This is a genomic window from Paenibacillus sp. GCM10028914 (genome assembly GCF_042666275.1).
Classification (GTDB): Bacteria; Bacillota; Bacilli; order Paenibacillales; family Paenibacillaceae; genus Paenibacillus_AQ.
In genome coordinates this window covers 1-230,686 of sequence record NZ_JBHTFO010000016.1, presented here as the reverse complement: position 1 = coordinate 230,686, position 230,686 = coordinate 1, and the positions used below count along the sequence as shown (strand labels likewise).

212 protein-coding genes, 1 pseudogene and 1 riboswitch (1 of these 214 cut by a window edge) are annotated in these 230,686 nt (G+C 44.3%); of the genes and pseudogenes, 68 read left to right on the top strand and 145 right to left on the bottom strand.

All coding sequences use genetic code 11. The features are described from left to right. From ACFQV5_RS16685 to ACFQV5_RS16675, 3 genes are all read left to right on the top strand, one after another. Positions 1-1,474, top strand: partial view of a cache domain-containing sensor histidine kinase gene (locus ACFQV5_RS16685; protein ID WP_379248483.1) — the 3' portion only. Its footprint begins 302 nt before the window's first position; 1,474 of the gene's 1,776 nt are visible here — the last part of the coding sequence; the start codon falls outside the window, past its left edge; it ends in the stop codon at positions 1,472-1,474. Positions 1,475-1,480: 6 nt separating this feature from the next. Further along, the gene (locus ACFQV5_RS16680) at positions 1,481-3,103 is read left to right on the top strand and encodes a response regulator transcription factor (protein WP_379248482.1); all 1,623 of its coding nucleotides are present in this window, start codon (positions 1,481-1,483) and stop codon (positions 3,101-3,103) included. Between the two features lie 106 nt (positions 3,104-3,209). Continuing rightward, the gene (locus tag ACFQV5_RS16675) at positions 3,210-3,968 is read left to right on the top strand and encodes a tryptophan-rich sensory protein (protein WP_379248481.1); all 759 of its coding nucleotides are present in this window, start codon (positions 3,210-3,212) and stop codon (positions 3,966-3,968) included. Between the two features lie 69 nt (positions 3,969-4,037). On the opposite strand, the gene ACFQV5_RS16670 is transcribed toward ACFQV5_RS16675, so the two are convergent. The 5 genes from ACFQV5_RS16670 to ACFQV5_RS16650 form a co-directional block, all read right to left on the bottom strand. Beyond that, positions 4,038-4,418 carry a RidA family protein gene (locus tag ACFQV5_RS16670; protein ID WP_379248480.1) on the bottom strand — a complete coding sequence of 127 codons (381 nt, stop codon included), beginning with the start codon at positions 4,416-4,418 and terminating at the stop codon, positions 4,038-4,040. 67 nt (positions 4,419-4,485) lie between these two features. Further along, the gene (locus ACFQV5_RS16665) at positions 4,486-5,148 is read right to left on the bottom strand and encodes an NAD(P)H-binding protein (protein WP_379248479.1); all 663 of its coding nucleotides are present in this window, start codon (positions 5,146-5,148) and stop codon (positions 4,486-4,488) included. A gap of 25 nt (positions 5,149-5,173) precedes the next feature. After that, positions 5,174-6,418 carry an MFS transporter gene (locus ACFQV5_RS16660; RefSeq protein ID WP_379248478.1) on the bottom strand — a complete coding sequence of 415 codons (1,245 nt, stop codon included), beginning with the start codon at positions 6,416-6,418 and terminating at the stop codon, positions 5,174-5,176. A 200-nt stretch (positions 6,419-6,618) separates the two neighbouring features. Next, positions 6,619-6,864: a hypothetical protein gene (locus ACFQV5_RS16655; protein ID WP_379248477.1), complete on the bottom strand. Its 246-nt coding sequence runs from the start codon at positions 6,862-6,864 to the stop codon at positions 6,619-6,621. 46 nt (positions 6,865-6,910) lie between these two features. Continuing rightward, positions 6,911-7,114, bottom strand: a complete 204-nt coding sequence (locus ACFQV5_RS16650; protein WP_379248476.1) for a CsbD family protein — start codon at positions 7,112-7,114, stop codon at positions 6,911-6,913. 419 nt (positions 7,115-7,533) lie between these two features. On the opposite strand from ACFQV5_RS16650, the gene ACFQV5_RS16645 reads away from it, so the two are divergent. From ACFQV5_RS16645 to ACFQV5_RS16630, 4 genes are all read left to right on the top strand, one after another. Beyond that, the gene (locus ACFQV5_RS16645; protein WP_379248475.1) at positions 7,534-8,418 is read left to right on the top strand and encodes an FMN-binding protein; all 885 of its coding nucleotides are present in this window, start codon (positions 7,534-7,536) and stop codon (positions 8,416-8,418) included. Positions 8,419-8,505: 87 nt separating this feature from the next. Continuing rightward, positions 8,506-10,383: an FAD-dependent oxidoreductase gene (locus tag ACFQV5_RS16640; RefSeq protein WP_379248474.1), complete on the top strand. Its 1,878-nt coding sequence runs from the start codon at positions 8,506-8,508 to the stop codon at positions 10,381-10,383. A 119-nt stretch (positions 10,384-10,502) separates the two neighbouring features. Then, entirely contained in the window at positions 10,503-10,949 is a 447-nt protein-coding gene (locus ACFQV5_RS16635) for a hypothetical protein (protein ID WP_379248473.1), read from the top strand. A 16-nt stretch (positions 10,950-10,965) separates the two neighbouring features. After that, on the top strand, positions 10,966-11,940 hold the full coding sequence (locus tag ACFQV5_RS16630; protein WP_379248472.1) for a polyprenyl synthetase family protein: 975 nt from the start codon (positions 10,966-10,968) through the stop codon (positions 11,938-11,940). 232 nt (positions 11,941-12,172) lie between these two features. On the opposite strand, the gene ACFQV5_RS16625 is transcribed toward ACFQV5_RS16630, so the two are convergent. From ACFQV5_RS16625 to ACFQV5_RS16605, 5 genes are read right to left on the bottom strand one after another with little or no spacing between them, the layout of a single operon-like run. Continuing rightward, positions 12,173-12,964 carry an energy-coupling factor transporter transmembrane component T family protein gene (locus tag ACFQV5_RS16625; protein WP_379248471.1) on the bottom strand — a complete coding sequence of 264 codons (792 nt, stop codon included), beginning with the start codon at positions 12,962-12,964 and terminating at the stop codon, positions 12,173-12,175. Continuing rightward, on the bottom strand, positions 12,930-13,856 hold the full coding sequence (locus ACFQV5_RS16620; RefSeq protein ID WP_379248470.1) for an energy-coupling factor transporter ATPase: 927 nt from the start codon (positions 13,854-13,856) through the stop codon (positions 12,930-12,932). The genes ACFQV5_RS16625 and ACFQV5_RS16620 overlap by 35 nt, the downstream gene beginning before the upstream one ends. Then, positions 13,841-14,734, bottom strand: coding sequence for an ATP-binding cassette domain-containing protein (locus tag ACFQV5_RS16615; RefSeq protein ID WP_379248469.1), 894 nt, complete (start codon positions 14,732-14,734; stop codon positions 13,841-13,843). The genes ACFQV5_RS16620 and ACFQV5_RS16615 overlap by 16 nt, the downstream gene beginning before the upstream one ends. A 45-nt stretch (positions 14,735-14,779) precedes the next feature. Beyond that, positions 14,780-15,334: a Gx transporter family protein gene (locus ACFQV5_RS16610; RefSeq protein WP_379248468.1), complete on the bottom strand. Its 555-nt coding sequence runs from the start codon at positions 15,332-15,334 to the stop codon at positions 14,780-14,782. Continuing rightward, the gene (locus ACFQV5_RS16605) at positions 15,309-15,707 is read right to left on the bottom strand and encodes a NusG domain II-containing protein (RefSeq protein ID WP_379248467.1); all 399 of its coding nucleotides are present in this window, start codon (positions 15,705-15,707) and stop codon (positions 15,309-15,311) included. The genes ACFQV5_RS16610 and ACFQV5_RS16605 overlap by 26 nt, the downstream gene beginning before the upstream one ends. Positions 15,708-15,944: 237 nt before the next feature. Here ACFQV5_RS16605 and ACFQV5_RS16600 point away from each other — a divergent pair, with 237 nt between their 5' ends. Next, positions 15,945-17,027 carry an FAD:protein FMN transferase gene (locus tag ACFQV5_RS16600; RefSeq protein WP_379248466.1) on the top strand — a complete coding sequence of 361 codons (1,083 nt, stop codon included), beginning with the start codon at positions 15,945-15,947 and terminating at the stop codon, positions 17,025-17,027. A gap of 68 nt (positions 17,028-17,095) precedes the next feature. Here ACFQV5_RS16600 and ACFQV5_RS16595 read toward each other — a convergent pair whose 3' ends face one another. Then, on the bottom strand, positions 17,096-18,592 hold the full coding sequence (locus ACFQV5_RS16595) for an HD domain-containing phosphohydrolase (RefSeq protein ID WP_379248465.1): 1,497 nt from the start codon (positions 18,590-18,592) through the stop codon (positions 17,096-17,098). A gap of 814 nt (positions 18,593-19,406) precedes the next feature. Between ACFQV5_RS16595 and ACFQV5_RS16590 the strand changes: the two genes are divergently transcribed. From ACFQV5_RS16590 to ACFQV5_RS16580, 3 genes are all read left to right on the top strand, one after another. Continuing rightward, positions 19,407-19,553, top strand: a complete 147-nt coding sequence (locus tag ACFQV5_RS16590) for a hypothetical protein (protein ID WP_379248464.1) — start codon at positions 19,407-19,409, stop codon at positions 19,551-19,553. 80 nt (positions 19,554-19,633) lie between these two features. Further along, a complete protein-coding gene (locus ACFQV5_RS16585; RefSeq protein ID WP_379248463.1) occupies positions 19,634-20,083 on the top strand; it encodes a GreA/GreB family elongation factor in 450 nt (149 codons plus the stop codon). A 196-nt stretch (positions 20,084-20,279) separates the two neighbouring features. After that, positions 20,280-24,350, top strand: coding sequence for a WIAG-tail domain (locus tag ACFQV5_RS16580; protein ID WP_379248462.1), 4,071 nt, complete (start codon positions 20,280-20,282; stop codon positions 24,348-24,350). Positions 24,351-24,590: 240 nt separating this feature from the next. On the opposite strand, the gene ACFQV5_RS16575 is transcribed toward ACFQV5_RS16580, so the two are convergent. The 3 genes from ACFQV5_RS16575 to ACFQV5_RS16565 all read right to left on the bottom strand — a co-directional run bounded on the left by ACFQV5_RS16575 (position 24,591) and on the right by ACFQV5_RS16565 (position 25,664). Next, a complete protein-coding gene (locus ACFQV5_RS16575; protein WP_379248461.1) occupies positions 24,591-24,695 on the bottom strand; it encodes a YjcZ family sporulation protein in 105 nt (34 codons plus the stop codon). A 110-nt stretch (positions 24,696-24,805) separates the two neighbouring features. Next, entirely contained in the window at positions 24,806-25,078 is a 273-nt protein-coding gene (locus tag ACFQV5_RS16570; protein WP_379248460.1) for a phage holin family protein, read from the bottom strand. A 274-nt stretch (positions 25,079-25,352) separates the two neighbouring features. After that, entirely contained in the window at positions 25,353-25,664 is a 312-nt protein-coding gene (locus ACFQV5_RS16565; protein ID WP_379248459.1) for an MTH1187 family thiamine-binding protein, read from the bottom strand. Between the two features lie 304 nt (positions 25,665-25,968). After that, a riboswitch (cobalamin riboswitch) is annotated at positions 25,969-26,202 on the top strand. A 193-nt stretch (positions 26,203-26,395) separates the two neighbouring features. On the opposite strand from ACFQV5_RS16565, the gene ACFQV5_RS16560 reads away from it, so the two are divergent. Beyond that, positions 26,396-28,729, top strand: a complete 2,334-nt coding sequence (locus tag ACFQV5_RS16560; RefSeq protein ID WP_379248458.1) for a ribonucleoside-diphosphate reductase subunit alpha — start codon at positions 26,396-26,398, stop codon at positions 28,727-28,729. A gap of 224 nt (positions 28,730-28,953) precedes the next feature. Here ACFQV5_RS16560 and ACFQV5_RS16555 read toward each other — a convergent pair whose 3' ends face one another. Then, positions 28,954-29,292 carry a hypothetical protein gene (locus ACFQV5_RS16555; protein ID WP_379248457.1) on the bottom strand — a complete coding sequence of 113 codons (339 nt, stop codon included), beginning with the start codon at positions 29,290-29,292 and terminating at the stop codon, positions 28,954-28,956. A 235-nt stretch (positions 29,293-29,527) separates the two neighbouring features. Here ACFQV5_RS16555 and ACFQV5_RS16550 point away from each other — a divergent pair, with 235 nt between their 5' ends. Further along, positions 29,528-30,559: a ribonucleotide-diphosphate reductase subunit beta gene (locus tag ACFQV5_RS16550; RefSeq protein ID WP_379248456.1), complete on the top strand. Its 1,032-nt coding sequence runs from the start codon at positions 29,528-29,530 to the stop codon at positions 30,557-30,559. 93 nt (positions 30,560-30,652) lie between these two features. Here ACFQV5_RS16550 and ACFQV5_RS16545 read toward each other — a convergent pair whose 3' ends face one another. From ACFQV5_RS16545 to ACFQV5_RS16500, 10 genes are all read right to left on the bottom strand, one after another. Continuing rightward, positions 30,653-31,447 (bottom strand): DUF817 domain-containing protein, encoded by a 795-nt coding sequence (locus ACFQV5_RS16545; RefSeq protein ID WP_379248455.1) that lies wholly within the window; start codon positions 31,445-31,447, stop codon positions 30,653-30,655. Between the two features lie 93 nt (positions 31,448-31,540). Next, a complete protein-coding gene (locus ACFQV5_RS16540) occupies positions 31,541-31,849 on the bottom strand; it encodes a hypothetical protein (protein ID WP_379248454.1) in 309 nt (102 codons plus the stop codon). A gap of 242 nt (positions 31,850-32,091) precedes the next feature. Beyond that, positions 32,092-32,976 (bottom strand): MFS transporter, encoded by an 885-nt coding sequence (locus ACFQV5_RS16535; protein ID WP_379248453.1) that lies wholly within the window; start codon positions 32,974-32,976, stop codon positions 32,092-32,094. After that, positions 32,954-33,190, bottom strand: a complete 237-nt coding sequence (locus ACFQV5_RS16530) for a hypothetical protein (RefSeq protein WP_379248452.1) — start codon at positions 33,188-33,190, stop codon at positions 32,954-32,956. Before ACFQV5_RS16530 ends, ACFQV5_RS16535 begins: the two co-directional genes overlap by 23 nt. Before the next feature lie 118 nt (positions 33,191-33,308). After that, on the bottom strand, positions 33,309-33,758 hold the full coding sequence (locus tag ACFQV5_RS16525) for a MarR family winged helix-turn-helix transcriptional regulator (protein ID WP_379248451.1): 450 nt from the start codon (positions 33,756-33,758) through the stop codon (positions 33,309-33,311). Between the two features lie 800 nt (positions 33,759-34,558). Then, positions 34,559-35,341: an AAA family ATPase gene (locus ACFQV5_RS16520; protein WP_379248450.1), complete on the bottom strand. Its 783-nt coding sequence runs from the start codon at positions 35,339-35,341 to the stop codon at positions 34,559-34,561. Positions 35,342-35,407: 66 nt separating this feature from the next. Continuing rightward, positions 35,408-35,998 carry a P-loop nucleotide/nucleoside kinase family protein gene (locus ACFQV5_RS16515; RefSeq protein WP_379248449.1) on the bottom strand — a complete coding sequence of 197 codons (591 nt, stop codon included), beginning with the start codon at positions 35,996-35,998 and terminating at the stop codon, positions 35,408-35,410. A gap of 34 nt (positions 35,999-36,032) precedes the next feature. Further along, complete coding sequence (gene ssuE, locus ACFQV5_RS16510) at positions 36,033-36,593, bottom strand: NADPH-dependent FMN reductase (protein ID WP_379248448.1); 561 nt, start codon at positions 36,591-36,593, stop codon at positions 36,033-36,035. A gap of 253 nt (positions 36,594-36,846) precedes the next feature. After that, positions 36,847-37,662 (bottom strand): VanW family protein, encoded by an 816-nt coding sequence (locus ACFQV5_RS16505; protein WP_379248447.1) that lies wholly within the window; start codon positions 37,660-37,662, stop codon positions 36,847-36,849. 344 nt (positions 37,663-38,006) lie between these two features. After that, the gene (locus tag ACFQV5_RS16500; protein WP_379248446.1) at positions 38,007-38,198 is read right to left on the bottom strand and encodes a hypothetical protein; all 192 of its coding nucleotides are present in this window, start codon (positions 38,196-38,198) and stop codon (positions 38,007-38,009) included. A gap of 304 nt (positions 38,199-38,502) precedes the next feature. On the opposite strand from ACFQV5_RS16500, the gene ACFQV5_RS16495 reads away from it, so the two are divergent. After that, positions 38,503-38,961: a hypothetical protein gene (locus ACFQV5_RS16495; protein ID WP_379248445.1), complete on the top strand. Its 459-nt coding sequence runs from the start codon at positions 38,503-38,505 to the stop codon at positions 38,959-38,961. A gap of 210 nt (positions 38,962-39,171) precedes the next feature. On the opposite strand, the gene ACFQV5_RS16490 is transcribed toward ACFQV5_RS16495, so the two are convergent. After that, positions 39,172-39,804: an NAD(P)-dependent oxidoreductase gene (locus ACFQV5_RS16490; protein ID WP_379248444.1), complete on the bottom strand. Its 633-nt coding sequence runs from the start codon at positions 39,802-39,804 to the stop codon at positions 39,172-39,174. A gap of 350 nt (positions 39,805-40,154) precedes the next feature. Here ACFQV5_RS16490 and ACFQV5_RS16485 point away from each other — a divergent pair, with 350 nt between their 5' ends. Beyond that, positions 40,155-41,048: a hypothetical protein gene (locus ACFQV5_RS16485; RefSeq protein WP_379248443.1), complete on the top strand. Its 894-nt coding sequence runs from the start codon at positions 40,155-40,157 to the stop codon at positions 41,046-41,048. 318 nt (positions 41,049-41,366) lie between these two features. Here ACFQV5_RS16485 and ACFQV5_RS16480 read toward each other — a convergent pair whose 3' ends face one another. Continuing rightward, on the bottom strand, positions 41,367-42,050 hold the full coding sequence (locus tag ACFQV5_RS16480) for a YetF domain-containing protein (protein WP_379248442.1): 684 nt from the start codon (positions 42,048-42,050) through the stop codon (positions 41,367-41,369). Positions 42,051-42,206: 156 nt separating this feature from the next. Between ACFQV5_RS16480 and ACFQV5_RS16475 the strand changes: the two genes are divergently transcribed. The 3 genes from ACFQV5_RS16475 to ACFQV5_RS16465 all read left to right on the top strand — a co-directional run bounded on the left by ACFQV5_RS16475 (position 42,207) and on the right by ACFQV5_RS16465 (position 44,516). After that, positions 42,207-43,145, top strand: coding sequence for a hypothetical protein (locus ACFQV5_RS16475; RefSeq protein WP_379248441.1), 939 nt, complete (start codon positions 42,207-42,209; stop codon positions 43,143-43,145). Between the two features lie 212 nt (positions 43,146-43,357). Continuing rightward, entirely contained in the window at positions 43,358-43,990 is a 633-nt protein-coding gene (locus tag ACFQV5_RS16470) for a TetR/AcrR family transcriptional regulator (protein WP_379248440.1), read from the top strand. 19 nt (positions 43,991-44,009) lie between these two features. Then, positions 44,010-44,516, top strand: a complete 507-nt coding sequence (locus tag ACFQV5_RS16465) for a DUF4188 domain-containing protein (RefSeq protein WP_379248439.1) — start codon at positions 44,010-44,012, stop codon at positions 44,514-44,516. A 62-nt stretch (positions 44,517-44,578) separates the two neighbouring features. Here the strand turns inward: ACFQV5_RS16465 and ACFQV5_RS16460 are convergent, their stop codons facing one another. The 8 genes from ACFQV5_RS16460 to ACFQV5_RS16425 form a co-directional block, all read right to left on the bottom strand. Continuing rightward, the gene (locus ACFQV5_RS16460; protein WP_379248635.1) at positions 44,579-44,812 is read right to left on the bottom strand and encodes a YezD family protein; all 234 of its coding nucleotides are present in this window, start codon (positions 44,810-44,812) and stop codon (positions 44,579-44,581) included. A gap of 152 nt (positions 44,813-44,964) precedes the next feature. Further along, the gene (gene cysW, locus ACFQV5_RS16455) at positions 44,965-45,828 is read right to left on the bottom strand and encodes a sulfate ABC transporter permease subunit CysW (RefSeq protein WP_379248634.1); all 864 of its coding nucleotides are present in this window, start codon (positions 45,826-45,828) and stop codon (positions 44,965-44,967) included. Between the two features lie 26 nt (positions 45,829-45,854). Further along, on the bottom strand, positions 45,855-46,697 hold the full coding sequence (gene cysT, locus ACFQV5_RS16450; RefSeq protein ID WP_379248438.1) for a sulfate ABC transporter permease subunit CysT: 843 nt from the start codon (positions 46,695-46,697) through the stop codon (positions 45,855-45,857). Positions 46,698-46,736: 39 nt separating this feature from the next. Beyond that, positions 46,737-47,813, bottom strand: a complete 1,077-nt coding sequence (locus ACFQV5_RS16445) for a sulfate ABC transporter substrate-binding protein (RefSeq protein ID WP_379248437.1) — start codon at positions 47,811-47,813, stop codon at positions 46,737-46,739. A gap of 232 nt (positions 47,814-48,045) precedes the next feature. After that, entirely contained in the window at positions 48,046-48,735 is a 690-nt protein-coding gene (locus tag ACFQV5_RS16440) for an ABC transporter permease (protein WP_379248436.1), read from the bottom strand. Further along, the gene (locus ACFQV5_RS16435; protein WP_379248435.1) at positions 48,728-49,651 is read right to left on the bottom strand and encodes an ABC transporter ATP-binding protein; all 924 of its coding nucleotides are present in this window, start codon (positions 49,649-49,651) and stop codon (positions 48,728-48,730) included. The genes ACFQV5_RS16440 and ACFQV5_RS16435 overlap by 8 nt, the downstream gene beginning before the upstream one ends. A 114-nt stretch (positions 49,652-49,765) precedes the next feature. Continuing rightward, positions 49,766-50,710 carry a sensor histidine kinase gene (locus tag ACFQV5_RS16430; RefSeq protein WP_379248633.1) on the bottom strand — a complete coding sequence of 315 codons (945 nt, stop codon included), beginning with the start codon at positions 50,708-50,710 and terminating at the stop codon, positions 49,766-49,768. 1 nt (position 50,711) lies between these two features. After that, complete coding sequence (locus tag ACFQV5_RS16425; protein ID WP_379248434.1) at positions 50,712-51,413, bottom strand: response regulator transcription factor; 702 nt, start codon at positions 51,411-51,413, stop codon at positions 50,712-50,714. 180 nt (positions 51,414-51,593) lie between these two features. On the opposite strand from ACFQV5_RS16425, the gene ACFQV5_RS16420 reads away from it, so the two are divergent. Beyond that, positions 51,594-52,247, top strand: a complete 654-nt coding sequence (locus ACFQV5_RS16420) for a cell wall hydrolase (protein ID WP_379248433.1) — start codon at positions 51,594-51,596, stop codon at positions 52,245-52,247. 408 nt (positions 52,248-52,655) lie between these two features. On the opposite strand, the pseudogene ACFQV5_RS25580 reads toward ACFQV5_RS16420, so the two are convergent. The 4 genes and pseudogenes from ACFQV5_RS25580 to ACFQV5_RS16400 form a co-directional block, all read right to left on the bottom strand. After that, positions 52,656-53,043 (bottom strand): annotated as a pseudogene (locus ACFQV5_RS25580) (transposase); the annotation flags it as partial. Between the two features lie 13 nt (positions 53,044-53,056). Further along, complete coding sequence (locus ACFQV5_RS16410) at positions 53,057-53,206, bottom strand: hypothetical protein (protein WP_379248432.1); 150 nt, start codon at positions 53,204-53,206, stop codon at positions 53,057-53,059. A gap of 53 nt (positions 53,207-53,259) precedes the next feature. Further along, a complete protein-coding gene (locus ACFQV5_RS16405; protein WP_379248431.1) occupies positions 53,260-53,415 on the bottom strand; it encodes a hypothetical protein in 156 nt (51 codons plus the stop codon). A gap of 74 nt (positions 53,416-53,489) precedes the next feature. Further along, a complete protein-coding gene (locus ACFQV5_RS16400) occupies positions 53,490-54,539 on the bottom strand; it encodes a lactonase family protein (protein ID WP_379248631.1) in 1,050 nt (349 codons plus the stop codon). A gap of 259 nt (positions 54,540-54,798) precedes the next feature. On the opposite strand from ACFQV5_RS16400, the gene ACFQV5_RS16395 reads away from it, so the two are divergent. From ACFQV5_RS16395 to ACFQV5_RS16385, 3 genes are all read left to right on the top strand, one after another. After that, positions 54,799-55,962 carry a copper amine oxidase N-terminal domain-containing protein gene (locus ACFQV5_RS16395; RefSeq protein ID WP_379248430.1) on the top strand — a complete coding sequence of 388 codons (1,164 nt, stop codon included), beginning with the start codon at positions 54,799-54,801 and terminating at the stop codon, positions 55,960-55,962. Between the two features lie 152 nt (positions 55,963-56,114). Continuing rightward, the gene (locus tag ACFQV5_RS16390) at positions 56,115-56,741 is read left to right on the top strand and encodes a helix-turn-helix transcriptional regulator (protein ID WP_379248429.1); all 627 of its coding nucleotides are present in this window, start codon (positions 56,115-56,117) and stop codon (positions 56,739-56,741) included. Positions 56,742-56,822: 81 nt separating this feature from the next. After that, complete coding sequence (locus tag ACFQV5_RS16385) at positions 56,823-57,236, top strand: hypothetical protein (RefSeq protein WP_379248428.1); 414 nt, start codon at positions 56,823-56,825, stop codon at positions 57,234-57,236. 127 nt (positions 57,237-57,363) lie between these two features. Here ACFQV5_RS16385 and ACFQV5_RS16380 read toward each other — a convergent pair whose 3' ends face one another. The 4 genes from ACFQV5_RS16380 to ACFQV5_RS16365 form a co-directional block, all read right to left on the bottom strand. Next, complete coding sequence (locus tag ACFQV5_RS16380; RefSeq protein ID WP_379248427.1) at positions 57,364-59,103, bottom strand: DUF4179 domain-containing protein; 1,740 nt, start codon at positions 59,101-59,103, stop codon at positions 57,364-57,366. Continuing rightward, on the bottom strand, positions 59,096-59,620 hold the full coding sequence (locus tag ACFQV5_RS16375; RefSeq protein ID WP_379248426.1) for a sigma-70 family RNA polymerase sigma factor: 525 nt from the start codon (positions 59,618-59,620) through the stop codon (positions 59,096-59,098). The genes ACFQV5_RS16380 and ACFQV5_RS16375 overlap by 8 nt, the downstream gene beginning before the upstream one ends. A gap of 161 nt (positions 59,621-59,781) precedes the next feature. Further along, positions 59,782-61,035 carry a S1C family serine protease gene (locus tag ACFQV5_RS16370; RefSeq protein ID WP_379248425.1) on the bottom strand — a complete coding sequence of 418 codons (1,254 nt, stop codon included), beginning with the start codon at positions 61,033-61,035 and terminating at the stop codon, positions 59,782-59,784. A gap of 13 nt (positions 61,036-61,048) precedes the next feature. Further along, on the bottom strand, positions 61,049-62,176 hold the full coding sequence (locus ACFQV5_RS16365) for an FxLYD domain-containing protein (protein WP_379248424.1): 1,128 nt from the start codon (positions 62,174-62,176) through the stop codon (positions 61,049-61,051). 725 nt (positions 62,177-62,901) lie between these two features. Between ACFQV5_RS16365 and ACFQV5_RS16360 the strand changes: the two genes are divergently transcribed. Then, on the top strand, positions 62,902-63,393 hold the full coding sequence (locus ACFQV5_RS16360) for a cytochrome c biogenesis protein CcdC (RefSeq protein WP_379248423.1): 492 nt from the start codon (positions 62,902-62,904) through the stop codon (positions 63,391-63,393). A gap of 82 nt (positions 63,394-63,475) precedes the next feature. On the opposite strand, the gene ACFQV5_RS16355 is transcribed toward ACFQV5_RS16360, so the two are convergent. From ACFQV5_RS16355 to ACFQV5_RS16315, 9 genes are all read right to left on the bottom strand, one after another. Further along, positions 63,476-64,492 (bottom strand): NADP-dependent oxidoreductase, encoded by a 1,017-nt coding sequence (locus ACFQV5_RS16355; RefSeq protein WP_379248422.1) that lies wholly within the window; start codon positions 64,490-64,492, stop codon positions 63,476-63,478. A 72-nt stretch (positions 64,493-64,564) separates the two neighbouring features. Continuing rightward, positions 64,565-65,341: a sulfite exporter TauE/SafE family protein gene (locus ACFQV5_RS16350; protein ID WP_379248630.1), complete on the bottom strand. Its 777-nt coding sequence runs from the start codon at positions 65,339-65,341 to the stop codon at positions 64,565-64,567. 79 nt (positions 65,342-65,420) lie between these two features. Further along, the gene (locus tag ACFQV5_RS16345; protein ID WP_379248421.1) at positions 65,421-66,548 is read right to left on the bottom strand and encodes an MBL fold metallo-hydrolase; all 1,128 of its coding nucleotides are present in this window, start codon (positions 66,546-66,548) and stop codon (positions 65,421-65,423) included. A 52-nt stretch (positions 66,549-66,600) separates the two neighbouring features. Continuing rightward, entirely contained in the window at positions 66,601-67,176 is a 576-nt protein-coding gene (locus ACFQV5_RS16340; RefSeq protein ID WP_379248420.1) for a sulfurtransferase TusA family protein, read from the bottom strand. A 124-nt stretch (positions 67,177-67,300) separates the two neighbouring features. After that, positions 67,301-67,597, bottom strand: a complete 297-nt coding sequence (locus tag ACFQV5_RS16335; protein WP_379248419.1) for a rhodanese-like domain-containing protein — start codon at positions 67,595-67,597, stop codon at positions 67,301-67,303. Between the two features lie 21 nt (positions 67,598-67,618). Then, positions 67,619-67,987 (bottom strand): rhodanese-like domain-containing protein, encoded by a 369-nt coding sequence (locus ACFQV5_RS16330; RefSeq protein ID WP_379248418.1) that lies wholly within the window; start codon positions 67,985-67,987, stop codon positions 67,619-67,621. A gap of 44 nt (positions 67,988-68,031) precedes the next feature. Further along, positions 68,032-68,517 carry a DsrE/DsrF/DrsH-like family protein gene (locus ACFQV5_RS16325; RefSeq protein WP_379248417.1) on the bottom strand — a complete coding sequence of 162 codons (486 nt, stop codon included), beginning with the start codon at positions 68,515-68,517 and terminating at the stop codon, positions 68,032-68,034. Between the two features lie 66 nt (positions 68,518-68,583). Beyond that, complete coding sequence (locus tag ACFQV5_RS16320; RefSeq protein WP_379248416.1) at positions 68,584-68,811, bottom strand: sulfurtransferase TusA family protein; 228 nt, start codon at positions 68,809-68,811, stop codon at positions 68,584-68,586. A gap of 137 nt (positions 68,812-68,948) precedes the next feature. Beyond that, positions 68,949-69,209: a metal-sensitive transcriptional regulator gene (locus ACFQV5_RS16315; protein WP_379248629.1), complete on the bottom strand. Its 261-nt coding sequence runs from the start codon at positions 69,207-69,209 to the stop codon at positions 68,949-68,951. Positions 69,210-69,418: 209 nt separating this feature from the next. Between ACFQV5_RS16315 and ACFQV5_RS16310 the strand changes: the two genes are divergently transcribed. After that, entirely contained in the window at positions 69,419-71,062 is a 1,644-nt protein-coding gene (locus tag ACFQV5_RS16310) for a CoA-disulfide reductase (protein ID WP_379248415.1), read from the top strand. 108 nt (positions 71,063-71,170) lie between these two features. Beyond that, positions 71,171-72,922: an alpha-glycosidase gene (locus ACFQV5_RS16305; protein WP_379248414.1), complete on the top strand. Its 1,752-nt coding sequence runs from the start codon at positions 71,171-71,173 to the stop codon at positions 72,920-72,922. 93 nt (positions 72,923-73,015) lie between these two features. Here ACFQV5_RS16305 and ACFQV5_RS16300 read toward each other — a convergent pair whose 3' ends face one another. Beyond that, positions 73,016-73,264, bottom strand: coding sequence for a hypothetical protein (locus ACFQV5_RS16300; protein WP_379248413.1), 249 nt, complete (start codon positions 73,262-73,264; stop codon positions 73,016-73,018). On the opposite strand from ACFQV5_RS16300, the gene ACFQV5_RS16295 reads away from it, so the two are divergent. Beyond that, the gene (locus tag ACFQV5_RS16295) at positions 73,263-74,039 is read left to right on the top strand and encodes an endonuclease/exonuclease/phosphatase family protein (protein ID WP_379248412.1); all 777 of its coding nucleotides are present in this window, start codon (positions 73,263-73,265) and stop codon (positions 74,037-74,039) included. The genes ACFQV5_RS16300 and ACFQV5_RS16295 overlap by 2 nt on opposite strands. Before the next feature lie 301 nt (positions 74,040-74,340). Here ACFQV5_RS16295 and ACFQV5_RS16290 read toward each other — a convergent pair whose 3' ends face one another. From ACFQV5_RS16290 to ACFQV5_RS16280, 3 genes are all read right to left on the bottom strand, one after another. Continuing rightward, complete coding sequence (locus tag ACFQV5_RS16290; RefSeq protein WP_379248411.1) at positions 74,341-75,417, bottom strand: EAL domain-containing protein; 1,077 nt, start codon at positions 75,415-75,417, stop codon at positions 74,341-74,343. An 81-nt stretch (positions 75,418-75,498) separates the two neighbouring features. Continuing rightward, a complete protein-coding gene (locus ACFQV5_RS16285; protein ID WP_379248410.1) occupies positions 75,499-77,016 on the bottom strand; it encodes a diguanylate cyclase domain-containing protein in 1,518 nt (505 codons plus the stop codon). 234 nt (positions 77,017-77,250) lie between these two features. Next, complete coding sequence (locus ACFQV5_RS16280; protein ID WP_379248409.1) at positions 77,251-77,667, bottom strand: pyridoxamine 5'-phosphate oxidase family protein; 417 nt, start codon at positions 77,665-77,667, stop codon at positions 77,251-77,253. A gap of 220 nt (positions 77,668-77,887) precedes the next feature. Between ACFQV5_RS16280 and ACFQV5_RS16275 the strand changes: the two genes are divergently transcribed. From ACFQV5_RS16275 to ACFQV5_RS16250, 6 genes are all read left to right on the top strand, one after another. Further along, the gene (locus ACFQV5_RS16275; protein ID WP_379248408.1) at positions 77,888-78,271 is read left to right on the top strand and encodes a VOC family protein; all 384 of its coding nucleotides are present in this window, start codon (positions 77,888-77,890) and stop codon (positions 78,269-78,271) included. Positions 78,272-78,617: 346 nt separating this feature from the next. Next, positions 78,618-79,643, top strand: a complete 1,026-nt coding sequence (locus tag ACFQV5_RS16270) for an ABC transporter substrate-binding protein (protein ID WP_379248407.1) — start codon at positions 78,618-78,620, stop codon at positions 79,641-79,643. Between the two features lie 41 nt (positions 79,644-79,684). Next, positions 79,685-79,981, top strand: coding sequence for an MTH1187 family thiamine-binding protein (locus tag ACFQV5_RS16265; protein WP_379248406.1), 297 nt, complete (start codon positions 79,685-79,687; stop codon positions 79,979-79,981). Then, the gene (locus ACFQV5_RS16260) at positions 79,978-80,739 is read left to right on the top strand and encodes an ABC transporter permease (protein ID WP_379248405.1); all 762 of its coding nucleotides are present in this window, start codon (positions 79,978-79,980) and stop codon (positions 80,737-80,739) included. The genes ACFQV5_RS16265 and ACFQV5_RS16260 overlap by 4 nt, the downstream gene beginning before the upstream one ends. A gap of 100 nt (positions 80,740-80,839) precedes the next feature. Beyond that, positions 80,840-81,649: an ABC transporter ATP-binding protein gene (locus ACFQV5_RS16255; protein WP_379248628.1), complete on the top strand. Its 810-nt coding sequence runs from the start codon at positions 80,840-80,842 to the stop codon at positions 81,647-81,649. Positions 81,650-81,705: 56 nt separating this feature from the next. Next, positions 81,706-82,503 carry a TatD family hydrolase gene (locus ACFQV5_RS16250; RefSeq protein ID WP_379248404.1) on the top strand — a complete coding sequence of 266 codons (798 nt, stop codon included), beginning with the start codon at positions 81,706-81,708 and terminating at the stop codon, positions 82,501-82,503. 430 nt (positions 82,504-82,933) lie between these two features. Here the strand turns inward: ACFQV5_RS16250 and ACFQV5_RS16245 are convergent, their stop codons facing one another. Beyond that, the gene (locus ACFQV5_RS16245; RefSeq protein WP_379248403.1) at positions 82,934-83,701 is read right to left on the bottom strand and encodes an exodeoxyribonuclease III; all 768 of its coding nucleotides are present in this window, start codon (positions 83,699-83,701) and stop codon (positions 82,934-82,936) included. A 191-nt stretch (positions 83,702-83,892) separates the two neighbouring features. Here ACFQV5_RS16245 and ACFQV5_RS16240 point away from each other — a divergent pair, with 191 nt between their 5' ends. Next, complete coding sequence (locus tag ACFQV5_RS16240) at positions 83,893-84,036, top strand: hypothetical protein (protein WP_379248402.1); 144 nt, start codon at positions 83,893-83,895, stop codon at positions 84,034-84,036. Between the two features lie 88 nt (positions 84,037-84,124). Here ACFQV5_RS16240 and nfsA read toward each other — a convergent pair whose 3' ends face one another. From nfsA to ACFQV5_RS16220, 4 genes are all read right to left on the bottom strand, one after another. Continuing rightward, entirely contained in the window at positions 84,125-84,868 is a 744-nt protein-coding gene (nfsA, locus tag ACFQV5_RS16235) for an oxygen-insensitive NADPH nitroreductase (protein WP_379248401.1), read from the bottom strand. Then, positions 84,861-85,460, bottom strand: a complete 600-nt coding sequence (locus ACFQV5_RS16230; RefSeq protein ID WP_379248400.1) for a TetR/AcrR family transcriptional regulator — start codon at positions 85,458-85,460, stop codon at positions 84,861-84,863. The genes nfsA and ACFQV5_RS16230 overlap by 8 nt, the downstream gene beginning before the upstream one ends. Positions 85,461-85,549: 89 nt before the next feature. Beyond that, complete coding sequence (locus tag ACFQV5_RS16225) at positions 85,550-86,719, bottom strand: YhgE/Pip domain-containing protein (RefSeq protein WP_379248399.1); 1,170 nt, start codon at positions 86,717-86,719, stop codon at positions 85,550-85,552. A 171-nt stretch (positions 86,720-86,890) separates the two neighbouring features. Then, positions 86,891-87,091 carry a cation transporter gene (locus tag ACFQV5_RS16220; protein ID WP_379248398.1) on the bottom strand — a complete coding sequence of 67 codons (201 nt, stop codon included), beginning with the start codon at positions 87,089-87,091 and terminating at the stop codon, positions 86,891-86,893. Positions 87,092-87,508: 417 nt separating this feature from the next. On the opposite strand from ACFQV5_RS16220, the gene ACFQV5_RS16215 reads away from it, so the two are divergent. The 4 genes from ACFQV5_RS16215 (at position 87,509) to ACFQV5_RS16200 (ending at position 91,824) form a co-directional block, all read left to right on the top strand. Then, positions 87,509-88,135 (top strand): DUF5317 domain-containing protein, encoded by a 627-nt coding sequence (locus tag ACFQV5_RS16215; protein WP_379248397.1) that lies wholly within the window; start codon positions 87,509-87,511, stop codon positions 88,133-88,135. Between the two features lie 267 nt (positions 88,136-88,402). Further along, positions 88,403-90,247: a bifunctional diguanylate cyclase/phosphohydrolase gene (locus ACFQV5_RS16210; protein WP_379248396.1), complete on the top strand. Its 1,845-nt coding sequence runs from the start codon at positions 88,403-88,405 to the stop codon at positions 90,245-90,247. 76 nt (positions 90,248-90,323) lie between these two features. Further along, a complete protein-coding gene (locus ACFQV5_RS16205; RefSeq protein ID WP_379248395.1) occupies positions 90,324-90,554 on the top strand; it encodes a hypothetical protein in 231 nt (76 codons plus the stop codon). Between the two features lie 121 nt (positions 90,555-90,675). Further along, positions 90,676-91,824, top strand: a complete 1,149-nt coding sequence (locus tag ACFQV5_RS16200) for an ArnT family glycosyltransferase (protein WP_379248394.1) — start codon at positions 90,676-90,678, stop codon at positions 91,822-91,824. Positions 91,825-91,907: 83 nt separating this feature from the next. Here the strand turns inward: ACFQV5_RS16200 and ACFQV5_RS16195 are convergent, their stop codons facing one another. The 14 genes from ACFQV5_RS16195 to ACFQV5_RS16130 form a co-directional block, all read right to left on the bottom strand. Beyond that, a complete protein-coding gene (locus ACFQV5_RS16195) occupies positions 91,908-93,332 on the bottom strand; it encodes an ABC transporter substrate-binding protein (RefSeq protein ID WP_379248393.1) in 1,425 nt (474 codons plus the stop codon). Between the two features lie 62 nt (positions 93,333-93,394). Next, on the bottom strand, positions 93,395-94,357 hold the full coding sequence (locus tag ACFQV5_RS16190; protein WP_379248392.1) for a carbohydrate ABC transporter permease: 963 nt from the start codon (positions 94,355-94,357) through the stop codon (positions 93,395-93,397). A 19-nt stretch (positions 94,358-94,376) separates the two neighbouring features. Beyond that, on the bottom strand, positions 94,377-95,246 hold the full coding sequence (locus tag ACFQV5_RS16185) for a carbohydrate ABC transporter permease (RefSeq protein ID WP_379248391.1): 870 nt from the start codon (positions 95,244-95,246) through the stop codon (positions 94,377-94,379). 1 nt (position 95,247) lies between these two features. Then, entirely contained in the window at positions 95,248-97,659 is a 2,412-nt protein-coding gene (locus tag ACFQV5_RS16180; protein ID WP_379248627.1) for a DUF5696 domain-containing protein, read from the bottom strand. Then, the gene (locus ACFQV5_RS16175; protein ID WP_379248390.1) at positions 97,659-99,770 is read right to left on the bottom strand and encodes a YIP1 family protein; all 2,112 of its coding nucleotides are present in this window, start codon (positions 99,768-99,770) and stop codon (positions 97,659-97,661) included. Before ACFQV5_RS16175 ends, ACFQV5_RS16180 begins: the two co-directional genes overlap by 1 nt. A gap of 23 nt (positions 99,771-99,793) precedes the next feature. After that, complete coding sequence (locus tag ACFQV5_RS16170) at positions 99,794-100,708, bottom strand: carbohydrate ABC transporter permease (protein ID WP_379248389.1); 915 nt, start codon at positions 100,706-100,708, stop codon at positions 99,794-99,796. Beyond that, on the bottom strand, positions 100,708-101,703 hold the full coding sequence (locus ACFQV5_RS16165) for a carbohydrate ABC transporter permease (RefSeq protein ID WP_379248388.1): 996 nt from the start codon (positions 101,701-101,703) through the stop codon (positions 100,708-100,710). Before ACFQV5_RS16165 ends, ACFQV5_RS16170 begins: the two co-directional genes overlap by 1 nt. Then, complete coding sequence (locus ACFQV5_RS16160) at positions 101,693-104,662, bottom strand: extracellular solute-binding protein (RefSeq protein ID WP_379248387.1); 2,970 nt, start codon at positions 104,660-104,662, stop codon at positions 101,693-101,695. Before ACFQV5_RS16160 ends, ACFQV5_RS16165 begins: the two co-directional genes overlap by 11 nt. Before the next feature lie 13 nt (positions 104,663-104,675). Next, positions 104,676-105,794, bottom strand: a complete 1,119-nt coding sequence (locus tag ACFQV5_RS16155) for an ABC transporter ATP-binding protein (RefSeq protein ID WP_379248386.1) — start codon at positions 105,792-105,794, stop codon at positions 104,676-104,678. A gap of 199 nt (positions 105,795-105,993) precedes the next feature. Then, positions 105,994-107,337: an ABC transporter substrate-binding protein gene (locus ACFQV5_RS16150; RefSeq protein WP_379248385.1), complete on the bottom strand. Its 1,344-nt coding sequence runs from the start codon at positions 107,335-107,337 to the stop codon at positions 105,994-105,996. Positions 107,338-107,435: 98 nt separating this feature from the next. Further along, a complete protein-coding gene (locus tag ACFQV5_RS16145) occupies positions 107,436-108,704 on the bottom strand; it encodes an alpha-L-fucosidase (protein ID WP_379248384.1) in 1,269 nt (422 codons plus the stop codon). Positions 108,705-108,860: 156 nt separating this feature from the next. Further along, on the bottom strand, positions 108,861-109,634 hold the full coding sequence (locus tag ACFQV5_RS16140) for a hypothetical protein (RefSeq protein WP_379248383.1): 774 nt from the start codon (positions 109,632-109,634) through the stop codon (positions 108,861-108,863). A gap of 24 nt (positions 109,635-109,658) precedes the next feature. Further along, entirely contained in the window at positions 109,659-111,056 is a 1,398-nt protein-coding gene (locus ACFQV5_RS16135; RefSeq protein ID WP_379248382.1) for a sensor histidine kinase, read from the bottom strand. After that, positions 111,056-111,757 carry a response regulator transcription factor gene (locus ACFQV5_RS16130; protein ID WP_379248381.1) on the bottom strand — a complete coding sequence of 234 codons (702 nt, stop codon included), beginning with the start codon at positions 111,755-111,757 and terminating at the stop codon, positions 111,056-111,058. The genes ACFQV5_RS16135 and ACFQV5_RS16130 overlap by 1 nt, the downstream gene beginning before the upstream one ends. Positions 111,758-112,293: 536 nt before the next feature. Here ACFQV5_RS16130 and ACFQV5_RS16125 point away from each other — a divergent pair. Then, positions 112,294-114,765 carry a UvrD-helicase domain-containing protein gene (locus tag ACFQV5_RS16125; RefSeq protein ID WP_379248380.1) on the top strand — a complete coding sequence of 824 codons (2,472 nt, stop codon included), beginning with the start codon at positions 112,294-112,296 and terminating at the stop codon, positions 114,763-114,765. A 114-nt stretch (positions 114,766-114,879) separates the two neighbouring features. Here ACFQV5_RS16125 and ACFQV5_RS16120 read toward each other — a convergent pair whose 3' ends face one another. Together ACFQV5_RS16120 and ACFQV5_RS16115 are read right to left on the bottom strand one after the other, a co-directional pair. Then, on the bottom strand, positions 114,880-115,146 hold the full coding sequence (locus ACFQV5_RS16120) for a hypothetical protein (RefSeq protein ID WP_379248379.1): 267 nt from the start codon (positions 115,144-115,146) through the stop codon (positions 114,880-114,882). 31 nt (positions 115,147-115,177) lie between these two features. Continuing rightward, a complete protein-coding gene (locus ACFQV5_RS16115; protein ID WP_379248378.1) occupies positions 115,178-116,530 on the bottom strand; it encodes a Tle-like phospholipase domain-containing protein in 1,353 nt (450 codons plus the stop codon). Positions 116,531-116,689: 159 nt separating this feature from the next. On the opposite strand from ACFQV5_RS16115, the gene ACFQV5_RS16110 reads away from it, so the two are divergent. Both ACFQV5_RS16110 and ACFQV5_RS16105 read left to right on the top strand, forming a co-directional pair. After that, on the top strand, positions 116,690-116,938 hold the full coding sequence (locus ACFQV5_RS16110; RefSeq protein WP_379248377.1) for a hypothetical protein: 249 nt from the start codon (positions 116,690-116,692) through the stop codon (positions 116,936-116,938). A gap of 190 nt (positions 116,939-117,128) precedes the next feature. After that, complete coding sequence (locus ACFQV5_RS16105; protein WP_379248376.1) at positions 117,129-118,661, top strand: MDR family MFS transporter; 1,533 nt, start codon at positions 117,129-117,131, stop codon at positions 118,659-118,661. Positions 118,662-118,734: 73 nt separating this feature from the next. Here ACFQV5_RS16105 and ACFQV5_RS16100 read toward each other — a convergent pair whose 3' ends face one another. Then, a complete protein-coding gene (locus tag ACFQV5_RS16100; RefSeq protein WP_379248375.1) occupies positions 118,735-119,574 on the bottom strand; it encodes an aldo/keto reductase in 840 nt (279 codons plus the stop codon). A 261-nt stretch (positions 119,575-119,835) separates the two neighbouring features. On the opposite strand from ACFQV5_RS16100, the gene ACFQV5_RS16095 reads away from it, so the two are divergent. Beyond that, complete coding sequence (locus tag ACFQV5_RS16095; RefSeq protein ID WP_379248374.1) at positions 119,836-120,813, top strand: ring-cleaving dioxygenase; 978 nt, start codon at positions 119,836-119,838, stop codon at positions 120,811-120,813. 522 nt (positions 120,814-121,335) lie between these two features. On the opposite strand, the gene ACFQV5_RS16090 is transcribed toward ACFQV5_RS16095, so the two are convergent. The 5 genes from ACFQV5_RS16090 to ACFQV5_RS16070 all read right to left on the bottom strand — a co-directional run bounded on the left by ACFQV5_RS16090 (position 121,336) and on the right by ACFQV5_RS16070 (position 127,687). Further along, a complete protein-coding gene (locus ACFQV5_RS16090; RefSeq protein ID WP_379248373.1) occupies positions 121,336-122,505 on the bottom strand; it encodes an acyltransferase in 1,170 nt (389 codons plus the stop codon). Positions 122,506-122,767: 262 nt separating this feature from the next. Beyond that, positions 122,768-124,843 carry a serine hydrolase domain-containing protein gene (locus tag ACFQV5_RS16085; RefSeq protein WP_379248372.1) on the bottom strand — a complete coding sequence of 692 codons (2,076 nt, stop codon included), beginning with the start codon at positions 124,841-124,843 and terminating at the stop codon, positions 122,768-122,770. A gap of 180 nt (positions 124,844-125,023) precedes the next feature. Beyond that, a complete protein-coding gene (locus ACFQV5_RS16080; protein ID WP_379248371.1) occupies positions 125,024-125,389 on the bottom strand; it encodes a hypothetical protein in 366 nt (121 codons plus the stop codon). 122 nt (positions 125,390-125,511) lie between these two features. Then, positions 125,512-126,120, bottom strand: coding sequence for a nitroreductase family protein (locus tag ACFQV5_RS16075; RefSeq protein WP_379248370.1), 609 nt, complete (start codon positions 126,118-126,120; stop codon positions 125,512-125,514). 166 nt (positions 126,121-126,286) lie between these two features. Continuing rightward, a complete protein-coding gene (locus ACFQV5_RS16070) occupies positions 126,287-127,687 on the bottom strand; it encodes an MATE family efflux transporter (RefSeq protein WP_379248369.1) in 1,401 nt (466 codons plus the stop codon). 157 nt (positions 127,688-127,844) lie between these two features. Between ACFQV5_RS16070 and ACFQV5_RS16065 the strand changes: the two genes are divergently transcribed. Together ACFQV5_RS16065 and ACFQV5_RS16060 are read left to right on the top strand one after the other, a co-directional pair. Beyond that, a complete protein-coding gene (locus ACFQV5_RS16065; RefSeq protein WP_379248368.1) occupies positions 127,845-128,708 on the top strand; it encodes a helix-turn-helix transcriptional regulator in 864 nt (287 codons plus the stop codon). 133 nt (positions 128,709-128,841) lie between these two features. Then, positions 128,842-128,991 (top strand): hypothetical protein, encoded by a 150-nt coding sequence (locus ACFQV5_RS16060; RefSeq protein WP_379248367.1) that lies wholly within the window; start codon positions 128,842-128,844, stop codon positions 128,989-128,991. Positions 128,992-129,123: 132 nt separating this feature from the next. Here ACFQV5_RS16060 and ACFQV5_RS16055 read toward each other — a convergent pair whose 3' ends face one another. The 10 genes from ACFQV5_RS16055 to ACFQV5_RS16010 form a co-directional block, all read right to left on the bottom strand. Then, positions 129,124-129,912 (bottom strand): formate/nitrite transporter family protein, encoded by a 789-nt coding sequence (locus ACFQV5_RS16055; RefSeq protein ID WP_379248366.1) that lies wholly within the window; start codon positions 129,910-129,912, stop codon positions 129,124-129,126. 120 nt (positions 129,913-130,032) lie between these two features. Further along, a complete protein-coding gene (locus ACFQV5_RS16050; RefSeq protein WP_379248365.1) occupies positions 130,033-131,619 on the bottom strand; it encodes a response regulator in 1,587 nt (528 codons plus the stop codon). After that, positions 131,616-133,529 carry a sensor histidine kinase gene (locus ACFQV5_RS16045; protein ID WP_379248364.1) on the bottom strand — a complete coding sequence of 638 codons (1,914 nt, stop codon included), beginning with the start codon at positions 133,527-133,529 and terminating at the stop codon, positions 131,616-131,618. Before ACFQV5_RS16045 ends, ACFQV5_RS16050 begins: the two co-directional genes overlap by 4 nt. A 181-nt stretch (positions 133,530-133,710) precedes the next feature. Continuing rightward, positions 133,711-135,375, bottom strand: a complete 1,665-nt coding sequence (locus ACFQV5_RS16040; protein ID WP_379248363.1) for an extracellular solute-binding protein — start codon at positions 135,373-135,375, stop codon at positions 133,711-133,713. Positions 135,376-135,529: 154 nt separating this feature from the next. Then, positions 135,530-136,417 (bottom strand): carbohydrate ABC transporter permease, encoded by an 888-nt coding sequence (locus ACFQV5_RS16035; protein ID WP_379248362.1) that lies wholly within the window; start codon positions 136,415-136,417, stop codon positions 135,530-135,532. Positions 136,418-136,436: 19 nt separating this feature from the next. Then, a complete protein-coding gene (locus tag ACFQV5_RS16030; protein ID WP_379248361.1) occupies positions 136,437-137,438 on the bottom strand; it encodes an ABC transporter permease in 1,002 nt (333 codons plus the stop codon). A 230-nt stretch (positions 137,439-137,668) separates the two neighbouring features. Then, complete coding sequence (locus ACFQV5_RS16025; RefSeq protein ID WP_379248360.1) at positions 137,669-137,845, bottom strand: hypothetical protein; 177 nt, start codon at positions 137,843-137,845, stop codon at positions 137,669-137,671. Between the two features lie 186 nt (positions 137,846-138,031). Then, on the bottom strand, positions 138,032-138,268 hold the full coding sequence (locus ACFQV5_RS16020) for a cold-shock protein (protein WP_241931794.1): 237 nt from the start codon (positions 138,266-138,268) through the stop codon (positions 138,032-138,034). 85 nt (positions 138,269-138,353) lie between these two features. Further along, entirely contained in the window at positions 138,354-138,554 is a 201-nt protein-coding gene (gene cspD, locus ACFQV5_RS16015) for a cold-shock protein CspD (protein WP_006207896.1), read from the bottom strand. A gap of 286 nt (positions 138,555-138,840) precedes the next feature. Further along, a complete protein-coding gene (locus tag ACFQV5_RS16010) occupies positions 138,841-139,305 on the bottom strand; it encodes a pyridoxamine 5'-phosphate oxidase family protein (RefSeq protein ID WP_379248359.1) in 465 nt (154 codons plus the stop codon). A 197-nt stretch (positions 139,306-139,502) separates the two neighbouring features. Here ACFQV5_RS16010 and ACFQV5_RS16005 point away from each other — a divergent pair, with 197 nt between their 5' ends. The 6 genes from ACFQV5_RS16005 (at position 139,503) to ACFQV5_RS15980 (ending at position 144,964) form a co-directional block, all read left to right on the top strand. Then, a complete protein-coding gene (locus ACFQV5_RS16005) occupies positions 139,503-140,273 on the top strand; it encodes an amino acid ABC transporter ATP-binding protein (protein WP_379248358.1) in 771 nt (256 codons plus the stop codon). A gap of 32 nt (positions 140,274-140,305) precedes the next feature. Continuing rightward, positions 140,306-141,112 carry an ABC transporter substrate-binding protein gene (locus tag ACFQV5_RS16000; RefSeq protein ID WP_379248357.1) on the top strand — a complete coding sequence of 269 codons (807 nt, stop codon included), beginning with the start codon at positions 140,306-140,308 and terminating at the stop codon, positions 141,110-141,112. A gap of 178 nt (positions 141,113-141,290) precedes the next feature. Next, positions 141,291-141,953 (top strand): amino acid ABC transporter permease, encoded by a 663-nt coding sequence (locus tag ACFQV5_RS15995; RefSeq protein ID WP_379248626.1) that lies wholly within the window; start codon positions 141,291-141,293, stop codon positions 141,951-141,953. A gap of 34 nt (positions 141,954-141,987) precedes the next feature. Next, positions 141,988-142,638 (top strand): amino acid ABC transporter permease, encoded by a 651-nt coding sequence (locus tag ACFQV5_RS15990; protein WP_379248356.1) that lies wholly within the window; start codon positions 141,988-141,990, stop codon positions 142,636-142,638. Between the two features lie 125 nt (positions 142,639-142,763). Further along, on the top strand, positions 142,764-143,879 hold the full coding sequence (locus ACFQV5_RS15985) for a GGDEF domain-containing protein (protein ID WP_379248355.1): 1,116 nt from the start codon (positions 142,764-142,766) through the stop codon (positions 143,877-143,879). 65 nt (positions 143,880-143,944) lie between these two features. Next, entirely contained in the window at positions 143,945-144,964 is a 1,020-nt protein-coding gene (locus tag ACFQV5_RS15980; protein ID WP_379248354.1) for a serine hydrolase domain-containing protein, read from the top strand. Positions 144,965-145,027: 63 nt separating this feature from the next. Here ACFQV5_RS15980 and ACFQV5_RS15975 read toward each other — a convergent pair whose 3' ends face one another. Beyond that, complete coding sequence (locus ACFQV5_RS15975; protein WP_379248353.1) at positions 145,028-146,692, bottom strand: DUF4091 domain-containing protein; 1,665 nt, start codon at positions 146,690-146,692, stop codon at positions 145,028-145,030. Positions 146,693-146,918: 226 nt separating this feature from the next. Between ACFQV5_RS15975 and ACFQV5_RS15970 the strand changes: the two genes are divergently transcribed. Further along, positions 146,919-147,410 (top strand): hypothetical protein, encoded by a 492-nt coding sequence (locus tag ACFQV5_RS15970; protein WP_379248352.1) that lies wholly within the window; start codon positions 146,919-146,921, stop codon positions 147,408-147,410. A 96-nt stretch (positions 147,411-147,506) separates the two neighbouring features. After that, positions 147,507-147,938, top strand: a complete 432-nt coding sequence (locus ACFQV5_RS15965) for a DUF6376 family protein (RefSeq protein ID WP_379248351.1) — start codon at positions 147,507-147,509, stop codon at positions 147,936-147,938. Positions 147,939-148,009: 71 nt separating this feature from the next. Here the strand turns inward: ACFQV5_RS15965 and ACFQV5_RS15960 are convergent, their stop codons facing one another. From ACFQV5_RS15960 to ACFQV5_RS15935, 6 genes are all read right to left on the bottom strand, one after another. Further along, a complete protein-coding gene (locus tag ACFQV5_RS15960; protein ID WP_379248350.1) occupies positions 148,010-148,432 on the bottom strand; it encodes a DUF1801 domain-containing protein in 423 nt (140 codons plus the stop codon). Between the two features lie 36 nt (positions 148,433-148,468). Beyond that, on the bottom strand, positions 148,469-149,551 hold the full coding sequence (locus ACFQV5_RS15955) for a phosphotransferase enzyme family protein (RefSeq protein WP_379248349.1): 1,083 nt from the start codon (positions 149,549-149,551) through the stop codon (positions 148,469-148,471). 301 nt (positions 149,552-149,852) lie between these two features. Continuing rightward, entirely contained in the window at positions 149,853-150,119 is a 267-nt protein-coding gene (locus tag ACFQV5_RS15950; RefSeq protein WP_379248348.1) for a CD3324 family protein, read from the bottom strand. A 330-nt stretch (positions 150,120-150,449) separates the two neighbouring features. Further along, positions 150,450-154,898 carry a carbohydrate binding domain-containing protein gene (locus ACFQV5_RS15945; protein ID WP_379248347.1) on the bottom strand — a complete coding sequence of 1,483 codons (4,449 nt, stop codon included), beginning with the start codon at positions 154,896-154,898 and terminating at the stop codon, positions 150,450-150,452. Positions 154,899-154,938: 40 nt separating this feature from the next. Continuing rightward, the gene (locus ACFQV5_RS15940; RefSeq protein ID WP_379248346.1) at positions 154,939-155,817 is read right to left on the bottom strand and encodes a carbohydrate ABC transporter permease; all 879 of its coding nucleotides are present in this window, start codon (positions 155,815-155,817) and stop codon (positions 154,939-154,941) included. A 15-nt stretch (positions 155,818-155,832) separates the two neighbouring features. Further along, complete coding sequence (locus ACFQV5_RS15935) at positions 155,833-156,717, bottom strand: ABC transporter permease (RefSeq protein WP_379248625.1); 885 nt, start codon at positions 156,715-156,717, stop codon at positions 155,833-155,835. A 213-nt stretch (positions 156,718-156,930) separates the two neighbouring features. Between ACFQV5_RS15935 and ACFQV5_RS15930 the strand changes: the two genes are divergently transcribed. Continuing rightward, positions 156,931-158,640, top strand: coding sequence for a sensor histidine kinase (locus ACFQV5_RS15930; RefSeq protein WP_379248345.1), 1,710 nt, complete (start codon positions 156,931-156,933; stop codon positions 158,638-158,640). Between the two features lie 10 nt (positions 158,641-158,650). Beyond that, positions 158,651-160,291, top strand: a complete 1,641-nt coding sequence (locus ACFQV5_RS15925) for a response regulator (RefSeq protein WP_379248344.1) — start codon at positions 158,651-158,653, stop codon at positions 160,289-160,291. A 135-nt stretch (positions 160,292-160,426) separates the two neighbouring features. Here the strand turns inward: ACFQV5_RS15925 and ACFQV5_RS15920 are convergent, their stop codons facing one another. Further along, positions 160,427-162,115: an extracellular solute-binding protein gene (locus ACFQV5_RS15920; RefSeq protein WP_379248343.1), complete on the bottom strand. Its 1,689-nt coding sequence runs from the start codon at positions 162,113-162,115 to the stop codon at positions 160,427-160,429. A 152-nt stretch (positions 162,116-162,267) separates the two neighbouring features. Between ACFQV5_RS15920 and ACFQV5_RS15915 the strand changes: the two genes are divergently transcribed. After that, entirely contained in the window at positions 162,268-162,438 is a 171-nt protein-coding gene (locus ACFQV5_RS15915; protein WP_379248342.1) for a hypothetical protein, read from the top strand. Positions 162,439-162,537: 99 nt separating this feature from the next. Next, positions 162,538-163,497: a tetratricopeptide repeat protein gene (locus ACFQV5_RS15910; protein ID WP_379248341.1), complete on the top strand. Its 960-nt coding sequence runs from the start codon at positions 162,538-162,540 to the stop codon at positions 163,495-163,497. A 114-nt stretch (positions 163,498-163,611) separates the two neighbouring features. Here ACFQV5_RS15910 and ACFQV5_RS15905 read toward each other — a convergent pair whose 3' ends face one another. From ACFQV5_RS15905 to ACFQV5_RS15880, 6 genes are all read right to left on the bottom strand, one after another. Next, entirely contained in the window at positions 163,612-164,436 is an 825-nt protein-coding gene (locus tag ACFQV5_RS15905; protein ID WP_379248340.1) for a methyltransferase domain-containing protein, read from the bottom strand. Between the two features lie 259 nt (positions 164,437-164,695). Next, on the bottom strand, positions 164,696-165,100 hold the full coding sequence (locus ACFQV5_RS15900; protein WP_379248339.1) for a DoxX family protein: 405 nt from the start codon (positions 165,098-165,100) through the stop codon (positions 164,696-164,698). 327 nt (positions 165,101-165,427) lie between these two features. Further along, positions 165,428-166,570 (bottom strand): serine hydrolase domain-containing protein, encoded by a 1,143-nt coding sequence (locus ACFQV5_RS15895; RefSeq protein WP_379248338.1) that lies wholly within the window; start codon positions 166,568-166,570, stop codon positions 165,428-165,430. A 119-nt stretch (positions 166,571-166,689) separates the two neighbouring features. After that, positions 166,690-167,913 (bottom strand): family 8 glycosyl hydrolase, encoded by a 1,224-nt coding sequence (locus tag ACFQV5_RS15890; protein WP_379248337.1) that lies wholly within the window; start codon positions 167,911-167,913, stop codon positions 166,690-166,692. Positions 167,914-168,217: 304 nt separating this feature from the next. Next, entirely contained in the window at positions 168,218-168,454 is a 237-nt protein-coding gene (locus tag ACFQV5_RS15885) for a DUF6953 family protein (RefSeq protein WP_379248336.1), read from the bottom strand. Positions 168,455-168,604: 150 nt separating this feature from the next. Next, positions 168,605-169,141: a CueP family metal-binding protein gene (locus ACFQV5_RS15880; protein ID WP_379248335.1), complete on the bottom strand. Its 537-nt coding sequence runs from the start codon at positions 169,139-169,141 to the stop codon at positions 168,605-168,607. 304 nt (positions 169,142-169,445) lie between these two features. Between ACFQV5_RS15880 and ACFQV5_RS15875 the strand changes: the two genes are divergently transcribed. After that, complete coding sequence (locus tag ACFQV5_RS15875; protein ID WP_379248334.1) at positions 169,446-169,916, top strand: hypothetical protein; 471 nt, start codon at positions 169,446-169,448, stop codon at positions 169,914-169,916. Positions 169,917-169,983: 67 nt separating this feature from the next. Here the strand turns inward: ACFQV5_RS15875 and ACFQV5_RS15870 are convergent, their stop codons facing one another. The 14 genes from ACFQV5_RS15870 to ACFQV5_RS15805 all read right to left on the bottom strand — a co-directional run bounded on the left by ACFQV5_RS15870 (position 169,984) and on the right by ACFQV5_RS15805 (position 185,191). After that, entirely contained in the window at positions 169,984-170,982 is a 999-nt protein-coding gene (locus ACFQV5_RS15870; RefSeq protein WP_379248333.1) for a zinc-dependent alcohol dehydrogenase, read from the bottom strand. Positions 170,983-171,003: 21 nt separating this feature from the next. Further along, positions 171,004-173,238 carry a helix-turn-helix domain-containing protein gene (locus ACFQV5_RS15865; protein WP_379248332.1) on the bottom strand — a complete coding sequence of 745 codons (2,235 nt, stop codon included), beginning with the start codon at positions 173,236-173,238 and terminating at the stop codon, positions 171,004-171,006. A gap of 65 nt (positions 173,239-173,303) precedes the next feature. Next, entirely contained in the window at positions 173,304-174,164 is an 861-nt protein-coding gene (locus ACFQV5_RS15860; protein WP_379248624.1) for a carbohydrate ABC transporter permease, read from the bottom strand. Positions 174,165-174,169: 5 nt separating this feature from the next. Further along, positions 174,170-175,138 (bottom strand): ABC transporter permease, encoded by a 969-nt coding sequence (locus tag ACFQV5_RS15855; protein WP_379248331.1) that lies wholly within the window; start codon positions 175,136-175,138, stop codon positions 174,170-174,172. 96 nt (positions 175,139-175,234) lie between these two features. Then, positions 175,235-176,851, bottom strand: a complete 1,617-nt coding sequence (locus tag ACFQV5_RS15850; protein ID WP_379248330.1) for an extracellular solute-binding protein — start codon at positions 176,849-176,851, stop codon at positions 175,235-175,237. Between the two features lie 410 nt (positions 176,852-177,261). Then, the gene (locus ACFQV5_RS15845; protein ID WP_379248329.1) at positions 177,262-178,164 is read right to left on the bottom strand and encodes a Gfo/Idh/MocA family protein; all 903 of its coding nucleotides are present in this window, start codon (positions 178,162-178,164) and stop codon (positions 177,262-177,264) included. Then, complete coding sequence (gene sdaAA, locus ACFQV5_RS15840) at positions 178,161-179,066, bottom strand: L-serine ammonia-lyase, iron-sulfur-dependent, subunit alpha (RefSeq protein ID WP_379248328.1); 906 nt, start codon at positions 179,064-179,066, stop codon at positions 178,161-178,163. Before sdaAA ends, ACFQV5_RS15845 begins: the two co-directional genes overlap by 4 nt. After that, the gene (sdaAB, locus tag ACFQV5_RS15835; protein WP_379248327.1) at positions 179,063-179,749 is read right to left on the bottom strand and encodes an L-serine ammonia-lyase, iron-sulfur-dependent subunit beta; all 687 of its coding nucleotides are present in this window, start codon (positions 179,747-179,749) and stop codon (positions 179,063-179,065) included. Before sdaAB ends, sdaAA begins: the two co-directional genes overlap by 4 nt. Positions 179,750-179,773: 24 nt before the next feature. Then, entirely contained in the window at positions 179,774-180,853 is a 1,080-nt protein-coding gene (locus tag ACFQV5_RS15830) for a dihydrodipicolinate synthase family protein (RefSeq protein WP_379248326.1), read from the bottom strand. Next, a complete protein-coding gene (locus ACFQV5_RS15825) occupies positions 180,854-181,870 on the bottom strand; it encodes an NAD-dependent epimerase/dehydratase family protein (protein WP_379248325.1) in 1,017 nt (338 codons plus the stop codon). A gap of 125 nt (positions 181,871-181,995) precedes the next feature. Continuing rightward, a complete protein-coding gene (locus ACFQV5_RS15820; protein ID WP_379248324.1) occupies positions 181,996-183,336 on the bottom strand; it encodes a hypothetical protein in 1,341 nt (446 codons plus the stop codon). A gap of 191 nt (positions 183,337-183,527) precedes the next feature. Beyond that, a complete protein-coding gene (locus ACFQV5_RS15815; RefSeq protein WP_379248323.1) occupies positions 183,528-184,166 on the bottom strand; it encodes an NAD(P)-dependent oxidoreductase in 639 nt (212 codons plus the stop codon). 82 nt (positions 184,167-184,248) lie between these two features. Continuing rightward, a complete protein-coding gene (locus ACFQV5_RS15810) occupies positions 184,249-184,689 on the bottom strand; it encodes an Rrf2 family transcriptional regulator (RefSeq protein ID WP_379248322.1) in 441 nt (146 codons plus the stop codon). Between the two features lie 154 nt (positions 184,690-184,843). After that, entirely contained in the window at positions 184,844-185,191 is a 348-nt protein-coding gene (locus ACFQV5_RS15805) for a hypothetical protein (protein ID WP_379248321.1), read from the bottom strand. A gap of 198 nt (positions 185,192-185,389) precedes the next feature. Between ACFQV5_RS15805 and ACFQV5_RS15800 the strand changes: the two genes are divergently transcribed. Beyond that, positions 185,390-186,253, top strand: coding sequence for an AraC family transcriptional regulator (locus tag ACFQV5_RS15800; protein WP_379248320.1), 864 nt, complete (start codon positions 185,390-185,392; stop codon positions 186,251-186,253). A gap of 66 nt (positions 186,254-186,319) precedes the next feature. Here ACFQV5_RS15800 and ACFQV5_RS15795 read toward each other — a convergent pair whose 3' ends face one another. Further along, a complete protein-coding gene (locus tag ACFQV5_RS15795; protein ID WP_379248319.1) occupies positions 186,320-186,769 on the bottom strand; it encodes an SRPBCC family protein in 450 nt (149 codons plus the stop codon). 182 nt (positions 186,770-186,951) lie between these two features. Between ACFQV5_RS15795 and ACFQV5_RS15790 the strand changes: the two genes are divergently transcribed. Continuing rightward, on the top strand, positions 186,952-187,770 hold the full coding sequence (locus ACFQV5_RS15790) for a DUF6597 domain-containing transcriptional factor (protein WP_379248318.1): 819 nt from the start codon (positions 186,952-186,954) through the stop codon (positions 187,768-187,770). Between the two features lie 23 nt (positions 187,771-187,793). On the opposite strand, the gene ACFQV5_RS15785 is transcribed toward ACFQV5_RS15790, so the two are convergent. Next, positions 187,794-189,416 (bottom strand): ATP-binding protein, encoded by a 1,623-nt coding sequence (locus ACFQV5_RS15785; RefSeq protein ID WP_379248317.1) that lies wholly within the window; start codon positions 189,414-189,416, stop codon positions 187,794-187,796. A 249-nt stretch (positions 189,417-189,665) separates the two neighbouring features. On the opposite strand from ACFQV5_RS15785, the gene ACFQV5_RS15780 reads away from it, so the two are divergent. Further along, positions 189,666-190,640, top strand: a complete 975-nt coding sequence (locus ACFQV5_RS15780) for a hypothetical protein (RefSeq protein WP_379248316.1) — start codon at positions 189,666-189,668, stop codon at positions 190,638-190,640. 107 nt (positions 190,641-190,747) lie between these two features. Here ACFQV5_RS15780 and ACFQV5_RS15775 read toward each other — a convergent pair whose 3' ends face one another. From ACFQV5_RS15775 to nirB, 3 genes are read right to left on the bottom strand one after another with little or no spacing between them, the layout of a single operon-like run. Continuing rightward, positions 190,748-191,581: a uroporphyrinogen-III synthase gene (locus tag ACFQV5_RS15775; protein ID WP_379248315.1), complete on the bottom strand. Its 834-nt coding sequence runs from the start codon at positions 191,579-191,581 to the stop codon at positions 190,748-190,750. After that, entirely contained in the window at positions 191,574-191,942 is a 369-nt protein-coding gene (locus ACFQV5_RS15770; protein WP_379248314.1) for a nitrite reductase (NAD(P)H) small subunit, read from the bottom strand. Before ACFQV5_RS15770 ends, ACFQV5_RS15775 begins: the two co-directional genes overlap by 8 nt. An 11-nt stretch (positions 191,943-191,953) precedes the next feature. Beyond that, the gene (gene nirB, locus ACFQV5_RS15765; protein WP_379248623.1) at positions 191,954-194,392 is read right to left on the bottom strand and encodes a nitrite reductase large subunit NirB; all 2,439 of its coding nucleotides are present in this window, start codon (positions 194,390-194,392) and stop codon (positions 191,954-191,956) included. A 220-nt stretch (positions 194,393-194,612) separates the two neighbouring features. Here nirB and ACFQV5_RS15760 point away from each other — a divergent pair, with 220 nt between their 5' ends. Then, a complete protein-coding gene (locus tag ACFQV5_RS15760) occupies positions 194,613-195,146 on the top strand; it encodes a hypothetical protein (protein WP_379248313.1) in 534 nt (177 codons plus the stop codon). Between the two features lie 58 nt (positions 195,147-195,204). Here the strand turns inward: ACFQV5_RS15760 and ACFQV5_RS15755 are convergent, their stop codons facing one another. After that, entirely contained in the window at positions 195,205-196,635 is a 1,431-nt protein-coding gene (locus ACFQV5_RS15755; RefSeq protein WP_379248622.1) for an aspartate ammonia-lyase, read from the bottom strand. 366 nt (positions 196,636-197,001) lie between these two features. Between ACFQV5_RS15755 and ric the strand changes: the two genes are divergently transcribed. After that, positions 197,002-197,703, top strand: coding sequence for an iron-sulfur cluster repair di-iron protein (ric, locus tag ACFQV5_RS15750; RefSeq protein WP_379248312.1), 702 nt, complete (start codon positions 197,002-197,004; stop codon positions 197,701-197,703). 81 nt (positions 197,704-197,784) lie between these two features. Here the strand turns inward: ric and ACFQV5_RS15745 are convergent, their stop codons facing one another. The 10 genes from ACFQV5_RS15745 to ACFQV5_RS15700 all read right to left on the bottom strand — a co-directional run bounded on the left by ACFQV5_RS15745 (position 197,785) and on the right by ACFQV5_RS15700 (position 208,669). Continuing rightward, positions 197,785-198,603, bottom strand: a complete 819-nt coding sequence (locus ACFQV5_RS15745; RefSeq protein ID WP_379248311.1) for an endonuclease/exonuclease/phosphatase family protein — start codon at positions 198,601-198,603, stop codon at positions 197,785-197,787. Positions 198,604-198,754: 151 nt separating this feature from the next. After that, positions 198,755-199,351: a TetR/AcrR family transcriptional regulator gene (locus tag ACFQV5_RS15740; RefSeq protein ID WP_379248310.1), complete on the bottom strand. Its 597-nt coding sequence runs from the start codon at positions 199,349-199,351 to the stop codon at positions 198,755-198,757. Between the two features lie 33 nt (positions 199,352-199,384). Beyond that, entirely contained in the window at positions 199,385-200,836 is a 1,452-nt protein-coding gene (locus ACFQV5_RS15735) for an MDR family MFS transporter (RefSeq protein WP_379248621.1), read from the bottom strand. A gap of 204 nt (positions 200,837-201,040) precedes the next feature. Further along, positions 201,041-201,904 (bottom strand): carbohydrate ABC transporter permease, encoded by an 864-nt coding sequence (locus ACFQV5_RS15730; protein ID WP_379248309.1) that lies wholly within the window; start codon positions 201,902-201,904, stop codon positions 201,041-201,043. After that, positions 201,894-202,844: a carbohydrate ABC transporter permease gene (locus tag ACFQV5_RS15725; RefSeq protein ID WP_379248308.1), complete on the bottom strand. Its 951-nt coding sequence runs from the start codon at positions 202,842-202,844 to the stop codon at positions 201,894-201,896. The genes ACFQV5_RS15730 and ACFQV5_RS15725 overlap by 11 nt, the downstream gene beginning before the upstream one ends. Positions 202,845-202,849: 5 nt before the next feature. Beyond that, positions 202,850-204,184 (bottom strand): ABC transporter substrate-binding protein, encoded by a 1,335-nt coding sequence (locus ACFQV5_RS15720; protein ID WP_379248307.1) that lies wholly within the window; start codon positions 204,182-204,184, stop codon positions 202,850-202,852. A 490-nt stretch (positions 204,185-204,674) separates the two neighbouring features. Continuing rightward, the gene (locus tag ACFQV5_RS15715; protein ID WP_379248306.1) at positions 204,675-204,917 is read right to left on the bottom strand and encodes a hypothetical protein; all 243 of its coding nucleotides are present in this window, start codon (positions 204,915-204,917) and stop codon (positions 204,675-204,677) included. A gap of 328 nt (positions 204,918-205,245) precedes the next feature. After that, entirely contained in the window at positions 205,246-206,169 is a 924-nt protein-coding gene (locus ACFQV5_RS15710; RefSeq protein ID WP_379248305.1) for a polysaccharide deacetylase family protein, read from the bottom strand. Then, entirely contained in the window at positions 206,141-207,463 is a 1,323-nt protein-coding gene (locus tag ACFQV5_RS15705) for an MFS transporter (protein WP_379248304.1), read from the bottom strand. Before ACFQV5_RS15705 ends, ACFQV5_RS15710 begins: the two co-directional genes overlap by 29 nt. 159 nt (positions 207,464-207,622) lie before the next feature. Further along, positions 207,623-208,669 (bottom strand): copper amine oxidase N-terminal domain-containing protein, encoded by a 1,047-nt coding sequence (locus ACFQV5_RS15700; protein WP_379248303.1) that lies wholly within the window; start codon positions 208,667-208,669, stop codon positions 207,623-207,625. 200 nt (positions 208,670-208,869) lie between these two features. Between ACFQV5_RS15700 and ACFQV5_RS15695 the strand changes: the two genes are divergently transcribed. The 4 genes from ACFQV5_RS15695 (at position 208,870) to ACFQV5_RS15680 (ending at position 215,273) form a co-directional block, all read left to right on the top strand. Further along, a complete protein-coding gene (locus ACFQV5_RS15695; protein WP_379248302.1) occupies positions 208,870-209,796 on the top strand; it encodes a helix-turn-helix domain-containing protein in 927 nt (308 codons plus the stop codon). Positions 209,797-209,907: 111 nt separating this feature from the next. Then, positions 209,908-211,773, top strand: a complete 1,866-nt coding sequence (locus ACFQV5_RS15690; RefSeq protein WP_379248301.1) for a class I mannose-6-phosphate isomerase — start codon at positions 209,908-209,910, stop codon at positions 211,771-211,773. Further along, complete coding sequence (locus tag ACFQV5_RS15685; RefSeq protein ID WP_379248300.1) at positions 211,760-212,743, top strand: ROK family protein; 984 nt, start codon at positions 211,760-211,762, stop codon at positions 212,741-212,743. The genes ACFQV5_RS15690 and ACFQV5_RS15685 overlap by 14 nt, the downstream gene beginning before the upstream one ends. Positions 212,744-212,780: 37 nt before the next feature. After that, positions 212,781-215,273 carry a glycoside hydrolase family 38 N-terminal domain-containing protein gene (locus ACFQV5_RS15680; protein ID WP_379248299.1) on the top strand — a complete coding sequence of 831 codons (2,493 nt, stop codon included), beginning with the start codon at positions 212,781-212,783 and terminating at the stop codon, positions 215,271-215,273. 113 nt (positions 215,274-215,386) lie between these two features. Here the strand turns inward: ACFQV5_RS15680 and ACFQV5_RS15675 are convergent, their stop codons facing one another. The 6 genes from ACFQV5_RS15675 to ACFQV5_RS15650 all read right to left on the bottom strand — a co-directional run bounded on the left by ACFQV5_RS15675 (position 215,387) and on the right by ACFQV5_RS15650 (position 226,003). After that, positions 215,387-219,148, bottom strand: coding sequence for an AAA domain-containing protein (locus ACFQV5_RS15675; RefSeq protein WP_379248298.1), 3,762 nt, complete (start codon positions 219,146-219,148; stop codon positions 215,387-215,389). Positions 219,149-219,397: 249 nt separating this feature from the next. Further along, the gene (locus ACFQV5_RS15670) at positions 219,398-220,222 is read right to left on the bottom strand and encodes a carbohydrate ABC transporter permease (protein WP_379248620.1); all 825 of its coding nucleotides are present in this window, start codon (positions 220,220-220,222) and stop codon (positions 219,398-219,400) included. 77 nt (positions 220,223-220,299) lie between these two features. Further along, positions 220,300-221,175 carry a carbohydrate ABC transporter permease gene (locus ACFQV5_RS15665; protein ID WP_379248297.1) on the bottom strand — a complete coding sequence of 292 codons (876 nt, stop codon included), beginning with the start codon at positions 221,173-221,175 and terminating at the stop codon, positions 220,300-220,302. 40 nt (positions 221,176-221,215) lie between these two features. Next, complete coding sequence (locus ACFQV5_RS15660) at positions 221,216-222,538, bottom strand: extracellular solute-binding protein (RefSeq protein ID WP_379248296.1); 1,323 nt, start codon at positions 222,536-222,538, stop codon at positions 221,216-221,218. A gap of 72 nt (positions 222,539-222,610) precedes the next feature. Continuing rightward, the gene (locus tag ACFQV5_RS15655; RefSeq protein ID WP_379248295.1) at positions 222,611-224,191 is read right to left on the bottom strand and encodes a response regulator transcription factor; all 1,581 of its coding nucleotides are present in this window, start codon (positions 224,189-224,191) and stop codon (positions 222,611-222,613) included. A gap of 51 nt (positions 224,192-224,242) precedes the next feature. Beyond that, positions 224,243-226,003, bottom strand: coding sequence for a sensor histidine kinase (locus ACFQV5_RS15650; protein WP_379248294.1), 1,761 nt, complete (start codon positions 226,001-226,003; stop codon positions 224,243-224,245). A gap of 317 nt (positions 226,004-226,320) precedes the next feature. Between ACFQV5_RS15650 and ACFQV5_RS15645 the strand changes: the two genes are divergently transcribed. After that, positions 226,321-227,277, top strand: a complete 957-nt coding sequence (locus ACFQV5_RS15645; protein WP_379248293.1) for a phosphotransferase enzyme family protein — start codon at positions 226,321-226,323, stop codon at positions 227,275-227,277. A gap of 223 nt (positions 227,278-227,500) precedes the next feature. On the opposite strand, the gene ACFQV5_RS15640 is transcribed toward ACFQV5_RS15645, so the two are convergent. Together ACFQV5_RS15640 and ACFQV5_RS15635 are read right to left on the bottom strand one after the other, a co-directional pair. Further along, on the bottom strand, positions 227,501-228,520 hold the full coding sequence (locus ACFQV5_RS15640) for a Gfo/Idh/MocA family protein (protein WP_379248292.1): 1,020 nt from the start codon (positions 228,518-228,520) through the stop codon (positions 227,501-227,503). Between the two features lie 23 nt (positions 228,521-228,543). Further along, positions 228,544-229,317: a sugar phosphate isomerase/epimerase family protein gene (locus ACFQV5_RS15635; RefSeq protein WP_379248291.1), complete on the bottom strand. Its 774-nt coding sequence runs from the start codon at positions 229,315-229,317 to the stop codon at positions 228,544-228,546. Positions 229,318-229,457: 140 nt separating this feature from the next. On the opposite strand from ACFQV5_RS15635, the gene ACFQV5_RS15630 reads away from it, so the two are divergent. After that, positions 229,458-230,273, top strand: coding sequence for an AraC family transcriptional regulator (locus ACFQV5_RS15630; protein WP_379248290.1), 816 nt, complete (start codon positions 229,458-229,460; stop codon positions 230,271-230,273). Between the two features lie 130 nt (positions 230,274-230,403). Beyond that, entirely contained in the window at positions 230,404-230,580 is a 177-nt protein-coding gene (locus ACFQV5_RS15625; protein ID WP_379248640.1) for a hypothetical protein, read from the top strand. Positions 230,581-230,686 lie beyond the last annotated feature (106 nt).

Genomic DNA, 230,686 nt, shown 5'->3' with positions numbered 1-230,686 from the left:
AATTACAAATTCAGATATTCATCAGGTATATCTGCATAACCATCTGTCCGGCCAATCCACCCAAGTCACAAGTGGGGTTCCCCGCCGAGAGTTCCGTTCAAAACCGTACAGCATGTGGGAACCGTTTGAACATGGTGGCGATACCGCCATTGAGCCTGTACATATGAGTCACAGCTACGGCTTCACGCCGAGACCGGCTGACCAGCCCAATCAGAATGTATTTACCTTTTATCGTTCGATTTCCAACATACCTTCTACGAAGCAGCAGGCTTTAATGGCGATTGATGTGAAATTAGACAGCATCATGGCAATTTGTGAACAGCTTTACGCTAAAGGCGAAGAACAGGTTTACTTAATCGATGACGATGGCCTTGTGGTGTACAGCGGGAATCCGGATGAGATTGGAACGAAACTGAAAGACCAGGATCTAATGGATGAGATTTCTTCTAAGGAGAGAGGCTACTATGACGGCAGTAAAACAATGAGTGTCTATGAAAAATTGGATGTGTCGTTTGCCCCCTGGACATTGGTAAAACAGATTTCGCACCACTCTTTATACAAAAATTCGACGGAGCTGACCAGCATCAATGTAGTTATTGCAGTCTTGGCACTTCTAACCGTCATTTTCGGGACGTTATGGATTTCAATTCGTATTACAAAACCCATTAAACAACTTGCCAGTTATATGAATCAGGTACAGATCGGCCGGCTTGACGTTGAAATCAATGTCAATAGCCCCGATGAGATCGGTGCTCTATCTCGTCGTTTCCGTCAAATGATGGATACAATCAACAACTTGATCCTCAGAGAATACAAACTTGAGCTGGCCAACAAAACGAATCAGTTAAAGGCACTTCAGGCGCAGATTGATCCGCATTTTCTGTATAATTCTCTGCAGTCAATCGGTACTTTAGCTCTTCAACATAATGTACCTCGCATTTATTCACTATTATCCTCTCTTGCTGACATCATGCGATATAACATGCGAAACAGCGAGGCCATGGTTACGCTTCAGGATGAACTGAACCATCTTGAATTATATCTTGAGCTGCAAAAGGAGCGCTTTGGCGATCAGCTCGAAGTGGTGTGGGAGATTGAACCTGAAAGTCTAAATGCACCCATTCCAAAAATGATCCTACAGCCCATCGCTGAAAATTATTTCAAGCATGGAATGGATAGCCGCTCAGAGAGTGGACGCTTATTGGTTTCCTCACGGGTTACCAGCACTGGCCGCTTGAGCATAAGGATTGAAAATACAGGGTCTTCCATTGACTCAGAAGAGCTGGTTAGGCTCCAGAACATGCTCAATCAAGCTTCCAAATATGAAGAAATAGATAACGGCTATTCAATCGGACTGAATAACGTACTGATGCGCCTGAACTTGTATTCTGATAATACCGCCCTGCTCTCTATCGAGAATGTACGGCCGCACGGTGTTGCAGTTACCTTGGAAATAAACGCATGGGGAGTGTAATTCCAGATGAAAACACTAATTGTTGATGATGAAAGACATGTTAGGGATGCTATCCAACTGCTGGCGAATTGGGAAAGCCTCGGGATCAAGGACATATTGCAGGCCGCTGATGGTGAGGAAGCTATCGAATTAATCCAAGAGCATTCTCCTCAGATTGTTATGACGGATATGCGCATGCCTCGGAAAGACGGAGCAGAGCTTCTGTCCTGGCTTCATACCTATATGCCTGAGATCAAAGTGATCGTTATCAGTGGATATGACGACTTTGAATACGTTCGTCATACGATTCGTAACGGAGGGATGGATTATATACTTAAACCTGTCAATCCTGTTGCCCTGAATGAAGCACTAGAAAAAGCGACAAAGGCATGGTACTTGGATGAGGAGAAGCGCCGCCTTAGCACGAATCAGAGCATCGAAGTGAATCAGATGAAACCACTCTATTTAGAGCGTCTTTGGACAGATCTTATCATGGGAAGAGGACATAAGGACTCGCTGATTGGACAGCTTCGAGACCGAATTCCGCTGCCGGAATATGTAACTACCTGTTCTGTAGCAATCATTAATGATTTGCAATTTGACAGAGATCTGCTGACCAAGTTCCGGAACAGACGAGATTTGCTTGCCTATACATTGATCAATATTTGTAATGAACTGCTAAAGGACACAGGGGCAGCATTCCGTCATATGGATAAACCAGGCGTGATCATCATCCTTTGCTGGGACTCTAACATCTCCTTTTCAAAAATACTGAATGAGATGAATAACGGAATATACATTACACTTCGCCGCCGTATCCACTTCGGCACAGGGAATACGATGAACTTCCCAGAGGGCCTCCCACAAGCCTACCAAGATGCGGAACAGGCTCTTTGGTGCCGTAATCTGCTAGATAACCATCAGCATATCCGTATCCACCAGGATCGCTGTGTGAAGAGCAGTGGAGCTAGAACCTTAAGGCTTGCATCCTATGAGGAGAAATTCAGACTAGCGGCACTAAGCGGCAATAGAGAACAAATTGAAGCTGCTGCAGACCAATGGCTGATGGAAGTACGGCGTCGAGGAGCCGTTTCCCCTGAGCATCTGGTTCGCTGGAACTCTGAATGGGAGTGGCTGCAGCATTCATGGACCGAGCCCGAAGTAATTGAAGGGCAAACGCCTGAAGAAGATGTTGAAATTTCTCAGGATCTCCCTTTTCTCCTTCCACTGAATGAAGATGGAACACTCTCTTGGGATCGCTGGAGGCAGCAAATTATTGGACGAATATATGCCACCTCCCAAGTGATGACCCAAATGCATTCGAGAGAAAATCATATCATTCATGATATTGCCCGTTATTTGGAGAATTCTTATCACGAGGAGATTTCACTGCAAGATATTGCATCCCGTTTCTATTTAAGCCGGGAGTATATTTCAAGGAAATTTAGACAGGAATTTGGCGTTACACTGTCTGATTTTCTCGGACGAATCCGGATTGATAAAGCCAAGTTACTGCTTCTTAACCCTCACTTAAGAATGGTTCAGATTGCTGAAATGGTTGGTTACCATGATGAAAAGTATTTCAGCAAAGTATTCAAAAAACTCGAAGGACAAACACCCAATGAGTATCGTAAAGAAAAAGCGATATAGGCTTGATTCCATATGATTTGGGTATATTTAATATAGTGAAAGAAGCACGAATACACTGAGTTTATCCGTCATACAATCATCCATACCTTGTTGAGGAGGAGATACGATGTACAGAACCAACACTTATCGGTGGTGGAACGTCATAGCTTTTCTAGCCGTCATCACGGTGAACATCTTGTCTAACACCTTGCCTCTCGGTGGGAGAAGCACCAAAGAAATATCAGACCAGTTTTACATAAACATAACGCCCGCCGGTTATGCCTTTATCATATGGTCAGTAATCTATATTTTGCTCGGCGGATTCGTTATCTATCAACTTCGCAGGGAAACCGGTACCCGTGATTCCGTCCTTTCCATTTCGATATGGTTTATACTCAGCTGCCTCTTTAACATGGCTTGGCTCTTCTTATGGCACTACCTTTATATTGAATGGTCCGTTGCTGCCATGCTGATGCTTGTAATCACTGTCAGTGTTATATACCGCAAGACACGAAGAATCTCTTATCCTACAACAGGAGAAATGCTACTAATAAGACTCCCGTTCAGTATATATCTCGGATGGGTATGCGCAGCTTTCCTTGTAAACGTCGGTATCGTCATTCATAAAAATGGCTGGTCCCCGCTAGGTCTAACCGAATTAGGCTGGAGTATTGCCCTACTGTGCATTGGAGCTATACTTGCTCTACTGATTAGTTATCCATCCCGTGACAGTATTCTTCCACTCGTATTCGTCTGGGCATACATCTCCATTGCAGTAGAACATAAGGATGTAGATAAAATCCTGATCACTTCCTTTATTCTAGCTGCCATTCTATTCATCTATGCGATTTGGTTATTCTTCGTACGTAGTCGGGAGCGTAATTAATAAAAGAGCTGTTCCGATTTGGATCCATCTGGATCCTGAAACGGGACAGCTCTTTTTAAAGCTAACGCATTATTTTTTTACAGCAATAACCTCAATCTCAACAAGACCGTCCTTTGGAAGACGAGCTACCTCGACCGCGCTCCGCGCCGGGTACGGCTCTGTGAAGAAACTTCCATATACTTCGTTCATTGCGGCGAAGTCATTCATATCCTTCAAGAATACAGTTGTTTTAACAACTTGATCAAGGCTCGTTCCAGCCTCTTCCAAAATCGCTTTGACGTTACTTAAAGAATATCTTGTCTGTTCAGCAACGCCCTCTCCAAACTCTCCTGTCTCCGGATTTAGCCCAAGTTGACCGGAAGTGTAAACAAATCCTCCTACTTCAACACCTTGGCTGTAGGGTCCGATAGCACCAGGTGCCTTTGTCGTTGATAATATGTTCTTTGTCATATGTATTCTCCCTTCCTATTTCCATCCCTTAGCATTCAATTCTAATGGATCTGTTTATGAGTTTATATCATTCACCTAGAACATGTATAACTTCATTAGGATATATATGATTTCCTCTAGTATGAGTTGCAGAAATATTAACCATGGCCTTGGCCACCTTCCAAGCTGGCACTGCACGATACTGAGCAAGTCGTCCTCTAAAGGCAAAGTCGAGCTTTGTCATCAAGACAGAACCAACCCCCTCTAAGAATCGCCTTTCATCTCGTTCACCAAGTAACAACGACGGTCTAAACAGATGAAGCCCCGGAAGCTGAAGCCGGCATAACTCCTCCTCCATCTCACCTTTAACTCTACTGTAAAAAGCTTTAGCTTTCGGATCAGCACCAACACTGCTTATAGCCAAAAATTGACGGACTTGCGCCTGTTTGGCTAACTTGGCACCTGCTACTACATAATCCAGATCAACTTTCCGAAACTGCTGCTGTGATCCGGCTTTTCGAATCGTTGTCCCAAGACAGCTAAATACACTATCAACACCTATAAACGCATCTCCATAATGATTTAGCTGGTCCCAATCTATCTGGATCACAGACAGTTTTGGATGGGTTATATCGATCGGACGCCGAACAAGGAGCCGCACTTCATCAATAAATTCACAATTCAGCAACTGCTCTGTAACCTGACGTCCTACCAGCCCTGTGGCTCCCATAACGAGAGACGTCATTCCCAATGGAAGCTCCCCCCTTTTTCCTGACTCAAATTATATCACGTAGTATTTTTCGTCCAAGTGTAAAAGCCGTCAGCAGCATGACCATGCCAACGAATGCTTGAAAGCCATACTGTTGTATCCAATCAGGTGTACCCTCCATGAATTTAAACACCTGTCCACCAATCATAGGTCCCAAAAATGAGGCTAACCCCGTAATAGCTGAATACATCGCTATAAACATTGGCCGATCTCCCTTAGGTGTATCCCCGATCATAAAATTGAATGCCAATTGGTTGAATCCCCCGACACCTGCTCCTAGAAGCATATGAGACAAGAGTAGAACCGGAATAACCGGCAGCAGGGACAAAAGCCCCCAAGACAGGCAAGACAATGCAATAATCGGCAGTGTCCAAAACAACAACCTGCGGTTGCTAAAGCGTGCATTCAAATTACCCCATACATAGAACCCCATCATCATGATGGCCGTCTGAGCCACCGTCATAATCGAGACAACGGCGTAAGAAACATGCAGCACATCCAGCATAGCATATGAATAGAGAGGCACAACTAATGTTTGTAAAAACAGCCACCCGCCAAGAAATAGTGTTGATTTGATAAAGGGCTGATCTGCGAGTGGTTTTTTCACCATTGGCCAGAATTCCCGTTCCTTCGAATGTTCAAACGGAGGATCTGGATATAAGAAGAATAACGATAAATTCACCGCAATTGCAATCCAAGCCAGTATGAACAAGATCAGAAAACCTGTTCCTCCCGGATACCGATCCAATATCATTCCACCAACAAAGAGAACCACAGCACCTAAAGCATTCAGTATCGTATTTCGGATACCGAAATAACGTCCCCTGACCTTCGAAGGAACGATGTCGCTAATAATTGATGTCCAGAGCATTCCAGATACCGTACCGGCAATAAAAGCTCCCATATACATGACCAAGAATGCAGGAAGCCACCACTGCTTATCAAACACAAATGGTATAACACCTGTAGCTCCCCACATCAAACGGTTCAGGATCGTAAACACAATCATCGCTTTCTTCCGATACTGTAACCGTTGAATCAAGTAAGCAGTTAAAATCTGAAGAATGTTAAAAAACGTGGTGACAGCGAGCACAAATCCCACTTCTCTGGACTCAGCGCCCAAATAAAGCAGATAACCTGTCAAAAACGGACCTCCAAGCAGCGTCTGATAAATAACGGCGGGAACACCTTCCCAAGTCGCTGTTAGCAGATGTTTACGCTGATTGGAAACCAGGCGCTGTGGTCTGTGCATAACTCTTACAGCCTTGATGGGGATACACTCCTTTGGTGTCTTATATGGGCTGAACACACTCTCTTTGACCCCATTCTACACCCAGAACATCCACTGTCAATAAGGCAGTAAAAATATATTTTCAAGCCGCTCAACCTTTAAGATACTTATTCAAAAAAGACGGCTGTCGTTCCATGAACGATAGCCGTCTACCACCTATATTAAGCACGATTCGCGCTCTTTTTCCAAGTGAACATCCAAGAGACAAAGGGCTTCCAATCTCTTTGAAATAGCCCTACGGAATTCGCCTCCGCTTCATATTCAGGTTCCATTAAAGGGAGGGGCTCTTCATCTAGCATCTTATAATACCTCAAATGATACGTACTAACGGTGTCCCCTTGCAGGGTAACTACGTGATCATCTCGAATTTCGATTATTTTGCCAGTTACAACCTTGGTGTTGTACATGATAGCCCCGCCCTCTCCTTAATGGAATGAAGTCATAAACAAATCATTAGTCCTTGAAACGTGCACTCCAATCCGAGTACTCACGCTCTGCCGCATCCTTTGAATGTCCATAACGTTCTTGAAGCTTGCCTACGAGCTTATCTCTTTCACCGGCAACCACATCAAGATCGTCGTCAGTCAATTTGCCCCATTGCTTCTTAGCTTCACCTTTGAGTTGATTCCATTTCCCTTTAAATACGTTGTTGTCCATGCTCAATCACTCCTCTATTAATAAAATAGTATTTCTTATGATCATAGCCATTTGTCTATATTTTCGATTACCCGGGTCACCCTTTTCTGAATCCTTTCCTTTGTGCTGGAACCCCTGTTTTGATCCAAAAAATCAGCATGAAGAATTAAATTTTAATTAAAAACTCAAGTTCTAAATAATTAGTGATTATTTTCACATAAAACTCCTGTTTTATATGCTAAGATTCCATCGAATGGTAGTCATACCGACTCACCTTTCCAAGCTTTTACCGGGTAAAAAGCCGCATATTTTCGCTGTTTGACGGAATCAGGCACTGGCTAAAGCCGTATTCCGGTAATGTCATACGTTATTAAAATGTTTCAACATTTTAATACCATATTTTTCACCAAATTTTAAACAAAAAAGTGGAGGTCATCTGTATGAAAAAGAAATTGTCCATCATTTTGTCCGGCACTCTGATCCTTGGCGGTCTGCTCGCAGGTTGCGGAGGAGATAAAGCTCCAGAAACCGATGCAAACAAAACCCAAACTGAAGCACCTGCTGGTCAAACAGCAACTGGAGAACTGAAAGACGGAACTTATTTTGCACAAGGTGAAATGAACGAAAAATCCGGTTGGCAGTACAATGTAACGCTGAAAGTAGAAGGCGGAAAAATCACTGATGCAGACTGGAACGCAACGAACATCAAAGCAGGTCCTGATAAGAAAACTGTCTCTGAATCCGGTGAATACGGTATGAAAGCTGGCGGTGCTCAAGCTGAATGGCACGAACAAGCTGAAAAAGCTGAACAATTCCTGATTGAGAAACAAGATCCTGCAGCAATCACAGTAAACGATGAAGGTAAAACAGACGCAATCAGCGGTGTTTCCATTTCTGTGAATGAGTTCGTAGAACTTGCTCAAAAAGCTCTGCAAGCAGGTCCGACAGAAGCTGGTCCATATAAAGATGGCGCTTATCATGCAGAAGGCGAAATGGATGCGAACAGCGGCTGGAAATCAACAGTTGATTTGACTGTCGTTAACGGCAATGTTGTTGCAGCTTACTTCAGCGGTGTTAACGAAGCTGGCGAAGACAAACAAGACTTCTCCAAAGATGGAAAATATGGCATGAAAGAAAAAGGTGGCGCTCAAGCTGAATGGCACGAGCAAGTTCAAAAAGCTCAACAGTTCTTCCTTGAGAACCAAGGCGTAGGTAGCGCAAGCTTCAACGACGAAGGTAAAACAGATGCAATCAGCGGTGTTTCCATCGGCGTTCAAGAATACTTCACACTTGCAGAAAAGGCTCTTGAAGGAGCTAAGAAGTAACACGTACAACGCAATACACAAGCAGAAGATCGGGAGTTATCTCCCGATTCTGCTTTTACAATACACTGTATCTAACGAGGTGAGTTTATGAAGAAGATAGTTTTATTAGGCGGAGGTTACGGCGGCGTACTGACGGCTAAAAAGCTAGCTAAAAAGTTTAAAAAGAATAAAGATGTACAAATTACACTCATAGATCGCAATCCCTACCACACCTTATTGACAGAGCTGCATGAGGTAGCTTGTAACCGTACACCGGAGGATTCGGTCAAAATCGACCTAAAAAAGATATTTGCTGGTCAAAATGTGAATGTTGTTCTTGATGAAATTAACAACATCGACTTCGAAGGTAAGAAACTGACTTCTGAAAATGCTGTTTATGAATATGATTATCTGGTTATCGGTACTGGCTGTAAGCCAACCTTCTTCGGTATCCCAGGAGCAGAGGAAAATGCATTCACACTCTGGTCATTTGAAGATGCTGTCCGTTTGAAAGAACAAATTCGTCACAGCTTCCGCGAAGCTGCTAAAGAGCTGGATCCTGCCGTTCGCAAGTCCAAACTCTCCTTCGTTGTTGTAGGTGCCGGCTTTACCGGTGTCGAGCTCATCGGAGAGATGGCTGAGTTCCGTGATGAACTGTGCAAAGAATTTTATATTGATAAATCCGAGGTTCGTCTCGTTGTAGCCGATATGGCTCCAAAAATCTTGCCGATCCTACCTGATAAGCTAATCGCTAAATCTGAGAAGCACCTTCGCAAAATGGGTGTTGAAATCATCACCGGAGCTAAGATTACCGGTGTTGGTGAAGACCGCGTTATTCTCGGAGAAGGCAATGAAATCATTGCCAGCACCATCGTATGGACGGCTGGTGTTGAAGGTTCCGACCTGGTCGGCAATCTAGATGTTCAGCAACAAGGACGTAAACGTATTGTAACGAACGATAAACTGCAAAGTGTTGACCATGAGAATGTGTACATCGTCGGGGATAACATCTTCTTCATTCCAGAAGGCGAGACTCGTCCTGTACCTCAAATGGTCGAAAACGCAGAGCACGCTGCACCACTTATCGCACATAACTTACATGCAGATATTATGGGTGGTACGAAAAAATCTTATAAACCGTCATTCCACGGTACAATGGTCTGCATCGGCAGCCGCTATGGTGTAGCCAATGTAGGTTTACCGAATAAAATGTTCATGCTGACCGGATTTATGGCGATGCTGTCCAAACACTTCATCAACATGTTCTACCTGTTTACAGTGGCCGGTTTCAACAAAGTATGGACTTATATGATGCATGAATTCTTCCATGTAAATAACCGTAGAAGCTTCCTCGGAGGACATTTCTCGAAACGTTCCCCGAATTTCTGGCTCGTTCCGCTACGCGTATATCTGGGCTTTATGTGGCTGAGTGAAGGCTGGGAGAAGATGCTTAAAATCATTGACGATCCGAACCGGATCTTCCTGATCCCTCCTGCTCCAACACCAGATGGAACAACCGCAGCAACTCAAGCGGTCGAAGCTGTTACTCAAACCGTTGACGCACAAACCGCTGCTTCTGCAGTGTCGACAGCAAAAGATGCTGTTGAGGCTCTTCCTGTACCAGGATTCATCAGCGATATGGTCAGCGGATTCATGGATATGTTCTTCTACACCGCAGACGGCGGTTACACTGCTCTCGCTTCTGTGTTCCAAGTCGGCATGGTTGCCGCAGAGATCGTGTTCGGTCTGATGCTCATTGCTGGTCTGTTCACAGCCGTTGCTTCCATCGGTACTATCGCAATGGGTGTTATGATCTGGACTTCGGGTATGGCTCCTTATGAAATGCTCTGGTTCGTAACTGCAGCGATCGCAATGATTGGCGGTTCCGGAAGCACACTTGGTCTTGACTACTATGTTCTGCCTTGGCTCAAGAAGCATTGGAAAAAGGTTCCGCTCGTTAAAAGATGGTACTTGTATACTGATTAGGAAAAGATATTGATTGATAAGCGGAAGTCATATGCATATCTAGTTGCATATGACTTCCTCTGTAACTACAGATGATTAAAGATTTTGATCCATAACAACGTCTCGAAGGAGTGGGCTTAATGAATTCTCGACTGATGAACGATACCTTCCGTCTACTGCAAGAAGAATGGTCTCCGATTGCCGGAATCGTTCTCGATGTCCCTTGTCGTGATATGAACCGGATGGCTGACGTGCTGGATCCTCATCAGTTGGAACCTAAACGTCAGATTGTCCTGATGGCACTCTACAGCTTACTGTATATGGCGCAGGAGCGACATCAGGATTGTTCTTTCAGCAATCCTGAGCTGACCAAGCATATATTAGATGGTGATTACCTATATAGCTTCTATCTTCAATTAGCTGTTAAATACCGTGAGACCGATCTGGTATGCTATTTGGCACCGGTGCTCAAACGGCAGCAAATCGCTTTAGCCGAAGGACGATGGGTAGATGAAGATCTAACGAAACATTTCGAGACGTTCTTATGCGATGAATTTAATCAAAAACAGGCAGGCAGAGCAATGTAACGGGGAGGAATCCGAGATGAAACTGCACGAAGCGTTAAACATGGATATCAACCGGGTGAACCGGGAAATCGAGAACATTGTCAAATTTGATCCCGACCTCCCCCGCTCATCGATTGTAGCCAAAAGTGTGCTGGAGTTAGTCCGCTCCGGCGGTAAACGTCTTCGTCCCGTGATGGTACTTGTAGGTGCCCGCTTCGGATCAAAATCTCTTGGCCGCAAACAATGGCAGCTTGCCGCTGCTGCAGAATTTATACACGCTGCTTCACTCATCCATGATGATGTGATAGACCGGTCTGATCTGCGCAGGGGACAGCCTGCCATGCACTTAAAGACTGGCGTGAGCTCGGCCGTTCATATCGGCAACTATATGTCACTGCGTATTGTAGAGCTGCTCTCCCAGTATTCTTCCGAACAAGAACGATATGTTCATGATCTATCTTCATTAGCCAGCACCCAGCTGTGCATTGGAGAGTACCAGCAGATGACCCATGCCTTTAACTACGATCAGACATTGGAAGAGTATCTGGAGAAATCTCGTAATAAAACAGCACAGCTGATGGCGACATGTCTTCGGACAGGCGCCCTCTCGTCAGGCTGTGACACGCATACTGCTGATCTGCTGTATGAGTTCGGCGAGTGTCTTGGACTGCACTTTCAAATTCAGGATGACCTGAAGGATTTCACACAAGATGCAGCTACACTCGGAAAGCCAGCTGGGAGCGATCTCCGTCACGGACAGGTTACGCTTCCTGTCATGTACGCCCTTCAGGAGCCTTCCTTGTCTCCAATGATCCGCTCCATTGGCCCAGACTCCTCTGAAACAGATATCGAGCAGGTACTTGAAGCCATACGCCAGTGCGGAGCACTGAAGAAGACAGAAGAATTCAGCCGTACGTTTCTGGATCGGGCTCAGGCCATCATCCAGCAATTATCCAGCTACCCTGCCCATGAAGATCTGAAAGTTCTTCTAAAGTATTTCTCTGCAGCATAATAAAAAAGGAGTTATCCCAAAAGATCAAAAATCTTGCGGGATAGCTCCTTTTTCTATAGTTAGACGCTACGGGTACGAATCATTCCTCTAAGTTGAACTCGGCGACAAATAATGAAAAAGGTCGAGGGCAAGAACTCTTATGGAGTCTGCCTTCGACCTTTTAAATATGTAGAGTGATGAAAGAGCTGTTCCTTAGTAGAAAAATCTACTTGGGGTACAGCCCTCTTCTGTCTTATACGACCAGCACAGCCGCTCCCAGCGCGATAAACAGAAAGATAAACGCGATATCTTTAGCTGCCCAAGTCAATCTGTACAAGCTTGTTCTAGGCTCGTTAATGACAAATCCTCTGGACTCCATAGAATGAATAAGATCTTGCGCCCTGCGAAAAGCGCTAACTGTCACAGGAACAAGCAGAGAAACCAACATCTTGGCCTTATCCTTCCAAGGTAATTCCTTCAGATCAGCTCCGCGTGAAGCCTGAGCTTTAAGTATTTTATGAGTTTCATCTAAAATCGTTGGGATAAAACGGAGTGCGATACTGATCATCAAGCTAAGCCGCTCCGGGTGCATCCCGATCTTTTTTAAAGGTTTTAGCACACCTTCAAGCCCTAGATTCAACTTGCCTGGTGTTGTTGTAAAAGTAAGAATGGCAGTAAACGAAACCAGTAGAGCCATGCGTAACACGCTAAGTAGACCTATTTCTAACCCCTCTGTATATAAATGAAACGACCCCACACTGAACCAGATCTCTCCGGTCTTAACGGTCAAAAGCTGAACAATAAAAATAAATAACATCAAAAAACGCAGCGGCTTCATCGCTTTCAAATAATATCGAAACGAAATTCGTGTACTCCACATCATGAGAATGGAAAAGAGAGCGGTGATCAACATATCCGGCCATGAGGATACCAGGACAATCACCACTACGTAAAGCAGCATAGCAGCAAGTTTAAACCGCGGATCCAGAGCATGAATCCACGATCCTGTATCAATGCTTCTCCCGATTAACAGCTTGTCGCGCATAATCCTCCCTCTCTTCTCTCCGAGTCATCGCAAGTCCAGCATTTCGCAAATCTGCGATACGCTGTGCTATAGATGCTGCCGTAAAGCATGGATTATCTTGTTCAAGCTCAAATCGCTTGGACAGGATACTCCAGCACCGCAGTGGAAGCGGTACAGCCATACCATGCTGTTCCAAGACTTCAAGCTTGCTGGCAAGCTTACGAGCAGTGCCATCGAAGATACATTCTCCACTATGAAGAATCACCCAGCGATCTGCCGATTCTAGGAGTTCATTCATTCGGTGCGTAACCATAATAATCGTCTTGCCTTCCTCACGGCATAACGTATGCAACAGCTGAATTAACTCTATTCTACTAACAGGGTCTAGTGTTGCTGTAGGTTCATCCAGAACGAGAATATCCGGATCCATCGCAAGCACTGAGGCAATTGCTACCTTACGCATCTGTCCTCCGCTAAGCTGAAACGGACTGCGCTTAAGTAGCGCCGGATCTAGACCCATTTTGTCAAAAGCTTTCAGTGCAAGTTGCTTAGCTTCCTCTTCACTCGCTCCGAAATTCATCGGACCAAAACAGATATCCTTTTCCACCGTATCTTCAAACATCTGTTGCTCCGGAAATTGGAACACTAAACCGACCCGCCGTCGTAGCTCCCGCAGCTTAGGTGATTTCTCGCCTGCACGGATCATTACATCAACCACAGATACAGTGCCTGCAGTCGGCTTAATAATACCGTTGAACAGTTGGAGCATCGTCGATTTACCCGATCCGGTCGTTCCTGCGACCCCGATAAATTCTCCTGAGCTCACTTCAAGATTGATATGACGAAGAGCCGTACTAGCCCAGGGGCTGCGTGCATCATAGTCAAAGCAGACCTGATCTAATTGAATGACCATAAGAAATCCACCAGCTCCTGTTCATTTCCGAATCGTCCTATACTAAACCCTCGCGAGTTCAATTCCTGGGCTAATTTCTGCGAGAAAGGTGCCTCTAGACTGCATAGTGACATCAACTCTTTGTTCGCAAACAGCGCATCAGGTGACACATCAGCAACTAACGCTCCATCACGCATAGCTAGCACTCTCTCTGAAGCCATAATTTCATCTGCATCATGTGTAATGGACAAAATCGTATATTTCCCCTGCTTGTGCATTTCCTTGAGAAGACGAGTCAAATCTTCCCGGGCTTGTTCATCAAGCATGGAGGATGCTTCATCCAGCACTAAAATCTCAGGCTCCATCGCAAGAACTGAAGTCAGTGCGACGCGCTGCTTCTGGCCCCCGGACAACTCAGAAGGATGCTTCAGAAGCAGATGACTAACCCCAAATTGATCGGCATAGCGGTCAATTCTTTCTCTCATATCCGCTTGTGACATACACATTCCTTCAAGCCCAAAGGCAATATCCTCTTCAACCGTACTGCCAACAAATTGATTGTCCGGATTCTGAAACACCATCCCTACCTTTTGGCGGATGGCGCTCAGATTATCTGGTACCAGTGTTAATCCAGCTGTCTGAATCAACCCTGAATTCGGAAATAAAAGTCCATTAAACAGCCGAGCAAGCGTTGATTTACCGCTTCCGTTACTCCCTGCAATGCTCACCCACTGCCCCTTTGTTACCGTAAAACTGACAGAGCGAATGTTCTCTGCCACCCCATCATACGAGAAACTAACATCTTGGAGAGCAAGCACGGGTGAAGCCTGAGGCTCCCCTGGACTCCCACACACTTCAACTTCAATATGGTCTCGGTTACTGAGTTCCGGTTTCTCCATAACAAACTCCCCTCGTCCTCGCAATGCCCCCCATATTCATCCTGTTTAATCTGTAAATCCTGCAAACAAAGACAACTTGGAAAGGGACGGTACTAAATATCTCACTGAGATACCGATCAAAATACCTGTAATAATACCGGTTAACAGAAGTGCCGGTAAGTAATAGAATATGGAAGAAGTCTTAAAAATAATCGAAGCTGCCGTCAATTGACCAATATTATGTGCCACACCACCGGCAATACTTACTCCAATCAGACTCAATCTTTTCCCACTAATCTTAAGCAGTCCATACATCACGATGAAACTGAACACTGCCCCAAAAAGACTGAATAAAAAACTGGAGAAGGTCCCGAAGATCATCGCTGTCAGCACCGTCTTTAGAACGATTAACGTGAGTGCGTCTCTACCACGCAAGAAATACAAACAAGTCAGAACCATAATATTAGCAAGCCCCAGCTTAGCGCCTGGTACCGACATGTTCACAGGTATCAAGGATTCGACAATGCTGAGTACGACAGCTACAGCTGCGAAAATAGCAATAATGACCGTCTTTTTCAACAACAGTGCTGAATCACTAGTTGACAATGACGTCTGCTTCATCCTGATCCACTCCTCCCGAGGTATCTTCAACCTCAACTAGTACTTTATGAGGCAAACAAACAATACTTTGCTTTGCATTATCCACGAATCCAAAGGACAAGCACACTTTATCCGGGCAGTCTGCCTCGATCATCTCGATACCGTAGTTATATACCTTAAGAATATTTGTACCATGATCTGTCTTCACCTCGATGATCTGTTCTTCTTCGGTTAATTCCACCGTTTTGAACAGTTTACCATCCACGGTTATTGTTGCTGTTAAAGGATTGTTGTGATTTTTTTCACTATCATTGCCACCTAGCCATCTCGGAACAAGAAATATAAGCGCTGCTACCAGCAGAACTGAAATCAGTACCAAGTCACCGCGTTTCATAGGCATCTTCCTTATTTTTTGATTATATAAATCTTAGACGTCCTCATTATAACCACTCATCAGCAAACCTTCAATGTAGGATACACCCATTTTCACATGTTTGAGAAAGTTTTCACAAAATCATCACTAAATCCAAAATTTTATTAAAAATTTAAATAAATTATGAGAAGTCTCACATCTCCTCTTCCATACCTTTGCTATAATCCAGTCGAAACCAGGTGGAAAAGAGGAATTGATGTGAAAAAAAATAAGTTCTCACCGTTGCTTGTGCTTCTGTCCGCCCTGCTTATTATCGGAGGATGTAGTAAAGATACAACGAACTCTAACCCTAACTCATCGGAATCGGGTCAGCAGACAGAGATTACAAACCCAATAAAAAAGTCTTACTATATATTTGATACCATCGTTCAGGTAAAGGTATATGACAGCCGGATTACAGACCAACACTTTAACGAAATTGAAGAACTACTTCAGACAATTGACGCTGAAATGAGCCGTACGAATAGTAAAAGTGAACTGCATAAAGTCAATGACAATGCCGGAATCAAACCTGTTCAAGTGTCTGAACAGACATTTAATGTCATTCAAAAAGCTTACGATTACTCAAAGCTGACCGAAGGACGCTTCAATCTTGCTATCGGTCCTCTTGTCTCCTTGTGGAATATCGGAAATGAAGATGCACATGTGCCGGATCAATCCGAGATCACTAAGCTCATTCCGCTCAGTCAATACGACCAAATTGAATTAAACCCAGACACACGCGAAGTATATTTGAAACAAAAAGGGATGATTATCGACCTCGGCGGCATCGCGAAAGGTTATTCTGCAGATGTCATCGCCAAATATTTGACCGATAATGGCTTTAATAGTGCCATCATTGATCTGGGTGGTAATGTGCTTGCACTTGGACAAAAGCCAGGTGGACGGAGTTGGACGATCGGTATTCAGGACCCCGATCTTTCTCGTGGGAACCCGATCGGTAATTTAAAGGTTGAGAATAAGACCATCGTAACCTCAGGTATATATGAAAGATTTTTCGAACAAGACGGGAAGTATTACCACCACATTTTAGATTCGGAGACCGGTTATCCTGTTGATAACAATCTGAGTAGTGTTACTATCCTTACTGAAAAATCTATCGATGCAGATGCATTATCCACCTCGCTTTTCTCAATGGGACTTGAGAAAGGGCTTGAATTTGCAGAACAGTTAGATCATATAGAAGCATTGTTTATTACGAAGGACAAAAAAGTATACATCACCTCAGGCATGGACGAGGTGCTGGAAATGACCAATGACAGCTATACACTAATGAAGTAATTAAAAAGCAGGCCACCTCTTCTGTCGAAGTAGTGTCCTGCTTTTTCATATATTGAACTGTAAGCTATCTAAGCCGTTTCCTTATCCGATCTCATGTATTTCACAAAAATAGCGGCAAATTCCGGGTCCCACTGTGTTCCTCTTCCCTCTTCCAAGATATCCAGCGCCTCTGTAGATCTCATACCGTTACGATAAGGGCGGTCGGAAGTCATTGCATCATACGCATCCGCAACCGCAATAATCCGTCCGTAAAGTGGGATTTCGCTTCCCTTTAAACCATCTGGATAACCTCGTCCATCATAGCGCTCATGATGTGATCGCACCCCTTCCAGATAAGGCGCCATGGCATCAGCTGGTTCGATCTGACGTAAGATATTCTCCCCTTGCTCTGGATGGGATTTCACTTGGGAAAATTCTTCTTCTGTTAATCTTCCTTCTTTCAACAAGATATTGTCCCGCACCCCGATTTTTCCGATATCATGAAGCAGTGCTGTCTTATGCAACAGGTCGATTTCGTCCTCATTAAGGCCAGCTAATCTCCCAAGAACTACAGAATATTCGGCAACACGTAAGGAGTGCCCTGCTGTATAGGGATCTCGTGCATCTAGAGCAGCAGCTAGAGCAGCAAAATAGCTGTCAAGCAGCTTCCGGTTACGCTCTTCTCTCACTTGAAGTCCACGAACCATCATATTAAATCCAGCAACCAGCGTTGAGAATTCGTCGGAATACAGATTTGAAGTCTGAATCAGATTCCCTTCTTTAACCTCATTCATGGCCCGGTACAACTGACGGATTGGACGATGTACATCCTGTGTCAGTAGCAGTGCACCGATGTAGGCAAAAGCAACACCAATCAATAGAATAACTCCAGCCCATCCCCAATACTCTTGCGAAATGATCTCATCAAATTCCTTGAGCCTGATTTGAGCAGCCAGACTAAACAAAAATAACGGGAATGTTCCGATAAGCATCGTACTAAGTAAGAACTTGGTTCGGATCGCAGTAAACACATGTCCTTCAAGCGAGAAATCGACTCCATAACGCATTAATGCCTGCCGCCTAAGCTCTTTTACAACAGGACGAATTGCTGCTACAGTTAAGAAAAACTCGATCATGGCATGACAACTTGCGATCAGTACGGCACCGAGCGATGCTAGCCATATATAATAAAAAGGCATGCTTAGCAGTCCCCGGTTGAGCATCCAGATCGTCATCAAAATGGCAGGTACTGATAACCCGAACAAATGAGGACCGTAGATTCGGTAAACTGCTCGTCTTGGTATACGATGCGCATGAAGATACGCCTTTTCCAGCGACTGAAGATCAGGATTTGGATCAAGCAGGGTGTTCCGGATTAAACGTAATTCCCTCATAAATACATAGATTTCTATCGCAATCATGATGAGAAACGAAACGCCCATAATGCCTAACAATCTTAATCCTTCAATATAAGAAATTTCAAAGGTTGTTATAAGAAGTACTCCGCCCAATACAAGCACGGCAATGAGAGAACCAATCACATAATTACGAATAAGCTGATTTAAGAAGGTCCTATACAGTTGCATAAAATGCCTACTTTCGTCGCAATTAATAGTATTATGCCGCTATAGCACAGCTGCCAATGAATATTGTCGATCTAACAGGTATATATTTCCTATGTATAAAATATCGTTCGAATCGACAAAAAAATCAAGCGATTTTGTTGCATCTGGAATGCGTAATATATTTTGTTTGTATATTCATCTGATTCTGTGGTATAATATTTAGATATAAGTTAATATTTAACCCCGTAAGTTCCTCGCATAATTTAATTTCTATCTCAGATGAAGTTGAGAAATTCCTATTTTCTAACCCAAAAGTAAGAGTTTAAGAATGTTGGTTTTCTGATTCACACTGGAGCGGTCATCGGAGCCGCAAGGACAAAAGAGAGGCAGGGCTTTTGTTGTATTGGAAGTAATGTACCCGATATTAAACTTCAAACACAAGGAACCGACTGATAAGCCTTATATGGCATTCAGGGGTTAAATATACAGGCGTTAAGCGCCCATATTATAAGTACCCTGCAGAATATTTCTGCAGGGTACGTCTATTTCTACAGAACAAAAAAAGTAAGTAAATGTTACATCGCCCTTTAAAATACATATCATGCCATTTATGTTGTCGATTCCCTTCCTTTGTGGCATAATGGAGCCATAGATCACGCAGCCAATAATGAAGGCATTTCGTTTATATACAAACGAGGTGCCTTCGTGTTTATACTCATAAATTTTACATTAAATGTAACATTTCATATTCGGCTGCTCTATAGGAGGTTGAGGCTATCGGTATATGTCTGTAGACGTTCCTTCAGTCCAGAATACGATAACGGAGGATGTTTATATGAGTATTCCAAAAACCGGACACAAGAAGAAACCTAATGACCGAACAGGCATCTTCATATTTGCTGTTTCTTGCATATCAACCGCAGTTCTTATCTTTATCATTGTTGAGATTATACTAGAGAGCATGTTCGCTACATTAAAATAAGACTGAAACAGTCATTACATTTAAATCTTAACTGAGCTCAATCTATGATAAGCATAGTATCGAGTAAAGGAGAATTGACGATGAATTTGAATTTACACAAAATCAACATTAGAGAAACGCTTGTTTCCCAGCTAGCTTTTTTTGATGAACAGCTTAAGCTCTTTCTCGATCAATATCTCCCTCCCGCTCATGATGTACGGACTACGCGGGAACGTAAAAATACGAGAGCTTTCATTGAACGCTACATGTTCAAATTGGAACAACATATAAATAACCATACGAGCGGTGAGGATATTCCTTGTCCTGATTTTGTGTTTCTAGGAAGCACAGTCACTTTACAATATGTCGACAGTAAACAGCTTGTTTCCTATACTTTATGCATGCCTGAGGATTCCGACCCAAGCAAATGTTTCATATCAATCGTTTCACCACTTGGCTTCCAACTGCTTATGGCTTCCAAGAATAGTCAAGTAACCATCGTAACACCAGGCCAGATTGCGGAAGTGAAAGTCATCGATATTCAAATCTAAACTTCACCAAAAATTACGAGTATTGTAGTTATCCCTATTCCAAGGGACGGTTCGAGAGGTCCATTCATGACCAAACGAGCTGTCCTTTTTTTGTGCGTTCCTATATAGATTAGCGGTCATATTACGGTGACATCCGCCTACCCTGCTGCATATGATGCCCAAGGCGAACCATTTTTTTCGAAAGGAGCGTGCAGTTTTGAAAAAACGAGGGAAGCATACAACGGGAAAAAATCAGACCCAGCGATATGTAGTGGACCCTAATACCAGAGAACTTGATTTAACAGGACGTACTGAAGGACGAAACCGTGCCGTGGATAGAGAGGCCCGGGTTCTTTCGTCTATGTCTTTATCAGTTCCGGAAGAAGAAACCATCACCTCTTTTACTGAGGCATCGGATCTTCAACAGGATCAGACGATTAACGAACAGAATGAAGATGACTTTACAGATTTCATGACAATAGACCAGTCCCAGGCTGAAGATAACGCAGAATCCACCCCCATTAAGAACGGATATGACCGGGAGAGCCTAGTGGCTGAAAAACAAATGCCCGGCATGAAGGAGCCGTTTATTTATACCGAGGATATCAGTGAAGGTGCTATTACTGAGAGCCGCATTGCTTCCCGGTCCATCACCTCCTCAAAACTGGCTGCTGGATCGGTTGGGAGTGAAGCTCTTCAGGATTACGCAGTGACCAGTCTACAAATTGCAGACAGAAGTATCTCTTCTCGCAAGCTTGAGAATGGCTCAGTCATGAATGATCATCTGGCGGATGGAGCCGTAACTGACCGAAATATCGCAGACCGTGCGATTAGTGGATTGAAGATAAAGGATGCGAGTCTCACTTCCCAGCAGTTAGCCGATCACAGCATTACCTCGGATAAACTTGCAGATGGATCGGTGTTATCTCGCCATCTCAGTGGTCTAAGTCTATCTACCAGCATGCTTGATGATTCTGCCGTTACCAGCAGTAAAATTGCTTCAAGCGGTGTAGAAACACGCCATCTGGCTAATGAATCGGTACACACCTCAAAATTGGCTGATCAATCTGTCACTACCTTCAAGCTCCGGGAAGGTGCTGTCACCTCTAGCAAAATTGAAGCAGGCGCAGTTGATGGATCTCATATTCAGAATCATTCCATTGCCGGAATTCACCTAACTGATGGAATTATCAATCGGAATCACTTATCTCCAGAAGTAGTTGGATCTGAGCAGCTGGCTGACAATGCGGTCGGCGGGCAGCACATTCAGAAAGGTTCCATCACAACTAATCATTTAGCACAAGGCCTAATCGAATCAGAACAAATCCGGGCAGGTGCAGTTGGCAAGGATCAGATCGGGAACAAAGAAATTCAATCCCGTCATTTGAGTGATTTCAGTGTGACAAACACGAAGATAGCAGATCAATCCGTAGGCACAGCCAAGCTGGTGGAGCAGTCTGTCACTGCCTCGAAAATAGCCGACCAAAGCATTTTGTCCAGCAAGATCTCAGATGAAGCTGTTCACACCCGTCATTTAGGAAAAGGATCCGTCGATTCTGAACAGATTGCTCACAAGGCGCTGCAATCCCGTCACATCAGTACGGGCGCTATCACTGGAGAGCATATAACCGAGGGCAGCATACAAACGCATCATTTTGAGCATAATACCGTTAATTCTGCCGCGATTGCGTCTCAAACCATAACAGAGCGCCACTTATCAGTTGCTTCTGTTGCTTCAGTTCACCTTCAGGAAGAAGCCATTACCGAGGATAAACTTGCACCAGGCAGCGTGACAAGCAGCAAACTGGCCGCTGGTTCTGTGGACGGAGTCATCATCGCTAAGGAAAGTATTACAGCCATAAATCTGGCAAGAGGCGCCGTACGTCAAACCCATCTCGCAGCAGGCAGTGTGGGGCCCTTGACACTACAGAATGGTGCAGTTGGTCAGGAGCATTTAGCTTCACGATCCGTTACAAATAAACATCTTGCATCCTACTCCGTTGAATCGAATGCCATTGCAAACGGAGCGATTACAGCTGAGAAACTCGCGCTCGGGACTATAACCGACTCTGCCATCGCTTCCGGTGCGATACTTCCACAGCATCTAACAGACCATGCAGTCACTTCACTAAAGCTTTCTCCGGAAAGTGTAACAACCGACAAATTGACTGACCTGGCTGTCACATCAGCCAAGCTGGCGGAAGGAAGCGTGTGTTCCTCCAAGATTAAAGAAAAGTCTATTAAGAGCATCCATCTAAGTGACGAATCTGTATCCGCTGATGCTTTGCAAAAGAGTTCGATTACAGCCGACAAAATTGCTTCCCATTCCATTTCGGCACAACATCTCGCACCTGAATCTGTATCAGGAAAACATCTGTCACAGGAATCCATCTACGGGTATCATCTTAAAAAGAATGCCATCACTTTGAATCACCTTTCCGATGAAGTACGTTCAGCAGACTTATTTGAAGATGAAAGTATCCCCGGTCACAAGCTTCAGCGTGGACTTATTTCAGAAACCCATCTCAGCCCGGCCTCAATATCTCGATCCGCCATCCAGGACCATGCCATAAGCGGCGACAAAATTCAGAATGAATCGATATCTGCTCTTCACTTGCAGGACAATATTATCAACGCCAAGCATCTTAAAGAAGGATCCGTCGGACCCTCCCATATTCAGTCAGAAGCTATCAAACGCTCTCATCTTTCTGAAAACAGCATAAGCTCACAACATATCAATAATTCAGCCATAAATGAACGCCATATTGCTGCTTCTTCCATCACGGAAGAACATCTGCAAGAGCAATCCGTATCCTCCCTTCACCTACAGGCAGAGAGTACAGGAGCTAATCATCTACAGCTAGGGGCTGTACAGTCTCGCCATATAAAAGAAGGTGCGGTTCTTCCTCATCACTTGAAGGAACGAAGTATTGGTTCTAAACATATCGAGAAAGGTGCCGTCACATCCGATCATGTACTAAAAGGATGCCTGACAGGAGACAAATTCGCGAATAACAGCATACCAGGCACTAAAATCGTCTCTGGTTCTCTTACTGGCGAGCATCTTGCGGATGACTCCATCGAATCCCGTCATCTCACGCCCGAAGCAATCGCTTCACTTGCCGTAAAAGATGGAAGTATTACAGGAGAGAAGCTTGCAGATGGCACGATTGCAAGTCAGCATATTGCTGATGAAGTGATTACGGGAGAACATCTTGTGCCCGGTTGCATCTCTTCACAGCACCTCAGCACAGACGCTGTGTCTCAATCCGCTATTCAAGACGGTGCCATAAGCGGCGACAAAATCCAAAATGACACGATATCTTCGTCACATTTGCAGGATGACGTCATTACGGCTAGACATATTGAAGAAGGTGCCGTCGGACCTTCTCACATTCAACTGGAAGCTATCAACCGTTCACACCTTGCCGAATGCAGCATCGTCTCACAGCATATCGATGATGCAGTCATCAGCGAACGTCATATTGCTGCTTCATCCATCAAGGAAGCACACCTGCAAAACCAATCTGTATCCTCCTCTCACCTACAGGTAGAAAGTACAGGTTCAAGCCACTTACAGCCTGGGGCTGTGCAGTCCCGTCATATATCGGAAGGTTCGGTCCTTCCTCATCATTTACAGGAGCGGAGTATTGGTTCCAAACACATTGAAAAGGGTGCCATCACATCCGATCTTGTACAAAAGGGATGCCTGACAGGAGACAAATTCGCGAATAACAGCATACCAGGCACTAAAATCATCTCTGGTTCTCTTACTGGCGAGCATCTTGCGGACGGAACTATCGACTCCCGTCATCTCACTCCAGAAGCTGTAGCCTCTCTCACAGTACAAGATGGTAGTCTTACAGGGGAGAAACTTGTTGATGGAACGATTACAAGTCAGCATATAGCCTCAGAAACCATCACTGGAGAACATCTTGCACCCGGCTGCATTTCTACACAGCATATGTCCTTCGTACCGATCCGTAGCGCCAGCGCTCAGCCTGCAGTCCAGCAGTGCGGTCTTGCTGCATTCGCTCTTCCGGAAGCGGAATTGGAATTGGAATCAGAAACGCAATCGGAATATCAAACGATCGAGGTCAGCATTTCATTTGATGAGCCCTTCTCAGCCATTAACTACGTTATTGTAGCCATGAGCAACCATCCTGGTTTCCAGGTGTCACTCAAGCTTCAAAAAATGGACTCCGCCGTTTTTGAAGTCACACGCCAGCCAACATCAAACCAAAGCTATGGGTTTTTATCCTGGATCGCCATCGGTCCTTCTCAATAAACACTTTCTGTGAGGTGTCCCAAACAGTGAATAACTGCTTGGGACACTTCTATATTTGGTATATGAATTGACGCCCGGCACTTTGGTAGTCAAATGAGAATCCTTTGAGCGACAAAATTAAAATAAGCTGCCTCCGGTATTCTACCGGAAGCAGCTTGCATCTTAGCTTTTTGTCATTCAATGTTTACTAGAATGAGGTCTAGATCATACGTTTCATAGGTTTTTCAAAATGCTATCTTATTAAACGAATGCACTTGTGATGATAACCAGCAGAATGAACAATACCAAGATTGCGCCGATACCACTACCGTATCCTCCGCCGTATCCTCCAACAACTTCACCCATGATTCATACCTCCTTTGTTTTTAGCCACACCATATCTTATGTCGATTCAATGAAACGGTCAGGGCGCTCAGGTATTTATGAAGCCCAAAAAATTTCGACACGGGTTCCGATTATTTCTCTTTCTTCCCTTTATCATCACCACTTTTCATAGCCTGCTTCACGGCCTGATGCCCGAATACAGCAAAAGCCCCGGTAAGAATACCTTGTATAACAGACTCCATCCCCGACCCGATCATACCGACGGAAAATACAACAGCGCACACAACGACAATATAAACAATGCTCCAATCCGGCACCTTCGGAGTCCTCTTCAAAATATAACCAATTACCCAACAAGCCATGACGACCATAAACAACCTCGGATCAATCAGTTCAAAAATCATGTTCCATTCCACTATTCACACGACCTCTCTGATATTAATCACGACGTCTACTTCCTTCATATTATGAAATTCCTGCAAAAACAGCTTGTTCATTAGCATATTATCTGGAGTCTTGGAATAGTACCGCTCGTAACAAAGCCCCTCATTATTCGTTAAATAAAAAAACACGGCTCCAGAAGGTCTGGAAAGCCGCGTATTCTTGTGTACATAAACATGCTGGCGAGAAGCTGAACCACCAAGCTACATCAACAGCTTAATGATTAATCGCATGAACTTATTTGTCCCCAGCCAGTTTTTCCTGTACGGATTGAAGCTTTTGCTTACTGGAAGACGCTTGATCCCGGCGATCATCGATTTTGACAGATGTGGATACACGCTGTGCACCAGACAAGAAAGGCGCCTCATGAAGAGCCTCAATGGCCTTCCACACATAACTTAGCTCACCTTCAATAATGGTGCTCATCGAAGTCAATTCGTATGAGATTCCTTCCTGTTTCAAAAGCACTCGCTGCATGGCTGCAACATAACTGCTTAAACTCGTTGTAGCTGTTCCAATCGGAATTACAGTCACTTCTGCAATAGCCATCGACCCTCACTCCTCCTTCAACCTAAACTTTCAGATATCTATTATTGTACCAGTCTGCGGCATTCATTTTAAATCTTATTCACTTATTTGTCTCATTCAAAAATTAGCCCCAAACGCAATGACTCATAAAGCGAGAATCCCCTTAGAAAAGGACGTATTTCGTCAAAATGTGTGAAATCTCACACTCTTTTGAAGGTTTGCGAATTGGCGATTTCCATTCTCATTTGCTATAATTCACCTTGCGTCAATTTCAAGAAAATAGTTTACAAACACAATATATTGGGTTAAATTTAATTAACGTCAACCAAATATAGTGTATGCAGGTGTTTGACACTTCATAGAGAGTCACACTTAATAGGGAAGCATGGTGCAAATCCATCACGGTCCCGCCACTGTATAGGGTTTCAAGAGCGCGTTTTTTGCGGTTTTGAAATGAATTCGGATTTTATGCCACTGAGGGGCTATGACATTAGTCCTTTGGGAAGGCGCCGAATTCTATTCCCCAAGTCAGGAGACCTGCCTGTATGCAGCTAAGCACATATCCTACGGGAAAATAGGAAAGTGTTCTCTTATTGCGTCTGTACATAACAGCAAGCCCAAATACGGCGGCTTAAGCTACTATGCACATTTTTTTCACAGCGCACCTGAACATTTTCAGCCTCCCCAAGGTTTGGAAAATGTTTTTTTAATGTTCTTTTTCCCATTTCCCCCTAGAAAGCGAGGATTTACCCATGCCCCAATTTGTAGTTAAACCGAACAACCGTCAACTAGCTTTTGATCCAAATCGCCTCTCCGTATATGCTGACCGGATTATGAATGATCTGGATACGCTGAACAAGGAGCAACTGCTCCGTGGTGTGAACTCTAAACTTCGCGGAGAACAAGTAACCGGCGAAGAAATCAGCAATGCATTCACCATGTCGGCTCTAGAGCTTGTCACCAAAGAAGAACCAAACTGGAAATACGCAGCGGCTCGTTCGCTCTTGACTTCACTATATAAAAAAGCGGCTAACCACCGCCGTTACAAAGCCTATCCGGATGAGCCATATGGCAACCTTTACCCTCTTATCACCGAGCTGGTTCAAAAAGGTATTTACCGTGAAGAGCTTCTGGAATGCTACACCAAAGCACAAATTGAAGAACTTGGAGAAACGATCGACTATACTCGCGACCTCTTGTTCGACTATATTGGACTACTTACGCTCGCTGAGCGTTATCTGGCTACTGATTTTGACGGACGTGTAATGGAACTTCCTCAAGAGCGTTATATGATCATTGCAATGTACCTCATGCACAAAGAGCCTGCTGACAAACGTATGGATCTTGTTAAAGAAGCATACTGGGCTATGAGTAACATCTACATGACCGCTGCTACGCCAACGATGTCCAATGCTGGTAAAAAGGTAGCAGGCCAGCTGTCCAGCTGTTTCATTGATACGGTGGATGACTCGCTTGAAGGAATCTTCGATTCCAACACAGATGTTGCGCGTCTTAGCAAAATGGGTGGCGGTATCGGCGTCTATCTTGGTAAAGTCCGCGCACGTGGTTCAGATATTCGTGGACACAAGAACACCAGCTCCGGCGTTATCCCTTGGATTCGTCAATTGAATAACACAGCAGTTAGCGTAGACCAGCTGGGTACACGTAAAGGCGCAATCGCCGTTTACCTGGATGTTTTCCACAAAGATATTCTGGCCTTTTTGGATCTGAAGCTGAACAATGGTGATGAGCGTATGAGAGCACATGATGTGTTCCACGGCGTATGTCTGCCTGATATGTTCATGGAAGCTGTTGAAGCCCGCGACGAGTGGAGCCTCTTCTGTCCACATGAAGTGAAGAAAGTGATGGGCTGGAAAGACGAGAACGGTAGAGCACTCGGTTTAGAGGATTTCTATGATGAGAAGCTTGGTGAAGGCAAATTCCGTGAAAAATATGCAGAAGCTGTAGCAAATCCACAGCTCTCCCGCATTACGGTGCAAGCGATCGATATCATGAAACGGATTATGAAATCCCAGTTGGAAACTGGTACACCTTACATGTTCTACCGCGATACGGTTAACCGTGCTAACCCGAACTCTGCACACGGTATGGTCTACTCTTCCAACCTATGTACTGAAATTATGCAAAACCAATCGGCTACAGTTGTTGAACAAGAAGAGCTTGTGACCAAAGACGGCCAGACGCGCATTGTCATCTCGAAAGTTCCTGGTGATTTTGTTGTCTGCAACCTGAACTCCATTCACTTGGCTCGTGCAGTTCCAGCCGGCGTTCTAGAGCGCCTTGTACCAATCCAAGTACGTATGCTGGATAACGTTATCGACATTAACAACATCGAAGTTCTACAAGCGCAATACACGAACAGCCAGTACCGTGCAGTCGGCCTCGGCACATTCGGTCTGCATCACTTGCTCGCTCTTGAGGGTATTCGCTGGGAATCGGATGAGGCCGTTGCCTATAACGATAGCCTGTATGAAAAAATCAACTACCTGCTCGTTAAATCCAGCATGGAGCTCGCTAAAGAAAAAGGTCATTATCCGAAATTCAAGGGTTCTGACTGGGAAAGCGGTGAGTACTTCACCTACCGTGGTTACACGGATGGCGAGCACGAAGGCAAGTATGTAACGACTGAACAGTGGCGTGAGCTTCAGCAAGAAGTTCAGCAAAATGGTGTCCGTAACGCTTGGCTTTTCGCCATCGCACCGAATGGATCAACTTCCATCATTGCTGGTTCTACTGCAAGTATCGATCCTTTATACGAGCTTCTGTCTTATGAAGAAAAAACGACATATAAAATCGCTAACCCGGCACCAGACCTGTCTGAGAAGACAATCTGGTATTACAAAACAGCCTTCCTGATCGATCAAAACTGGTCCATCAAAATGGCTGCTGCCCGTCAGCGTCACGTAGACCAAGCTCAAAGTTTTAACCTGTACGTTCGTCCTGACATTAAAGCTTCAGAGTTCCTGGCACTGCATCTTCACGCTTGGAAAGCTGGTTTGAAATCAACTTACTATGTACGGAGCCGTGCACTTACGATTGAAGAGTGTGAGAGCTGCGCGAGCTAAAACCCACCCAACCCCTCCCTTCCAGCTTATGCTTCCGATGAGAGTTTCCCTAAGGGAAACTTTCAGGAGGGCCCCAAGGGCTCTGCCCTCTGGACACCTGGAACAAGAGCGCCGATTAAAGAGTGAGTTTGGTGGAGTACGTATTTACGAGTGCTAGGAGCACTTACTCCCTTCGGGATTCGCTGTGGGTTAGTGCATAACTTGTGAGTTACTTTGGTGTTCTTTTAAGTTACTAACTGCTTGGAGCGCTCCCCCTTCGGGATTCGCTGTGGGTTTGTGCATAGCTTGTGAGTTACTTTAGCGTTCTTTTGAGTTACTAACTGCTTCGAGCGCTCCCCCTTCGGGATTCGCTGTGGGTTTGTGCATAGCTTGTGAGTTACTTTAGCGTTCTTTTGAGTTACTAACTGCTTCGAGCGCTCCCCCTTCGGGATTCGCTGTGGGTTAGTGCATAACTTGTGAGTTACTTTGGCGTTCTTTTGAGTTACTAACTGCTTCGAGCGCTCCCCCTTCGGGATTCGCTGTGGGTTAGTGCATAACCTGTGAGTTACTGTTACGTCGTCCATCCATTGCTGTAAGCGGGCGGTCCGCGAAGCAGCAGTTGAATATACTAATTAAATCAATTAAAGACTACTATGGGTAAGGATATCCCATCGGAAGAGTTTACGTCCGCCTTTGTTGGCCCTTTGCAACCGATTAAATACAATCCAAAGGCAAAGGGACAACAACAGCGGCTGGAGAGGGGATTTCCGTCCCTGATGTCCGTCCCATGATATCCGATCTAATAAGGAGAGAATAGGCATGCAAATGCAAAAAATATTTAATACCGAAGCACCTAACCAATCCACACGCATCATCGAAGGTGAATGCTCGGGTATTTTGAACTGGAATGACATCCGGATGCCGCACATGTACAAATTGTACAAGGTACTCCTCTTGAACCACTGGATCGCTGACGAAATTCCAATGTCCAAGGATGCATCACAATTTCCGCGCCTTGATCCAGAAGAACAACGTACGTTCAAGATCAACATCTCCCTTCTGGCGGTACTGGATTCCATGCAAACCATGTTCGTTGGGGATGTAAAACGCTACTTTACAGATTCTTCTCTTGAAGCAATCTCAGCAATTATCGGTCAACAAGAAGTTGTCCACAATCAATCCTACTCTTACGTTCTCTCTTCAATCGTCTCTGAGCAGGAGCAGAAAGAGATTTTTGAATACTGGAAGCATGATCCGGTACTTCTAGACCGGAACCGTTTCATCGCGGATATTTATCAATCCTTCCGTGAAAATCCATCACCTCAGACGTTCTTTGAATCCATGGTCGCTGACCTGATCCTTGAAGGTATTTTCTTCTACAGCACATTTGCCTTCTTCTACAACCTTGCACGTGACCAAAAGATGATGGCAACCAGCCAGATGATCTCTTACATTCAGCGTGATGAGAATCAGCACTGTTACTTCTTTGCAGAAGTATTTAAACAGCTGCTCATCGATTTCCCTGAACTGAACACAAAAGAGAACATGGATTACTTGTACCGCACAATTGACCGTGCAGTAGAGCTCGAAACGAACTGGGCACATTACACGCTTAGCAACGTTCGCGGCATCGATTTGAACGAGCTATCCGATTACATCAAATATATTGCTAACCGTCGTCTGAAAATGATGGGTCTGGAAAAAGCATATGAAGGTGTGGATGTAAACTGCATGCCTTGGATCAAGCCTTTCTCCGATGAAGCATTGAATGCTACGAAAACAGACTTCTTTGAAGCAAAATCTCGTAACTACGGTAAAGTCGGCGACGACAACGGATTTGACGATCTGTAAAATAACGACTGTTCAACATACCTAATCAATACAACAAAACACCCCGTTTCCTTTTCAAATGGAACACGGGGTGTTTGTTGTTTTTGGACTCTCTTACATTACGGTCCCTTTTATATCCTCTACCGCTTTCCTGCCCTGCTTCAAATGCTTCAACTGAGCCACAATAATAACACTAATTACAACCAGCAAAAACCATGAACTGATCTTACCGATGTGCACCAGAGTCCAAACCTTTTCCTGCCCCGGATACGTCCAGGCACCAAAGAACGTTGAAATATTCTCTGCGATCCAGATAAAGAAACCGATTAGCAAAAATGACAGGGTCATCGGCATCCGATATGTTGTACCCATAACATCGAAATGCACCCATGTTTTCATAAACACAAGAAAGAGCAGCGCTGTCAGCACCCAGCGAAAATCCCATATAAAATGGTGAGTAAAGAAGTTAGCATAAATCCCTGCACTTAACAATACGGTCAGCATTGGCACAGGCCATCCGGTTAACCGTAGATTCATCCGGCGCCATGACTGACAAATATAACTCGCTACACTCGCATACATAAAGCCGCTATAGAGTGGAACCCCAGCAATTTTACTCCAACCTTCTTCCGGATATGACCAAGATCCCATATGGACCTTATAAAGCTCTAACATCAATCCAATCACATGAAATACGCAGATGACTTTCAGTTCATCCATCGTCTCCAGCTTAGCAACCACCATACCGATTTGTGCCACAAGACAGATAATGAGAATCAGATCGTAGCGTGGGATTCCTGGTACCTCTATGATTTTGGTCAGTGCAAGTGCAGCGAAAATGATAACAGGAAAAATACACGAAAGTGCCTGCTGAATACCAAACGCCCACAAATTACGGATAAATGTCATACGTCCTCCTCATAACCTGTTTATTATGTTCGAGCGTATCACAATATGTAACGTGATTAACACTACATTCCCGTAACTCTTTCTGTGGATATACTACCCTTCCACTATATCTGCCCTTAGTCCACTCGCAACCTCAATCATGATCGGTACCACAGCTTCATTTATGCCAGATACATATATGTCTCCCTCATAATATCGAAACGGGATCTCGCTGCCATCATACTTCCACATGAAAAAATGTCCCTCAACGGTCATAGTGACAGATCCCGTCACCGTAAACGCAGTAGTATAGGTAAAATCAGATCTGGACTCGAAATATTGCTCACACTCTTCCAACGTTATCGTTTGTGCCGTATTCTCATCTTCCTGAAATGCTCTCGTGATTCGATAGCGCTGCGCCATTGAAATACCTCCAATTTGTATATAATGGGCTCTTCACCCTAAATGATGTTCGACTACGTAAACCTAGGCTATAGTTTACCAATTGTAACTGTACAACAGCCTCTATTGTTCTTCAAGTACCCCAGATTAATGAGCGTTTATGTAGGAAAAACAACCTTTATATATTATTGCTCATATAAATGAAAAGGATGAATCAGATAAAGGTCTAGCCCCCTCTACATGACTCATCCATTCATTAAATTTTAAGCTTCAGCCAAATCTACTTTCCCTTTTTTCCGTAACAGGAAGGTTAGGGGAACCGCGACAACAGCAATGATCGTACCCACCATGAATACGTCGTCAATACCCATCGTCGTGGCAATAGGCTTATTCGTGACTCCTTCACCTACATAGTAAGAGGTTCTTGATACGATCAATGCGCTGAAAATCCCGATCGATAAAGAAGCAAGCCCTTGACGCGCCCAATTCGTGATCGAAGAAGCATGTCCTGAATATTCACTGGATACGGCACTCATCGCCGCATTCGTCAGTGGCATGTTACAAAGCGCTATACCCAAACAACGTACCAGTTGTAGTCCTGCGATCATGTAAATAGACGATGTTGCCGTAATGTTACTGAATGCCGCTGAACCAGCCACGATAATGATAATACCCGAAAACACCAATTTAAAAGGTCCTATCCGGTTATAAAACTTACCGATAATAGGTGCCGCTACAGCCATCACCAAAGCTCCCGGCAACAAAATCAGTCCTGTATCCATCGGCGATAACATCAGCACGGTCTGCAAATACAGTGGAACCAATAGTGTCCCCGTATACATGGATATCGTTACGATACAGTTCAAGATCAAACTATAGCGGAATCTTGGGAAACGGAATACTTTTAGCTGAAGGAGCGGAGAAGCATTTTTTAATTCCCATATAATAAAGAAAGCGAGCAGTACGACTCCAATTCCTAATAGCGACATCGTTTTCCATGAACCCCACCCCCATTCGCTTCCATGACTAACGGATATCAGAAGGAAGGAACTGCTGATCACTACGGACAAAAATCCGAGCGTATCGAAAGACTTTTTTTCACTCATCTTGTAATACGGAATGAATTTAGCCACAATAAATATGGACAAAATGCCGATTGGGATATTCAATATAAAAATTGATTTCCAACCAAAGTATTGAACCAGCCATCAGCCACTGCACCGTGCTCAGTTCCGCGCCAAATGTGTCCATGACTACTGGGAAGGTAACATTAATTGTGGTGATACTGAGTACTGCTAGAAAATTGCCGAAGAAGATCGCGCTCATGATGAGCCAAAATGATGATTGATTTTGCGTGTTCATAAGCTGCCTCCAAACGTGATTAAGTGAGCATTTTTTAACATGCTGGTATAAAAAATATAAAACCCACCTTAGTCTGTGAAATAGGGACTTGAGGTGGGATTGCTCGAAAATTAGATGTTCAGTTAAATAACTTACGACGAAGCATCTTCATCAAAACATAGATCATATCTGCTTCATCCTGGTCAAGCTGTTTAAAGGATTCTATAATTTCTGCATCGCCTTCGCTCCGCGCGCTACGGACAAGCTCCCGCCCCTCATCGGTATATTGAACATAATGACTTCGGCCATCTCGAGGGTTAGGTGTTTTGCGGACCAGTCCTCTCTGTTCCAGAGAATCTACCAAATATGTAATGGTTGCCGCTTTAAGTTCCAAATACTCCGCCAATCGAATCGGTAAACAAGGCCCTTCCTGATCAATAAAACCTAATATTGAATACTGATTAAGAGTCAGATCGTTTTTCCTAAGATGTTTTAAAAAAGCGACCACACGATGCTTGGTCATTTTATCTGACAGCTCACGGTATACATCCATCAGCATATCTACATTAGTTTCGTTACTATGATTCATAACCCGTCACCTCCAAACCCTCTTTTAATTTTAGTTCAGATATTCAAACTTGTAAACAGTATTTTCATTTATTTTCATTAATTTTTCATACAAATAGACAAAACTAATTAGAATAACTGTAATATATTATGAAAACAACAACATATCACACATAAAAAACCTTCACTCATTCGACTGAAGATTCCCCCTTAGAATAGACTTTGGAAATACGTTTGGGTAAATCCGATGTAATTGTAAATGGGCATTTTTAAACCACCGAAAAAGTCAAAAGTTTAAGCATTATCCAGAGACTCTTTAAGTTAGAGGCTATACGGTTACTTATTGATGAAGAGTAGAGCTATCGAAAGATCGCAGATCACTTAGAAATACAGGATAAGGATCGGGTTAAAGTCTGGGTGTGAAAATACCAGGAAAAGGTGGAACTAGAATTCGAGGATAGACGTGGAGATCCATACCGACTTGAAATATGAGGCAAAGAAGAATTGAGGAATTCGTTCGAAGCTGACTCCTGCTAAATACTGAAACAAGCTTACAGGTTAAAGCGATCTAACTCTACAACGGAGAAGGCGGAATCATTCTGGAGAAGCGAAGCGTTCGCCTTTGTCCCCGGATTTCAACATAAAATATATAATTCAGAAGAAATTCGGGGGCAACAGCGATCGGAAGAATGATCCGCATTCGTAGTGATGTACAAACTCGTATAGTATTTTTTCAATATCTACAAAATGAGGATTGATTTGGCATCAGAGAAAGCTCCAATTTGGTAAACTAGGTACTCGTTCATATCAATAATGGTCATGCTACTCCTCAGCCAAGAGTTCCTGCAGCATGATTTCACGGTTATTAACGAATTCCTTCATAATCATAAAATGATCGGTCTCTTCAAGACTACACTCTTCTATCCCCTCTTCGCTAAGTTTCAGAATCCGTGCATCTGGATACGCCATAAGAATAGGAGAATGCGTAGAAATAATAAACTGTGAATGATCCTGCACGAGATCATGAATACGAGTGAGCAACGCCATTTGCCGTAACGGAGATAGCGCCGCTTCAGGCTCATCCATAATATACAGTCCGTTCCCACTGAAACGATGCAAGAACGTAGCAAAGAAAGACTCACCATGTGATTGCTGGTGCAACGATTTTCCACCATAGGATTGATATAGCCCCGGGCACTCGCGTTCTAACGCATCAACCTCCGAAGCTACATTATAATAACTTTCCGCACGGAAAAAGAAACCGTCTCTCGGCTTACGAACACCCTTTACCGCTCGAATATACTTATGCAAGTCAGAGTGCGTCTCTTCCGTAGCAAATGAGAAATTCATCGTTCCTCCCTCCGGATTAAAACCTAGAGCAGCTGCAATTCCTTCTAGCAGGGTAGATTTACCCATACCATTCTCTCCTACGATATAAGTTACCTTAGGGTGAAAATCCAGCTGATCAAGTCTCGATACGGCAGGCAAATTAAAGGGATACTCTTCAAACGAAGGGACTCGATCTCGGAGTAAAGTAACAGCCCTTAAATACGCATTCAGAGTCGAATCATTGATATTGATCTTTCCCCTCTCCTTCCAGGACATTCATATAAACCAAAAACGGCCGATTCCATATACCCTCTGGAACCCGCCGCTGTTGTATGACATCTACTATTCTTTCATCAGAAATTTATACAAATCCTCTACCTTCTCATCCGTTAGCGTTCCACTGTTGTCGAACACTTTGATCGAGCTTTGCGGTATATCCCAATTCACTTCTGGAACAAAATCAACACGCTTCTTGAAATCATCCCAATGATCCAGCTTCCACTGGTCACGCTCGGTCTGTCTGTCAATAATGCGTTCCTTCTGCAAATCCATATCCTGAAGCGTAACCACGATTACCTTCACGTCAACCTCGTTCTTGCTCAGGCCAGCAGCCGAGATGACTTCCTCGATCCATTCCCGGTTTTTCAACTCAGCCGTAAACGGAGAGATCATAAATACGTTCTGTCCTGCATTCAGGTTCTCAATACAAATATCCTTTGTTGTATCATATTCCAGATCACGCAGATTCTCTTTATAAAATGAGGAATCCCGATCATTGGGATCCAGACCATTAGCCTCTAAAAATTTCTCAACAAAACGCCCGCCAACGGTATCGCGATCCAGAAATGCTGCAGGAATGCGTACCGCAAGTTTCTTCGCTACTGTTGTTTTACCTGTTCCTGCCACACCAACAAAAAACACTAGTTTTTGCATGTCATACCTCCATAATAAGTACTTCGTATCCTTACTATTTGCTTACAGTCTTTACACCGCTAATTCTTAAGCGTGTTTCCATGGCCAATTCTTCAACTGCGGTATTAAGCCGATCCTGAAGTACGTCATCGATATCGAATCCACCGTCTTCGGTACGAGCTACCTGTGCATCAACTGCGTATACGCCACCTAAAATATGACGCGCACCAATGGATGACAATACTGGTTTCAGTGCATAGTCGATAGACAGCAAGTGGGCTAAGCTTCCACCGATAAAGAGTGGCAATATAATCTTTCCTGCAAGGCCCTTCTCCGGAATAAGATCCAGAAACGTCTTGAGCACACCTGTGTATGAAGCTTTATATACCGGACTTGCAATAATGACAGCATCCGCTTCGGCCACTAGACCATTCGCCTTGACAATATGTTCGCTTTCAAATTTCGTATGAATCAAGTCCTCGGGCGGCAATTGACCCACATTTATTCGGGACACCTCAAAGTCAGCCGCTGCCAGGCTCTGTTCAGCAAAATCCATAATTGCAGTCAGACGCGAACCTACTGTAGGACTGCCATTAATAATAACGACTTTAGCCATTACCTATCACCCCTGTTCAGTTATTCATTAACACGTCGCCTTTATAGGCGTTCTGTAATATAATTGATCCTCATCAGGACCGACCTTGCGGCGAGAATCCAGAAAAAAAGACTTCACAAGTTACTGTAAAGTCCTCCGCTGGTTCGGTAGTAACCTATTTATAGACAAATCCTAGGAAATTGATCTGATTTAAGTAATATGTTATCAATCTGCATCTGGTTTTGTCAACGTTAGGAAGCCCTCATCACATGATCTATTCACGGGCTGTACTTGCCTCTGCCAGAAGTGGTGAATACATCATTAGTGCATGATTTTCTGTAACTACTTCATCAGCAATCACATCTCCATCCACCGTGTATACTTTTCGGCCAATGATGTTATGCCGCGAATAACCTCCCCAGACTTCCTGGGCAATCCGGTGATCTTTCTCGTACACTTCATACCGATACAACCTGTTACCGCTTGATCGCCACTCCCCGATCAATTCATGATCCGTCACCCATACTTTTAACTGGTATACCTCATCCGTCGGATTATGAATTTGGAGGTCCAAATAATTGTAGGCACAAGTTGCTCCGCTCCCGAACGGCTGTGTCCTGTTCGAATCAGGGAACACATCATAGCTATGTCGATGTCTCTCTGTTACTTCCAGCGGACTGTGCAGTGTCATCCAATAGATAAGATTAGACAACTGACACAATCCTCCGCCGAGTCCGGCCTTAAATCCACCATAAAACAACACCATTCCGTCCACATAACCTTTTCGGCGTGTCGGGCGTCCAATGGTTCTCCAATAAGACATTGTTTCCCCTGGGCGAATCAACAGCCCGTCCAGCTTCTGAACAGCAATTTTTAAGTTAATCACCTTATTCCGGTGATACCAAACATCCACATCTTTTAGATTACGTACAAGAGGGGTCTGATGTCTGAATATCTGATATTTCAAGGGCTCTCGCTGTATCGTCCCGGCAAGTTCCGTCTTGTCTGTAACCCATTCCCAATAGCGGCGATAGGTAAAGTAATGCTTGCCTGCCCACAATCGGAGTCTCGATCGCTTAATCGGTTTCATAATTTCACCCCCTTCTTATGAAGAATTAGGTATAGATAATTTTATCATGTTTACTACCGAATAAAGACATTGATTTGTAAACATATTCCTGTTCATCCAAATTAACAGCTTTACTGCACTTCCTTCTAGGTACCTGCATAGAGATAAAGCATCCCTGTATGCCGTCTTATAAAATGCTAAGGAGGCGTTGCCATGGGTAAGCTGCCCTGTATCGGTATGAACAGAATTATGTCCATTCTATAGAGACAACAAAAACACTGAAAGAGCATATAAAAAAAGCCCGGATTTCTCCGGGCTGAGCAATAGTTTCTTTTATAAACTTGAGGAATATCTGTGCTGATTAATCAATGCTTCCACCATCTCCAGCGCTGATGTGGTTCTTCTTTCGTGATCATCAGATCACCTATATCATCCGAGAAATGTTTAAACCGTTCACACCCGAATTCCAAGCGATAATACTCACCTTCCTCACCAATATCCATACGTGTATGAATTTTGCTGACCACATTTTGCATTTCCGAAAAACCTTCGAACATCGTTACTCGACCTCCTGAATTGACCGGCAGCCTATGTCCTGCCGAGGAGTTAGCCCTTTTCAAAACAGGAGCCGGCAAGATCTGAGCCGCAGGTGTTTTTTTAATGCTGAGCACTTATTGGTTACGCTTTCATTTTAACAGATAACTCTCCATTTGAGAATGTAATCCCAATAATTTTGCATCAAAAAGTCCTCTCAGCAAGGACATTTTCACAAATCTGAAACAATTCACTTATTCGATCACAGTGATATGTATGGACCCTATGTATCTCCAAAAATTGAGTCCTTTATGGAGGTTATAATTTATGAAATCCGGTAACAAGAGAATCAATGGGCGCGGAGAAATGAGCTATTATGCGCTGAATAAATTAGCTTCTGCCGGTGCTATTTTACTGCTGCTGACCGTAATTTCCTGGCTTTGGCCGTCCGGGGCAAGCAAGCCTTCCTCAATTCTCGGAGTCTCGCTTCCTCTGGAGCACTGGGTATATGGTTATGCCCTGCTCGCTTCACTTTCTGCTGATGCTATTCTCTCGCTCCTGCCATCTTTAGACCGATTGAAACAAGCTGGCCTTTACGCAGCAGCAGGTTTTCTATTCTTTGCATTAGTTACTGAGGGAGGAAGCGATACCATTTGGATACGCGGAGTCGCAGGGGTGCTTTTGCTACTTATGTACTTATGGGGCAAACAAACCTTCACGAACCAGACGCTTGTGACTCCATTGTTCGCACTCGTTGTCCCCTTGATCTGCTGGGCTTTTATTTAAAACCGCTCCATGGAAACGACTCCTTAACCCTACAAAAGCTCTCAACGTTGCGCGGTGGCCTCCTGGGAATAAGCTATTCCTTGCAGTAATGATAAATGAAACGCCGTAACTCTGCCCGATCGTTGCATCGGTCTTCGAGATACGGCGTTTTCCCAATTTATAAATGTAGCAATTCTCAAGCTGTAATAGAAACACAGCTCACCTTACGAATTAATAAGCCACCGTAAAACGAGTCCCAATAAACTGCGGATCTTCCAGCTCGTCCAGCATGGCAACAGCATAATCCTCTACAGAGATGCGGCTGGCTCCGCTTTCGTCCATAATCAGTCGATCTGTTCCAATGCGGAACTGACCGGTTCTTCGACCAGGTTCAATAATTGAAGCTGGGCTCAAGTAAGACCACTCCAGATCACATTCCTTATAAATACCGTACGCATCTGCATGAGCCTTCGCAAGAGGCCATAGCTCTCTCGGAAACTCTGCTGAATCCATAAGTGCCTCTCCACTGTCTGTAATTAAGCTACCTGCTCCTCCGACAATCAGAAGACGCTTCACACCTCCACGCCGAACTCCTTCAATTAATGCCCGCGCTGCTTCGAGTAGTTCTTCCTCCTCCCCAAACCTTGGTCCATAAGCGCTAATCACGGCATCATGCCCTTTTACTGCTTCTGCGACCGAGGATGGGTCAACGGCATTCGCACGGACGATGTTCATCTTGTCTTTTACATCATCTAGTTTATCGGGGCTCCGAACCACTGCTGTTACTTGGTGCCCCCTTCTTAAAGCTTCCTCCGCTATTCGTTTTCCAATCGTTCCTGCTGCTCCAACTACCGCAATATTCATGTTTATCTTGCCCCTTTCAACTGTGATGACTGTATCATCGTTTTCCGGATTATCCCGGTTTTCTGAGAGTCCTAAACTTCCTCTTCCTATCTACTTATCCTGAATGGGCAACCTTCAAACCTGAAAAGTTCGTATTTCCTATTCAAAAACATCGCTTGGACTATACAAAACTATAATACACTCTCCGATAGTATATATATACATGCATAATTGCGAAACACAACCCCATGATAACGACCTACAGCATATGAGTATTTCCTCTTATTCATGTCGAATTATAAGAAATAATGTGTAACCAAGTCCCTCCTGCCCCGCTTTACAAAAATGATGTCTAAGGAGAGCAATACCCCATGAAAAAAAGAACGAATTACCGCATGTACCTTGTGTTTGCTTGTTGTCTGTTGTTCCTCAGCAGCTTTTCCGCCCCGATCGGAAGCGCAGAAGCACAGCCGAAGCAAAAAGCAACCTGGTTTTGGGATACACCCCTGATCAAAGACTCAGCCGAGGAGATTTTGTCCTTTGCTTCTGAGAATGGTATCACTACGTTTTACCTACAAATGAATCGGGATGTGCGTCCTGAATACTATAAAAGTTTCATCCGTCAAGCAACAGCTCAAAACATTCAGGTTCATGTACTCGGTGGTTCGCCAAGTTGGTCCCTAGAAACCGAACGTCACCGTTTGGAAACCTTCCTCAACTGGACCCGAGATTATCAAGAATCAGCTGCTCCTGAGGAACGATTTACAGGTATTCATATTGATGTGGAACCACATGTACTTAAGGAATGGCAAACAGACCGTTCTTCCTTAATTCATCAATGGCAAAATAGCGTCCGTTTTCTAGCAGATGGTGCAAGAGACCTTAACCTTCCGATCACAGCAGATATCCCATTTTGGCTTCATACGTACAACCTGCCTGATAACTCCATGTCGATGAGCAATTGGATTATTTCAACCGTTGATGCTGTAGCAATCATGGCCTACCGTGATCAAGCCGCAAGCATCTACAACCTGGCTTTACCAGAAATGAATGAAGCAACAGCACTAGGAAAACAAGCGATTATCGCCGTTGAAACAAAAGCCAGCAATGAAGGAGAATTTATTACGTTTTATGAAGAGGGCTCTGCCTTTATGAATAAACAGCTCACACAAGTCGATAGCATGGCTTCAGAAAACACATCATTTAACGGTTTTGCAATCCATGAGTATAGATATTGGAAGGCTCTTGTGGATCGGGGAATTTAATAACACAGTACAAAAGAGGCTGCCAGTTTATCTGGTAGCCTTTTTCCTTGATCACAATTAAATAAAATCCCGACTACCTCATGCCACCAACAGAAACATGAGTATATAGCTGATAGTCAGTTTTGCACGTTTTAAGGGACCTTTTTCAACCTGTATTTCCTTATGCATATAAATCCCCTCCTTCACACCGAGTAGTGTTTTACCCACTTCATTCCACGACTTGTAATCTATATATCCATTGTATTCTGACGCTTGTTTTTTGACCACAACTAAATTTGTTTCCTTTATGCAAAATAAACCATGCCAACCTAGTCCCCTTTAAGAATGGCAGCCACGAATAATAAATAAATCTTTACCTTCCATCCATTCAGCATAAGCCAGCTCACTTGGGTCACTACAGCCTTGTTCACGCAGCTTCATGGATAGCCAAGACTTGTCCTTACCGATCCGGCTGAGATTATCCTCATCAATAACGCCGTTTTCTACGAGGCAACAAGACAAATGTTTAGGCTCTTCAGGCAACTTAAGATCACCGCGCTCCACATTGTCAAACAACGAGTTCTTCAGCACGCTAAGCGAGCCATTTGTCTCGAATATGGCATATGCTACTTCTCTCAATGAGAAGATTTCCTTCTGTCTCAACATCATTCGTAACTGCTCAAAATCAACCTTATTTCGTTTCATTTCCTTTAGATCAACCTCACCGTTTCTTATAATTATCGATGGGGTTCCTTCAAGCGGTCCACGAAGTTTTTTTGCGTGCTGAGTTATCTTTTCAAAAATATAAGACAAGGTGAACCAGACCCCCAGCGCAAGAACCAACTCACTGTACCGGATCTCCTCTGCATACAATGTTTCACCAACAATGTCACTGAGAAGTAGCGAGGAAACGAAATCAAAAGGCGTTAGATTTGATATTTCCTTTTTCCCTAAGAGTCGTGTCAGCAACCACAATCCTAAAAAACCGATGACCAGTTTGATAGCAGTCATACCAAAATCCATAACCGTTCCTCTCCTCCCTTCCTATCTTTGCTTCTTATTTACCCATTGCTTAGGTATGTGAATTGGATCCTTATCAACGATAAACAGAGCCACTTATCTTGAAATCCGCCTCTTCTTGTGCAATAGTGAAAGAAGAAAATAGAAGGAGGGATCGGCTTGTCCCTTGCTGAATGGATTGACACTTTTTTCGGCTCGATGGAAGGACTGCTGGCGGTGATGCTAGCAGCGGCCGTATTCCTGGGCTTATACATATATTGTGCTACAAGGCTTCAGGCAGCACGAACGGAGACGCTGGAGCGGATACGACAGTCTCTGACACTCTACACACAGCTAGCCGGACCGCTCACAGCTTATATCGATCGTTCTGATGATGCTGACCTGCCTGATGAACACCTTTTAAGTCTTCTGCAAGAATGTAAAGCCGCAGATCGGCTTACGATTGATCTGCTACAGCAGATCGATACCTATCTTCGTGATCGGGATGATTCCCGTCTACCTCATCTCAGCAAAATACTTGAGCGTGAGATGAATCGTCTCGTGAAGGAACGCAGTGAGCTTCTACGCCGAATTGAAAATCCCGGTTGGGGCAGCGGTTTATGGATGCTTCTGAAACCTGCTGTGCCTGGCGTATCTTTTGCTGCTGCCGTATTCTGGACCTTTAGACTTATATCTGAACTTCGCAGCCCAGGAGGCTGGGGTCATCTTGAGGTATGGACACTTTGGCTTACCTGTATGATTGCTACCATTTCCTTTTACCGGCTTCTAATGGATTCCAAACGCCGTTCACTCGGTATTGTTTTTTACGGACTCCATCTGTTGATTGCCTCCATTGCGTTATTCAACTTGGTATGGGTCGAGGCTTCAGTATATGTACTTGCGGGACAAGCATTACTATACTTAACAGGTTTCTGGTTCACCTCTACCCGATCCAGAAAGGAAAGACCATACGCGGGGAATCCAGAGCTTCTAAATATGTATATGGAGCAGCCAGCTTCGGTTACCGATGATCACAACCGGGCAGATGCCCCTGCATTATCCCCCCCTAACTCTCTGCCTCCCCGTGACGGCAGTTCAGGTGGAAAGACTCGTTCTTAATTGTTTCATCCCATATCGTAAGGCCCTGCGGTCAACATTCAGACAGCAGGGCCTTTTTCTGTTGAATAAAGTTATTGCTATTTATAACTCTTACAGAACTTTATTTCGGCTCCTCTATCGATATATATCTTTACTTGTGTTAATTTATTTACACAAGTAAAGATTTCCGATGAAATCACCTACTCACCATTTATTTCGATAAGGAGACACTCATGAATCAACCTCATATCCCGCTGCGTGAACTTAAAAAAGCCAAATCAAAAATCGCTCTTTACGAGGCTGCTATGTCCTTAATCGGAGACCGTATGTACCGTGAGGTGAAGCTTGAAGATATTTGCCAGATGGCTGAGGTGTCACGGGTAACCTTCTTTAATTTGTTCCGCAAAAAGGAAGATTTGCTTCTGTACTTCATGCGAATTTGGCTGACAGAGAGGCAAATTGACATCGTGGAGCAGAATCTCCGAGGATTTGATGTGGTGCAGCATATACACAGCAAGATTGCAGAGCAGGCCCAAGAAAAAGTTGGGATTATGCCTAGTCTGATCGCTTTTTTGGCAGAAATGAAAATGCACCCCGCTATGCCGGAGTTTAGCCAGGCTGAAGTTCAGCTTCTATTTCCCGGACATGTGGAACTTGGCTCCCTAACGCCCAATATGTTCGCTCTGTTTGAGCAAGCCATGTCGGAAGCCCTTCAAGATGGAACGCTGAAAGAAGGGATCTCCATTGAAGCAGCTATACAGTTCCTCTTTACAGTGTTTTATGGGGCATTTCTAACCTCACAACTGTATGCTTCGGAAGATATTTTAAGTTTCTATGAAACCCAGATTCAATTCATTAAAAAATAAGTTTTATGGGGGATTTAGTATGGGCAAAGTCATTCCCGGCCGCTATACGGCTCAAATGGACGATTCGTTTGTTGTGTTTATCATTGGGATGCGGGTAAACCGCCTCTGGGCAGTCCATAAATGGTTACCTGTGTTTCGGTCTATGGGTCCTATGATTCGCGAGCTCTACATGAACCGTGACATCGGGTTTCTGGACGGGAGTATACAGTTATCTTGGCGTGGAGTCAGCCACATTCAATATTGGAGATCCTTCGAGGAACTGGAGAATTATGCGCGGCACGGCGCTAAGCATCTCGAAGCTTGGAGAAACTTCAACCAGCGCATTGGAACAGACGGCTCTGTCGGCATCTATCACGAAACGTATATGGTACAGCAAGGACAGCACGAGTCCCTATACAACAATATGCCGTTATACGGATTGGCCAGGGCAGGTCGACACGTTCCAGCAACCGGCCGAAACGAAACGGCAAGCCGCAGGCTCGGCCGAGACAGTGAACCAGCGGTTCCCACTCCGCCTAGTCCATAACATCAGAAAAGCACTTCCGAATGATTTTAATCACTGGAAGTGCTTTTCACTGATTCCTTACCCTATTTCACTCCTGTACGGGGTGAAGACGAAGCCGGTTTTGCTGAGCTCTGACTGGACATTTTCAGTGGGGCGGCGCCGGAAGACGTATTTCCAAAACGCTTGCGCTCCGTGCGTTCCATCTGGACGATCTGTCCCTCATGCACAACGATATGCAGTGAACCGAACTCCATGTCGTCCAAAAGACTTGCAATGCGTTCCAGCCACGTTTCATCTACTTTCAAAGGTTTCGCCATGGATACCGCCTCCTTTACCGGGGTTAATGACCTTGTTGTTCTCACTTATAATCAGACAATTTATACATCTGGAAGCCACCAGTTTGTTAATAAATCATTCTTTTCCAACCCAAATAGTATGAATTAAACTTAGCATGATCTGGAAACTTGTGTCAATGGGCACTTTGTCGTGTAAACCAATTTTTGAGCAACAGTGTAATCAAGGCCAGTAGAAGCAGGAGGGACGCTACCGCGAAGGAAGCTGAGAATTGATATTCATTGTACAGAATCTCCACATGAAGCGGCAATGTGTTCGTCTGCCCCCGAATATGTCCTGATACGACGGACACCGCTCCAAACTCTCCCATAGCTCTCGCGTTACACAGGATGATGCCATACAGCAGTCCCCATTTCATATTCGGAAGTGTAACCCGCCAAAATATTTGCCAACCTCCTGCTCCAAGGGTGAGCGCTGCCTCCTCCTCTTTCGTCCCCTGTTCTTCCATTAATGGAATCAGTTCTTTCGCAACGAACGGAAAGGTGATAAACAGCGTCGCCAAGACGATACCCGGCAAGGCAAATATGATCTTAATATCATGAACATCTAGCCACGGTCCGAGCCACCCTTGACGACCAAAGACCAAGACGAAGATCAGTCCGCCAATCACAGGCGATACGGCAAAAGGCAGGTCAATCAGCGTAACAAACAAACCTTTTCCCTTAAAGCTGAATTTTGTAATCGTCCAAGCTGCAATGACACCAAATATGGTATTCAGTGGGACCGTAATAGCAGCCACAAGAAGTGTCAGTCTCAGAGCTGATAGTGCATCAGGATCAGATAATGCTGCAATATAAACATCCAAACCTTTCTTCAATGCCTCGGTAAGTACCGTCAATAGTGGAAGTACGATCAGCCATAACAACACCATGCCAGCCGTACTGATCAAGGTCCATTTTACCCACGGTTTCTCCGCCGCCGCCGGAGAAGATGGAGTGCTACCTCGCACACCCTGTGATAAAGGTACGGTTCCTGCCATCATGAATCCCTCCTTAAGTGTGGCGTTTAGCGTGCGGTCTTCCGTGTCCAGTGTTGTAATAGATTAATACATAGAAGCATGAGAAAAGAGATGAGCAAGAGCAGTAGCGCCACCGCTGTAGCACCTGCATAATCAAACTGCTCCAGCTTCGACATGATAAGCAGCGGAGCGATTTCTGTCTTCATCGGCATATTGCCGGAGATGAATACGACCGATCCGTACTCGCCGATACCACGCGCGAAAGCAAGTGCAAATCCGGTCAAGAGCGGCGGAATCAAGGTTGGAAAAATAACTGTACGAAAGGTTCGCCAGCGCCCTGCACCCAGCGTAGCCGCTGCTTCCTCAGCATCCCGCTCCGCGTCCTGAAGCACAGGCTGAACCGTCCTGACTACGAATGGAATACCAATGAACATGAGCGCAAGTGTAATCCCGAGCGGTGTAAAGGCCACTTTGATCCCGAGCGGTGCAAGTAATGAGCCAATCCAGCCGTTCGCGGAATAAATCGCCGTCAGCGCCACACCTGCTACCGCCGTAGGGAGTGCAAACGGAAGGTCAATCAACGCATCCCAGAGATGTTTACCAGGAAACTCATACCTAACCAGCACCCAAGCAAGCAGCAGGCCGAGAACCACATCAATCAACGCTGCCAGTGCGGCTGTTCCTAGACTGACTCTATAGGATGCTAGTACTCGCGGATCAACCGCAATCTCCCAGAACTTGCTCCATGTAAGTCCCGTGTGGTTCAGCAGCAACGCCGAGAGCGGCACCAGAACGACCAGGCTCATATAAAATACGGTAAATCCCATTCCGATCCCAAACCCAGGGAGCACCTGACGACGCCTATTGCTCTTGGTCCGAAGTAAAGCCATCTTCCTCATCCTTTCCTGCCTTCAGCCATGTTTGGCTGATCAGCTACCAGGTACATAAATCCTGTCAAATATGCCCCCATCATTAAAGTGCTTCACTTGCGTCTCTTCCCAAGTTCCGAATACATCCTTCAGTGTAAACAGTTCAATCGCGGGGAACTTATCTTTAAATTCATCCTTTACCTTTTCCAAGGTCGGACGGTAGTAGTTTTCTGCAGCGATTTGCTGTCCTTCCTCACTGTACAAATATTTGAGATAAGCTTCTGCCACTTCACGTGTCCCGTGCTTATCAGCGATCTTATCCACGACTGCAACCGGTGGCTCCGCCAAAATGCTTACTGATGGATTCACAATTTCAAACTTATCGGGACCCAGCTCATTAATGGATAGATACGCCTCGTTCTCCCACGCTAACAACACATCCCCAATTTGCCGTTCCACGAACGTTGTAGTCGCCCCGCGAGCTCCGCTGTCAAGTACAGGCACATGCGTGAATAACTCCTTCACATATGCCTCCGCTTTCGCTTCATCATTATTGTTCGCTTTTAGTGCATAACCCCATGCCGCTAAGTAATTCCACCGTGCTCCACCAGATGTTTTCGGGTTGGGAGTAATTACTTCTACTCCTTCTTGAATGAGATCCGGCCAGTCCTTAATGCCTTTGGGGTTGCCCTTACGTACCAAGAACACAATGGTCGATGTATATGGCGCACTATTATGCTCAAACTTGCCTTCCCAGCCCTCTTCGATTAATCCAGCTTGACGGATTGCATCGATATCGTATCCAAGCGCGAGTGTAACCACATCTGCTTCCAAACCGTCGATAACCGATCGGCTCTGTTTACCTGAACCACCATGTGACTGCTGAAATGTCACCTTCTGGCCCTTCTCCTTCTCCCAGTAAGCTGCAAAGGCCTTATTATAATTCTCATACAACTCTCGTGTAGGATCATAAGATACATTTAAAAGTTCCACACTTTTCTTCTCTGTACTGTCTGTCTTTTCGTTCCCTTTAGCTGATATAGAAGTATCTGCTTTATCTGCTCCGCAAGCTGCCAAAACCGCGGTCATCATCACTGCTAAACCGATCAGAGCCCCTCGTCTCATTGCATTCTTCATATGGAATCTCTCCCCTACTATTAATCTAAACAGGAGTACAACAAAAGAACGGAGGAAACCCGTGAGATGAGGTCAAATCGGCGGTAAGCCGTACCTGCTTCATCCTTTGGGTGTTCCTCCGTTCATACGGTGAGAACAATCTTTATAATTCCTACCTGTTTAGTATGTTATAGGTAATTGTAATGACTCCTACGCCACCTGTCAAACCTTTTTTTATATAATTTTACAAAGACTAAATAACATCCACCTTTTCCACGTTACGAAACGACAAGTAAGCGATAAGCAGGCCTATAACACCCACCAGGATCGGGATTACAATAAACGAGCTTAGCGAGAATCCTCCATTATTAGAACTGATCAATGAGATAATAATGATCGCTGAAACAATTGTAGCTGATACTGATTTCTTACGCATTCCAAAATACAGAGGCACCATGCTGATGCCGACGGCCGACAGACCTTGAATCAATATATCGAATCCTTGATGAATCAGCAGCTCCTTTGTAGGAAAACCAGGTATGAGGTGCATAAATGAGTTTAGGACGAGAAAAAGAATGAAGATGACTATATTTGATATCAGAATCGTTATAAAAGTTATACCCATGATCAGTAGAAGTTTAGCCATGATCAACTTTTTGCGTGGTATGGGATACGTAAACATGACTGACATCGTTTTGTTATTGTATTCCTGAATAATGAGCTTTCCGATCAATACGGCTGCGAAAATAACAAATATCACCCTTACAAACGTGCTCATAGCTGTAAACACTTCTTCAAATGATCCAAACGCATCCTCAAGTTCCGGATCCAGAGATGGCAAAATTCCCATCAGCATGAGGACGCTAAAAATTGCGATTAACGCACCCTTCCAATACCAGCCCAATCTTTGCTTCTTCAATTCTAACTTCATCAGTTTAAGCATATTTTTCCCCTCCACCGGTTTGATCGATAAAATACTCTTCGAGCGAAGTACGCTTATGATGAATGGACTCAATCGCCACATCATTCAAGATGAGTGTCTTGGATACTTCTGGCTGCGAAACACCAGCCTGGTAAATCCGAATCGTATGATCGCCGATCACCTTAAAATTGTTGATCTTCAAGGTATTCTCTAGAATAAACACAGCTTTCCGGCATTGAGGTGTAACAATTTCAATAAAGTCAGAATTACGATGCTTTAGTTCGTTCATTGCGATCTCCTCTTTAAATACACCATTCTGTATAATACCGATCGTATCGGCAATCATTTCAATTTCACTAAGCAGATGGCTGGAGATAAAGAGAGTCATATGATGTTCCTTGCTGAGCACCTGAAATAAGTCTCTGAAATCCTTAATACCTGCCGGATCGAGTCCATTAATGGGCTCATCCAGAATGAGCAGTTCAGGCTTTGTTACGAGAGCTCTCGCCATGCCAAGCCGTTGTTTCATACCGAGGGAGAACTCTCCCACCGGCTTACCGTTCACTGACGTAAGCTTCACTTGTTCCATCACATCACTGATCGCTTTTTTATTATAGAAACCCATGTACTCACAGTGCATCTCCAGATTTTCCACAGCTGTCAGCTTATCGTAAAAAACAGGGTATTCAATAATGTTGCCTATGCGCTTAAATACATCAATTGAAGTTGGTGTCAGCCTCTCGCCAAATAACTCAATTTCACCGCTTGTTGGCTTAACCAGATTCAATAACATTCTCATAAACGTCGTCTTACCTGCACCGTTCGGTCCAAGAAAACCATAAATTTGTCCTTCGGAAATGTTCATACTCACATCCAACACCACTTCTTTCCCCTTAAACACCTTTGTTACATTTCGCGCACTGACGATATACCCCATAGGAATAAGCTCCTCTCATAACCTTCTCTTATTCAGCATTTGGTACAAATGCTTACCTAACAACATTCTATCCAGAAGCATTGTCATATTTATTTCGCAATTCTTACGAATCTCTTAAGTTGGTGAAGCCCGGCGAAGTTTCACAGTAAATACGGTGGACTGAAACGGTTTGCTGCGGATCGAAATATCTCCGTCCATTTGTTCAACCAGTCGTTTGGTTATGGTGAGCCCAAGTCCACTCCCCTGAAACGACTGGTTTCTGGAATCGTCCAGTGTATACATTCTCTCAAATATCCGCTGTTGATCCCGCTGGCTGATTCCTTTTCCACAATCCCATACATCCACATATACTGCACTCTCATCACTGCGCAGGGTCAAGCCGATCTTGTCCCCATCCCTGCCATATCGAAGTGCATTCGAGAGGAGATTATCAAGTACGCGGTTCAATGCTTCTTCATTACCTCTGGCATATATCTTTGTATCGGGAATATCGATCACGGGGGTAAGCTTGCTGGACTGTAATAAATCGTAGAACATCAGGATACTACTCCGGCACAGATCATTCATCTCCACCCTTGTTAGCTGAATCGATTGGTCGCCCGACTCCAGCTTCGCCAAATCAAAGAAACGGTTGATCAGCTCTACAATTTCCAGCGCCTTGGTATGTACCTTCATAAGCAAACGTTTCTGTTCCTCAGGCTCCAGATCAGGTTGACTGGTAATCATCTCAATATAACCAAGCACTACGGTAAGAGGAGTCTTTAAGTCATGAGATATATTCGCAAGCATCTTGCGCATAGCAAGTTCGGTGCGGGTAAAATCCACCTCATATTTACTTTTCAACTCTAACAGTTGATTAATCATATTCAGCAAAGTGCGCACACTGGGGTCCTCAGTTACAAGCAACACTTGCCCCTCCCTGGAGGATGTCATGACAGTCTCCAGCTTATCTGTTATGTACTTCAAATTATGTTTTACTGTTCTTCTCGCTCGGTACTGTATGATAACTATTGCAATAAGCAGAATATTGATGCCCAGCAAAAAGATAGTTAGCCCCATACTAGAATTCCCCCAGCCTGTAGCCAATTCCCCACAGTGTTTTAATATACTGCGGTGTGGAGGGCTCATCTTCAATTTTCTCACGCAATCGACTCATATGAACATTGATGACATTCTCATCCCCGAAATAATCATCATTCCAGACAGAGTTAAATATTTGTTGTTTCGTAAATACCTTTTTCGGATTGTTCAAAAAAAGCTGCAAGATTTGCAGTTCTTTTGCGGTAAGTTTGAGCTCCACCCCGTTCTTGCTCACAATCAGGTTATCCATATCCATAGACAATTCGTGCACAGTGATCACACGGGATTGTCTCTGATTTGGAGATTTATCCACGTAATGTGTGGCACGCCGGATGGCAGCTTTCACCCTTGCAGGTAATTCAATCATGGAGAACGGTTTTGCAATATAGTCATCCGCTCCGAATCCGAGTCCTATTGCCTTATCTGCCTCCCCACCTTTTGCAGACAAAATGAGAATCGGGATATGACTCTTCTCCCTTACCATTCTAAGAAAGTCCATTCCATTCAGCTTTGGAAGCATGAGATCAAGCAAAATCAAATCACAGTCATGTCTACTAAATATCTCCAGCGCTTCTTCCCCATCATGCGCATGCAATAGTTGAAAACCCTCTCCACGAAGGTAATTCATAACCATTTCCCCTATGGCAAGATCGTCCTCTACAAGCAATACTGTTCCGTTCACTCAACATTTTCCTCTCCTGTATAATTTCAGTTTATTTCTATATATAAGCAAGCAAGCGAAAAATAAAAAACGAATCGGCACGAGGCTAAAAGCCACGCGGGCTGCCGCGGATTACCAGTTTGTGGCGGTTGTACCAGACTCTCTCCATCCTTATAATTCAATCCGAAGGAGATGATTACTATGGCAAGACAGAAATGGAAGGTACTTTCGATCCTTATCGTTCTCTTACTCGTGAACACAACTACTGTCTTATCTAATAAAGCCGAAGCTCAAATAGCTCTCAAATATGGAGATGTGCATAGAGATGTATGGGACCTTCAATATCGTTTACGGACGATCAAATTGTATAGCGGTTCAATCGACGGTCATTACGGACCTGGAACAAAGGCTGCCGTTATTGCCTATCAGAAGAAGTATGGAATGGTTCCCAATGGTAAGACCAGCTTGGCAACATGGAAATCTCTTAAGAAAGTCTCTATGAGTAAATATGAAGTCGATATGATGTCTAAGGTGATATACGGCGAAGCCCGTGGAGAAAGTTATACAGGTCAGGTAGCGATCGGCGCTGTCCTTATGAACCGATTCAAGTCATCGCAATTTCCGAATACGATGAAGGGTGTTATCTATCAGAAAAATGCATTCACTGTAGTCACTGATGGGCAATTCAACCTTAAGCCGAGTCAAACAGCTTATAAAGCCGCTCTTGATGCTGTACGTGGCGTAGATCCAACCAAGAACGCTCTCTACTACTTTAATCCAAAGTTAACAACCAGTAAATGGATGTTGTCACGACCTCGTACTGTAAAGATTGGCAATCATATATTCGCAAAATAAAACTTTTCCCCGAAATAATATATCTCTCATATAGGAGCTGTCCCAAAAGATCATTAGATCTTGCAGGGCAGTTCCTTTTTACTGTTGTTGGACGCTACGGGTACGAATCATTCCTCCAATCGCTGTTGCCCCCAAATTTCCTGAACTATATCTTAACGGTAGAAATTTGGGAACAAAGGCGACCGCTGCCGCTTTTCCGGAAACGCTTCGTCCCCTCCGCTGCTTCGTTCATATCCACAAAAATATCAAACCGCATTCCCCTATGATTCTCATCTCTAGAAATCGGAAGACAATTATCCTCTCACATAAAAAAGATGGGGCTGTCCCAAAAGTAGATTGGATTTATTTAACGAGACAGCTCATTAAATAAAAAATACACAAAAAACAAATAATGGCGATTCCAGGGAATCAACCCTGCACCGCCATTTCTTTATTTTGGTCGATTGCCGCCTTTTTCAGTAAGTTATGGGCGAGCGAAAGCCAACGACCTCTAGGCTCGCTTTTGACAAACCTCGAAGCAGAATACATCTACCCTCGGTTGTTTTTGATTTTCCCAAATACACTTTCCGGTTCAATCATCCTTCCAACCGACAGCGCGCAACCTTTCTCACTTCTAAGTTTCTCACGAACTTGCTGTTTGTATCGCTGGTATTTCCATACTTACAATGACCGTTTGGGGCAGCTTACCAAGAGCAGCTTTGACCTTCTCTAAATGAGGTTTTAGGCAGCGTGTGTCCGTGGGACGTTGATGCAGACTGTAGTCTAAGATGAACTGGTTTTCTGTGCCGATTTTAATCTGACTTTGGGCTTTACAATGGCTTTACCCCATACAAACGCGTAGCGGTTGGCGCTTCAATTTTGGTGGTGAGCATTTTGGGATCCATTGGCAGATAAAGTTGATCCATGGTATATTGAAGTACAAATGAAACCGCTCCTTTTTTAGATGGTGGCTTAGACACTTCCATTCTAACAAAGGGTGGTTTCTCTGTGTTATCTGATTTTAATGGATGCCCTATGCACGAAGCAGCGGAGAGAACGAAACGGTTCCGGACCAGCGGTAGCGGTCGCCTTTGCCCCCGAATTTCTTCCCTGCTAGAATGATTCCCGGAAATTTGGGGGCAACAGCGAGGGGAGGAACGTTTCGTACGCGGAGCGTCTTGCCACGCAAAAAGAAGCTGCTCCTAAGATCTAGTGATCTTTTGGGGCAGCCTCATCTTTCTTAACTATTATCGTTTTATGCAGTTAAGCCTTCTCTACCGGACAAATACAAACTGGATGTTGAACTTCGATCGTATGTCCTGTCGCTTCAAGACGCCCCGTATCTTTATCCATCTTATAACTTGCAATAATTCCGTTGTCTTGATTAGCAGATACGATGTAACCACCAGGCAGCAGGTTAAAGTGACGTGGAGTCTTCCCACCGGAAGATACCCAGTTTACAGCCTTCAGCATACCGGTATCTGTATCAATCTCATATTGAACAATGCTGTCATGGCCTCGGTTGGACACATATAAGAACCGGCCACAAGGTGTAGCGAGAATATGAGCGCCCGTGTTATCCATCACGACGTCTTCTGGAAGGGTCGAAATATGCTGGAGCATTTTCAAATCTCCAAATGTCGCATCGTAAGCATAAACCGTAACCGTACTATTCAGTTCATTCACGCCATATACCCATTGTCCGGATGGGTGGAAAGCAACCATGCGTGGACCTGAACCCGGTGGCAGACTGATCTCACGATGTGTAACAAGTTTTCCGTCCTCGAGTCGGTACAGATTAACATCATCCATACCAAGGTCGCTGACAATTACATATTTATGATGTGGGTCTTGGATGATGGAATGTGGATGTGCCTCGGATTGACGTTCATCAATCAGTCCTCTTCCACTGTGACGAATGATAGAGGTGATCTCGCCCAATGCGCCCTCTTCCTCTAGCGAAAACACAGTAATACGTCCATCACTATAACCCGTCGTGAACAAATATTTACCGTCATACGAACGGGATACATGACATGTTCCAGAAGAATCAGACGACTTGCGGCTGAGTTCTGTTAATTTACGTGTCTCTGGATCCGCATTGTAAGCGATTATTTCACTCTCACCTTTTTCACTGACTGCATACAAAACACGATGTAATTCATCAAATTCCAAATATGTCGCATTTTCAACTCCCGCTGTTCCGTCCAGCAACTGCATCTCACCGTTCTCCAGATTCAAGCTGCCCAAATAAATCCCTTTGTCCTCAGCGGAACTATACGTCCCTATGTAGAAATAAACATCCTGCTGCATCGTCACTTCGTCTCCACTCCTTTAAAGTTCTAAATAAATAGACTAGTTATCGCGACCACATGTTATGTATTAACCCATAGTGCCTTTCATTGACCCCTTCTGCATCATTGATTCACAAAATAGATCTTTTTACTACAGCTATATTATAATCCAATATTTACATGTTCCGATAGGTATTGCTCCATTTAGGTTTGTCAGGTACGATTACCACTGTGTTTTATACCTCAATTTTACTCATAATGAAGGAGTTGACAGCTAGATGAAGAGGAAAATTGGTTTTCTAATATTTGCAATGCTATTCGTATTTACAAGTAGTATTCAGGCTGCTCCCGCTAAAACATCGGCCCAAATCCGAGTGTACCTTGACGGGAAAGTCATTAAATTTCAAGCAGCACCTGTGATTAAGAACGGTGTTACTTTCGTTCAGTTCCGTCCTCTGTTCCAGGCTCTTGGATATACGGTGAGCTGGAATAACAAGACAAAACAGGTTACAGGCACTTTTGCCGACCAAAAGCTGCAAATGAAGCTTGGATCAACGATCGCTTATGTAAACGGACAAAAGACAAAACTTGCCCTTGCACCCTATACACAAGACGGGAACACCCTTGTCCCCCTTCGTTTTGTGGCTGAATCGACTGGATATCCTGTGAAATGGGATTCCAAAGCTCGCACGATAAAAATCGACCGTAAAACGATTACTAACCAGATCAGCCTTGAAGTAAAGAAACTGTATAAAAACCAAGCAATAGCCGAAACCAAAGGTGACTACAAGCAAGCGATGGCTGCGATCCATCCGAAATCACCTTACTATAAGCAATATGAGAACAACTATAAGGAACAAGCGGCTTCCATGTTTAATGTATCCATTGCCGTCTCTGACGTCACTGTTGCAGGCTCATCTGTAATGGCTACAGTGGAGAAGCAGCTGCAGCGCACAGGAGGGGCGTTTTCCTGGGATTACACCGTTTATTTCGATGTGATCCTGAAAAAAGATGCTTCTGGCGCATGGAAGGAATACGACAGTGAACTGTTCGACTTCGAATATAATCTCCCCGATGGCTTGCTAGACAGTAAGCCAGAAGTACCTGAGGGCGATCGGACAGCGCTATTAAACACTTTGGCTACACAGTACAAAGGGTTGAATGAGAAAAACTCTCAGCTTCTCTATTCTGCTATTTATCCGGATTCGCCCTTTTACGATCTCATTAAAGCAGGGATTGATGCAGGAATGTTCGAAGAGCTGAGCTTCCACGTAACAGCAGATTCCAACCAAATTGTTCATTATCAAAATAATGAAGCCGTCATTTATGTGGAAGAAAAGGATGATATCGAGGGTGATGTCTATTATTCCTCTTCCCTATACTGGTTAAAGAAACATAACGATCAATGGCTCATTTATGATTTACTCGACATTACCGAGTAGTTCACCCGCCTTACTGCACCTCGTCTATCACCGGCTTGCCGGCGAGACGGGGTGTTTTTCAATTAACGAAGACTCGGGTAGACAGGTTCTCACGGATAAGGGATAATAATTTTCATAAAGAACTTATCATTATTAATCAGGTGGTGTTCAAGATGGAACAAACACAGGATCTGTCCACCCGGGATACCATTCTCCATATGTTAAAGACGCAGGGACCACTTAGCGCCAAGTCAATTGCATCCGCCCTTCTTGTCACCGAGATGGCGGTTCGCAGGCATCTCAGTAGTCTTGAGAAGGAAGGCGTCATAGAGACTGATCTAATTCGCCAAGCGATGGGTCGACCACTAGCCTTGTACCGACTCTCACCGCATGCAGAATCACTGTTTCCGAACAAGTATTCCACGCTAACGCTGGACCTGCTTGATGAACTGGCAGAAGAGGCTGGTGAGGGTATGGTTGCACGTCTTTTTGAACGCCGTCGTGATAAGCTTCAGCAGCGTTATGAATCCGGAATTGCCGGCAAACAGCTGGCTGACCGGGTGCGAACCCTGACAGATATTCAAAACGACAACGGGTATATGGCTGAATGTGAACAAACCGAAGACGGTAAATATGTGATTAAAGAGCATAACTGCCCGATCTCGCAGATTGCGAATCGGTATAACCATGCTTGCAGCTGTGAGCTAGAGCTATTCTCTTCTCTGCTTCAGGCGAAGGTGGAACGAACCGAATGCCTGGCTAGCGGAGGCTGCCGTTGTGTTTATGTAATAACGGAATAAATGAATTAATGGGTCTCTAGGTGAAGTTATGGGTAAGAAATAAGTACCTACATAACTTGCATTTTCAAGGAGGCACCGCCCGTGTTAGACACCATTTCGGTTATCCATGTCAATTTCCTATGCCGGCACTGTCAGGAAAACATCAAGGTCACGTTTGAACATGAACAGCTAACCAATGTTCACTGCCCAAGCTGTGATTATGGATATACGCTAATGAAACCAACCATCGGAGATGAAATTCTGCTCGATTGGGAGAAGGAAGCGATCTACCAAAAGGTTCGCGCCGAAAAAACGGAGCAGGACAATGTGGAGCTCATGGCTCTCATTGTTAAGGTTGTAGAACTCCTCACCTGGAGAGACGAAGGAAACGGTCATATTCGAGCCATTGAAACACTGCGGCAATGGCTTCTATTAAACGGTGTTCCGAAGACAATCATCGAGCTGCTGGATGCACGCGGCCCGCAAGGACAGTCACAAGCAAGGGATCGGGATTAAAGCTACTTATATACAGGATAATTAACAAAAAAGGAACGATCCTCAACATGGACCGTTCCTTTTTTGTTTCGTTTTAGGTTGTTTTCCCCGATCACGTTCCCTCGCTGCTTTTACCGTTTACCCTATCCTAATTGGAAAACTGGCCCTCTTCCATTTCATAAATATCAATCCAGTCTTCTCGGACTTCAATCGCTATAACTGCATCCTCTTTCTCAAAAAAATGAACATGCCCCATTCGCTCTTCTTCTATTTCTGCCCATCCGGCAGCTTGCAATTGTTGAAAATACTCTGTAGGAGAATAAAGCCCCTGTTCTCCCCCTATATTCTCTAGTTCATAGCGAACTTCTATTTTAATATTCGGATTGCCTGAGTTCGTTCTGATTCCTGCTTGGACTGCACCCTCAGGCTTCGGGATGCTGCTAAGGATAGACGACTTCAAAGCTTCTGCATCTGCTTCTTTGCTATCCATTACAAGAGGTACCTCGATCGACTTCTCAATGACGCCCGGATAACTGTCGAAGCTAAACGTTAACGGTTGAGGATATTCCTCTGGTTTGAGGTACAAATAATCTGTTGTCTTTCTCCCTCCTGTCTCGTTCGACGTACTCGTCGATCGGACTCCCTGCGAGGAATCATCCATCTTATGCTTGTTGCCTTTCCCGTCTATAAATTCATTGGAAATACTCACACTGCCGCGATGTTGCTCATCACTCTCTTCGTACACAAGCGTCAAGGTATGACCTTCTTTAGAATCGGTGTAAGATCCAAACTTTATGTTGTCATCAGGGGCGCTAAGCACGATCTTTTGCTCCGTATCCACGACCACTTTCATCTTGTCAGGGTCGACGGCATATAGTCCATCCGCTTTTAAGATGAGAGAGTCGATCTCATCCAACAGATTGCTGTTGAAGAAATAGGTCATGTCCCCTTTCTCATCTGGCCCAAAATTCATAGGGCTCATAAGCTGCGTGGATTCTCCATTTTTAGTTGAATCTAAATAGACATTCCACAGTCCAGACACCCTCATATTATTTCCGATATCGACATTACCTTTCAGGACAATACCTGCTGGAGAATATGTGATTTCCTGCAGTCTCATCTTCTGTCCCTGAATTTCCACGACCTCATCAAGCATCACGGTTCGGATATACTTCTGGTAGGCTTCGAGGTCAAGAGTAATGCCCACTTCCAGCTTCTCCTCACCCTTAACATCATCGTTACGACCAGCGCGGGCGTTAGCAGAATCCGGGGCGACTCGAAATACAATATTCATATCCTTGCTCATCTGGTCCGCATCGTCAAAGGTATATTCCACTTGAAGACGATGTGTTCCAGAATCAAATTCATTCGTTCCATGAGAGCTTGAGCCATAAGAAATCGGAGATTTCCCATCCTTATTCTCCAGATTAGTACCCATCACAATCGCCTTCCGGTCCGACCGATTCTCTAGTGTGTACAGCACCTTCAACTGATGCGAACCAACCAATACACCATCCACCGTAACGGTGTAATCTCCCTTCGTAACCGACTTGTCTACCGGCTGGATCATCCCGTGGTTATTAGCCGTATTCAGTGTAATGTCTCCTTCGAAGTTATGCCCTTTTAATGGTGGATAAGGTCCCGCAGCCATATGCTCGACTTCCCCAGTCTGTTGCAGGGATCCTCCCCAAACCAGTAACAAGACTACCGCTACGGCTCCAGCAAAGAGTGCTGCCCCTCTGTACCGAAGATAGGATCGTTTGGCACGTTTCCCTCTACGAATCCCTTCCTGAACAGCAGCTTCCAACTTTTCTTCTGGAATACTTGCGGCACTTTCTTCAGCATCCTGGAAATAACTTTTCAGCATTCGTTCTTCTTTTTCATACATGGATTGCCGCACCTCCTGGCTCGATTTTTTGCCGCAGCAGCTTTAATCCCTGGTGAAGTCTTGTTTTCACAGTGCCTTCTGGACAGTCCAGCACCTTGGCAATTTCAGCTACGGTCATATCCTGATAATATTTCAGGATGAGGACATGCCTGTATTTCGGCTTCATTCGATTCAATGCACGTTCTAAATCCAGCTTTGTGTCACTTACCATCTCTCCGGAATCGGTCTGACGTATTTCTTCGAATGGAACAACCCGCTTTTTCCTTTTCTGCTCATCCACACAGCAGTTAATCAGTATTCGAATCAGCCAAGTGACAAACAGCTCTGGATTTCTGAGACGCCCGCATTTACTCCATGCCCGGCAGATCGTCTCTTGAACCGCTTCGAGTGCATCGTTCTCATTGTGTAAATAGCTGTAAGCAATACCGTACAGTCGCCTCTTCTGCTCCGTAACCAAGGCATGAAATGCTGCTTCATCTCCTCTGCAGGCAGCTTGCGCCAGTTCTATATCTTTCATGACGAAGCACCTCCCCCTCCCGTTTCTACTTCCCATTTTTGTTAATCTGTTATATTAGACTGACCTTTCAGGCATAACGTTTTATTTTTTTATAAAAAGCGCCACATTGCTTATTATCAAATATTCATTTTAATATGGAATCAAAGAAAAACCGCCGGAAATTACTCCAGCGGTTTACCTGTGCCCTTCAGCATTTTTATAACTCCATTCTCGTATCCAACCTGATATGTGACTTCATATTTGCGGTAAACAGTAACACCATTTCGGCGTTCTTCTGCTGTAATAAGTCCACTAACCTCGCTCTTTCCATCAGCTACGGGCAGCGCCGATATGTAATCTACCGTCACTTGCCGTGTGTTTATATATCCCTCACGGAACTTTTCATAGCTCGTTCCATTTTGCCACTGGCTACCGAGTAAGGAGTACGCCGTTACATAATCCTCCGTACTCAGGCTTAAATAATATGAGTAGATAAGACCTTCTGCCTCTTCCTCACCAATGGAACCAGGAGCTGACGAAGCAGAAGCTCCGGTGGCTACCGTGTTGGAAGAATCCTGCGCTCCTGCAATGGAGTGCCCTGTCCATTCTTCCGCCATGGTTACCACTTGATTCATCGGTATGCTAAATCCGATCGTCCCTTGCGTCATAATCGCTGAATTGATCCCGACAACCTTCCCTGTGTCCGAATTAATGAGCGGCCCTCCGCTGTTCCCTGGAGCAATGGGTGCAGAGGTCTGGTACAGATTACGATAAACGTAAGAATCCAGTTCAAACTCGCGATCCAGTCCACTGATAATTCCGGTTGTTACCGTGTTCTCCAGACCGAGCGGGCTGCCGAGTGCAAGCACCGGGTCACCGACCTCTGCCTTATTCTGAGTTTCGAGTGGTAACGGATCCTGACCAGCCAATCCAGGCACCCGAATAACAGCCACATCCAGACTTGCTCCGATTCCGATCACTGTCCCGGCATATTCACGCTTATCTAGTCCAGTGACAGTCACATCACTGTATCCATCAACAACGTGTGCATTGGTAAGCAGATCTCCGTAACGGTTAAACAGAAATCCCGAACCAATGCCGCTCATCGTTTTGATCGTGAATACTTTCTTCTGACTTTGCTTAATGATGTCTTTTACACTAAGAGCCTTATTGCCTTCAGGCTCACTCTGCATATCATTGCCATTATCCTTATCGGGCTGAGCCGAAGTACTTGAGGCCACTTTCTCAGTATCGCTTGCCTTCTTTTCCTTGCTGCTGTTCTCTCCCATTGTCTTTACGCTATCTGCAGACGCTGCTAAAAGCGGTCCTTGTTGACCTTCTTTAACGAGAGTGGCATAAACCCAGACTGCTCCAACGGCACCCGCTCCAAGTATGATGAGACAGGAGAGGAAGCTAGCGAATATCTTTTTGTTCATGATTGTCTTCCCCCTATTCCACGTACCACGTGATGTTATCGACTACCGCTTTACCTTCGGTATAAGCTCCGTACAGTACCGAGCTAAACTCCCCGCTCTCCCCGCGTTCCAGCACATAAGGAGATACATCAATCGTACCGTTTCCAAGTAAATATCCATCCAGACTATAAATGGATAGTTCAATCTGCACTGAAGAGATAGGTTTGGTCGCCACGTTCTTAACCTGTCCCGTTACTCGTAGATCCCCGTAATCATCCAGCACCGTATACACATTTACCACTTCCACAGCCGCCGTCCGATTAACCAAATCCTCTTCTGCAGCTTTCTGCCGGGCAAGTTCTATGCGTTTCGCCTCCGCTCGTTCAAAGGCAGCTTGTTCTTGAACAATCCTCTCCTGCTGTTCTAGGAGCCGTTTATCACCCGTGGCATAAGCGAGACCGCCTTCAACAGCCAGAGATGCTCCGTTAAAATCATTTGTTTTCAGCCGTTCAGCAGCTTGACTGAGGCTAACCTCAACGATCTTGGAAATGATCTGCTTCTGAAGTTCAGCAGCTTCTTTTCCCTTTAGTTTGTTGATCTCTTCCAGCTTATCCGCAAGTTCGGGAACTGTGGCCAGCTTATCAAGTTCAGCTTTAACTTTCATAACTGACAAGGTAACTTGTGACCCAGACAGGTCATTCTTCAGCGGCTTGAACAGCGGCTCCGATCGAGATTTCAGCCTCTTGCTTAAAGCGGCTAATGTCTTTTCTGCTTCGGTTATCTTCTGCGCTTTAAGACTACTCCGCGCCTTATTCAGTTGTTCATCCAGTGCTTGCGCTTCAGCGGCAATCTCTCGGTCGAGCAAGACACCCTGATGCTCTGGTCTCTTCACAAGTGCAGCGTCCAGCAGCTCGGTAGCTTCCTTATATTTTCCTTCAAGCGCAGTCTTCTGCGCTTGTGTCTGTAGCGCGATTACCTCTTTATTGATCTTATCCTCATAAACGTAATAAACAGCGAGACTCATAGCCGTCGTCAGAAGCAGCATCAATGGTATAAGCCATGTGAACGGACTTCCCTTACGTTCTGGCTTACGCTCTGGCTTAGCTTGCGAAGCTGATTTTTGGCTATTCACAGCAACCTTAGATTTGACCGTATGAACCAATTCCTCACCACATGATGAACATGTTCGCTGAATTGATGAATTTTTAGATCCACATGCATGACAGTACAACTTGCTCTCCCCCATTAAATGCGGCAATCATTCGATCCCCGTCTATATGAAATATTTTCCTATATAATCATATAGTAAAATTATCCTAGGTAAAAGGGTCTATTTCTTGTGATAGGACATCCATTGACAATCCACGCAAAAAACTGTCCTCTAGGGACAGTTGGATTTTAGATTACTTTTCATATGTTTAAAGCAATTTACCGGCTTCTTTTTCTTCTTGGACGGAATACAGAATGATAGAAAATATAACAAAGACCACACACAAGCAAAATAACAGCTGTAAACCATATAACGGGAAGCAAGTAAGGCGCATGTTCACTCGCTATAAATAGTAGGTAAGCCGAAATCGTATACATCATCAAAAATATTACAGTGCGCTTGTATAGATCCATATAGGACAACCTCACTTCCCCTATGTTGTTGTTATAAATCTACATTTTTTATCATTTCCATAACATTATGGTAACTTAAAAGGTGAAAGTTTGCACTCAAAATATGGTAAATCTATAAATTTTTATTTCACTATCCATTCTCACTTACACTTTCACGAAAAGAGACAAGTCTAAAAAAATCATGAATTTTTTCACACATCGTTCTGTGCTATAATTATGAATACATATAAGTGTGATATTTCTGATGGAAAGAGGTCCTGAATTGTGGTTGATCTGAATTCCCCAATTCTTCAAATAGGTATAACCATTGGCATGCTGGTCATGGCACTCGCTGCTATCTTTATTCGTGTGAAACTTGGAAATCGTCCGGTAACGATTAAAAAAATCATTATTCCGCCGCTAGGTATGACAACAGGATTCATCATGTTTGTTGAGCCAGATGTTCGAATCCCTATCTTATGGGGAATTATCGCATTCCTAGTCGGATGGGTTGTCTTCTCATACCCTCTGATCCGTGGAACAAAATTTGAGAAGATTGACGGTCAAATCTTCATTCAACGCTCCCGTAGCTTTGTGTACATCCTGCTCGGACTGCTTACTGTACGTCTGCTGCTGCATGGATACATTGAGCGGCATATTTCTATTCCGCAAACAGCAGCCCTGTTCTTCCTGCTCGCTTACGGTATGATCACTCACTGGCGTTTCTCGATGTACCGTCAGTATCAGCAGATCACGAAGTCGGAGTTAATGGTCTGACAGACACTCTAAATCTGCATCTGAAAGAGGCTTCCGGAATTTCCTCCGGGAGCCTCTTTTCTTTAAACGATGATCTTTAGTATTATTTTGATATTTCGCTTACCTTTACTAACTGTTTCCCAAGATTATCGCCAGAGAACAGACCAAGAAACGCTTCGATTGTATTCTCAAAACCCTCAACGATATTCTCGGCGTATTGAACACGGCCATCGGCTACCCATTTTGCCAGCTCAGTCATGGCTTTCGGATAATCTTTTGAATAATCCCCAACTAGGAATCCTTTCATTAAGGCCGTATTTGTCAAAATCGCACTCTGAATCCGCGGACCTTGATCTGGCTTCTTCAGATTATAAAGTGCAATTTGACCACAAATCGGAATCCGCGCGTTTTTGTTGATGAGCGATATGACCGCATCCGATACTTCACCGCCCACATTGTCAAAGTATACGTCCACTCCGTTCGGGCAGGCCTTCTCAAGTGCAGCCTTCAGGTCAGGTTCGGTACGGTAATTAAGAGCCTCATCAAAACCAAGCTGCTGCTTCAGGTATTTGTTCTTCTCATCCGAACCTGCTATCCCAACAACTCTAGCCCCTTTAAGTTTCGCAATTTGGCCGACAACCATACCAACAGCCCCCGCCGCACCAGACACAACAACCGTCTCGCCTTCCTTCGGCTGACCAATATCAAGCAGTCCGAAATAAGCAGTAAGCCCGGTCATACCAAGGACACCAAGAGATGTCGAAATGGGCGCTAAATCCGGATCAATTGTCCGAAGCGTGGATGTATTTACTGCAGCATAACGCTGCCAACCCCAAACCCCTGCCACAATATCTCCTTGCTTAAACTCAGGATCTGTCGATTCCATGACCTGTCCTATGGCTCCGCTCTTAATGACTTCGCCTATCTTGTAGGGTTCAGCATAGCTTTTCGTCTCGCTTAATCGTCCTCTTATATAGGGATCGACTGATAAATAGAGTGTCCGGACCAGACATTCTCCAGCTTGAGGCACTGGCAAAGGCTCTTCTTCGATCGAAAAGTTACTTTTCTCAGGCATTCCTTGCGGACGGCTGGCTAACAAAATCTTTTCGTTGATGGACATATGATGGCTAACCTCCTAATCAGAATAGAATATAACTCCAGTCCTTTTATATGTTTAACCAAACTGACCACTTTAAAAAATATCGAGCCATATCTTGATGGCCGTAGCCAGGATTAGAACAGCCAATATCACCTGCAATACTTTAGTGTTCATCTTCTTACCAGCCAAAGCACCGAGCGGAGAAGCAATCAAGCTTGCAACAACCATAATAAAGGCGGGGAAATATTCGACCTGCCCGGTCGTAACCTTCCCAACTGTCGAACCGATCGAGGATATAAAAGTAATTGCAAGCGAGGATGCAATAGTCATTCTTGTCGGTATTTTCAGCACGACGAGCATGATGGGCACGAGCAAAAACGCTCCGGCTGCACCAACGATACCAGCACCAATACCAACGACTAAGGCCAGGACAGCAGCAAGCCACTTGTTAAAATTCACTTGATCTAACGGGATGTCATCCACCCCTTTTTTCGGAATAAACATCATAATCGCAGCGATCAATGCCAGTATGCCATAAATGATATTAATCCCATCCTCACTCATCGACTGAGAACCGAAGCCCCCGATAAAGCTACCGATCAAAATAGCAGCCCCCATGTAGATAATGAGTGTTTTGTTTAAATACCCTCCTTTGCGATAAGCCCATACCCCGCCTAATGTGGCGAATAACACCTGAACGGCGCTAATGCCAGATACCTCATGTGCGGTAAATGCCGCCAGCCCGAACAGTGGCGGTATATATAATAGCATCGGGTATTTGATGATGGACCCGCCGATGCCTACCATACCTGAAATATAAGAGCCAATAAAACCAATTAAGAAAATGGTTAGTATATATGCAAAGCTCATATCCATCGTTTCATCCTCCTTCTTCATAAGAGCTTCTATTTTTCAGTTAAGAAAAGGGAACCAAAGCGGTTCCCCTAATTTATCGAACCGCACAACGGTTCGGTCCAATTTCCATCTCTCGTTGTCTTTCATCGTCTGGATTGATCTTCCCCATATTCGTTTGACGGATATCCTGATAAGCGTTTGGCTGCGGTGGAAGGTTTGTCGTAACCATGTTCCGGAATACCTGATCATCTGTAATGTTTAGACCATGATTGGATGCATACAGCTCACCTAGCTTCCTCGCTACGGTACCATCTTCGTTCAATTCTTCCATGATCATAAAGTGGGCTGGAAGCACAATCAGCTCATCCGAGAGCTTTTTATAACGGGTATAGAGCGTTTCGCGTAAATCGCCAACCCAGTCTTCTGCAAGTCCAGCCAAATCCGGTCTGCCAATCGAATCGATAAACAAAATATCACCTGTCAACAGGTAGCGATCATCAATAACAAAAGAAGTCGAACCAATTGTATGTCCAGGAGAGTACAGTGCCTCAATGCTGATCAAGGTGTTACCGATCATTACTTCGTCACCATCTTCAAGCGGCTGATAATTGAACACAACCTCTCCAGCATCTTTAGGAGGGAGCCAGTACGTTGCATTCACCTTCTCCGCAATGGATCGTCCTCCTGATATGTGATCCGCATGTAAGTGCGTGTCAAACACATGCTTGATTTCGGCATTTACACTTTTGGCAAAATCAATATAAGTCTCTGTCATTCTTGTCGCATCAAATAGCGCCGCTTCTCCATTCGAGACAGCCATATAAGAAAGGCACCCTTTACCAACCCGTACGAACTGGTACAGCTCTCCCCCATCCTTCAAGTTTCCAAGTTTCACGGGTACAAGATGCTCGCTCCAAGCCTTCATGCCGCCCTTCAGATATCTTACGGCACGTCCTTGGTCTGACAACATCTCAGCCACCATGATGGATGATCCTTCCTTAGCACATACAACAAGCACTTCTTGTTCCGTAGGAATCTGATCCAATATATCTTCCACACCGTCTAGCAGATCGAAATAAGGAATGTTCAAATATTCGAAATTTTGTCCTTCGATCTTCCAATCTTCAAAATCCGTCTTGTTTCGAACGTCCAGAATAAACATTCTCTGTTTATGGATCGCCTTCTCAGCAACTTCCTGGACCTGCATCTCAATGACTGACATAATATACTTCCTCCCTTATTCTTAGATGCTATGTTAAGGCTATAATTCGCCGTTATTCATTCATATTAGCTGTGGGTCCGCTCCAACTGCTCATTCCGGGAACAACATTGAGCACTCGCTCAAATCCGTTCGCTGCTAGCTTCTGGGCGGCCATGTCACTACGGGTCCCAGTACGACATATCACATAAATTTCTGCCTGCTTATTCAGCTCCCCAAGGCAATTTTCTATATCTCCCAATGGAATGGATACCGCATTCGGGATATGCCTAAAGGCATATTCGGCAGGTTCTCGGACGTCTAGAACAACAATGGATTCATCCGACTGGAGCTTTTGCTCCAGCTGTGCGTTATCTGCGATGTGAGGATAGGAAGGCGTTCCTTTCTCTTCATCAGAAGCCTTGCGCAAAAAATGTTTCAGTACATCTCCGTCCTCCACCGTGCCCAGATATTGCTGACCTGTGCTTTCCGCCCAAGCCTGTAAGTCTGCCTTCGAACCTTTATCTGTGGCTTGCACTTCCAGAACCTGTCCAGCCTCCATCTCCTTCATCACTTTCCGAGTTCGTACGATCGGCATCGGGCAAGCCAAGCCTTTGGCATCCAACATTACGTTCGAGTATATCGATTCCATACTATAAAAACCTCCTGTTTTCATTTAATACCCACCGGGGTATATTGCATTCCGAAAAAAATGGTGCTTTAACGCACCGGTAAAACGATCTAGCATCAAATGGATCTATAGTTCGCGCATATCATTATTCTGTTTTGCCTTCCCATGCCAGCATACCACCCGTCATGTTAATGACGTTGTATCCTTGGTGTTCAAGATATTCTGTTGCACGGCTGCTTCGGCCGCCAGAACGGCATACCATAATATATTCCTTGGATTTATCCAGGTCTTGCTTGCGGAACTCTACCAATCCAAGAGGAATGTTAACAGCACCAGGGATTTTCCCTGCTTCAACCTCATCCGTTTCTCTAACATCAATGATATTCAGGCTGCTGCCTTCATTAAGCAATCTCTCAACTTCAACAGGTGTGATTTCCTTCATGATCATAAGACCTCCTATAATTTATTTAGATGAAGACCAGGCACTCATACCGCCTTTTACGTTCGTTACCTTATTAAAACTTAATTTCCTTAGCATTTTACTAGCTGTGTTACTGCGCATCCCGCTTTGACAGATAACCACAACTTCACGGTCACGAGAAAGTTCAGCGCTCTTCTGAGCAAGCTGCTGCAGGGGAATGTTGTTGAAGCCTTTAATATGATTTGCTTTATACTCACTAGGTGTACGGACATCAATGAACTGTTTGTTCTTGTCTAGTAATTCATTCTTTAACTCAGTCGCCGTAATCTGCCGAATTCCCTTTGCCGGAAGCATTCGCCAGAGCAAAAACAATACGATAAGTGCGATGATAATAATATTGAGATAGTCCAACTATATAACCCTCTCTCTTTAACGGGAAGATTCCCGGGTGAAAATTAGATAAACAAGTTGACGTTACCATCTTGCGCATCCGCCAAATAAGCAGCAACACCTGCGTATTCTACATGATCGAGAAGCTCTTCCTTCTGAAGGCCGAGCAAATCCATCGTCATGGTGCAAGCGACCAGCTTGATATCCTGCTCTTGAGCCATTTCAATCAATTGTGGAAGTGGCACCGCGTTATGCTTCTTGATCACATCTTTAATCATCTTAGGACCCATGCCGGCGTAATTCATTTTTGATAGCCCCATTTTGTCGGCGCCTCTTGGCATCATCTTGCCGAACAATTTTTCCATAAAACCCTTCTTTACAGGAACCATCACATCTTCGTCTTTACGAAGTGCATTCAATCCCCAAAAGGTATGAAAAATAGTAACCTCATGATCGTAAGCAGCCGCGCCGTTGGCAATAATATATGCGGCCATTGCTTTATCGTACTCACCGCTGAATAGCACGATGGTTGTTTTCTTCTGATCAGACACTGTACTAATTCCTCCTCTTTACCCACTCTTTTACCCCATGGGGTATATGAAAATCCAAAAAAAATATTACCCTTTCTTAATCCAGAACGACAGTACACCATTCTCTTCTTTATGATCCACTACTTCATTACCATTGGCTTTAGCCCATGCGGTCAAATCGTTCTTCGCACCCTTATCTGTGCTTTGAATCTCCAGTACCTGCCCCTGCTCCATATCGTTCATGGCCTTCTTCGTCTTAACAATTGGCATAGGACAAGCCAAACCTTTAGCATCTAATACTTTGTCTGCATTCATAATAGAATCCTCCTAAACTGATTGTGATTGTAGATATAAATCAACTTCAAAAAAACATAGGCTTTAGATTTTGTAATCCTCATATACCCATACGGGTATATTATAGGATGTAGAAAGGGGTGTCAACCCTTTCGGTATTAACGGCTTTTAACCAATAGGTTGACCGCTTCAATAACAAGCTCTTCCGTATTATGGCCGTTCTCTTCTGCAGTACGGACACATTCAACGAGATTCGAGCTGACAACAACTCCGATTGTCCGGTCAATCGCTGTCCGTGCTGCTGAAAGTTGAGTGATCACTTCCTTACAGTCCTTGTTCTCTTCCATCATTTTCAGAATACCGCGAAGCTGTCCTTCAATCCGCTTTACACGATTTTTCATTTGATCATTATAATCCATCATGGTTCTTCCTCCATTCCACTCTATTATATATTGTCATATCCTTTACTCAATTATATATCACATGTCTATAATATGTACCCCATAGGGTATATTGTCAAGTTCCATCTTCCAACATACTCGTTTAGATATTTGTCACTTTTTTTTCGAGTCATATATGTTATCATACCCCCATGGGTATAAAATAAACCTTTCTGGAGGTATGAACTATGAGCAAGAAGATCATTATTGTTGGCGGTGTAGCAGGTGGAGCATCCGCAGCAGCACGATTGCGAAGATTGGACGAAAGCTCAACGATTATCATGGTTGAACGCGGTGAACATATTTCTTTTGCTAACTGTGGTCTCCCCTACTATATAGGAGAAACAATTAAAGAACGCGGCAAGCTGATGGTCCAGACGGTGGAGGGCATGAGCAAGAGATTCAATCTGGACATCCGCAATCTGAGCGAAGTCGTGTCCATCCAGCGTGATAATAAATCGGTAGCCATTAAGAACCTGTCCACAGGTGAGATTTACACAGAAAGTTACGACTACCTTATTTTATCTCCCGGGGCTAAGCCAATTATACCGAACATTGCAGGTCTTAATGAGGCTGAGCATGTCTTTACGATTCGCAACATTCCGGATACAGACCAAATCAAACATTATGTAGACACGCATAAGCCTGCTCAGGCGGTTATCGTTGGTGGCGGATTTATTGGGCTTGAGATGGCAGAGAACCTTGCTGATCGCGGAATCAAGGTAACCTTGATTGAAATGGCTAACCAGGTTATGGCACCTCTCGATTATGAAATGGCATCTATCGTCCAAACCCATCTGAAAGAGAAAGGTATTACCCTCATTCTTGAAGACGGGGTTGAATCCTTCGCTGATCAAGGAAAAATAATTGAGTTATCCAGTGGCACAAAAGTATCTACAGACATGACCATACTATCCATCGGTGTTAAACCGGAGAATAAACTTGCCGTTAATGCAGGGCTTGATATTGGTGAACGTGGTGGAATTAAGGTTAACGAATATATGCAAACGAATGATGAGAGCATCTATGCGATTGGCGATGCAGTAATGGTCACCGATTATATTCATCAGAAACCAGCTATGATCCCACTGGCTGGACCAGCCAACCGACAAGGCCGTTTAGTGGCAGATCATATTTATGGAAAGAACGTCTCCTATAAAGGAACGCTTGGAACGTCTATCGCCAAAGTGTTCGATCTGACCGTCGCTGCGACAGGAAGCAATGAAAAACGACTCAAACAGCTCGGGCTTCCATACCAAGCCGTTCATATTCATCCTTCTTCTCATGCTGGTTATTACCCAGGGGCATATCCGATTTCATTGAAGCTATTGTTTAATCCGGAGAATGGACGAATTTACGGAGCGCAAGCGGTAGGGAAAGATGGTGTGGACAAGCGAATTGACGTCATCGCAACGGCGATCAAAGGTAACCTCGATGTGTACGATTTGACGGAGCTCGAACTTTCTTATGCTCCCCCTTACTCTTCAGCCAAAGATCCGGTGAACTATGCTGGTTACGTGGCCTCGAATATTATGGATGGTCAAGTCGAGACCGTACAATGGCATGAGATCGACGATTTGGTGAAAAACGGCGGGATGCTTATTGATGTCCGTGAACCTGCTGAAAGAAAAGGAGGTTACATAAAGGGCTCCATCAACATTCCTCTGAACGAGCTGCGCAGCCGTTTAAATGAGCTTCCGAAGGGTAAAATATTGTATGTAAGTTGCCAAGTTGGACTTCGAGGTTATCTAGCATCCCGCATACTGTCTGAGCACGGATTCCGTGTGAAAAATCTCGATGGTGGCTGGAAGACCTATTCTTCTGTTCAGTAAGCAGCAGAAATAACTTACGATTTTAAGGAAACTTCTTATAAAAGGTACATCCTCGGCTATACTTAGTCCTGAGTGTACCTTTTTTAAATATGAAAGGAGGACTTCTACATGTTTCTAGAAGCGATATATCATCGTCCGCGCAAAAACTGGTCTTATGCTTATGATGGTCGCACCATTCACCTTCGAATCCGTACCAAAAAGGACGATATGACCGAGATATACGCTTTAACTGGCGATAAATACTTGTGGGATCAAACGATGGAGTACATACCGATGGCGAAGCTATCCTCGGATGAGCTATTTGATTACTGGGAGTGCGAGGTACAGCCATCTTACCGAAGGCTTAAATACGGCTTCCTCCTGCAGCAGGGTCGTGAGAAATGCTGGATGACAGAATACGGTTTTCTTACAGAGCCTCCCGCGAATCCCGACCGTCTCTTTGAGTATCCGTTCATCAATCCAGCGGACGTATTTACAACACCCGATTGGGTAAAAGACGCAGTCTTTTATCAGATCTTCCCTGAGCGTTTTGCCAACGGTGATCCAAGTAACGATCCTAAGGACGTCCTTCCTTGGGGAAGCACTGAACCAACACCAACAAACTTCTTCGGCGGAGATTTGCAAGGTGTCATAGACCATCTGGACCACCTGACAGAACTTGGTGTTAACGCCATCTACTTCACACCGCTTTTCACCGCAACGACAAATCATAAATACGATACCGAGGATTACTTGCAGATCGATCCGCAGTTCGGTGATAAAGATACATTAAAAAAACTAGTTGATCTATGCCATGAACGCGGAATACGTGTACTGATGGATGCTGTATACAATCATTCCGGTCGTACCTTCGCTCCTTTTGTAGATGTAGAGAAAAATGGAGAACACTCTAAATTCAAGGATTGGTTCTATGTCCGTTCCTTTCCGCTGGAAGTGGTTGACGGCATTCCCACATACGACACATTTTCATTTGAGCCGCACATGCCAAAACTAAATACGCACAATCCGGAAGTGAAGCAATACCTGCTACAATCGGCCGAGTACTGGATTAAAGAAATCGGTATCGACGGCTGGCGTTTGGATGTGGCGAACGAAGTGGGCCATCAGTTCTGGCGCGAATTCCGACAGGTGGTTAAGGCAGCAAATCCTGATGCTTATATTTTGGGTGAAGTGTGGCATGAATCTTCAATCTGGCTGGAGGGCGATCAATTCGACGCAGTCATGAACTATCCGTTCACCTATGCCGTACTCGATTTCTTCATTAACCGATCCGTTGATGCCGAGAAATTCTCCTTCATGCAGGGTAAGCAGTTGGCTGGCTATCCCCGTCAGGCAAGTGAAGTCGCCTTTAATCTGCTGGACAGCCATGATACGGCGCGTCTGCTTACACAAGCGAATGGCGACAAACGCCTGATGAAGCTCGCAGCCTTGTTCCAATTTACGTACTTCGGAACTCCGTGTATCTATTACGGTGACGAGATCGGTATGGACGGTGGTAATGATCCAGGTTGCCGGAAGTGCATGGAGTGGGATGAGAGCAAACAGGATAAGGATCTCTTCTCCTTCTATCAAACGATCATCAAACTGCGTAAAGAACACTCCGCTCTGCGTACCGGAACATTCAAGTTCCTTATCGCAGAACATCAGGGCGGTAAGCTTGCTTACATGCGTGAAGATGACAACGAAACGATCGTTGTGCTCATAAATAACGATAAGGTAGCCCAATCCATTATGGTACCTGTCTTTGAGCAGGACTGGAGCAATCTTTGGAACGGGGAATCCGTCCATGCACACAAAGGACAGCTTACCGTGAAGCTTCCAGCTTACGGCTTTACACTGCTCAAAGCTATTCCATCCTAGAAGCTGCGATTAACTGACTAACGAATGTCTTACAGCATGAATATTGAAACACCATTAATAATTTAGTGAACCATATATTAAGTCTATTAAATTTCAGTCAAAAAAGGGGATGCTATGCTCTAATCCAAGAGCGTAGCATCCCTTTTTCGTATCCAGATAGACTGTGAAGCGTGCGAGCGGAGCCGCGAAGCTGCTCCAAGCCGTGGATACAGCCAGCTGCAGCGCCGCGATTTCACATTGTCTATAATTCTTGTTGCAGTAATGCAAGCTTATACGAAATAATATATCATTGAAAGCGAGTTCAAAGATTCCAATACAATAGAGATAGGATGAATACGACATGAGTATAACCGCTATGACATTCAATTTACGCGTGAACGTGGACAGCGACGGCAGCAACGCTTGGCCTTTCCGTAAACATCTTGCGGCAGCTGTTATTGCAGATGCTTCGCCCGACTTTTTTGGTACACAGGAAGGCTCCGGCCCCATGCTGAGAGATCTCGACGAAGCTTTGCCTCAATACAGCAGAATCGGAACGGGTCGGATGGGACAAGGTGACCTGGACGGCGAGCACTGCGCAATTTATTACAAGCAAGCCGATTTCTCGGTCATTTCGGAGGGGCAGTTCTGGCTGTCCGAAACGCCGGAGAAGCCAGGAAGCCTCGGCTGGGACGGCAGCTACCCCCGTATCTGCACATGGGCTTTGTTCCAAAGTACAGGCAGTAACGGAGAGCGCTTTTATGTATTGAACACTCATTTTGACCATATGGGCACCATCGCCCGTCAGGAAAGTGCCAAGCTCATCCTTGAGCATATTCAGCACCTGCGTGAGAAAGAAACACTGCCCGTCATTCTGATGGGTGATTTGAACGCGTATCCTAGCGAACCGGAAATCGCCGTACTGAGAGAAAAGCTGCAAGATGCCTATAGCCTTCTCGACAAGCCCGTTGGACGTACGTTCCATGATTTCAAGGGAGGCACGGAAGGTGAACCAATCGACTATATTTTCACCACAACCGATGTCCAAATGACCGAAATCAACATCCACCGAGAGAAGCTTGACGGAGTCTATCCATCCGATCACTATCCAGTCTCGGTTACTTGGAGACGCAAGTAGTTTTCTGAATCCAAACAATGGAGCTGCCCTAAAAGATCTAATATCTTGCGAGGTGGCTCCTTTTTCTTGTGCGACCGCTTCGCTTATCCGGAAACGCTTCGTCCCCTCCGTATCCCTCTCAAACAAACCTCAACACAAAAAAACCGCTCTTTAGTAGAATGGTAGTGACTAGCAACCAAACTAAAAAAGGAGCGGTTTTATTGGTACCATGGATCAACTTTATCTCCGTTTTTTCTCCGCGAAGACCGTCCTATTAATTCGTACTCAAGCGAGTTGAAGCAACCGTTTCACCGGAAGTTATTTATGTATGTAACAAAGATGTTGCGGTAAAAGCAGGTGCTTCCCCACCGCGCTCGTGATTCAGGGGCGGTCGGTCTGCTGGCTTTCCGAACAAATAACCCTGGGCCAGTTCGATCCCCATCTCGCGACAGAATTCGAATTCTTCCCGTCGTTCAATTCCCTCTGCTAAGACCTTTGCTCCAAAACTATGAGCAATATCTGTAATTGTCGACAATTGTTGTTGCTGTGCCATATTCTCATCACAGCGGTCAATGAGGCTGCGGTCGATCTTGACATAATCCGGTTTCAGACGGATCATCTGTTCAAGTGTAGAATAACCTGCTCCAACATCATCGATGGCTACAGACATTCCATTTTGACGGTATACCTGAAAGATAGACTGTAAGTGTCCCACATCTTCTACGCGTTCCGTCTCTACTACCTCGAACACAAAATCCGTCGGTTCAAGTGACAAGCGTTCAATCGCATTGAATGTATGACTGAGACAAAAATCCGGGTTATATATGGAAGATGGCAGGAAGTTCACAAATCGCTTTACTCCCTTCGGCAGCCACATAGCACTCGTTTCGATTGCAGATATTCTAGCCGCTCGATCCAGAAAAGAATGAAGCCCTGTAGTACGAGCAGTTTCAAAAAGATTATAGGGCTGGAATGGAACGCCCGTTTCATTGGAACGCAGCAAGAACTCATAGGCGACAATATTCTCGGAATGGTCCACAATAGGCTGCATAAAGCTCGTGAACTTCTTTTCCACAATAATATTAACGACATCATAATGCTTCATGCGTGCTTCAAATTCTTGCATCGAAGTCCAATTATGCTGTGCCCCCGGTACAGCTCCTCCAGTTACGTAAAAATTCAATTCCTGCCGAAGGGTTGGCGTAAGTTTCTGGAGAAGCTGCAACAAGGAAAGCATTTCTTCACGACTTCTGTACTTGACCGTACAGATATCATTCATTTCCTCTACAAGATAGCCTTTCTCGAGGAACATCAAGGTTAATTCTGTACATGCTGGACGTATATGAATGGTTCCTTGGTCTTCAATCGGTTCAATGGTGCTGCAGTTATAGCACAACATGGTTTTCCTCCTCAGCAAGCTCACTCCTACAGTAGTTTTATCGGCATTTGGACAAGAAAACTTTTGTATTTTTTAACATTTTCATGTCCGATTTAACTCTGAAAATGCAGCATATATACGCCACCTTACTCCAGTCTCCTTGGCCGCATACATCGCAGAGTCAGCTCGTCCGATAAGCTCTTGATCGTTAGCTGCATGATCAGGATAAACCGCAACTCCAATGCTTGATGAAGTATGAATTTCGTCATTATCCAGCTGGTAAGGTTTACTCAAAATATCACTTATTCGATCAGCTAGTTCCACAATATCCGTGTTATGGATCACCGGGTAAATAAGCACTGTAAACTCGTCTCCTCCAAGACGGGAAAAGATAAGCCGATCATTCTTTAGTGAGTCCAATCTGTCCGCTACCATTCGGATGATTAGATCACCAGCACTATGTCCGTAATTGTCATTGATATATTTAAACTGGTTTAAGTCCATATATAGCAGACCCAATCGATTTCCTTGGCGATCAGCCTCAGCTATATTTTCCATTAGTCGTGCATTGAAATAACGGCGGTTATACAAACCCGTGAGATCATCATGATGTGCCAGGTATTCACTCTGTTTCAGACTTTCATGTAGACGCTCCAAGAGCCGATCATTCTCCAACTGGATAAGCACTTGACGCATCAGAATGAACAATACGCTAAGAGACAATCCTGACAACAGACCACCCCATCCGCCAAACCGTTCAACAATTAGAAAAAACAGTCCTGCAAGCACAACATAAGGAAGAAAATACTTAATCAAAAATGCCATCACAGCAGATTTTCGCTCCCCTGTTCCCTTATCAGCCTGCAATCCTGTTGTCGAGTAGGCGCCTGCCACCCCAATGAGGAACATCGCGACTGTCGAGATCAAGTTCAGATAAGGGCTTGGCCCTAACTCCATTACATCTACAGTCACTAAGTAATATAGACTACCAATCACAAAAACCAGACCACTCAGACAAAGATATACAACAGAACTTTGGTGAATCTGCCTGACTTTCATGTACATTACAATCGTGAAAAATATCAGTATTATGCCGCCCACCGAAAATGACAAGTGCAGCCATAACCATGCTGCCTGACCTGATTGGATCTCTTCAGGCATCTTGGGCAACAAGAAATATTCCCAACTGATCGTTACTATAACGATAAATATAATAACGATATCAAACAAAAATCGCAGACCTCGAAGCAAACCCTGTTCACGTCCAAACAAATAAACAAGTCCAGCGGTAAACAGAATCATTTCCATACTCCGAAGCAGTTCTGTGATACTGATGTCGTATATATATTCTTCTCTGGACCCTGCAGAATATGGCTCTGCGAACTGGGCTATTCCTTCACAAATCAATGCCAACATGACCATAATCCAGAAAATACGGGTCGGCCCTTCATGACGCACAGCAAACACAGCAAGATAACAGGCAACACTAAGAGCAGCAATCGCCTTAAACATCGCTTGGATTGTTATGGCCTCAGGCAACAAATGTACGATCATCCATTGAACAAACAAATACATGACAGCCAGCAGCAGCGGCATCTTACTATATACATTCCATTTCATAAGCGTTCCCCCTGGAAAGGTTGGCTTGTAATTGACATGATGTAATTTGTAGGTCTAATGGATTATGACCCCTTTCCAAACAATGATACTTTTTACCCATCAGGAAGTAAAGAATAGAACACAAAAGTGGAAGAATTCAACCTCCCAGTGGAAGAACTTCTCCCTTCAATCGCAAATAGATTATAAAAAGACCCGGAAACCTTAGTTTCCGGGTCTTCACGATAATGGTATATTCTATTTCTCCCATACCTCACGCTCCTGATCGGGAGCTGTGTATTCAATCCGGTATGGCTCAATATCGAGTACAATATAGTTCGGATCATCAGATCCCTCAAACCATTTCTTTAATTCATCATTCCATACTTTTTGTCGAAGGCTATCATTTTTCGTGACAGATGCCGTTCCTTGAATTTCGAGGATCTCTTGTGTGCCTCCAAGTTCAAACCCAGCCAGCAGGAACACATGGGGGTTACTCTCAAGCTCCTCAACCTTGTGCGTTCTGCGATCCGTTGCGAGATGAATGCTTAAACCTTCATGGAATAAGGCCATGTATCGTGCTTTCGGTTTGCTTCCTTCTATCGTTGCAAAGGTACAAAATTTGTTCTGGTCCAGCGCTTTCACAATCTTTTGTTCGAGTTGTAATTTATCCATTTCTCCTGCTCCCTTCTATTTATTCAGGTTTATATTGGCTGTATTCTTAGTGTACCCGTACTGCAAAATCTGAATCTAAAACGAAAAAAAGAAAATAAATCCACAAAGGACCATTAGGTGTATTAGCTTAAATACACTGGTATCCCCACTTGACAACTCGGGTTTAAATGATATGATTCTGTTTATTTCCTAAACTTTCATATTTAAGGGGTGCCATTAGATGACAAGAAGAAGACTGGATCATGTAGGTATTGTAGTGCGAGACTTAGAGAAGACACTTGCCTTTTACACCGAAGTTGTCGGGCTTGAGCTTAAGGGACGATTAACTCATACGAATGGAGTCATCGAACTGGCATTCCTCGGGTTTCACGGTGCCGATGAGACCGAAGTAGAGCTTATCCAAGGATACAGCGACTCGCTTCCGGCCGAAGGAACGGTACATCATTTTGCTGTAAGCACAGACGATATAGAGGAAGAATATGCACGGGTGAAAGCTCTGCAAGTTCCACATCTGGATGAGGAAATCGTCACCCTTCCGAATGGACACCGTTATTTCTTTATTCATGGTCCTGAAGGGGAGAATATCGAATTCTTTCAACGCTGATCGCCTGATTGCCTTACTGGACAGATATTTGAAGCAGGACTATAATACACGTAGTAATAATCATAAATCTTACGAACAACTTCATAGAACCGGGGTGCTGGAATTGGCCGGCTGAGATTGTATCCCTTAAAGATACTGACCGTTATACCTGATCTGGATAATGCCAGCGTAGGAATGTGGATTAAGCGATTTACTATACGCTAACAACTTTTTCGCGCCCGTCATGCGTCCCGATCCTTCGGGGCGTATTTTTTTTAGGATTAGGAAAGAAAGTACTACTGTAAGATTGAAACGGTATGACCTTTCTTCTAATGAAGCAACTGTTCAACAAAGGAGAGAAAAATTCGTGAGAACTAAACAAGGGCTAGCCATCGCACTGATCTGTACAGTGCTGCTCCTGGTTACAGGTTGTGGAAATCAAGAGAAGCCGGACAACCAGGAGGCTGGTAATTCGGATAAGCCTGCCCAACTAAGAGATGTTCAGGTTATGCTGGACTGGTCGGCGAATACAAATCACACAGGGCTTTATGTGGCAAAAGATCTCGGATATTACGAAGAAGAAGGCTTAAACGTCAATATTGTTCAGCCAGGTGCTGGCGGCAGTGATGCGCTGGTGGCTTCAGGCAAGGCCGACTTCGGCGTCAGCTACCAAGAAGGTGTCACGCTTGCACGAACTCAAGGCGTGCCGCTCGTATCGATTGCAGCTGTCATTCAGCACAATACGTCCGGATTTGCAGCTCCGAGTGACCGAAATATTAAGAGAGCAGCCGACTTTGAAGGCAAAGCTTACGGTGCCTGGGGTTCCCCTGTAGAAGAAGCTGTTATGAAGTCGATTATGGAAATCGATAACGCTGACGTTAGTAAAGTACAAAAGATTAATATTGGTGATGCGGATTATTTCACTGCCGTGAAGCGCGATATTGATTTTGCATGGATATTCTACGCTTGGACTGGCATTGAAGCTAAGCTGCGCGGGGATGACCTTGATATGATCTACGTTAAGGATTACTCAGAAGCACTGGACTATTACACACCAGTACTTGTAACAAGCGAGAAGCTAATTAATGAGGATCCTGAGCTCGTTAAAGCGTTCATGCGTGCTACTGCCAAAGGCTATGAATACGCGATTAACGAACCTGAAGAAGCTGCTGCTCTTCTCTCAAAAGCCGTGCCGGAGCTAGATAAAGAACTCGTATTAGAGAGTCAGAAGTGGCTAAGTCCACGCTATCAAGATGATGCTCCTCGTTGGGGAGAACAGAAAGAAAGCGTATGGAAAGGCTATGCTGAATGGATGTTTGAGCGTAACCTGCTCGATAAGCCTCTTGAGGTAAACAGCGCATATACGAATGAGTTTTTACCGGAAGCACAATAAAAAACAATGGGACAGTAATTATGGAAAGGGTGGTATATAACATGGCAAGTACTCTGCTTAGCATTCAAGTTATCCCCAAAACACCTGACGGCCGGGACAGTATCCCTTATGTAGATGAAGCCATTCGCGTCATTCAGGAATCCGGAGTCAAGTATCAGGTGAATGCCCTGGAAACAACGCTTGAAGGAGAGTTGCCCGAACTGTTCAAGATTGTGAGTGATATGCATGAAGCTCTGTTTAAGGCAGGTTGTCCGGGGGTCATATCCCAAGTGAAAATAGTGCAATATCATCAAGCGGGGATCAGCATGGACGGGCTGACCAAGAAATATCGTCCATGAGAAGTTTTTGGAATCGTCTTTGGCCGCCCGTCGTGGCGGTCCTTCTCTTTTTAGTGTGTTGGCAATTGGCCGTATCCTGGTTTCAAGTCGAGGATTGGATTCTGCCTCCGCCTTCGAACATCGCTCAGGAGGCGGTTGCCGGCGCTGAAGGGCTACTCGGACATACAATAGCTACATTACAGCTGACAATGATTGGTTTCGGAATCGGTACAGCTGTTGGACTGTTCATTGCGCTCATTCTTCATTTAATCCCGTGGCTAAAAACCGCACTGTACCCACTTCTCGTCATCAGTCAAAATGTACCGACTATTGCTCTGGCTCCCCTGCTCATGATCTGGTTCGGATTTGGAATTCTGCCAAAAGTGATTGTCATTATACTGGTATGTTTTTTCCCGGTTGCCGTCGCCGCCATGGATGGTCTCGCAAGAACCGACCGGACGATGCGGAATTACATGGAGATGGCAGGTGCTAGCCAGTGGCAAACCTTCACGAAGCTGGAGTTGCCCCATGCCCTTCCTTCTATTTTCTCAGGTGTCCGGATTGCAGCAACGTATTCTGTTATGGGCGCTGTCATTGGGGAATGGATCGGCTCAGATAAGGGGATCGGCTATTACATGATGCTGCAGAAGTCCGCTTATCGCACAGATCGTGTTTTTGTCGCTATTTTCATAATCGTCTTACTCAGTTTACTTATGGTTGCGATCATTACCCTGCTAGAAAGACGACTCATTCGCTGGAGTACAACACAGGAAAGATAATTTGTCCAAACGGTCATTCTGGGTATGAAGTTTGGCCGTCACATTATACGATGAGGGAGGTATTCAACAGGTGGAATTAGATCTACACCCTACTGATCATCTGGAAAGAGAGCATCAGGAACAAGCGAATTCACCTCTTCCCCTGCCTGCCCTGGAGGCTCGCGGTATTTATAAATCTTTTAAGAGCCGCAAACAAGAAATCAAAGTGCTGGATGGACTTTCACTCAAAGTACAGCCCGGACAATTCGTCTCTATAATTGGCCCATCCGGCAGCGGCAAGAGTACGCTGTTTCATATCATAGGCGGACTAGTGACCCCTGACGACGGAAGTATTCTTAAGGACGGCGTAGATGTAACCGGGCAAAAAGGACTTATCGCATATATGCCCCAGCAGCCTGCCCTCTTTCCATGGCGAACTGTGGAAGACAATGTTCTTCTTCCACGGGAGCTGGCTGGTATGCCAAAGGAACAAGCACGGGAAGATGCTCGCCGCTGGATGGAGCGGGCAGGGCTTGCCGGATTTGAGCGAGCATACCCCCATACGCTGTCGGGCGGCATGCAGCAACGGACAGCATTCTTACGGGCTATGATGAGCCCACAGGAAGTGATGTGCCTGGATGAACCGTTTAGCGCTCTCGACGCGTTAACCCGCAGCGACATGCAGCGCTGGCTGCTCGATATATGGGAGGAGCATCGCCGATCCGTACTGATGATCACCCATCATATTGAAGAAGCACTGCTTCTATCGGATGTAATATATGTCTTGTCTAGTCGACCTGCACAAGTTCTGCAAAAAATCGAAGTGCCATTTCCTAGACCTCGGCAAGAAAACATCTTATCCGACCCAGCTTTTCTAGACATGAAAAGCACGATATCCGCCATGATGCGTGAAGAGCTGAAGAAGCGGTAGATCTCTCAATTCGAAGCGATTCCATAATAATTAACGAGAAAAAGGTGACGCCTAGAATGACATCTCCCTTCATCGATACCCACATCCATCTGGATACTTATTCAGATGAGGAGCAGAAGATGATTCTCGAAAGCCTGCCTGGTTGCGGCGTTGAGACTGTCATTTCTGTATCCATGCATCTGGAATCTTCCCATCGAAACTTAAAGCTTGCACAGCAGTTTCATGGGCTTGTGAAGCCCGCCTTTGGCTTTCACCCTGAGCAGCCTCTTCCATCGGATGACGAGATTAAGGCTTTGTTTTCATTTATGGAAAGCCATGTGAATGAAATGATTGCCGTTGGTGAAGTCGGTCTCCCCTATTACTCACGCCTTGAAGCGATGTCCGGCGTCAAAAAATGGGACAATGAACCGTACAAAGCCCTGCTCGAGCAGTTTATTGTTTTTGCTAAGAAACATGACAAACCCATCATTCTACATGCTGTCTATGAGGATGCAGATACAGCATGTGACCTGCTTAAGAAACACGGCGTTACGTCAGCACACTTCCACTGGTTCAAGGGTTCCTCGGAAACAATTCGGCGGATGAACAAGGCGGGCTATTACATCTCTTTCACACCAGATCTACTCTATGAGTCGGAGATACGAGATCTGGCCAGGCAGTACCCTAGAGCTCAGGTCATGACCGAAACCGATGGACCATGGCCATTCGAAGGACCTTTCGAAGGACATATGACTCATCCCGGAATGACTGCTCACGTTGCCGCAGCCTGGGCTGAACTTCAAGGGTTAAGCCTGGCAGAATCAAATCGTATATTGTATGACAATGCGAGTCGATTTTATCGCCTGAACGATTAACCTGAACTTTTCATGATCTGAACGAGCATTGGCGCACTATCAAGGGGCTGTCCCAAAAGATCAATAGATCTTAGGAGCAGCTTCTTTTTGCATGCAAGACGCTCCGCGTATAGGCATTCATTAAAAACAGATCTCACAAAGAAACCGCCCTTTGCTAGAATGGAAGTACGACCAACCATCTAAAAAAGGAGCGGTTTTATTTGTACATTCAATATACCATGGATCAACAAGAAAAGACGGAGAGCGCCCATAACCTGTTGAAGAAGGCGGCAATAGACCTAAATAAAGACATGGCGCTGCTGGGATAACCTCCCTGGCTCCACCATGTCTTTATTTTTCGCTTCATATTTCACTCAAGTGAGCTGTCTCGTCAAACAGGAATCTACTTTGGTGGCAGCCTCTTTTATTTCACATGGATAGTTATTAAGTTTTAGCTGACTCCTATGTCCTGAAGCGTAACAGAAACCGGACAATGATCACTACCCATCACATGACAGTCGATTTCCGCGTCCACCAGCTTCTCAGATAGCCGGGCAGACATAAGGAAATAATCAATGCGCCAGCCAATGTTCCGCTCTCTCACCTTTGCCATATAGGACCACCAGCTATATACGTCCGTGCGATCTGGATACAGAAAACGGAAAGTATCTATAAATCCGGAGGCAAGCAAATCTGTCATCTTCCCGCGCTCTTCCAGCGTAAAGCCTGAGTTTCCAAGGTTGGATTTAGGATTCTTCAGATCAATCTCCTGGTGTGCTACATTTAGATCCCCACACACTACAACCGGTTTGAGCTCGTCCAATTTCAGCAGGTAACTACGGAAACGTTCTTCCCATTCCAGTCTATAATCCAACCGGCTAAGATCGCGCTTCGCGTTAGGCGTATATACATTAACAAGATAGAAGTCTTCAAATTCCAATGTGATAGTCCTGCCCTCAGGTTCACTGTCCTCTTCAATACCATACCAAACAGACAGAGGAGGAATTCTTGTGAATACCGCGGTACCGGAATATCCTTTTTTCAGAGCATAGTTCCAATATTGATCATATTCGGGACCCAAATCGAGATCAATCTGTCCCTCCTGCAATTTCGTTTCTTGTACGCAAAAGATATCGGCATCTGCCTGTTTAAAATAATCCATGAAACCTTTGGTCACACAAGCCCGCAGGCCGTTAACATTCCAGGATACGAACTTCAATTGTCTTCTCCCCTATTCCAACGATTCTCACAAATCCTATTATACTAACATGAGGGCCTCAAACTGACAATCAATCCCGCTTCGATACAAGGATAAGCATGAATATTAAACCAAGAGTAAGAACAACCTAAACGTTGGCGGTGCTCTTTAAGGCTTCATGAAATAATCCACTTCTCCGAGGAGGTTCTAACATGACAGGAAGAAACAATAAACCAAAGAACGACGGACCATCCAGCAGCCCTGATCGTCTGGATCAATACGGCGACAAGATTGCCTCCCAGAATGAAGAGGAATTCCTCTCAGCTGTCGAAGAGCAGTGCCGAGAAGAAAAATAAACAGAAATATTTTCACACTACAAACACCCATCCTTAGGAATTTCTCAGGATGGGTGTTTGTAGCTTCATATATTATCGCCTTGAGATCCTATCGTTTCATAAATCCCTTACCCTGCAAGAAATCCTTCATATGAAGACGGACTGGTTCAGCCAAACGCTTTGCCATAAACTGCGACCAGCTTGCTACCGGTTTATCACCACTTCGAGCACGCATGTATTCCGTATACGTATTATCATAATTTTTAACTTCTTCAACAGTACGCTGTGCATCATACGCTCCATGATGCAAGACACTTTCAAGTGGCAAGCGAGGGCGAATACCCGGATCTTGATCCGGATAACCAACACACATGCCAAACACCGGGTATACAAGCTCAGGCAAGTTCAACTGCTCAGAAAATTCTGCGATTTGGTTCCGTACCCCACCTATATAAACAATTCCGAGTCCCATCGATTCAGCAGCAACAGCTGCATTTTGCGCAGCCAGTGCGGCATCAGCGGTGGCCACAATTAAATTCTCTGTCGAATCTACACATGTCGGCTGGTCGCCCAATTGCGACTCGCTAACTTTTTGTAGACGATATAAATCTGCACACCACACGAGAAACACAGAGCATTGTTCAATGTATGCCTGATTGCCCGCGAGAATCGACAACGCCCGTTTCTGTTCCGGATCACTGACCGCAATGACGCTATAAGCTTGAACACTGCTGGAGCTGGAAGCCATCTGGCCTGCCTTAATGATCGTATTCAGCTGTTCTTCGGTAACCTGCTCGCTTTTATATTTACGAATAGATCGATGATTCATGAGTAGAGATATGGTTTCATTCACTGGGCATCGTCACTCCTATCCCTTTAAAAATAAATTGTATCGCTTGTTGAGAAATATGAGCCGGATCAGCCTCTATATTCCCGAGTTGCGCTTCATAGTTAATGGCTAGCTTATGGGACAAGCATACCCCCATTATCATGAGCAGTGCCTCACCTGAGGACTCGAAGTAGAATTTCCCTTGCGCCTTCCCCTGATCCAGTAGTTGCTTTATCGCACCCCATACCGGACGCAGAAAAGATAGAACGATCTCTTTACGTGGTGATCGCATGGTCAGCTCCTGCTGAACGATATCACTTAACTCTTTATCATTCAAAGTAAACGATATGATCTCTTGTATAGCAAAAGCCAAACCGCTAACTGGATCATCCATCCGGTCCTGATATTGATCCAGATTATAACCAGGAAAGAATTGTTCAAATAGCGCTATAAACACCTTATCTTTACCGCCAAAATGATAAGATACAAGAGCAAGATTGACGGAGGCTGCTTCACATATTTGTCGAACCGTAGTCCCCTCAAACCCTTGCTCCGCAAATAGTTTTTTTGCAGATAACAATATTCGCATCTTCACATCCAGCTCTGCCTGTTCCATCTAATTGTCCCCTCTAAAGCGTTCTTTCATCTATTATGGAACTTCAGTACGGGCAGTGCAAGTGATGCTGAGCAAGTAAGGGTCGAGGATTAGGTAGATGCCGAAGTGTTGAGATTCAGTTCCGTTTCGGTATCTTCGGAAGGTCTTATTGTTCGTAGTGCGGTCACTCCTGCCGAAATAATGATAGAGATGACTGCAATCGCTACAAGCCCAAGGACATCCTTCTCCAGGTTGACACCACCGAATATAATCGTCATTAGTCCCTCAGCTGCATAAGTGGCAGGAAGAAAATCGCCCATAGTCTGAAAGCCAGAGCTGAGCATCTGTCTAGGAATCATCGCCCCCGAAGTCACCAATTGCAGTGATAAAAGTGTAATATTAAACAGCATTCCCGCCATCCCAAAAATGATAAGAAACAATTGAGAAAACACGAGAAATACCCAAACGATGAGGCTTTGGAATAACCAAAGTGAAATGAACCCCTCCACAGACTGTCCACCTAAGGACATCACCAGTGATGACCCCAGTAAAGAAATGACAAGTGCAGCGATGATATTAATCAATACTCGTGCCGTAAAAACATGCCATTTAGACTCGCGCTTTCCTAGTGCTAACGTAGCCTGCTGCATATTCATCCCCATAATCATGGCTCCGACAAAGGAAGCCAGAACCATCATCATCGGAACCATCTGATTATTCATTCCATCTACAGGATTAATATAGCGAGTCTCAGATTTCACTCGTTCTACTAATCCAGTCGCAGCCTCGCCTGCTTGCTCGGACGGGAGTGACATACGCTCAAGCATATTTTTTAATCCTATAGCCGAGGCCTCACGATCAACAATTCCCGTAATCATTGCTGCTGTACTGTCCATCACACTCTTCACAAGCGCAGGATTCGATTCATTAATCTCATACAACAGCTTCGCAGTTGCTGCAGGATTTTGAAGTGTGGTTGTGAAATCGGTTGGAATGATCATCATCATTTGTACTTCCCGGTTCACAAGCTGCTGCCTTGCCGTTTCTTCATCAGCCATAAGGATCTGAAATGGCATAGTCCCTTTCATTTTCTGAACAATCTGATCCCCCATAACATGGTCGTTATCTACAATTGCAATACGAAAATCCTTGATTCGATCATTAGCTCCGTTATATCCCGTCATCCATACAACACTGAAAATAATCTGAAATGCCATCGCAATAACGATACCTACAATCATCTGCGGCTTTTTCACCAAATTCAGTACACTGTTGAACATCAGTTTCACTCCCCATTAATTTAATCAATCGTTTAAAACATTTGTTTAATTAAACAGATGTTTAAATCTTATGTTGAGTTACACATATTGTCAACAGTGCTTTGCTATAAATTTCTACGACAAAAAACCCGCCAAGCTTCAGCCTGACGGGTTTCGATATGAGTGAATCAATTATACGACATCGTATCCTTGTTCTTCGATAACTTCTTTAATTTGCTCCACGGTAGTTTTGGTTTCGTCATATTCCACCTTTACGGTGCCTGCTGCCAAATCCACTGTTCCCGTCATACCCGCGTTTTTCAGAGCACCTTCGACCGAATTAACACAATGGTTGCAAGACATACCTTCAACGCTCAGCGTAACTTCTTTCATTGTAATTCCTCCTTGGCTCTTATACCGGTTAATTGACCGGATATTTGTTTAGATACTTTACCCCGTAACTTCATATCTCAATCCTTTTGAAGCTTTAATTGAGGTTCCATTCTCATCCTCATTATACTATACCCCCCATATCTATGTAAAGAAGGTGTTTACATGACTTGTTATCTTTTTACTGTGAAATAATTCTGTCTGCATAAGTACAGATCAACCTCAAAAAATATTAATTGACAGAATTGAAAAATATGATGCAATATCGCCCATTTTGCTGGTATAATAATCAATAAATGTTCATAAAGTCCAAATTTCTTACATATTTGACAATCTATTTATATATTTACGAAGATATCTTCCCCATTTTAGCTTGAAATATTTCATTATTATAGAAAACAACGAAAGTAGGACATCTACATGGTTTTTGACGGTATTATTCTAGGATTGATCGTAGGGTTCCTCCGAGGAGGCTTCCGCCATGGGTTGCTGAAGTTCAGTCAGATCAAACTTAAGGGCGGTTGGATGTTCCCACTCCTTCTCATCATTCAATTCGTTATTTTCTATTTTCAGGACAACTCCCAGTCAATTGCTTCCATGAGTAACTATGCTTTTATCTTAATTTATATAATCGGAATGATTTTCCTTTGGTTGAATCGTAACCTTAAAGGCTTCTCATTTATTCTGCTAGGGGTATTTCTTAACTTCTTAGTCATGGCAGCAAATGGCGGACGCATGCCGGTCTCACTTCAGGCAGCATCCGTGCTTGATCCTTATTATGTGGACATGCTTAAGAATGGCTCTATTATTTCGAAACATTTTCTTATGGATGCTTCAACTAAACTATCTTTTCTTGGTGACATCATTCCCTTATCCCCTCCATATCCGAGAACACAAGCTATCAGTATTGGGGATATTGTAATGAATTTCGGAATTTTCCTTTATATCGTTCATTTGTTGACACCTAGCAAGAAGCAAGCACATCAAGATGAAGATATAACTACTGATGGAAAGACCACTAATCTCGGTGAACCTCAAAATTTATAATATATTCGAGTTCACGATTTCTTAAAAAGGAGGGGATAAATATGAAAAAAACAGATAAAATTAAGTATTCCCGTATTGTAGTTAACGCGATTATCGTAGCTTCCGTTGTTGTTGCTCTGACTTCCGGCTACAGATTAGGCTAGTTTGCGAAAGCTCCCAAAAAAACAGGCTCTATGTAGCCTGTTTTTTTACATATCCTCGTTGTTTTAAGATCTAATATAACTTAAAATATGGAGAAACATCACAGTTTTCTGAGGAGTAGTAATCATGTCCATGTTTAAGCGCTTTAGAATAGATACCAACCAACTTTATATCATTCTTATTTCTATTATCGGGTGCTGCTTTTTTATTCTTGCCAATAAGGGAGAGTTTCTATATTACACAACGTCTCAATGGGTATGGTTATACGCAATGCTGGGTTCTGCTCTTATTTTAAATTTCTTTACATTTCAATTACCCCCCCAAGGAAACGTACAATCGATGGATTCTTCCATATATCTGGCTTGTATATTTATTTATGGGGCTCCATTTGCATTGTCTATCATTCTTTTTAATTTGATTATTTTTATCATATACTTCAGAAATATCTCCTGGTGGAAACATTTCGCCAACTTCTCTATCTATTCTTTAATGATTATCGGTTCTTCGTATATTTATAACCTGACTGGAGGACAAATCGGTCCTATCCAGAATGAAAAGCTCCATGCCTATATCGCAACACTGATCGTCTATTTTGCACTGAATGTTTCATTACTGGGTTTATATTTCTATCTTCATTACAAGGGATCGTTATATGAAATTCTAAAGTCATTTTTGAAGGATACTCTACTAGTTTACTTGAGCACCCTAGTTCTATCCCTGGTCCTGTCCATCCTTATCGTACATAATGGAATTTTCGGTCTAGCTTTATTTATGGGCGTAAGCGTAATGCTTTCTTATTCCTATAAAAAATTATTTAAAATGTACAACGAAATCCAAGAGAAAGCGATTAAAGATCAGCGAACCGGATTATTCAATCATAGCTATTTTGAGAGCTTGCTAGATACGGAAGTGAAAAAATCGAAAACTGCAGGAACTCCGTTATCACTGGCCATGATCGATATCGATGATTTCAAAAAATATAACGATCAGTTTGGTCACCTGAAAGGGGACTTGCTGCTCGGATTTCTGGGTAAATTCCTGAAAGATGAATGTGAACCTGCCGAAGTTACCGCTTCTCGTTTTGGCGGTGAAGAGTTTACCATTCTGATGCCAGGTTATGACGAGAATAAAGCTCAGAATTTTATGAATCGTCTCCGTAAGAAACTAAACGATACCTATTTCGATGGAGTTGAGATATTCCCGGCTGGATGTCTCTCTTTCTCAGCTGGAATCGCCAGTTACCGCGATGACATCTATGATAAGGCGCAAATGGTCGATCTCGCGGATCAGGCACTTTATTATGCCAAGAAGCAGGGCAAGAATATCGTCCATGTATACGGAAGTGGCTCTGTTAAAGAATATGAAATCGATTTTGACGAGGATGTGCGCGACATAGAGCAGCAGCTAAAGCTGTTCCTCTACAAGGATGTCGATACTTTCAAGCACTCCAAACGTGTATTCCGTTATGCTATTGATATGAGTGAGGTACTTAATCTGGACAGCATAGAAAGACGTACTTTTGTACTTGGTGCACTCATTCATGATATTGGAAAGCTCGAAATCCCTTGGGGAATTTTGAATAAACAAGATAAACTCACACCCGAAGAGTGGGAAACGGTAAAACGTCATGTCAGCTGGGGCAAACGGATAGCGGAAACGAATGAAAAACATGCAGAACTTGTACCCTATATCGAACTTCACCACGAACGGTACGACGGGGGTGGATATCCTCATGGCTTCAAGGGAAGCCAAATACCGAGATTGTGCCGCATGCTCACGATCATTGATTCGTTTGACGCGATGACAAGCGAACGACCTTACCAAAAAACAAAAACCTACGAGGAAGGGATTGCTGAGCTGAGAAGATGCTCGGGCACCCAATTTGACCCAGAGCTAGTGGAGATATTTATTAACTATATGGAACAACGTATCATAGAACAGCAGCAGCCTGCAGCAGGATTCGATTCCTAACCCCTTCTCTCTCGCATGTTTGATACTTCCTAAAAAAAGGTATAAAGAGAGTATCAATCAAAATGAGGTGAGATCAATGGACGACAAAAAGAAGGACCTTCCTCTAGAGAACGGTCCAGGAAACGCAGATCATCCTGAGCAGTATCCTACAGATCAGGAAAGCCTGTTCGACCGTTTTGAAAGCGAACAGAATGTCGATCCAATCCCCATGGAAGATTTAAATCTGGAGAAGCAAGAAGAAAAACGCCGGGACGGTACATCAAAAAACCGTTCTTCCAGTGATAGCAAATACCATAGCGGTTTCTAAGGGATGCCTTAAGGATGTCCGCAGATGAGGCTCCGTATAATTACGGAGTCTTTTTATTTGACCTGGTTTTATTTAATATATAGAGTGGTTAGAGATAAACACATAGAGTGGAGTGGACAATTTGTTTTCCATCTGGTCCTTGAGTCGTCTGAATCGCAAACTGCTCCTTATTATCATTGCCGGAGTATTCCTGATGTCTTGCCTGCTGATCATTGCTGGCGGAAAAAATGGCCCCCAAGGTGCTATTATTGAAATGGAGCAGAAATATATAACCAGTGCAGCAATGATTGGTCATCTCGATCAAGATGGAGCTTCTTCCATCGTAATGCCTGGTGTACCCCTTATGGTTGCAGGACTAACCAAGCTGTTTGGAGATGATGGACAGGCTCTCACCGCCTATCGTCTAATCCAATGCCTTTTTCACGCCTTTTCCGTGTACTTGGTATTTGTCCTGTCCAGATATATGTTCAATACATCTACGGCACTTGTAGCATGTATTATCTATGCACTTTATTGGCCCGCTTACGGGGTAGTACGTTTGATCCTGCCGGATACTACTATGCAGATGCTTATGCTCATGCTCGTGTGCGCAGTCATCGGTGCCCTAGAGTTCAAACAAGCAGGTTGGTATACCGCCGCTGGCATACTTACAGCCTTCGTAGCCTATTTCAACCTGCAAGCTCTACTGTATCCGGTCCTCTTTATTGCGCTGTGGTGGATATATCGCAGCCCGTGGAAGGTCATTGCCGGCGGAACTTTACTGATTACCATCGGATATCTACTCGTCCTGTCCCCTTGGTGGCTCAGTATCCCGCTGTTCGAGAAGCTGATGTATCTTCCAGGCCCGTGGAATATTGCTCCACTCTGGCTTGATGCCCGCTTTATCGAAGGCAACCCGATCATTCACTTGTATCGGAGCGTATTTGGAGGTACTTCAACGAAATATGCGGGACGTTTTGATGATGAAGAAGCCCGTCGTGTGGTGCAATCAGCGCTGGACTTTGTACGACTGTTTTTGCTGTACGCTGGTGTTGCAGGCCTCATCTGGTCTGTCTGGAAATACCGCTTAAAACGTCAGCTCCCTGTGCTGCTTACACTTCTATATTTCATAGCAGCAGACTGGCTCGTCCCAAGCCTCGACGGGACTGGCTTTCCTTATGGCGTTTTTATATTGATGTACACCGCATTTTTAGCTGATAAAGCCCTCATCTATGCGCACAAAACAAGCATTCATAGATCTTCGGGCAGGCACCGAAAGTATGTGAGATAATCTGTAAATGAAGAAACAGGCCGCCCAAGGTATATCCTTAGGCGGCCTGCTTGCTTCTATATTCCTAAATTAGATGTGCTCACTTATCCTGCTTGTTCTTGTTTTAACTTCTCTTCCTTAATCTTAATATCTAACTCTTCTTCCACTTTACGCAAAAACTCTGCAATATTCATATCCGAATTGGCGAATTCGCTTAACTTTTCCGTTACCAGATTCTCAGCCAGTCTTTGATATTGTGATTTTCTACCTTCCAGTACTCTTGCGATATCCGGAAAATATGCCTGAACATTCTGGCCTTCATAAACTTCTTGCTTTTCACTTCCGAATGTCGCGATCACTTCGGGACTCTTCAGTACGGTTGGAAATCCTTTGCCTGAGAAGTACATCTGAATATCTTCGGATACTTCTTCCATCATCCATTGGAAAGCAGCGTCCTTGTTCTCACTGTACTTATTTAGAATGTACATATGAGCTTGCGTTGGTGGAGTGAATTTATCCTCCCCACCCCATATCGGAACGAGAACCGCATTCGTATTCGCTCGAACCTCTTCAGGGATTCCCCATTCCATAAACGTCGGCCAAGACAGTAACATGGCTGCTGTCCCTCCAGCATAGAAACTTCCTTGTTTTTCTGGATCGCGTTCATAGATGCCTGGTATGCTGTAGAACTTCTTCATGAATTCGAAGTATCTGGTTATATTAGGATCCTTCGTAAGTATCACTTCATCAGTTTCAGGATCTACAAAATTAGACGTAAGCTCCTTCAATGGTGCAAGCGTATCGTTCGTCGTACTATTTCGATATCCTAATTCCAATCCCCGATACTGCACACCGTTTCTTTCTCCAGTTAACTTTTTAGCAAGTTCAATGGTTTCATCCCAAGTCATGTGATCTGTAGGGTAATTTACGCCGAACAGATCGAAGATCTCTTTGTTGTAAAATAGCGTAAATGTATCTGCAAACGTAGGCACTCCGATCATCGAGCCTTTGTCATCATAAGAGCGGAGCAAGGATATGACAGACTGATCAATTTTACTTGTATCCATTTCATATATTTTCATATAATCATCAATCGGTTCAACCATGTCCAGTTCCTGCAAGCCCGCAATTCCTATAGACGTATATATGATATCCGGGATGACTCCACTCGCGTTTAATTCTTGCAGAGACACTGAATCAGCGCCCCCCTGAATCCATTCAACGGTAATGTTCTTCCCTTCAGCCTTGAGCTTCTCTTCAATAGGCTTCATAAGCTCAGAGGTGAGGTCAGACCCCCACTCATGCTGTATGGTAATAATTGTCTCGTCGCTGAAATCCGTCACCGCTTTACTCGTCCAGTCCTCTTCTTCTTCTTGAACACCTTCAACTTCTTCTGTAGTCACCTCAGACTGCGCTTCAGATACAACCTCTGGTTCTTTCGCTTCCGAATCACCACCACTACACCCTGAGAGTATTGTTGTTAGCATGAACATAAAAGTAATGATTAAAAATATTGATTTTCTTTTCATATCATATCCCCTTTTTCAGCTAATGTTCTTATTCGCTTTATCGCAATGCAGTGTACACGTTTCTACTCAACCAAACCTGTACGCTCAACACTTTCAACGAAGTAACGCTGTGCGACTAAGTAAAGAATCAGTGGAGGTAAAATAACCAGGAAGCTTGCTCCCATCTTAATCGGTTCTGCTAAATATTCAGGCAATCCCCCATTCGTAATAAATGTAGATAATTGGCTATCGATAAATGACATTTTCAGAGCTAGCGGCATATCCCCCTTTGAACCCAAGAACATCCTAGGGTAATACGTGTCATTCCAAGTCCAAACGAATGAGAACAAAAGGACAACGAGAATAGCCGGTTTTGCCAATGGGAACATAACACGTACATAGAATCTCAACGCACTCGCGCCATCAATCCGAGCTGCTTCTTCCAAGGCTTTCGGTTGTGTGGAGAAAAATTGACGGAAGATGATCACAAAGAGTGCGCCTTTTACACCGAATCCAAAAATAGAAGGCAAGATCAGTGTTAGTAAATGGCCATTCATTCCAAGCTTGGTATACAGCATGATCGTAGGCAAAATCACAACTTGCGGCGGAATAATGAATGCCAAGAAGACGAGGAATAGAATCGTCTTCTTGAATGGGACATCCAGCCTTGCTAGTGCATAGCCCGCTAGTCCACACGAGATACAATGCAGCACGGCTGTCGAAATCGCAATAAGTAAGCTGATGGAGAGAGACTTTGGATAATCCAGCAGCTTCCATGCTTCAACCACATGACCCAAGTAAACCGATGATGGAATCCATGTTACAGTCGGATCTATTAAATCCTTGGCATTCATGACCATCTTCACAAGCATTTTTAATATTGGGTTCATGTACACGTAGGAGGTTACGATGAATATTCCGTACAAGACTAATTTAAATATCAGCCCTTGATTCATCTCTCGTCCTAGAATGGTGTACTTCACTTGCCGCAATCCGCGCTTCGTTGAGACCTTCTGTTTCACACGCGTCGCTAAGTCAACCTTCATGTTCTGCCTCCCTTCCGCATTAACGATTTGCTCCAGTATGTTTCCGGTTAATTCTACTGTAGATGAGAATGACATTTCCCAAGAAAATAAGAATAATAGCGAAGTAAATCCATGCTAGTGCACTGTTAAATCCGTAGTTCCCTGTATTAATTAAGCTGATAACAGGATTAGAAGGGAACGTAAACATATCTACAACGGTATAAATTAAGTTCAGCAGGATGAACGGTGACATCGCTGGAAGTGTGATTTTCCAAAACACCTCCCACGGTGAAGCTCCATCGATACGAGCTGACTCATATGCCGAAGTCGAAATGGTCTGAAGCCCTGCAATAAAGAGCAGAATTTGCACCCCGGAATACCATAATACGAGGACAAATTGATTCAATACGGTCTTTACAGGTTTCGCCCAGGAACTGTCTCCAAGGAACATATCCATATAACCACCAATATTAAATCGTTCAAGGAATCCTAAATTTCCTTCCCCTTGATTAATAAATGACATAAGAACAGCACCTGTAGAGAAAATGACTGGCAAGAAGAAGATCGCACGGAACAGAAATCGACCGGGCAGTTTCTGATTAAGCATGATAGAGATCATCAAGGCAAAGATGACGATAACCGGGATCATGATCACGACTTCTTGGAAATACGGGATCAATTTATCGTAAAAGTCCGAACTGTTAAACAGGATTTCACGATAATATTTAACACCCACAAAGTCGTACACAATTTTCTTCGGCAATATTTTGACCGTGTGAAAGCTCATAAAGAGTGAGAAAACTAACGGAAATCCTAGAAAAGCAATAAAGCCGATCAACCAAGGTGCGATAAACAACGACCCCTCCAGCTTTCGGGATCTCTTCGCAGACAGAATTCGCTTTGGGGCCATCTTACGCACCTCCCTTACTTACGATATAATCTTTCGCTTTCACAGCTAAGCCGTCCACAAGAACGTCTTTGTTGTTATAATTCACGATCACTTGCTTCCCGTTGCTGTAGGTTGTCTCGAATACACCGCTTACAATTTCACGATGTCCTGTAATGAACTCGTTCTGTACATCACCAAGCACCTCTTCGTATTTCTGATACTGGGATACGATCTCTTCCAGCCAGTCTTTATAGTTCGTACTGTAGAATTGATGCAAAGACAGGGATTTCAGCAGCTCTTGAGATGAAGCATTCGTTACCACAAATGACGGGACTGCGCCATATTCAATCCCTTTCAAGAAATTGTCGGCATAGTCATCACTCAAGTTCGCATACTCGAAAGAATAGGTTGTGAGACCATGGAGCGCAATTTGAGCAAACGGTACTACACGATCGATAAACAGGTCATAGGAGAAATTCGAAGCCATGTTATCCATATGGGTAATGTAAGGGAACGTGTATGCATTACCTCTTGCCCCTTTGACACTGCCGAAGGTTTCTTTTGTCTTCTCAAACAATTGGCTCTGAATTTCCTTCGATTGTTGTCTTGTTGTTAAATAATTCTCGTTAAAATCGGTGTTCAAGAATGATCCGATTCCGTTACCGAATAAGTAACCATTGATGCCTAATGACTTCGCCTCTTCCAGGTCGCCTTCAATCACACCTTTCATAAACTGGGGACTCACAAAGGTCTTCCGTCTGCTATCCCAGTTCATCGATTCAATGACAGAAGAAGCTAAGTCACGAAGACCGTCTCTATTCTTCCGGAATCCGTCTTTACCACCCCGGTTATACGTATAGGAGGAGGCATCTAGATAAACCGTGTAGCCCTTCGAGTGAGCGAAATCGGTAAATTTCTTCATACCTTGGTTCCCGCCGAGTTTATCTGGAACAGGGAAGTCACCACCAAACTTGCTGTATCCGTCGTTTTGCCACCCAAGATAAGTGATGTCCATATTGTCGACACCCAGTGCAGACAGCTCTTGGACGATCCCTTCCGCCTGTTTCGTCGTTGTTAACGGGAGATAAGAATCCCACAGGAATCCGTCTTCTGTATCGCCGCCTAGCAGATGAAGCTGAAGCCGCAGCTTCGCTTGGTCACCTTCTAACGGTGTCATCGCCGACTCCTTCATCAGCAGCTCACGGTAGCGCGCAGCTAGTGTAACATAACTGATTTCCTCGTCTTGTTCCTCCAGTAAATAGTAACGAGTCGCACGATCCGACTTCGTTATTTCCTTGCTATAAGTCAAGTATCCGTTCAGCTTCTTCGTATCTGTCGGTTGGAAGAACTTGAAACGGTATTGGTACTCCGGTGCTACCCAGTTGAATTGACTGAACGAACCGGAAGGCGCCGCAACCACGTTCGCGTACTCTTCTCCTTCCGTAATGACCCCAAGCAGGGCTTGCTTATTCGATTTAATCCCGAACACCGGCATCGTAATCGGATTACGATCAGACATGGTATTGCGGTTGCTGTAAGCCCAATCGTCCCCATATACACGCTCTGTATACAGATTTTGCGTACCGGCACGACGTTCTTTGAAATCAATCAACGCACCCGGACCATCCGGAATGTATAAGAATCCGTCCTCATCCTTCGAAGTTTGAGCACCCAGGAATGGGAATAATCGAATGGATGCAAGACGAGCCATCGGATCTTTCTTCGGCTTGGCTTTTACCTCCTTCCCGTTCTTATCCACTGTTACCGCTTCTTCCTTCGGGATGACCAACTCATCCACCAGTCCTTCAGCAAGCACTTTCGTTTCGACGAAATCTTCACCAAGCTTCACTTCTACAGGAATAATGAAGCCAAGGCCCGGCATGTCGTAGATGACCTTAAATCCTTGATCTGTGACTTCGAATTCGCTGATTACACCCTTCTGTGCATAAAAGTTCGTCTCTTTCAGCAAATCCTTACGCAGATTGAACTCCACATAACGAAACATAAACGGCGAGGCAAGATGCACCTTCCATGCATCTGTATTCAGCTTATCCTGCCAATCCTTTGGATTAGGAAAGGAACGCCATACTTCCCCAGTCGTTTTACTTGTAACGATAAAATGGCCCGAGGCTTTATCTGCTTTAAGCAGTAATTTCCCGTTCTCCGCTATCTTCTCGAACTGAGTTTCATCCGGCAATTTCCCATTGGATTTCGCAGGAGTCGATGCCTTCTTCGTCTGCGCGGTAGTATTCGTTTCTTTTTTCGTTTCAGTCTGGGTTGCAGGTTCGGCTGCTGTTTGGGTTGCTGTTTGCGCTTCTGTCTGCTTTTTATCTGTGGAACCAGATTTGGCAAAGATGAAGCTGCCGAGCGTCGACGCGAATATGACGCAGATTGCAGCTACCATTAATAGTTTTTTGGAGCGTAATAAGCGCATCACATCGACACCTCCTGATAGATCGTGTAAACGAAGTTACCGAATTCGGATGTGAGTCCGATTAAGATGAACACGAGCACCCACATGATAATCATCGTGATGACCGTAAGTGAAATGTTCAGCACCGTTTCACCAACTCCGTAGTTTTGCAGCGCTTGGATATTCCAGAAGAATAATAGTCCACTCCATAAAATCATACCGACCTCAATGGAGCTGTAAATGGATGCCTCGCTTTGAGTAAAGACGTTCGAAGCAAGTGCCAATGGAATCCCTAGTAGCACGACTGGAAACAAGGAGTAACAGCTGCCTACGAATACATCCTTAAACCTGGCCTCACCCTGCTTGATCGAACCAACTAGATAATTGCAGATAACCCAGGAGAACCATACAGCTAAGAAGACGGTAAGCATATAGGTTGAGCCTTTGGCATACACCGGCACTGGATTATAAGTGAAGCTCGTATAGAATGATTTCACAAGAAGCATGATTACCGTTAATATGAGGATCACGAATGCACTAATATATCCACCCTTATTCAAATACCTTAGATCACCGAACCCATCGATCGGATGCTTTAAAATATAAAATACATGTTTTACTTGCTGGAACCAGGTCTGTTTATTTAGCTTCGTCGATTTCGGTAGAATCCGGAAATTGAATTTCTGCTTTAGCTTCATAAGAACCCACAATAATAGGCCCGCTATAATCGCCGCGTTCGCCAAAGTGGAGAAATTCTTTTGAAACCATTGCAAGCGAATCTGCCAGAATGAATCCGAATACCCTTCCCCATCACCTGCAAGCTTAAACAAGTCTCTAGCACGCTCGTAATCACCTCGGGAAAAAGCAGCCTGGGCAATTCCCTTATACGCTGGAGAAAAATGAGCATTCAGCTTCAGAACCTTGTTCCAATATTTCTCCCCTTCTGCGTACTTGCCATCTTGCATTAGCTTATAAGCTTCATGGACCGTAGCCCCAAATTCGGTCGGCTCATAAACTTGGATGAGATTAAGTGCTTCGTCCAGGATATACAACCGTTTGTTCGAATTCGTCTCTACAGCAACAGGGGCAGCCGTTAAACCAACAAGCGAATTTCCTAGAGCCGAATTACCTGACCAATAGAAGAGTATCGTTCCGTTTGCGTCATACTGAGAAACAATGTTTCGTGATTTATCAATAATCGTGACATTCCCATTCGAATCGAGGGACACATCGGTCAACTGCTTCTCAATCAATTCATCCGATTCGACAGTAGCTAGAGAAAACAGGCGTTCATTGAACGACATATCCTTCCATATGTTTTCCCCGCGGATGTTTAGTTTCTTAACCTGCTCTGTTTTGGAACCAGACACCGTATAGATAAAGCCTTGATCATCGATATCGATATTCCTGATCGTTACAGGCAGTAAACGTACTTGCCGACTTAATTGCTCCTTGGAATAAAATTGCCTACGGATGATATCCATTAATGTGACTTCTGTTTTATTCGTGCCGAAGAATTGATCAAACTTCCCTTCGGGAGTAAACTGAATGATCCCGTGATAACTTCCTTTTGATACGACGTAGATAAAACCGCGTTTATCGATAACCATGTTCGTTGGCTCATAAACGAAAGAATCATTAATGAAGCGAGACTCCGGGCGACCGATTTCATTCAATAATTTCGCATTCTTATCCAAATGAACGACCCGCTTATTCCCTGTATCGGCAATGTAAATATCGCCATTGTCTGCTACAAATACGCCCTGTGGCTGATTTAGCGGGCTCTCTGGTAAGGTAATTAATCGAATGAATTCGCCATCTTCATTCAGATGAACAATCCGATTATTATCCGTATCCGCAATATAAATGTCATCATTATCTGCTATAAATAAATCTTGAGGCCTTTGCAGCGATGAGTACTCGGTTTCACCCTTCTCGTTGACTACTGGAATTTCCTGCGCTAAAACGCCGACCGGAGAATAGGCAGATTGAGTCATAATCGTACGTTCATAACTGTTCTCCGTGAAGGTACGATAAGGAACATCAGCGTTCGCTTTCATCGGGAACCCAGTCAAGGCAATCAAGCAGACTAGCCAAAGCACATATTTTGATTTGCTTTGATTGTTTCGCATGGTACACCTCCCCGTTCCTCTGCTTATTTGATCCCCGAATGAGCCATCGTTGTGATCACTTTTCTTTGGAAGATTAGAAAGATTATTAATGACGGTAAAAACATGATTAATGCTCCTGCCGCCGCAGCTCCTTGTCTAGCTACAGAGTTACTTAGACCAGATGTTAATGTTCCCATATAAAAAGGCAGTGTCTTCATGGAATCTTCCTGCATGAATAAAGTTGAAGTCTCTAAATTACCCCATGCCGATTGGAACGCAAGGATCGAAATCGTTGCGATTGCAGGTGTAACAATGGGCATAACGATACGCAAGAATACAGTGAACTCTTTCGCGCCATCGATCTTCGCCGCTTCAAGCAACTCATTCGGTACTTGGTCCATAAACTGCTTCAGTAGGAACACACCAACTGGCATCGCAACAAGAGGAAGAACATGCCCCAAATAAGTGTTCATAATCCCTAAGCTTTGAATGACGATAAATCGTGGAATCGCAATAGCTTCTGTTGCGAAAAGCAACGACAGCATAATTAAGCCAAGCACAATCTTTGAACCTGGGAATGGATGCTTGGATAAAGGATAAGCACACATCGCTCCTGTGATAACCATCGCAACGCTCGACAACAGAGTAACGACAATACTGTTAAAAACGTACCTGGATACCGGTACAATGGTGCTTGCCGTCATCGCAAACAGTTCCGAGAAGTTCCCCGTTGTCGGCTCCCTAACAATAAATGTCGGCGGGAACATGAACAGCTCATGCAATGGTTTAAATGCATGGTTGAACAAATAAACGAGCGGAAGGAGCATGAAAATGGCAAGCGGTAAGAGACAGATGGCAATCCATATTTGTGCTCGATCGATCAATCTCAGAGCTAATATAAAATCGCTCCATTTTATCTTTAATTTCCGCTGCATAACAGTCATCCGTGCCTCTTGCATTATTCATCCTCCTTCGGGGCGAATAAATAACCGAAAAATCTACTTAACACATAACACATCAGAAGAACGATGATGGAAATCGCACTAGCATATCCGAGCTCAAAACGTATAAATCCGTAGTCATTAATATGGTCAATTAATAACTGACCCGCGTAATTCGGGGTTGGATTTGTACCCGATAATTGAACCCCAATGCCACCGGATTTAATGGTATGAACAATCGCCATAATGGCTGCAAACATCATTTGTGGCTTCATCATTGGAATCGTAATATACCAAACTTCTTGAAGACGACTTGATATACCATCGATTCGTCCTGCCTCGTATAATTGTCGATCCACGTTGAGAATACCCGCCAAGATGGCCAAGAATCCGATACCCATGGATGACCAAATCGAGACAACAATCATAATGTTAAGCAAGTAATCTTTATCGAGTAAGAATAATACCGGTTTCTCAATAATCCCCCACTTAAGCAAGAAGCTGTTAATGTAGCCTGATCGGTCTCCAGTAAACATAACGGTCCAAACAACAGTCATCGCAATACCTGCAGATAACGAAGGCGCATACATGGCAAGCGCATACCAAGTACGCATTGTATTCGGTAACTGAGCGATTAACCAGGCTAACAAGAACGCTAGAATATAACCGACTGGTCCTACGAATACAGCAAATTTAAAGGAGTTCGGCAATACATACTGCAAGAAAATAATGTCCTGTGAGAATAAGTTCTGGTAGTTAAGCCACCCACGCCATGAAGGGAAATCAAAAGCATTAAAATAGGTGAAGCTCAACAAAATACCTGAAACAACAGGAATGAGAATAAATATGATAAACATCGCCATAAACGGTAGAATAAACAAATACGATAAGCGATATCTCCACATTTCTTTCAGCAAATAGTTGATTCGTTCCGAAATACTCGGCTTCGTCTTGCCTAGCTTGGTGGGAGTTCCGTTAATCTGTTCAGAAAGGGCTGCTGCATTATCTGTCATTCAGAATCGCTCCTTTCCAAGGTTCTGTAATTCGAATCAGATCCAACTTCTTCAATACATTTCCGTTCTCATCGATATAATTGAACTCTTGCTGCTTACGCTTCATCTCCCGGTTAATTTCCTTAACCGCCTTCTCCAACGCAATCCTTGGATTCACCTGATCAATAGCTGCATTATTCCAAGCAAAACCGAGTTCACGAGCCGTCATATAGCCTCCCGGTACATTCGGCCATTCTTGCATCCATTGCCATTGATCCAAAATAACGCTCAGGTCATCCTGTTTCCATGGCATATTCGCGAACGCATGAACATTAGCGGAATTCCAGCGGAATGTTTCACCACGATATTGCTCCAGATTCAGTCCAAACTCGGTCTGAATATCTTCGGACATATACCATTTGAGGAAATCCCAAGCGATTTCGCGTTTCTCCTCCGGTGTATCATTGAACAGGACGTTTGCTGTCGGAGCTCCCGCAGCAGCCCATCTTGCAATCGTACCGTCTTCTTGCTTCGTTCCGGGAATAGGGGCGATCGCCCACTCATTCATGATTTCCGGTGCTGCGACAAGCAGTTGCATGTATGTATTGAAATCTGAAATCCCGATAGGCATTGTTCCGTCTCTAAACTGTTGATAAAAGCTGTTAACTTGACGTTCCATACCATACACATTGAACATTTCCGTCCACTCTTTGAACGCCTCAAAAGCTTTCGGTTCATTCAGTGAACTTGTCAGTCCATCCTTCGAATACAACTCCACATCATTTTGAAAGAACAGATAGGAGAAGTTATCTGGCGGGATATAGAAGTTACTTTCGTTCTGCAATAACGTTGGCAGGATCTTGTATACATCATCCCAAGTATCCGGAACAGATAGGCCAAGCTGATTCAAAATATCTTTACGATAGAACATGATGTTAAAGTTATTGGTCTCCGGTATACCATAGACACCACCGTCGTATCGATACGGCTGTAGAATACCTGGATGGAATAAATCCATCATTTCATCAGAGTCCTCAAACTTCGTAAAGTCATAGATAGCATTACGTAGTGCATAATCAAAAATGGATGCACTCGGTACTCCTATGGCTATATCCGGCAGTATGCCTGCTGCTTTACCGAGGACAACCAGATCCTCCGATTGGACCAGATTAATATTCACTTTAATGCCATGCTCTGGTGTAAATCGTTCATTGGCAAGCTGCTGTAACTCATCAACGTAGTCGCGCCCCTTGAACATCCAGATATTAAGTTCATCCTCTGCATTCCGGTCAAGTTGGTTCTTGCTTGTAAAGGAATAGAACAATGTAACAATGGAGTTCCATAATTTTTCGAACCAATTCGCTTCGATCTTAGGAAGTTTTGCATCGGGGGTTGCTACATAAATCCGATCAAGTTGCAAAGGGGAATTCATCAAATCCACACGCTGGGCCTCGATCTTCTCCTGCATCGTTCCAATGGTTAACTGGCTATAAGGAATTTCATTCGGATCTTTCAATAAGTCCTCTAAATCCCGAGCACTAGATTTAAAAGATTGAGACACATTGTCTCGCACCGTATTAATCGTGAGCATTTGATCTGTAAGTTGAATGAATTCATCCTTCAACACTTCAAGTCTTTTGGTCACACCAGGGATATCCTTCTCGATATTCCATACACGATAAGCATCACTACTATTTCCTGTAGCAATTCGAAGCTCTCTCGATACATCGCGAAGCTCTTTGGACATTCGATCAATGTCAGCTATGGTAGAGATATAGGGCTCGATCGTTGCTTCCATCTTGATCGAGTGCTTTCCTTTTGTGAAAAAGAAATCGTAGGGTTCCCCGTCTGCATTCGAAAGTGATACCTTTTTCCAATCGCTGCTATATGGGAACGGGTAGTTCTTCATTTCCGTAAACGGAATTTCTCCGTCAATGTAAATGTTTCGGAATACAGTAGCGTTCTTACGCAAGTTTTGCTTCACACGGAAGGTTAAGTTATATATGCCTTCTTCCGGAACCTCAAAATCCCAGGTTACCGCTTGCCCGCCCTTATTCCATCCTGTACCGCCGATCGTATTGAATCGAACGAGATCGAGCGACTTAGGCTCAGAAAGAGGACTTCGATCATACTGGGTTTGAATCGAAGAAGAATTCTTCAAGCTAAACTCTTCACCCTCGATGACAATTGCTTCCTTACTTCCGCTTGCCTCAGCCTTCGGATACACTTCTTTCACTTCTTCATAACTAGCTAATGATTCCGGAGCTTTCAAACGGAGAGATTTCAACACAACCGACTGCCGGATCGTCTGGATCCGAATCGTATTCTCCCCTTTGTTCAGAAGCCATTGCAACGGCTGGCTGTAAGACCCTTCAGAATCACGGAATGAGGTCGTTTTCCAGCCCACTTCCTCATCGATTAGAGAGCGAAGCTGATTGCCTTCGTCATCATATTTTTCAGGTCTCACTTCGGAAAAACGCCGCTCCAGCGAAATAGAATGTGCCTCGCGAAACGGATATTCTCCATTAATTTGAACACTCATCATTACAGACTGACGACCAACCCCATCTTTTGAGAGGAACGGATGATAATCTGCTGCCAGCTCATATATTCCTTCTTGATCTACATTAACTTTGTACTCTACCCAGCCTTTAGGCTGAGACCATAGCAGTACATCATTCTCCCCTTCATAGGAACCGACAGAGATGGCTGCATCATCAGATTTTGCATGATACATTGTAGGGTCAATCTCCACTTGCTTCGTTCCAACCGGAACCTTCTTCTCTTTCCAGTCTTTCGAAATTGTATAGAAGTAAGGTTCATTACTCGATAGATCTGGACTAAGTGTATCTTCACTATTCGTTTCTGCTGTCTTGGGATTTCCTTGTGCGTTACCTGGTAACACCGGATTACCTATGAGGGCTACGGATAAGATAACGAGCAATAATCGGTTAAGATATCGGATTCTCCTCTTTACCATTCGTATCCCTCCATTACTTTGTTAATAGGATCCCTGAATCTTTATGAAAAAATAATGCTTTGTTCATATCTACGGCGACAGCAGTTCTCATTCCATCGTCAAAATGATAGCGTGGGTGCGCGCGAGCAACTAAATATTTCTCAAGTCCAATATTCATATGATAATAGCGGTCCGAACCGACAAATTCACTTAATTCCATCGTTCCGTTGATAATTGATTTTGGATACGCTTCCAACATTATTTCTTCGAAGCTGATGTTCTCTGGCCGCATACCTATGATGATTCCTCGGTCCACAAGATTCATCTGTCTGATGGCATGAGCTTGTTTCTCGGTAAGCCTGAGTCCGAATCGCTTCGTATGAAATTCAAGGAAACCATCACGCTCTTCGATCTTTCCGGTCACAAAATTCATCGGTGGGTTACCGATAAAGTTAGCTACGAACAGATTAGCCGGTTCATTATAAATAACCTCTGGTGTATCTACCTGCTGAACAATCCCCTTCTCCATCACCACAATGCGGTCACCCATCGTCATGGCCTCGATCTGATCATGGGTAACATAAATGGTTGTGACACCTATTTTCTTGTGAAGGCGGATAATTTCGGAACGCATCTGCACGCGCAGCTTAGCGTCTAGGTTCGAGAGCGGTTCATCCATAAGGAAGGCTTGTGGTGTACGAACTATTGCCCGACCTAGTGCCACACGCTGACGCTGACCACCAGAGAGCTCTCTTGGTTTACGATCCAAAAAGTTCTCAATCTCAAGTACACGGGCAGCACGTTTTACAGAAGACTCAATTTCATGCTTCGGGAGCTTTCTCATTTGCAGACCAAAGGCGATATTCTCGTAAACAGACATATTCGGGTATAACGCATAGTTCTGAAATACCATCGATATATTACGATCTTTAGGAGGCATATCGTTCACAATCGTATCGCCGATATAAATTTCACCTTCTGAAATATCTTCTAGTCCCGCGAGCATACGTAATGTTGTCGACTTACCGCACCCTGAAGAACCTACAAAGACAAGAAATTCTTCATCCTCTACTTCGAGATTGAAGTCTTTCACCGCGTATTCTTTATATTTGCCGTAACGCTTGTGAACATGATTAAAAATAATTCTCGACATTGGAAGTTCCTCCTTTACATGATCCCGCCATTTTCCAAGACTTTTTCTTAGTTTGTATCTTAACAACATCCCTGTGGGGGTAGTGTGAGGATGATGTGTGTTTCATGTGAATAATGTTTTTATCTGTCACTATTCGACAACTAGGAATAATTAGAGAGCAAGCCTGTCTTGGATAGACAAGCTTGCTCTTGAAACATCATTATTGCTTGGACTGCTCCTCCTTGATCTTGATCTCCGTCTCTTCCTTCAGCACTCGCATAAACTCCGCTACGTTCAAGTCAGTCGTCGCGAACTTTTTAAGGGCTTCACCCATTGCAACATGTCGATCCCATGGACTTTTACGTGCTGGCGGTTCTGCAAATGTATTCTGGAACATTGCAGTCACATTTTTATCTGTATACGTTGGATCGTCTGCACCGAACAATGCCCCCTCCTCTTGGCTTAAGGATACGGAAGGAGTACCCATTCTCATCCGATATTGGATCTGGTATTCAGGGGAGATTACGTAGGTTAATACCTGTAGCGCTGCTTCTTTCTGCTCACTGAAATCATTGATGATCCAAGGATGAGCACCTGGTTTAGGAGCTAACCCAGGCATATCTGCAAATGACGGAACGGGAACCATATCCATACTTTTCTCATATTCAACTCTCTCTTCCCCAGCTCCACCAAACCAAGTTAAGAAGCCATGCCAATTCACAACCATTGCAGCTGTTTTGCCTTCAAACTTATTTTGCTCTTCTGGATTATAGATGTTTGGTATGCTGAAATATTTCTTAAGAACTTCCATCATCTTTGCAAATTTAGGATCTTTATCGAACAATACTTCACCTGTTTCTGGATCTGTATAGTTCATCGATAATTGATTGAATAACGCCGTTGGCATAGCTCCTAAATCAAGCCCACTGTACTGAACACCATCTTTCTTGACGGTCAACTGCTTCGCTAGGTCAATAAGTTCATCCCATGTCATATTGTCAGATGGATAATTGACACCCAGTAGATCGAATATCTCTTTGTTATAGTACAAGGCAAGTACATCGCCAGCATCCGGAAGGCCAATTAAGCGTCCTTCTTTATCACGGGAGCGTAATTCCTGAAGAATCTGCGGGTTTACACCGCTGAGATCAACACCGAACTCTTGAATCATTTCATCCAGACCGAAGACCATCTCAAGTTCTTCAAACGGCGCTTGACCGGTGTAACCTAATACGATATCAGGAACAACACCTTCCGCACTTAATTCCTGCATATTCTCTGCCGTTCCATTCCAGTCAACATGCTCTACAGTTATATGGGGGAATTCTTCTTGAATCGGATCAATCATTCTCGGTGTGAAATAATCGACTCCCCAAGGCGTCGCTATTTTTAGTGTTACGGGCTCATTGCTAAATTCTTTGACAGGCTCTGCCGGCTCCTCCTCCTGCGCTTCCTCTGTGTCCGTGTCGGTATTGTTTACGTCTGTGACCTCAGACTGGCTGTTTTCCGGTTCATTAGCTGAATTATCCGAGCTACTGCAAGCGGTTACAAAAATGGTAAACATCAGGCACATAATCAAGACCACATTCCAAATATTCCTGTTCTTCATCATCATAAATCCCCCTCATTTAATATGTAGAAAAATGAATCATAACGTCCCCTTTACTGGGATTCATAGCTCTCCCCTACGTAGTAAATTGCCATTTGACAGATAGAAGACACACCTTCACAATCCGTTATTTCTAACTGGACGCTCCGAGCTTTAATCGTAGGGATACGAATTATTGCTTTATGTCCGATATTTCTGCCTTCGTACACTGTGATCGAGCGCGCTGTTTTTGCAGTCGTAATATGAACTTGGAAGCTACGAACAGCCTCTCCATTCGTTAAATTCTCTTGAAGAATGATATGATCCATTAAAAACGGCTTATCAGCTTCATAAGACCATCCTGTATTATTCTGTGAACAATCCTCAATTGTCGCTATAGGATTGTCGAATCTCCTGCGTATCTCCGCTCCCATCGCCTGTAACTGAGTTGCATCCTTTGCTGGTAATAGACCTTCTCGATCCGGCCCAATATTTAATAACAGATTCGCACCTCGACCTACCGAGTAATAATACAAGCCCATCAGTTCGTCCAGACTCTTGATCGTGTGCTCATCACTGTCGCTATAGAACCAATTCGCCCGCATCTGTACATCACATTCTGCAGGTAACCATATCTGTTCACCTAATCTATCTTTTTCCTCCGTTAAAATTGAGAACTCAGTTGTATCTGTTACATTCCAGCAAGGAATGGGCGCAACCCCATCTTCATTACCGACCCATCGGAAGTTAGGATCACCCATGTTAAAGATCAAAATATTCGGCTGTAAGCGGCGAATCTCTCCTATGATTCTTGGCCAGTCATATTCATGATCCTCAGAGCCGCAGCCGTCAAACCACAATATATCAATATCTCCATAGTCACCAAGCAATTCCGTAATTTGATTCACAAAATAATCATCATAGGCCTTCGCATCCTGATTATAGAAATCTGCTGAGCCGTCATAGGGAGAATAATAAAGTCCAGGCTTTATGTCGTACTTCCGACATGCATTAACGAACTCCTGTACAACATCCCCTTTCCCCTCTTTCCATGGGGACTGAGCAACAGTAAACGAGCTATATTTCGATGGCCAATTGGAAAATCCATCATGATGCTTCGCTGTTAGTACTGCATACTCCATTCCTGCTTCCTTTGCTGTGCGAATCCACTGCTCACAGTCTAACCGGGTAGGATCGAATGTGGAGGGTAGCATCGGCCTTTTATCAAAATCAACATACCCCTCATAAAATGTACGCAGTCCAAAATGCAAAAACAGTCCGAATTCCCATCCCTGATACTCTAGCTGCCTATCCGTCGGTTTGATCATCGAATTCGTTATCACCAAGAGCCCCCCTCAACTTTTTTTTAATCGTATCAATTCTGTTGTGAAGGTGGTGTGAAGATACTGCGTATTTCATGTGATGATCTATACGAAAACAAGCAGCAAGGACATCGGTCCTTACTGCTTGTTGGAAGGTTAATTATGTATTAATCTGTACTATCCGTTTCCATGCAGGCGCTTGGTTTGACATAACTGCTGCATGAAGGCAATTTGAATAGCCCCCAGGACCAATGCGCAGATTGGTATTGCAACAATGACAGCGAATGGACTCCAGAATCGATGTACTAGTAAGCTAATCACACCTGAGATTATCATCATGGCAATGATGATGCCCGAAGTATTAAAGCTTGATGCTTGGAAATAGCGTCTGCTCTGACGAAATGCTGCGTCCACGTTCAATTGATCGACGACAATACAGTGCTCCAAGTAGATGAAAATGATCCGCAAGATCACGAAGATAACGAGGGAAAGAAAGATCCCGATGATACCCAGAAACGCTGCCAACAATGTGGTCATTGCCGTCTTGGCTGCTGTTATGATCATAAACAAGAAAATAAAACGCACCCAATATTTCTTGCCATCTTTCAAAAATTGTCCCACTGAAATAGGTTTGCCCTCCACAATATGACGCAGTGAGGCAATATAGCCGCCTTGGGCGAAAGCCATCAATAACAGTACAAAGATTACCGGAATCCAGGCTCTTACCGATACTGTATCCCCCATAAACTGCATTTGGTTAACAAACTGCGGTATGTTGCTCACATAACTTACAGATGGAATCCCCATCTCAAGAATAAGACGTACAGAGAAGGATGGTGAACCAATAAATCCAACAATCATGAGTCCTATGGAAAATGATAGCGCATCCAAAACAATCGGATAAATGAGTATTAGCGGGTTTTTAAACAGCATGCGGAATATTTTTTTCATGATCAAGACAACCTTTCGTCACAGCTAATAATTCGAATATTGGCTTACCAACATTTCACTTTTTGGCAGACGAGCTTCCGGAATATCAATTCGAAACATCGATCCACAACCAAGCTTACTTTCCGCTTGAATGGTTCCTCCGTGGGCCTCAATAAGTGCTTTAGCAATACTTAGCCCAACTCCTATTCCGCCGGTATCTCTTGATCGAGCTTTATCTGCCCGATAAAACCGATTGAAGATAAGCGGTAAATCCTGCTCAGATATCCCAATGCCATTATCCCTGCAATAAATCATGATCACATCCTTGTGATCAATCGTGACACCAACATCAATGGTTCCGCCTACTGGCGTATACTTGATTGCATTGGAGATTATGTTCGTCATAATCTGGACGAAACGGTCCGGGTCCACTTTCACGGGACAAGGAATATAAACGGTATGTAGGTTGAAGGTTATATCCTTGGCTTTAGCCAGAAAAATTAAGTTCTCGTATACATCCTTAACCAAGTTCCGTATATCAATAAATTCTGTATCTAGCTGGAATTTGGCACCTTCTGCTTCTGATAGCTTTTCCACATCATTTACAAGGCGGCACAGACGATCGATCTCTGCATAAATGCGGTTTAAATTTTCTTCGTTTGCTGGATAAATGCCGTCGATAAGCGCTTCCATTCTGGATAACATCGAAGTTAGCGGCGTACGAAGCTCATGCGTTAGATCCTGCATCGATTGCTTACGCCAGTGTTCTTGACTATTCAAGTCCCTTACGAGCTTGTTCATAGAAGCAATGAGCTGTTTCAATTCCTCTGTGCCAATCTCCGGAATTAACGTTTCCCTATGCCCGCCTGCAATATGCTTTGCCTGTAGGGTGCTTAATCGAAGCGGTTTGGACAATCGCATGGCCAGAAGATAACAGATAGCAATGGCTAAACACAGAAGAAGGATTGCAGCTCCACCGCTACCCTCTAATATAGAGAATGAAAAGAAGGACAGCGTCGGAAGATTATAGTCATCACTTAAGTCCACTATAGTATCCAAAACCCCCATTAACTGACCATCAATATAGATCGGGCTGCTTGCGATAAAAGGCTTCAACAATTTCTGAGCGTCCGGCCACGAATCATATAGCACAGTCTCATGGTCGGGAGCATAATAACGTAAATTCATCGAATAAACATTCACGACCTGTTTCAGCCAATCTTCCATCTCTTCCGACAGCTCGCCAGGTTCAAGTTGCGTTCGTAAAGAGAAGGCAATCTTCTGTGACTGATCTTTTGCATAGTTCATCTTGTAGTCTTCTAAAGAACGATCCATGGTGAACTTAAGTAGCAAATATGCCACAGACAAGAAGAACATGAAAGTCACGATAAGAGTCATAAAAAGAACATAATGTGTCTGTCCGAACCTGTGTTTTAGTCCCATCAGTAGTCCTCATCCGGATGAAATGTGAATTTATAACCCGCACCTATTTTGGTAACAATATACACCGGATTTTTATGATCCTCTTCAATCTTCTTGCGGATATTCTTAATATGGGTGTCTGTCGTTCTTCCATCACCAATATCGCGATAACCTTGAACTTCATAAGACAAATCTTGACGACTATATAGCTTGTTAGGCCTTTTGAGCAAGACACTGAGCAGCTTGAATTCCGTAACCGTTAAATTAACGAGCTTACCATTAAGATAGACCTCTTTCGATTCAAAATTAATGAGAAGCCTGCCTTTGTTGAATCTCATTATCGTCCGGTTATTAACAGAGAGCATATTCATTCTACGCTCTAATGCCTGAATACGAGCGATGACCTCTTTCATACGGAAAGGCTTGGTGATATAGTCATCCGCACCCAAATTAAGGCCATTAATTGTATCGATTTCACGAGCCTTAGAGGTAATCATAATAATTGGTATACTGGAAGACTGTCTTACCTTTCGACACACCTCTTCCCCAGGTATGCCATGGATCATCAGATCCAGAATTAACAAATCAATTTTAAAATTATGAATTTTTTGCAGGGCATCATTACCATCCTCTGAGGTGTAAACCGTCCACCCTTCATTCATAAGGTATGATTGTAGGATGTTGCAGATGGATTCATCATCTTCAACAATTAGAATGTTCATGATATATCCCCTCCCCTTCTCCCATAATTTCAGTATACCTAATTATCCATTTTATTCTATCACCTAACATCGTCACCGCAAATAAGAAGAATATATAGAAAGAAGCATATTTGTTAAATAAAGGTCTAATTCTCCCTACGTATCCGTACATTGGGTATACTCACTTCTTATTTCTTGCTTTCTTTTTCTTTCAATATAGCAACATATTTTTCTACCATTTTACGCAAAAATGTGACTACATCGTTCTTGCCATTTCAGTTTAATAAACTCTGCGGTTTTACCATCTATAATATGGGCTTTGTAATAGAAAGTACGAAGGAATCATTACTTACCATTGTATTTAATAATAGATATACTTTATGGAAAACTCGCAGTCTCCCGCTGGATATATCAGATGAATTGATTAGATATAATCTCTCTTTAAACATCTGTCAGGTGTCCCGCACTCCTCTCGCGCAAGCATTTCCTTTGCCACGCTGACGGTTATCCGGTAAACTGGGTAGGCATTATTATTTCAGTAACGATTGGTGAGTTATATGACATCCATACCTTTTTATAAACGACCTTTTGGAAGTAAGCGTAAAGATCTGCCCTTTGCAAGCCTGGCCTCCTCCCAGAGCAGCCGAGAGCTGGTAAATGATCACGCCTCAGATGCTGCCTTTTTCCGCGGTCTTGAGGCACAGGGTTTATACCTCAACCGATCACAGATCGAGGCGGTAAGACACCGCGAGGGGCCTCTATTAACCTTGGCTGGAGCTGGCTCTGGCAAAACATCTGTCCTTGTTAGCCGCACTGGTTATCTGATGTCTGTACTCAAGGCAGACCCGTCCTCTATCCTGCTTGTGACCTTCTCATCGAAGGCTGCAGCTGAGATGAAGGAGCGGATTATGAATTTGCCAGAGCTTGATCCCAGAGAAACTACCAAAGTGACGGCCAGAACATTCCATTCTTTTTTTCTATACTTGCTCAGGACTCGTGGATTTCGCCAAGAAATATTAAGTAATTCAAGGCATCAGCAATTTATAATTAAACGAATCCTGCGAGAAATGGGGCTGCAGGACGGATATGAAGCGGAGACGCTGCTCTCACTCTGGTCCGCCTACCGCATGAATATGATCGGCCTTGATGAGTTGCCGGGCAAGACGCCAGCAGAAATCGAGCAAAGACAGATTTTCGCTCGCTATGAAGCGTGGAAGGAAGAGAACGGACAGATGGATTTTGACGATATTCTCGTCCTATCTTTCCGGTTGCTGACTTCAGACTCTCGGCTGCTCTCGTCCCTCCAACGGCGATATCGTTATGTCATGGTTGATGAGTTCCAGGATACGGGTCTACTCCCTTATGAACTGCTGAAAATGATCGTGCAGCCTCATAAGAACCTCATGGTAGTCGGCGATGACGACCAGACGATCTATAGTTTTAACGGAGCACGTAACGAATTTATTCTGGAGTTCGATCAGACGTATCCCGGTGCCAAGGTCGTAACATTAGACGTTAATTATCGCTCCTTCTCGAGTATCGTAGGCCTCGGTAACGAAATCATTCGCGAGAACAAGCGCAGACGGACAAAGAAGCTTCAGTCCACACGCAAGAGTGAAAGTGTTCCATTGTATCTTCGCCCCGGCGATCCTGATGAAGAGGCTGAGCTGATTCTAAAGCATATTTCAGAAGCAGTAAGCACAGGCGTTAGAGGTTATAGTGATTATGCCATTCTATACCGCACGTCGAACAACAGCCGGGCCGTGTTTGAGCAGCTAGTCATGAAGGAAATCCCGTTTATTCACTATGAACAAGGTGATCTGTTCTATGAGCAGTGGGTGGTTAAGCCTGTAATGGACTATCTTCGACTATCCCTCAATCGTCGAGACTTCAAGTCAATGGAAGGCATTCTTAACACCTTGTACATTAACCGGGATAAAGGTATGGCCTTTATTCATGAAAAGGACGCACCTCGTCCCAAAAAAGGCCCCCTCTCCCATCTGATCTCTTATCCGGGACTTAAAGATTTTCAGGTGGAGCAGATTCGGGAGCGTTCCAAGTTAATTAAAACCTTGAAAGGCATGGAGCCTGTAGATGCTATCCGCGAAATCAGGCTCCGCTTCTATGACAAATTCCTCGAGGCTGATGGCGGGCACGATATAACGATGCATAAGGAATTCATCCAGGAAGGTCTGGACGAGCTGGAGGCATCAGCCAAGCGGTTTAAAGACGTGCCTTCATTTATCAGCTTCGTAGATCGGCTTATTGAGATTCATAAGGAAATGGCGGTACGCAAAAAAGACGACTCTGCCGACGCAGTAAAGCTGATGACGATTCATAAAGCAAAGGGGCTGGAGTTTCCAGCTGTATGCTTGATTGGAGCTTCGGAAGGGATTCTGCCACACACCTCCTCCCTAGAAGCAGAGCATATGGATGATACCCACCCGCTTACCTCCAAGCAGGATAAAAGCGGCGCCGCACTTGAAGAGGAGCGGCGACTTGCGTATGTGGCTGTGACAAGAGCCAGGGACGAGTTGATCATCAGTTCTCCTGCCTTCTACCGAGGACGAAAGGTTGAGGTGTCTCGCTTCCTTCAAAGCGTATTCCACATTGAAAGTGCGAAACCAGCTGCCAAAGAGCGCAGAGATAGATTGACTGGCTCAGGCAGCGAGTGGAAACGAGCAGGGAATACAGAGCGTCTCCATGGATCTTCTGCATTCAGCCGTCAAAGTTCAGCGATTGGTAGAAGCTCGACCAGCGCTGCATCAGGGCAATCCGGCAAGCGCTCCAGCAGGGAAAGCCTTCGTGTATCCGTTAAGCCTGCTACAGGGAACATTCATAAAGAAGAAGTAAAACCTGTACGTACCGAATCGATCCAGGCATGGCTCTGTACGGGGTCAGGATGCCGAGGTTGGCAGCGAACAGACTCAAGAGCTACTAGAAGCAACTCACACAAAGCATGTCCTTTATGCGGGTCGCCCATGAAGATCGGCTTAAAGGAGGCACCTGTCCCTGCTGGAAGAAGGTAAGAAGAATACGGAGAGTCACAAATTTGTAATTAAGCAAAGAACCGCGCTGTATGTCTTTTATGACGAGCTGCGGTTCTTTTTCATTTCATTTATTATTCATAGCGATTATCGTATTTAGTTTCTGTCAGCTTCCAGCATTCTGCTTATGTAAGCTTCTAGTTCCCGAATACGCTGCTCAAGCTCCGCTATTTTTGACGAAGCTCCCTGCAAGAACCGTTCCATCTTCATACGGAGCTCCTCAGCAGATTTGCCTTTCCAATCCTGCAGGCGGGCGTTTATGCCTTTTACTGTAGTGACCTGCTGCAGCAATCTCTGCCGAAGCTGTTCACACTGATGGATAGCTCTTCTTAAATCATCAACTTGTACTGAAATCCGACTCATTTGCAATCAACTCCCCGCCCGCTTCTTATTATTACGATTCATCAGCCAGAATAAAGTCTTGTGCCTTCCGGTCGATATAGTCCGCAATTTCCAGCATCATCGCTTCGTACCACTGCTGAATACCGTGCAGGCTTGTGCTTGTGTTCTCAGCAATAGGCGTCAGGGAACGACTCTCACTGGTACGGATATTCGTTTCAATGAATTGAACCGTGTTTCGACTTTCACTAGAAAAGACTTGGGCGCTTTGACGCATTTCTCTCGCAGCTGCAATTAACTCCTCCGGTGTTAACTGAATCATGCCATGAGCTCCGCCGCCTCCAGCTTCAGACCCTCCTCTGGACAAGAACGCTCGTAACCCCGCACCACTGACTTGCATCAATTTTGCCATAGCCGCCATTGCTGCGGCATATGCTGTTGCACGAGGGGATCCGTCCAATGTTTCTCCAGTCAAGCGGTCAACAAGAGGGCCCTTCAGATTTCCATTCTCATCAAATTTATATTGAGATGGTGAATGATAATTGGTATTACCGTTCAGAACCGAGTCATAAAACCGCTGAATGTCGCCGATATAGTATTTTCCCGTATCAATTTCCAGATTGTAATAAGGCAAAGACACACCCAATACGCTGCCACGGAGCGGAATGGGGATGTTCAATATCTGATCGTATTTTGCATTAGCCGTTGCAAAGTCACTCTCCAAATAATAGGTTGATCCGATATGCCTGTCATACTCGCTCAGGCCACCTGCGCCAACCGAATCACTGGGATGAACGTAATTGATGATCTGATCGTCAAAATCACCATTCTCCACCTTGGCCGCCAGCTCATCCGACAGTGAATTCAGTGTGCTTGGCGCGCTGTAGGTTACTGCTGGAAGATCTTGACGAGCGGCAACATACTGTGCAAGTCCCCCTCCCAAGGAGTGCCCCGTTAAAGAAATATCTGCATCTGGATATGCATCTTTGACCGCATCATACAGTTCTTCCGCTTGATGAAACTGATTGTTTTCGTATTGTATTTTATCGCTAGCCAGCTTGAGCGGCCCATCATTCCAAAGCGTCTTCCAAGGCTGATCCAGACTACTCTCTAAATCCTTCGGCCTACCGCCAACAACATCCACGACATCCGTATAAATATCTTTTCCTTTCGCCAGATTCATCCCGCCCGCTTCAGTACCCCGATATGCGATAATGACCTGGTCTGTCGTTTCGTTGCGCAGCACCAAGGCATCGAAGCCGGAAGCACGATGCAACTTTGCACCATCAGGCTCTACGACGCTCCACCCATCCAATCCATCCTCGGTAAGTTTTCCTGGAGGAACATCATTGTAAGCAATTTGGGAGGCTTTATTATATAATTTATCCGATATATATTTGTCGCCCATAATTCCACCCTTTTTACCATAGTAATGAATCATTATTATCTATTATAATATTAATGGTAAACATTGGAATACAAAGGAGAGAAAATGGGAAAAAGGTCTTTATTTACATATGTACTACTTGTCGGAATGATCCTGTTAATTTTAGGAGGCTGTAATCGGATGACGGACCAGGAAAAACAGACCGTACAACTGTCACAGGAAGCTGCCGCAAAGTATTTTGATGAGAAATACGGGGTTGAAGTCGAGTTTACGAAGCACACCATTTCGCCACCTGACCTCGCGCATACAATCGGATTAAATGGGCATATAAAAGATAAAGAAGAAGAAAAGATCTTTATCCTTGTTAATTATGACGACTATACGATTGAAGCCGCGACTGTGCCAGAAGGCCTATCTTCAAAAAAATAATGCTGTTTCTCCTACTTTCGAACGATCTGTAAATTTGTCTCTACGCCAGTTCCCTGTACTTATCAAACAGGTTTCTGGCTTTTTTAGTGTTCCCTCTCACTTCCCCCTTGCCTTTGATGCTTATATTTAGCTAAAATATAACGACCGTTATATATAAATAAATACATAGAAAAAGGAGCCGTAACACTTTATGAATGTTCAAAAAAGTAACATTAAGCTTGTGGTAGCTGGCCTGCTCCTCGGTATTCTTATGTCGGCTATGGATAACACAATTGTGGCTACAGCCATGTACACGATCGTAGAAGACCTTGGTGGTTTTAATCAAATTGTGTGGGTTACCTCAGCTTATATGGTTGCCGTTATGGCAGGTACTCCGATTTTCGGTAAGCTATCTGACATGTATGGCCGCAAAAGATTTTTTATTTTCGGGCTCGTCGTTTTCTTGGCTGGTTCCATGCTATGTGGTATGGCTCAGAATATGACGCAACTCATTATGTTCCGAGCTATCCAGGGAATCGGTGGCGGTGCGCTAATGCCAATCGCGTTTACCATTGTTTTTGACCTATTTCCACCAGAGAAACGCGGAAAAATGACAGGCCTTCTCGGCGCCGTGTTCGGCACTTCCAGCATCCTCGGACCGATGCTTGGTGCGTTTATTACAGACAGCATTGGCTGGGAATGGGTATTCTACGTCAATGTGCCGATCGGGATTATTTCCTTCATTCTTATCGTTACATCCTATAGGGAAACACTTTCTCATGCCAAGCAGAAAATTGACTGGACTGGAGCGATCACGCTGGTTGGTGCCATCATCTGTCTCATGTTCGCTCTAGAGCTTGGCGGCCAGGAGTATGGTGGAACAGTGTACGCTTGGGATTCCCCGCAAATTCTTGGTTTGTTCGCCGGATTTCTTGTCTTGCTTATCGTGTTCCTCTATACAGAGACCAAAGCGGCCGAACCGATTATTTCGTTTAAAATGTTCCAGAAACGCCTCTTCGCATCAAGTAACGTAATTGCGCTATGCTATGGTGCAGGTTTTATTGTTGCTACCGTCTATATTCCGATATTTGTATCAGGTGTATATGGAGGAAGTGCTACCAATTCCGGACTCATATTGATGCCAATGATGATCGGGAGCGTGTTCGGAAGTCAGCTCGGCGGAATTTTGACAACCAAAACAACGTTCCGCAATATTATGACCATCTCTGCAATCTGCTTCATTGCCGGAATCTTCAGTTTAAGCACGCTGTCCCCCGAGACTTCCAGAACGATGCTTACTCTATTCATGATTCTCACAGGATTCGGAGTCGGCTTCTCCTTCTCGGTGCTCAGCATGGCTTCGATTCATAACTTCGATGCCCGTCAGCGCGGAGCAGCCACATCGACCAACTCCTTCCTGCGCTCACTTGGAATGACGGTCGGAATTACGATATTCGGTATTATCCAGCGTAACGTGTTCACCGATAAGCTGGCAGCCGGGATGACAGGAGGAAACATGCCTTCTGGCGTATCGTTTGATACGGATGCAGCCATGTCATCGGATGTTTTAGACAAAATGCCTCCCGCCATACGCGAACATGCCATAAACTCGCTGGCTGACTCGATCTCACAAGCCTTTTTGTGGGCGCTTGTTCCAGCTGTGCTAGCCTTTATCTTCGTGCTTATGATGGGCAATGAACGGGTTGTTGTAAAACCAAAAGCCCCTAAACAAACCGCTAATTAATAAAGATAATTAAAAAAAAGGCAAGATCCTCGGCCATATAGGCTAATGGATCTTGCCTTTCTCTTTGAAACATTTAGAACAGGACTTCGTCCGGATTCGAGCCAAAGCGTCTATTCTCATTCAACTCATCAATGGCTGCCATATCCTCAGCCGACAGCTCAAAGTCGAAAATATTAGCATTCTCGCGGATACGATGCTCTTTGACAGATTTGGGAATGACAATGACGCCATTCTGAATATCCCAGCGAAGCACAATTTGCGCTACCGATTTGCCGTACTTCTCCGCGATCTTAGCAAGAACCGGTTGGTCTAAGTTACCCTGCATGAGCGGGCTCCAAGCTTCTAGCACAATATTGTGTTCACGTGCGTACTGAAGCAGTTCCTTCTGAGAATTCAGTGGATGCAATTCCACCTGATTCACTACCGGAACCACGCCAGTATCTTCGATAATGTCGCGCAGATGGCGAATCTGGAAGTTGCTGACGCCGATTGAGCGCACAAGCCCTTCTTTTTGCAGATGAATCAGTGCCTTCCATGTTTCTTTATATTTATCTTTACCGGGCCAATGAATAAGGTACAGATCAATTACGTCCAACCCTAGCTTTTTACGGCTTGTTTCAAACGCCTTGAGTGTTGTTTCATACCCTTGGTCCTCATTCCATACCTTCGTTGTAATAAACAGCTCTTCTCGAGGCACACCGCATTCGCGGATCGCTTGTCCGACACCCTGCTCATTGCCATATACAGCTGCCGTGTCAACACTGCGATAGCCCGCAGCAATAGCCGACTTCACGGATTGAATGACTTCTTCGCCTTCTTTCGTCTTGTAAACACCAAGCCCGAGCCAAGGCATCTTTATACCATCATGTAACGTTGGTCCATCAGTAAAAGCTTGATTAACTGGATTAGTCATACGAATCCCTCCTAAGTGATATAGACTATATACGGTTCTTGAAGCCGTATGTATAGTATATCAATTCCCTCTTTCCCCCTCAAATGCCAGAAACTCACCTTAACGAATGAGAAAACCAATTTATTTTGCTAAAGATTTGACGAGACGATCATGTCGTGTTATTATTATCTTAACTTAAAGATATTTAATATAAAGTTAATCATTTACCTAGATACCTATGTCTCAATTAACCATTAACCAAAGAATATGGAGGAATATCAAATGAATCATTTAAAAGGAATACACCACGTTACAGCAATCACCAGCAGCGCAGAGAAGAACTATGAGTTCTTCACCTATGTTCTCGGTATGAGATTGGTCAAGAAAACCGTAAACCAAGATGACATTCAGACATACCACTTGTTTTTCGCGGATGATAAAGGTAGTGCTGGAACAGACATGACGTTCTTTGACTTCCCAGGCATACCTAAGGGGATTCACGGAACCGATGAGATCTCCAAGACTTCATTCCGTGTACCAAGTGATGCAGCGCTTGATTATTGGGTAAAACGATTTGACCGCCTGAATGTGAAGCATAATGGAATTAGAGAGATGTTTGGGAAAAAGACGCTATTCTTCGTTGATTTCGATGACCAGCATTATCAACTTATCTCGGATGAGCACAATGAAGGTGTAGCTTCCGGAACACCTTGGCAGAATGGTCCCGTGCCATTAGAATATGCGATTACCGGACTCGGACCTGTCTTCGTGCGGGTGTCTAACTTCGATCATATGAAAGAGATTTTGGAAAAGGTTCTATTGTTTAAAGAGATTGCTAAAGAAGGTTCCCTCCATCTGTTCGAGGTAGGTGAAGGAGGTAACGGGGCACAAGTTATCGTTGAGCATAATGTTATTCTGCCTCGGGCCCGTCAAGGCTATGGTACAGTTCACCATGCTGCCTTCCGTGTAGAAGACCGTTCCGTGCTCGAAGAATGGATCGATCGTCTTGACAGCTTCCAGCTTCGCAACTCCGGACATGTAGACCGCCACTTCTTCGAATCACTCTATGCTAGAGTAGCTCCACAAATATTGTTCGAGTTCGCTACCGATGGACCAGGATTCATGGGAGATGAACCTTACGAGACACTTGGTGAAAAATTATCCCTGCCTCCATTCCTCGAACCACAGCGGGAGAAAATTGAGAGCCTGGTCCGTCCGATTGATACCGTGCGCAGCACGAAAACTATCGTGAAAGAGTAAGCTCTCATCACTCAATACCTATACAATCAAGCAGGGTCTGTGCCAACAGTAGATAATTCTATGTACGGATGGCCTCAGCTTTAAGAAAAAGACATTCTATTGACAAAAGAACCAGCCATGAGTGGTTATACTTGGCTGGTTCTTTCTCTTTGCTTGCTTATTGTCGCCTGCCTTAACCAATTGTGGGTAAGACAAAGCAGCCACCCGACCTCCAGACTCACTTCGGATAAATTGCGAAGTAAGAAATGACGAGAGTCTCGATTTTTCTTTATCAAGGGCTGGGGCGAAAGTCTGGACGCTTCCGACCCGCAATCCACCTGAATATGATGGTTCTCACGAACGGATTTTGTTTGTTCCAAAGGAAAGCTAGCATCGGAAGCATAAGCTTTGCCCCCGAATTTCCTCCCTTACTAGAATAATTCCAAGAAATTTGGGGGCAACAGCGATGGTAGGAACGATTCGTACGTGGAGCGTCTTGCCACATAAAAAAAGACAAAGCCCCTCTAGATCTAATGTTCCGACCTATCTAGATACTCCTCCTTCAGATACGACGCGTGTTTTCCGCTTCGCAGGAGCAACTTTACCAAATATAATCCAGGACATCGGCACCCAGCGTACGATCAAAGATACCACAATCCAGGATGCCACGAATGCAAACAAGAATCCACCTAAATACCACAGATGAATAAACGGTGAGAAACCCGTTTCTGGCGGATATTTTCGATAGATTAACAAAAATAACGGATGTATAAGATAAATACCAAACGATAGCTCTCCTAATCTTGTCATAAATCTCGTGAGCCACGGCCATGCGTGACGGAGCAAAATATGAGCGATCTGTATACCCACAAGCCCTGCCGTAATCGTCTGTATATTCCATAGAAAGTGATACAATAAAGAATCGTACTTCACGCCATTCAAACGAGCGTTATGATTAATATACACATGACTGATCGATGCGAACAGCCATATCATCCACAATACAACCCAACTTGTGAGACGGGATGCCGTCACATGTTCCTTTTGGATCTGAAACCATACCTTCAACTTGGGATAATAGATTCCTAGAAAAGCCCCAAGCATAAAATAAGACATATAATGAAATGCCCAGCTGGCAGGTCTATCTGTAAATAAGTAATATTTATTCAGAATCATAAACGCATATTGCATAACAAAACCTACGGGTATAGCCCATTTTGCAAAATACGGCTTTCGCTTGAACAGCCACAGAAATAACGGAAATATCAAATAAAATTGAACACTAATAAATATAAAGTACAAATGCGTGTAGGCTTTGCCTGTGAATAGTTTAACTATAAACTTCTCCATCGTTTCTTCCAGTGAACGATCCGGATAATACATAAAATGCAATATGAAAAAGTAAAGCACCGAGAACAGAACATACGGAACCAAGATATATTGCAAACGTTTCTTATAAAAGTTACCGATCAGCTTTTTGTCCAGCGGGCGAGAATAATAACTATAAAACAACACAAAGCTGCTCAAAAACAAAAAGACCGGTGTACCAATCCTCATAAAAATATTAATAAAATTGTATGCTAAATAAAAATTAGATTCCTTCATTGCAATCGTCGCGAATGACGTAGCATGCACTGATAGAACACCGATAATCGCTATAGCTCTAACCAACTGGATTTCTGACAGCTTCCCTCTAACGCTTTCCTTGCCCATTAATATGTTGTTCCTCCCAATTCCTATACCTATATGTGATTGAACTGGCAAAAATTAACCCTTCAAATAATTTATTATATTTCATATCAATAATATGTGCTATAACTATTTATCTTTTAGTCCTTACATAATCTATTGTCATGCAACTCTCTTTACGAATGGTTGCATGCAAAAAGGCCCATCCCTCCTCGGCGTGCAAGTTGGAATGAGCCCTTTTCATAATATTAAAATGTATTATTCACGATAATCTGTTTAATAGCTGCTATTTCAATGTAATATCGAATTTTGATCCTGCTTCTCCAGCAAAAACAATCGTGCCATTCTTCGGTAACTCCACTTTGTTTGAACCACTAACAACGGTAAAGTTCACCGTAGTTCCTTGCTCGTCATATACCGCAAATGCACCTTTTGCCGGCAATGCAACCGTCATGGTTTTACCTGCCGCAGCTGCAGGCACCTTAAACCATTTGGCATATCCATCATCTTGCAAAGTGAGTGTAGATTTTTTGCCTGCATAGAGTGGTTTTACTTTCTCTTCACTTACGTATAGACCTCCTGCAGCTTCCAAATATTCAACTCCTGCTTCTGTGGAGAAACGGAATTCTGCCATATCCCGGCCACCCATGGCTGGAATTTGAAGCTGACTCGCCGCGGTGTTCGGGTCTATAATCTTCCTGTCACCCCAATAGCTCGGCATTTTGCCCGAACGGTCAATCTGTAATGTTGGTTGTGTAATGAGGTAGACGAGAGAAGAATACTTCTCATTGACAGGATAATATATTTTCCCATCCCGCTTCGTCCAAGCATCAGACGTCTCTTGAGATAACGTATGCTCTTCCAGCTTCTCAGCTGCATATTGCGATAAAGCTAGCTGACCCAGTTCAGGAACCGTCGCGTATTCTCTAATCCACAAGTAGGTTCGATCGTTCTTTGTCTCGAAGCTGACTTTAGAGCTTCCGTCCTCACTAACAAAGGTTCCGTCCGCAGTATACACATATTTCAGCCCCGCACTCTCTGGAGCAAGTGCCGAAGCGATGGACAACTCACCTTCTTTATTCACAGCAACCAGAATCTGTTGACCCATAGAACCATAATTACCTGCTTGTTTCATGACGTCAGCAGGCATAGAAGCCTTCACCGGTTTGCCAAACGACTTCGCTGGTTTGATATCTTTGATTGTCCCTTTCTCCTTCAACGCTTGAAGAAGAAGCTCGTTTGCAAGCAGCTGGTTCAGTGAGCTTGAACCACCGGAGGACAGCACGGCAGCAGCCATGTTCTGCTCTGGGAGCACGACGAGTGAAGCATGATACAGAATCGTATCTCCGCCCTTCACTAGAGCCTTAAACCCGTAATCATTGAACGGAAACAACCTTACACTGTCCCAGCCAAGACCGTAATCGATTGAATTATCTGCGTCTGCAGGCCACAAACCCTTCTTATACTCCTCTTGCTCCATCGCACGTACTGACGTGTCAGAAAGGATATCCGATTTCTGTCCTGTGAAAATTTGAGAGAACTTTACCAGGTCCTCGGCTGTTGAATAAATTCCACCTGTTCCAATGACATTAACCGTCTCGTTCGGAAGCTGTCCTTGATAAACTGGATAATAAAGACCTGCCATCTTACTTGTATCCAATACATCCTGGGATGTCTTCGTATGGCTCAATTCCAATGGAGCAGTGAAGTGCTTATGAATAAATTCAGTGAAAGTTGTGCCGCTGACTCTTTCTACAAGAATCTCAGCCAATGTAAATCCATCGTTGCAATATACAGAGAATGCGCCAGGGTCCGCCTTCAGACTCTGAGTAGACAACTGCTTCAGAAGCGTATCGTGAGCGTAGGTGTCTTGATCCTCGAACAAAAAGGAGCTGCTGAGACTTGATCCTTGCAGTCCTGATGAATGATTCAACAACATACGTGGTGTAATTTTCTTATAGCGTTCGTCTTTCATCGTGAAATCCGTTATGTACTGGACTAAGGGCGTATCCAGGTTGATCTTCCCTTCTTCCACCAACTTCATAACAGCAGCTGCCGTGAACACTTTACTTGTCGATCCAATGCCGTACACCGTATCCTTGGTCAGTGGTTTCTTCCCCTCGATGTCATTCAAGCCTGACTGACCCGACACCGTAATCTTGCCGTTATCGATCAAAGCATACTGTACACTTGTTGTACCATATGTCTCAGTAAGCAGTGCCGCTTTCTCCGCAGCGATCTTCTCCAGTCCTTGGTTCGAAACAGCAACGCTGGAATCAGCACTTGCTGCCATGGCCCCTGTCGGAATGATTAACATTAGCACGAGCAGAGCAGTCAACATCCAAGATAACCTTTTCTTCAAAAAAAATACCTCCTTAGTGTATGAGTCTATCATGTAGTACGATTTACCAATTGATTTGGTTCATAATCTTTTCAATATCTTTCCAATACTGCAAAAAGGACCGACCTACAGTAGATGTTTCTCTACATGTTGGTCAGCCCTTCTGCGGTATTCTTATTCCGTTCTAACTCCGTCTTATTATTAAATTTTTCGTTTACGCACGCCCAGCGCGAGCAGTCCACAAGCGGCCATAAACAAATACGGACCACCAGAAGCAACATTAATGGTTGAACCTAGGAAATCTACCGTTTTGGAAAGAATATAGCTCATGCCCAGTACTACTCCAAGAATCGCCATGACATATCCAAGCTTCTTATTCATCCGTTTCTCACGAATGACGGTTACGCAAGGATATACAAACAATAGAATAAAGAATACCACTCCCTGGCTAAATCCATTCTGCGAAAGCATACCAATCTCCACCCATTTAAAGAAAAACGAAAGGAGCGCTGCACATGAGGCAATAAAAATCATCTTACTGCCCATATCCCACTTTTGAAAATTCAAGTTAATCTAATCCCCCTATGGATACTCTAGACGACATGAGTAGTCATACATCGACAAACATAGGTCAATTATACTAGAACCTCAATAAGCAAGATAGAGCTAATTGGATATCCCCTCGGTTATTACTGAGATGGACTTGTTCCGTCCAGACGGTCTGCTGCATCGTTCAACCATACGGTCTTGCTTGCCACATCCTGACGTTTACCAGGTTTTGCGTCCATATCAGGCACTCCCAGATATATAAAACCAAGCATTTTGTCCTTATCCCGAAGGCCAAATGCTTTGTTCATTAAAGAATGAAAGCATGGATCTCCCGTTCTCCACACTGCACCTAGTTCTAGAGCATGTGCTTGAAGCAACATATTCTGAATAGCCGCAAAAACAGCTCCATATTCTTCGAGTTCTATAATTTTAGGGTCGTCTGAGGGAACGACTGCCACACCGATTACAACGGGAGCACGCATCGCTTTGTTTATAGCTGATTGCCTTATCTCAGCCGTTTCCTCTGCACTCTTCTCTCCCTCTTTACTTAAAGCAATATCCGCTAGTGCATTCCCCAATCGCTCTCGGCCGCCATCTCTCATCACAAAAAAGCGCCATGGCTCCGTATGCTTATGATTCGGAGCCCATGTACCCGCTTCCAAGATCTGTTCAATATGATCCTGAGGAATGGAATCCTGCTTTACTTTTCCCACACTGCGGCGCGTACGAATTGCTTCATGTATATTCATTATTAATTCCTCCTAATATCTTCTAGTTGCTTCTATGATCCATTGTAGCAAAAAAAAGGTGTCCAAGATATCCGAAGGGTATACACTGAATTAGGCTGAAATTACAACAGGACGCGAATCATGCCGCGTCCTGTTCACATACGATGCTAATTAGTTCATTGGTTCATTAAACTGAAGGAGCGACAATCGTTTCAACTGGATTGTTGCCTGCATCAAGTCGTTCGCGCTCTTTCTCCCCTGCCTTCCGGAGCATCTTCTGACCACGCCAGCGGAAGAAGGACAAGATTCCCCGCACATATTCATCTGCAATCATGCAACAGTATATTCCGACCAATCCCCAGCCGTATTGTACACCTAGTACATAAGATAAGCCTGTCGCAATGATCCACATGGACCCGAGTGAAATATACATGGTAAACCGGGTGTCCCCGACCGCATTCAGAGAGTTCCCCAAAGTCATGTTCAGAAGTTTACCTGGCTGTAGGATCAAATTGAGTCCGAGCAACGAAACCCCGATCGCAATGATCTCTGAATCGGCTGTGAACAACCCTAGAATTTGAGCACCTAATACGTAGATAAGTAGGGCATTCACACCGACAAAAATAATCCCAATTCCAAAGGCACGATACGCAGCTTTGTACGCCTGCTTTGTTTGACCAGCTCCATACAGATGCGCGATCTGGATCTGTGCTCCAGTAGCAATGGACATTCCGAGTAAGAAACACATAGACTCGAGTGTATTCATATATGTTCTAGCGGCGAGCTCCGTCGCACCCAACTGAGCGATAAACGTATAAATGATCAACTGAGAAAATACCCAACAGGACATGTTAACACCCAGCGGCCAGCCGATATTCATAATTTCCTTGAACAGCGGTTTATCGAATAGACGGAATTCACGGATGTGGATCCGGTAATCGAACGAGCGCAGGAACATGAACATAAGTGCTACGACGGCTAGTAGTCTGCTAATCACAGTTGAAATGGCTACACCTGTCAGTCCCCACTGCGGCAGGCCAAAAGCGCCGAATATGAATCCATAATTCAAGAACACATGAATGATATTCATAACAACAGCCGTGTACATCGGCCCCCTCGTATTGCCTGTGTTCCGAATGACTGTACTCATCGTTGACATCATAGCGACCAGCACCATACCTCCGCCTACGATAGAAATATAGGTACCTGCGAGTGGCAACAATCGATCAGGCAGCTGGAGTACAGAAGCGATTTGAGTAGGCAGCATATATAACACAGCACTCAGCAGCACACCGATTAATGTGCTTACACTTAGAGCCATGATAGCAATTTTGCGTGCATCCAGATTTTTAAGAGATCCAAGCTTCTGTGCAATCAGTATACCTGCACCACTCGCCACCGTCATGAACAGCGTTGTCATCGCCTGAAACAACTGATTTGAGAATCCGACTACAGCAACCGCATCATCCGATATCCGGCTTACCATCAACGTATCTACTGCACCTAACAAAAATTGAAGAAACAATTCGATGAAGATCGGCCACGCCAGAACCCATAATGTAAATTTCGTTTTGTCTTTATCCAACATTCAAACATCCAACCTTCTTCTCAAGCTGAAGCGTAATTCAGCGATAGTCACTTACAACAGCTTCTAATTATAGATGGTATACTGGTTTTAAAATATCATTTTATGAACGTAAACTATAAAAATACAAACTTCAATATGGAGGAAAGGAACTCATTATATGACTATTCTTCACTTTACAGTCCCCCCACTTCCTGAGTACATCATTAGTGGAATCACTGAAGCTCCTGAGGGTGCCAAACACCCCAACAGAAGAAATATCGGTGTGTTCGATCTTCTTGTCGTCTGTAAAGGATGCTTATATGTAACGGAGAACGGACGTGCATTTGATATCGATGCCGGATCATTTCTTATTCTGCGCCCGGACACCCACCATTTCCCTACCCAAGGCTGCACGGTAGATACGCTTTACTATTGGCTGCATTTTCAGACCTCAGGAGGATGGAGCTCAGAGGGGTATAATACTTCATCTAAAAAAGAGGAATTATCTGAGCTTCAACCCTTCTCTCCAAACTACTTTACGGTTAAGGTCCCCCAGTACGGAAATTTAAGACAACCACAGAAGGCTTTCGATTTGTTGGATTCACTCGCTGCTCTTGTCCAAAATGGTCATAAGGTCCAATCGTTATGGCAACAACAGGTCCTGTTTCAAGAGTTATTCGAGCAGCTTACTGCAGCTATGGATCCCCCGATTTCTTCTCCACATTCAATTTGTGCCGAACAGGCAGCTGCCTATTTACGTACACATTACAGAGAGAATTTCCGGGCACAAGCACTCGGAGAAAGTATTAACTTTCATCCCGTGTATATCGCCCGCTGTATGCAAAAGGAATTCGGTTGCTCTCCAGTAGAATACTTACTGCACTATCGTATCGAAAAAGCTAAGCTGCTGTTATTGCAAACCGATCACACCATAAGCTGGGTTGCTGAAGACGTCGGGTTTAACCATGCTGCATACTTCACCTCCTGTTTCTCCAAACAAGAGGGTATGTCACCGCGGAAATATCGTCAGCAATTTTCGTAATATATCTTGCAATCCGGTGAGAAGACATTATAATAGGGGTAGAAGAACATGATAATGATTATCATTACCATGTGGTTGAGAACGCAGTGAGAATATATTCGAGATACTTCATATAAAGGAGAACCCGAGCCCTATGAGATCGAATCATCAACGTACCAACCTACAGGTTGACGATTACCTAGACCTGCTCAACCTTGCCATTCAGCTTGGTGACGCGAAATGGCAGAAAGAGATTACACGCAAGATGGAAATGACGCTATCTCTTCTTGAGCCTGCTCAATAAGCCATGAAAAAGCATTAGAATTCACACATATATCATTGTTTGTCTCATATAAATAGAAGACACCTAATGCATCAAAGAAGCCAAGGCACGCTTGGACATCTGATGCTTTAGGTGTCTTTTTCTGTTTAAAGATTATTCGCCTGTCTCATCCATAAACGGTTTATTTACATAGTTGTACATGAATGCCATAAATATAGTTCCACCGATCAAATTACCAATGGTCACAGGTACAAGATTGTACCATACTCCTCCAAGTGTAATCGTATCCGGATGGTTTACGACCAGTGCAATTGCAAAGGTGCACATGTTAGCAATACTGTGTTCATATCCAGAAATGAAGAAACAAAACACGAACAGCATCATCGCGAACAGTTTCGGTCCATCCCCCTTCAAACCCATCGGAATGAAAAAGGCGAGACAGACTAACCAGTTACATAAAATGGCTCGAAAAAAGAGCTCTGACACAGGGGCATGCATCTTCTTCTCGACCACCCCCATCAAAAAACCGTTCACAGCTGGATCATTGAACAATCCTGTCAGGTAAATCAAAAGAGCAAACGCAAAGGCACCTATGATGTTGCCAATATAACTTGTCACCCAAAGCTTTACGACTTGTAGCCACTGTAGTTTTTTGCGAAGAGCGGCATATGAGAAATAAAAGGTATTGCCTGTAAACAGATCCCCACCGCCATAAGCGATTAGAATGATAGCTGCACCAAAGGTTAAGGCTGCCATGGGGTATGCCCCCGGGGAATGAATATTATAGAAAAAGCTTCCTGTCTTAAAGGCGACAATAACACCAAAACCGATAAACATACTTGCTAGCGCTGACCGTGCCAAATAACGAATTTTGCTTTGTTTGAAAATCTTCATTTTCTTCAGCGCCAATTTCTCCACTTGAAGCAGGGATTCAACTTCCATGAATTCACTTCCTTCGTCAAAAGATCCTGATTTGTCAGTTGTTTGTTAATATTTTCATAGATTACATGTTTTATCCGACGAATGGAAGACCAATATATGTAAAATGAATCCTTACTCCTACTAAACATCCCTAATTTCCGCATCAGATAATACTTTTATACGATATTCATGAGGCGGTATACCTTCCAATTCCTTAAACACCCGAGTAAATTGCTTTGCATTCTCGAAACCGACGCTATTCCCGATGTCAGCAAGCTTCAATGTATGATTTCTAAGCATTTCCTTCGCTTTATTAATCCGGATTTTCTTCAGATATACAACAAAGCTCTCGCCCGTATGTGCCTTAAAAGCCTCACTAAAGTACGAATAATTTAAAGACACATGATTGCTGACCATAGCCATATTGAGCGGTCTATTATAATGTTCCTCCATATAAGTAATTGCCGCCTTAATCTCAGCATGTTCACTGTGCGCGCTTCGAATACTTCGCACATAGTCGTTCACCATTAGAAGCAAATGCTCCAGACTTCGGAAATAATCATGAAAGTGGCGGAAATTATCCAGACTCCCCGTCTTACGATAGAGCTTGATCACCTCAACAAGCGATTCTCCGTAAATACGGAACACCTCATCAAATACCTGCTCATTCATTCGCTTGCTAACCCGTTCCAAATAATCGACCTGCACATGAGGCATGTGCTCAATATGGAAAATCGATAACAGAAGTGCCTTCATCTCTCGCTCTCGATCTGTTCCGAGCATATTTCCAAGCCTTCGAATCTCCTCATCCGGCATCGGATAACTCCTTGCCTCTCCTTCGATATCCCCGTAACTCATCCGTCTCACATTGGGATAAATGAATGTATAGCTAAGAGCGATAATCGCTTGCTGATAACATTCCGGGAGATTGTCTGCGGTATACCCCTCCCGGCTAATACCGACCATAAGTCCATCCATTTCCTTTTCCGTGAATTGGCGGGAGAGATCTTCGAACTGACTATCCAAACTTCCAATTAGAACTAATTTTCCTTCTCCATCGAAGAAACAAGCACGAACTAGACTCCAGTTAGGCTCCATCGTATGCTTCACCAGCTGCTTCAGATCTTCGCTTTTCATCTGATTTCCATCTTCATATATATACTTCATTACTGCTACACGAAACGGACGAGCCACGGATTCCATCCCGATCACTTGCGAAAGCTCCTCAACATCCTGTGTAGAAGCCTCTTCCTTCATCAAAATCCCCATTAATCTACTCGACTTCACATGGTCTAGGTATGCCTCACTAGCAGCTATACGCTGCTCTAAATCAGCCTGACGGATGAGCGCTTCCTCGCTTTTTCGAAGTACCGCAAACAGTTCATCTCGCCGGATGGGTTTAAGCAAGTATTCCTTCACCTGATACCGTATGGCCGCCTTGGCATATTCAAAATCGTCATAACCGCTCAGGATGATTATGATTGGCTTTCCAGACTCGATTGCCCTAGATTCAGCAGCGATTCCTTCAATCAGGCCAATCCCATCCATCACGGGCATGCGAATATCGGTAATAACGATATCTGCCGGATGTGCCCTATATAACGCCAAGGCTTCCTGACCCTGTGTTGCTAAATCGATATGATATATGTCGGGAAACTCCCTCTCGATCATCATTTTCAACCCATAACGGATATTCTTCTCATCATCAACAATTAACAATCTTCTCATGTCAAATTGCCCCCTCCTGATAAAAGGACTTTAGGGAAGAACATCACTACCGTAGTGAACACACCTTCCTCACTCTTGATTTCCAGTCCGTATTCTTTCCCATAGAACAATCTTATTCGCTGATGTACATTGCGAAGTCCGATCCCTCCGGCCTGCTGCCCGCCACGTCCATAACCTTCCGGACCTCCAACAAGCTCCTTATCTGCTAAAGGGATTGCTTCATTTAACCTTCGCAAGCGGTAATCACCAATCCCAATTCCATTATCGGTCACAGCAATCGTAATCTGGTCATCTTCCCAAGAAATCACATCAATTCTTATGACTTGTTGCTCGACTTCCTGTTCAGGCCAAGCATGCTTCACCGCATTCTCAACAAGTGGCTGAAGTGACATCTTCAGCACTTCAAGCTCTAAAAACTCTGATGGTACATTCAGTATAAGTTCGATCGGTTCCTCAAAACGGATGTTCATGACATCAATGTAGTTACGAATATGCCTGATCTCATCTTTCAGCTTGACGTATTCTCCGGACCATTTAAAATTGTAACGCATCATCCCACCAAGCGAGGTGAGCGCATCGGATATCGTTCGCTGATCTTCCATTTCTGCAAGCATTTTAATATTCTCCAAAGTGTTGTACAGAAAATGCGAATCAATCTGGCTGTGCAGCGTACGGAGCTCCGCTTCCTTCGTGAGCGCCTGCTTCCGTATCCCTTGGGCAATCAGTTCATGAATCGTTTGAATCAGCTTGTTGAAATGATGTGCAAGTTCCCCGATTTCGCCTCCACCGCGAATGTCAATTCTTGCTCGAACCTCTCCTTTACGGACCTGTTTCATTGTTTCCGTTAATCGCCGTAAATTTTTCAGAATAATCGAGTTCATAAAGTAAGTCGTTACCGCCAGGATAACAATTAGAACAATGTTCACTGCAATGATCTGCTTCTGAGATTTGGATACGTTATTAAGCGCACCCTCCAGAGACACTACATTCAGCAGATGTGACTGTAGGCGCTCAACCGGAGTCGATATCAGCAAAAATGATTTCCCATTTACCTTAAATTGTTTATGAAGCGTCTCTTGCTGCTCACTCCCCTGGCTCTTAAATTCAAGAAATTCCGATGCCACCGCATCCCGAAGAGCCTCATTATGAGCTAGAAACGGCTGATTCTTATCCATAAACAAGGCCCCGTCACGATCTGCAATAACCATCTGGGAGCTCTCATCCTCTATACCTGCAAACGTCTTTGGCGCAAAATATTTAAGTAGCATCTCGACCTGAATGATACCAACATGGCGATTTCCTAAATAATTCTCACGCAACAGAGAAACCTTTGGCATGTCCTCGTTCATATTAGAAGCATACCGCCTTAAAATATCAGAGTCTCGGTAGTTAAATACCCAGCGCTCTCCTCCACTACCGTTCAACTGACTCACTTCGGGGTACCAAGGTTCCTCCGCAATCCTCCACTCCTGAAAAATAATCGGCCACATCTCCGTAACCCGATCATTATGCGTAAATATTCTTAGGTGTGTAATGTTGGGGTTATTAATCTGAATACCCACCAAATCTTGAAGTGGTCCACGAGCAAGCTCTAATAGCTCCTTCGTGCCAAAATCCTCCTCGGACGTAAGATAATCGTTGATTTCCTGATCCGAAATGGAGAGCTGGGCTGCCATCTCCATGGCTTCAATCTGATTCAGCATCGTCATCTTTTCCATCTCTAGCATAAACCGATTCTGATTCAGTGCATCACTGATATAGGTATCGCTAATCTGCTTAAAGAAATAGTTAGAAACCGCGATGCTTGGAATAACCAAGATAATGATATATGCCGCTACCAGCCGACTCTGCATTGATCTGCGCCCGAACCAGTATTTAAAGGATTGAAAAATAGTTGAACCGCTCCCCATGTTGTCACGTCCTACCACTCTATTTCAGCATTTGGTTGAAATGCTCCGTCAACTCGATTATACCCCTCACGATGTGGCAAAAGGCACCTCAATTCCGGTCTGTTCCGGATTTGAGGCACCTTGTGCACATTTGAATAACATACGAATTATTCTATATTTCATTCTAAAACGAATATAGCTGCTACTCTATGAACTCAGCGAGTTTCTTCATATTTCCTTCGTACATCTTCTGTCTGTATTCCTGAACTTTATCAAAGCCCAATGATTCACGCTTTGCAAGGTAATCATTCCAGAGCTGATCGAATTCGACATCCGTTTTTGCAAGGAGCATTTTCGGAAGAACTTTCCCCCACTCTTGCAGCACCTTACCATTAATAATGCCCTCTTCAGAATTACCTTGTGGATCGAGTTGGTCAAATTGCGAGAAGCTGTATGTCTTACCACGTGTCCAGTCTTCCATCTGCTTGAAAGGCTCTACGGAAGCTGGTGCCCATGCTGGCGTCATGTTCGTGTCCATCAACATCCAGAACGTATGGGATGCACCATATTTCTTATCAAATGCACCACGATCGCTCTGAAGCAACTGCTCCACTTCTGGTAGGAACTGATCCTTGCCATCAATCGTATCCCAAGTTACTCCCTTCTCCCCAAGGAACGTATCACGTTGACCCTCCTCGGAAATTAAGTAATCCAAGAAGCGGATCGCGCGTGCTTTGTCTTTTACATCCTTCGAGATCAGTGTGACAGTCCACCCAGAAATAGAAGGGCCCGAGAGGGTAGCTTGATCCATACTGGAATTAGCCGGTCCATCTACCGCAATATAGATAGAGTTCGGATCATTGGCATACAGAACATTCTGTTGGTTAGCAAGATCGCTTCTAGCATACAACATGGCAAAATAACGGCCCTGCGCGATCTTCTCTTCCATTTGTGGACGTTTATCAATGAAGATATCCTTCGATAACAGCCCTTTCTCATTAACCAGACGCAATGTTTTCAACCACTTCACAAAATCAGGATCGGTGAAACGATCGTACAGCTTACCGTCCTTCTCGTAAGGAATAGCAAGGAAGTTTTGGATATAGTGCTCTAGCGATGCATTGCCCTTATCATGGAAATCATACAAACCAAGTGGTATCAGCGGTTGTCCATTGATATCCGGAAATAATTTTTTAGCGTCCTCGAGTGCCTTCAGGAAGGCTTCCGGAGTCCTCATATCAGGACTTCCAATTGCTTCGTACATATCTTTACGTACAAGGAACGTCTGCGTTGAAGTCAGGTTATCTCCAAACTTCTCATAGTCTTTAGGTGATGACGAGGAGTTCGGATAACCGTAGACATTGCCATCTTCCTGGGTGTACCAAGACACTTTTGCCGGATCAGTTACCTTATAGAAGTATGGATCGTATTGATCCGCCAGCTCATTCAGTGGCAGAACGAGATCACCCTCGATCATTTTTTTGACAGCATCCTCATACCAGCCCAGTGTAATAAAATCTGGTAGAGATCCGGATGCAATCATCGCGTTCATCTTCTCCGCTTCATTACCAGCAGGGACGATAAAGTTTATATCTACACCTGTTTTTTTCGTGATGTACTTGGAAGTGATGTCTTCGCCCCATTTGTTAGGGAACCAGGCGAAGTTGATATACCAGTCAAAAGTGATCGGAGATGTATCCACAGACCACCCCGGCTGATCCTGTGTCAGCTTTACTTCTTCGACCGGTTTCTCTCCTTGATTCTCTTCGGCCTTCTTCTCCCCACCTGAAGAGCATGCAGTTGTAAAAGCCATAACGAGCGCGAACATCAGCATCAGGAGGTTTTTTGGTTTGTGCATCTTGTTCATGCGTTTTCCCCTTTTCTTGTATGAAAATAATATATATGCAACCCCTGCCGTAATGGCAAGAGAGGCTACCTTAGTAAAGGTTCTGCTCCCGGCTAACGCCGGCAAAGCGGAAAGTCAAAGCAATGCGTCAGCTCTGGCTCTCGGATTCTTAAGATCAACCCTTAATTGAGCCGATCATCATTCCTTTGACAAAATATCGCTGAAGGAACGGATACACAAACACGATAGGCAAGGTGGTAACCACCATGGTGGCAAGCTTGATCGATTGGGACGTTACGGTTTTCCCCACCCCACCCGGGATTTGGGCAAGCATTTGGTTCGAGCTGGATTGAGCTACTACCTTATACAAGTACGTCTGAATCGGTTGTAAATCAGTATTGTTAATATAGATCACGCCTGTAAAATAATCGTTCCATTGATAAACACCGTGGAACAGTGCGATTGTTGCGATAACGGGCATAGACACCGGGAGAACAACTCTCAGAAAAATAGACCAGTCATTCGCGCCATCAATTCTCGCGGCTTCCTCAAGGCCGTCCGGAATTTCCCGGAAGAACGTCATGAAGATAATCAGATCGAAGAAGCTAAACATTGCCGGAATGATATATACCATGAAGTTGTCCAGCATATGCAAATCCTTAATGAGCAGATATGTTGGAATGAGCCCCCCACTGAAAAACATGGTGAAGGTACCGATTAAGATATATATTTTTCCACCGATAAGACCTTTACGAGAAAATGCATAAGCAACCATGGCCGTGAAAAATACGTGAAGCACAACACCAAGCAGCGTTTTTGCTACGGTAATTCCCATCGCAGTCATAATACCCGAGCTTTGAAACACAGCGACGAAGTTCTCGAAGCTGAATATCCTCGGCCACCAATAAATCCCGCCCCGCATCCCGTCCTGCCCTTCATTCAGAGCATTCACAATGACATACCAGATCGGATATAGCGTTACGAAGCAGATGATAAGCATGCCGATATTGTTAACGAAATCAAATATTGCCTCACCCTTGGTTTTACGCTTGAGACTTAACATGATTGCCAGGCTCCCCTTTCTAGAAAAGTGATGTGTCGTTCAGTTTTTTGGTCACCTTGTTCGCAATCAGCAGCAAAATAAGGGCGATGACTGACTTGAACAGTCCTACTGCAGCTGAATAGGAATAACGTCCGGACTGCATCCCTGTCTGATATACATAAAGATCGATTACGTTACTCGCACTTTCATTCAGCGAGTTTCGCAGTACTAAAATTTGATCGAAATTTGAACTAAGTACACCGCTGACAGCCAGGATAAACAGAATCGATATTGTGGATTTGATACTTGGCAGCGTAACATACCACATTTTCTGAAAACGCCCCGCACCATCAATCGTAGACGCTTCATACAATTCAGGAGACACACTCGATATGGCTGCCAGATAGATGATGGCAGACCACCCAAGCTCCTTCCACAGATCTGACGCGACGACAATACCCCAGAAATAACTCGGTTCGGCCAGATAACTAATCGGTTCTTCTATAATTTTCAAAGCCATCAGCATATGATTGATAATGCCTATATCCGCGAGCCAGTTCGTTAGAATACCACCCAGAATAACCCAAGATAGGAAGTGGGGCAGATATGAAATTGTCTGAACCGCTCGCTTAAACCGGATGGACCGGACCTCATTCAGAAACAGAGCAAAGATAATTGGAAGCGGAAACCCAACGAATAGCTTGATTAGGCTTATGCCGAGGGTATTCCTCATAACGGTTACGAAATTATCATCTTGAAAAAATTCCTTAAAATGCTGTAAGCCAACCCAGGGGGCTTCCCCGATCGATTTCACGATATTAAATTCCTTAAACGCGATAATTACGCCATACATAGGAATGTAGTTAAAGACAATCATCCACGCGATTCCTAGCAGAGCCATGATCTGTATGTGCCTCTGCCCGTAAAATTTCCTCAGCCATTTCCGGCGGGATTCAGCCTTTAATTTCTGATTTAACGGAGCTGCTGAAACAGTACCGATACCGTCTTCGGCAGTCGGTTCGGATTTCCATTGATTTTGCATGATTCTGACCTCCAAGTGGCTCCACCAAAAATGTAAACCCTTTCAACCTATGTAATTATTGTAGTTGCTTCTCCCATGTTGTGTAAGGGTTCAGATTTCGTATCGAGGGTGCCATTTTTCGGTTTTATTTATAAGGAGAAACATAAAAAGGCGCGAACCGCAGATAAATATCCGCTTGTTCACGCCTTTTATATGAAACAGTCATTCGTTACCGGATTAAAGTAAAATCCTTACTTGTTCGCGCTATCTTCTTCACTGTTCTCTAATTTGCTCTCATAGTCCATTAGAAATTTATCTCTCATCAGCTTCTGCATGATAAATCTCTCCTGGTCATTCAAGCCTTCCTGATTCTCTTGTATGATCATGTTGTCAATGTTGCGTTTCAGTACCTCGTTTTGCGTATTCAATACGGTTCACTCCTTTGGAATTTATGCGCTTTCCGCACTTTCTATATGACCCTGCGTCTAATAATGGGAACATATATTACTAACCAGCTCCGTTAGATTAAAACGGAGCATCGTTAGATGCTACGGAAGTTCGTACATCTTCGAAAAGATACCGACCGTACCTATCGCTTTCGCTGGTCTTAGCCGCTACTTCCGATCGATCAGGATTCCCTTACTAAGGGATTTTTGCTTCTTATTCGTATTGACGAGCAAGGGTAGCTTTCTGGTTTCCTTGACCATAGGAGATTGGCATAGTAAACAGACAGGTTCTGTTTCAAATGCAAAATCATCCCGGATCCATCCTTTACAATCATCCTTCGTACATGACCACACTTCTGTCATTTCTTCGGGGATGCTTTCCATTGCGTTCTTACGCGAATACATGAACACTCCTCCTTGTCCTCGTCGCAGAATAATAAAACAAAACTGCCCTTAATGTTACACATTAAGGGCAGCCCGCCTTTTGGTCTTACAGTTTTACAACGTTTTCAGCTTGTGGTCCACGGTTTCCTTCAACGATGTTGAATTCTACGCGTTGTCCTTCGTCCAACGTTTTGAAGCCATCGCCTTGGATCGCGCTGAAGTGAACGAATACATCGTTTCCGCCTTCAACTTCGATAAAACCGAAGCCCTTTTCTGCATTAAACCATTTAACAGTTCCTGTTTGCATGGGGTGTACCTCCTTGAAGATTATTTACATGACCTTTTTTTACTTCGTAGACGAATAAAAAAATTCACATATTGTACAAGGTTACCTGAAATTACAACCCTCTACAATATGTGAATTCAGGTCGATTTCGATAGTCATATATTATCACATTTAGTGTGCGTTGGCAAATGTTGATGTTATTTTTTATGAGAAATCTTTTTATTATTATTACGCAAAGGATAAGAAAATTATAACACGACACGTAAAATTAACCTGTTATTTTCCTCTGCCTTTAAGTTATTCCTTACTACTTCAACAGTTCCAAAATGGTCTCTTTCCAGCGGGCCAGCACGTCAGATGGATCTTTAAGCGTGATCGTTACACCCGTGTTAATCTCCGCATACTTGGCCACATCTTCCCGAACCGAAACCACTTCGGCTGCAAAACGCTCGCGTGGATGACAAGCATCAGGTAGCTCTGGCAATCGAGATAACTTAAGGCGTACATAATGGGCAATGCCTGCATGAAAGGCAACAAGCGTAGCTTGACCGCTTCGGATGATATTCCCCGTCGTCACCGTATCAGGCCATAGTGCCAGTCGCAATCGCTTCTGGTCTAATGCTACAACCTCTCCTACACTAACCATTGCTGTATGCGGCCAATAATCCTCTGTAACCGTAAGTAGCATCATCGCTTCATGCTGCTTGTCCTCTAGATTTAACCCATTTAATAATTCATGCAATGAAGAAGAAATTTCGCTTCGTTCAGCCATGCGCTATCTTCCTTTCTTGGAATGCCTTAAAACCGATCCAATAGTCTTTTCATTATACATAATTTTGCTTGAGACGAAGCACTTCTTCTCATTTTGACATCATATGTAACTATTTTTTTCTCAACAAATGGTTATGGAACAAGCTAAGAAAACCATACCAGTGTTAAAAGGCCGGGCACCCGCTGGAATCCGAACAAATGCTTTATGACTTTAGCTTAGCCGTTAAGGGGGGATTTTCATTGATAGAATTCACCGGTGTTCAAAAATACTTCGGCCAGTTCCACGTCCTGAAGCAAATCAACCTAAGTATTCAGCAGGGAGAAGTTGTCGTCATTATTGGTCCTTCTGGATCCGGCAAGAGCACTCTGCTCCGATGCATCAACCGACTGGAGCCAATCACCGAGGGTAGCTTGTTCGTGAATGGAGTTCCTCTTCATGAGAAAAAGATTAACATCAACCATTTCCGCCGTGATATCGGCATGGTCTTCCAGCATTTTAACCTCTACCCTCACATGAAAGTGATCGACAATATTATTTTGGCACCGGTAAATGTTCTTGGCATGACAAAAGAAAAGGCAGTAGAGACAGGAATGGCGTACCTGAAAAGAGTTGGAATTGCCGATAAAGCGGACAGCTATCCGTCCCAATTATCTGGAGGTCAACAGCAGCGTGTGGCAATTGCGAGGGGGCTGGCCATGAACCCCAAAATTATGCTGTTTGACGAACCAACCTCGGCTCTCGACCCTGAAATGATCGGCGAGGTACTGGATGTGATGCGCTCTCTGGCCCATCAAGGAATGACGATGGTTATCGTTACGCATGAAATGGGCTTCGCACGCGAAGTCGCGGATCGTGTCATCTTTATGGATGAAGGCAAAATTGTGGAAGACTCTGCTTCCGGCTCTTTCTTCGACAATCCTGAAGAAGAACGGGCAAGAGCATTCCTCAGCCGGTTAATTCATCACTAAATCACAATATTGTTTTGAAAGGGGACATGAAGATGAAATTACGCACAAGGCGAACGATAAGATGGACTGCAGCTCTGCTCTCCCTCCTAATAGCTCTAGCTGCTTCCGGATGCGGCGAGAAAGCACCCAATACACTGGAAGCTATCAAGAAACGAGGCAAAGTCATTGCAGGCGTCAAATATGATACCAAACTATTCGGCCTTCAAGATCCGTCCACGGGGAAGGTTGAAGGATTTGATATCGATATGGCTAAAGCGCTGGCAAAAAAAGTGCTTGGTGATGAAACGAAAGTAGAGCTGAAAGAAGTAACATCCAAGACCCGAATTCCATTGCTCCAAAACGGTGATATCGATTTGATTATCGCCACCATGACCATTAATGAAGAGCGTAAGCAGCAGGTCGATTTTAGTGATGTGTATTTTGAGGCGGGACAATCGCTGCTTGTGAAAAAAGGCAGTCCCATTCAGGGACTAGAGAGCTTAACAAAGGACTCCAAGGTACTTGCCGTCAAGGGCTCTACTTCAGCGAAAAACATTCGAGAGAAGGCTCCGGATGCTACCGTTCTAGAATTTGAGAATTATCAGGATGCGTTTACCGCACTGAAGGCCGGTCAAGGTGATGCGTTGACCACAGACAACTCCATCTTACTCGGTATGCAGCAACAGGATTCGAACTATGTACTTGTGGGTGGTAATTTTACTGATGAGCCGTACGGAATGGCTATTCGCAAGGGCGATACGGAGTTTGTTAACACAGTTAATGAATTGCTCAAAGAAATGAAGGAAAACGGGGAATATGACAGGCTATATGAACAATGGATGGGAATAAAACCGGAGTAAAGCTATTGCTTGCTTACGGTAGATCCAAGTATCTTGCTGCAACACAGCAAACTTCATTTATATTGTCTCATGAGATATAACGGTCATTTTTCTGGGGCGTGGCGGTACGGTATCTTATGGTATCCGTATCGCACTACCTCTACTCCCTTATGAAAGGAGGATGAGGCGTTTGAAAACCTTGAATCGATTTTGGGATTTCACCGTGCTGTTCGATCATTGGGACCGATTTATCGAAGGATTCGGAAATACCGTATGGGTAAGTTTGATGGCTCTTGTCGGCAGTGTAATCCTCGGTACGATTATTGCTGTCATGCGAATTTCACCCGTTCGAATATTAAACATGATCGGAACGACTTATGTTGAATTTATCCGGAACATCCCGCTCCTCATTGTCGTGTTCTTCTTCTTTCTAGGTCTGCCTTCACTCGGTGTGCCTATCGACGGATTTACTTCCGGAACCCTCGGCCTGATCGTTTATACCGCCTCCTTTATAGCCGAAGCTATCCGGGCCGGTATTCAAGCTGTTCCTGCCGGTCATTCTGAAGCTGCACGTTCCTCTGGACTAAGCTATCTGCAAACGATGCGTCACATCGTGCTGCCCCAAGCGATTAAAATTGTGCTGCCTGCTATCGGAAATCAGCTAATCAACTTAATCAAGAATACTTCCATATTAACTGTCGTTGCTGGTTTAGACCTTATGTATCAAGCTGATTTGATCAGCGCAGATACTTTCCTTCCTTTTCCGGTGTACACGATCGTTGCTTTATTCTATCTCTTACTCACGGTCCCACTCAGTTTTGCCGTCCATTACATGGAACGTCGTTTTGCTAAAAGTAATTAAGCTCAATAGTTTGCATTTAGGGAGGTGACCAGCTATGGATTTTATCGGCGCTTATTCCTGGCCCAATATTCGTTATCTTCTCGAAGGATTTATGGTAACACTTCAGGTAGCCGGCTTATCCATATTGTTCAGCTTCGTTCTCGGGTTATTAATGGGTATTGTGCGGTATACTCGCTTGCCTATTATCGCTCAATTCACCGGGTTTGTTGTAGATATACTCCGCAATCTGCCGCTATTGTTCATCATCTTCTTTATCGGTATGGTACTGCCTCAGACTGGAATAAACATATCGATATTCTGGGCAGCTGTTGCAGCATTAAGCTTGTTTGAAGGGGCGATGATAGCTGAGGTTATCCGCAGCGGCCTTATATCGGTCGACAAAGGACAGATCGAAGCGGCCCGATCCTCAGGTCTCAGCTATGTCCAGACACTAAGGCATGTCATCCTACCAATAGCTTTAAGACGCATGTCCCCACCTATGGTCAGCCAATTCATCTCACTCCTAAAAGACACTTCTCTGGCAGTCAGCATTTCTCTTCCCGAGCTTATGCACCATATACAAATTCTCAGCGGATCTAATTTCAATTATGTCATCCCAGCGCTCCTGCTCGCATCAATACTATATTTCACAATCAATTATTTGTTATCTATTGTCGCAAAACGACTGGAGGCACGGCAAACCTAATGCGCTTTCAAATTGTATAGATTATTCTCATGCCCTATATTACAATAAACGTAAGCTTAGTTGATGTTTACAAAATTTAGTAATAAAAGTCGATTGAATTCATATTCACAGGTGGTGAGAGCCGAATGAACAAACAGCAATGGATGGAACTCCAGCGCAGACCGTGGAACCGAAAAATTATGAATGCCTACTGGATCGTCGTTTTTTTTGCGCTGATTACAGAGCTTGCGGTCTTGTTCATTATGATCGGTCAACCGCCGCTTGATTTACATGAATATATAATCTATCAAATGATACTCCCCTTCTCCTTACTGCTTATGCTCATGGGGAGCAGTGAATTTATTATCCACAGGTTAAAACAGGAGCAGCCTTATCTGATTATTTTCACCGGAAGCACTCTTGCTTCTATTCTCATTGCTACCCACTCAACCGTCAACGGAATCGAGTATTTACTGCTCTTCCCGATGATGTTATCTCTTTTCTACGATGAGCGTCGAAAACTGGTCTTTGCCATGATCTCAGCTGTCGTGCTTCTAACGATTTTATGTTTCATTTCTCCACATTTATATACTAGCTCAACCATTCAAAGCATCATCATTTATATTGCTATCATGGTAGGTGCCTTCGCCATATTATACGGGTTGTTAAACCAGCGAAGGGACCTGCTTAAACACTTAAGAAAAGCTATTCAATCAGAACAGGATTTGCTCATCCGGACGGTCATCATGGACCGTCAGACCAAGCTTGATGCGCTAACGGAATTGTATAATCATAAAACATTTCATGAATACTTAGACCATCTAATTACCCAAAGCGACAAGTATGAACTGCCGTTACAGTTAGCTATTCTCGACATTGATAATTTTAAGAATGTGAACGATACATTTGGACATGCCGTTGGGGATATCATTCTTCAGCGGGTTTCCCAAGTTATACAGCAAACTGTCCTGTCCCCCGATGATATCAAGGCAAGGTTCGGTGGCGAAGAATTCGCCGTTATTTTTACGGACAAGACCCCTGCACAAGCATTTGAAACCACCGAGCAGATCCGAAAACAAATCGAAGCGCTGAGTCATCATGAAATGAACGGCAAGAACGTTACGATTAGTGTAGGACTTGCATCTTATCGCTATGGTACGGGAAAAGCCGCTATATTCGCTGAGGCAGATTCCATGCTTTATGAAGCCAAACGGAACGGTAAAAACCGGACAATCACTGAACTGCAGCATCCGGCTGTGTAATCCGAAAATGGATGTTTAATAAATTGATTTGGGCAGTTTTCACAATGCTCACAGGAGGGAAATCCATGACTAATCCTTTATTATCACGTATCGAACAAATTCAAGAGAACATTTCATTCACTGGAACAATCCTTGTACGAAAGAAAGAGGATGTTCTGGCCGATATGAGCTTTGGTTATGCCAATCGTGCTGAACGATTAAATAATCATGCAGGGACACGCTTCGGGATCGCATCCGGCTGCAAAATATTCACGGCCATTGCCATTTGCCAACTTGTAGAAGAAGAAAAACTATCTTTGGATACCAAACTGCACGAATGTCTTGATGAATCATTTCCTCACTTCGATAAAAATATCACGGTCCACCACCTTTTGACTCACACGTCGGGTGTGCCTGATTATTACGATGAGGATTTCATGGATGACTTTGAGGAATTGTGGATTGAACGGCCTATGTACCATATGCGTAGACTCCATGATTTCCTGCCCTTATTCCAGAATGGAGAAATGAAATTTGCTCCGGGTGAACGGTTTCACTACAACAATGCAGGATTCATCCTGCTTGGATTAATCATTGAAAAGATTAGTGGTGAGAAATTTACAGACTATGTTCAAGCAAGAATCTTTGACAAGGCAGGCATGAAGGATTCTGGTTATTTCGCCCTTGACTCCCTTCCTGGAAATACAGCTGTGGGATATATCGATCTTAAAGACGGTACGTGGAGAACGAATGTGTATTCGATCCCGGTGCAAGGCGGTTCCGATGGCGGAGCTTTCGTTACAGCACAGGATATGTCGAACCTATGGGATGCGCTTATGAACTACAAGCTGTTAGGTCAGGCAATGACCAAGGAGCTGCTCACCCCTCATACTGAAGGTGAAGATGGTTCCTTTTATGGATACGGCGTATGGATCGGGAAACAGAACGAACAAGTGGTCAAGTATCATGTTATGGGTTACGATCCTGGTGTGAACTTTCACTCTGCCTACTATCCGGCTTCAGATATCAACCTTGTTGTGTGTTCCAACATTTCATCTGGAGCCTTCCAGATGATGATGGGTGTTGAAGAAGAATTAGGGTTGTAAAAACGGTTGACCAAAGGACTTCTCCTTGGTCAACCGTTTTTTTATCTTCATAGTCTTAACTTTTTATTTTCCCACCTGAATGGAGCTATGCTCCTTGATTTGGGTGTTAATCCACTCCCGCTTGGACAATAACCAAGCATCCTCTCTTGGATAATTGCTAAATGTGATTGGCTCATCAAGTCCCTCTTCCAAAGCTTCTAATACATACTCACGGCCATGGATGTCTTCAAGAAGCCGCAGCGCTCGTAAATCCTGAAGTGCTTCCTGAAGTACCTCAAGGCGTATGGACTCGATCGGACCCTCTTCACCAGGATACACCAAGAAGGAATCTCCGGAAGGAAATGCAGCATCGGCATCTGTAACCTGGAACGGATCCAGTATCTTCGTAGCGTACTGAGAATACCAGAAGTTATATCCCCAATGCAGAAAACCTGTTACGTCATATTTGTACAGCTGCATGCCCAAAATGCGGTTACGAGCAGAAGGCATACTGAAAAAGCGGTTCGATACTTGCTTGTACTGTACACAGCAATAATAGGTCCATAATGGTGTTACTTCATGCTGAAGAAAGTCTTCCATATGGTCATTCGCAGGCACTGGAATTTGTACTAATCCTCTGGAGTAAAAATCATAGTCAGACAACGCATCAATAATAGGGAAGTCCGGCAGCAATGATCTCACGATCTGGCTAGCTTTCTCGTAAGACTCCAAATTACCTATTGTAGGCTCGTCCGAAATGTGGAAATAACTGTTATTCTCCAGTCCATGATCATTGATCCAAGCTACTAACGTTGGCAAAAGCTGCTTCAAAAAGGAATGATACGCTTCGCCAGCAGCATCCGTCTCCCAGCCGAATATCCGCTTGTACTCTCCATGAACCGTAGCCATAATCTTCGGAGCATGCTTCGCTCCCCACTGGGTAAACAGATGGGAAAATTCAAAGTACTTAATCCCGTTCCTCTGACATAAATCAACCCATCTTTCTAAACGGTCAAAACCAAACTTATAGCTCTGGTCCTCCATTACCTCAACATCAAGCAGTTGAACCGTTGGACGTTCTCCACCTACTTGAGTATCGAGCGGCGGAGTGAACAAAGGCGTAAGCAGCATATTCACCCCGTGCTTTACAGCCGTCTCCACGTAGCGATCAATTAATTGCCAATGTCGCTCGCTAAATACTTCTACGTTATATTCTGTTACCAGGCAGTCGACATGAAACCATTCTGTGTGTAGCAGCTTCTGCTCAGGTAGGAGAGCTGGAATCAGTTCCAGTTCAAATTGTTCACTTCCCAGAGTCTCTCCCTTTGAATTTTCCAAGTGAATTCTAATCGTATATGTACCGGCCTCGACTTCCCCTTCTGGATCCACCGTGATCCAGATCGCGCGCCATTGTCCTGGTAAAGCCGCCAGCGTCTCCTCTTCCGAAATCGGATGGAGCGGGTCTGGATACAGCCCCGGAGTAGATCGCAGCACATGTTCATCATGGTCTGCGAATACTGGCAATTCGGACGGAACAACGCCAACTCTCCGAACCGAGATCCATTCGGATAATTCGGATTCTACCCGTATATGAATTCCTTTTATCAATTGATCCGAACGGTAAGCAACTTGAAAAGAAAATGCCTCATTCATCAGTGAACTTCCCTGATTCTTTACAGGTTCATTCAATTCTGCATCCGGAAATACTTTGGCTAACGAACTAATAATGCGAGTCTCATACTTTGGCATGATTCGAGCCTCTCTCCTTTAAGTTCTTTTGATGTGTTGAAAACGCTTTTAATTCATCCCCCATCTTCTACAAGACAACCTGCACTTCCTGCAAACTCAACGAAAAAACTGCCTTTTTCAAACATGGATATAAAGTGGGAATATATACCTTAAATTCAACCATGCTGCAACTCTTGAAGCTAAACGTTCGTTAATAAATGAAATGAATAAATAAGGGGCGTTTATTATGAAAAGAGGTTTTAAATCGCTGATCGTAGCTATGTTTACCTTCAGTTTAATATTTGGCCTTCGTATACCAGATGCTTCTGCCTTGTCATGTGCAAAGTCACCGACTGTAACTGAGGAGATGGAGTCTTCCGCACTTGTATTCAAGGGAACTCTCATTTCTGAAGCCTCTGATTCAACGACCTTTCAGGTGTCCACTTGGTGGAAGGGGGATTCTACGAAAACAACGGTCACTTTACAGAAAAGCATATGGATCACGTTCACAAAGGGCGCAGAGTATATTGTATTTGCAAATGATCATAAGGGCACATTAAACCCGAATTTATGTGGCAATACGGGACCTAGTACGAATGTTAATATCGAATCGTTTGGTTCCGGCACAGAGGTGACTATGCCGCTGAAGGAGCACAACCTTGCCTTTGAAGCTACTCTCCTAGGAACGATCATCATAACCATTATGAGTGCGATCGGCGTGATTCGGAGATTTTTATGATGGGTAACAAAAAATGTATTTTCTTCGAACCAAACCTTCCTACTTTACGTAATAGAGGAATAAGACACATCATTCTTGTTACCGGGAGGTTCATCAATGAAACAATGGCTTGGAATCACGATTATGCTCCTATTCTTATCCGGCTGCTCTCTAGTAGAGGAAGTAAACAACTCTCTGGACTACACCGAACAAGCTACAACCTTTGTTAACGAAGCAACTCAGTTTGCCGGTACAATTCCTGATCTGGCACAGGAGGCAGCGAGTAACATAGATGCCAAGGAGAATCTAACCGAGCAACTGGAGAACATGAAGACCAAGATTGCTGAATTCAATGGTCTGGAAGCGCCTGCATTCGCTCAGAACATTCACGATACCATTGTCGGATATAACGAAACCTTAAATGAGCAGATCGATACGTATAAAACGCAGATCGACAACGGGATTACAGACTTTAAGAATACGGAAATGGCTCAGACACTAAGCCAAATTCAAGAAACGATGGATCAGATCAAGAGTCTAGCACCATAATAAGAATAAGACAGGATAAAGGTCAGAGTTATATCTGAAGCCTCTATTCTGTCTTATTTTTTTGCGCCATCCTATTCATTTGGATAAAGTTCATTCAAGAAACGTACCGATTGGTTAATAAGCGCCTTTAACACGTCCGTGTCTATATCGTCTACCTTGTTGATGTAGACACATGCTTTTCCAGCTGTATATTTCCCGAATCCCTTTAACAATTCATCCCGCTTCGTGTCACCTGTCGCAAAGTATAGACTGATCTTCGCTTTACGAGGGGAAAATCCGACCAGCGGCGCATCGCCTTCATGTCCAGTCTTATATTTATAATGATAGGACCCAAAACCGATAATGCTCGGTCCCCACATCGTCGCTTCATAGCCTGTCGTTTCCGTGAAAATATCTAACAGCTTGTACGCATCCTCACGTTTTTTGGGGCTATCGACATTCTCGATAAACTCCAGAACACTACTGTCCGTCGGCTTGGTTTTGGGTTCATACATATATGATGTCACTCCTCCTTATTTATCTAGGTATTACTAAGTATCACCAAGCTGTTCACCATTTGTCCTGTCAGCATCCCCCGCTTGGCTCGGGTGATTCACGGTCACAAGTTCGATTGGATCCAGGAGGAAGCTCTTACCTTTCAAATATGCCCGGATATACGCTTGGGCGAGTGGCTGTTCTTGAATTAGCGACTCCGTTTCTCTCGGGTCAGAGGCATGATGGCAATAGTTCTCGATCATGAACATGATGAAAAAGAGTTCCAAATCCCGGATATAATCTGTTTCGAGGGGGCTAACACTCTTATAACCTTCAATAAGCATACGTCTTGGTTTCGTATGAAGCCCTACGAGCGCCCCGGCCATGTCGTATAAGAAAAAGCCATAGCCACACATACCGAAATCAATCGGATAAGGCATGCCATCCTTAAACACAATATTACTAGGATGCAAATCCCCATGAATCAGACCATAATGATGAACACCTGTGTGCATTTTTGAGAGAGACAATATGATCTTCTCTGCGGCTGTTTGGTACATCTCCCAACCTTCACATGATAAGAAGCAAGCGTGGTACCGCTCCAAGCGTTCCATCTTCCCTCTGAAGCTGTCAGCATCCCAAGTAGGGCGCACAAATGCAGACGACGGAACAAAATCTGCCGCTGTTTTATGCAGCCTTCCCATCAACTGTCCCATCAGATAAGCTTGGTCTTCTGTGATTGCCGTACTAGCGTGCTCTCCGTCAACCCAGCGCATCATTGTGACATGCGGGCGGTAATATCCCGCTTCTGTCTCCATCTCCAGAACATACGAGCCTTCACGGCTAGCTACTCCGATTGGAAGTGACAGATCTTCTGATCTAGATAATGCTTGAAGAAATTCAAGCTCAGAGTGAATCTCCGCCCGGCTCATCCGGTCTGAATGGATTCGCAGCAAGTAAGCTTCGGCGGTGCCTGTCTCAATTTTGTATGTAATCGTATCGGAAATCCCAATATATCGGATCTTCTCCCATGGCACATCATACCGCTGAAGCGCCGAAAGTGCGACTTGTCTTGCCCTGGCCATCAATGAATGTCTGAGAGCTTCCGTATCAAACTGAAAAAATGGTTTCATCTCCATCTTTATCTCCCCTCACATCGTTAAGCGTTATATCTTTCATTGTGAGGTAATCATCTCCGTTATTATAGGCACAGAATGATTAGAAAGATGTTTTACACAACCTTTTTGAGATGCTTAGCTAAGCAAGTTGAACTATAGTTAAAGCCTCTGCATCACTACGAATGCGGATCATCCTTCCGATCACTGTTGTCCCCAAATTTCTTCTGATCCTTGTTATATGGCTGAAATTTGGGGACAAAGGTGACCGCTATCGCTTCTCCAGCATGATTCCGCCTTCTCCGTTGTAGTCTCTGTGGTGCATCTAATTCTTGGAATACACAATCTTCTTGATGCTTTCAAAGGAAAGACAAAACTGCTCTGACAATTGATCCATCGTAACACCGCCGGAAAACTGGTGGCGAATCTCTTCATTCCTGTGGTTTAAATAGGCTCTGGCCCCTGTGTTCTCGCCCCACTTCTTCCGTGATCCTTCCGGTCTCGGGACATACACCACTCCACCCTGCACATATTTCTGGATCTCCCTCAGCAGCTCTGCCGGGAAAATTTCATCTGCATTCCTATATTTCATACGCGCTCTGCTCCTTAAAAAAATTAATAAATTTTAAGGTTGCAAAGTCTGCACGATAAACTGATTTCTTGCTTAAATATTTAGCAGCGGTTATGAAACACTCAGCTCCATACACTCAACCGCTTTGCTTATCGCGCAAACCTGCATGGAGCGAGCCATCCACCTCACCATATAGTACCCCACCTTTCTGGAATAATATCTCAAGTATATAATACAGTCAGAGTCTATTAAATACTCATTACATAATGGTAAGTGGGTCACAACATCTAGAAAAGCCCACTTCCATTCTCATGGATAGTGGACTTTTCTAGTTGTTAAACTCAATCTTAGTTACTCAACAGGACCTATGTTGATCAAACTGACATCAGACAAGGTGATTGTCGTATCACCATCTTCGGTACCCGAAATGTTGCCTATATCAAATGAAATTCGAGTATCAGGATAACTATCTTCTGTCGTATCAAATGTAAAGGTGAAAACCTGCTCTTCTGTTGTCAGTTCAACCTGATTTCCAAAAAATCCATGCCACTCATAGTTAGATGCCGCATCGACCCATCCGATGCCTAGGCTCATTTTCCGACCCTTCTCGGCTTTTGCCTTAAAAGTGAGCTTGTATTTAAAACCTCGCTGAATGCCAAATCCTTCGTTAATGACTTGACGATCCCAGGGGTTTTGCCCGACATCTCCAATTTTAGCTTGGAGCTGTTGGTTGCTGACACTCACCTCAAGGTCCTCGGGATTGCCTTCCACATGAGTAAACCAACCCTCAATTCCTTTGGAGAAGTCTCCATTCGGAATCAGATTCACGTTAATGGGCTGTCCTCCTTGGTCTGCACTCTGATTAACCTCAATTAACAACACGTTATGGATGAACATGGTATGCGGTCCAGTTGATAGCGGATAACCTAACCCAAATGCAAGTACAGCTGCGGGATCCGAGGTATCCCCCATCGAAAATGTATAAGCATATTGCTGCTTCCTCTCGGTCAGCTCGATTTGCTCTTCCATATACTTCGTATAATCGCCTTCGTTCTGTGAGACGACGACTTGCAACGATTTCGGACTGGATGCCGATGCCTCGAATGTGAGTCGGTATGTTTTCCCTGCCTCAAGTTCTAGCTGTCCCTGTTGCAGCAAGGCATCCCACCAATCTTTACTTGTGCCGGGTAAATTAATAATCATACCTCCACCCTCGGCATCTGAGGCTGACAGATCATTAGGGACCATCTCCCAATGACTCTGGCCTGCTGTAAGCTCTCCATTTTTCACTTTATTCTGCGAAATATCCACCCAGCGTGTATTATAATTCACACCTTCAAAATCTACATAATAGTGATTTCCTGCCGTTAGTGAAACCGGTGGGAAATAGACCGTATTGTATGACTGCCATCCACCCGTGTCCCCGAAATTGAGCTCCGACTGTGCGACAATTTCGCCATGTTCGTCCTTGATACTGAAAAGAACCTGCGAATCACTGCTCCCACTGGCCATTCGGGCGGATAGTACGTAAATCCCGTCATGATCCACTTCGATTTTATATTGCATCAGGTCCCCTTTATCCATGTAACCGACATGCTTGCCACCTTCGACCGAATCCTCCAGCTGCAAGCCTTGCATCAACCAGGCTTCGGTTGCAGGCACATGTGCGTAACCATTAACTGATACAGGTTTTCCTCGTTTCGTCAGACGAACATTGTCCACATATGCCGTACCCTTGGAACTGCCAAATAACAGTTTAAGTTCGGACTTCGCAACAGGCACTCCATCTCCAATCAGGATTTCTCCGGTATACGTCTTCATCTCTTGGTCAAGCCGAAGGTTCCGCCCTTGATGAACTTGAATGGAATGCCCGTCACTACTGACAAGTTCAATGTCCATACTCCGCAGCGTATCTGCCTTGGCTTCAAAGGAGAAGCCATATGTTGTATTTGCCTCAAGCTTCAAATCCGGTTGTGTAACCGCGACCTGCCCAGGCTCACCATTTGTTTGCGTTACATCAACAACTAGTTGACGCTCCATAATCGGGAACTTCAAAAAATTATTAACATCGATCTTGGCTGCAGCACCCTCCTGAATACCGCTAGACCAGAAACCTAGACGATTCTTGCCTTGATCAAAAGTTCCATTGAAGATGTAATTTCCATCGGGAAGTACATTCCGTTCCACAGTCAGAGGGTCAGCCGAGCCAACCTCGATTAGTCGAACGTTTGCAAGCAGAACCGTTGTATCATCAAGTCCCAAATTAAATTCAAATCTGGCATTATGATCAGAACTATCCCGCATGTTAAATGTATATTCGTAAGACTGCCAATCCGTCGTGAGTGAGAAGGATTGTTCTCCCGAATAATTCATCCAGTCCTTTTCAAATTGGGTCACTTTGGAACTGATTTTTCGGTCAGCGGATGCCTTGGCATCAAACTGCACCTTGTATTTTTTGTTTTTCATGACGTATATCGGCATCTGTGTAAGCTGAATCGAATAATTTTCAGTTCCTGATTCTGTGATCGTTATCTTCGCCGCTTTTCCTTTTTGCTCATCCTCTACAATCTTGACATCTCCGGCCCCATTAGCATTTGTAATGAACTGCCACTGATGTGGAACACCATTCGCTCCAGAACCTTCCGAGAAACGGTCATTGTAGATCTGATTACCATCAGCTTGTGGTTCACGCTGAGGTTCAGGCATTATTGGATTCGAAGTCACATCGGGCCATTGGTTTAAGTTTTTGTATGAATACACCCGCACAAAATCAACGTTCATCGCTTCTGAAGTAAAAGCGCTGTCAGGCGATCCCGGCCAATCTCCTCCAACCGCCAAATTCAGAATCAGGTAGAACGGACGATCAAAGGGTGCAGGGAACGTATAGTATTCCGGTTGACCTGAAGCTTTTGTCTGCCAATCGGTTACTTCATGGTGCAGCTTGCCATCAACATAGAATCGAATCATCCCAGGGAGCCATTCCACCTGGAAATCATGATAATCGTCAGCGAAGGATTCTCCTTCTGGGAGTGTAAGGCTTCCCTGGTTGTGTCCATGAGAACCATCAGGCTTCACACTGTCATAATGCAATGTACTGTATACCTTATTTTGGTTCTTGTTGCCACCGATTAACTCCATGATGTCAATTTCTCCAGAAGCAGGCCATCCTCCATAATGTGCTTCATCTGTAGGCATCATCCAAAAGGCTGGCCACATGCCTTGTCCTACAGGAAGTTTCGCACGTACAACCACTTTGCCGTATGTCCAATCGCCTTTTCCCATTGAGATTAATTTGCCTGAGCTGTAATCTTTACCGTTCTTCTTCTCTCGTCTTGCTTCAATTTGTAAAACGCTTCGATTATGATCTTGTACAATACGAGTATTATCCGGGCTGTAATATTGCAATTCATTGTTATAAACCAGCCCTGTATCCTGCACAGTCCATTTGGAGGAATCGATCACCGGCCCGTTAAATTCATCATTCCAGACAAGTTCCCATTGATCATGAGGTATTGTTGTTGCTGGAATAGGCTTTTCGCCTGTTGGACTGCTTGGCAATGATGGTGCTTGTCCACCCGGAGCAGAATTATTCGGAGGATTCTGATCATTCGATGGATCAGCAGACTTAGGCTTATCAGGCCTATCAGCTTCACCTCTCAGGGATGTACGCAATCCTGCTTCTACCTTCTCTCCATTGATAACAACATCGCTGGCATCCACAATCAGTTCTTCAATCGCTCCCTTGGTGTTAACTTGAGTTTGATTCGCCTCCTTGCGGATGTTCAGCGAACCAATTGAGCTGTTTGAAGAAAGTTCAACACGAGCCTTCTGCATGATAATTATTTCTTGTATTTTGCTTCCTTCCGCAATGTTGACTCTGACGGGTTCTCCACGTTTGTCAATCACGATTCGATTGAGCTTGGAGTTGTTGATATCAATTGAATGACTTCCACCACCTTTAACAATGACACTTCCTGTAACGGTTACCCCCTGAAGCACAACAGAGCCATCCCCTATCCCTTCGGCTAGCAATAAGTTTCCATTCACGACTGTGTTTTTCAATGTAATATTAGATGCTCGGACAATCAAGTTTCCCTCCACCTTGGATTCAATTGTACCAGGGGAGCTTTTGACATCCGCGATCATGGAGGACAATAGTTTTGCTGTCTCTGCGCGTGTGATTGCCGCCTTGGGGTTTAATTCATCCTTGTATCCGTTTACAATATTTTCACTCGCCAGATAAGTAATCGCTTTCTCAGCATAGCCGGAAACTTCATTCGCATCATCGAATTTCAACAGTTCGTGTGCCTCTTCCGTTCCAGTCGAAAGCTGAAAAGCACGGTCCACCATTACCGCAGCATCCTGCCGGGTAATAGGTTGTTTGGGAGACAAATGTCCAGGAGCGGTCCCTTGGATAATTCCCGAACCGTTCGCACGTGTCATCGCATCATAGTACCAATCACTTGCATCTATGTCCGCAAAGGAACTAGAGACCGCCCCCCCTGCAAAGCCAAAAACGCGATCAAGAATCAAGACAAACTCCGCTCGGCTAATTGCCTGGTTCGGCTTGAACGTACCGTCTGCATAGCCTTGCAATAAATACATATCCTGCATATGCATAACAGCGGACTTCGACCAATGCCCGGACAGGTCTTTGTATGGAGCAGCAGCGTGCAGGCTCTTCGCCTGCACGCTGTCTGTCTTTGCTTGATCCTGTGCGATTTCCGCTTCAGCGGATGCTGGAATAACGAGTGAAGCCACTAAACACCATGCAACAATACGTGCCAGTCCTTTTCTCATCCTATTTCCTCCCACAGCTCTATTGTCATGCCTTGCAATTCTATTCTTTTACTGCTCCAAGGACGATTCCTTTAACAAAAAAACGTTGCAAAAATGGATATACAAGCAAGATCGGGAGCGCACCGATAAAGATTTGTGCTGCGCGTACGGTTCGCTGCGAGATATTCTCCAGCATGGAAGGGTCCACATTGATTTTGCTAAGATCCTGCTGAACAATAATGGTCTGGAGCAGGGAGGCAAGTGGATAATTTTTTATATCAGACATATAGATCATGCCATCAAACCAGGAATTCCATTGATATACCATCGTAAACAAGGACAATGTTGCGATTGCTGGAAGCGATAGTGGAACGTAAACCAAAATTAGTGTTTTGATATGGCCTGCTCCATCCAAATAGGCGGCTTCTTCAAGTTCTTTAGGTAATCCTCGAAAAAAGTTCATCATGAGAATAATATTCCACACCGACAAGGCTCCCGGAAGAACAAGCGCCCAGATCGTATCCATCAAACCAAGTTTATGAACAAGAATATAACTCGGAATAAGTCCGCCACTGAACAGAATGGTGAATACAAAAAACCAGGTGTATATTGAACGCCCTTTGAAAATAGTATCTTCCTTCGACAATGGAAAGGCTGTAATCAGCATGATTACCATACCAACTACTGTAGCAATTATGGTCCGCTTTACAGATACCAAAAGGGAGTTGATGAAGTTCGTATTTCCGAATGTTTTCACGTAAGCGTCCGTCGTAAAGCCAATGGGCCAGAAGCTGACCAGATTGGCAGAAGCCGGCGCCATACTACTGAATGAAACGGCTAATATATGAATAATAGGCAAAATGCAAAGCAATGATAAAATGCCAAGAAACGTATAGTTTACTATGCTGAATATTCGATATCCTTTTGTTTTATAATACAAGCCTGCTGCCCCTCTCTAAAAAACTCGGTAATTGGCCAGTTTATAAGCCATTCTGTACGATATAACAATCAATATGGTAGCGACCACAGATTTAAATAACCCTACCGCTGTGGCAAAACTCATCTTCCCGTTCAAAATCCCCAATCGATATACAAAGGTGTCAATGATGTCTCCTTTGTCATAAACAAGCGGATTGTACAGGTTGAAAACCTGATCAAATCCAGCATTTAAAATATTGCCTATGGAAAGAGTCATGACCACAATCGTGATCGGCATCAATGCCGGAATCGTAATGTGCAGTGTCTGCTTGAATCGGTTAGCCCCGTCCACTTCAGAAGCCTCATAAAGCGCGGGATTGATCCCTGTGAGTGAAGCCAGAAATACAATTGTCCCAAAACCAAATTCCTTCCAGACATCACTAACAATGAGTGTTATACGAAACCAGGTTCCATCCCCAAGGAAGAAGATCGGTTCCCCCCCAAGCGCAACGACAAGTTTATTCACAATGCCCCCTTGCGGTGACAGAATATCCAATAAAATCCCGCCGAGTATTACCCATGATAGAAAATGCGGCAAATAAACGAGTGTTTGGCTCACTCTTTTGAAAGCGACCAGACGTACTTCATTTAATAAAATAGCAAACAAGAAAGGGGCAATCAGCCCTGCAATAATTTTAAAAAAAGCAATTACCAGAGTATTCCAAATAACTTGGCCTACGTCAGGATATAAAAAAAGGTATCGGAAATTGTCCCAGCCTACCCATTTGGACTCTGAAAATCCAAGGTGTGGCTTGTAATCCTGAAAAGCAATAACAATGCCACCCATCGGTATGTACTGAAACACCAGCGCCAGTAATACGGCTGGAACGAGCATCATATGCAATGACCAATTACGCTGCATATTCCAGCGCTGATTAATCCTGGTGGAACGCCGTTTATGCGTTGTTTTTAAAGTATGTTCCTTCACCCCTACATCCCCCATGTTCTAAAAAATTGTATTTTACAAGTCATCCTGAACTTGTATATTAAAATTATAGCAATGGAAATTTTTAATCTATATCCTAATATTGCAACAACGATATGAATATTTTAATGAGATTGAGGAGGTTGGGCTTTGCTATCCCGCTTAAATGTCTTTACCAAAATTACATTTTTATTTGTGGTGCTGCTTATTCTGGTACTGTTCTTCTACAGCTACTCAAATAGAGAAAGTGTACGCGTCATTAAACATGAGATTCAGAACAACACAATGAATCATCTATCTACTTTTGCCGAATCCGTAGAATCAAACATTTATCAATTGTCCCTCTACGGGATGTCGATTGGTCAGGATTCCAGCATTCAGGAATATCAGCGTCCAGACTACAAAGATATTCCCTATGAGCGTGTCAAAGCGGGGAACGCTATACTGGAGAAGATGAATCTGTACAACGCAGCAAGTAAATGGCATTCGACCATCACCTTGTACTTTCCCCGCATGGAAAAAGTGATATCAACCGACTATTATGCTAATATTCCATACAGTGAGAATGAATTTACAGAACCGCGCTCGCAATCCTGGACATTTGCTGACAATCAGTTTATCTGGCACACAACCGATCCGACAACTGCGATGACCAATCCTGGAAAAGCCAAATTAATTACCAAAATCAGTTTTCCAGTTCACCATCTAACATTGCTGCTTGATCAAAATAAGTTAAACAACAACGGGGATCCTTTTATGTTTCATCCCGATTTTGGCTTAATCAGCAACAGTTCGGGAAGAGATACCTTAAATACCCTCCTACCTTCCCTGCAAACAGCAAAACTGGGGGCAAGAGGGGGATTCAGCACCATGCTGGATCAAACGGAATATTACGTCTCCTATATTCAATCCAAGAGTCTCGGTTGGTATTACGTGGATTATGTGCCTATGCAGCAAATATTAAGTCCCGTTACTAGCAGCCGAAATCTATTTTTTGCCTCTATCGCTGTTCTGATCGTGATGAGTATCATCGTGCTATATGCGCTTTATCGGAGCGTACAGCTCCCACTTCTTCAACTGGTAAGAGGAACGAATCGCTTATCCAACGGCGATTTTTCTGTTCGCCTCAATCACTCATCACGCAATGAATTCAGTCTCCTGTTCGTCCGCTTCAACATTATGGCGCAGCGTATTCAAGAGTTGATCGAGAATGTATACGAGGAGAAACTAAGAAGTCGCGAAGCAACGCTCAAGCAGCTCCAATCCCAGATCAATCCGCATTTTCTCTATAACTCTCTCTTCTATATCAAAAACATGGCGAGAATGAAAAATGAACAAGCTGTGGTAGCCATGGCACTCAATCTGGGCGAGTATTACAGGTATATAACAAGGTCAGAAAATGACCTGGCAACAATACGTGAAGAATTGGCCATGGTCAAAAATTATCTGGAGATACAGTCGCTTAGACTGGAACGAATGCATTTTACAATCGACGTACCCCATGCTATTTTAGATAAAACGGTACCTAGATTGACGCTTCAGCCAATCATTGAGAACGCTATCATTCACGGTTTGGAGCCTAAATCAGAGGATGGTGAGATCAAGATATACGGGAACTGCAAGGGCGATATATATACCCTTACAGTGGAAGACAGTGGTCTCGGTATGTCTGACGAACAGCTTGATCATATGAAGAATGATCTTCTTAAACCGCTGGACGGGAATATGGGCTGCGGCACATGGAATGTCCATCAACGTTTATCCTTCCTGTACGGAGAGGGAGCAGGCTTGATCTTTGATCATTCTTCATTGGGTGGTGTAAAAGTAACAATCATATGGCACGACAATACTAACAAGTAGGTGACTACCCATGCTGCAAATTTTATTAGTGGACGATGAACGTTCAGTGGTAGAGACGCTATCGGAGACTATCCCTTGGGAAACCTTTGGAATTGGCACTGTTCATGAAGCATTATCCGGAACTTTAGCACTTGAAATAATGGAGAATCACGACGTTGATATTGTTATTACCGATATTCGCATGCCCGAAATGTCAGGCATCACACTTATTACAGCAATCCATGAAAGGTGGCCACATGTTCACACCATCTTATTATCAGGTTACGCCGATTTTGAATATGCAAAGCAGGCGATAAAACATGAAAGCTTCGATTATCTGCTTAAGCCCGTAAGTGATGAAGATCTGATAGAAACGGTCCAACGTCTCGTAAACCGAATCAAGGATAAATGGGAAACGGCTGCATCCTACCAAAGAGCCTTAAACGCCTTTCAGGATAACTTGCCATTATTGCAATCCACAATGCTTAATGAGCTGTTGACAGGAAAAAACTATAGTCAAAAGGCACTGGAAGACAAGCTTGACCTGTTAGAGCTGCCCTATTCTGTTGGAGAGAACCTGGGTATGCTGGTTATTCGAATGGAAGAGCATTTATCCGAGATGTCGCACAACGACCTTGCGCTAATGGAATATGCCATCTGCAATATCATTAGTGAAGTGATGCAAAGCCATTTCCATATCTGGCATACGCGTGATGTCCATGATTACATTGTTGTTCTGGTCAGTGTGAGAAACCCTAGCACGTTAAGCTCAAGCAAGGGTGAGTCTCCCCGAAAGATGCTTGAGCATTACGCTTCCCAAATCCAAACTAATGTTCAGTTATACTTGAAGGGGGCAATCTCGATTGCCGTTTCCCATTGGGGTAAATTCCCGCATGAAATTGGAGAGATTTATGAGCGAGCTATTATGTCTATGCGTAAAAGGATGGGACAAGTGCAAGGCTTGTTCGTTACGGCTTCCGATGAAACGGATATCAATCCTCTTCACACCATCAGATCTCTCTATAAGCCGCCAACGTTGAATATCCTGTTGGAAGCAGGGCGCTTTGCAGATGTAGAACAGAAAATTGAGCAGATTTTTGAGGAGCTGCTGCATTCGAGCGAACATCATGATATTACAGAATCAACGATTGAAGTTTACTATACTTTAGCTGGTGCATTTGCTTACATCATCCATAAAAACGGCAAACAGCTCTCTTCATTACTGCCTGCGGAATCCTATCGCTACTTCCAAGCTCCCAGCTATACTACTGCACAGCAATTGCAAGATTGGTCAATCCGCACGCTACATCACATACGTAATGACGCTGAACAAGAGCTAAAGGACAATCACAGCACTATTGTGCGGAGTGTACAAAGCTTTGTCGATTTGAATCTGGCTACCGATGTATCCTTGCCTGCGATTGCCGATCATGTACATCTGCATCCTGTCTATTTGTCCAAAGTCTATAAGGCTGAAACGGGGGAAGCACTTACAGCTTACGTGTATAGATTGAGAATGGAAAAGGCTGCATATTATTTGCGAACTTCGACTGCCAAGGTATTTGAAATTGCAGAGCTCGTCGGATATAATAACACGGCATATTTTATACGTGTATTCAAAAAGTTCTATGATGTTACTCCGCAGGAATATCGTGAAAACCTGCCGGTTTAAAGATTCAAAGCTGGCATTCATACCAGTCCCTGCTCCATTTATGTAAACTGTAAAAAGGCATTGCTGGAGATCTCCTCCAGCAATGCCTTTTGCGTCCTTAGTTATACTTTCTTCAAAACCAGCGATCCTGCCGTCTTACTTTTCATTCTGTACAGACTGATACCACTCATTTACTTCTTTTGTTATCTGGTCCCCACCTGAGGACTTCCATTTCTCTACAAATGAGTCAAACGCATCGACTGATGCTTTACCGTAGATGATTTGAGAGAATGTATCCTTTTCCATCTTGGTCAGAATATCATTGTTCATCTGCATTGTCATTGTTGGAGCACCGGTAAACATTTGGTTGTAAACGATGTCCTTTTGATCCATAACAACCTGGGCTGCTTCAAGCATCGGTACGGATACACCATTTTCCATTTTTTTCTCGAATGGCGTTGTTGGCGCTTCACCGCTTGCCAGCTTCGCTAGTGTGGTCATACTCAGACTTGGGATCCGTGCCCCATCAAAGGTCAGCGTATATTTCTCAGGAGCATGTCCGTCTGTAAGACCTGCATCGGTTGATGGCTTTCCATCAACCATAACCCAGTCGTATCCTTCCGCGAATCCATATTCGAACTCCCCACCCTCTTTGGGGTTAGCATAATAATCAAATAGGTAGTTCTGATATGTGAAAAATGCTTCCGGATTCTTCATATCCTTGTTAATCAGGACTACACCATTCCCATTTGATGTACCGCGTCTGCCTGCTTGACCATCAGGACCTGAAGGAATGGGATACGCCTTGAATTCAGCATCGGGGTCATTCTTCTTCACATCCTCCAGCGGCCAGGACGCCATCCAGTAAGGGCCGACCACAATCCCTGCCTTCCCGGCAGTGAATTCTTCGGCAGCCTTCGTCTCGTCGTACACGCCTGCTTCCTCCGGGATATACCCTTCGCTCATCCAGTTTTGCAGTCTTTCCAGAGCCTGCTTCGTTCCTGGCGCCACTGAGCCGTATTCCAGTTTCCCGTCTTCTGTCAGATTCCATTGATTTGGCATCGTACCATGTGCGCCAAAGACCCATCCAGCATCAGACATCCATGTGTTAAGCCAGTTCTTGAAGCCGATGGTCAGCCCATAAGTATCCTTCTTTCCATTTCCATCTGGGTCCTGATTCGTAAACGTTTCCATGATAACTTCAAGATCATCTAATGTTTCGGGGGCTTTCAAGCCAAATTTCTTCATCCAGTCCTCACGAATCCACATGACAGGATCACCATTATATGAATAATCCAGAATTGGAATACCAATTCGTTTGCCGTCTTCCATATATGGATACCATACTGTAGGATCTTCGTTAACTGCTTGCTTCCATGTTTCGCTGGCATATTTATCGAATAACTCGCCTGCATCAACAAACTTGCCGGTTTCAATCAATTCACGTACCAAATTAAAATCGCCACGATACGAGATAATATCGGGCATATCCGCATTGGAAGCAAGTGACAGACGCAGTTTCGTCTCGAATGCATTGTTTGTGGATGGTGATACCCATTGGTTTTTCAGCTCGATTCCCAGCTTTTCCTTGGCCCATTTCGTATGAACATTGTTGTCTTGATCCTCGCCTTGCTTGAACTTAACGTCTGGACCCCAAGGCCGTAAATAGGTGACTGTTATTGGCGGGTCATATTTCCCGTTTTTTAGCTCCAAGGATGCATCTGAAGGGCTCGGTTCAGCTTCCTTGTTCCCCCCATTACTACTGCATCCACTCAGGACTGCTGATAGGGCTAGCAAACCTGCTATTACCAAGCTACCTATTCGCCTTTTTTTATTTGTGTCCAACTTTACTTCCCCCAGTCTATATATTGTTACTTACAGAGTTAATCATAAAGAATGATGTGCGTGTATCCCATACTAATATTGCAACTTTTATTGCACTAATTTAGGATATTGGAAATTGAATACTTTTATTGGAAAAATACAATTTCATCCTGTTGAAAAACAAAAGCGGCAAAGGCAGTGGTTCGGATAACTCCTACCAGCAATCCATTATGTATGAGCCCTTCCCTGTCCTACCGCAAGCAATCACAATTAGACCTTACGTCCGGAATGATGATGAAAAGGTTTATATTCCCGAGCTTGAATTTGATCTGCGCGTCCAATAATAAATTTATTTCGTAACAGCCCATCGTTTTCCATGCGGCAGCTGTTTTGTAATTTATAATGTGGATTAAAAACCCCATTATGAAAGAAGGAGTTCCTCCATGACGATAACAACAAACGAGCTTGCCATTGAGGCGCTTGAAAATAATGATTATGACTCCTCATTGCATCTATTCAAACAAGCAGTCGAAGAATCAAGGAATATTCAGTCTCTAAACAACTTGGCTTTTCTGTACATATCAGAAGGTATCCGAAATGAGGATCGTTCTTGGGCCTCTGGAGATCTAGCGGCAATTGAACTCCTGAGAGAATGCATATCCCTAAATCCTATCTCTCCCTTCCCGTACAGTCTTCTTGGGGAAGCCTATTTAAATCTTGGACGCTGGCAGGAAGCTACTACAGTTCTGGAAAAGGCAATCACATTTGAATCGCCCTCGCCTATTGCCTATCATAATTTAGCCACTGCAGCGTACGGGCTTCATGATATTGAGAAAGCAGCTTTGTATTATTCAAAGGCAGCAGAAACAGAAACCGACGAATATGCCAAATACGCATACGCCAAGTGTCTGATCGAATTAAATCAGATCGATGAGGCAGGCCAAGTCTTGGATGAGCTGATCAACGAGACAGAGGATTATATTGGGGATGTAGAAATTGCTGAGTTGTATTTGGAGATGAAGCAGTACGAGAACGCTGTCGTATTTTTCGAGAAAGGTTGGGATCAGTATGCGAAGGAGCCTGTATGGGTGGATCGGTTCCTATATTCGTTATTGCAAACAGGGCAGCACCACAAGGCAGAAAAGTTCGTCCAAGAAGTCGTTAATGACAACCTTAAACTAATAGAGGAAATTCACGAAGATACGGGCGATGATGAGAATTGGACTTTGGCAGACCGCCATGAACGCATTCTGGAGATACATACCGAGAATGATCACTTTCGAACATTGGTCGGCCGCTTAGCTACTGGATATGTTCCATCTATGTACTTTCAAACCGCCATACTATCGGACTGCTATTGGTTCGGTTGTGCAAGGCATGGACATCCCGAGTACGGTAGGTAAGGCGCTTTGCTTCCCTTAAGTGGTATCCGCCACAGCAAGAAAAGTCCCCTTCCATATCTCATGGATGGTGGACTTTTTAGTAACCTCTATATAAGACAAGGATCAGAAATTCCCTTAGCTCTTCATATTACGAGCAATCATGCGAGTCATGGCGTGCTTGTGCGGAATACCCGAGGAATTACATTCAAAGATCACCTCGGAGCTCTCCTCCATTCGCCAATCATGATAATACGTCAGCAGTTCACCAGATATCCACTTATACGCATGCGGTTCATGCTCAGGCGGCGGAGCTATGAAAGGCTTATTCACAAATACATTAAACACATGAATACCACCCGAATTCGTAAACTGTTTATAATTGCTGAAAATCTCATGACGGTATTCCGGCTTGATATAATGCAAGACGCCGCTTGCAAAGATGATATCAAAGCTTGTATCCAAACGGTAATCTTTAATATCCGCTTTAAATGCACGAATCGGTACCCGGGCCTGGTCCGCAAGGCGTTTGATCTTCTCGATCCCTGTATCGGTCACATCAAATGCAGTCACATCATATCCATTCCTTGCAAAAAAAACGGCGTCCTTCCCCTCACCACATCCAATATCCAGTAGCTTCAGGTGACGAGTCGGCGGCATGAGCTCAAGCACTTGATAACATGCTTTCGACGGTTCCAGCCCCCAGTAATACTCCGAGTTCTTGTATTCTTCCTCATAAATTGTTATCGGCTTATCAGTCGAAACATAACCCAGAAGCTTATCAATACTAACCTCAAGTGCCCGGGATAGCGCTGGCAGTATGGAGGTGTCTGGAATCGTCTGAGCATTCTCCCACTTGGATACCGCTTGATAGGTGATCCCTAGGATCTGGGCAAGGCCCTCTTGGGTTAGTCCTCTTTCTTTACGGTAAATATAAATATTCCTGGCTAGTTTGTCCTTCATGTCCCCTCACTCCCTTATACATTCAGTTTATGGATAGGAGATGAAGTGTACAATAACCCTGTAATTGAATTTGTGTAGAATTCAACTACAGGTTGAGTTGTAATACTGTTATCCATTTGGCTAAGGATGTCTCTTTGTTCTTAATCTGACGCTGCGAATACGAACCGTTCCTTCCATTCAAAGAAATCGCCCTTTCATAGAATGGAAGCGACTAAACAACCATTCAAAAAGGACGATTCTTGTATTGTATCTATGTTTTTTAATTAAAAACAACTGCATCAATTGAATATGCGCCTGCACCCATCAAGGCTACAGCCAGTGCAACCGCAATAATGAGAAGGTTCAGCTCATAGCCATTCGCCGTTGCCCAGTAACCGTTCTGACCATGAACTTTCACGATCGCTCCAAGCATAGCGAGGATAATCAATGCAGCACCCAAGATGGTCAGGAATCCTGAAGCAAACAGCAATCCACCGACTAATTCCATCAGTCCCGCTAGCACAGCCATCATTACACCGGGCTTAATTCCGATGGATTCCATCCAGCCGCCAGTTCCCTTCGGACCGTAGCCACCGAACCAGCCGAACAATTTCTGCGCACCATGCGCTACAAAAGACAAACCAACAACCAGACGAAGAATAAGCAAACCGAGTTCAAAATTCATTATTATTTCCTCCATTTTATATAAGTTATTAAGAAATATACTTCACTTTAGAAAATCTTTATATCAAGATTAATAGTCAAAAAAAATGACTGTCTCCGCTACAACTTAAACACGTTTCACTTACCCCTTTCAACCAACTAACATTTATATAGTTAATATCGACTTGTATAAAGATACTTTATTTGAGTGTAGCTGTCAACCATTTATGAAAAACTTTTTTTGTTTCATGAAAGCCCCTCATACACATGGTGCATCATAAAAGGCGTGCAGACATAGGTCTGCACGCCTTAAAGCTTACTCTTCTATTTCTGCCATTACATTGTTATCTTACATCAAGCTCGACCAAATTATCTGTTTCGTGCCCAGCACAGACTCCGGAACCCAGGAATACACAGAAGGAACGAACAGGACGACGACCAGCTTCTCGACCGGATCGACGAATAGAGCCGATCTTCCTCCTCCTTCTAGCTGAAATGTTCCTTGTGATTCGAAAGACAGATGATCGATCGCAAGATCCAGGCCTAGTGCATGCCCCTTGTCTTTAATCATGCCACCCCAGTGGTAGGCTGGAATATTAAAAAGATGGCGCCGGGTCAGCAGCTCAACGGATTTCCTTCCAAGAATACGTTCTCCCTCAAAGGTACCTCCATTCAGCAGCATTTGTCCGAATTTCCACAGATCATACAAGGTCGAGTAGAGACCACTGTCCGAACGCGGAGGTAATGATTCATCCCAGTCTTGGTCAGACAACTGCTGGACATCCCGTTCATCCACGGTACATACCTCAGAATGAAGCTCTGCTGGGATATCAAAGAAGGTCCGATCCATGCCAAGCGGCTGTAAAATATGTTCCTGCACATAATCCTCATACCGCTGGCCCGACACACGGGTAACAATCTCTCCTAACAGGGCAAAGCCTACAGTTGAGTAATTATAGGCTTCACCCGGCTGGCATACAAGCGGTCCCTGAAGCACCTTCGGAATCCAGTTCTCCATCCCTCCGGCTCCCCACCATTCACGGGGATAAGGTTCGTTGTAGTACCCTGTGACCGGCATAATGCCAGATGTATGCGTCAGCAGGTGAAACAGTGAAATTCCCTGGTGCATTGGATTGTTGAACTCTTCTAAGATCGTAGCCACCGGCTGGTCAACGTACAGCTTGCCGTCTTCAATCAGCTTCACAATGGATACACTTGTGAACGCTTTCGTAATGGAAGACAGTTTACGTATCGAATCGGGCTGCAAATCCCCCTGCCCCGCCCTGCCATGAAGCGTCCCCATGGATCTCCATGCTGCAATCTTTCCTTCATGAGCTACGAGATAACTGGCTGCTTGAATCTTCTTCTGCGAAATCAGATTCTGAAAGTGCTGGTCCAGCTTACCCAGCTGCCGGGAATCCATTCCTACCTCTTCTGGCGTTACTCCTAGAGGTCCTTCTATGACGCGACAAGCATTGGACAATATGTTCATCTACTCCCCACCTTCCTGGAATTCGGAATAACGAACATATTTTAACGAACCAGGCGCCTGCCGTCTATATGCGTGATGCTATCCTCATTATAAACTGACAAAAATCATGTATTATTATCTTAATATCCCCACCAATTACCCGACATCACGATCATCGAGAATAGCTTGATGCTCTCTTCATAATAACCTTCAGCCGAAGCATTGACCGTATAATTCCAGACCGAATTGAGCCAGCTTTGATTCGCCGAAGAGATCATGGCACTCACACCAAATGGAGCATAAAATGCTCCGCTATTATATGTAACAATCGATGCTCCGTTTAAATCATATCCGGCTCGAACATTAGCAGGGTCACTATTAGCAGCACTTTTAATAAACCCATTCATCTTATTTAATTGCTCTTTGGCCCGTTTGTCCCCCGTCATTAAATAATCTGTCGTGATCCGCCACGGGGTACGTGAAGAATTATAGTAGTACTTCCCGTCTTTATCGCCCTCAAGAAAACCCGAGGACGCCGGTTGATAATCGCTACCGGACTTTACCACGAAATCCGGCAGTAATCCTGTTTTTGGACTGTAACTTGTATGAACAGAATTTATAATCATATAAGTCTTGTCCAGCACATTCGTCCAGCGAGTATCGCCTGTTGCTTTCTGAAATCCCTTCAAATGATGCAGCATAAAGTCTGAGGGACGTGTTGCTGTATCATATGCACCGCTTGTTACCCAATCACCAAGACGCAAGGTCCACTCAGTTACGTTGACGTCATGAGTCATGATGGCGTTAATTATATTTTGGGCAGCTCCCAGATAATCGATCGTTCCACTGCTTCCCCACTGCTTGTCTGCCAGCAGCAGCGCATATGCAATATCCATATCACCATCCGTAGCCGAATTGGCTCCGCCGATATTTTGGAAGCTGCTATTCTGTTTCCAAGCCATAAGATAAGGATTATGGTCACTAGGATGGGCTTTATAGTATTCATATAATCCGTCAAAATACGTCTGAGCATCACTATCATATCCGGCCATCAGGACGGTAAACAGCATGCCATATCCATGGGCTTCCGATACCGTTTCCCCAGCGGAATTATATTTCACAACATACTTTCCTAATCCAGCCGGTATGAGAAAAGAGGACTTCCAGCTGTCCCACTTGGTTCGAACCGCGTTATCCATCATGCTCTGTGTTACATGGTTCGGCTTAATCGTTCCACTTACATAGGACGTATGCTGTGGGAAGGGCTTATTTGCAGCAAATGACATGCTTGCCGGTAGCATTAGGGCGGCCGTACAGAACAAAAGAATGGTTTTACGTACAATAGAATTGCCGCGTTTCATCATCAACGATACGCTCCTTTAAGGTTTATAGTCGCCAAGCCTTACTACCATATCCCGCGCAAACGAGTACGCGGTGAACATCACCTCCTCAAAAGACAGACCAAACAGCGGAAAAATTGCAAAACTATATTGTTATTCACTAACGGTAATGGGTATGCTCGAATGAGCGTAGAATCAGATGGTTTATCGGGGTATTAAATGCGTTTATGTAAGTGGTTACATTATATTGGAACTGGATATCATTGTAAACCTAGAAAAAACCGATGGTCCTATATCCATCGGTTTCATGAACCTTCAAGGTTCGAGATTATGTCCAAGCCCACAGAAAACCGTCACGATCCCATGCGATACGGCCGCCGTGTAGCTTCCGAAATGCTTTTTTCACTTCTTTGGACAGAGACGCATTTCCATTATCATTAACAAAAACAAACTGCTCCCCGAAGTGCGTCTTGACGTATTCTATTGCTTCTTCCTGCCGCAGTGTTCCTGTAAATTTGATTTCCTGTACCATCCACTCCGCAACTTCCTGTGCTGTCACTTCCATAAGTTCACTTCCCTCTTAACCTATATTGACCGTTATTATATCATACCAGCTGCACAACCTTTGCTCCCCTGTCCCAATCCCTAAAAATCCAGACAGTTACAGACAACAAGAAAAGCCCATGCCTTCAAGAAATAAGGTATGGGCAATGACTTAAGTCAACTGCATCGTCGTAATGCAGGTGTTATCTTGTTCAAATGTCGTAATTTCTGATTCTGCCGTTTTTCCATCTTGCGAAATCTTTATGCTCAGTTCTTTGTCACGCGGAACCCATAAATCAATAAATCCATTAGGTTGGGATTTAATCGCTTGATTCATTACCACGTTCCCGTCATTGTCTTCAATGTAAATATTGAATTCCTCGTTCGCCATTTCTCCACGACATGAGGTTAAACTATGAATCTCGCAAGGATGCGTTTCATTTTCAAATGGAGCGATGGAAACGAAAAATTCATCATCTGGCAAACTAAAAGTTGTTTCTGTTGAATCTTCATGAACTACCATAAGTTCCTGGGATGTAATTGAAGCCGATCTTGCTGTACTATTGCCTGAACTGAAGTCCTGTACCATTTGTTTAATTTCGCTTGAAGTGACAGCGTTGGTCTCATCTTTTCCTCCATTTACTGTAAACAAATAAGCACCAAGCGCAACGATAGCAGCCCCAGCAACTCCAATCATGAGTTTCTTCATCCTTACCTCCACCCACCCTTGTTATGAATATTAATGATCCTATCAAACTAGCTTTAAAATCGGATCATAGCATCTAGACCTGTACAGTTAAAATATATAATATCACATACAATCTGACATTTAATTCAAACTGTTAGAAATTCAATGACAATTTGTTCAAGAGAGCTGTCTTTTTCGAAACCAGATTTCATGATCCGAATGTGATTTTTTTCTCATAAACATGTAGACAAATGAAATGTAAGTATATACCATTATATTTAAGCTTACCAATTTAAAAACCAACTCCCCAATAGGAGGCGTTTGGATGAATCGGTCCGTCTTATTTTATATATGGGTAGCCATCACCAGTTATTTATCAGGGCCAATTGTTTATGTAGCGTCTCTTTGGATAATTTATGGAGAGAAGACGAATGATTTAAAGCCATTAATTACTTGGACTGCATTTGCATTTTTCTCTGTTGGGTTATTATCGTATCTGCTTAGTGTGATCTTCCTTCGTTCGATTAATAGATATTATTTTTGGTCTCAAACTTTACTTTTTGTACTTATGGGAGGCGTACCCGTTGCTATCATCCTTTTTATAATGGGCTCCTTTAATGCAGCTAATTTTACTCTTGTATTTTCTCCAGAAGGACTAATATTTTTCTTATCTTTCACGGGTATGGCTCTCTTGGCATCTTACGGAACTTGGATCACTCAAAAAGGACTTAACAAAAAGCCCTTCATCTTCATTTCTATTGTAGTTATTGCTTTATTTATATTAGTGACAAAATGAAGACCAAACACAAATAACTGCCATCATGGCAGTTGTTTGTGTAACTTACGCTAGAAAATTGTTCAACTTACCTATCGTATTTGAAGACGGTACCCATAATGGACGACGATGGACCGTATTGATCGTAAGCCTCTTCCACACTATCAATCGGGACAACTCTTGAAATCAGCGGCTTTATTGAAATCCGCTGCTCCGCTAGAAGACGAATATATTCCGCTACATTCCGGCCTTCGGTCCAGCGTACAAATCCCACAGGATAGTCTTTATTCTCCAATTCATAACCCTTATCATACCGCCCTGGGCCTCCTGCCCGCGATATCAATACCTGAGCCTCTTTACCGAACATGAGCTCACGTGAGAATTTCATTGTCAGGTCTCCAACGATCACAATCTTTCCTTTATCACGAATCCATCTTAATGAGGAATTAATCAGTTCTTCCCCATTACCACCTGCACACAGAATCACACTATCGGCACCATGCCCCCCCGTTGTGGTAAGGATCTGACGTTCCAATTCATCCTGGTTGTCGTACACATGATTCATATACTTCTGCATACCAGCAACGCGGTCCTTATTCAGATCAAAGCCCAGTACCTGATTGGCAGCAGCTGAAGAAATTTGCGCGATAATCTGGCCCAAGATACCTAATCCTACAACGACAGCCGACTCTCCAAATCGAAGATCCGCTATGCGTAAAGCATGAATCGCAATCGCCCCCAGCCCTGCAAAAGCCGCTTCTTCAGGACTTACATGATCAGGTACGATAGCCGTCAAATTCGATGGTACTGCAAGTTCTTCAGCATGTCGTACGTAAGGTGCTCCGTAGCAGGCAACCCGCTGACCAACCGCTAATCCAGACACCTGTTCCCCAAGTTCGACAATAATACCAACTGCGCTGTACCCGATTACGATCTGGTGGTCCGTAGAATTCTTTATCATGGTCATTTCTGTCCCCGGACTAATGGCCGAATACTCCGTACGAATACGCACATGTCCTGCTGGTAGAGAAGGTCTGTCTAGGTTCGCAATGACAACCTTCCCGTGTTGAGCAGCAATTGCTTTCAATATAGCTCCTCCTCACTTCCGCTAATTCCCGGTTTTCTTTCGATACTCGCTGGGTGAAACTCCACAGTACTTCTTAAACGTTGTAGTAAATGTCGAGGAATTCGTGTATCCCGTCTTCTCACCGATTTCCGCTATGCTTAATTCCGTATTCTTAAGATATTCTCTGGCATGGGATAAACGAACGTTATTCAGGTACTCCACATAGTTGACACCAAACGTCTTTTTAAAATAGTTCGAGAAGTATTTAGAACTCGTACCCAGCACTTCTGCCATATGGTCCAGATACAAATTCTCCATATAATGAAGTTCAATGTACTGGGATATGAATGCTGGATTCATCTTGCTCTTTGAATCATAACTTTGCATGGCGACAACCCGCCGCAGTCCCTCGATCAAAACCTTACGAATCTCCTGATGACTATAGGCACGATGCAGTTGCTCAATAACATCCGTTTCCAGACGGAACAGTTCCTGACGACTATCATCCGTAAAATTGACTTGTTTAAGCACGATGAAAAAAATCGTCTGCGCTATATGTAACAGCTGATGATAATGAATACGAAGATCGACATTTTCCTCTATAACTTTAGCAGCAATCTCCAAGGCTTCTTCTGTCTTTCCGGTCATGAGACAATTGGAGAGCTTCTCGATTTTTTGAAGCGGAAAATGAATGTCTGGAGCAAACCGAATCGCTTCTGTATCCGTCACCCATTCCTTCATGTTAACGTTCCGATAAAGGAAACCGTTCTGAATATCCTGATATGCCTCTTGGCAGTTACTTATCTTCGATTCAAAGCACTTGCTCACACAGCCCCATATTTTAAACGAATGGAAAGTTGTCTCTTTGACCTCACATATGTAACTCTTATACTGTTTCAGTATCTTCTTTCGGTCAGACGGATGATCCATACCAATCAGCATCAGAAATCTAAGATGCTCTTCATGAAATACGACAACGTGGTCTAAACTCTCCTGAATGCTGCTCTCAACCATCTCCGTCATATCCTCCACCGACATTTCAGGCTGTTCTCCCTCATCTTTCGGTTGAAGATATATGGCTGCCATTACAAAATGCCTCCGCTGAAATAAATAGGCATAGTGATTTTGCATCTGCATCTCGTATTCTCTGGAATGCCGATATCCATCAAGCGTCTGTAAGAACACACCCCTTCGGATTTCCGAATCAACAAGTCCCATCTGATTCTTGAGCGATTCGTTCTCCCGCTGTATTTTAATAATCCCACTTTGGATTTTGACAAAATCATTGCCTTTCACATTTGATCCGCCGAGAACTTTCAAAATATTCTTAACCGGTCTATACAGGTAAATACTGAGCAATACGGACAAAATGACCGCGAGCACAATGGCACCATACATGATCCATTGGTTTGCACTCGTCACCGAGTGAATGTTCTGGAACTTGTAAGGCAATTTATTAATATAAATAAATCCGTTATATTCCGACTTATAAAAGTTGTATTCAAAATTTTCATGCGTCAAAGACGCCTCACTTGAGCGGTTAAAATAAACGTCATTCAGGATTTCAACCAAATCCAGGTCCTTCTCCGTGCTAAGTATGACATTTCGCTTCTCATCCAGCACCATCAGGGATGCACCTGGAATCATCGCCTTCAGGTCGATACTGTTCAGCAGCTTGTTCACATTTATCATGACCATCAGCTTCTTGTTCGACATTCGGATGTTGCTGCTGTCAACCGCCATGATCAGATTTTTCTTATGACCGTTCGTCAGCTCGGCGTAGGTTTCAGCTGGAAATACCGTGAAATCATGTTCCGAACGAATAAAATTGTTCCAAAACACAGAGTTGTATTTGTCAGACATGTATTTCCGGTCGAACAGCGCCTCCATACTGCTAGTTCCATAAGGGGTGATCGCCAGCTTGTAATCATAGGTTATAATGGCATCCTCCACAAAATCCATCGTGGAAACCATCTGGGCCAAGCTATCCTGTAGATCCAGAACCTTCTCCATCTCCGGCTTGTCTTCACTATCGATGATATGCTCATAGGGCAGTGCATGAATGTTAAACATCAAATTGTTAATCGAAGCAAAGCTGGTGTCGAACGACTGGATAATATTCTTAATGACCATCCGGTTGTTTTCCGTCACCTTCTCGTATATACCAGAGATGGAATTCTTATATACGATGTAGTTGAATATAAACATGGTGCCGACGACCAGCTGCAGAGCAAAGAATATTTGTAATAATCCTCTGTTAGCGATCAATCGATTCAAATGGATCACCTCTCCTGATGTCATCCCTTCATTTAACACCATGTTATACCCAACTTGGTCTTACGTCACCCTTTTTCCGAACCGAGCATTACACCTTTGGCAAAATACTTCTGTGCAAACGGATAAAGAAGCAGCACTGGAATCATAGACAAAACGATTGTTGCGTTCTTCATGGCTTGTGGAGCCAATGCGGAAGCGTCTACCAAGTTCTGGTTGTTGCTGCTGTCCGCAAAGATCAGCATATCCCTCAGAACAACCTGAAGCGGATACATGGTTGCTTCGTTCAAATAAATGAGCGGGATGAAAAAGCTGTTCCAATGGCCCATGAAGTAGAACAAGCCAATTGAAGCAAGTGCCGGCTTGGAAAGTGGAATGATGATCTGAAACAAAATACGATATTCCGATGCACCGTCAACCACGGCAGCTTCCCGGAGTGATTCCGACATGTTTTCATAAAAGCTTTTCAGAATAATCAATTCAAATGTCCAAATGGCATTTGGCAACACCAGCGCCCATACACTATCGATCAGTCCCAATTCCTGCACGATAAGGTAGTTCGGGATAATACCGGGATTTAGGAACATTGTGAGGATGATAGCCAACATGAAAAATTTACGACCGAAGAAATCCTTACGTGATAACGGATAAGCACAAATTGCGGTTAACAAAAGGTTAACCGTGGTTCCTAGCGCAGTATAAAAAACCGTGTTCATATAAGCGCGCGGTATGCGTGCATCCTTGAGCACTTCCATGTAGGCATTCAGATTAAATCCAACCGGGAACAGGCTTACCTTACCCTGTACAACGGCCGACGTATCACTGAAGGAAACGGCTGTAATATAAATGATGGGATATAAGATAACGACCGAGAGACAAAGTAGAATAATTCCGTTAATGACAGAGAACAGCGAGAAGTTTTTCATCATTTTAGTTACCACAGGCCATTCCCTCCAATCTTTTTACTCATGAAGTTCGAGGTAAGCAGCAGCACCATTGCTACGGCCGCTTCGAAAATACCTACGGCAGCCGCATAACTGTAGTTCGCTTCCAGAAGACCTTTCCGGTAGACGAAGGTGGAGAACACATCCGCCACTTCATATGTCATCGGGTTATAAAGCAGTAGAACCTTCTCGTAGCCGATCCGGAGCAATTGCCCGGTCTTCAAGATAAACATGATAATAATGGTCGGCATCAGCGCCGGAATCGTAATCTTAAAGATCATATGGCGTCTCTTCGCACCGTCCACCTTGGCTGCTTCATACAGCGACGGGCTGATGCCTGCAATAGCCGCCATGTAGATAATCGCCTCATAACCGGTATGCGTCCAGATGTCGGAAGCAATGTAAACCGGGCGGAACCATGCCGGATCGATCAGGAAATACTTCGATTCAAATCCGAGGGCCACGATAATCTGGTTAATGATACCGTTATTGGGCGACAGAAAATCGATCAGCATACTGCTGATAATAACGACAGACAAGAAGGACGGCAGGTAACTGATCGTCTGCACCGATTTCTTAAACCATTTGAGCCGTACTTCATTCAACAGTATCGCCAGAATAATTGGGAACGGGAATGAGAATACGAGCGATAACAAGCCAAGCGAGAGCGTGTTCTTGAACAGCAACCAGAAATCAGGACCGCTGAAAAAGTTAACGAAATGCTTCAATCCGACCCACGGGCTATCTATAATACCTGTGAATACGCTGTAATCCTTAAACGCAATGAGCATACCGTACAAAGGACCGTAACGGAAAACCAGGTAGAACAAAAAACCTGGAAGGAACAGGAGCAGCAGCTGTCTGTCGCGTTTCATATGCTGAAATGCTGTCAGTTTGCGGCTGGCAGCATTCTTCTTAGGCGGTGTTGGATTGCCTGCCTCGATGCTGGCACGTGCCATGATGTTTCCTCCTTTAGATGACGAGCAGCACCCGGACAATGCCGGGTGCTGACATCACCCTAATATTCCATTTCATATCGCAGCTGTTTGCAGTTATTATTTTGCCGATTCATCAAGACGCTTCTGAGCAGCATTGAAGATTTCAGTCATTTTATCAGCGCCTTGAGCAGCAACCGCTTTTTGCCATTCAGCCCATTGAGCATCGCCGTAGTTCTTGTTCAACACGTATTTGGCGTTGAATTCGTTGGCACTCTTCTCGAGCTTTAAGTGAAGTTCGGCAATTGTCGCCGATTCAGCATCCGTAAAGTTCAATACCGGATCCAGCGGTTCAAAGTTGTTTGCTTTCAGGCGCATGTCTTGAGCTTCCTGTTCCTTCTCGGTGAAATTGTAGTATACGCTGCGTCTGTCAGGATGCAGATACATGCCTTCAACCCACAGGCCATATCTGTCTTCCAGCACACTGATATCGATGAGAGGAACGTCTGTCAATTCAGGATATACCGGCTTGTCGCCCTCCATTTTGAACGTTTCCCCTTCCACACCCATGGTAACGAGCGTAGCACCGGATGGGCTGGTCAGGTAATCAAGCAATTTCAAAGCAGCTTCTTTATTCTTGTTGTTCGAAACCGTAAGACCAAAATCAGCATCAACTTTACGATTCGTCAAGCTGTTTCCGGTTGGACCTATCGGATTTGCATATCTCAGGTCATACTTAGGATTGCTGTCTTTAACCTGGTTGTAGAACATGTCTAGACGTCCGATCCAGTCCCAAGTAACGAATGCCTTGTTGCCGGTTGTCATTTTAGCCGTCCAGCTTTCCTGCGTATCGGTCAGGAATTCAGGATCCAGCAGTCCTTCATTATAGAGCTTCTTCATAAAGTCGATCATTTCTTTATGCTCAGGCTGTATGCTTGCAAATTTCCACACTTTTGCGGACTCATCATAGTACATCGGATAATTCGCTCCGGAAATCCCCCATCCGTAACCCCAATCACGGAATATGAATTCTTTGTTTTTGGAAGCATATGGATAAGAATTCGGATACTCTTCTTTCAATTTTTTCAATGCTTCGTAAAACTCGTCCGTATTCGTCCACGCTTTAATGCCCAGTTCATCGAACACATCTTTACGATACATATAGCCATGGTTTACATCCCGGTTCAGGTTGTAAATCGGCCAGGCATACAGGTTACCCTGCTCGTCGCCGTAAGAAGTCAGTACCCATGGGTTTTCTTCCATGTACAGCTTCTTGAAGTTCGGAAGCTGATCTGCATATTGGTTAATAGGAGCAAGAGCACCCTGCTTACCAATTTTCTTTATTTCATTTGCTTTCAGTCCGAGAAAAATATCAGGCAATTTACCTGAAGCCACGACGACCCTCAGTTTATCCTGGTAAGTAGCTTTGGAGTAAGCCTGAAAATTAACTTTAATGCCTGTGCGCTTCTCGATTTCCTTCGCTAAGAGCGAATCGTTCAAGTCCGTCTTGTCGCTCGGCACCATCCATGTAATCGTAGTTGGTTTGTCAACAAGCGGCAGTGTCAAACCGCCTGTATCTCCATATTGGTTCGGATCTGCAGGTGTTACCGATTCTTTAGGTGGGGTGTTTGTGCCTGTTTCTGGAGCCGGCTCTTTGCTTCCTCCGCCGCCACAAGCAGCCAGAAGCGATGCAAACATCGTTAAAACAAGTGCCATGCTAAACCATTTCTTTGACATTTCTGTTCCTCCCTAATGGATCATCCATAATATAATGGGTGAAGCTAATCGATCCCTCCCGCACAATATTTGGGTGAAATTCATCAAATGTAAGACCCCCTACCTTTGATTGCGAGATTCAATTTTTCTACCCACTCACATCATAAAAGCGCTTTCAAATTTGGTAAAGAATTCGATTTCGTCTGCCTGTTATTTCAAGATCTGTTTTTAAATGAATATGAGAAAAAAGGCTATCCACCAAGGGTTTGAGGTGTGTGGAAAATGCTAAAGAGGTGGAAATACAAAAAAAATAGGAGTGATCACCATGTGAATACACTCCTCAAAACAGTCCGTTTTCCTCTTGCATCTTTTCATAAATCTCCCTTCACATGGAAGGTGAATATGCTAAAATCACCAACTCAATTTAGAGTTTACAGCTCTACCGCAATACCTGTCGCTTTACTTTCTTCTGCAGCCTCTAGAAAACGTATGACTTCAACGGATTGTTCAAATGGAAGAACCGTCTGCCCGGTTGCAAACATCGGAATAACCTGTTCCAATAGATCTGCATAAAACGGTTTACCCGAACTTGCAGCATCCACATAATCACTTTCAGTCTTACGATGAATCAAAGCACCAAATTTATAATTCCCATCTCGATTTCCACGTACCGTCCCAATTCGCCCATCGCTCCATGTTCCAGTAATCAAATCATGTTCTTCTGTAGATGTCGCTGCTACTTCCCTGCATCCTTGCCCCATGATGGCAAAGAGCATTTCCGCTGCATGAATGCCATACCAAAAATAACGCGACTGTGTAGGCTCAATCTCCATCGGACCATGTACATCCGCTCCAATAATGCTTCCCTTCTCTGCCTGATCCAGTTCTAGCTTTAAACTGGTCGCATAACGAAGGGAGGAGGCACTCATGACCAAAATGCCGTTCGCTGCGGCAATGCTTCCGATTTCTATTGCTTCAGCAGTCCGAAGGGCCAGCGGTTTATCTATAAAGACAGGTTTTCCATATGGAGCTATTCTTCGGAACAACTCCAGATGAACCCTTCCATCAGCAGATAGTAACATGAGCGCATCACATTGCTCCGCAACCTCCTCTGGTGTATCTACAATACGAACACCGTATTTCTGCTGAAGATCTTTAGTAAATCCGTTTACTCTTGAGATACTGAGTGGGAAATCCGGCGAACCGCCCGGATATGCGGCAATGACACGGGCTCCGGGAACATGGTATGTACCCTCTAAATCATGGAGCAGTTTAGTAAAGGCATTAGCATGCGAAGTATCCAGCCCAATCAACCCGATTCGCAGCGAGGTCATGGGCTTTCATCCTTTACATTCTTGCTTCCTTTCCCGTACAAGTCCTTTAGAATCTTCTTCCCTGTAGGCGTCTGTGCCAGTCCGCCTTTGGCGGTTTCCCTATGCTTCTCTGGCATCGCTGTTCCGACCTCAAGCATAACACCCACTACTTCATCCGAAGGTATAACACTTCGCACACCAGCAAGTGCCATATCTGCGGCAGCTAAAGCCGACACCGCGCCAAATCCGTTTCTCACAATGCACGGTACTTCTACAAGTCCGCCAACCGGATCGCATATGAGTCCTAGTGAATTTTTAAGAGCGAGCCCAACAGCATGTACTGCCTGTTCAGGTGTTCCACCTCTGAGCTCTGTAAGTGCACCGGCAGCCATTCCGATAGCTGAGCCCACTTCAGCCTGACATCCGCCCTCCGCTCCAGATATAAATGAATTGTTCGCAATAACATAGCCTATTGCACCTGCGGCGAACAATCCCATTACAAGATGCTCATCGTCCCAACCGAATTTTTCCTGAGAACTGACAAATACCCCCGGTATAATCCCGCATGAGCCAGCCGTAGGTGTTGCAATAATTCGCCCCATGGAGGCATTCACTTCAGAAACAGATAGCGCATAGGCAAGCGCAGTACAGGCATCCGTTCCAAGAGAAGATACTCCCCCCAGCATATACTCGCTTACACGTACGGCATCACCGCCCGTTAAACCGCTTCGTGACGGAACAGGTTCGTGAATACCACGATGGACAGCTTCCTTCATGATGTTGTAATAGTTAGCCATCTGCTTAAAGGTTTCTTCTTCGCTTTTTCCGGACTCCTTAGCCTGTTCGCGAAGCATGAGCTGACCGATCGTGACCCCATCCTCATGGCAACATTCGGTTAACTGCTGTAGTGTAGAGAACTTCATTCTGTTACCTCCTCCGACGTTATATCCGCAAACACGACACGATGAACGCTCTCTAAGCTTAGAATGTGCTCCATGAGAGAATCCGGCACCGGTTCATCGGTCTCCACAACGGTAATGGCTTCCCCACCACGGCCCTTCCGATCCACGTCCATATATCCGATATTGACTCCGCCGCCATCCAAAATTCGAGTAATTTGAGCGACCATGCCTCGCGTATCTTGATGAAATACAATCAAAACCGGATAATTCATCGTAAATTTCACATTAAAGCCGTTAACGCCCAGAATTTCAACATTCCCACCTCCGATGGAGGCACCTACTACAACGTCTTCCCGCCCATTCTCATCTTTCAATTTAAGCATGACCGTATTCGGGTGGAAGGCAACATTCTGAGCTGTTTTGAATGTCAACGTTATCCCTGCCGCTTCCGCCAGATCAATTGAATTTCGGATTCGCATATCATCTGTAGGGAAATCCATTAAACCGCCCACAACTGCCAGATCGGTTCCATGCCCTCGATAAGTGTCAGCAAAAGAACCATAAAACACGATTTCAGCTTGTTCGGGAAACGCTCCAAATATGCGCCGCGCTGCCCTGCCTATTCTTACAGCGCCCGCTGTATGGGAGCTGGATGGTCCAACCATACTTGGTCCAATAATAGAAAATACATCTTTAAAACGCACATGTTTCCCCCGTTCATCTTGTTGTTACATTGGCTCTACTTCTGCAAGCCAATCTTTTAAGTGCTTTTTAACAAATTCATCATCATTTAGATGAGGATAATCTCTATATACACGGTCAATTTCTTCAGACTGTCCCGGCGACAATGTCTCATTAGGATTCAGACACCATGTACCTTCTAGTAGTCCCTGTCTTCTAAGAACCTCATGTATGCCTGGAATGCAGCCATGAAATTGATGCGCTGGATCGAAGAAAGCTGCATTACTATCTGTAACTTCAACATTTTTGGTCAGCCATTCTGGAGATATGTCTCCACCACGCACCTGCTTTATTTCTTTAAGCAGTTCTACCGCTTTATGTGTCCACACTGCCCAATGACCGAGCAGACCTCCTACAATTTCCTTCTCTACCTGTTCGCCATCTACGTTAAAACGATACGTAGTAAGCAAATCATTAATAATATTATCATCATTACCCGTATATAGAGAAATTTCATCCCGTCTACTTGAATAACACACTGCGCGAACCACATCAAGGGTTTGATAACGGTTAAATGGTGCCATTTTTATGGCAACAATATTCGGAATCTCAGCAAATTGGCGCCAGAAATCAAAACTAAATATTTTTCCTCCTACAGAAGGCTGCAGGTAAAACCCGATAACCGGCATGATTTCCGCAATATTTTCCGTTCTCTTCAGGATATCCTGTTCACTCAATTGAGTCAGTCCGCCCATACTGAGCAGCGCAGCATCATAACCCAAACTTCTGGCGATCTGTGCTTCATTCACAGCCTGCTCAATCGGTCCGCAAACACCAGCTACCATAATAAAAGGCCGATCCAGCTTTGCACGTTCTACTTCTTCTGCTGCAAGTCGCAGTACCGGTTCGTAAAGGTCAATGCCTTTGTTACGAATTTCAAATTGAGTGGAGTGTACACCAACAGCGATCCCGCCTGCACCAGATGCGGCATAATACCGTGACAAGGCCCGCTGCCTCTGTTCATTCAATTTACGGTTTGAATCTAGAGCAAGTGGATGGGCAGGAATAACAAGACCCTCGGCAAGTGCCTTTGCTTTCACTGGAGACAATCGATTCGTTCCACTCACTTAGAATTTCCCCTTTCTTTCTTGAAAATGTGTTGGCTTGTTCCAAGTATCTCCGCCGCTTTTCACCCATTCAGCCGTCCAGTCGATCATTTGCAGCAATGATACCTTCGGATATCCGAACAACTGATGCGATTTCGAGGCATTACTCAGTAGTGCCGTCTCGGACTCCGCCCCCGTAAAGTGCACTTCCTTCCCCATACGTTTAGCCAATTCCTCAGCTGCCCACCGAATAGACATCGTTTCCGGCCCTGTAATATTTATAATCTCTGGTGTGGTACTACATTGTTTCAGGCAGCGTAGTGCCATCTCGTTAGCATCTCCTTGCCAGATTATGTTCGCGTGGCCCATGGCAAGATCAATGGAACGGCCTTCGTTTATAGACTTAGCCAATTCGAGCAACACACCGTAACGCATGTCAATCGCATAGTTCAAGCGATAGATCGTCAAAGGAGTTTTATTTTGATGTGAAAAATACTCAAATACACGTTCTCTACCAAGACATGACTGGGCATACTCGCCCATCGGCTCTGGTGCTACTGCTTCATTTACACCACCGCTACCCACGGATGAAAACGGATACACGTTTCCAGATGAAAAGACAACGATATTCGAATTTTTGTATTTCTCGGCCACACGCCCCGGCAGATAAGCATTCATTGCCCATGTGAAATATTCACGGCCCGTTGTACCAAACTTGTTCCCCGCCATATAAATGACGTTTGCCGCATCCGGAAGCTTCTGAAGATCCTCATCATTCAGCAAGTCGCATGAAATGGTCTCGATTCCGGCCTCATCCAGTTCGCGTCTAGCTTCAGCATTCGAGAACCGGGATACACCGATAATTCGTTTGTTTAGTCCACCTTCTTTAACAGCATTGGCAGCAAGTCTAGCCAGACTCGGGCCCATCTTTCCTCCAACACCAAGAATCAGAATATCTCCCTCTATTGTACTTAGATCAGCAATCAATTGTTCTGATGGCTCAGCAAGCTTCGCTTCTAATTCCGCAACCGTTTTCATGTCCATCCATCTCCTTTTTGATTATGTTTCCTCTTCATCTTAACGAGTCCACATATATAAAGACAAATCTTTAATTCGTCTTTAAATACAACATCAGATGGATGAACAAACGCTATTGAAGTCTATTACAAATCCTTTTGCAAAAACGTAAATCGAAATATTTGTCTCGGCCTTCCACGCGGCACCTTCTCTAGACCCGCGATCTCCACTAGAGCATTGTCAGTCCAAAGTAACAGTAAACGATGTGCGCTTCTGACCGTAATTTCCAGCAAATTCGCAAGCTCGTGCACTTTGTATTCATATTTGCCGAACCGGGCACGCTGATAAAGCAGCTTACTTAGATAGACACTTGTCATCCCGGCATTCTCCGCATGTTTGATTAGAGCCGCATCCGTAAATGACAGCACATCCTGCACAGGATCCGCCATTTCGAGTGGGCCGATGAGCGTTCCGTCCTCACGAACGATAAAGCATGCATTTCCACCTGCCTCTTTCGCCTTCCTCATGGCGATGCGTGCATTCGTGCCGGCAGCACTTGCGGTCATTCCAAAACCCATGCCAATACTCAGCGATATGTCGTGCGTCTTATTAACGTCTTTAGCCAGTGGAATGGTCTTATATCCACCCGTTTCTCGTTCGAAGATTCCACGCGTCGTAAAGAACAGGTATTCATCACCGCCCATATGAGTAAGATATCCGTCCAAAGACTCTACATAATCCAGCACCATGCGGTGAATATCCAATTTCAGCTTTTGAACTTCATGCTCATTATTAAATTTAAGTGCCTGTGTCCCAAAGTCATCCACATTGATCATACCGACGACAATCTGCCCCTCCTTACTACGACGTGAAGCCGTTGACAGCAGCGCTCTTTCCAAAGATACTACGATGTCCTGATCAGAGGGGAGCAGCCAAAGGTTCGGTACATCTCTGGAGCTTAGCTCTTGAGCTATTGTTTCTATACCGGTAAATGCGATGGAGCACATGCCAGAGGTGTAATTCGCCTCATGAAAAGCAACGAGTTTATCAGTGGATGCATAGGCTGGTCCATCATAAACCATGCTCTTTACGTTCATACTATCCATATCTTTCAGCGTTCTTCTCACCATAGCTTCGGTCAATGTATCCACGGAAATACCGCCGCTCAATTTCCCACGCTGCTGGGCATAGAAAAGAGCTTTATATAAACCAGCGTCCGTAACCGGAACATGGTGTACCGGTATTTCAATTGTGCTCTGCTCTTTCACTTTACGATAAGACAGCGGATCAGAAAGAATTAGCACTTCCACATCCCTGCTGATCTGTTCCGCAAGTAAAGAGGCTTCATCATCCTTCTTAAAAACGAGCGGCACAGGTGCAAATGAAGGAAATGTCTCAATGATCCGCATAATCTTGTCTACTATCGTTTGTGGTCCAATAATTCCAATGCGAATCTGCTCAGCACGCTGCCGACTTATATCTGTCATTAAAAGCTCACTCCCGCTAATTCCCTATTGGGCCATCGCCACGAACAGACGATAACATATTCTTAAATATACCTCTTGATATAATTTTGGCAAGCTTCATATATCAACCTGTATACAATCACCCCACTTCCTTCTCCGACAAAAATAAAAGCTGCACCCGAACAATAGGGTACAGCTTCAAAATCGTGCAATTATGATTCGGATACAACCGTAAAGCGTTCATTCACATGCTTCGGCTGCTCGATTTCATCGAGAACTGCAATAGCAAAATCCGCATAACTGATATAGCTCTGATCTTTAGAATTTACGAGCAAATGGTCTTTCCCTTGTACGTAAGCTCCTGTTCTCCGGCCTGTAGGATCAAAAAATGCGGACGGGCTAATAAATGTCCATTGGATACCCTCGGATTGCTGTAGATCAATCAAATTTTGACCTTGATTCACAGCAGTCGGCAAATATTCTTTCGGAAAATCTGGCGTATCCATCACACGGATCGTTTTTGCCTCGTCCACGAACAAGCTGCCCGCTCCTCCCACAACGATTAATCGAGTGCCGGGTGCACCCTTGAGCGCTTCAATCAGAACTTTACCTGCTTCCACATGTTGAGACTCATTGCCAGGGGCTGCGCCAAAAGCATTGACAACAATGTCATACCCCTTCAAATTTTCAGAAGTAAGTCCGAAAACATCCTGTTCTAGAACAGAAACTTCGTTATCTGTAACTTTAGCTGCATCCCGAACGATCGCTGTCACTTCGTGACCTCTTTCCAAAGCTTCCTTCAAAATCTGTGAACCTGCTTTACCACTTGCACCAATGATAGCTATTTTCATTTTTAATTCCTCCATAATATTATTTGGTATAACTTTAGGTGTAATGTTGTAACTTACATCGTTACAACTTGATCAAAAAAATTTAGTTGGTTTTTTTCTGTGCTTCGGCCGCGAGTCCACTTACCAAATCACTTAGGCGCACTTCCTTGAGCACTTTCTCCATAGCATCCTGTGCACGAAGTAATATGATATTTAGTACCGTCTCAATATTAGCTCCAACAGGACACTCCGGGTTCGGAGCATCATGGAAATGAAACAACTCTCCTTCTTCCACAACCTCAACCGCGCGGTATATGTCCAATAAGCTGATCTCCTCAAGCTCTTTAATAAGATAAGCCCCACCCGCTCCAGCACGCACTTTAACTAGTCCTGCTCTCTTTAGTTTCCCTAGTACGTTGCGTATAATTACTGGATTGGTGTTGACACTACCTGCAATCCATTCGGAGGTGCAATGGGCATCCTTGGACATGGAAATAAGCGATAACGTATGCACAGCAATCGTAAACCTGCTGCTAATTTTCATGATTTATTACACCCTTTCGATGTAACCATTATACTTACAACGAGTATTAAAATGCAAGTTTTAATAAAAAAATATGACTCAGTAACGCCTCATAATGTTCACGAGCTCATCGGCAAAGGATATAAAGCAATTCAATGCGAAGCGGCTACCGTATTTACCGCACAATAATTTCAGTGTTCATAAGCGCTGTGCTCCGGGCTACACGTTCTAGCTGCATCTTAATAAATGACTGTAGCTCCGTCACGATGAAGATCACTTTAGCGAAACCGGTTTCTTTATATCGTCTAAAAGAACCTTGTAACTTTTCAACCTCTCCGGGTGTAAGCAGATCCATTGCTCTGCAATCCACTACGAGTAAGTATTGTGTTGCGTCAATGAATGAAGTTCTTTCCACATAATCTTTTATAAATTCCTCATAATTCTGAGCGGTGAACGTACCGCGTATCGTCATCTCCACGGTTTTCGTTCCCTCATCGATTGTAATGCTAAAAAGTTGACTCATCTTAGACCTTCTACCCCTCTCCAAATTCCTTGTGTAAATGCTACTTGGATAGCCTGCTTCAGTCAGTGCAGTGGACCAAAAATTCCTCTTCCCCTTATTATCGACTATGATAAGTATAAATTATGGAATCAACAAAAGGAATCAGTAACGCTATCAACGAATTGTAATTCAGAGTAAACAAGGAAGGTGTGTTTCACAGTGCAAGATGTTCAAGTGGACCTCATCAGTTCATCATCTCAGGGACAAATGGATCTAAGTCTATTGTTTTTTGGTAAACAAGAATGTGCTCCTAGCCACTCATGGGGGCCCGGTATTCGCGACTCCTACATCATTCACTACATTCATAGTGGCAGCGGAGTCTTCTCCATACAGAACCAAACCTACCATCTGCAAGCTGGACAAGGATTTCTCATTCCTCCGAGAACGCTAGTGTATTATTGTGCTGATGAGCACGATCCTTGGACTTATTCCTGGTTCGGATTTCGTGGATTGCATGTCAAATCTTTTCTGCAGCGATCACATTTATCATCGGATCATCCTATCTTCCAATTGGATACGGGCAATCGTGACCAAAATCCCTCGGAATCGGTCTCAGCATTGGAAACCTTTCACGACGAATTGATGAACATTCGCAAAGAGCGCAACGAGGACGTGCTTAGCCTCAGCATCTTGTATCGCTTAATGGCCGAACTCATTCAATATTCACCCGAAGAGTTAACACAGCCAAAGCCATCTGTCTCCAAGGAAGCCTACGTTCGCCAAGCGATTGAGTTTATCGAGAACAATTACAGCCAAAAGATCAGCGTTATGGATATCGCACGCTCCGTTGGTCTCGATCGGACTTATTTATCAGGTCTGTTTAAGGCTCAGCTCGGCTTGTCCCTCCAGGCTTTTTTAATAGAATACCGAATGAATCGAGCGGCTGAACTGCTGCAGAATAAGGATCTGTCCGTCAGCGATATTTCTAGATCCGTTGGATATATTGATCCGTTTCTATTTTCAAAAATGTTCAAAAAAGTTACCGGACGCTCCCCCCGAAGTTCCAGAGGGATAGACGATTAATGATGCAAGCCAAAAACCACTCCTATTCTTAATCAGGAGTGGTTTTATCATTCGAACCTGTTCTAACTACCATCCAAAATCCAGTGTTTTACCTGTTTCCACATACGTCTTAATACTGCTGAGAATCATCCACCAAGAATCAGCTGCTTTTTCAAATGACGGATGACCCTCCGTAAAATGATCATTGACCAGCGTCAACTTCGTGCAATTTCCCACGGTTTCTAACGTGAACGTAATTCTAGATTCCAACTCAGCGTGATTTGGATAATATGCAGGACCAGGATGTTCGATCAGGCTCAGCTTCTGCTGCGGCTCACAAGCCAGAACTGTACCGTATACATGAACGGTTTCCTCGCCCTCTGCACCCGGACCTACATATTCATAAGGTTCCCCAACCACAAAGGATGACTTCAATTCTGAACCGAAAAATGCGCTTTTTGTGCCTTCAGGTAAAATCAGTGCATTCCACACTTGCTCTTTATTCCCATGAATATAAAAATCATATTTCAGTTCCATGAGATCAGTCTCCTTTTTAATAAAAGAATGAGTTTACTAGACTCTTTTTCGATTGATATGATGAGTATAACAATTCAGATAGATACCGTATTGTAAAAACGCGACAATTCAGGACCTTACCATCCCACTACCTTCTTAAGCCCACACGATTGGTCCATACCTTAAGGTTAGGAGATCTTCTTATGAAACCTCATCCCCCCAAGCCAAGCATGGGCGTTCTAAATCTAAAGGATAGCGCCAGCAAATTCAGCCTTACCCGTCATGAACCTTCTGAAAAATTTCGCCCTTTCGTTAAACACTACTGGATTATTCATTGGAATCTGATCGGCAGTCCCTCTCATACCCAAAATGTAGTTCCTAATCCATGTGTCAATCTAGTGGTCGAACCGGGCAAAACAGCTATCTACGGTGTATCAAAAAGTGTGCATTCTCACCATTTAGAGGGCAAAGGAACTGTATTTGGTATAAAGTTCAAGCCTGGGGGATTCTACCCGTTCATTAAAAAGCCTGTGTCCGGACTAACGGGCCATTCCCTTGGAACAAAGGATGTTTTTGGTATTGATCCTGGAGAAATGGAGAACACCATACTTTCACAACATGAACCTGAGCACATGGTAACGATGATCGAGCAGATGCTTCTTCCGTACCTGCCAGCTACTGATCACAAGGTAATACAGATCAATCAAATCATCGATCACATCATTCAGAATCCAGATATCACGACGGTAGATCAAATATGCGATTATATTCATCTAAACAAAAGAACGCTTCAACGTATGTTTAGCCAGTATGTTGGTGTTCACCCTAAATGGGTTATTAAACTGTACCGGCTCCAACACGCCGCTGAGCGTATGGACTATAAAACGTATGAAGATTTTCTAAAACTGTCTACGGATCTGGGTTACTATGATCAGTCCCATTTCATTAAAGATTTTAAATCTACCGTTGGGAAGACACCGGAGGAATATATCCTGGAATTGCACAAACGCCGGCTTACCTAAGCCGGCGTTTGTGTTCCGTTGATTCACGAACCGCTGAATGCGCTCATTTCAACTGGTAAATATAATTTCACTGTAGTGCCTATACCCACTTCACTAGAGATGGACATATGCCCCTTGTGTGTATTCAATATCTTCTTAACAATCATCATGCCAAGCCCATTTCCCTCCGGCTTTGTGGTATGGAACGGTTCACCGATCCGCTCAAGCACGTCTTGTGTCATGCCTGATCCATTATCCTTGAAGGAGATCACCTGATAACCATCTTCCTCATCCAGCATAATATCAATATTGCCGCCAAAAGGGAGTGATTCCATGGAATTTCTCAATATATTCAGAAATATCTGTTTGATCTGGTTCCGATCACATATGATTACGGGACTCTGAACACACTCTGTTCGGATTACAATATGATTAAGTGCTGCCTGGATTCCGAATACACTTAATACTTCTCTTAATATCTTCTCACAATGTTCCTGGTTAAAGTGGCTTGCTTGCGGCTTCCCTAAAATCAAGAACTCCCCAACAATAAGATTCATCCGCTCAATCTCAGACATGATCAGTTTGTAATGACGCAAATTTGTGTCCTGATTGGAGAGTTGAAGCATTCCTTTCACTGTGGTTAACGGATTGCGAACTTCGTGTGCGATGCTCACTGCTATCTGTCCGGCAAATACTAACTTTTCCGTATTTCTAAGTACCTCTTCCGTATTCTTCATTTCAGTAATATCACGTAGGTTGCCTGCCACCTGGGCAAAAACACCGTAATGATTATATACGGGAAGCACATCAAGAATATAATAGCGAGTCATTCCGTTAACTTTAATCGCTATTTCTTCTCCTCCACATTCTATCTGCTCATCAATAACTCGACGAAAATAACAACCGACCTCATTTACTCCAAATACGGAAGTGCCTAGATGGACTTTTTTATTCGCTGGCTGAAGATTTAATATTTTCATGCAAGTTTCATTCAGTTGCACAATATTACCTGATGTGTCCGTAATTAACACACCATAGTAGTTCGTCTCTAACAGCAACTGATTCAACATATGAAGCTGATTATTCTGCATACGCAGCATCATTTCCCGTTCCACGGAATCGGCAATCGTACGTAACAGCGACATGAGATGGGGGTGGGCAAATTCCAATTCAGTCATTAATGAAATCGTCCCTGCAATTCTTGACTCACCCTCACAATAAAATGGTGCTGAATAGCAAGCCATATGCTGAAGGAAATCATGATAATGATCCGGACCAATTAATTGAATTGGCCTTTGACTTCGCAAACATAAATCCATAGAGTTCGTTCCAGCTTCTTCATCAAATCTTACACCTATTTCAATGCCAAGCTGCTTTACTGTTTTTACTATAGAAGGGTTACCCATAACCTCGAGAATATAGCCTTCATAATCTGTAATTGCAATAACGATAGGGGTATCCGAAACAGAAGCAAGGAATTTCTCTACAAAAAAATGAATCAACTCTATGCATTCTAAATATAGTTTCTGTCTAGCCACTAATTGTTCTTGAGAAAAACGATGCATTCCTGTCGGAAATCTTGTCGGATCCATACCCATATCCCCGCACCGTTGTTTGGATCTCCGTACAATCTCCTCATCCGTTAATTCTATATATGAGCTTTCCACATGACATACCTCATTTTTCATCATGTATATTTCAAATCTATATTTTATATATTCTACCATTTTTATGTTTAGTCATCACTATCCAGCTCAAACCTAGGGATACATTCTTACTCGCCGGGATAAAAATGTATAATCTGTAATATTTAGGTTTAAAATTGACTATGTTTTGGGTATTGCTCAATTATCGATTCCCGTAACTACAATTCATTGTTAACGGAATCACCTTTGCCAAGGAGGTACTCATCTTATATGAATGTGATGTTCACAGAAAGAATCAACATGTACTCACACGTCAAATGGTTTGCGAAGGACAGCCAAGTTATACCCCAGCCAATGGCTGAAGTCATCACCCCCAGCTTTCTCTTCTGGTTTGGCTTCACAGTACTTGTACTTCTATGCTCAGCGTATTTTCATGATTACTTGGAACGAATGCCTATGGTCAAACGAATTCATAAATGGCTTAATCTATTTAAACCCCACAGGCAGTTAATTCTACGAATCGGCCTCGGACTGGGACTGCTCTTACAGCTCTACACAAACACTTACCTTTCACCCGAATTTACCCCTGAATCGGATTTAGTATACCTGTTGCTTATAGGAGCCACCCTTGGCCTGCTCCACTCAAAGACCTTAATGATCAGCAGTTTCTCGCTGTTCTTATTGTATACACATGCCACTCTCCAATATGGAATCTTCCATACGATTGATTATCTGTTTTACCCAGGGATCGTTTATTACCTAAGTGTGTGCACAACCGGGCTTAGGGCAACGGCAGCTCCCGTCCTATACGTCTCAACCGGAATATCTCTGGCCTGGCTTGCGATGGAAAAGCTGACAATCTCCAATCTTGCGTACTCCCTCATATATGATTACAACATTCCGACGATGGGATTTACCGTAGAAAATTTCGTTATCATCAGTGCATTCATCGAATTGGGACTAGCCTGGACGTTTATCGTTGGTATCATGAACAGATTCACTGCGTTAGTGCTGACAGGTGTATTTCTTATGACAACCATGGTATTTGGAATCAAGGAGATCATTGGGCATACCATCATCCACACGCTTCTTCTCATGTTCCTCATTGAAGGCAGCGGAGAATACAAAACTCCTTTTCAGTTTCACCGCTCTCCGGTACTTCGTTCGCTGTTCGTGACTGTGAATTTTTGTATATTCCTTTTTGCATTAATGGCGCTGTATGTATGGATGGGGCATGCTTACTAACTTTCAATATTCACTCATCACCACTCTGAAAGCGTCCTCACCCTAAAAAAGGGCTGTCACCAAAAGTCTCTTGCAGACGATTGGGACAGCCCCTTGTCTACCTATGATCAATCTGCCGAAACTACTCCTCCCTGACGCTCATAGTAGTGCGCGATTTCGACAATCATAGCACCCATGCGTTCTTTTTCCGGGACAATAATCCGCTCAATTCCCTCTTCCCGAAGCGCTTCAGCTGTAACTTTCCCGACTGCTGCTGCTAGCACGCCCCGCTCGAATACCGATTTCACCTCATCTTCACGGCCCTTTTCCCTAGCATAATCGAATAAGTAATTCACCTGCACTCTTGTTGTAAAACATACTGCATCTACTTCTTCCCGGATCAACTCATCGGTAATAGCCGCGAGTGTCTCCCTTTCAGGCGCATGATACCGGTATGGGAGCACTGCCTCAGCATTCATTCCACCTTTGCTCTCGATAAACTGGAATAGCTGTGTAGACAGTTCACCATGAAGCTGGATCCATACCCTTTGATTTGAAAAATCAAAAACCTGAAGTTTATCGATCATACTGGCAATCGTTCCATCATCATCGCAGACTACCGGGTGAATACCTGACCTCTTCAGAAAAGCGTTCGTCTTGTAACCCCGGCAGGCAATCTTGGTCTCTCTTAGTCGATCTTCAAAAGCTTGCACAGCCTGAAGGCGCTCCGCAGCCTGATACATCGCTTCAAACCCGATCCCCGTCGTAAAAATAAACCAGTCAGCGCCCTGCTCTATAAAACGCTTCACATCATCTTCAACCTCTGCTGGGTCCGAATCTGTCACACCCTGAAGCGACCGGACGATGGGCGTTCCGCCTCTACGTTCAATAATCTCCGCCATTTCCTCGGTTTTTTGAGATCCAGCGATGACAATTTTTTTATCCTGCAATTCCTTATTCATGAACCATCCCTCCTCCGTTCTTCAGGATTCCGATCCGTACCTCGTCTCCTAATATATGCACTGGATATGTGCGAACCTGCCCTGTATCGGGACCCAGCACCTGACCATCCGGCAATCCAATCTGCCAGTCACATATCGGATCAAACAGTACTTCTCCAGAAATAATCCCTTCCGCTATCGTCCCACCCCGAGGACCAGGGCTTTTATTCTCAAGGGCAAACACTTTGCCTTCTGTCGTCTTGAATACCGCGATCTCTTCCTTACCTAATCGAACGACTCGTCCCAGTCTTTCCGTGAAGTCATCAAGCGTACCGACAAGGTAATACGTGTAATCATTTCTGTTCCATATCGATTCCATCATACAACCCCTTTTCAGTTCTTATTCTCGCCTGTTGAGACACTGATATCCTCAAACATCCGCTCCCGCAAATTCGAATTATTCAAAATCTCACTCCATGGCTCCTTCACTTGGCTTAACGCAATCTCCATTCGCACAGCCAGTTCACGGCGATTATCGAGATCATTAACAACCGCGTCCATAACAGACGTAAGCCCCACCCGTTCGATCCAGTCCGATGTCCGCTCTAAATATTTGCCATTCTCACGGTAGTACTGCATAAACGCAGCCACAATCTCCAGCAGTTCTTCATCGGTCCTCACCTTGCATAAAAGCTCCGCTAGTCTGGCCTTAATCCCCCCGTTACCGCCTACGTAGATCTCCCATGCGCCTTCATTACCGACAATCCCAATATCCTTCGTCGATGATTCCGCACAGTTTCGCGGACAGCCGTTCACGGCAAGCTTGAACTTGGCCGGCATATCTAAACGCTCGAACTTCTTCTCCAGCAAAATCCCCATCCCCATGGAATCTTTCGTCCCAAAACGGCAGAACTGTGAGCCTACACAGGTCTTGACCGTCCGCAATGCTTTCGCATATGCATAACCGGATGGCATCCCAAGATCCTGCCAAATCTTAGGCAGGTCTTCCTTGCTGACACCAAGTAGATCAAGTCGCTGACCACCTGTGACCTTGACTAATTTAACGTTGTATTTCACCGCAATGTCTGCAATAAGTCTAAGATCTTCCGGTGTCGTTACCCCGCCATACATCCGAGGAACAACGCCAAAGGTTCCATCTTTCTGAATATTCGCGTGCATCCGTTCATTTACAAAACGGGAGTCTTTCTCATCCACATGCTCGGTTGGCCAGATCATACCTAAGTAATAGTTCAGTGCAGGTCGGCACTTGGAGCATCCTTCCGGATTGTCCCATTCAAGCGCATATCTTACTTCTTTAGAAGTGATAAGTCCTTTTTCTTTAATCGCTGTCACGACTTCGTCCCTGCTCAGCTTGGTACAGGTGCATATCGCTTCCTGTTTGGCAGCTGCCGAATCGTATTTATCCCCAAGCACATATTGAAGAACCTGTTCTACAACTGGACGGCAACCTCCACAAGAACGGGATGCTCCGGTAGTAGCTTTGATCTCATCTACAGTTGTCAGGCCTTTTTCGTTAATTGCATCCACGATATGTTTCTTCGTTACGCCGTTACAACCACACACAATTTCCTCATCCGCAAGTTCAGCAACCGTATTTCCCGTTTCCACCGATGTTTGCCCTACAATAGCGTCATGAATAGCTTCAGTCATGACCGTTCCGGTCCGGATCCACTGTTGAAGTCTAGACGATTCTTTACCATCCCCAACGAGAACACCGCCGACAATTCTACCACCACGCAGCAGTACTTTTTTGTATACACGACGCCAGTCATCATGCATACGCACCACGGACAGACCTTCAGCATCCATAAATTCTCCTGCAGAGAATACGTCTACGCCTGATATCTTCAGCTGTGTGGATACAACGGATCCTTCATACGGCTTCGTCTCGACACGACATAGATGCTTTGCGAGCACGGCGCCCTGTTCAAAGAGCGGAGCTACAAGTCCATAAGAGATGCCCCGATGTTCATTACACTCACCAACTGCATATACGTCTGGGGCTGAGGTACGCATATAATCGTCTACGAGAATGCCTCGGTTCACCGCCAAACCACTTTCTTTAGCGATCTCAATGTTCGGCCGAATGCCCACTGCCATAACAACGAATTCGGTATCCAGTACCGTTCCATCCGTGAAGCGAATACCGCTAACCCGCTCATCTCCCAAGAATTCTTCAGTCTGCTTGCCAGTAGCAAACTTCAGGCCTTGGCTCTCCAGCTCTGCCTGAAGCATAAGCGATGCTGTGTGATCCAGCTGCCGCTCCATGATCTCTTCAAACAGGTGAACCACTGTTACATCCATGCCGAGTTTAAGCAACCCTTTAGCTGCTTCTAGCCCGAGCAACCCCCCGCCAATGACCGCAGCCTTTCGGTAAAGATCGGCTGCATGCAGCATATTCTCACAATCGGCAATATCTCGGAATGCGGCAATCCCTTCTTTATCTGCCCCCGGAACCGGTAGCATAAATGGCTTGGAACCGGTTGCAATGATAAGCGTGTCATAGGGTACTTGCATACCATTATCAGCTGTTATTATCTTCTGCTCGGTATCTACATGTGTTACTGTCGTCCCTGTGTGCAGCTCGATTCCATTCTCTGTGTACCAGTCCCAGTCATTCAGAATGATATCCTCAACCGCTTTACTCTTCTCCAATACGTATGACAATTGAATACGATTGTAGTTCGGGTACGGTTCGCTTCCAAATACGGTGATCCTGTAAATATTAGGTGAAAGCTTTAATATCTGCTCCACCGTGTTAATTCCCGCCATTCCATTACCAATTACAACAAGATGTCGGCGTTCCTTCATTCCCATCATCCAGAAACCTCCTATCAGCTTGTATTCGTAAATATGCAAAAAACACCCTCTAACCTACTAAACACCCCCTTAGATTATCGAACCAGTTTTTCTAAATTTTATGTGTTTAAAAATTAAAAGCATAAATACTTAATCGAATTTATATTTTACTTTCACCGTAACTTCACACTCTAATTTTCCGTCTTAATAGCAAAGGAGCTGATAAAAAAATATGTTAAAGAGAAGAAACCTTACTTGGTATATCATATGCACATTGCTTCTTCTAACAACCGCTTGCGGCAACACAAGTGAGAATGTGCCTGGCTTGATGCCAGCTAACGAACCTGTTACCACGCCTGATAAACCAAACAATAAGCCTGTAGAAGACGAACAGACACCTATCGTGTATGAAAATAAGAAATACGGTTTCAGCTTGGAGCTGCCTGCTGACTGGAAAGATCGTTATACCGTAATGGATGAGGATCATGTCATTCATTTCGCCAATGAAGCGAATAACAAAGCTGGTATTGGCGGTATTGTGTTTACGGTAAGTGTGTTTACAGAAGAGAAGTGGGCGCAAGAGGGCGAGGAACTCATGTCAGCGATTCGTATCGAAGAGGTCGGTAGATCTGACGGTAAGGTGTACACTATGAATACGCCAACAGATGTCCAGTATAGTTCTTCGGATAAGAAGCTGGAGGAGCAGTATATGGATATGTCTGAAGATGTTAACGGAATCAAAAGCACATTCAAACTTTCTAAATAAAACAATAAGGAGCTGACCCAAAGTCTTATCATCGGGTCAGCTCCTTATTCGTAAACGTTTATTGATTGAGTAAAAATTCCTCGCCGGCTATTCCAGGCGAAGTCATATGATACGGATCCAGAATCACTTGAATCTGCTCCTCGGTCAGCAGACCCTTTTCCAGAATAATCTCTTTCACATTCTGGCCAGTCTGCTGCGCTTCCTTCACAAGCCGGGAAGCTACATCGTATCCGAGATGCGGGTTCAGTGCGGTAATAATACCGAAACTAGTATCCACATAATGCTTACATCTATCGATATTAGCCTGCAGATCTGCGATCAAGTTCTTATGAAATACCTCCATACCATTCTTCAAAATCTTGATCGAATGCATCAGGTTGTTCGCAGCTACAGGTACCATAACGTTCAATTCAAACTGTCCTGCTTCACAAGCTAAAGAAATGGTATGGTCGTTCCCGATCACCTGGAAGGAAATCTGGTTCATCACTTCCGCCATAACCGGGTTCACTTTGCCTGGCATAATGGATGAACCCGGTTGTCTTGCCGGCACGAGCAGTTCGTTAAAGCCCGCCTTCGGTCCCGAAGCCATCAAGCGAATGTCGTTACACATCTTGGAGATATTAACAGCGCACACTTTCAATGCCGCAGACAACTCCATATATGCATCCGTATTCTGCGTGGCGTCAACTAGATCTTCCGCCTGCACCAAATCTATTTGAGTCTGTTCTTTCAGCAGGTTTACAACGCTCTCCATATATTCCAGTGGTGCATTGAGACCCGTTCCTACAGCCGTTGCCCCCATGTTAATTTTCAGTAATCCTTGTGCGGCCCGTTCAATGCGCCCAATATCCCTGCTAAGCACTTTCGCGTAAGCGCTGAATTCCTGACCTAATCGGATAGGCACAGCATCTTGAAGGTGAGTTCGGCCCATTTTGATCACATGGTCAAACTCTTTCGCCTTCTCGTTGATACCATTCACCAGCGTCCGAAATACAGCCAGCAGATCCTGCGTCAAACGGTAGGCTGCAATACGGATCGCCGTTGGGATAGCGTCATTCGTGGATTGAGACATATTCACATGGTTGTTAGGATTACAGTAGAAATAGTCTGCCTTCCCTTTACCCATTAACTCCAGTGCTCGGTTTGCCAGCACCTCGTTCATATTCATATTAATAGAAGTCCCCGCTCCACCCTGGATCGAGTCCACAATAAATTCAGATCGAAACTGCCCCTCTATAATCTCTTGTGATGCTTCAACAATCGCTTTGCCAATTCCTTTCGGAAGCAAGCCTAGCTGCATATTTGCAAGTGCCGCAGCTTTCTTCACTTCTGCAAGTGCGGAGATTAATTCTCCATGTATAGGAACCCCACTGATCGGAAAGTTCTCGACTGCTCTGACTGTATTAATTCCGTAATAAGCTTGAGCAGGAAGCTGTCTCTCACCGAGGAAATCTTTTTCAACCCGATAATTTACGTCCATGATCTTCATCACCATTACCTTTCGGATTCCAGTTATCATATCTGGTACTTTAATCATTCGGTTCCGCTTACAAGATTCCTTTAATTCTGACAAACATTTTGGGTAATCCAATTTAGATTTTTACAAGCCCATATTTCAACCTCATTCAAGCATTGCCCTCTCCTGTAAAAAGTATATATACAGAAAAAAGACACCGGGTATTCAGCATCATACATGCTCTTATCCTGCCGTCATGATTTACCCATTTTTCAAGTGATTGCAATCACATGTGCTATCTCCTGTGCTCTCTATACTTAACCTTATAGAACAGCTTTTAACCCCTGACAGTCACTATTTACTCTCAATATATAGCTATACAAAAAGGAGGTACCATCCATGAGTCAAATTACACTCCATAGCCTTGTTTCCGATATTGTTACCGCCGTTCCTCAAACAGCAGATCTATTCCGAAAGCTTCGAATTGATTTTTGTTGTGTTGGGAAAGTCGAGCTCGAACAGGCTTCTAGAAACCTTAATCTTGACCCGATGCAAGTTCTCTCAGAGGTATTAAACATAGAACAGAAGCAGAAGGGTTATGCGGAAAACCAACCTGCCACAGAGCGCAGTGAAAAAGAACTGATTACCCATATCCAGCAGAAACACCACGCTTATTTACGAGACGAACTCCCACAACTAACCCCATATATCACGAAGCTAGCCCGTGTGCATGGAGAGAAGCATCCGCATCTTCTACGTGTGCAAGAGATTTACACTAGTCTGAAAAGAGAACTGCTGGATCATACCGAGGATGAAGATCAGGTTGTGTTCCCTCGGATTATCAATTTCGTAAATGATCCCACTTCCGAAGCTGCAAAAGCACTCGAACCACATGTTTTGGAGCTGGAGAACGAACATGAAAGCGCTGGCGATCTGCTTAAAGAACTGCGCGAAATCACTCATGACTTTGAACCGCCAGCCGATGCTTGCGGCACTTACCGGTTAGTATATCAGCGGCTGGCACTGCTTGAGAAAGATACCTTCGAACATATTCATCTGGAGAATAACGTGTTATTCGAGAAGGTACGTGCAGCCATGTAAACCCAATAAAAGACCTGTCCCACTAAATCATGGGACAGGTCTTTTAACTATAACTGCACAAGTCTCTATTCAGACTATGGTTTATAAATGGAATTCAGCCGCCACTCCAAAATGATCTGAAACCACAGCTCCATTTACTCCGTTCATCATAACGGTTGAAGATGTGACTTGCACCGGCTTACTGGAGAAAATGTAATCGATTCGCAAAGGTTTTTTGTTATTTTCCCAACCCGCAATCGCTTTGACGACGGTTGCCCCCTCATCTCTAACTTCTGCAGAGACATATAGATCATGCCACCCCTTGCTTATGACATAGTCATAGCCTTCGTCACGAATTTCAGCCACATTGTTGAAATCACCCATAATAAACATCGGCCCCTGTTTATGTACTGTAAGTATCCGTTCGGTCTGATCCCACTGGCCTCGGAAAGGCTCTTCATCATTCCACCATCCGTAATGCCCGTTAACAAACCAGATGTCCTTGCCTTCTGTTGATGTTTGAATGCCCAGTATTTTTCGTGTGCGATAGTTATCATAATCTCTAATTTGCGAAACGTATTCACTGATCACATCTGTTATCGGTGTTTTGGACAAAATGGCTAGTCCCTCATCGTATTTCGCAAAGCCAACATGCACCGGAACCCAAGTCCAGTAATAGGCTTGATTTAGCTCTTTCTGCAGGAGATAAGCATAGTTATCATGTCTAATGACAACCTCCTCCGAGCTGTAATAGTGAGAAAGTTCTGACTCAGGAACCAAATCCCCGGCCATAGACTGGTTGACCTCTTGGAGAGCGATCACATGAAAGTCTTGCTCATTTATAAAATCCGCCAGCTGCTTTATTTTGTCCATCTGATGCTCTTCCTGCCATGCATGTGTGTTTAGCGTCATTATTTTCAAAACAAACACCTACTTTTCTAGTCTTGTTGTCATCATGGGCAACTCCCCATTCTTTAGTTTACCCTATGAACGGGTACACGAAGACTTCTGGTAACGTTAAAAATAATAAAGACCCGTTCCGATGAAACGGATCCGGGTCTTCATCCTATTCCTATGAATCTACAAACAGCGTATCCACAAAACTTCGGCAATACTGCTCGGCAATTTGCTCTGCACTATATCCCGCATCGCGTAATAGCAAAATGACATCTGCCCTCGGAAGTGAAGTCAGCAAAATGGACGTGAATACCGGATCAATCGGCTTTAGGTCCCCTCGCTCCGCAGCATCCTCCAGAAGACTTTGTATTTGTGTTCGCATATAAGTGAAGGGCGGATTTTCATTTATCGTATTCTTTGTATCTTCCAGCCGCCCCCCTGTTAAAATAATACGAAGCCATTCCAGATATTCATTAATATGAAGAATCACTCTGTATATGATGGTTCGGAGCCGAAGAGCAACCGGTTCCTCAGCGCTATTACGGAGATAAGCATCCAGCTCCTCCATAAATTCTTCGATCTCCGCTTCCATCAGGGTTAGGCAGATTTTACTCTTGTTAGGATAGCGGCGATACAAAGTGCCTTGACCAATACCAGCCGTCTTCGCGACTCGGTGCATGGAGACATCCTCAACCCCGTATTTATTAAATAAAGCTTGAGCTGTATCTAATATTTTTAGTCCTAACTCATCATGTTCTTTACTGCTAGCCATGCTTGCATCCCTTTCTAACTGAACACAGTACTTTTAAGCGGCTGACTTTTTTCTCTCTTCCACTGGTGCCGTAGTACGTTTAATAAAGAAGCCCAAAACCAAGGCAATGATCGCGAGAACGAGTCCGGTTACAAATGCACTGTGAAGACCTGCGATCATACTTTCTACAGGATTTAGATCCCCCGTCGTTTCAACATAATTCTTAGCTCCAGCTGACATGATGCTAATAAAGAGAGCCATACCAACGGCTCCGGCTACCTGCTGCAAGGTGTTCATAATCGCTGTGCCGTGCGGATACATTAATGGAGGCAACTGGTTTAATGCCGTTGTTTGTGCTGGCATCATAACCATTGAAATTCCAATCATCATCATAACATGAAGGAAAATGACATAGCCACCCGTCCATGAAGCTTCAACACGGGAGAACAGAAAGATCGAGATACACAAAATAACAAGCCCAGGTATGATTAATACTCTAGGTCCGAATTTATCAAACAACTTACCTGTAATGGGCGCCATCAGACCGTTGATAATACCGCCAGGCATCATCACAAGACCAGCCGCTAGCGCGGTTAAGCCAAGTGCATTTTGCAGGAACAAAGGCAGCATGATCATCGTCGAGAACATGCTCATCATTAACACAAGCATAAGTACTGTAACGAGTGCGAACATCGGGTATTTAAAGGTACGCAGATCCAGCATTGGTTCCTTCATGCGTAATTGGCGCCATACGAATAGCAATAAACTAATGGCTCCCGCGGTAATGCACCAAACAACCTTTGGATCAGACCAAGTACCCTCTCCTGCACTACTGAAACCATATACGATACCGCCGAAACCAATCGTCGATAGAATGATTGAAATGAAATCAACCTTCGGTTTGGTCAGTTCCGACACATTTTTCAAAAATATAGCGGCAAACACGATAGAGAACGCTGCTAACGGAATAACGAGATAGAATAACCAGCGCCATCCCATCGAATCCACAATCAGACCCGAAAGTGTAGGACCGATCGCAGGAGCTGTCATAATAACAAGCCCGATCATCCCCATGGCAGCACCCCGATTTTGCGGCGGGTAGATCCTAAGGATTGTATTCATCAGAACCGGCAGCATGAGGCCTGTTCCGAAAGCTTGTAAGATACGACCAGACAGTAGCACCCCAAATGCTGGTGAGAATCCGCATATAATCGTACCTACCAGAAATAGTGTCATTGCGCCAATAAACATCTGTCTTGTTGTAAACCACAGTTGAAGAAGCGCTGTTATCGGAACCAAAATACCGACAACCAGCATATAAGCTGTTGACAGCCATTGAACCGTCGATTCCCCAATGCCAAACTGCTCCATCAAGCTAGGGAAAGCGATATTCAACAGTGTCTCATTCAAGATGGAAACGAATGCGCCAATAATCAGTGCAGCTACAATCGGCCCTCTCTTCAATTTACTTACATCAATCTTGGCCGAACTCGGCCCCACTCCCATATCCAAGTACGTTTTCCTCCCTTATTTCTGTATACGGACAATTGTCCGGCAGTGCGTTTAATATTCTAACGGACAATTGTCCGCGGGTCAATGCGTATATGAAAATTTTTACAATATAAAAAACCGTGATAAAAAAATTTGAAGGATCTGTCAGCTTCTAAATAGCCAGGACAGACCCTTCGGATTCTTCATCATACTCATGAATTATTTAAATGTTGAGTTGGCCATTGCGGCTACGATATGTTTCTGCATCAGCGTAAACACAAGCACAATTGGAATAATCGCCATTACACTGGATGCCATAATAACATTGAAGAACATAGCCTCATTGCCTGCAATAGAGTCGCGCAGCATGGCGATTCCAACCGTCAATACACGCATATCATTGTCATTCGTCATAATGAGCGGCCAGAAGTACGAGTTCCATGAGGATATGAAGATCAGAACCCCCATCGTAACAATGGTTGGCCTCGCCATTGGGAAGAGCAATTTGTATAGAATGGAGAATCGCCCAGCTCCGTCTACACGCGCCGCTTCCAGCACATCATTGTTAATTGACTTGAACGCCTGTCTTAGCAGGAATATCGCGTAGGCGGAAGCGCCATGCGGAACGATGAGTGCCCAGAAGGTGTTCAGCCAATCCAGCTTCGACATCATGACATATACAGGAACGAAAATAACCTGCTCGGGTACAATCAGCGCTGCCAGAACAAGAAGAAACAAGACATCTCTTCCCCAGAACCTTCCCTTAGCAAAAGCATAGGCAGCCATCAGCGCCACGTTAAGCTGCAAGATGATCGTTCCAACAGCCATCAGCAGCGTATTGCCGAAGAAGCGCGCATAAGGGATAACCCGAAACGCCTCGGCAAAATTCTCCCATGCAAAACGCTCCGGCCAGAAGGTTGGAACAGCCATCCGCATCTCGGATTGGGTCTTCAGCGCACTAATTAACAGCCAATACACCGGGAAGAACATAAGCAGTGTCACTATAACCGCTGCCGCAATACGAAGCATCATCATGAACTGTTTGCGTTCCTTTACCGTTCCTGCCATTACATTATCCCTCATAGTGCACCTTCTTCTTGCTGATTACCCATTGAAGTAATGTTAACAGCAAAATAATGATGAATAGAATCATGACAAGTGCAGACGCTCTGCCTGTCTTAAATTCCGAGAAAGCCATCGTATAAATCCAATACACGATTGCATTGGTTGCCTTTAGCGGACCACCATTAGTCATGATGTCGATCGATTGAAACACCTGCATGGATGATATAAAGCTTGTAATGACAAGGAACAACGTCATGGGCGATAACAGAGGCAGCGTAATATTACGGAACTGTCTGAATTTGCTGGCTCCATCGATAGATGCAGCTTCGTAATATTCTGCCGGAATCCCTCGCATCCCTGCGATAAATAGAATCATCGCGAAGCCTACGCCCTTCCATACCGATACAGCAACAAGTGCCGGCAAAGCGGTAGACGGATTCGTCAACCAATCGACCGGATCCATCCCGAACCAGGAGATGATTCCGTTAAGAAGTCCATATTGTCCATTGTAAATCCATGTGAATACCATAGCCGCCACAACCATAGAGACATAATACGGCATGAAGATGACACCGCGCATAAAGCCAAACAATCTTGAAGCAGAGACATTGAGCAAGAGCGCAAGCAGCAGCCCGATCACAAGCGTAAATACGACATCCATGAACGTATATAAGAATGTGACCTTCAAGGATTGATAGAAATCTGCATTCGTCAACAGACGGGTATAGTTATCAACACCAACGAACTTTTTCACCGGACGTGTCATATTCCAGTTCGTAAAGCTGATATAGATGGAATACGCCAATGGATAATATAAGAACACCCCCATGAACAAGAGCGCCGGTACCGCAAATGAAAAGTCCTTCCACTTCTCTTTGAGTGAATGAGACATCCGTTTAGAGACTGAAGCGGTCGTCCGATTGGACGCCGCCTTTGTCACTTGTTTATTAATCTCCATAGGCATCACTCATAATCCGCAAGAATGTCGTTGATTTTCTTGGCTGCATCCTGCATGAGTGGGGCAGGATCTTTTTGATTTAGTACCATTTCGCCTACGACTTCTTTGTATACTTCACTGAACTCAGGGTAAGCTGGATGCTGCATTCGTGGTGTCACTTCATCAAAGTGCTCATATACCGCTCTGTACTGCGGCCATCTTTCGAAGTATTGATTACCTTCCTCAGATTCGATTGCCGATTTTCTGGTAGGCAAGTAGCCAACAGATTCAGCCCATTTAATATTTTGTTCTGCTGAGGTCATGAACTCGATGAATTTCCAAGCGGCTTCCTTCTCCGCATCCTTGGCACCATCCATCATGACAATCCCTGCTCCACCAATGTTGGAGGTACGAACTTTATCTCCTGGAATGAAGGATACGCCGACTTCGAAATCCGCATTCTCACGATACATTTTCAGCATAGCGGAAGTATGCTGTACCATAGCGATTTCACCACTCAGGAACATTTGACGCATGGTGTCCGATGCACCTTTACCGAATCCCATGTGCATACTACCCTCTTGCTGCCATTTGTAGAAGTTCTGGATGTAACGGAGAGATTCTTCATTCTCAACCGCGGATGCTGTTTGATCCTCATTCAGGATCTGTCCACCGCCGTTAATATTCCAAGGGTCATAGTACCACGTATCCCAGCCAGGTACGGAGAAAGCATAACGCGTTGTTTTGTCACCTTGTTTTTCCGTAACCTTCGCATTAAAGGCATCTATCTCATCCCATGTCGCAGGGGGCTCTGCACCGAGCTTGTCCAGCAGCGTCTTGTTGTAGATGAACACACTGGTACTTACGATGAGCGGAAAGCCATACTGTTTCCCGTCAAAGGCATAAGCCTTCAGCATCCCTTGTGCAAAATCGTCCATCTTCACTTCATCACGTTTGATCCATGGTCCGAGATCTGCAAAAACGCCGCTATCCGCGAAGTTCGCAAGAGAGGCTACCTCCACATTCGTTACAGCAGGAACATCATTCGCAGCTACTGCTGCCGACAGCTTCTTGTGAAGATCACCATAACCGCCCTGGAATACCGGCTCAACCGTGATGTGCGGGTATTTCTTCTGGAATTCTGCGATCATATAGTTGAGGCCCTCAAGCTGGGCTTCTGCATGTGAATGCCAGTACTGGATTTTGACCGGAGTGGTATCGTTCTTCATATCCATCGATGCCGCCTCAACATCATCCAAGGAAACCTCGCCTCCGGCACTCTTGCTACCGCTGCTTCCACATGCAGAGGAGATGACCATAAATATAGTCAGTAATGTTAACAACCACGTTTTCTTCTTCATTAAATTTCGCTAGCCCCTTTCAGATCATGTAAAATGCATAAAAAAATAGAGACATTAAATGAGCCCACCCTAAGAGCTACCACCTCCTAAAAAGCAAAGTAGTTACTACTCGGGTTATCTCATCGTCTCCACCCCTAGCGATATGAAGTTAAAATAGCTTATTCAAGTTCGCGGGGATTCATGCTTCCAAAAAACACGTATCTCCGGATATGTGATCCATCAGTTTGGTATTGATTCGTAACCCAAATCGATCACTTGAAGACGATATTTCTTGAAGTCTGTCGTAAGCGTGTCACACGCTGTCTGACATCTTTATCATAATTCGACATAATCATGTGGGTATTAATGGCATGTAAAATTTATGTAAATCCGGTTATGTTCTCTGGCGGATGAATTGACATAAAAAAAGATCTGTCCATTTTCATCATATGGACAGATCTTTCAGTCTTATATCAAGTTTATCGAATAAATAATAGCAGCATTCTGCACCCTAGACGTTTCTTCTCAAGCGAGAGATCAGCAAGTCTATAAGCCAACCAATAGCGAACCAGAACCCGATATGCAGCAAGTAATTAACCTCTTGAGACACGTCATTCCCGAAATATTCTAATGCAATCATTCCTAAGGGACTTGTAAAGAAAAGCAATAGATTCTTGTCATCTTGCCCGGTCAGGTTCAATATAATGACGATCAGTGAAAGCAAAGATAGCCAAAATCTTGCCGTTTTAAACATGTGTAACACCTCCACCTTCCTTAAGACGCAGATCCACGCTTACAAGTTGCGCTCAGGTTAGTGGGCTACAACAATGTTCTATGTCCGTGAAAGAAAAGACAGAAAGATGATAACGGACAGACATTCCACTATTGTCGATATTTAGCCATGTACGCGACATAAGCCGGACAGGAGATTCGTTATTAGGGCGAATTTGTTCATTTTGCTGCTTTTTCTGATCCAATAGCGGCTTCTGTGTCCGCTAACTTATGAAAAACGGTCTTTTAGGAGAAATAGCGGAACCCGTGTCCGTTAACAGAAGCAATACTACAAGTCGACCAAAGGTAAGCTATGCATTCTTAGACTTTAAAAGCGTCTTGAAGAGTCTAAACGCCGACCGTACCCTCGAACGCTTCAAATGCTCCTCCACATATCGGTAATCAGTCAAAATAACACCTGCATCGCGGACAGCATAAGCGAAGTCATCATCAAACAGCAACTGATATTCCCAGACCCGCTTGATGTAATTCGGGATATGCTCCATCATCCATGGATCATCGGCTCCGGGATGAAAGTAGGTTTCGCTCACACCATCCGGAAGCTTATAGAGTTTATCCAGTATACTCTGTTTAAAGGTTTCATAGGTTTCTCCCTCAAGTAGAGTAAAGGGATGCGACAGCAAGTAGTCAGGAATAGGCACACCAAATGTATCCGCAAGTGAAGATGCAAGAGCTACCGGACGCTCAACACCCGATAATGAACTTAGGAGTGGATCCTCTTTGTAGATGTAACGGAAAAACCTTGAAGGCAATCCCCACCGTGATGTTCTCCAAAACGTCTGAGGAAGAAAACTGCGTCCTGTCTCCATACCATACAAACTGCCCATGTGGTTATCGACATGACTGATCTTTATTCCAGCCTTGGTTACAAGAGTGTACTGCGCATCGATTTCCTTTAGCACGGCTTTCGTTTCAGATCTCTGCTCAAACTCCCTTACTGTGCGATGTTGGAATCCAAGTTCATCATGAAGTGAAGGATGACCCGTTAAGCTGCTCCACCGCAAAGCCTCAAATTCACTTGTCATCGTTAAATGCAGACCGACATTCGGCTGTTTCCGTCTTGCGCTCCAGACTGCCGCTTCCTCAAATCCGGGGGCCGGAGCCATAATTGTCGCAGATGAAGCCTTTCCTTCCTCCAAGATATGCATTATAGCTTTATTCATGGGCGCACTCTGGCCGAAATCATCACAATTTATAATTAGTCTTTTGACCATGGTCGATGCTGCCCCCTGTCTTGTTGTTAAATTCAATTTTCGTAACAAAAGAGATCAGAAACGAGAGCAACAGCAGGCACAGCGGGATAACACTGATCAAATACCGAAACGTCGACTCAGGATCAGATCCCGGATTATCACCGCTCTCATATCCAAAAATAATCCCGACCACAAAGAAAGCAAGAGCTGAGATCAAACCGCTGGAACGGGTAATAAAACCGCTGACCGCCGTGTAAATACCTTCCCTCCGCTGCCCCGTTCGCTCTGCATCCTCATCAATGATATTGCCGCTTACCATCGCTGGAGTTACCAAGAAGCCGGCCAAGCCGAATCCCACCGCAACCCCTGCAACTACACCACTTGCCAGATCATAACCGAACCAAAGAGGAATGACAGATAATCCATACACTGCAAGTGAAAGACGCCATGCTTTGACCCCATCCATATTACGAATAATCCAATACCAGACAAACACAAGTGGAATAACGGAGACAAATACGGATGCGAGCAGAATCGACACCTGAGCTTCGGAAATATTGAGAACATATTTGGCGTAAAAAGGTATGATCGAGCTGATCAATCCATTCACCGTCTGAGCAAACGAATTCGATATATTAAACACCCAGAACTTCTTGTTCTTCAGTGTCTCACGAAATGCATCGACCAGCTTGAACGGCTCGCTTTCGGTCACCTCTTGTTTCTCTTTCACATTCATCATACAGAGAAACATAAAGACACCAAAGATCAGTGCATACAGGATAGACATGTTGGAAAAGCCCATCACTCTGAATAAAATGGGCGTCAGTGCTGTGCCGATAAGCAAAGCCACAACCTGATACCCTTGCTGGATTGCCGATGCTTTGGCACGAATACGATCACCACGGAATAACTCTGGGAATAAAGCGCCGTAATTCACCCATAATACGGTTGCTACAGCCTCATATAGAATGAGTGCTACCAAAAACCATAGAAATAGTCCGTTTTCCGATAACCCTTCTGGCGGCGAAAATATAATGACAAATGTGATCATAAACAGTGGAATCGCTCCGAATACCCACGGCCTGCGGCGCCCGTAGCGCGTCTTCGTCCGATCTGACCAGTACCCGAACAGAGGATTGTTAACTGCATCCCAGATGAGGAAGATCGTTCTTGCCAGTGTAGCCAGTCCAATGCCGAGCCCTAGTTTATCCACATAAAAATAACTGTAAAATGAACTAAATGCCTGACTGGGAACCATCATTGCAAACATTCCTAACGAAAAAGCATACGGCGAATTTATCCAGCTCCGCTTCATTCGCTTTCCCCCTGTACGTTAATAATGATGTACAGTATTCGCCTATATTCCATAATATTCCTTTAGTTCAGTTGAGAAAGTAAACAATCTGTTTCTTGTTAGAAAACATAAAAAGCCTGACCGATTTCGGTCAGGCTTCTGACTTGTCCTAACTAACTATTACTTCATGACAACAACTTTAACCGCATTGCCAATTGGAGGCAGACTCTTTGTCAGCATAGGGCTGAAGAAAGCAAGGACCTTGTCGTCCTTCTTCAGTTCGCTTGCCTTCACCTCTTCACCATCCTGATCCACAACAACGGTCTCAGAAGATACGTTCAGTACAACTTCTGCTGGTGAAGCTTCGGTCATACCAAAGCCTTTAACTGTAATTTTTGAACCATCCTCATTCGATGTAACTAAGCCTGAAGTTCCGATCAAATCTTTCACATCGGAATCTTTCTTCACTTTAATCTCCGAAGCGTAGGTTTGACCTGGCAGACTCATCGTCATAGCCATGCTATGTACAACTTCGACATCAAGACCGAGGGACAAATCCTTAAGCTCAATCTTCTCACCAGCTGCATTTAGAATGACCGTGTTCTCATCCACATTCAAGAGGATTCCATCAGGTCCCGCTCCATTAATATGAACGGATTTGCGGTTCTCATCATTATGAACAGCCGTAATAACTCCGTTTGCTTTTATCGTCTTCACATCCTCTGCTTCCGAAGCTTCGGAGGTAACGGCAACTGTTGCACCTTCAACGACTACACCATGATGAAGCACATCACTAAAGTATTTCGCAGGTACATAAAGCGTACCCAAGATATTTGCCGGAGCCGTTCCGAGTTTCACAAGCATTTTATTCTCATTATACTCGTCTTTATCGGTTTGCACGAGGCTCCAGATCGGAGTGTTCGCTTTCGTTAACTCTGCAGAACGATCCTCATTATTCCACTTGATTTCATAACCCAATGCTTTAGCAATTTCACGCAACGGAAGCATGATTTCCTTCGTTTGTTGATTCATGTACCCGTTGTTTTTTGCAGCCTTACCATTGATTGTTAAAGAGTAGTTGGTAATAGCTGAAATCATCTCCGCTTGCTGGGGGTCTCTGTCTTGCTTTACATCTGCGCTAGGAGCTGCAAACGCTGACGCGCCACCGGATACAGCCATAGCCGTAACTAGAAGTGCTGCTGCCTGTTTCTTAAGATGCTTCTTCATGTTCATCATCCTTTCTAGGTTGTCATAGGAAGTAGTAAGATCACTTCATGTCTATTAACGTGTAGAGGTCTACAGATGTTGCACTCGTATATAAACAAGTTTGCTTTTACATTGATAGTATATAGATTACACTCTAGATACAAAGTTCTTCATGATCAGCCTTACAATAGACTACCTCACTGGAGGAGGATTATCCTTCTATGATCACAGATAAAACATCCCTCATCTCTCTATTTAAACGAGCTAACGCAGAGATGAATCATGCATTGAATCATATCAAGCAGCCCGATCTTGCCCTGCGTATCCATTATTGGGGATTCATGCCTCAGCATTTTAATAATACAGAACACAAACATTCATTTTTCGAAGCGTGTTACGTCTTGGCGGGACATGGCTCTTATCTTGAAGAGAATAACCAATATGACCTGTCTCCTGGTACACTATTCCTCTCAAGACCAGGGATTTTGCACCAGATCAAAAGTGACGAGGGTCTTTCGCTGTGCTATGTAGCCTTTGAGCCTGAAGAATCGGCATGCAGCGAACTATACCAGCAATCGTTCGGATTACTCGCGAACAAGGGAACTCCCGTACTGCAAGAAACCGCCTTCCAGCCAACAGGACTATTATGGAATTCTCTTCTGTCCTTATTCAACCAAGGCAAGAGTTCTCCACTTCTGGCCTTGGAAAGTACGGCCCTATCTCTAATCCTCTCCATTCTCGTAGCTCATGGACCCAATCTCTCCATGAAAACTAGAGATACAGAGATGAGCAAAGAAGGAGCAACCATCGTTCATCAGGCTGAGCTATTTATTACGGATAATTTGAGTGAGCCCCTTCCACTGCAGAGGGTCGCAAGTCACCTCCATATCACTTCCCGTCATCTGACAAGACTGTTCAGTAAACATCGGCATCAGTCTTTTGTACACTATGTGCAGGAACAACGTGTGCAAAAAGCCAAGGACATGCTTCTGACCACAGACAGGCAGATTAAAGAGATCGCCAGCTTATGCGGTTTTGAATCCGTACACTATTTCACCCGCGTGTTTACAGCAAAGCTCGGTGTAACCCCTGCCAGATTCAGGCGTTCACAGTTTACGGAAGGTCGCTTCGATTCAAATCCCCAATAACAACATCCATGTCCTTTTTGTACAAAAACACTTCCTCTTTTTATAAAGACGTTCCTCCCACCTCCTTCTACAATAAGAGCGTAAGCTTAGCTTAGGAGGGGAGGACTTGTTATGACAACTTTATCAACCTTTCAATCACGTCCAATCAACCAATTGGACTTCCAAGATAGACCTAACTTCATGAATAATAGTGTGGATTCTTGGTGCTCATTTGTGATCTCTACTTACCAAGAGATAGAGGACAATCGCCCGCTTTGGATCACACTCGATGGCACCCACGGAGCCGACTTTCTTGCTTTACTGGTTCCGCTTGAACAAATTTGTGAGAAGGAAGGTATTCCTTTCTCCTGTGACTTCACATCGGATTATGTGAAACCTGAATCTGAACTTCGGGCAGAAATGGCCCCATACCTGACAGATAATCGCGCATTCGGTTATAAAGGCCACGATGTGCGTCCAATTCAATATTTCCAGATTGATGCTAAAGCATCTTTGGAGAAAAAAGCCCTTGAAACGGGCACCAAGAGAGGTATTTACGTTCTGTGCGGTCCCGGAGCTGCTATGTTAGCGAGCAGAGCAGCTGATCTCTATTTCTTCGCAGACTACTCTCGAGAAAATCAGCAACTGCGACATGCCCAGCGTATGGGCAGCTTCGGTTTCGGGGAATCCACAGACAAGGTTGAAACCTACAAGAACTGTTATTTTCTTGAGTGGCCTGTATGGGAGTCATACCGCCGCGAATGGTTGGCATATTATACGGATCACATCCATCAAGAAGCTTATTATATGGATTTAAATAACTCTGAAAATCCAGTCTGGTTGCCTGCAGCAGCTTTAAAAGATGTTCTGTATAGGGCCGCTCAGCAGCCATTCCGTGTGAAGCCCTTCTTTGCACCCGGCATCTGGGGTGGGCAATATTTGAACAAGTTAGTTGATCTGCCAAAAGAATGGCCTAACTGTGCATGGAGCTTTGAACCGATCGCTCCTGAGAATACACTTCTTCTCCAAGTACAGAACTCCATTATCGAGATTCCTTTCACCCTGCTGATGGAGGCGGCACCATATGACATTATGGGACAGCGCAATGTGGAACTGTTCGGCGATTATTTCCCTATCCGTTTTGACTATCTGGATACGATGGAAGGCGGAGAATTGTCACTGCAGGTTCATCCGAAACAGGAGTATGTAGAATCACAATTTAATGAGCATATGACACAACAGGAATCCTATTACATTATGAAAAATACACCAGGAGCGAAAGTGTATCTAGGACTAAAAGAAGGAGTTACGGGTGCAGATCTACTTGAAGCGGTTGAACACTCGCATCGTGATGAAACACCACTTGTGCTCCCTTCCTATGTGAATGAATACGAGTCTGAGATCGGGGATCTCTACCTCATTCCTCCTGGAACAGTTCACTGCTCAGGTAGAGACAATTTGGTTCTGGAGATTTCCTCAACCACTTGGTGGTTTACCTTTAAAATCTATGATTATTTACGTCTCGATCGGGACGGCAAACCTCGTCCTTTGAACGCCGAGCATGCAAAACATAATATTAACGACGCTATGGATACTTCAGTCGTTGAACAAGGACTGATTGCTCGCCCTCGAATTGTCAGCAGCCAAGGCAATAACACAGAGGAGCTGCTCGGACAGCGTGACGATCTTCTGTTCCAAGTCAGCAGACTTTCTCTTCAAGATACATGGCAAGGGGACACAAACGGAGAATTTGTCATGTTCAATCTAGTCGAGGGTGAACGTGTCCGGCTCGTCCCAATAGAGAATGAAGCGGCTGCGGTCGAGTGGGGATATGCTGAAGCTTACATCATACCAGCAAGCGTAGGAAAATACCGCTTAGAGAATCTATCCGGTTCTGAGTGCACCCTTATCACTGCTAGAGTAAATCCGGATTGGAAAGAGCCACTTCTTCCACATTCGTGGACATCAACTAAGGAGACCTCCGATGTGTTCCGGTAAAGAGCAAGAGCTTGAATCCAGTGTGTCTCGTGTGATTACGCTGGCACTGGATGCCGGAGGAACAGTTGTAAAGGGAGTTCTCTTAATTAATGGGCAAGTCGTGCCAAATTCATTCCTTGCCAGGCCTGCCGAATCTCAAGGATCTGCGCACAGCATCATATCCAGATTTGCTGGCGCATGTCTCGAATTGCTGAATTTCTATACATCCACTTATGGACCTGTATTCAGAAACGATACCATTCGAATCGGGTTCGCTTTCCCTGGTCCATTCGACTATACGAATGGGATCGCACTTCTTCAGGGTGTTGGTAAATATGACGCGCTATATCAGTTATCTGTTTGTGATCTACTACGCGAAGAATTCATGAGACGGAAGCAGACATCTCCGGGGCGAACCCCGGATGCGCTAGCATCTGCCGATATTCGCTTCGGGAATGACGCCCTTCTGTTTGGTTTGGGTGTCAGTATTCGCTTTCCTTTAGAAAGACTTGTTTGTCTTACGCTCGGTACTGGACTCGGCTCAGCTTTTATAGAGAATGGGCAGATCGTTCAGGGCAGGAACGGTGTACCGTCAAATGGAATGCTGTTTGCTGAACCTTACCGTGAAGGAATTGTAGACGACTATTTTGGAAGAAGAGGGATTCTGAAGCTAGCCTCGGAACGTGGAATTCTGTCCATTGATTCTGATGTAGCCGATCTGGCGCATGCAGCTCGTAACGGAGACACAGAGGCTGGGGACTTGTTCCATGAATATGGATACAGGCTTGGAGAAATGCTCCTGCCTTACGTTGCCTCCTTCCATCCACATCGCATCGTGCTTGGAGGACAAATTTCGAGTAGTTTCTCTCTCTGGGAGACAGATGCGCAGGAGGCGCTCGGTGAAAGATTTTCTATTCCAATCCTTCAGTTCCAAGATGGAATGGACGCTGTATTTCAAGGAATTCATCGACTGTTCGAAAATACGATTTAACATTCATCCGCTTTAATCCATAGGAGGTTACCTATTTATGAGCACATCCATTCATGCTGAACCTAAACCCGTCCGTCCTTGGACGATCTATGTTATTCATCACTCGCATACGGATATCGGTTATACAGAGCGTCAGGAAAGAATTGAACAGTATCACGTCGATTTTATTCGCCAAGCACTGAAGATTTCTGAAACTGCTCACAGCGGAGCACGGCCAGAGTGGAAATCCTTCCGCTGGACATGCGAGACCTTCTGGGCTGTAGAGAAATTTCTTGAAGAAGCTACTCCTGAGGAAAAAGAAGCTTTTCAGCAAGCTATCCTTCGTGGCGATATTGAACTATCCGGTACTTACTTGAACATGACTGAGCTCGCTGATTTTGATCTACTTCTTCGAAATCATGCTAAAGCCCAGCAGTATGCAGGTTCCTTTGGACACCAAATCGACAGCGCGATGACAGCAGACATCAACGGTTATAGCTGGGGTTATGCTTCCAGCTTACTGCAGAACAATATTGAAAATCTGTTCTCTTGCATTCACACACATCACGGAATGTACCCGCTTGGCCGGAAGCAGACGCCATTCTGGTGGGAAGCTCCGGACGGCGGCAAGCTGCTCGTCTGGAATGGTGAACATTATATGTTCGGTAATGAGCTGGGCTTCTGTCCGAATGCGCTTGGTAAATACATGATTAAGGATGAAATTCAGCATAATCTCATGGAGCCTGAGGACATTCATAACGAGATTGCGTCCATACGGATTAACCGGTATTTGTGGAATCTTGAACAGGAACAATATCCGTATAACTTCGTACCGATCATGGTATCCGGCCTTGGAACAGACAATGCATCTCCAAACGCAGATATTGCAGAGTGGATTACAGAGTGGAATGATCAATATGGAGAGCACATTAATATTCAAATGACTACACTTTCCGAGTTCTTTGGGATACTGAAGCAAGAGGACTTGTCCGCGCTTCCAGTACACCGGGGAGACTGGCCAGACTGGTGGACAGACGGCGTGGCTTCCACAGCGATGCATACACAGATTTACCGTGATGCACAGCGTACGCTGCGTAAAGTAAAAAGCCTCGATCCGAACCATGAAGCAGCAAGTCTTTCAGATATTGAAGCAGCATCGCAAGCACTCACGATGTACGCGGAGCATACTTGGGGATATCATTCTTCCGTCTATGAACCATGGCACCCTCAAGTACAGATGCTAGAGGTCCGCAAACAGTCGTACGCAGCCGAAGCGAGTAAACTCGCTCATCGTGCAATGGATAAAACGCTTGTCGCTCGTCAGGGCGCACTTCTTGCTCCTCATCGCCCATTACGATACGAGGTCATTAATACAGAGCCAGCAGAAGCGACACTGCTTGTGGCTATTCCGCTAGATGGCTGGGAAAATGTCATTCTGCAGGGCAAGTTCGAGCTTATTGATGAAAAGACAGGTCAACCGATTCCATACCAGGTGTCCCATACGCATTCGATCGTGACCGAACTGACGCTTTTACCTGGTGAATCCCGCATCCTGCATCTCCGTTCACTTTCGAAGGTAGATGCGAATGCACCTTTTGCGAAAAAAGTGACTGCTCGTAATATTGAGCCGATCCCATGCGAAGGCGTATACGACGTTTGGTCACCTCCTGCTGCAGATTATCCAATCACCGTAGGTGAGAACTTCATCGAATCCGAAACAACGCGGATTGAGTGGAAACTACATGAGGGCATCACTGCATGGGTGGATAAGCGCATTTCTGCTGATTTGCTGGATGAGAACCGTAAGCACGCACCATTCACGCCTGTTTATGAAGTTACACCAGCACAAGATGAACATAATCCTTCTCATGTACACGCTGCTCGGTCCCGTATGGGTCGCAACCGAAAAGGAGCTAACGTGCAGCGCGATGTTGGTCGTCTCATTCAAGTGAAAATGCTGGATAATGGCCCACTGTTCGCCCTTATGGAGCTTGTATTTCAAGTTAAGGGGCTCAGCTACTATGCCCTTCATATTAAAATGTTCGCTAACCAGCCTCGTGTCGAGGTATCCGTCCGTTTCCACAAGGATAGTGTGTGGCTCCCGGAAAACGTATATGTAGCTCTTCCGTTCTCTATGGGATCAGAAGCAGAGTTATATGTAGAGAAAGCTGGCAGCTTGGTTCGTCCATGGAAAGATCAGATTCCGGGTTCTTGCTTGGATTACACCGCTGTTCAGGAAGGATTGTTCTGGCACTCAGCTAAGGATCAAGAGGCGCTTGCGGTTTCCATGACAGACACGCCGCTGCTGCAGCTCGGCACGCTTGAGCATCAGCCAAGAAAGCTTCACTTGATGCAGTCCGAGGATAGCCGCCCTTCCACCTATGCATGGATTCTGACGAACTACTGGGAAACGAATTTCAAAGCAACACTCGGTGGATTCTATGAATTCCGCTATGCCGTAGAGCGTCTTCACCAAGTAGAACCCAAACAGGTAGTCGGTGCCCTTCACGCCTCTACTGGCCAGTTTACGATTCATCGTATTGGATCATAGTGAATTTATAAGAAAAAGGGTGCTATTCCGTCATTAATTTGACCAAATAGCACCCTTTTTCTGTTTTGTCGAACATACTACTTCTCGTTTTTATTTAGGGGTTTAATCATTAATCACTTTAATTTATCGCTATCTTCTTGTTTCCTAACTAACTCTTTAATTCGCTGATCAATACGCTCGATTTCAGTGACAGGATTCTTCCACCAATTCCTGCTCCAGATTCGTTCAATAGTCCAGCCTCTTGATTCTAAATACCTTTGGCGATAAACATCTCGTTCTCTAGCATTCTGAGAACTATGGTACATAGCCCCATCACATTCAATTCCAAGAATGTACCTAGAACGGTCGTTCGGATGAACGACTGCCATATCGATTCGGTAGCCAGACATGCCCACTTGCGTAGTAACTTCATATCCTAATGAACGAAGTTGCTGGTACACCTGCTCTTCAAATGGTGAATCGAAATGAAGCGCTTGTTGTACAGCGTGCGTACTTACTGCTTCATTAACCTCTTGGATGACTGCATCGATTTCCTCTTCTTTCCCTCCAGATACAGCTTTAGCATATTTCAAATAAGACTTTAATAGCTTAGGTCCTCGTTCAGACGCATTAGATACGTTCAGATCTTCGGGTTCTATACTAGAAATGACGACAATACTTTCCTTGGCACGTGTAACCGCAACATTCAATCGGTTTTCGCCGCCTTTTTGGTTTAGTGATCCAAAGCGGTTATACACTTTTCCTTCTTCATTTTTAGCGTATCCGATTGAGAAGATGATGATATCCCGCTCGTCCCCTTGAACATTTTCAATGTTTTTAACAAACAGCCGTTCATCTAGATCGCGGGCCATTAGCTCCGAATAAAGAACTCTAAATTCCTCATCTTCTGCTACCGACTTATCAATGACATCAAGTACTTTAGACTGTTGTTTCGCGTTGAATGTAATTACCCCGACCGTCTTACCAGGATGTTCTACGAGTATATGTTTTAGTTGTGTAACAACTTCTAAAGCTTCTACTTCATTAGACTGGTTCAACCATCTGCCGTCTACTCGTTTCCAGACAATTGCAGCAGATCCGCTAGAACGAGCTACGTTTGGAGCAATTTGTATATGACCGTTGTAAAAGGCATGGTTAGAAAAGTTAATGAGCTCATCGTATTTAGAACGATAATGCCATTGTAAGATTTTCTCCGGAAAGCGTCGTTTTGCTAAGTTGAGTAAGCTAACAGATTCATCTGTATCATATTTTGCTTCTTCCTCGTCTTCTTCGTCCGCATACCCTGCTCGGAATAAATTGGTCGGCGGAAGCTGTTTTTCATCCCCTGCTACGACGATTTGTTTGCCACGATATACAGACGGCATACCGCTTTCCAAGGTTAACTGAGAGGCTTCGTCAAATATAACCATGTCAAACAATCCTTCTTTTAACGGAAAAATAGAGGATACCATCTCTGGCGAGGCTAACCACACTGGCAAAATATCCACTAACCCCTTATCCGCAAATTCATTCACTAATTTGCGAAGTGGCCAGATCATTCTCTTCTTGCCTGTTTGATGTTTTAACTCTTTCGTTGATTTTCCTTGTATTTGTTGAAGATGATTCACCTTGTTCTTTAATTCATGAATCATATATTTTGCCGCTACTTTCCGCTTTTCTTCTAACAAATTAGCAAACGATTCGCGTATTCTTCCGATCTCATTTGTAGAAATCTTCTTCACATCTGGATATTTAGCTTCAATTTGTTCAATCCAATGAACAAATGCTGAATTCTTAAAGATATCTACCCAAACATCTGGCAGTGATCGGTCTGTAACAAGCTTTTTACCCTGCAATGCATGAATAACACTTTTCAAATCATTGCTTGTCTGTTCCCAGAACGTATCCATTAATTTCAAATCATCAAAATCGCGATAGATACAATCTACTAACAAACTTAAATCTTGTATCGGAATTTCGCCTTCTGCTACTCGGGCCTGTAACTTCTTCACTTGCTCATCTTGCAACATCGTTGATAGAGCATTCATATCATCGGCCAAAGCCTTTGTTACTAATCCTAAGTCGTACATCGTCTTTAAAGAGTGTTTTATCTTTACCCACTCGCTAGAACTTGTTCCGTTAAACTTCTCTCCATGTGTTAGCTCTTCAATAATAGATTTTCCCGTAACTGTAGTCCACCAGAATAAACGTAGTCTTTGAAGCGGACGCTTTTGATTTCCATCAAGATCCGGGTGGATTTTCTTTAATCGATGCTGAACTTCCCAAGTATAAGCAGGCGTTATCTTCTCGATATCTAGCGTTTCAATATAATCTGTTGCTTGTTTTGCTTTTTGGATTAATGCCTCCAACTTTTGTATCATATCTAACTTCGCATTCATATCAAAAGCAGCCAAACTCTTACGATAACGTAATGGATAGCTCTCTTGTCCAAATCGTTGGTACCACTCTCCATATATATATACAGATTCCGTCATATCGCGTAAAGATTCTCTCGTCAATCGATCGGCTACACTGTTTAAGGAGATCATCATACTTGCATCGGTTATTGGTTTCGATTCACCGTAGAGTTCGTACAATCTGTACCCATATGGCTGCCTTTCATAAAGTGCCTTAGCTATCGTATTCAGTAACTTCTCTTGATTATCTAATCGGGAAGTGACAGCAATCAGCTCTTCTACCGCTTCTGCAAACTGCAACTCATTATGTTCTAACACTGTCGTAATCTTTTGATATAGTGTTTGTCGGTCAACCTTCTCATCATGCACAAGGGCAACATGATCACTAAGTCCAAGACTACTCATCCGTTGGTACACAACATCTAATGCTGCACGTTTCTGACAGACAACGAGTATCTTTTTCTTTCGATGGAGTCCGTCCGTGATCAGATTAACAATGACTTGCGATTTCCCTGTTCCAGGAGGCCCGTGTACGACTAATCCTTTTTGAATACGAGCTTCTCGCAAAATTTCTTCCTGAGAACCGTCGGTTTGTAATAAATCCATTATTTCTTCTTTAATTCCGGTTTGCTCATCTTGCTCCATTTGACCAGGCAACAGACCTGCCTCAATGGACAAATTATCTTCAGGACTTATCAACTCTCCTACTAATGAGAGTAAGTTGCTCTCGGATAAGCTGATCAGCTCATCGTAATCACGAACAATTGAAGATCCACCTTGTGGAAAATCACCAATCACCGCATTCTCAAGCAGCGTCATACTAGCGACTTTAGGAATCTCACCTGACTTGTATTCCTTTAATCGATTTAGACCTGTTTCATTATATTGAACCTTCAACTGATGGTTTTCCAGAAAAGATATAATTTCTGCAAAATTCATGGAACTTGCAACTGAAACCGACTCATCAAAAATATCCTCTGAGAAGTTAAGCTTATTTAATTTCTTCAATGCTAAAAAGAGGGTACGATTAAGCTGTGGATCACCTTCTTCCACATGTAATACCCACTTTTGCAGTGCTGAATTGTCTTTTTCCAAACGGATCGGGAACAAGAACAGCGGCGCCTGAATAAAGGTTCCATCGAGAAGAACACCGGATAGAAAGGGATATCCCAAATACAGGTCATGCACTCCTGTTTCATCTTCTAAGGCTTTAATTTGACGATGAAGATCCGTAAGCTTATTGGATAAAATCATTGACTTTTCATCATCTAAAGAAGGCTGTAGTAACGTGATTTTCCCGTGTGTTTTCCCCTCAATAACCTTCTTTAGAATGGTCTTTGCATCTACTTTTGCCTCTATAGAATCTAAAGTTGCAAGGTCAAAACTCCATTTCTGATAAACCTTTAACAAGCGAATGGAGCGATTCCGTTTATTTATATTGTTTAGCTTATCTCGCATATGTACTAAATGATCTTTCATGTTTATCACTTCTTCCGTCAAAAGCAGTTATAAAGAACTATGTAACCAAAGTGAATTATACCTTATTTTATAAGCAAATAGTAACAGAGATTGGAAGTTCATGTGTTTATGTATAGATTCTATTCGCACCTCCGTTTTCTAAGGGTGCACTAAAAAAAGCCTTAGACCGGCAGAATACCGAGCTAAGGCTTTTTTTGAGAGACCTTCATTTCATTCTTTATAGACAAGATTAATGTTTCCCCTATTTCCCTACCCCTTGATCGACCCAGCCACCATTCCCTTCATAATCTGCTCCTGCAGAATCAGATAAATGACAATGGTAGGGATGACAGCGATCGCCATCGCACCCATCGTAAGACTGTAATCGGTCCCGAATCCATCCGAGAAAAGGGACAAACTAAGCGGCAAGGTCTTCAGTGCCTGCGAATTGATGAACACAAGCGCGAAGGAAAAGTCATTCCAGAATCGCAGGAAAGCGAGAATGGAAATCGTCGCTACAATCGGGGTACAGAGCGGTAAGATAATTCTTCCGAATATCCCCCACCAGCCGTTACCGTCAATCATAGCTGCTTCTTCCACTTCCCGTGGAATGGAGGCCATATAAGCCATGGCTAGGAAAATTGCAATGGGAAGCTCGAATGCTGTATACGGAAGAATGAGTGCACCGTATGTGTTCAACAGCCCGATCTCTTTCATCATCAGAAACAGCGGAACCAGCGTACTATGAATCGGGATCAGCATACCGGTCAGAAATAAGGCCATGACTGCTTTTTTGAAGCGGAACTGAAACCGGGCCAGCACATATGCTGCCAAGACGCTGAGCACAATCGTAAGAATAACGGAGATAACGGTAACCGTAGTAGAATTGATTAACGCTCTCCCCATATTTCCTATATCCCACGCCCGGAATATATTATCTTTCATCCACACGAGCGGCAATCCATATGGATTGGTGAAGAAATCCTGGTTGGTCTTGAATGCGCTAATAAAGAGCCAATAGAGCGGATACAGCGTTAACAAGGCGTAGATAAGCAGAAGCAACTTAACCAATCCAGACAAACCTTTTGCAGCCATTCTTCGGCCGGGGGATGGAAGTCCACCAGCTGTCTTTGCCGGAAGTGCTTGTTGTTTCACATGCCCCCTCCTTTCCATCAACTATCTTTCCTTCGGGTCAGTCCATAATTGATGAGCAGCAGCAAAGCACTAATGATCATAATCATGGTCGACACGGCCGATCCGTACCCATACCGATAGACATCAAACGTATTATTGTACATGTAAGTGGCCAGCAGTTCCGTGGACTGTGCCGGACCGCCGCCTGTCATAACAATGACATGGTCGAATGCTTTCAGGCTTCCCGAGATACAGAGAACCATCGTCACCACAACAGTACCCCAGATCATCGGAAGGGTTACATGGATCAGCTTCTTCCAACGCGTCGCACCATCAATTTTGGCAGCATCATTCACTTCGGGAGATATGTTCTGCAGCGCTGCGATAAAAATGACTAGGTACGGACCGATATTGCTCCAGTTGATCGGAATCGAGATCGCCAGCATGTTTACCTTCGAGTCCGAAAGCCAAGCCCTTGTCCAGGACTCCAGCCCAATCAGCTCTAACACTTTGTTCGCAAGACCGAACTGCGGATGATAGATATAGCCCCAGATAAGACCAACGACGACCGTGGACAGCACCATCGGCATAAACACCGCAGAGCGAATTAATCTCGAGAAGAACGTATTCTTTAGCAACATCAACGCAAGTAGGAGCGCAATTGGGATCTGACCGATCAGGGCTGATGCCACAATAATGAGGTTGTTACGTAGAGCTCGCCAAAATATCCGGTCATGCAATATTTCATTATAATTGCCGAGGCCAATAAACTTGGCCTCGCCGAGTCCCTTCCATTGAAAGAAACCATAATATGCTGACCAAAAAACCGGAACAATGACAAACATCAGGAACAGCAGAAGCGCCGGAAGCAGAGCTATAGCAATAAATCCTTTACTTCGAATGGCTGTTGGCACTTAAGACTCCTCCTCTCTTCTGACACCCTCAGAAGATTCATTACTCCGCTGTGGATCTTGCCTGCGCATCCTGAAGCTTCTTCGCCACACTTTCAGGCGTGCCACCCATCATAATTTCCTGCAAGCCATTATTAATCGCTTCGCCTGCTTCCGCGGATAAATTTGCGTCATACACTGGCGTAATTCCTGTCTGTTTCACCAGATTAAATGCTTTGTAATACAGCGATGTAACTTTGGATTCATCAATATCGGTATCATACATAACCATCGAGTTGCTCTCGGCAATCGCCTTCTGTGCATCTGGTCCGCTTACCGTATAGATCAGTTTCAGAGCCGCTTCTCTTGCAGCACCTTCTGTTCGTTTGCTTAGTGCAAGGCCGCCTCCTGCTCCACCAGAGATCGTGTTAGCATCGCCTTTACCTCCCGGAATCGCAGGCAATACCGTTACTTCAATATCCTTCATCTGATCTTCCGTCGCAGAAGCTGCCAGATTCGTAAGGGTCCAAGCTCCACTAACCATCATGGCTGCGTTACCTTGAATGAAATACTGCTCCGCTTGTGTATTATCTATACTGTTCGCCCCATCCTGGAACGCTTTATTGTCTACCAACTGTTTAAAATATCCGAGTGCCTCTACGAATTCCGGATCCGTGAATTTAGCACCTTTTTGCTGTGAGGCATTCTTAAACCATTCTGTCCCGGTCACCCGATCCGCAAGTGAGCCAAGGATGGTCGATTGTGCAACCCATGGCGCTTTATTACCAAGAGCAATCGGTGTTACCTTGTTGTCGTTAAACACCTTGATTGCAGTCATCATCTCATCCCAAGTTGTCGGAACCTTAACACCATGCTTATCAAATAACGCCTTGTTGTAATACAAGATCGAAGTAGCAGACATGGCGAGTGGAGCGGTGTAAATCTCATCTTTTTCAAAAGTGAATGGATCAAAAGCGCCTGGCAGGAACTTATCTTTCCACTCCTTATTTTCATTCAAAACATCTGTAATCGGCTGAAGTAGACCTGCTTTGTACAATTCAGCGGAGTGACTCCCAGCGTAAACAAACATCAGGTCCGGCAATTCATTTGCAGCCGCAACCGTGCTGAGGCGCTGTCTGTAACCATCGACAGGAATTGCTTGTGCATCAAGCTCTACATTCGGATTGTCTTGTGCAAATTGCTCTATGAAACTGCGTACTGTTTTGGCCCGAAGATCATCACCGGCAAAGTTATGCCATACCGTCAGCTTGACCTTCTCTCCCTTGTTAGCGGTTTCATTTTTAGGTGTATTACTCGCTTCTCCGCACGCTGCCAAAATAAATGTAAACATTAGCAAAACCAAGCCCATTTTTTGTATCGCTTTCATTCTCAATCCCCCTTAATTACATGAATAACCTAAGTATAGAAGAGGACCGGTTTAGTCCGTAGGGGACATAATTCAGTCCATAGAGGGGTGAATTTCAGTTTTTGCTCGATATTCGGATGGCGTCACACCCGTAAATTTTTTGAATAGTTTGTTAAAATACTTCATATCCTCATAGCCAACTTCGTTCGCTACCTCGCTAATTTTGGCAGGGGTCTCTCTCAGCATCGTCATCGCTTTCTGCATTTTGGCCTCCGTCACGAATTCGATGTAGTTCTTGCCAGTCTCCCGTTTAAACAACTCGCTGAAATAATTCGAATTCATATGCACATGCCTCGCGACCTGTTGCAGTGATAATCCTTGCCCCAAATGTTCATGTATATAAGAAATAGCCCGCTGAACCGGGCTAATACCCGACACCAATTCCGTATGGTACCGAATGAGTGTTTCAAAATGGTGCAACAGCACCTTCTCAGGATTTTGGGCCAGGTGGGCTAGATCCAGCGTATCGCTACTCGGCGGAGAATAGGAAAGTCCGATGGACTGAACCGCACGCTCCAGCCAGCGGTATCCCGCAACCATCAGTGACTGGAGATAGGCCTGGACGGAGCTTGGTGTGGCCTGAGGATTCTGGCGGATACGCGCCAATAATTCGCCTATCCCCTGCTTTAACACAGCACAATCTTCTGCCCGAAACCATGCTGCGAGCTCCCGCTCTTCTTCCATCGTACAGACTGCTCTCACGCCCTGACGCTCTCTTATATCTTCATAAGACACGAATGTTCTAGGACGAAGCAGCCATTCAAATGCAGCGGTTTCCAATGCCGTATCGAGTGCAAGGCGCAGCTTCTTAATATCGTTAACTGTTTGTCCACAAGCGGTGAATATTTTACAGTGAACCTCCTCTTTTGCTTCTTGAATTATATATTCAAATCGGCTATTTCCTTCTTGCCTCTCCTCCATTCTAACCAGCACCAAAATACCTTCATTCCAGTGGATCCACTCACACCCATACGGCCATAACCTCACTAACTCATCCCCAAGAGCACGATACATAGTCTCAGGTATGCATGACAATTCATCCTTATCCCATTCATGTCCGGGCGTGATCATCCAGACTTGAAGCATGTGTTCACCCGGCGTCATTCGCAATTCAGGATATCTACCCCACAGTTCCATAACTAACTGCTCATCTGGCGGAGATACCGAGGCAAGCATCTTTCTCAAAAAACTCCGGTTAACTGTTTGTTCTTGCGCCCTCCCTTCTTCATCCCCTTGTCTTCGCTGCTGAATTCGAGCTTGCGCCCGAGTCGCAGCCTGTAAAATTTCATCAGGACGACTCGTCTTCAGCAAATACTCACTGACACCTTCCCGCATCGCCTGCTGGGCATAAATAAATTCATCAAAACCAGAGAGGATGATAATCTCAGTTTGCGGGTGTTCATTCCTAACTTCTCGAGCCAGATCGAGTCCACTCATGCCTGTCATCCGAATATCCGTAAATATAATGTCCGGCTGTTCTTCGGGAATACGGATCATTGCCTCTTCCGCAGATGCGGCCGGCTCCAACACTGAAAATCCGTTGCTCTTCCAATTGATCACTGTGCTTAAACCCGTCCTGATAATGACCTCGTCATCCACAATTAAAACTTTCATCCAAGCCTCTCTCCCTCCATCAGATCATTCCTAACCGTCCCTAACCTGTACTTAAAGAATAGGGAGTGTAAACATTACTCTTGTACCTTGACCTTCTGTGCTCTCAATCCGAAGAACAGCCTCTTTGCCGTAATGAAGATAAAGCCGGTTGTTCACGTTACGTAGTCCGTAGCTATCATGTGGAGACCTTCCTTTTTCATGAACCGGATTCACTTCTAATTGGGCTCGCAGCCAGGATAGCCGCTCCTCATTCATGCCCACCCCATCATCCTCAACCGCAAAATGAATCCCATATTCATCTAAGCTTGCATGAATCGTAATCGTGCCCATTCCTTCTCGTTTCAAAATGCCGTGCAGCATCGCGTTCTCCACAAGCGGCTGCAGCAGCAGTTTCAGCATGGTCTGCTCACCCACCCGCTCATCCATATGCACATGGAAAATCAGTTTATCTGGGTAGCGAATCGACTGAATGTTCACGTAATTTCGAACATGCTCCATCTCTTGGTGGACCGCACAATATTCTTGGCCATTATTCAGACTGAATCTTAAAAAGTCGCTTAACGAGCCGACCATATCCGCGATTTTGCTATCTTTATTCATCAAGGCAAGCCATTGGATGGATGACAATGTGTTGTATAAAAAATGAGGATTGATCTGTACCTGAAGTGCCTGCATATCTGCTTCTTTTTTCAAAGATTCACTCCGCTTCACTTCCTCCGTCAGCTTCACGATCCGGGAGCTCAGACGGTTATAACTAATAACCAGCTGCCCTACCTCATCGATGGTCGTAACAGGGATCGCAGGCAACGCTTCTTCAGGACTCGAGTGTTTAAGAAATTTAGTGAGGGTAGATAACGGCTTCGTAATTTTTTGGATCAAAAAAACAACCAGAATCATGACGAGCAGCATCGCCACAGTGACTGCAACAGCGGTTAATGTAAGTACATATTGGTTCTGCGAACGATATTCTTCAGCCGGGATAATGCCAACGAGTTTCCAATTGACGCCCGATACCGCCTTATAGAGCACGGTTTTCTTGTCTGAGCCTTCGCCATAGTTCAGTGATCCGCTGGTTCCCTCCATCTTCTCCATCCCCGGATAAAAATCGAACAGTGAAAGATTCGTCTCCATGTCAGGTGGCCCGGCAATAATTCGGTTATTCTCATCCAGAAGAAGCACAAAGCCGCTTTTCTCAAGAGCTGCCTGCCTGACCTGATATGCGATAACCGCTTGATCCACATTGATCTGAACCTTACCGATCCTCTTGAACTTGTCAGTACTTCGTATAGGCCGTGCCAGCGTCACCACCTGCCTAACTCCATCTGATGTCCACTGCCGGTGGACGTTGGACCACCACTTGGGGTACTCCTCGTAATACTCAGGGCTTCTCTCCGTAATGTCGATAAACTCTGACCGAATCAGCGATTTATGAGAGATCGACTGTTTTGCCCCAAGTGGCTCGATAATGATATTAGCTATGTATTCCTTCGAGAATGCGAGATTCGTTAAGAAGCTAATGATTGAGGTCTGCTGTGTATAATTGCTGTCTCTCTCCGGCGACTTCAGATAGCTCTGAACCCCGCTATGCCCGATCAAGAACAGCGACATATTCTCCACGTCTTTCACCATCGTGACCAGATAGGCATCCAGCAGCCTCAGTGTGTTCATCCCTGATATTTTGGCCTTCTCTTCTGTAATGCCGCCTGCCATATTGTAAGAGAACAGACCGAGAAAAAGCAGTGGAACCATCGTTGCAATAATGATCAAGAGCGACAGCTTGTGCTTGAGCGATTTACCGAGCCATCTCTTCATACCTTCACCTCTGTTTCTATGTCTGACATCATTAAGAACGTGTGCCCTGCTCCATTACGATGTTGGCAAGCGTTTACATAACATGGTTTTTAAAATCTATCTTAGTGTACAGTGCTTCCCAGAGTAAATGATTAGTTACGATTAAGAGGGGATAAAATCGTCTAACCGAACTTCGAACGATTGTTTTATGGCTGAATAGAGGCGAGTTTTGCAACACTGCGCTATCTTCGTTAGACTTGTATAGATAAGACATAAATGTCATCCGATATGGTTAGGCAGTTTGACCGTAGCGAGATCAGAATAAAAGGGGACTTTCGATGAAACAGGCTATTTTAGATCAAGGTGCTAAGAAATTCGGCCGAGGCTCTTACTCGTTGCAACTGCTTGGAGGGTTTGACCAGAATGTATTCGAATATATCGGTGAAGATGATCATCGTTTCATTATGAAGTTCCTTGATGCCGCTAAATGCAATAAAGCCTCCCTCATCAGAGAGCTCTCATGGATGGCCTATTTGTCTGAGAACGGATTGAACATTACGGAATCTATACGGTCGAATGACGGTCTTCTTATTGAAGAAGTCAGCGATGAGACAAATTTCTACCATGTGATTGCGTTTGCTAAGGCTCCCGGCAGTTCACCAACTGATCTGGAATTGGATTTCTCCCTAATTGAACGGTGGGGTCGTGATATGGGCAAAATGCATGCACTCGGTAAATCCAACCCTACTTCACTCGTTCATCGAATGGCCTTTCCACACTGGAATAACTCGTTACTCTTCACAAGTGAATTTCCTGAAGCCGCTGGTGAGAAGGTGCATGCCAAGTGGAAAGAATATTTGAGCATATTGTCATCGCTTCCGCAGGATCAAGAGAGCTATGGGATTGTACATAATGACCTCCATCATAATAACTTTCATGTGCACAACCATGAGATCATCTATTTTGACTTTGGTGATGCCGGTTATAACTGGTTTGCTTACGATATTGCTATCTCTATTTATCATGCTGTACAGACTGTGCCTAACGATAGAAAGTCGGATTTTGCTGCGAAGTTCAGTGATTCATTCATGACAGGTTACCTTAAAGAAAATACGCTGAGTGAGGAATGGATCGAGCTTATTCCTTTTTTCCTCGAGTATCGAAATGCTTATTCCTTCCTCTACTTCTCGAAATTTGTAGACTTAGATCATGTGAATGAGCGTACGCAGAACTATCTTTTGAAGATGAAAGCTGAAATAGAGTCTAGTATGCCTTTGGCTAACTTATTGATGTAATATCATGAAAAAGAAGGGCGTATTCTGAGGCGCTACAAGTACGAATCATTCCTCCGATCGCTCTTGCCCCCAAATTTCCTGAATCATTTCATACTAGCGAAGCACATCATGGACAACAAACACAAACATGCCGCTCAGGGAAATCCCCGGGCGGCATGTTTTTTTGTCTTATTTAACGAAGATCTGTCTCTTGTGGGAGAGTCTCTTCATCTTATTTCTCTGTTTACAGCTTTACGATTTTTCCTGTTTCCTGAGATTCAAACGCACCCAGGATAACGTTCAAAGAGCGCAGACCTTCTTCGCCGGAAATGCTAGGAGGCGTTTGTGTAACAATGGATTCTACAAATGCATCAATTACACCACTTGGAACTTGCTTCTCGTTCGTTGCCATTGCGCCGACCTTGTAGGTCTCCACTGTACCGTTGGTCAACTCGACAATAACCTCATCGCCTTCTACGGCACCAATCTTCATGACACCATTCTCGCACCATAGTACGGTGCCGTTGTCGCCCCCACGATAATGCGTCCAGCTTGCCATCAGCGTTCCGACAGCTCCACTCTTCATACGGACGATACAAGTTGCATTGTCATCAACATCGGTTCCCTCTTTATGAATCGTGCCAATAAATCCTGCTACTTCCACGATTTCATCGTTCAGCAAGTAACGAATAAAGTCAGACTTGTGTACGCCGAGGTCACCCATGGCTCCCATAATAGCTTCTTCCTTACGGAAGAACCAGCTATCGCGACCATCAAGGCTCCAGCTTTCCGGACCACCATGCCCGAAGGAGGTGCGGAACGTAAGTACTTTTCCGAGCTTACCGGAATCAAGAATTTCCTTCGCCTTCACATGCGGAGGCATCAAGCGCTGGTTGTGACCAACCATCAGATATACGCCATTCTTACGAGCAGCTTCAATCATCTGCTCTCCTTCTTCAGTTGTCGTAGCCATCGGCTTCTCAACCAGTACGTGCAAGCCAGCGTTAGCTGCAGCAATACTCATCGGTGCGTGCAGATAGTTTGGCGTACATACGCTAACCGCATCCAGTTGTTCATTCTTCAACAGTTCTTCATAGCTTGTGTAGGCTTTTCCACCATATTGCTCAGCAACGGCTTCCACGCGCTCCTTGTTCGGATCAGCAAATGCAACCAGCTCTACGTTCGGATTTGCAGCATATTCAGGAATATGTCTACGCTGGGCAATCGCGCCACAGCCAAATACAGCAACTTTAATTTTGTTCATGGGAGTATCTCCTTTATTTTGGATTAAAATTGGTTCAAATAATTATTTTTCAGCCAATTCAAACTGTTCTCCACGCTTTGGAGCGGCGGATTCTGGCATACATCCTGCTCTACGATTAGCCACTGTGTTCCTGCGTCTGAAGCAGCTTGAATTACTCCTGGTAAATTAACAGTGCCCTTGCTCAGTTCAAGCGTCTTCATATTGCCTTGTTCGTCTTTACTGAAATCCTTTAGATGAAGCAGCGGCAGACGACCTGCATATTTCGGAATGTAAGCAAGCGGATCTTCTCCTGCGAATTGTACCCAGCATACGTCCATTTCAACTTGCACAGCTTCTGGGGATGTTGCTTCATACATCGCATCGAACACATACGCATCCCCCACCTTGTCCTCAAATTCGAAGTCATGGTTATGGTAGCCAAAGATCAATCCTTGCTTTCGGGCCTCAGTACCGACTTCCTCCAGATAAGCAAACAAGCTCATCCAATCTTCTGCACTTGAGCGATCCTCAGGCGAGACATAAGGACACATCATATACTTAGCACCAATGGTTTTAAGATAATCAATTTCCTTTTGCAGATCTTCACGAAGTAGATGCAATCCAACGTGGCTGCCAATCGCTTGAAGTCCTAGCTCTTGAAGAAGCGTTTTCATTTCTTCTGCGGGGATATCACCATAACCTGCGAACTCTACACCTTCATAACCTAGTTCCGCTACTTTGCGAAGCGTACCACGGAAGTCCTGTGCTGTTTCGTCACGCAACGTATACATTTGCAACCCGATACCCATTCTTCTCATGGGAGGAACACCTCTATTCGAAAGTTTTTACGTATTGCCTTATTTGATACCATCATACAAGGAAGTAGGCTAAAATGAACATAAACTATATGGTTAAAACATGAACTATCTGATTGTTTTTTTAGAATGGAGGTTCAACGATGACAGAGGCCAGACTACTAATCTGCGATTATTCTTATCACACGGTGGCTTATAGTAATAATTATAAGAGTGGCTTAACAACCTACCTATTCCGTCTTCAAACCGAGGGTTCCTGCTACGCTAACTGCAACGGTATTGACTATCATATACAGGCAGGTGATCTGCTCCTGCTTAAACCGGGGGATGAATACGAGCTGCGGGTTAGTGAAGAACAAAGTGCTGGACGCGTATCGAGCGGTGATTACTATATTTTTTGCGATGGCGCTTGGATTGATTCTTGGTGGAAACGAGCGGAACGCCATACGCTCAACCATATTAGCATTGATGAGCATGTGCTTGGCTTATGGAGACAACTTCTGCTCGAGAAGCGCCGCTGGCCAGAAGAGGATACAGAGCTGATTGGCTATTTGCTGCGAAGCCTTTGCCTTTACCTCGATCGAACCATTACCGAAACAAAGCGCACCGACCGATCTACTTTTACAGCCCTGCGTTTAAAGCGATTCATTGAGGAGCATGCCACGGTTACCTTTAAGCTCGAGGAGGCAGCTTCGCATGTCGGACTCAGCTTGTCCCGTGCTGTCCAGTTGTTCAAAGCTTGTTACGGCAAAACTATGATTCAATATGCGCTGGAGATCCGCTTGAATGCGGCTGTTGAACGTATCAAATACAGTTCCATGACCCTTGAGGAAATAGCCGAGACCTGCGGTTTCGCCAGCTATTCCTATTTTCACCGTGTATTCCGTGCGAAATATGGCATGTCTCCCGTGAAGTTCAGGGAAGCCGAAACTCGACCAGCCAGACCGTTTCAGTTATAGGGAGTCCTTAATTGCATTAAATATATCTCCCCCATCCCCTATTATGTTAAAGTGTAATTATATTTCCTAATTATGGAATGATAGTGGAATGCATTTTATGATATGAAAATTCAGAAAAGGGGATGGATTTGTGGATATGAGTATGGGATTTTCCATGTTCGGTTTATGGCAAATGATCTTTATTATCGTATACGGTCTGTTCATATTGCTCGGATTGTGTGCACTATATCTTCTCATTAAACTAATGATTCGGGCGATTACGGCTTTAGAGCTGTACATAGATGAAAAGAAAAATCGGCGGTTCTAATAAAACAATCTGTTTCACGAGTAAATAAAAAGCCCCGGTACTGAACTGCACCCCAATTGTTAGACACACTCTAACAGTTGGAGGTGCAGTTTTTTTATGACTAAAT

Bases quoted from the DNA above. Each gene is read 5' to 3' on its own strand.
- ACFQV5_RS16680 (WP_379248482.1), top strand. From the start codon at position 1,481: ATGAAAACACTAATTGTTGATGATGAAAGACATGTTAGGGATGCTATC.
- ACFQV5_RS16675 (WP_379248481.1), top strand. From the start codon at position 3,210: ATGTACAGAACCAACACTTATCGGTGGTGGAACGTCATAGCTTTTCTA.
- ACFQV5_RS16670 (WP_379248480.1), bottom strand. From the start codon at position 4,418: ATGACAAAGAACATATTATCAACGACAAAGGCACCTGGTGCTATCGGA.
- ACFQV5_RS16660 (WP_379248478.1), bottom strand. From the start codon at position 6,418: ATGCACAGACCACAGCGCCTGGTTTCCAATCAGCGTAAACATCTGCTA.
- ACFQV5_RS16655 (WP_379248477.1), bottom strand. From the start codon at position 6,864: ATGTACAACACCAAGGTTGTAACTGGCAAAATAATCGAAATTCGAGAT.
- ACFQV5_RS16650 (WP_379248476.1), bottom strand. From the start codon at position 7,114: ATGGACAACAACGTATTTAAAGGGAAATGGAATCAACTCAAAGGTGAA.
- ACFQV5_RS16645 (WP_379248475.1), top strand. From the start codon at position 7,534: ATGAAAAAGAAATTGTCCATCATTTTGTCCGGCACTCTGATCCTTGGC.
- ACFQV5_RS16640 (WP_379248474.1), top strand. From the start codon at position 8,506: ATGAAGAAGATAGTTTTATTAGGCGGAGGTTACGGCGGCGTACTGACG.
- ACFQV5_RS16635 (WP_379248473.1), top strand. From the start codon at position 10,503: ATGAATTCTCGACTGATGAACGATACCTTCCGTCTACTGCAAGAAGAA.
- ACFQV5_RS16630 (WP_379248472.1), top strand. From the start codon at position 10,966: ATGAAACTGCACGAAGCGTTAAACATGGATATCAACCGGGTGAACCGG.
- ACFQV5_RS16625 (WP_379248471.1), bottom strand. From the start codon at position 12,964: ATGCGCGACAAGCTGTTAATCGGGAGAAGCATTGATACAGGATCGTGG.
- ACFQV5_RS16620 (WP_379248470.1), bottom strand. From the start codon at position 13,856: ATGGTCATTCAATTAGATCAGGTCTGCTTTGACTATGATGCACGCAGC.
- ACFQV5_RS16615 (WP_379248469.1), bottom strand. From the start codon at position 14,734: ATGGAGAAACCGGAACTCAGTAACCGAGACCATATTGAAGTTGAAGTG.
- ACFQV5_RS16610 (WP_379248468.1), bottom strand. From the start codon at position 15,334: ATGAAGCAGACGTCATTGTCAACTAGTGATTCAGCACTGTTGTTGAAA.
- ACFQV5_RS16605 (WP_379248467.1), bottom strand. From the start codon at position 15,707: ATGAAACGCGGTGACTTGGTACTGATTTCAGTTCTGCTGGTAGCAGCG.
- ACFQV5_RS16595 (WP_379248465.1), bottom strand. From the start codon at position 18,592: ATGCAACTGTATAGGACCTTCTTAAATCAGCTTATTCGTAATTATGTG.
- ACFQV5_RS16590 (WP_379248464.1), top strand. From the start codon at position 19,407: ATGAGTATTCCAAAAACCGGACACAAGAAGAAACCTAATGACCGAACA.
- ACFQV5_RS16585 (WP_379248463.1), top strand. From the start codon at position 19,634: ATGAATTTGAATTTACACAAAATCAACATTAGAGAAACGCTTGTTTCC.
- ACFQV5_RS16575 (WP_379248461.1), bottom strand. From the start codon at position 24,695: ATGGGTGAAGTTGTTGGAGGATACGGCGGAGGATACGGTAGTGGTATC.
- ACFQV5_RS16570 (WP_379248460.1), bottom strand. From the start codon at position 25,078: ATGATTTTTGAACTGATTGATCCGAGGTTGTTTATGGTCGTCATGGCT.
- ACFQV5_RS16565 (WP_379248459.1), bottom strand. From the start codon at position 25,664: ATGGCTATTGCAGAAGTGACTGTAATTCCGATTGGAACAGCTACAACG.
- ACFQV5_RS16560 (WP_379248458.1), top strand. From the start codon at position 26,396: ATGCCCCAATTTGTAGTTAAACCGAACAACCGTCAACTAGCTTTTGAT.
- ACFQV5_RS16555 (WP_379248457.1), bottom strand. From the start codon at position 29,292: ATGGACGACGTAACAGTAACTCACAGGTTATGCACTAACCCACAGCGA.
- ACFQV5_RS16550 (WP_379248456.1), top strand. From the start codon at position 29,528: ATGCAAATGCAAAAAATATTTAATACCGAAGCACCTAACCAATCCACA.
- ACFQV5_RS16545 (WP_379248455.1), bottom strand. From the start codon at position 31,447: ATGACATTTATCCGTAATTTGTGGGCGTTTGGTATTCAGCAGGCACTT.
- ACFQV5_RS16540 (WP_379248454.1), bottom strand. From the start codon at position 31,849: ATGGCGCAGCGCTATCGAATCACGAGAGCATTTCAGGAAGATGAGAAT.
- ACFQV5_RS16530 (WP_379248452.1), bottom strand. From the start codon at position 33,190: ATGAACACGCAAAATCAATCATCATTTTGGCTCATCATGAGCGCGATC.
- ACFQV5_RS16525 (WP_379248451.1), bottom strand. From the start codon at position 33,758: ATGAATCATAGTAACGAAACTAATGTAGATATGCTGATGGATGTATAC.
- ACFQV5_RS16520 (WP_379248450.1), bottom strand. From the start codon at position 35,341: ATGTCCTGGAAGGAGAGGGGAAAGATCAATATCAATGATTCGACTCTG.
- ACFQV5_RS16515 (WP_379248449.1), bottom strand. From the start codon at position 35,998: ATGCAAAAACTAGTGTTTTTTGTTGGTGTGGCAGGAACAGGTAAAACA.
- ssuE (WP_379248448.1), bottom strand. From the start codon at position 36,593: ATGGCTAAAGTCGTTATTATTAATGGCAGTCCTACAGTAGGTTCGCGT.
- ACFQV5_RS16505 (WP_379248447.1), bottom strand. From the start codon at position 37,662: ATGAAACCGATTAAGCGATCGAGACTCCGATTGTGGGCAGGCAAGCAT.
- ACFQV5_RS16500 (WP_379248446.1), bottom strand. From the start codon at position 38,198: ATGTTCGAAGGTTTTTCGGAAATGCAAAATGTGGTCAGCAAAATTCAT.
- ACFQV5_RS16495 (WP_379248445.1), top strand. From the start codon at position 38,503: ATGAAATCCGGTAACAAGAGAATCAATGGGCGCGGAGAAATGAGCTAT.
- ACFQV5_RS16490 (WP_379248444.1), bottom strand. From the start codon at position 39,804: ATGAATATTGCGGTAGTTGGAGCAGCAGGAACGATTGGAAAACGAATA.
- ACFQV5_RS16485 (WP_379248443.1), top strand. From the start codon at position 40,155: ATGAAAAAAAGAACGAATTACCGCATGTACCTTGTGTTTGCTTGTTGT.
- ACFQV5_RS16480 (WP_379248442.1), bottom strand. From the start codon at position 42,050: ATGGATTTTGGTATGACTGCTATCAAACTGGTCATCGGTTTTTTAGGA.
- ACFQV5_RS16470 (WP_379248440.1), top strand. From the start codon at position 43,358: ATGAATCAACCTCATATCCCGCTGCGTGAACTTAAAAAAGCCAAATCA.
- ACFQV5_RS16465 (WP_379248439.1), top strand. From the start codon at position 44,010: ATGGGCAAAGTCATTCCCGGCCGCTATACGGCTCAAATGGACGATTCG.
- ACFQV5_RS16460 (WP_379248635.1), bottom strand. From the start codon at position 44,812: ATGGCGAAACCTTTGAAAGTAGATGAAACGTGGCTGGAACGCATTGCA.
- cysW (WP_379248634.1), bottom strand. From the start codon at position 45,828: ATGGCAGGAACCGTACCTTTATCACAGGGTGTGCGAGGTAGCACTCCA.
- cysT (WP_379248438.1), bottom strand. From the start codon at position 46,697: ATGGCTTTACTTCGGACCAAGAGCAATAGGCGTCGTCAGGTGCTCCCT.
- ACFQV5_RS16445 (WP_379248437.1), bottom strand. From the start codon at position 47,813: ATGAAGAATGCAATGAGACGAGGGGCTCTGATCGGTTTAGCAGTGATG.
- ACFQV5_RS16440 (WP_379248436.1), bottom strand. From the start codon at position 48,735: ATGCTTAAACTGATGAAGTTAGAATTGAAGAAGCAAAGATTGGGCTGG.
- ACFQV5_RS16435 (WP_379248435.1), bottom strand. From the start codon at position 49,651: ATGGGGTATATCGTCAGTGCGCGAAATGTAACAAAGGTGTTTAAGGGG.
- ACFQV5_RS16430 (WP_379248633.1), bottom strand. From the start codon at position 50,710: ATGGGGCTAACTATCTTTTTGCTGGGCATCAATATTCTGCTTATTGCA.
- ACFQV5_RS16420 (WP_379248433.1), top strand. From the start codon at position 51,594: ATGGCAAGACAGAAATGGAAGGTACTTTCGATCCTTATCGTTCTCTTA.
- ACFQV5_RS16400 (WP_379248631.1), bottom strand. From the start codon at position 54,539: ATGCAGCAGGATGTTTATTTCTACATAGGGACGTATAGTTCCGCTGAG.
- ACFQV5_RS16395 (WP_379248430.1), top strand. From the start codon at position 54,799: ATGAAGAGGAAAATTGGTTTTCTAATATTTGCAATGCTATTCGTATTT.
- ACFQV5_RS16390 (WP_379248429.1), top strand. From the start codon at position 56,115: ATGGAACAAACACAGGATCTGTCCACCCGGGATACCATTCTCCATATG.
- ACFQV5_RS16380 (WP_379248427.1), bottom strand. From the start codon at position 59,103: ATGTATGAAAAAGAAGAACGAATGCTGAAAAGTTATTTCCAGGATGCT.
- ACFQV5_RS16375 (WP_379248426.1), bottom strand. From the start codon at position 59,620: ATGAAAGATATAGAACTGGCGCAAGCTGCCTGCAGAGGAGATGAAGCA.
- ACFQV5_RS16370 (WP_379248425.1), bottom strand. From the start codon at position 61,035: ATGAACAAAAAGATATTCGCTAGCTTCCTCTCCTGTCTCATCATACTT.
- ACFQV5_RS16355 (WP_379248422.1), bottom strand. From the start codon at position 64,492: ATGTCCATCAACGAAAAGATTTTGTTAGCCAGCCGTCCGCAAGGAATG.
- ACFQV5_RS16350 (WP_379248630.1), bottom strand. From the start codon at position 65,341: ATGAGCTTTGCATATATACTAACCATTTTCTTAATTGGTTTTATTGGC.
- ACFQV5_RS16345 (WP_379248421.1), bottom strand. From the start codon at position 66,548: ATGTCAGTCATTGAGATGCAGGTCCAGGAAGTTGCTGAGAAGGCGATC.
- ACFQV5_RS16340 (WP_379248420.1), bottom strand. From the start codon at position 67,176: ATGGAATCGATATACTCGAACGTAATGTTGGATGCCAAAGGCTTGGCT.
- ACFQV5_RS16335 (WP_379248419.1), bottom strand. From the start codon at position 67,597: ATGAAGGAAATCACACCTGTTGAAGTTGAGAGATTGCTTAATGAAGGC.
- ACFQV5_RS16320 (WP_379248416.1), bottom strand. From the start codon at position 68,811: ATGAATGCAGACAAAGTATTAGATGCTAAAGGTTTGGCTTGTCCTATG.
- ACFQV5_RS16315 (WP_379248629.1), bottom strand. From the start codon at position 69,209: ATGGATTATAATGATCAAATGAAAAATCGTGTAAAGCGGATTGAAGGA.
- ACFQV5_RS16310 (WP_379248415.1), top strand. From the start codon at position 69,419: ATGAGCAAGAAGATCATTATTGTTGGCGGTGTAGCAGGTGGAGCATCC.
- ACFQV5_RS16305 (WP_379248414.1), top strand. From the start codon at position 71,171: ATGTTTCTAGAAGCGATATATCATCGTCCGCGCAAAAACTGGTCTTAT.
- ACFQV5_RS16295 (WP_379248412.1), top strand. From the start codon at position 73,263: ATGAGTATAACCGCTATGACATTCAATTTACGCGTGAACGTGGACAGC.
- ACFQV5_RS16300 (WP_379248413.1), bottom strand. From the start codon at position 73,264: ATGTCGTATTCATCCTATCTCTATTGTATTGGAATCTTTGAACTCGCT.
- ACFQV5_RS16290 (WP_379248411.1), bottom strand. From the start codon at position 75,417: ATGTTGTGCTATAACTGCAGCACCATTGAACCGATTGAAGACCAAGGA.
- ACFQV5_RS16285 (WP_379248410.1), bottom strand. From the start codon at position 77,016: ATGAAATGGAATGTATATAGTAAGATGCCGCTGCTGCTGGCTGTCATG.
- ACFQV5_RS16280 (WP_379248409.1), bottom strand. From the start codon at position 77,667: ATGGATAAATTACAACTCGAACAAAAGATTGTGAAAGCGCTGGACCAG.
- ACFQV5_RS16275 (WP_379248408.1), top strand. From the start codon at position 77,888: ATGACAAGAAGAAGACTGGATCATGTAGGTATTGTAGTGCGAGACTTA.
- ACFQV5_RS16265 (WP_379248406.1), top strand. From the start codon at position 79,685: ATGGCAAGTACTCTGCTTAGCATTCAAGTTATCCCCAAAACACCTGAC.
- ACFQV5_RS16260 (WP_379248405.1), top strand. From the start codon at position 79,978: ATGAGAAGTTTTTGGAATCGTCTTTGGCCGCCCGTCGTGGCGGTCCTT.
- ACFQV5_RS16250 (WP_379248404.1), top strand. From the start codon at position 81,706: ATGACATCTCCCTTCATCGATACCCACATCCATCTGGATACTTATTCA.
- ACFQV5_RS16240 (WP_379248402.1), top strand. From the start codon at position 83,893: ATGACAGGAAGAAACAATAAACCAAAGAACGACGGACCATCCAGCAGC.
- ACFQV5_RS16230 (WP_379248400.1), bottom strand. From the start codon at position 85,460: ATGGAACAGGCAGAGCTGGATGTGAAGATGCGAATATTGTTATCTGCA.
- ACFQV5_RS16225 (WP_379248399.1), bottom strand. From the start codon at position 86,719: ATGTTCAACAGTGTACTGAATTTGGTGAAAAAGCCGCAGATGATTGTA.
- ACFQV5_RS16220 (WP_379248398.1), bottom strand. From the start codon at position 87,091: ATGAAAGAAGTTACGCTGAGCGTTGAAGGTATGTCTTGCAACCATTGT.
- ACFQV5_RS16215 (WP_379248397.1), top strand. From the start codon at position 87,509: ATGGTTTTTGACGGTATTATTCTAGGATTGATCGTAGGGTTCCTCCGA.
- ACFQV5_RS16210 (WP_379248396.1), top strand. From the start codon at position 88,403: ATGTCCATGTTTAAGCGCTTTAGAATAGATACCAACCAACTTTATATC.
- ACFQV5_RS16205 (WP_379248395.1), top strand. From the start codon at position 90,324: ATGGACGACAAAAAGAAGGACCTTCCTCTAGAGAACGGTCCAGGAAAC.
- ACFQV5_RS16195 (WP_379248393.1), bottom strand. From the start codon at position 93,332: ATGAAAAGAAAATCAATATTTTTAATCATTACTTTTATGTTCATGCTA.
- ACFQV5_RS16190 (WP_379248392.1), bottom strand. From the start codon at position 94,357: ATGAAGGTTGACTTAGCGACGCGTGTGAAACAGAAGGTCTCAACGAAG.
- ACFQV5_RS16185 (WP_379248391.1), bottom strand. From the start codon at position 95,246: ATGGCCCCAAAGCGAATTCTGTCTGCGAAGAGATCCCGAAAGCTGGAG.
- ACFQV5_RS16180 (WP_379248627.1), bottom strand. From the start codon at position 97,659: ATGCGCTTATTACGCTCCAAAAAACTATTAATGGTAGCTGCAATCTGC.
- ACFQV5_RS16175 (WP_379248390.1), bottom strand. From the start codon at position 99,770: ATGCGAAACAATCAAAGCAAATCAAAATATGTGCTTTGGCTAGTCTGC.
- ACFQV5_RS16170 (WP_379248389.1), bottom strand. From the start codon at position 100,708: ATGCAAGAGGCACGGATGACTGTTATGCAGCGGAAATTAAAGATAAAA.
- ACFQV5_RS16165 (WP_379248388.1), bottom strand. From the start codon at position 101,703: ATGACAGATAATGCAGCAGCCCTTTCTGAACAGATTAACGGAACTCCC.
- ACFQV5_RS16160 (WP_379248387.1), bottom strand. From the start codon at position 104,662: ATGGTAAAGAGGAGAATCCGATATCTTAACCGATTATTGCTCGTTATC.
- ACFQV5_RS16155 (WP_379248386.1), bottom strand. From the start codon at position 105,794: ATGTCGAGAATTATTTTTAATCATGTTCACAAGCGTTACGGCAAATAT.
- ACFQV5_RS16150 (WP_379248385.1), bottom strand. From the start codon at position 107,337: ATGTTTACCATTTTTGTAACCGCTTGCAGTAGCTCGGATAATTCAGCT.
- ACFQV5_RS16140 (WP_379248383.1), bottom strand. From the start codon at position 109,634: ATGAAAAAAATATTCCGCATGCTGTTTAAAAACCCGCTAATACTCATT.
- ACFQV5_RS16135 (WP_379248382.1), bottom strand. From the start codon at position 111,056: ATGGGACTAAAACACAGGTTCGGACAGACACATTATGTTCTTTTTATG.
- ACFQV5_RS16130 (WP_379248381.1), bottom strand. From the start codon at position 111,757: ATGAACATTCTAATTGTTGAAGATGATGAATCCATCTGCAACATCCTA.
- ACFQV5_RS16125 (WP_379248380.1), top strand. From the start codon at position 112,294: ATGACATCCATACCTTTTTATAAACGACCTTTTGGAAGTAAGCGTAAA.
- ACFQV5_RS16120 (WP_379248379.1), bottom strand. From the start codon at position 115,146: ATGAGTCGGATTTCAGTACAAGTTGATGATTTAAGAAGAGCTATCCAT.
- ACFQV5_RS16115 (WP_379248378.1), bottom strand. From the start codon at position 116,530: ATGGGCGACAAATATATATCGGATAAATTATATAATAAAGCCTCCCAA.
- ACFQV5_RS16110 (WP_379248377.1), top strand. From the start codon at position 116,690: ATGACGGACCAGGAAAAACAGACCGTACAACTGTCACAGGAAGCTGCC.
- ACFQV5_RS16105 (WP_379248376.1), top strand. From the start codon at position 117,129: ATGAATGTTCAAAAAAGTAACATTAAGCTTGTGGTAGCTGGCCTGCTC.
- ACFQV5_RS16100 (WP_379248375.1), bottom strand. From the start codon at position 119,574: ATGACTAATCCAGTTAATCAAGCTTTTACTGATGGACCAACGTTACAT.
- ACFQV5_RS16095 (WP_379248374.1), top strand. From the start codon at position 119,836: ATGAATCATTTAAAAGGAATACACCACGTTACAGCAATCACCAGCAGC.
- ACFQV5_RS16090 (WP_379248373.1), bottom strand. From the start codon at position 122,505: ATGGGCAAGGAAAGCGTTAGAGGGAAGCTGTCAGAAATCCAGTTGGTT.
- ACFQV5_RS16075 (WP_379248370.1), bottom strand. From the start codon at position 126,120: ATGAATATACATGAAGCAATTCGTACGCGCCGCAGTGTGGGAAAAGTA.
- ACFQV5_RS16070 (WP_379248369.1), bottom strand. From the start codon at position 127,687: ATGTTGGATAAAGACAAAACGAAATTTACATTATGGGTTCTGGCGTGG.
- ACFQV5_RS16065 (WP_379248368.1), top strand. From the start codon at position 127,845: ATGACTATTCTTCACTTTACAGTCCCCCCACTTCCTGAGTACATCATT.
- ACFQV5_RS16060 (WP_379248367.1), top strand. From the start codon at position 128,842: ATGAGATCGAATCATCAACGTACCAACCTACAGGTTGACGATTACCTA.
- ACFQV5_RS16055 (WP_379248366.1), bottom strand. From the start codon at position 129,912: ATGGAAGTTGAATCCCTGCTTCAAGTGGAGAAATTGGCGCTGAAGAAA.
- ACFQV5_RS16050 (WP_379248365.1), bottom strand. From the start codon at position 131,619: ATGAGAAGATTGTTAATTGTTGATGATGAGAAGAATATCCGTTATGGG.
- ACFQV5_RS16045 (WP_379248364.1), bottom strand. From the start codon at position 133,529: ATGGGGAGCGGTTCAACTATTTTTCAATCCTTTAAATACTGGTTCGGG.
- ACFQV5_RS16040 (WP_379248363.1), bottom strand. From the start codon at position 135,375: ATGAACAAGATGCACAAACCAAAAAACCTCCTGATGCTGATGTTCGCG.
- ACFQV5_RS16035 (WP_379248362.1), bottom strand. From the start codon at position 136,417: ATGTTAAGTCTCAAGCGTAAAACCAAGGGTGAGGCAATATTTGATTTC.
- ACFQV5_RS16030 (WP_379248361.1), bottom strand. From the start codon at position 137,438: ATGCAAAATCAATGGAAATCCGAACCGACTGCCGAAGACGGTATCGGT.
- ACFQV5_RS16020 (WP_241931794.1), bottom strand. From the start codon at position 138,268: ATGTATTCGCGTAAGAACGCAATGGAAAGCATCCCCGAAGAAATGACA.
- cspD (WP_006207896.1), bottom strand. From the start codon at position 138,554: ATGCAAACAGGAACTGTTAAATGGTTTAATGCAGAAAAGGGCTTCGGT.
- ACFQV5_RS16010 (WP_379248359.1), bottom strand. From the start codon at position 139,305: ATGGCTGAACGAAGCGAAATTTCTTCTTCATTGCATGAATTATTAAAT.
- ACFQV5_RS16005 (WP_379248358.1), top strand. From the start codon at position 139,503: ATGCTTTATGACTTTAGCTTAGCCGTTAAGGGGGGATTTTCATTGATA.
- ACFQV5_RS16000 (WP_379248357.1), top strand. From the start codon at position 140,306: ATGAAATTACGCACAAGGCGAACGATAAGATGGACTGCAGCTCTGCTC.
- ACFQV5_RS15990 (WP_379248356.1), top strand. From the start codon at position 141,988: ATGGATTTTATCGGCGCTTATTCCTGGCCCAATATTCGTTATCTTCTC.
- ACFQV5_RS15985 (WP_379248355.1), top strand. From the start codon at position 142,764: ATGAACAAACAGCAATGGATGGAACTCCAGCGCAGACCGTGGAACCGA.
- ACFQV5_RS15980 (WP_379248354.1), top strand. From the start codon at position 143,945: ATGACTAATCCTTTATTATCACGTATCGAACAAATTCAAGAGAACATT.
- ACFQV5_RS15975 (WP_379248353.1), bottom strand. From the start codon at position 146,692: ATGCCAAAGTATGAGACTCGCATTATTAGTTCGTTAGCCAAAGTATTT.
- ACFQV5_RS15970 (WP_379248352.1), top strand. From the start codon at position 146,919: ATGAAAAGAGGTTTTAAATCGCTGATCGTAGCTATGTTTACCTTCAGT.
- ACFQV5_RS15965 (WP_379248351.1), top strand. From the start codon at position 147,507: ATGAAACAATGGCTTGGAATCACGATTATGCTCCTATTCTTATCCGGC.
- ACFQV5_RS15960 (WP_379248350.1), bottom strand. From the start codon at position 148,432: ATGTATGAACCCAAAACCAAGCCGACGGACAGTAGTGTTCTGGAGTTT.
- ACFQV5_RS15955 (WP_379248349.1), bottom strand. From the start codon at position 149,551: ATGGAGATGAAACCATTTTTTCAGTTTGATACGGAAGCTCTCAGACAT.
- ACFQV5_RS15950 (WP_379248348.1), bottom strand. From the start codon at position 150,119: ATGAAATATAGGAATGCAGATGAAATTTTCCCGGCAGAGCTGCTGAGG.
- ACFQV5_RS15945 (WP_379248347.1), bottom strand. From the start codon at position 154,898: ATGAGAAAAGGACTGGCACGTATTGTTGCATGGTGTTTAGTGGCTTCA.
- ACFQV5_RS15935 (WP_379248625.1), bottom strand. From the start codon at position 156,717: ATGCAGCGTAATTGGTCATTGCATATGATGCTCGTTCCAGCCGTATTA.
- ACFQV5_RS15925 (WP_379248344.1), top strand. From the start codon at position 158,651: ATGCTGCAAATTTTATTAGTGGACGATGAACGTTCAGTGGTAGAGACG.
- ACFQV5_RS15910 (WP_379248341.1), top strand. From the start codon at position 162,538: ATGACGATAACAACAAACGAGCTTGCCATTGAGGCGCTTGAAAATAAT.
- ACFQV5_RS15905 (WP_379248340.1), bottom strand. From the start codon at position 164,436: ATGAAGGACAAACTAGCCAGGAATATTTATATTTACCGTAAAGAAAGA.
- ACFQV5_RS15900 (WP_379248339.1), bottom strand. From the start codon at position 165,100: ATGAATTTTGAACTCGGTTTGCTTATTCTTCGTCTGGTTGTTGGTTTG.
- ACFQV5_RS15895 (WP_379248338.1), bottom strand. From the start codon at position 166,570: ATGAACATATTGTCCAATGCTTGTCGCGTCATAGAAGGACCTCTAGGA.
- ACFQV5_RS15890 (WP_379248337.1), bottom strand. From the start codon at position 167,913: ATGATGAAACGCGGCAATTCTATTGTACGTAAAACCATTCTTTTGTTC.
- ACFQV5_RS15885 (WP_379248336.1), bottom strand. From the start codon at position 168,454: ATGGAAGTGACAGCACAGGAAGTTGCGGAGTGGATGGTACAGGAAATC.
- ACFQV5_RS15880 (WP_379248335.1), bottom strand. From the start codon at position 169,141: ATGAAGAAACTCATGATTGGAGTTGCTGGGGCTGCTATCGTTGCGCTT.
- ACFQV5_RS15875 (WP_379248334.1), top strand. From the start codon at position 169,446: ATGAATCGGTCCGTCTTATTTTATATATGGGTAGCCATCACCAGTTAT.
- ACFQV5_RS15860 (WP_379248624.1), bottom strand. From the start codon at position 174,164: ATGATGAAAAACTTCTCGCTGTTCTCTGTCATTAACGGAATTATTCTA.
- ACFQV5_RS15855 (WP_379248331.1), bottom strand. From the start codon at position 175,138: ATGGCACGTGCCAGCATCGAGGCAGGCAATCCAACACCGCCTAAGAAG.
- ACFQV5_RS15850 (WP_379248330.1), bottom strand. From the start codon at position 176,851: ATGTCAAAGAAATGGTTTAGCATGGCACTTGTTTTAACGATGTTTGCA.
- ACFQV5_RS15845 (WP_379248329.1), bottom strand. From the start codon at position 178,164: ATGACCTCGCTGCGAATCGGGTTGATTGGGCTGGATACTTCGCATGCT.
- sdaAA (WP_379248328.1), bottom strand. From the start codon at position 179,066: ATGAAGTTCTCTACACTACAGCAGTTAACCGAATGTTGCCATGAGGAT.
- ACFQV5_RS15825 (WP_379248325.1), bottom strand. From the start codon at position 181,870: ATGAAAACGGTTGCGGAATTAGAAGCGAAGCTTGCTGAGCCATCAGAA.
- ACFQV5_RS15820 (WP_379248324.1), bottom strand. From the start codon at position 183,336: ATGACAGATATAAGTCGGCAGCGTGCTGAGCAGATTCGCATTGGAATT.
- ACFQV5_RS15815 (WP_379248323.1), bottom strand. From the start codon at position 184,166: ATGAAAATAGCTATCATTGGTGCAAGTGGTAAAGCAGGTTCACAGATT.
- ACFQV5_RS15810 (WP_379248322.1), bottom strand. From the start codon at position 184,689: ATGAAAATTAGCAGCAGGTTTACGATTGCTGTGCATACGTTATCGCTT.
- ACFQV5_RS15805 (WP_379248321.1), bottom strand. From the start codon at position 185,191: ATGAGTCAACTTTTTAGCATTACAATCGATGAGGGAACGAAAACCGTG.
- ACFQV5_RS15795 (WP_379248319.1), bottom strand. From the start codon at position 186,769: ATGGAACTGAAATATGATTTTTATATTCATGGGAATAAAGAGCAAGTG.
- ACFQV5_RS15790 (WP_379248318.1), top strand. From the start codon at position 186,952: ATGAAACCTCATCCCCCCAAGCCAAGCATGGGCGTTCTAAATCTAAAG.
- ACFQV5_RS15780 (WP_379248316.1), top strand. From the start codon at position 189,666: ATGAATGTGATGTTCACAGAAAGAATCAACATGTACTCACACGTCAAA.
- ACFQV5_RS15775 (WP_379248315.1), bottom strand. From the start codon at position 191,581: ATGAATAAGGAATTGCAGGATAAAAAAATTGTCATCGCTGGATCTCAA.
- ACFQV5_RS15770 (WP_379248314.1), bottom strand. From the start codon at position 191,942: ATGATGGAATCGATATGGAACAGAAATGATTACACGTATTACCTTGTC.
- nirB (WP_379248623.1), bottom strand. From the start codon at position 194,392: ATGAAGGAACGCCGACATCTTGTTGTAATTGGTAATGGAATGGCGGGA.
- ACFQV5_RS15760 (WP_379248313.1), top strand. From the start codon at position 194,613: ATGTTAAAGAGAAGAAACCTTACTTGGTATATCATATGCACATTGCTT.
- ACFQV5_RS15755 (WP_379248622.1), bottom strand. From the start codon at position 196,635: ATGAAGATCATGGACGTAAATTATCGGGTTGAAAAAGATTTCCTCGGT.
- ric (WP_379248312.1), top strand. From the start codon at position 197,002: ATGAGTCAAATTACACTCCATAGCCTTGTTTCCGATATTGTTACCGCC.
- ACFQV5_RS15740 (WP_379248310.1), bottom strand. From the start codon at position 199,351: ATGGCTAGCAGTAAAGAACATGATGAGTTAGGACTAAAAATATTAGAT.
- ACFQV5_RS15735 (WP_379248621.1), bottom strand. From the start codon at position 200,836: ATGGGAGTGGGGCCGAGTTCGGCCAAGATTGATGTAAGTAAATTGAAG.
- ACFQV5_RS15730 (WP_379248309.1), bottom strand. From the start codon at position 201,904: ATGAGGGATAATGTAATGGCAGGAACGGTAAAGGAACGCAAACAGTTC.
- ACFQV5_RS15725 (WP_379248308.1), bottom strand. From the start codon at position 202,844: ATGGAGATTAATAAACAAGTGACAAAGGCGGCGTCCAATCGGACGACC.
- ACFQV5_RS15720 (WP_379248307.1), bottom strand. From the start codon at position 204,184: ATGAAGAAGAAAACGTGGTTGTTAACATTACTGACTATATTTATGGTC.
- ACFQV5_RS15715 (WP_379248306.1), bottom strand. From the start codon at position 204,917: ATGTTTAAAACGGCAAGATTTTGGCTATCTTTGCTTTCACTGATCGTC.
- ACFQV5_RS15710 (WP_379248305.1), bottom strand. From the start codon at position 206,169: ATGGTCAAAAGACTAATTATAAATTGTGATGATTTCGGCCAGAGTGCG.
- ACFQV5_RS15705 (WP_379248304.1), bottom strand. From the start codon at position 207,463: ATGAAGCGGAGCTGGATAAATTCGCCGTATGCTTTTTCGTTAGGAATG.
- ACFQV5_RS15700 (WP_379248303.1), bottom strand. From the start codon at position 208,669: ATGAAGAAGCATCTTAAGAAACAGGCAGCAGCACTTCTAGTTACGGCT.
- ACFQV5_RS15695 (WP_379248302.1), top strand. From the start codon at position 208,870: ATGATCACAGATAAAACATCCCTCATCTCTCTATTTAAACGAGCTAAC.
- ACFQV5_RS15690 (WP_379248301.1), top strand. From the start codon at position 209,908: ATGACAACTTTATCAACCTTTCAATCACGTCCAATCAACCAATTGGAC.
- ACFQV5_RS15685 (WP_379248300.1), top strand. From the start codon at position 211,760: ATGTGTTCCGGTAAAGAGCAAGAGCTTGAATCCAGTGTGTCTCGTGTG.
- ACFQV5_RS15680 (WP_379248299.1), top strand. From the start codon at position 212,781: ATGAGCACATCCATTCATGCTGAACCTAAACCCGTCCGTCCTTGGACG.
- ACFQV5_RS15675 (WP_379248298.1), bottom strand. From the start codon at position 219,148: ATGAAAGATCATTTAGTACATATGCGAGATAAGCTAAACAATATAAAT.
- ACFQV5_RS15670 (WP_379248620.1), bottom strand. From the start codon at position 220,222: ATGGCTGCAAAAGGTTTGTCTGGATTGGTTAAGTTGCTTCTGCTTATC.
- ACFQV5_RS15660 (WP_379248296.1), bottom strand. From the start codon at position 222,538: ATGAAAGCGATACAAAAAATGGGCTTGGTTTTGCTAATGTTTACATTT.
- ACFQV5_RS15655 (WP_379248295.1), bottom strand. From the start codon at position 224,191: ATGAAAGTTTTAATTGTGGATGACGAGGTCATTATCAGGACGGGTTTA.
- ACFQV5_RS15650 (WP_379248294.1), bottom strand. From the start codon at position 226,003: ATGAAGAGATGGCTCGGTAAATCGCTCAAGCACAAGCTGTCGCTCTTG.
- ACFQV5_RS15645 (WP_379248293.1), top strand. From the start codon at position 226,321: ATGAAACAGGCTATTTTAGATCAAGGTGCTAAGAAATTCGGCCGAGGC.
- ACFQV5_RS15640 (WP_379248292.1), bottom strand. From the start codon at position 228,520: ATGAACAAAATTAAAGTTGCTGTATTTGGCTGTGGCGCGATTGCCCAG.
- ACFQV5_RS15635 (WP_379248291.1), bottom strand. From the start codon at position 229,317: ATGAGAAGAATGGGTATCGGGTTGCAAATGTATACGTTGCGTGACGAA.
- ACFQV5_RS15630 (WP_379248290.1), top strand. From the start codon at position 229,458: ATGACAGAGGCCAGACTACTAATCTGCGATTATTCTTATCACACGGTG.